Origin of the sequence: Shewanella oncorhynchi, assembly GCF_012584455.1 — a bacterium.
GTDB classification, from domain to species: domain Bacteria; phylum Pseudomonadota; class Gammaproteobacteria; order Enterobacterales; family Shewanellaceae; genus Shewanella; species Shewanella oncorhynchi.
Map to the genome: position 1 here is coordinate 1 of NZ_JABAEB010000007.1, position 230,686 is coordinate 230,686.

A 230,686-nucleotide genomic window follows, 5' to 3' on the forward strand; every position below is an offset into this window, starting at 1 on the left:
CATGTTTTCACCTAAAGTCATCTACGAGGTAATAATATCACCTCTATTTAGGTGGCCAAAATTAGTGTGCCACTACAGTCACTGCTTTTAATAAAGCTACCGACGCCACTTAAATCAACTGGCTGACTGTTTTCATCGCAAGGATCGGCCTGATATTTTCCATCAGCACATTTATAGACTTCGGCAAAGGCCGAAAAAGTAGGACCGCTCGTTAACACCAGCGCGAGTATTATTAAAGATTTTCTATCCATAGATCACCTCAATGTTTATTGAGTAATCATATCACCAGCGGGGAACCATAAAACAACTTTTTAAAATCGGTGATCCTATAGTGAACCACACTTTTAACCACTTTATATAAATCAAATGGTTAAATTAAAATCTTACCTATCCAACATGGGCGCAATGGAAAAGGTCCTATCGATTGGAATAGTTGATATAACAGGGGTTTTACTCATTTTAGATTGAATCATTACTCTCACATTCTATTAAGCGGTTTTCACATATTTGTGCATTGGTCTAATTGCTAAGTATCCTGTGAGGTATCCCAAATTATAAGATTGAGCGCTCAAGATGGTGTTCCCAGTAATTGACTCGGAAACACGTACTGAACAACACACTACAAATGCGTCGTTAGGGTGAAGCAAAAAGTGAGACAGTTTACAGCGAACATCGCACTTTTACAAAGTCAGCTAAGACGCTCAAGGCCAAGACGCCTTTTCGATAGCACTCCACAATGCCGAAAATAGCCATATAAAATGGGATTACGTAAGACGCGATGGGATAGAGAGTTGAGTAGCAACGCCTTCTCACAAGTTCAAGTGCAAATAAAAGTCGAGTTACTCCATAAAAAGGCTAAAAAACTTTGCAGCATCGGCACTCATGAGCCACTATGAATGGGGCTAATGCAGCCGATATATTGCCATTTTTTGTATGTATGAGACGTAAAACAACGCTATTTGACGATAAGCGTCTTCCAAGCAAACCTATGAACCATCATACAAAACGGTCTAAACAATAAAGGACACGGTTATATGGAGCTTTAACTGCCTATAACTCAGATAAATGATAAGAATATCTTTAAATTAGCCTCACATTTATAGCTGTCTCATCTAAGCTGATAGAGTGTGATCAAGATTGCTGTCGATAAGCAACTTTTCTAATAGCCTTAAGCAATGCCATTACTCCATGGTTTAGGCTCAAAAGAGGACAAACTTAGGCATGAACGTTAATTTTATTAATCCTTTCCTCCAATCTTTGCTCAATGTCATATCTACGATGGCGAGCATGGATTTGACGCCGGGCAAACCCCAAATCAAAGTAGATAACTTAGCAAAGGGTGATGTATCCGGCCTAATAGGTCTTGTTGGACCCCAAACAAAAGGATCACTGTCGATTACCTTCGAACAAAAGCTTGTTTTGCAGATAATGCAGAATATGCTGGGCGAAAACCCGGGTAAAATTAACGAGGAAGTGACTGACTTAGTAGGCGAAATTACGAATATGGTGACTGGTGGCGCAAAAAATCTTTTGGGTCAAAAAGGCTATGAATTTGAAATGGCCACTCCTATGGTCGTATCAGGAAAAGGCCATACTATTTCCCATAAAGCTAATGGCACTAAGATTATCATGCCATTTACAAGCCCGCATGGTACTGCTTATATTGAAATATGTTTTGAAAACTAATAGCTAAAATGCACCAAGCCAGTCAGCTCAAAATACATTAACTATCCTGTCGCTCTGGATCTTATGTTTCATTCGCTTATTTAAAGCCAGATAACAAAGATCAGAACGGCTGGTTTACCGTAAACTGAATTGAGGTATTTTTATCGTCTATTTTGCCGCCTAACACCAGTTCAGCACAGCTTCATCCTCAGGTCTAAAATATATTGCGTCGCCAACGGTGAACTGCAAACCACTATTTTGTTTATCTCAGCCCTACAGGTTCGACACTTCTCCCGCTAACAAATAACTATAATTCATAGTGTTATTTGCAGTAACCATTCGTGTAGTGGCAATTATTCATCCTGACACTTTACATAAAAGAAAACGGTGTTTAATCACCATTTTCTTGCTAAAAAGTGTCCCAGAATAATTCTATCTGTCAGGGTTAAGCTAAGCAAACAGCAACCCTTGGCGTAAGCTTAGTGACTAATTCGTAAGCGATAGTGCCGATATGTTCAGCGACTTCCTCCACGGGTAATGCCTTACCCCACAGCAATGCACTATCCCCAACTTTATCTTGCGCACCTTGACCTAAGTCAACAGTCAACATGTCCATAGAAACACGGCCGACTATGGGTACGCGGCGACCATTGACCCACACGGGTGTGCCTTCCGGTGCATTGCGAGGATAACCATCACCATAACCAATCGCCACGACACCTAAACGGGTATCTTGCTTCGCGGTCCAGAAACAACCATAGCCGACTGGCTGATTGGCTTTATGATCCCGTACCGCAATCAACTGTGATACTAATTCCATCGCAGGAACTAGCCCGTGATTCGCACCGCAATCACCAGTAACAGGAGATACGCCATAGAGTGCAATACCAGGACGGATCCAATCGCCTTGGCTCTGAGGCCAATACAAGGCACCAGCAGAGTTTGCTAAGGTTCTAAATCCGGGCAAGCCTGCCGTTAACGTATTAAAAGCCGCCATCTGTACTGAGGTATAAGTGTTATCTGGCTCATCTGCACAGGCAAAATGTGTCATCAAATGGATCGGTTTTGCCACATTGGGACAGGCCATTAACCTTGCGTAAACCGTTGAAAATTGTTCGGGCGTAAAACCTAAACGATGCATGCCTGAATCCACTTTAAGCCAGACAGTGACGGGTTTTGACAACACAGTTTGCTCTAACATTTCAAGCTGAGAGCTGTGGTGCACTACAGTGTCAATATCATGCCCGACGAGTAACGGAAGATCGGTGGCACGGAAAAAACCTTCTAGTAATAATAAACGCGCTGTCACGCCGCCCGCTCGTAATTCTAAGGCCTCATCCAATCGTGCTAGGCCAAAGCCATCGGCACTGACTAAACAATTAGCGACATTCAATAATCCATGACCATAACCGTTCGCTTTAACGACGGCCATCACACGACTCGCTGGTGCCTGTTGACGCAACGCAGCGAGATTGGTTTGCAGTGCACTACTGCTAATTTCTGCACGGGGAAAAGGGTTCAAAATTTACCTTGTTTACTCAGGAAATAAAAAGTCACGGATATAAAAATACATCAATACAGCTCATCTTCTGCAAACGCAAACTGACTGTTTTTAAACGTCAATTAATCTTCTTCAAACTGCGGCCCAGCATAATTATCGAAACGCGAAAATTGGCCTTGGAAAGTGAGCCGCACCCGACCAATGGGGCCGTTACGTTGCTTACCAATGATGATTTCTGCCGTGCCTTTATCTTGAGAATCGTTGTTATACACTTCATCGCGATAAATAAACATGATGAGATCCGCATCTTGCTCGATAGCACCCGATTCACGTAAATCCGAGTTAACAGGACGTTTATCGGCCCTTTGTTCAAGCGAGCGGTTAAGCTGCGACAGGGCAATAATCGGGATTTCCAACTCTTTGGCTAATGCTTTCAGCGAGCGTGAAATTTCAGAAATTTCTAAGGTACGGTTATCTTTTAAGGCGGGCACCTGCATTAACTGCAGGTAATCTATCATGATCATAGATAAACCACCGTACTCACGGGCGATACGACGCGCGCGGCTGCGAACTTCTGTCGGGGTTAATCCCGAACCATCATCAATATACATTTTACCTTGTTCGAGCATGATCCCCATGGTCGATGAAACCCGCGCCCAATCTTCATCATCGAGCTGACCAGTACGGATTTTGGTTTGATCAACACGGCCCAAGGAGGCCAGCATACGCATCATAATCTGTTCTGACGGCATCTCGAGACTGAAGATAAGTACGGGTTTATCTTCATTCATTGCGGCCTGTTCGCACAAGTTCATCGCAAAGGTGGTTTTACCCATAGAAGGACGCGCCGCAACAATAATTAAGTCGCCAGACTGAAACCCTGCGGTCATTTTATCCAGATCGTTAAAACCGCTCGATACTCCAGTCACACCGTTGTGGGGGTTGTTATAAAGCTGCTCAATCTTATCGACGGTTTTTTCCAGAATAGTTTTGATACCTTCGGGACCTTCATTAGCATTGGTTCGCATCTCGGCGATCTTAAATACTTTACTCTCAGCAAGGTCGAGTAATTCACCCGAGTCACGACCTTCTGGGTTATAGCCCGCATCGGCAATCTCATGCGCGACGCGGATCATGTCACGCACCACGGCCCGTTCACGGACGATTTCAGCGTAAGATAAAATATTACCCGCACTTGGGGTATTTTTCGCAATCTCACCTAAATAGGCAAAACCACCGGCATCTTCTAATTGATTTTCAACTTCGAGCTGTTCAGAAACAGTGATCAAATCGATCGGTTGCCCTAAATCAACCAATCTGTGCATGGCAGAGAAGATCATCTTATGTGAGCGAGAGTAAAAATCCTCTTTTACGACAGCCTCAGCGACCCTGTCCCAGGCTTCGGCATCTAACATCAAGCCGCCTAATACCGATTGTTCAGCCTCAATTGAATGCGGTGGCAGCTTGAGTCCATCAAGCTGCAAATCTCTTGGCTTACTTTTAGGCTTAAAAGCACCTTGTTGTGACATTAACGCTCCCGATTTCCAACAACTTAACAAAATATGATATAAAACCCGCGTCAAGCAAACAGGATGTTTACACTCGCCTGTTATTTCATTCCAACGGACACTCTAACAATCAATAAGGAAAGAACATGCGTATTGCATTGGTTGCGGCCTTAGTACTGACATCCGGCATAGCAACTGCCGACGAAGGACAATGGCAACCTTATCAAATGCCTTCAATTGCAGACAAACTCAGTGAACGCGGAATCGATATTCCGGCAGAAAAACTGGCCGATCTGACAAGTTATCCAATGAACGCCGTGGTTGGGCTGGGCTATTGTACCGCCAGTTTTGTCTCCCCCCAAGGGCTAGTTGTGACAAACCACCATTGTGCCTACAAGGCGATACAATATAACACTAAGCAAGAGCATAACTACCTAGAACAAGGCTTTTTAGCAACATCGATGGACAAGGAACCTTCTGCCGGTCCCAACGAACGTTTATACATCACAGAAGCAGTGACCAATGTCACCGCGCAAATCAATAAAGACCTCAGCCAAGACCCGCTAAGTCGTTACGAAGACATTCAAAATCACAGTAAAGCGCTCATCAAAAGCTGTGAAGCCGATGCTAACTATCGTTGTAATGTGCGCAGTTTCCATAACGGCTTAGAATACTACTTAATCAAGCAATTGATGATCCGCGATGTGCGCTTAGTCTACGCACCACCTGAAAGTGTTGGGGGCTATGGTGGCGATATTGATAACTATGAATATCCACGCCATTCGGGTGATTTTGCCTTCCTACGAGCTTACGTCGGAAAAGATGGCAAACCTGCTGCTTATAGCGACGATAACATTCCTTACCAACCAAAGAGCTACCTTAAGGTCAATGCCGATGGCGTAAAAGCCGGTGATGGCGTGTTTGTGGCGGGTTACCCAGGCACGACTAGCCGTTACAACCTGACCAGTGAACTTAAATTTGCCAGTGATTGGTTGTACCCAACCCAAGCTAAGCGCTATCAATTACAGATTGATACTATCGAGGCTATGGGACAAAAAGATGCCGATATCGCCATTAAGTACGCAGGTAATATGGCCTCAATGGCCAACCGGATGAAGAAACTCAACGGCCTATTAGCGGGTTTTAAAGCAACGGATATCATTGGCATTAAGCAAAGCCGTGAAGATAATTTTTTAGCTTGGCTTAAACAAAACCCTAAGCTAAATCAAAATCTCATTGCTGAGTTAGAAGTGTTACTCGCCGAGCAACAACAAGCATTCCAAAGTAATTACTACTTTACCAATGCCCAATCTAGCACATTGTTAACCGCAGCAAACAGCCTCTACCGTCTTGCTAAAGAAAAACAAAAGCCCGATGCCGAGCGTGAGCAAGGCTACCAAGAACGTGATATTGCTATGCTAAGCTCACGTCTTAAACGTATCGATTCAAGTTTTGATGTCACTGTTGATAAGACTTTGTGGCTACAGGATTTAAATGCTTACCTAGGCCAATCGAATCGCGTGGCAGCGCTCGATAAAATGTTAAGTGTTAATAGTAAAGACGTAGATCTCGCGGCTAAACTCGATGGTTTGTATTCACTCACTACGCTCACAGACCAAGCTAAGCGCCTCGCGTGGATGAATGCCGATGCTAGCGCTTTCGAAACCAGTGCCGATCCCTTTATTCGTTTAGCCGTAGCACTTTACGACACGAATATGGCACAGGAAAAGTCAGAAAAAATCTTAGACGGCAAGCTGTCTAGTGCTCGCCCTGATTATATGGCGGCTGTGATCGAATACTACAAAGCAAACAACTGGCCAGTCTACCCTGACGCCAACGGTACGCTACGGATCAGCTATGGCATGGTTGATGGTTATCAATCACGTGATGCGCTCTATAAACAGCCGTTTACTCGTCTTGATGGCATAGCCGCAAAACACACAGGCGTTGAGCCCTATAATGCGCCGAAAAAACTCCTCGATGCGATTAGCGAACAACGTTTTGGCGATCATCTGGTGAAGTCGGTTTATCAAGATCCCCGCGGCTGGATTTGCAGACTCTTCTCTTGCTTAGATAAACCAGAGGAATTTAACTCAATACCGGTTAATTTCTTATCCAGCGTGGACACCACAGGTGGTAACTCCGGCTCACCTGTCTTCAACGGAAAAGGTGAGTTAGTGGGCCTTAACTTCGACTCAACCTATGAAGCTATCACTAAAGATTGGTTCTTCAACCCAACCATCACCCGTGCAGTGCACGTGGATATTCGCTATATCCTGTGGATGATGGATGAAGTCGACCATGCCGATAACTTAATCCAAGAATTGGATTTAGTGAGAAATTAATACTCTGAGCCAAACACGGATTTAACCCATCTAGTCAAAAGCCGTTCACTGTCATGACAGTGAGCGGCTTTTATTTGGGCTAGTATTTTAAACGCGGATACGCTTTGAGACTGAATGAGTAGACATATCACTTACCGCATTATACCAATCGTATTAAATATCTGTTCATTCAGCGGGAGTTCAAAGCGCTTTAGACAAGGCGAAGGCTTGAAGGCATAGTGGTGCTCTGTCGAAAGCCTTAAACGCAGTATAAAGCGCGTTGCCATGCCGTTAACATCAGCCGCCCTTCGGGAGCAACACAGGCATCCCACTCCCGTGTTGCATTGACTTAAAAGGGAATAACCATTTCTGCGTCAATGCGCCTTGGATTGAGATGCCTGTGAGGCTCTGAACTGATTAGATATTTAATGTGATTGGTATTAATCCATCGCAAACCAATATCAAACCATATTGACCACAGCTAAATACTGAATTTCAGCCATAAAAAAACACCGCCGAAGCGGTGTTTCTCTTAAGATTAAAGCAAGGAGTAATTAAGCTTCTGCAACGATAGAAACTTTAACAACAGCTTTAACTTCAGTGTGTAACTGAACTTCAACTTCGAAGTCGCCAGTAGTACGCAGAGCGCCTAATGGTAAACGAACTTCTGATTTAGCCAGTTCAACACCAGCAGCAGTCACTGCATCAGCGATGTCACGGTTGCCAACTGAACCAAACAGTTTGCCTTCATCACCCGCTTTAGAAGCAATAACAACAGCTTCCAGTGCAGTGATTTTCTCAGCACGTAGGTTAGCAGCAGCTAATTCAGCAGCTAATTTAGCTTCTAATTCAGCGCGACGAGCTTCAAATACTTTAACGTTGCTTTCGTTAGCAACAACAGCTTTACCTTGTGGCAAAAGGTAGTTACGAGCGTAACCAGCTTTAACAGTAACTTGGTCACCCAAGTTGCCTAGGTTAGCGATTTTATCAAGCAGAATAACGTTCATTATCAAATCCTCTATATTCGATTAGGAATACTGCAATTACTGATGTAAATCAGTGTATGGCAGTAGAGAAAGATAACGAGCACGCTTGATAGCGCGAGCTAGTTGGCGCTGATATTTAGCACTAGTACCAGTGATACGGCTAGGAACAATCTTGCCGCTTTCAGTGATGTAGTTCTTTAAAGTAACGATATCTTTGTAATCAATTTCTGCAACACCTTCAGCGGTGAAACGGCAGAACTTGCGACGACGGAAATAACGTGCCATGTTGACAGTCTCCTAAGTTTTCAATTCGACATTTTCGGCATGGATGACTAAGCGGTTCTGACCATTACGCCCCTGTTGAAGCGTCATAAAGCCTTGCACTTGTACTTCCACACCTGCTTTCAGATCTTCTGCGACGCTTTCAAAGCGTGGGCCACTCAATATCACTTGAATTTGTACGTAGACGTTGCGGAGCATTTCGGCTTCATAACGCTGCGATTTGTGTTCCAACATAATCACACTGTGCGCAATACCTGCTGGGCTTTTAAAGCGTCTTGAACGAGTTATCGTTCCTGACAACACCAAGTTATTGGTGGTCACAGATTACCTTACTCAGCGATTTCTTCAGCGTGAGCTTCATCATATGAGCGTTCGCCAGCTGGGCCACGACGTGAATCGCGCTCATCTCTAGCTCTAGCCATTGGAGATGCTTCAGTAACGGCAACTTTAGTACGCATTACCATGTTACGCAGAACTGCGTCGTTGAAACGGAAAGCTGTTTCTAGCTCTTCGATCGTCTCTGCTTTAGCTTCAACGTTCATCAGAACGTAGTGAGCTTTATGCAGATCAAGGATTGGGTAAGCCAGTTGACGACGGCCCCAATCTTCTAAACGGTGGATTGTGCCGTTAGCTTCGGTGATAACACCTGTGTAACGCTCAATCATACCTGGTACTTGTTCACTTTGATCTGGGTGAACCATAAATACGATTTCGTAATGACGCATTTATTGCTCCTTACGGTTATGTAGCCTCGGTATTGGCTCAGTCAGACCAAATGGAGGCAAGGAACGAAAAATAGTGACTGATTTGAGCGCGAGATAGTACAGAAAGCAAGCCAGAAACTCAAGCAATAACTTTGCCTCGCCAATCAATACAGGTATGATGGCGGTTCGCCTACATTCGGACGTCTGAAATCAGCTAACCAAGAATAAAACATAATGCTAAAAGTTATTGCGCCAATCAGTTTGTTTTTCCTTTCATTTCCAGCGCTTGCGCTTGTTCCACCTGATTATCAGGAACCGCCCAGCGATTTTACCGCGGAAATCGAAGCTGGCTTGCAACTGAACACAGGCAATACCGAATCCAGCAGTTTTAATGGTCGAACCCAACTGATTTACGATACAAAGCAAACCAAGCAAGAAGCCACACTAAAAGCCTATTTTGCCTCAGAAAAAAGTCAAACAACCTCCGAAAAATATGAGCTACAGTTACAATCGAACTATAAACTGACTAAGGGTTATGTCTTCGGACGTGGTGATTTTACTTGGGATCAATTCGGTAGTTACACACAAATATCGACTCTTTCGAGTGGTTACGGTTTCAATGCTATCAGTAGTTATAAAACAAAACTCAGTCTCGAGTTCGGCCCAGGTTATCGATATAACTTACCTGCAGAATCGGTAACCATCCCCAGCCCTGATGCCGAAAAAGATGTCATTCTTCGTACCGCTGCCAAATTCTCTCAAAAACTACAGGAATACAGCAGTCTCAATGCAGATCTCACCGCGGAAGTGGGCGAGAACAACAACACCCTCACCTTAGATATGAACTATAAAAATCTGGTGTTCCAAGATTGGGCATTTAAGATCGGTATGAACATCAAATACACTGAAGTGGTACCAGAAGGCAGCCAACCCATGGATACCATCACCACCTTCAACTTGCTTTACACTTTTAGATAACTCCTTTTAAAAAATACGAAGAAATACATAGACTAATATGACGCTAATAGCCTACTCGGCTGGCGTCTATGTGAATGCTTTACAAGCATCCCCTTGAGTTGTTCCGACATAATTCAGTGATTTTTTGAGCAGAAATGCGCAATTAATCAAGATTTACCAACAATTTGCAACACAACATAAACACTAACCCCTGATATACTCACTCCTCATTATCAATCTAGTTTGTGTTTTCGGAGTTGTATATGACTAATCCGCTGCGCACTTTCGCCTCTTTATATAGCACCACGTTATTAATGGTATTAGCCGGCGGCTTGCTTACCACCTATCTTGGGCTCAGGCTCTCAGTGATGAATGTGCCGCAAATATGGATTGGCGGCATGATGTCGGCCTACTATGTTGGCCTAGTGGCTGGCTCTAAGATTGGTCATCGACTTATCGCTCAAGTGGGCCATATCCGTGCCTTTGTCGCCAGTGCAGGCATAGTCGCTGCATCGGCATTAGGCCATGCACTCGTTGATGAGCTAGCGGTTTGGCTGCTCCTCAGACTCGTGGTCGGCATGGGGATGATGTGCCAATACATGGTGTTAGAAAGTTGGCTTAACGAACAAGCTGAAAGTAATCAAAGGGGCACAGTGTTTGCGAGTTATATGATCGTATCTTACTTCGGCTTAATCTTAGGCCAAGGTGCGATCAGTATTTTCCCCAACTTAGGACTAGAGCCACTACTGCTTATCGCAATTTGTTTTTCACTCTGTATCGTACCGATCTCACTCACGCGTCGTCTTCACCCTGCGCCCTTAGTGCCAGCACCACTCAAAATTGCCTATTACTGGAAAAAAGCGCCACAAGCACTCACGACAATCGCAATTGGTAGCATGATAGTGGGTTCGTTTTATGGTCTAGCTCCCGCCTACGCCAGTAACTTAGGTTTACCGCCTGAAAAAGTCGCCACGTATATGACGGCAACGATTTTAGCGGGATTACTGGCACAATGGCCAATGGGAAAATTGTCCGACATTATGTCCCGCAGTCGCCTTATCCGTATCAACTGTATATTGCTCGGTATCTTAGCCTTAGCTATCGCCTTAACACCCTATCATCCGGTGATTTCACTGGTGATGACCTTCCTATTTGGTATTTTAGGTTTCACTTTCTATCCGCTCGCCACGGCGCTTGCCAACTCTCGAGTAGAGCAAAATGAGCGGGTAGGCTTATCAGCAACAATATTATTAACCTTCGGCTTAGGCGCCAGTATCGGTCCGCTTATCGCATCGACATTAATGCAATGGTTTGGCAATAACATGTTATATGGCTTTATGTCAGCCTGTACCTTAATACTCTTTGTGCGTTTACGTTATGTACATTCACAGCAAAAAGTCGAAACCAATGTCACCCAAGACTACATAATGGCGACGGGCGACTTAGTCTCGTCACCACTGGCGGCAGCGTTGGACCCACGGGTTGATGTTGAATCAATTCAAGAGCATATGACGCCCAGCGCTAACTTAGATGAATCGGAGCATGATTTAGGGGCCGATGGCGTCGATGACGATATTATCGATGATAATGACAGTGATGAGGAACAACTCGCCTTTAGTTTCGATATTGAGCAAGCAGAGCCTGAAGCCGCTCAAATAGATGAAACTGATAGCAATCAGGTTAACCTAGACAAAGCGATGACGTAAAAAAGGCCAATAAAAAACGGATTAACTTTATATCGTTAATCCGCCTTTTTATTACGACCAGTTGTTACTGCAGGTTGTTACTTCAAGCCTGATACTGCATATGTGAGATCAGGCAAACGTAAGCATATTAGCTACGACGCTGACGCACTGCTTCAAACAAGCAAATACCCGTTGCAACCGATACGTTCAAGCTAGAAACACTACCGGCCATAGGGATAGAGATCAGTGAATCGCAAGACTCACGGCTTAATCGGCGTAAACCTTTATCTTCCGCACCCATGGCAATCGCCAATGATCCCTTGAGATCGGCTTGATAAAGCTCGCAATCTGCCTCGCCCGCAGTGCCCACAATCCACACACCTTTATCCTGCAGATGACGCATAGTGCGCGCAAGATTAGTCACTTGGAATAAAGGCACTGTTTCCGCAGCGCCACATGCCACTTTACTCACAGTCGCAGTTAAGCCAACTGAATTGTCTTTAGGCACGATAATACCTTGTACGCCAGCCGCATCAGCATTACGTAGACAAGCGCCTAAGTTATGGGGATCAGTCACACCATCCAAGATCAACAGGAATGCTTGCTCAGTGTTAGCAAGCAGCACATCTAAATCTTGCTCATTCAATACTTTCGCCGCTTTAACGCGCGCGACTATGCCTTGATGTTGGCTGCTTTCCGCTTTGTCATCTAAGGCTTTACGAGAAGCGACTTGAATCGTCGTGCCAAAGGCTTTGGCCTGATCGGCCAGCACAGTTAAGCGCTCATCGTCACGACCTTGTAACAGCCACAACTCAATAATGCGCTCAGGGCTGTGTTTTAACAGGGCTTCAACTGCGTGGATCCCAAAAATAATATCTTGTTTTTTCATTTATTTCTTTCTCGTGCTCCGCTTAGCGGCTTTTGGCTTTTTAGCCGGATCTTTTACTGCTGCTTTTTTAGCTTTAGTGCCAGCTTTGGCCTTAGGTTTGGTTTTGCCTGTTTCAGCCTTGGCGCTAGATACCGCGGTTTTGCCTGCTTTACCTTGCTTAGCGCCTTCACGATTAACGCGCTCACGGGCTGTCATCGGCTTATCACGGCTGGCAGATGCTTTACGTTTACCACCTTTGCCGTCATCACCCAGCATAACCAAATCAATCTGTCTGTCATCTAAGTTGACTGCAGCGACCTTAACTGTCACAGGATCACCCACTTGATAGACTTGGCCTGTGTGCTCACCGATAAGACGTTGACGCATAGGATCGAATTGGTAGTAATCGCTACCAAGACTTGAGATATGCACTAAGCCATCGATAAACAGTTCATTTAAGCGCACAAACAAACCAAAACTGGTCACTGAGGCAATCACAGCTTCAAAGGTATCGCCGACGTGATCTTGCATAAACTCGCACTTGAGCCAATCGCTAACATCGCGAGTCGCTTCATCGGCACGACGTTCTGTGGTCGAACACTCTTCGCCTAATTGGTCGAGCTCATCGAGCTGATAGTGATAGCCACCATCCTGCGTCCACTTCTCAGTGGCTTCGCCTCTTTCCTTCGCCAGTAAATAACGGATCACACGATGTAACACTAAATCCGGATAGCGGCGAATGGGCGAGGTAAAATGCGCATATTCTTCTAAAGCCAAACCGAAGTGACCTTCGTTATCCGGAGTGTAAATTGCCTGACGCATAGAGCGCAGTAACATCACTTGGATAAGTTCAGCATCAGGGCGGTCGGCAATTTGCAACATCACATTCTGATAATCTGACGGCGTTGGCTCAAGTCCGCCAGGCATAGTCAAACCACGCTCAGCAAGGAACTCTTTAAAGTTCGCCAATTTTTGCTCGGATGGCGCTTCATGCACACGATACAAGACTTCGCCTTTGTGTTTCTTCACAAACTTAGCTGCAGAAACGTTGGCTAAAATCATACATTCTTCAATGATTTTATGGGCTTGATTACGGCCACGCGGCACGATTTTATCAATCTTGCGCTGCTCATTGAAAATGAACTGCGTTTCCATGGTTTCAAACGCAATCGCACCACGCTCGGCTCTTTGCTCATCGAGCGCTAAATACAATGACTGTAAACACTGCAAATGCGGGAACAAAGCCTCATGCTCAGGCGCAATGGGGCCGCCTTCTAACATTGCTGCCACTTGGGTATAAGTGAAACGGGCATGGGAATACATCACAGCCGGATAAAACTTATAACCTGATAACTTACCTTTAGCAGATACGGTCATCTCGGCGACCATACATAAACGGTCGACGTGGGGATTAAGCGAACATAGGCCGTTAGAGATTTTCTCCGGCAGCATAGGGATCACTTGCGATGGGAAATACACAGAGTTACCACGGGCACGCGCTTCGGTATCCAAGGCAGAATCGGTACGCACATAATAACTGACGTCGGCAATCGCAACCCATAAACGCCAGCCGCCACCGGCTTTTTTCTCCGCATACACGGCATCGTCAAAATCGCGGGCGTCTTCACCGTCGATAGTCACTAATGGCAGATGACGTAAATCCACACGACCGACTTTATCGGCGTCGGTTACTTCATCGGGAATACGGCGCAGTTTCTTCTCGATCACAGGTGACCAAGTATGGGGTAAGTCATAGTTACGCAGGGCGATTTCGATTTCCATCCCCGGCGCCATTTGCTTACCAAGCACTTCAGTCACTTTACCCGCAGCCTTAACAAAACGACCTGGGCGACGCGTTAATTCAACCACAACCACATCGCCTTGACGGGCGCCGTTGCGATCTTCATTCGCGACTAAGATTTCTTGGGTTATACGCTTATCATCGGCAATGACAAATGCCATACCGCTATCAACATGATAACGGCCAACAATTGCAGCACTGCGCGGCTGGATCAAACGCACCAAACGTGCTTCGCGACGACCACGACGATCTGTGCCTGCTTTTTGCGCCAGCACTTTATCACCGTGGAAATACATCAGCATGTCGCGGTTCGAAATAAATAAGTCATCACCGCCTTCATCGGGTTTGAAAAAGCCGAAGCCTTCTCTGTGTCCGAGCACTGTGCCGGGGATCAGATCCATTTTCTCGGGTAAGCCATAGCTCTGCCCACGGGTGAACACAAGTTCGCCATCGCGTTCCATCGCACGTAGGCGACGGCGCAGGGCCTCAAGTTGTTCTTCCTCTTGGATGTTTAACGCCGCGGCAATGCTGTCACGAGTGATAGGTGATTTTTGAGAACGTAAGTAATCGAGAATATACTCACGGCTTGGGATAGGGTTTTCGTACTTATCCTGTTCACGCTCAAAATGAGGGTCTTTGATCATTCAATATCCAAATAATGTGTCTCTAGATTAAGAGACCACTTAACGGGTTCGCAACTGTTCTTGCTGGGCCCGCGCCACTGCACTGGGGGGCATTTTAGCTGCTAACACCTGCAGTAAAGACAAGGCTTTATTCTTAGTCGCCTCGTCCGCAAATACATCGTTATATAACCAGTGATAGGCCATCTCGTAATCCCTAGGACTACCATAACCTTCACCGAATAAACGAACTAACATCATACGAGCGGATAAACTGCCACTTGCAGCCGCAGGCAGTAAATAATGCACTGCTCTGTCTTTATTGCGGATGACAAATTTCCCACTCTGATAATACTCGGCAAGCTTTAACATCGCTTCTGAGCTACCTTGTTCGGCCGAGTCACGTAACAAAGCAATACCCTTCACAGGGTTAGCCTTCACACACGTTCCATGATTGAGCATTTCGCCCCAAAGGAATTGATATAAAGGCTGTTTTAAGACTTGGGCTCGCGCCTCAATGTCTTGGACTAACTGGCAATCATCACGTTTCACTTTCGCTAAGTATTGATTGCTACGGATCAAATCAAGCAATTGATCTTGACTATAAATATCCACCGCCTGCGTTTCAGCAAAGCACATTGAAGATACTAAAGGCAGTAGCGCAACGAGTGCTGTACGTAGCATAACGACTCTCAATGACAGTAGGATGAATACTTGCATCGGCAGTATAACCTATTTCTTGAGCTTGAGCTGAATTTCTAACCGCAGAATAAAACAGAGAAAGGCATAAAGAAGCAGAGAAAAAGGCCGTGAAACACGGCCTTAACAGATCTTAATTGAACGGATTAACCAAAATCATGGTTTCGTTACGATCAGGACCCGTAGAGATAATGTCGATTGGTGTTTCTAATAACTCTTCAAGACGCTTGATATAATTGATCGCTGCTTGAGGCAGTTGCTCAATTGATGTCGCGCCAAAAGTCGACTCGCTCCAACCCAGCATAGTTTCATAAACCGGCGTAACCAGTTCATAACCTTCAGCGGCCAGCGGAGTGACTTTAGAGATAGTGCCATCAGGATTCTGATAACCGACACAAATCTTCACTTCTTTCAGACCATCAAGTACATCTAACTTAGTCAAGCAGAAGCCGCTAACACTGTTGATTTGAACTGCGCGGCGCATTGCTACAGCATCCAACCAACCTGGACGACGCTTACGACCCGTTGTTGCACCAAACTCATGACCTTTAGTACCTAAATGATCACCGACTTCACATAATAGTTCAGTTGGGAATGGACCTGCACCTACGCGAGTGGTGTAAGCCTTCATGATACCTAAGACATAGTCTAAGTGACGCGGACCAAAACCTGAACCCGTCGCAACACCACCGGCAGTGGTATTTGAAGAGGTTACAAATGGGTATGTTCCGTGGTCAATGTCGAGTAATGTACCTTGAGCGCCTTCGAACAGAATTGGCTCACCGGCTTTACGTGCAGTATCCAATAGTTCAGTCACATCAACACACATGCTCTTCAGATAATCGGCCATAGCCAAAGCATCTGCTAGCGTTTGCTCGTAATCAACCGCTTCGACTTGATAGTACTCTGTCAGCATAAAGTTATGATATTTCATAACTTCTTTCAGCTTTTCAGCAAACAGTTCAGCATTGAACAGGTCGCCTACTCGCAGACCGCGACGAGAGATCTTGTCTTCATACGCAGGTCCAATACCACGGCCAGTTGTACCAATAGCTTTATTACCGCGCGCTTTTTCACGGGCAATATCAAGGGCACAATGGAAGGGAAGGATCAGCGGACACGCTTCAGAGATCAACAGACGTTCCTCAACAGGAACTCCACGATCTTTCAGCATGTTGATCTCTTTCATCAGGGCGTCAGGTGCAAGCACCACACCGTTGCCAATAATGCATTTCACATTATCGCGCAGGATACCCGATGGGATCAGATGAAGAACGGTTTTTTCACCGTCGATAACCAAGGTATGACCAGCATTGTGGCCGCCTTGATAGCGCACTACATATTTTGCCTGTTCTGTTAGAAGGTCGACAATCTTACCTTTTCCTTCGTCACCCCATTGGGTGCCGAGAACAACTACGTTTTTGCCCATTATTTGCTGCAAGGTTGCGGTTAAAAAAGAATTTTAACAGATCTTAGTTAATAAGGGCAAGCAGGCTATTTTTTACGCAAAAATAACCCAAATCACGACTCCAGCAGTGACTAATGCCCCACCAAGTCGCTGGATAACTTGCTGATTTTGATGGGAGAGTTCATTTAAATAACGACGCCATTTATTTGGGAATAATAATGGCCCAAGGCCTTCCAAAACCAACACAAGTGCCACTGCTAGCATAAAAATTTGAAAAGTCATGCTTACCTCAAACTCACTCGCTTAATATAAATTTATTGTATATCAGCATACTCCAACCAAAGAGTTTTCTTATACCGTCAATTTTTAGCCAATAAAAAACCCAGCATAGGCTGGGTTTTTTGATATTCCAAAAACGAATTAACGCTTAGAGAATTGTGGCTTACGACGTGCTTTACGTAGACCCACTTTCTTACGCTCAACTTTACGAGCGTCACGGGTAACGAAACCAGCAGAACGAAGTGATGGACGCAGTGCTTCATCTAATTGCATCAGAGCACGGGTAATACCGTGACGGATTGCGCCTGCTTGGCCAGTGATACCACCGCCTTTAACAGTTACATAGATGTCCAGCTTGTCAGTCATTTCAACTAACTCTAAAGGTTGACGAACAACCATACGAGCAGTTTCACGACCAAAATACTGATCCAAAGGACGTTGATTTACAACGATGTTGCCACTACCTGCTTTAGCGAAAACGCGAGCTGTAGAGGTTTTGCGACGGCCAGTGCCGTAGTACTGAGTTGCAGCCATTTGCTTAATCCCGTTTAGATATCAAGAACTTGAGGTTGTTGTGCAGTGTGGTTATGTTCTGCGCCAGCGTAAACTTTCAGTTTACGGAACATGGCACGGCCCAGAGGACCTTTTGGTAACATACCCTTAACTGCTTTCTCGATGATCATTTCTGGCTTTTGCGCTTGCAGCTTTTCAAAGCTGATTTGCTTAATGCCACCAGGGAAGCCTGAATGCGAGTAGTACGTTTTGCCTTTCGCTTTGTTACCAGTAACAGTCACTTTTTCAGCATTAACAACGATGATGTAATCACCGGTATCAACGTGTGGAGTGTATTCTGGCTTATGCTTACCGCGTAAACGGACAGCGATTTCAGTAGCGATACGACCTAAAGTTTTGCCGTCTGCGTCGACGACGAACCAGTCACGAGTTACAGTTTCTGGTGTAGCAGTAAAAGTCTTCATTATTACAAAAACCCAAAGTTAATTTTCTGTCTCACATGCTGTCTGCATTTGCAAACAACACAAAATTGCCTTTTTAGTACCCCTTCGAGCACCGACTTCGGCTTACAACTTCCGCCCAATTGGCGGAGTAACGTGGGCAGGTGGCGGAGTATAGACAAAGCTGAGTTAAAAATCACCTGATATTTTGATAAAAATTATAAAATATCGACCAATTGGACTTGTCATCCTAAGGATTAACAAGCCTCTGGTGATTTAAGGCCGCAGCTAATGCAAAACTCTTACACTACTGGGTTACGGCAGGTGTTCGGTTTTTAAATAATCGTGGGATTGCATCTCAATTAAGCGTGAACGGCAACGCCTAAATTCGAAGTTAAGCAAACCATCGGCATAAATATCTTCGAGTGGCACTTGAGCCGATACAATCAGCTTTACATTGCGCTCGTAAAATTCGTCGACCATAGCTAAAAAACGTCTGGCGATGTCATCGCCAGTCAAAAAGGCGCCCATTTGTTCTATGCCACTCACGAGGACAGTGTGATAAATCCGCGCAAGTTCCATGTAATCACGCTGGCTTCGTGGACCATCACAGAGCGCTCTAAAATCGGCCAACAATACGCCCTGCGCCTGCTGCCGAATACTAATACTGCGGCCTTCTATTTCGATGTCACCAGTAAGCACCTCAGACTCAGGCGCTAACTGACTAAAATAACGTATCAGATTGGCATCAGCTTGTGCATCTAACGGATGATGATAAATCTCTGCTTGCTCAAGGGTACGCAATCGATAGTCAATGCCAGAATCCACATTGAGTACTTCACAATGTTGATTAATTAAGGCTATCGCAGGTAAGAAACGTGCGCGCTGTAAGCCATTTTTATATAAGTCGTCGGGGATAATATTCGAAGTTGCAACCAGCACAACGCCTTCTTTAAATAACGCTTGAAACAGCGTACCTAATAACATGGCATCGGTAATATCAGAGACAAAGAATTCATCGAAACAGATAACGCGATATTTCGCAGCCATCTTTTTCGCAATCACCAACAAAGGATCGCGAACGCCTTTTAACTCATCCAAATCTAAATGCAATTGATGCATAAAGCGATGGAAGTGAGCCCGCAATTTTTGTTCACCAGGCAAGGCATCAAAAAAAGTATCCATCAGGTAGGTTTTACCGCGCCCAACTCCGCCCCAAAGATACAGACCTTTAGGTGATGCTGGTGCCGATTTTAAGCCTAATGCGCTAAACAATTTCCCAACAATAGAACTCGGCTCTTCTGCCGTAGTTAAGTCTTCATAGACGCGTTGTAAAGCCTTAACGGCAATTTCTTGAGCCGGATCATGGGAAAAACCGTCGCGGGTAAGATCTTTTTGATAATGCTGCCAAGGGCTTAACTGAGGCACGTTTAAATTCTCTTATGTCCTTTATTAAAACTGTGACGATATTAGCACGCCCAATATGACGCAGGATATATTAATGCAGAATACGACTTTTACCTTAACGCTAAACTGCATACAAACGTCTAATAAGCATCTATGCTGTAGGTCATTTTAATCGGCAAAATCCGCTAATATTGGGGCTTGAAAAATCCTAATCTCGCCCACAGATTTCTGTTCAGAAACAAGTATGAAACAGCCGACAAAATAGGCTAAAAAAATTAACATTTATTAATATAATGAACTTTTTCAATAAGGTGCGAGTCAGAGTGATTACCTAGGCAAATAGCCGGTACCGATACAGATTTGATCTGGCACTCGCACGATTGCTGATGCATTACATCCAGATCTTTCAACCCTTATTTGGAGTTATGAATAGATGAAAACAAAATTATCTGTACTTTCAGCCGCAATGTTAGCCGCGACCCTGACTATAATGCCTGTCGTCTCACAGGCCGCCATTCCACAGACGGTTGAGGGACAATCCATTCCAAGTCTTGCGCCTATGCTTGAGCGTACGACGCCCGCAGTCGTATCAGTAGCGGTAACGGGGACTCATGTTTCTAAGCAAAGAGTACCTGATGTTTTCCGTTACTTTTTCGGCCCTAATGCGCCACAAGAGCAAGTGCAAGAACGTCCTTTTAGAGGCTTAGGCTCAGGCGTCATTATTGACGCAGAAAAAGGCTATATCGTCACGAACAACCATGTGATTGACGGTGCTGATGATATTCAAGTTGGTCTTCACGATGGCCGTGAAGTAAAAGCAAAACTGATTGGTGCTGACTCAGAGTCAGATATCGCATTATTGCAAATTGAAGCGAAAAATCTCATCGCAATCAAATCCTCTGATTCCGATGATTTACGCGTAGGTGACTTTGCCGTTGCCATTGGTAACCCCTTCGGTTTAGGTCAAACCGTCACCTCGGGCATTGTTAGTGCTTTAGGCCGTAGCGGCTTAGGCATTGAAATGCTGGAAAACTTTATTCAAACCGATGCCGCGATTAACAGTGGTAACTCGGGTGGCGCACTCGTCAATCTTAACGGCGAGTTAATTGGGATTAACACCGCAATCGTAGCACCGGGCGGCGGTAACGTCGGTATTGGCTTTGCCATCCCCGCTAATATGGTGAAAAACCTCGTGGCACAAATTGCCGAACACGGAGAAGTACGCCGCGGTGTATTAGGTATTTCGGGACGTGATCTCGATAGCCAACTCGCCCAAGGTTTCGGTTTAGACACTCAACACGGCGGCTTCGTGAATGAAGTAGCCAAGGGCAGTGCCGCAGAGAAGGCTGGTATAAAAGCAGGTGATATTATCATCAGCGTTGATGGCCGTGGTATTAAGTCATTCCAAGAACTGCGGGCTAAAGTCGCCACTATGGGTGCAGGTGCTAACGTTGAGTTAGGACTCATCCGTGACGGTGATAAGAAAACAGTTAAAGTGACCTTAGGTGAAGCGAGCCAAACCAGTGAAACAGCGGCTGGTGCCGTGCATCCTATGCTGCAAGGTGCGTCCTTAGAAAACTCATCTAAGGGCATTGAAATTACTGATGTAGCACAAGGCTCACCTGCGGCCATGAGTGGCTTACAAAAAGGAGACGTGATTGTCGGTATTAACCGCACTGCGATTAAAGATCTTAAGACACTGAAAGCACAACTTAAAGATCAAGAAGGTGCCGTTGCACTGAAGATAATGCGTGATAAGAGCATGTTATATTTAGTCCTACGTTAATCGACAAAATAGGCCATTTTTTCTGCCACAGATAAGCATAGGGAGCTTAGGTTCCCTATGCTTACATCGATTAAACATGTTAATCTAACTCACCTTTTTCTAGATCCATCCTGCCATGACTATAAAAGACACTCTGTTATATCTCGGTAAAGCCACCCTTTTCGGCCTTATCATGGCGGCCATGTTTTTATTGGTGACACGTTATTTCGATAACCAATCCCTCGGTAGTAGTCTGCTACAAACCCGTGCCAACAACACAGTCGAGCTATCCTTTGCCAAGGCGGTACGCCGTGCAGCTCCTGCTGTTGTCAATATTTATAGCCTCAGCATAGATCAGAATCGGCCACTTAATTCAGGCTCACTTCAAGGTCTAGGTTCTGGGGTGATAATGAGTAAAGAAGGTTATATTCTCACTAATTATCATGTCATTAAGAAAGCCGATGAGATTGTTGTCGCCCTGCAAGATGGACGCAAATTTACCTCTGAAGTGGTTGGTTTCGATCCTGAAACCGATTTATCGGTACTTAAAATTGAAGGCGATAACTTACCAATTGTCCCCGTTAATCTCGACAGTCCGCCTCAAGTCGGTGATGTCGTACTCGCTATTGGTAATCCCTACAATTTAGGCCAGACCATTACCCAAGGTATCATCAGTGCCACGGGGCGTAACGGCTTAAGTTCAGGTTACTTAGACTTCCTACAAACCGATGCAGCGATTAATGCGGGTAACTCGGGTGGCGCACTCATTGACACTAACGGCAGCCTTATTGGTATTAATACCGCAGCATTCCAAGTGGGTGAAGAAGGTGGCGGCCATGGGATTAACTTCGCTATCCCGATTAAATTAGCCCACAGCATTATGGGTAAGTTGATTAAAAATGGTCGAGTGATCCGTGGCGCTTTAGGAATTTCTGGCGAGCCGATTAATCCTGTCGTGGCACAAATCCTTAATCTACCCGATCTCAAAGGTGTGCTCGTTACGGGTGTCGATCCTAATGGCCCTGCGGCCCGTGCCCTGCTAATGCCAAGGGATGTGATTATTAAATACGATGGTGAAGATGTGCCAGGCGTTGAAATGCTAATGGACCGCATCGCTGAAACCACACCGGGTAAAAAAGTGATGATGACTGTGATACGCCAAGGTAAACAACAAGAGTTACCTGTGATTATCGATGAGAAGGTTGTGATCGATAACTAGAACGTCACTTAGTATTACGCGCTCAAATGCAGAAAACAAAAAACCAGCTTTTAGCTGGTTTTTTTAATGATTCAAAATTAGCTTAAATCAGTAACAGATCACTGAATACGCACAACCTGTGCGCCTAAACCTTGAAACTTATTCTCAATATGCTCATAGCCACGATCTAAGTGATAGATACGATCGACAATCGTCTTACCATCGGCCACTAAGCCTGCAATCACTAGACTCGCTGACGCACGTAAATCCGTCGCCATTACCTGAGCACCACTTAAAGATTCAATCCCTTGAATGATGCAGGTATTACCTTCAAGCTCCATGGTAGCGCCCATACGGATAAGTTCGGGCACATGCATAAAACGATTTTCGAAGATAGTCTCAGTTATGGTTGCCGTGCCTTGCGCTAAGGCATTGAGTACACAAAACTGCGCCTGCATATCGGTTGGGAAACCAGGATAAGGTGCCGTCTTGATATTCACCGCCTTCGGACGTTTACCCTGCATATCGAGCTCAATCCAATCTTCGCCGGTAGTAATCGTCGCGCCTGCATCTTCAAGTTTTGCAATAACCGACTCCAGTGAAGCAGGATCGGCTTTTAAACAACGAATACGACCACGGGTCACCGCGGCAGCAACGAGGAAGGAACCAGTCTCGATACGATCTGGCATAACTCGGTAATTGCAGCCCTGTAAACGCTCAACCCCTTGAATACGCAGTGTCGCACTGCCTACACCAGTGATTTTTGCACCCATAGCAATTAAGCAATTAGCGAGATCGATCACTTCAGGTTCGCGGGCCGCGTTTTCAATCACGGTTTCGCCATCGGCTAATGCTGCGGCCATCAGTAAGTTTTCGGTGGCACCAACACTCACCATGTCCATAAAGATATGTGCGCCTTTAAGACGACCATCGACACGGGCCTTGATATAACCTTCTTTCACTTCAATCTTGGCGCCCATCATTTCGAGGCCATGTAAGTGCAAGTTCACCGGTCTTGCGCCAATGGCACAGCCGCCAGGCAATGACACATCAGCCGTACCATAACGAGCCAATAACGGCCCTAAGATCAAGATAGAAGCACGCATGGTTTTCACTAGATCATAGGGAGCGCAAAACTCATTCAGATTAGTGGTAGAAATGCGGATCTGTCCGTCACCGAGTTCAGTTACTTCAGCGCCGAGACAGCGTAATAACTTACAGCTCGTACTCACATCACGTAGATTGGGCACGTTAGAAACCACAAAATCGGTTTCAGCCAATACACCCGCCATCAGAATAGGCAAAGCTGCATTTTTAGCACCTGAAATAATCACATCACCGGCAAGCGGGGGGCTTGCCTGAATTGTTAGTTTATCCACTTTTCCTCACTAGCTAGGCATGTTGAAAACTTTTTCGCGTTTCCATTGAGTCGGCGTGAAAGTTTTGATCGTTAATGCATGTAATTCACCGCTGGCAATGTGTGCCGTCAACGGTGCATAAATGGCTTGTTGCTGTTTGACTCGGCTCATACCATCGAAGCATTCACCTACGGCGATCACTTTATAATGGCTACCATCCGAGCTAGCGTGAACTTCTTCAAGCCCTAACGCATCACGTAAAATCTGTTCGATTAAGCTGCATTCCATGAAATCTATTACCCTATTCTCAATGCGCTTCTTCGGTAAAGAAGGCATCTAAATCATATAAATCAATTAGTTTTTTAAGTTGTGGTGAAGCAGAACTCAATACAAGTTGGCTGCGATGTTCACGCACTAACGCCAGCAAAAATGCCATGCCAGCGCTATCACTGTATTCGAGCCCAGACAGAGACAATATCTGGGTTGACTCATTTAGCAGTTGTTGTCGCTGTGGCCAAAGTGTAATGACATCGGCTTGGGTTATGCGCCCTTTGAGATGACAAACTGTCCCCTGTTGGACAAATTCAATCACGACTGTGACTTCCCTGATTTAGCCTTCATGACCACTTTCTCTTTTGTGCGATCTTCGAGCATCTTAATCACGGGATCGATACCCTGTTGGCGAATTAGATTAGAGATTTCCGACTGCTTAGAAGACAGTAAGCTCACACCTTCGGCAACTAAATCAAATGCCTTCCATGAGTCATCCTTTAAACGGCGCGCCTTAAACAACAGTTTAATCGGTGGGCGACCGGCTTCGATGATCTGCACGTTTACATCGACCATTTTCTCTTTGCTGAAATCAATCCCAGGTGAGAATTCCACTTTTTGATTAGTATATTCAGTAAAGGCTTGAGCATAAGTAGAGATTAAATAACCTTCAAAAGCATTGACGAAACGATTGCGTTGCTCTTCGGTTGAATCCTTAAGATATTGGCCTAATACCTTATAAGAAGCGTATTTATAATCGACATAAGGCATGAGTTCTTCACGAACAATCACCTTTAAATGGTCTGAATTTGCATCGATTAATGCTTTATCTTTGTGAAAACGATCGAAGGTTTTATTGGCAACGGCTTTCACCATGGCATACGGATCTGTCGTATCGACAACCACATCAGCGGCGACTGCGCTCGTTGCCCCTAAAACCATCACTAACGGCAATAAAAAACGAGATAAGTTTTTAAACATAGCGGTAACCCCTATTTATCCTTCGAACCCATACTATATAAGAACTGACCAATCAGCTCCTCCAACACTAATGCCGAACGAGTGTCGTCAATCTTATCGCCATCTTTCAGCATACTGACATCATCGTCGACAAAACCCGGTGTTAACCCTAAGAATTGTTCGCCCAACAAACCCGAAGTCAAAATGGCTAAACTACTGGTTTCAGGGAATTTATCGTAACGCTTGTCCATCACTAATGTGACCACAGCCACTAACTTAACTGGGTCTAAATCTATGCTACTCACTCGGCCAACGACAACACCGCCAACCTTGACTGGCGAACGCACCTTCAAACCACCAATGTTGGTAAAATTGGCTTGTATGGTATAAGTGCTATCGCTGCTTTTCACTTCAATATTGGCGACGTTAAAGACTAAGACCAAAAAAGCGGCCAATCCTGTTAAAAGAAACACACCCACTAATAATTCAATTTTTCGTGTCAACATGTTCAGCTACCACTCTGTTAATCCATCTAACCTGTGTCGAAATCCGCAGTGTTCCGTTAGCGGCCAAACATCAGGGCTGTCAGTAAAAAATCCAATGCCAATACAGCGAGGCTCGACTGAACGACAGTCTGGGTCGTTGCACGGCTGATGCCTTCCGGATTTGGGATCACTTGATAACCGCGATATAACGCAATCCAAGTGACCACTACGGCAAACACACCACTTTTGATCAAGCAGTTAACTATGTCCTGACGCCATTCGACAGACGCCTGCAGAATCGACCAAAACGCACCACTGTCGATCCCTTTCCATTCCACGCCAACAAGGTGCCCGCCATAAATACCTACAGCGGTAAACATCAACGCCAGCAATGGCATACTGATCACTCCAGCCCAAAAGCGCGGTGCAATAATCTGCCTTAATGGGTCAATCGCCATCATTTCTAAACTGGAAAGCTGCTCAGTGCTTTTCATTAAACCAATTTCAGCGGTTAATGCTGAACCCGCCCGTCCCGCAAACAATAACGCGGTAACAACTGGCCCTAACTCACGCAGTAAACTGAGCGCCACCATAGGACCTAAGCTTTCTTCGGTGCCAAAACCAACTAAGATGTTATAGCCTTGCAGTGCGAGCACCATGCCGATAAAGAGTCCTGAGACTAAAATAATCACCATGGATTGCACACCGACCACATAAATCTGGCGCACTAATAATGGAAAACCTTTACGCACGCGTGGCCAGCGAAAAATCGCACCCCACAGCATAAGGCCTGCACGGCCAAAACCGAGCACTAGCTCAATCGCGCTGCGGCCTAAGTCGGCAATACTGTCGATTAACTTCACTTGCCAACTCCTTTTGCCATTAATTCTTGCTGGTAATCATTTGCCGGATAATGGAACGGCACAGGGCCGTCCGGAGCACCTTGAATAAACTGTTTCAGCTGCGGATTATCAGCGTACTTTAATTCTTCAGGGGTACCGTGGGCGATGACTTTTTTGTCAGCCACCACATATACATAATCGGCAATGCCAAGCACTTCATCCACATCGTGGGACACTACAATTGAAGTCAGATTCAGCGCATCGGATAACTCACGAATAAGCTTTACTAACACGCCCATCGATATTGGGTCTTGCCCTGCAAAAGGCTCATCGTACATCACCATTTCAGGTTCAAGCGCTATGGCTCTAGCCAATGCGGCGCGGCGTTGCATACCACCGGACAACTCGCTTGGCATCATCTGAGCGGCACCACGTAAACCTACGGCTTCAAGCTTCATCAGCACGATAGGGCGAATAATGTCTTCAGGCAGTCCAGAATGTTCACGCAGTGCAAACGCCACGTTATCGAACACATTAATGTCGGTAAACAGCGCGCCACTTTGAAACAGCATGCTCATCCGCTTACGCAGACTAAATAATTCATTACGACTCACGCCATGGATATCGTGACCGTCGAATAACACTTGTCCATGGTCAGGCGTTAATTGGCCGCCAATCAATTTCAACAGGGTCGTTTTGCCTATGCCGCTCGGCCCCATGATCGCCGTCACCTTGCCCCTTGGAATGGACAGGCTAATATCTTCATATATCACACGCTGACCGCGGCTAAACCCCAAATTACGGATCTCAACCAACGGCGTTTGTTCTTGAGTCATGCTTGATTCCGACATTTGCAAATGAGGTGATCCTAGTCTTCCGAGACTGACCAATCGAAGAGCCGCAAATTGTACGTAATTGCGCTTTAACCTACAACCGAATCGACACTATCGCCCTGCGATACTTTCAATTTGCCTCATTTACAGCGAAAATGCGCCCTAAGTTTTCACTCTGCACAGGTAAAATGTTACTTAATGTTTTCAACCTGGTTGCAGAATTGGCAGTATTGGCTAATTCGTTCGCACTTAGCTCACTCTTCGCCCACTTTTATCGGGGAGAGTCGATACGCAATTGCGCAATAGAGGCATCCCATAGGGTAATACCCGCTGCGATATGGGATAAATCCATTGAAATAAACGACAAAGACGATGATATTGCTCAAGACCTTCTGCCGCTAAACACGTTATTGTGCGTGAATAGCTAACGCAGCTGAACTTGACGAGTCGGATCAATCGCTCTAGCCTGCCGCAATTGTTTTGCTGTTTTCGGTAATTAACCACAGCAATACATAAGCTAAATTGTCTGAAAACAAACTAATACTTGGCAGAAAGCCTATTACATATCATCTTTATCGCGTACCAAATTGTGCTATTCCAATCCCATCAATGGGGCGACAAAGACAATGCAAAAAGAGAGATAGACATGGTAGACAAATCACAACTGCGCCAATGGGGTTGTAAAGTTATCGACATTGAAAAGTCAGCCCTAGACAATCTTTATCAATATGTTGATTCGGCTGAATTTGCAGAAGCTTGCGAGTTGATCCTCAACTGCACAGGCAAAGTGATTGTCATGGGAATGGGCAAATCGGGCCATATCGGCAATAAGATTTCTGCCACCCTCGCCAGCACAGGAACGCCCGCATTTTTTGTGCATCCGGGTGAAGCCAGCCACGGCGATCTGGGTGTATTGGCCGATAACGATGTGATTTTAGCGATTTCAAATTCTGGTGAGTCGAGTGAAATCCTCACCTTAATGCCGGTCATCCAACGTATGGGCGTGCCTGTTATTGCGGTAACGGGTAAACCCGAATCGAATATGGCGCGATTATCTAAAGTGCATTTATGTATTGAAGTCCCAGAAGAGGCTTGCCCACTTGGACTTGCCCCCACCTCAAGTACCACAGCAACCTTAGTGATGGGCGATGCCATCGCCATTGCGCTACTACAAGCGAAAGGCTTTACCCGTGATGATTTTGCTATGTCCCATCCCGGCGGTGCATTAGGACGTAAGTTGCTGTTAAAAGTCTGCGATGTCATGCATAGCGGTGATGACTTACCGCTCGTCAACCACGATATTTGCATCACAGAAGCTCTGTACGAAATCTCCAAGAAAGGCTTAGGCATGACGGCGATTATCGATGATCAGCGCAAGCTTGTTGGTATCTTCACCGATGGTGATTTACGCCGCGTTATTGATGCAGAAGTGAATTTACGCACGACGCCCATTGCCGATGTGATGACCCGTAACTGCGTCACGATCACGGATAATGTATTGGCCGCCCAAGCGCTGCAAGTGATGGACTCAAAAAACATCAACGGATTAATTGTTATTGATAAAGACCGCCATCCTATCGGCGCTCTTAACATGCTAGACATGGTTAAAGCAGGAGTCATTTAATGCCACAGCAAGGATTTTACGGCCCAATCAGTGATGATGTGTGGCAACGCGCGCAAAAGATTAAACTGTTAATCTGTGACGTCGATGGGGTGTTTTCCGACGGCCGTATTTACTTGAGTAATAGCGGCGAAGAGCTCAAAGCTTTCCATACCCGCGACGGCTATGGCGTGCGATCACTACTCACCAGCGGTTTCAACCTCGCCGTGATCACAGGGCGTCAATCCAAAATCGTTGAAAACCGTATGACAGCCCTTGGTGTTACCCATATTTACCAAGGCGTAGACAATAAGTTCGAGCCCTATGAAGCATTGCTCGCACTTTATGGTGTCACCCCAGAAGAAGTGGCTTATATCGGTGATGATATTGTCGATCTCCCCGTGATGAATGTCGTCGGTTTAGCGGTCAGTGTTGCTGACGGCCACCCCTATGTACGCCAACACGCTCATTTTGTGACTACGCTCAATGGTGGCCACGGTGCACTGCGTGAACTCACAGATCTGTTACTCCTAAGTCAAAATAAATTCACTTCGGCCCATGGAATGAGTATATGAGTCGTGTGACACTCGCGATTATCGCTTTTTTTGGAACTGCACTAGCGCTTTACTGGCAGGTACAGAACAAACACAGCGGTGATTCCGATAACAGAGTAAAAGATCAAAATACCCCAGATTTCATCGTTGAAGATCTGCGCAGTGTTGAGTTCAATGAGCAAGGACTAGTGAATAGCCGTGTGACGGCGAAACACATGGAACATTATGATTCAACGAATCAAACTTTCTTTACTCAACCTGTTTATCTTGTTTATCCAGACCAAGGTAAAGCACAATGGCAGCTCAGGGCTGATCAGGGCAAGCTAAACAAGGAAACTGGCAAGGTTGTATTAGAAAATAATGTTATTATCGATGCCATTAGCCCAGAAGAACCGATTCAGACCTTGTCCACCAGTTATCTGGAACTCGATCTCAACACTATGATAATGACCTCTGACCGTACCATTTACGTCACAGGGAAAGATTTTAATATTCAAGGCCAAGGCCTTTATGCCGACCTCAACGCGCAAGAAGTGCAATTGACCAGTCAGGTAGTAGGAACATATGAAGCAAAATAACGTATTACTTGCCAGCCTAATGCTAATTATGAGCATGAGTGCTTTCGCGAAAGTCGGCGACTTAAAGCAAGAAGTCAAAATTAAAGCTGTGAGCCAAACTGCGGATATCAAAAACAACCAGATTATCTTCTTTGGTCCGGTGGAAGTGACCCAAGGCTCAATAAAAATCCAAGCAAATGAACTGCGTGCATTTTCCGCTGAAGGTGAAAATAGCAAAACTTTAGTCGCCACAGGCAACCCTGCTACGTATAGCCAAATATTAGACGATGGCCGACCAGCATCTGCCAGCGCGAAAGAAATTCGTTACGATATGGCAAGCCGCACCTTAACACTGAAAGGTATGGCGTCATTAGATCAAGCAGGTAGCCAAGTTACAGGCAATTTAATCCGCTATAACATGATTCAACAGAAATTGATGGCCGAGAGTACTGGCAGTGGTGACGATCGCGTGATCACTATTATTCAGCCTGAAAACTATCAAGATGATGCTAAATCAGACGCTCCGGCGGATAAACCTGTAAAAAAGCAGGACTCTAAATGACCCAAATCACCTTAAGAGCACAAAATCTGGCGAAAAGTTACAAGAGTCGCCAAGTGGTTAAAGACGTCAGTCTGACGGTAAAAACCGGTCAAGTCGTTGGCCTACTCGGTCCAAACGGTGCAGGTAAAACCACGACCTTTTACATGGTTGTCGGGCTAGTGAAGAGCGATAAGGGACATATCTTTATCGACGATGATGATTTAACCGCAGATCCTATGCATCTGCGTGCCCGCAAAGGCATAGGTTACTTACCGCAGGAAGCCAGTATCTTTCGTAAGCTAACGGTTCATGACAACATCATGGCCGTACTGCAAACTCGTAAAGAACTTAAAAACGAAGAACGAGAAGAAGAACTAGAACATCTGCTCGAAGAGTTTCATATCACCCACATCCGTGACAGCCAAGGCATGTCATTGTCGGGTGGCGAACGTCGTCGCGTCGAAATTGCGCGGGCTTTAGCCGCTAATCCTAAGTTCATTTTGCTCGATGAACCGTTTGCCGGCGTCGATCCTATTTCGGTTATCGACATCAAGAAGATTATCGAACAACTCAAAAGTCGCGGCCTTGGCGTACTGATCACAGACCATAATGTCCGCGAGACATTAGATGTATGTGAACATGCTTATATTGTGAGTCACGGAAACCTGATTGCCGAAGGAACTCCAGCAGAGATCTTAGACAATCAGCAAGTTAGGGCTGTGTACTTAGGTGAACAATTCAGGCTATAGTTAATCGAGCGAAGCCAATGGAGGCAATTTATACCGCCATTGGGCTTCACTCAAGATAATAATAAGCGACCTCATCCAACAATAATAACGTAGGGATCAGCGGTAACATGAAAGCGTCACTCCAGCTCAAACTGGGTCAACAGTTAACCATGACGCCACAATTACAACAGGCCATACGTCTGTTGCAACTGTCGTCATTAGAACTGCAGCAAGAGATCCAGCAAGCATTAGATTCTAATCCCCTTCTCGAGCTGGAAGAGGATCAATTCGACGCCACTAAAACCCCTGTAAACCAAACGCTATCCGATACGGATTTCAGTGAATCTAGCACTCTGCCACCAGAAAAAGACAGCTCCACCATAGACACGGCAGAGTCGCTAACCAAAGAATCCATGCCCGATGAGCTCCCCATGGACACCACATGGGATGAAGTGTTTACCGCCTCCCCAAACTCAGGCCCCGGCGGCAGTCGTGAAGACGATATGCCCTTCCAAGGCGAGACCAGTGAAGGTTTGTACGAACACTTAGAATGGCAAAAAAACCTCACGCCGTTTTCTGAAACCGATTTAGCCATTGCCACCGCCATTATTGATGCCATCGACGATCAGGGCTATCTCACCCAAAGCACTGAAGAAATTCTCGAAGCCATGGGCAATCCTGAAGTTGAGCTTGACGAAGTCGAAGCCGTACTCAAGCGTATTCAGCATTTTGATCCCATAGGCGTTGCCGCCCGCGATTTAAGTGAATGCCTGCTGATCCAACTGTCGCATTTCGCCGCTGATACTCCCAACCTAGAAAACGCCCGCATGCTGATCAAAGATCATTTAGATCTGATCGCCGCCCGAGACTTTAGGTTGTTGATGCGTAAGACTAAATTAAAAGAAGATGAATTAAGGGATGGTATAGCACTTATCCAAACCCTCAATCCTCGCCCAGGTTTGTTGATCACGCCCAATAATGACGAATACGTTATCCCAGATGTGTCTGTGTCGAAGAAAAATGGCCGCTGGGTCGTTGAGCTTAATCCTGACTGTATGCCCAAAATCAATGTAAATCAACATTATGCTTCTATGGCACGCAGCACAAAAAACCAAGCCGATAGCCAATTTATTCGCGGCCATCTGCAAGAGGCTAAATGGTTTATTAAGAGTCTAGAAAGCCGTAACGACACTTTGCTTAAAGTTGCTAATTGCATAGTGCAATATCAGCAAGGTTTCTTTGAGTATGGTGAAGAAGCCATGAAGCCTATGGTGCTTAACGATATTGCTGAAGCGGTAGAAATGCATGAGTCCACCATCTCACGGGTCACAACTCAAAAATACATGCATACCCCTAAGGGACTTTTTGAACTAAAATACTTCTTCTCTAGCCACGTCGGTACTGACGATGGTGGTGAGTGCTCATCCACAGCAATCAGAGCCTTTATAAAAAAACTGGTGGCAGCGGAAAACCAGAAAAAACCATTAAGCGATAGTAAGATGGCACAACTTCTGGCAGAACAAGGGATCAACGTAGCCCGCAGAACCATTGCGAAGTACCGAGAGGCTATGCTTATTCCACCTTCTAATCAGCGTAAAAGTTTATAACCTACAGTGGATATCGGAGGACGTTTCTATGCAAATAAACCTAAGTGGACACCATGTCGAAATTACCGAATCGTTACGTGCATATGTAGAAGAAAAGTTTTCAAAACTTGAACGCCATTTCGAACAGATCAATAATGTGCACGTTGTGCTCAATGTTGAGAAAATGCAACAAATTGCTGAAGCGAGAATAAACCTCATAGGTGGTGAAGTTTTTGCAACTTCAGAGCATGCTGACATGTATGCCGCTATAGACGCCCTGATTGACAAGCTTGACCGTCAGGTTATTAAACACAAAGAGAAGTTAACAAAACACTAATAATGGAACTTTGTACCATACTGCGGCCGGAGTGCACTACCTGCGCCACTCCGGGCAGCAAGAAAAAGGTACTGGAACTCATCAGCGACTTAGTCGCTGCCCAGTACCCGACCCTCTCATCTCAAGAGATATTCGAAAGCCTAGTGGCGCGCGAAAAGATGGGGAGCACAGGTATAGGTAACGGCATCGCCATTCCACATGGTCGACTAGCCGATATAGATCAGCCCATTGCCATACTAATTAAGTGTGAAGAGCCGATAGCATTTGATGCTATCGATAAGCAACCTGTTGATATTTTATTTGCACTACTGGTGCCTGCAGACCAATGTCAGCAGCACTTAAGTACTTTGTCTTGCATGGCCGAAAAGCTGAGCGACAAGCAAATATTAAAGCAATTACGCAAGACGCATGATGAAACGGAACTCTATCAGGTAATCACTGGATGAAACTGGTCATAGTGTCGGGCCGCTCAGGCTCAGGCAAATCTGTCGCCCTTAGGGTACTCGAAGATCTCGGCTATTATTGTGTCGATAACCTTCCCTTGCCATTGATTGGCAGTTTGCTTGAGCAACTCAAAGGCAGTAACGATCTCGTCGCCATCAGTGTCGACGTGCGTAACATGCCTGAGCAGGATAAGGTCTTAGTGAAACAACTCGCTAGCCTACCTCCAGATACTGAGTTAACGAGCTTCTTCCTTAACTCCAGCGATAAAATTCTGCTTAAGCGTTACAGCGAAACCCGCCGTTTACATCCTTTGTCGAAGAGCCGAGTCTCTTTGCAAGAAGCGATAAAGCTGGAGGGGAAACTGCTCGAGCCTATGTCAAAACTGGTCGATCACTACATAGATACGTCGAATCTGAATATCTATGATTTAAGCGACCAAGTCAGACAAATTCTCCTTGGTAGTGTCGATAAAGAACTCGTGATCAACTTCGAGTCCTTTGGCTTTAAGCACGGAATGCCCACCGAAGCCGACTTTATGTTCGATGTGCGCTTCCTGCCCAATCCCCACTGGGAGTTGGCGCTGCGGCCATTGACTGGCTTAGATGAACCCGTAGCTGAGTTCTTAAATCGTCAACCACTGGTTAATAAGTTCATCTGGCAAATCGAAAATTTACTGGAGACTTGGCTGCCGCACCTCGAGCGTAACAATCGCAGTTATTTAACTGTGGCCATTGGCTGCACAGGTGGACAGCACAGATCGGTTTACGTCGCAGAGCAATTGGCAAAACGCTTTAGTAACGGTAAACATAAAGTTTATGCCCGTCATCGAGAGCTCAATAATGCCAAAGCTTGAACGTCAGATAACCATCTGTAATAAGCTCGGTTTACATGCCCGTGCCGCCACTAAGTTGGTGGTACTGGCTTCCGAGTTTGATGCGACCATCACCTTAATCCAAGGCGATAAACAAGCATCGGCCGCCAGTGTACTTGGATTACTAATGCTTGAAACTGGCATGGGTAAGACCATCAAGCTTATCGCCGAAGGCCCAGATGCAGAGCCGGCTCTCGATGCCATTTGTGCCTTAATCGACGCTAAGTTTGACGAAGCCTGTTAGTTTCACTTCACACTAAGCACTTCATCGTTAGTTTCACTTCATGTCTAGTTTAAAAAACTTGCCATTCAGACATGGCAAAACATTTGTCGCTCGACGATACAAGCTACTGGCGATTACACTAGCGGTCATTGTGCTGGCCTTACCTTAGCCGCCTTAATCTGTGTCATCGACTGACGCTTAGTCACCGCTAAATCCTAGCCCAACACCAAGATCTCAAACCAATTTGCCGCACAATGGAGGACAAATGCCCGTAGATAATGTAGAAAACGATCACACCGGACATAGTCTTGACCAGTTAAACCAAGCGCTTAGCAGCGGCATGTTCGTACACGTGCGCAATATGCTGCAAAAAATGGCCGCCTCAGATATCGCGCTGATCTTAGAATCATCACCGCCAAGTGCCAGACAAGTATTGTGGCAGCTCATCGATCAGGAACAAATAGGCGACATACTCGATGAGTTGAGTGAAGAACTCAAAGACCCACTGATCCGCAGCATGAGCCCTGAGCGAGTCGCGAAAGCGACAGCAAGCATGGACACCGACGATCTCGCCTATATTCTGCGAAGTCTTCCCGACGCCGTTTACAAACAAGTGTTGCAGTCGATGACGGAGCAAAATCGCCTGAGGGTAGAACAAGCCCTATCTTATCCAGATGAGACCGCCGGCAGCTTGATGAACACAGATACTGTCACCCTAAGACCCGATGTGAATATCGATGTGGTGCTGCGCTATCTTCGGCAAAGGGGCAACCTACCCGACACCACAGATACCTTATATGTGGTCGACAAACAGGACAAAGTCCTTGGCGGTGTTAGGCTGGCAGATCTGCTGACTTGCGCGCCAAGCACCACAATTCGCAATATCATGGATCCTAATATTCAAAGTATTCCGGTGAGCATGTCCGACAGCGAAGTCGCGCAGAAATTCGAACGCAATGACTGGGTATCGGCACCTGTCGTCGACAGTGATGGTAAGCTGCTCGGGCGTATCACAATCGATGACGTAGTCGATGTTATCCGCGAAGATGCTGAACATTCCATGATGGGTATGGCGGGGATGGACGGAGATGAAGATACCTTTGGTCCTGTACTAAAAAGTACCCTACGTCGCTCGCTCTGGCTCACGATTAACTTATTCGCCGCCCTACTCGCCTCGTCGGTCAGCAATATGTTTGAAGGCACTATTGAGCAATTTGCCACTATCGCCATCTTGATGACAATTGTCCCTAGCATGGGCGGTGTTGCCGGTAATCAGACCTTAGCGCTCGTGATCCGCGGTATTGCTTTAGGCCATATCGGCCAAAGCAACGCTCGCTGGCTTATCGGTAAAGAGCTATCTATTGGTTTTCTCAATGGCTTGATGTGGTCTATTTTAGTCTTTGTCGCCGTGTGGCTATGGAAGGATGATATGGCACTGGCGGGATTAATTGGTAGCGCCATGCTGATCAACATGACAGTAGCAGGGCTTGCAGGTGCGAGTATTCCATTGATTTTAAAAAGACTTAAAATCGATCCTGCCCTCGCTGGCGGTATGGTGCTCACCACAGTCACTGACGTGGTTGGCCTGTTCGCCTTCCTCGGGTTAGCGACGCTCTACCTGATGAACTAACGCTTTAACAGTTTGAGCTAATAACAAAAACGGCACCTCAAAGGTGCCGTTTTTTATCCCGCTGGAAAACTAAAGAAGGCTATTTTGCCGGAGGTTGGAAACCATAACTGCTCAAAATCGCTTGGCCTTTGGTCGATAGAATAAACTCAGCTAACGGCTTAGCGGCAGTATTAGCGCCTTGTAAAACCAGTAAACCATAGTCGGCACCCACGGCGAGTTCCTGCGGTAAGTCGATGATTTGTAAACTCGGCACTTCTTTTTTAGCCAGCACAGCATTAGTGCAATAGGTTAAAAAGATATCCGCTTGCTTGTTTTCCATCACCCAGCCATAGGGGTTGCGATCTTTAGGCGGTTTAACGCTCTCAGGGCCGCCCGTCAGTTGTAATGCCTTGGTCTCTAACGCGGCTTTCGCATTGGGTTTTACCGCTTTGGCCTTAGCAAAAACGGCCCAGGCATAATCACCCGCGGGGTCGGCTTTCGGGGTTGAGGTACCGACTTTAATCTTAGGATCTAACAAGGTATCGAGTAACGTCGCACTCGTCACCTGAACTGTGTCTTGAGCAACAGCGCAGAGTTGATTACGGGCAAACATTTGCACCGCTTCGCCCTGACCCGAATCCACTAATGCCTGTGGATGTTTCATATTCGCCGAGGCAAAGATATCGACTTTCTCGCCCTCTTGAATGCGCTTTAACAATAAACCTGAGGGCGCATATTGCGCTACAACACTTATTTGCGACTGTGCTTGATAAGCAGCAATAATATCACTCATCGCAGTCTTTAAACTGCCTGCGGCGCGCAGTTCTATCGGCGCGGCTCCTGTGGTCACTTCGGCTTTCATCGGCACTCCTTGTACAGCAGTCACCATGATGACAGGACTTAAACTCAAGGCTACTAACACATTTTTGCTTATCATAGTCATATTCTCCTTTAGGCACTAAAAGTCATTCTTGTGACTTATTCCCATACAGAACGTGAAATCGATAAAGGGATCAAGCTGAACTCATCCCAAGGTAATTAGCAGTGATATGTTTGTGCTGCAGGTCACTCAAGGTGCGCTTCATAAAGGACAAATTGTCTAATTGAAGCACGGCAAGCTAATCACTCAATTAGCCCACCACTGAAAACAAAAAAGTCGCCCCAGGCGACTTTTTCAGCGAGAACTTTGTGCTTAGACCAGACTATTTACCCGTTGGTATTAGTACGATCTCAACGCGGCGGTTTTGTGCTCGGCCATTTGCATTGGCATTTGATGCAATAGGACTCGCTTCACCCATACCTTTTGATTTTACACGGGCAGAGGCAACGCCTTTACTCATCAAGTAATTACCCACTTCGCTAGCACGGACCTGTGACAGACGTAAATTGTAAGAGTCTGAACCACTGCTGTCGGTATAACCTAATACGTTAAGCTGCGTTTTGCTGTATTCCTTGGCCACAACCGCCACTGAATTCAGCACGCGTTTAGCACCGTCACTTAACTCGGTTTGATCTACGCCGAAGGTCACTTCATTAGGCATATTCAAAATGATGTTATCGCCGTTACGGGTCACACTCACGCCCGTTGAGGCTAATTGTTGGCGTAATTTGGTCTCTTGCACATCCATGTAATAACCAATACCACCACCGACTGCAGCGCCCGATGCAGCACCAATTAAGGCACCTTTACCGCGGTCGCTCTTGCTCGAAGATACCACTCCAATTGCGGCACCCGCGACGGCACCAATCAATGCGCCACTGGTCGCTTTAGCGGTTTGTTCTTCGTTTGAATAGGGATTGATTGTTGTACAACCCGATGCAACTAGCGCGGTCGTCAATACCACTATGGCTAACAGGGATGGTTTAGATTGCACTGCCTGAAAACACTTCATCATTTATAACCTCTTTATATGATTGATGACTGTGAATACCGCTCAAAAGGGCAAGAAATATCACGTCCATTAGGTAATACGAATGACCTAGGGATTGCCACAAAGCAGGCAGTATATAAGCAATTGCGCTGGAGACAATCCTTTATCCATCTTCAATTATGCTAATCCAGATTTTAGTCAGCAAAGATACAGATTTCGGGCTTCAATCATGGCTTGTACCGCCCAATTTCATATCAAGTCTATGGCACCGAAATAGTGCACCTTGCACCTTTATTGGCAGCACTAAAAAATCACATCGTTTTAATCGAAGTCGCAATGCAATGATTTTAAAGGTTAAAATAAAAACTAGAATATTGGCACGAATTTTACATACTACTAAGTGAGTAGACAGTCAGACGCGGTAAACATCGCCGAAAACTAGAGTCAACTTCAACAGGATTAATCCAAATTAAATGGACCTATCGAGACAGAAAATGGGCTCGAGTATTTAGGGTCATAAAGGAGGAAGTATGAAAACGGTCATGAACTTTATCGCACTATGTCGCCACGAATGGATTTGTCTGCGCCATCTAGGTCTGAGCCAGTGGGATTTAGAACAGCTTCACTATTATCAATAAAAGGCAACGCAAACGGTCATATTTTGGTTCTAAGGCAGTAAAAGAGGGAACGCTCATGGGAATCGCAGAAAATAGTCTCAAGCTACATGTTATCACCGAGGTTAAAGTACAAGGTCGCTTACTGTCGGATGTTGCACGTCAATACGGTTTATCTGCCAAGGCAGTCTACCAATGGGTGCGAGAAAGCGATCTGCAACCCCAGCAAAGAGAATGCGCATTAATGAGTGAGATTGCCCAGCTACAGAAAAGAATTAAACAGCTCAATCATGAGCTACGCACGATAGGTTAAGTGCTACATGGCAATTGAGTGCCTGTACAACAAGCTAAACGTGCCCGAATAGACAAGGCCGGACGAGATTGCATATCGCCCTGCTGATAACGCTAACGATGTAAAAGATGTGCTAACAACAATAATAACAGCGCCCTTTTTAGTCCGGCCTTGTCGTCCAAATTGATGAACCCAGCGAAGATTGGGAAATAGTATTAACAGCAACAAACGGATAAGGACAATGCAAAAGTTTCGGCAAGACTAGGGAGGGAGTTATCTCCCCCAAGATCAAATATGTGAATTGTGCTCCCCCAAGTCATGAACATATTTCTCTCTCTGGCCTTGTCATTTTATTCACAGGATCAATGATGATCCAGCACTGCAATGAGTGTGGTGCGCCAAGGAAGGCCGTGATTGGTATTACATAGATTGACTGAAGAGTTACCAAGGTTTCGGCAAGGATTGAGGGAGTTGTCTTCCCCAAAGATTAAATATGTGAATTGTGCTCCCCCAAGTCATGAACATATTTATCTCTCAGCTCTTGTCCTTTTATCACACTGTTCGATGATTGCTAGCTTGTTTGTAGCAACAAGGATGGCCCCAGCTTCCATCGGGGATTAAGCCAAGGATTGGCTAACGCCAAAAATTAAATAACAATAATAAAATCAATAACAAAAAATAATAATTCACTTAATTTTTAGCATAAAAAAGACGCTACTTTGAGCGTCTTTTTTATGGGTGAAAAACAACGACTGACGATTAATAGTCTTCTTCGTTTGCCTCTTGGATCCGCTGCTTACGCTCTTGTGCCTCTTCAAAGGCTGCTTGGATTTCTTCCAAGACCGCACTAACATCGGCTTCGACCAGCACTTCGGTAAACTCACCCGTTAATGGTGTTTCAGGCTTCAATTCACCGGCTTCAAACAGGGCCCAAATTTCTTTGGCGTATTGTGTTTTTAGCAGCTCAGGAGCATACAAACCATAGTATTGAGTCATGTTATTCACATCACGCGCTAACATCCATTTGGCATGGTTATTCGCCGCGGCATCGACCGCCTGAGGCAAATCGATAATCACTGGCCCTTCACTGTCAACTAACACGTTAAACTCAGACAAGTCACCGTGCACTAACCCAGCACAGAGCATACGTTTGACATAGGTCATCACCAACGCATGATCCTTCAAGGCTTTTTCTGCCGACATACTAACATCGTTTAATCTCGGCGCGACATTGCCCTCGGCATCCGTCACTAACTCCATCAGCAACACGCCATCGAAACAACCATAAGGCGTTGGCACACGCACACCCGCATTCGCTAAACGGTAAAGTGCTTCAACTTCAGCATTTTGCCAAGCTTCTTCCTGCTGATCGCGGCCAAATTTAGACCCTTTTTCCATCGCGCGCGCGCGACGACTGTTACGGACTTTTCGGCCTTCTTGATATAACACAGCTTGCTTAAAACTGCGCTTGTCCGCTTCTTTATAGACTTTGGCACAGCGGATATCATCAGCACTGCGTACAACATACACAGTCGCTTCTTTACCGCTCATTAACTGGCTAATGACCTCATCGACCAGTCCTTCATCAACCAGGGGTTGGATTCGTTTCGGAGTTTTCATAGCGCCCTTATACCTTACTTAGGCATGATATGGAATACTGCGGGCAAATCTTCATACAAAAGCGGTCTCCAGCGGAAGTTTGATGAATATAGTTTAGGATTGTTAAACGAATTTTAAGTAAAAACTAATGCACTTGCGTGTTAAACACAATACCAGATTTACTCAGCACTTTGGCAAAGAAAGAGACTGAAAATACCGCTTTAACTAAAAGAATATTCTTTTATGCTCACCCCAATAAAATCAGACTCAAAACGACAAGCCATATTCCACGGCGAATATGCCAATCCAAGCCCGTTGAAATAATACCCAGAGCTAAATTGGTGCAGGAACTTAACTCAAACAAACAAGGCAATCACACTGCCCACAGTCGCCGCCGCTTTCAATATTTGGCCTGCACTGTAATAAGTGTCGTTTGAACTCTTAACGTCATCTACATCATCCGCACTAGGCTCAGATATTTTACTCCTTGCATTGCCATCAAAACTGACCTCAGCTTTAGGAGCTGCCAGCCCTAATGCACCATAGGTAAAGGATTTAAGTCCGCTTGGCTCGGCGGTATCAAGGGATTGATGAGCCGACTTAACTGCCGGTAATGAAGCTGAATACGCAGATGAAATAAGTGAAATCATAGCGAGCACCAAAGCAGACATTTAAAGAGTTAACCACAAACTAACACAATATCAGCTGGTTATCATGCATTCATCCGCTAAACTGTGATGGATTCTGCCCAACAAAGCTCATCTATGACCGTATAAATGGCGGTATATATAGCTAGATCTCCCCCATAAGAGCCTTTATCCTAAACACCACAACATATAGAGAACTTATCCATGCACTATCCCAGCATTTTCCTCGCACTTTCAGTCCTATCCCTGACTCAATGCAGCAGCTTATCGATTGAAGAATGCGCCAATAGTGATTGGTTTGCCCTTGGGCTTGCCGATGGCAACCGTGGGACAAGTTCTGGGCAATTAAATCAATATCAAAAAGATTGTCGTGAATTTAATCTCAGTGTCGATACCGCGCAGTGGAAACAAGGATACCAGCAAGGGTTAGCCAGTTACTGCGTGCCAGAAAATGGCTACCGCGTAGGCTTAGCGGGAGAAAGTTATTATGGGGTTTGCAGTAATAACCAGTTTGTTGAGCGCTATAACCAAGGCCATCAACAATACCTGACCAACAAACGTTTAACTGAGATTGCCGATCGCTTAAATACCATAGAGAGAGAAATAAGCAGTCTTGATGGCAAGATCAATAATCTCACCGACAAGGCTGACTTATTGAAACAGAAAAACAGTCTACTCAACGAAAAAAACCAACTGTTAGATGAAAGATCTCGCCTACGCAGACCTGATATGCGCTTCGAATTTAGATTTTAAGCTATAAAAAAACACGAACCCAATAAGGACTCAGGGTTTTAGCTTCGCAGCTCGTTATTTTTGCGGTATTCCACTACTTGCAACCTTGAACATTTGACCCAAAGCGACCAATTTAGACTTTCTAAACGCAGGCGAGCGCAGAAAAAACACATAGTAGAGTAAGCTAGCGGACGTCCATGCTATGGCTAAACTCCATAAATCATGACTCAAGAAGTGGGCGCCGCGTAACTCTTGGCCAATGCCAAATACTAGGCCCAAACTCAAACCAAAGATTAATCCAAACTTAGCTAAATGCGGGCGATACTCACGCAGCACGTAATACAAGGCAACCCAAGCGAATCCCCCACTGGCATGGCCACCAGGGAAACATTGACCAAACTCAGCACTTTTAGGTAAACGAGAAAACAATGATGAATGTATCATCTGGCCGCCAAACTCAATCACATCCCACGGGCAGGTCATGTGAGTAACGCTCTTGCCAATTCGGACCAGCAACACACTCGCCAATACGCTACTAAATAGGTAAATCAGGCCCTTGCGGTACGGTTTTACCCTGTCACTTCGAAAACTAAAGGCAATGCCGACTACGACACTCACCGCCAACAAGATGACAAAGTTACGCCCAGTGACATGCAGTAAATCTTCGGTCAACCAATATCCTCTCAATGGCCAAGAGTCGATGCCCCCTTGCCAATGAAATAACAAAGTCGCGACTTTCATATCAGCGTGAGTCCATTCAAGCCCCACTATGATCACTGCAAACACTAAAAGCGGCGTAATTAAATGCCCCTTAGCAAAATCCATAAATGTCATCATAACTTTATCTTTCAGATAGTTATTCACTAATAAATCCAAAAACCAGAACATTTAGTGTTAGAGTACCGTTGAATTCTTACCTAACACTTAAGAGATCTAACAGCGCAGTATTTAAGATAGAACCGAGATTTTGCAGTAACTAAATTTACCGAAAAGACTCACATCATGAGTAAAAAGACTATAGTTTATGCATAGTATCGCGCCTCTAGGACTGAGCATTCATGCCATACAACCTCGCCATTAACCAGTCTCAAAAAGATCGTTTATTTGCCGACATTGCTATCGACACAGACAAAATCGTTGTTCCCCAAGAAATGGTTGATAACTGGCAACAAACCTTAGATTTGCTCTCTGAATTAGTCGACACCCCCGCCGCTTTGATCATGCGTGTCCATCAAACCGATATTGAGGTCTTTACCTCGAGCCGCACCCAAGGTAATCCCTATAAAAAACATGATAAAGACAGTTTAGGCCACGGGCTTTACTGCGAAACAGTGATCAAAGAAGGTAAGGAACTCCACATTCCTAACGCCCTAAAGGATAAAAACTGGGACAAAAATCCTGACATTAAACTCGGCATGATCGCATACTGTGGTTTACCTTTACGTTGGCCAGATAGCAGTGCCTTTGGCACTATCTGCATGCTCGATAGCCAAGAGCATAATTACCCCCAATCTTTTCGCAGCTTACTCGCTCGGTTTCAAAATGGTATCGAAGCTAACCTAGTCACCCTTTATCAACAGGCTAAGCTACAACTGCACAATCAGCAGCTAGAGCAAAAAGTACAACAGCGCACCCATGAACTCGCCGAACTTAGCGGCAAGCTCATCAAAGAAATCGAAAACCGCACCTCCACCGAAACCTCACTGGAATACCATAAAAGCTATGATCCACTGACGGGATTACCCAATCGCATCAATTTGATTAATAGTCTGTCTATCATGCTCGAAAAAGTGAATCGCAAAGAAAAGATTTCAGTACTCTATCTTGGGCTGCGCAATTTCAAATCCATCAACGACAGTTATGGTTACCTGATTGGCGATAAAATTCTCACAATTCTCAGCCAACGTTTACAGCACTATACCGATGAAAACACCTTTATCGCCCGCATCGCTGGCGCCGAATTTGTGATTATTCAAGCCCACAAACCTTCGAATAACGAAACCAATAAACTCATCAATAAAGTGCTTAACTGCTGTAACACGCCCTTTGGTGTGGCTGATTTTGTAATCACGATTCCCTCGAGCATGGGCATAGCACAAGCGCCTATGGATGGTATCGATGCCGCCATCCTGCTGCAAAAAGCCGGAGCGGCCATGACGATCAGCAAGGCTGATGGCTCAACTCACAGCTTCTTTAATCAAGATACGCAAGCCGCTTTAAACCTACGCTATCAACTGGAATCCCACTTGGTCGATGCACTGAACAAGAACGAGTTAAGCCTGCATTACCAACCCTTTATTAACTTAAAGACGAAGCAAGTGATTGGTGCCGAAGCCCTGCTGCGCTGGCATAATCCCATCCTTGGCAATGTCGCCCCAGACAGATTCATCGCCTTAGCTGAACGTAATGGCCAGATTATTGATATTGGCAATTTTGTATTGCATACCGCGCTGTCTCAGGCGGCAAAATGGTGTCGCGAGGTAGGCCAAGAGTTTAAAATCGCCATCAATATTTCCCCTTTGCAAATGCGCAATCCCCGCTTTAGCGAACACATAGCCGACTTACTCACCCTCTATCAATTGCCACCCACCGCCTTAGAACTTGAAATTACCGAAGGCATGCTGATGCAGGATGAACATATTGCCCACAATGCCATCCAAAAACTACAAGAACTCGGTATCCGCATCTCCCTAGATGATTTTGGCACAGGCTACTCATCCTTAAGTTATCTACAAAAATACTCTTTCGACACCTTAAAAATCGATCGCTGCTTTATTAGTAAACTCGAAGAAAACGAACAAAATAGAGAGTTAACAAAGGCAATTATTGCCATTGGTAAGAAACTGGACTTGGAAGTGATCGCCGAAGGCGTAGAAACCCTAGAACAAGATGCCTTTATTCGCCACGAGGAATGCGACTTAGGCCAAGGCTACCTCTACGGTAAACCCATTACCGCAATACAGTTTGAGCAGGCATTTATCCATAAAAAAGAGCATTAAGTTCATCCTTAATGCTCTTTTTATTTCGCGAATTAAAACCGACTGAATAATGTTACATGAATAGTCATTTCCACAGAATGTTATAACTCACATTTGTACAAAAGTGAGCTAGTTTTTTACTCTAATTCGTGGAGTTCGGATTAAAATCCCTATGGGTTATCACCTTACAAACGCAAGCCAACTGTTTTACGTCCGTTTAAGCAACTTATTATGTTCTCTTGCTAACCACCACAAAAATAAGATTGCTTGTAATCCCGAAATACCTGCATAAAACAAAAACAATTCAATTTTCATAGAAGGTAGTGAAATCAGAATACCGAAAGCTAGAATCCCTAAAAAATAACACCATTTATTCTGATTAAAGAACTTTACTGCCACCCAATGCACAGGAAAGCCAATTAACATCCATCCAATAATTGAGAATATAAAATAGAACACTAAAACAAAACGTATTGATCCATAGAAGTATTTAAAATCCATTGTTATTAAGTCAGATTCATTACTCCAGTAAAACAGCATAATTGGAACAAAACATATTGCTATAGCAATAAACACGGCTCGTAAAAAGTGCTCCAAATTCACAACCTCTCCCTGAGAACATAACGCCGCAAGCGGCGAGCGTTAGCCAGTCCAGCACCGAAGGTGCGATGCTGACTTGCCTTGTTAACTTTTTGCATACTCTACAACTAAAGACAGCGGGAACAAAAAAATAGCTGCCAACAAGAAATAACAACAAAGATAAAACACTCCGTAATAAACTGAATTTGTTATCTTACAAGCTAACTCCAATCTACGGGTGCCTAGCAGAGACGGAAAATAACTAGAGAACAGATTAATCGCATCAGCATTCTCTTCAAATAGTTTCACTAAGAAAAGCCTTAGCGTTGTGATAGTCATTACCATCCCTGCAAGGACAAAGGTTAAAAATAATAACCACTCAGCCATTTCAAAAGCTGTAACACCAACGAATGCAGCAAGAACAAGTAACATAGTGCCGATAACCCACCAGCGATAATAGCTTGCCGCCTTTTTTGTAAGGGCCTGATAGCAAAATTTAAGCGGTGCTTGAGGGTGCATAGTTCTTCCATAAAGTTAACGCCCGCAGCACGCGCGGCTTTGTAGTGAAGGCGGAGCTGCAACGAAAAGGCCGTCGCTGTGCCTGCGATTGTTAGGCATTTCTACTTCCGGCCCCTCGAAATATAGTCGGCATATTCATCTTGAATCATAAACTCGTTCAATAACCTTTCAGATGATCCTGCGAATCGTTGCTCAATAAACTCTATCGCTTGGCCAAATGAAGTGAATGATTTGACCTCATTGGCATCCTCTAGCTCTAGGTCTGGATCTAGTGGACCAAACTCATAAATATTAAGGAATGATTCATCACCCAAATCAGCAGTTTCGTAAACTGAAACATCTATTTCGGATTTGGGACCTCGAACGCTTAGCCACTGAATACCAGCACGGCCATCCCGTTCACAGCCACCAAGAAAGCACTCAACTGCTTTCCCTCGCTTAAGCGCCGACTCGGCTTCTTGAAGATTAAGGTATCTACGGCTCATTGTGTATGCCTAACGCCGCGCAGCGGAAAATTTGTCCGACTGCAGCGCCTTGTTAACTGCAGAACTCAATTCTATAGCCTCTGGCTGTACTGTATTTTAAATCATTAAATGTGTCGCATATAACGGAACTATCAAAGAAACTAGATGCTTCATTTGTTTTCCCTTTAGTTCCGAGACCAAGTACAAGCCGCTGCAGCACTGGCAAACTATTATTTAGCTCAGAAAACAATACAGGATCTATCTTCGAATTAATTACAGCCAATTCGTTAATTGAGCTACCTTTAATACCTGACAAAGAGGAAAGTCCATTCATGGTATCCATGACCAAGCTCTTAAGGTGCTTTAGATTGGAAACATCTGGAATGGATGTAACTTGCTTTAGAGTACTTAAATGCAATATCTCAAGAGATGTCAGGTTTTCCAGGGCACTTAGATCGTGTAATTTCTTTACCCAAAGTATTTCTAGGCTTGTTAACTTAGATAATCCTTTAATAGCATTTAGGTCTTCAAATGTGCCGAAACCCAAATATAAACTTTCTAAATTACTCAGACTGGCAACATGCTCTATTTGTTTTTCTTGATACCCTGAAAGGGTTAGGTCTCTAAGGCTAGTGAGCGTAGCTATAGAATCGATATCTTTCTTATTTTTGACCAAACTCAGAGAATTTAACTTATTCAGATCTGATAGAGGCCTTAAAGATACAGTTTTTTTATTAAGCTCTCCCAGACTCAAAAACTCTATATCGTTTACATGCTCAGCAATAGCATCAATACTTGTTAGCGCAGGAAGAAAAATCTCTAAAGCTCTAATGCCCGAATAGTGTTTCAGGAAATCTAAACTGTAATCGTTACCCGCAGACCATGTAGGACCAAAAGCACCACCTAAGTATGATAGAGATATACCATCGATTTTTCCTTGGCGTATTTCATCCGCGATAGATGAATGTTCTTCATCGCTCAAATTGTCGGCTATCTTTTTTAGTTTTACGCGCATAATCTCAATTCTAGGTAGCAGTTAACGTCTTAGTATTTATGCGCTGCGCTGTTTGCAGGGCATAAATCGCTTGTTGACTAAATCTCAAATATGGCCACTGCCACATCCATGTAAATGGGTATAAATGATGCTATAGGAATTTGCTTTTTTGCGGTAGCGGTTTTTTATACAGTTTGATGGGTAATCACTTGATATCGTTTTAGCTTTCTCATTTTTCGCGCTTATTTTTTGCTGATCAATCGCTATCTAACGACTCAAAACTCCAAGGAATACACCTCCACTCGGAGTTGCCGCAGGGCGAATAGAGCTCTTGATTTAATAAAGAGTGCGTGAGTTCGGTCATGGATGACCGACTAGCTTTCGCAGGTGCAGGGGCGAATGAACATCGGTGATTTTCGCGCTTATGAGCGAGAGGCTAGGACTGCCGAACTGGAGGGCTTTACATGGATGTAAAGCGCATCCTTCGGAAGCGATAGCAAATTTGGCAATGAGCACAAGGAGCTTTCAACTCCGTTGGGGGCGTCTTGGAGCATCCAAGGGCGAAGGCCTACGGCCGCTTTGAGCGCGAGATATGGATATCGAGCTGGCTATTTAACATGGATAATGGAATGGACCCATCCACTTTTAATCGGCCTCGCAATGGGCCACGATGTAGTCGCTAAAACTCATCAGAAAGAGGACGGGTCCACCTATGAAGATTACTACAATCGGTTTAGATATCGCAAAGTCTGTTTTTCATGCTGTTGGTGTCGATAAAGCAGGCAAGTTAATCAAAAAGAAAATGCTTAGACGCAAAGACTTGCTGCCCTTTGTCGCGAAAATTGAGCCTTGCCTTATCGTTATGGAGGCGTGTGGCGGCGCGAGTTATTGGGCCAGAGAATTTGAGCAATTTGGGCACGTAGTTAAGTTAATTGCCCCGCAGTATGTGGTTCCTTTTAGGCAAGGTAATAAAAATGACTACAACGATGCGCTAGCCATTGCGGAGGCTGCGCAGCGGCCCAACATGCGGTTTGTAAAACCCAAAAGCGTCGAGCAGCAAGATGTGCAACTGCTCCACCGTATGCGCGAACGATTAACTAAACAATCAACAGCCTTAATCAACCAAGTGCGAGGCATGTTAGCAGAATACGGTATTGTCATTACCAAAAGTAAATCGGCTTTTAAAGCCCAGTTACCAGATATTTTGGTCGATGAAGCCAATATGCTGACCATCAAGGGTAAAGCCATCTTTTATCAGTTATATGATGAGGTTATCGACATTGAAAAACGGCTTAAGAGTTGTGACACCCAAGTACTAAACGAAACTCATAACAATTTGATTTATCAGCGATTACAAACTATTCCTGGTGTTGGGCCTGTCACCGCTACGGCGATTTATGCTGCAGTGGGTGACGGTAAAGACTTTAGCAATGGCCGACATTTTTCAGCTTGGTGTGGCTTAGTACCTAAGCAGCACAGCAGTGGCGGGAAAGATAACCTCCTCGGGATAAGTAAGCGGGGAAACGCCTATTTACGTACGCTATTCATCCACGGCGCCAGAGCGGTGTTGCGACACAGTGGGAGTAAGTCGGATAAGTTGAGTTGTTGGGCTATCCAGCTAGCGGAGCGCCGAGGTTTCAATCGTGCGTGTGTGGCCGTCGCGAATAAGCTCGCCAGAATGTCATGGGTTATCGCGGCACGTGAAGAAGAGTTTCGGCTCGCTATGTAACAACATCAAATGTACTTATTATGTTAACGATTAACCAACCAGCAAGTTGCTAAGACACTTGATTTGATGATGAGACAGTCAGACTGATCTACTAAAAACCTTACGAAAACATAGGCTCTGATGAAGCCGCAGGGATGATAAGGACAGTAGAAGCAAATATCCATCAGGGCCAGAGGAATCCCTCAATAACAGGCCGAATATATGGGTGCAATGAACTCTTCTCAAAATTGATATCGAATGTCTTGCAAACCGGATGGGTCCATATATGTTTTTGATAGGACGAGCAGTCCTCCTTGGTCGGGTGTGGGGTGAAGCCCCACGACTTTGATTTTGATTAAAGCATTCAAACTACGAAACACACTTTGGGGCAATAGCTTCTAGCTAAAGGAAATCGTTAGGATTATTAAAGCAGCGACCATCACCATAGGGTCGCGGCTTTAAATCTCACTCATAGGGATATGGAAACGAGACTAGTCTGCTTTAATAACGGCTTGTGTCAGTATTTCTTGGTCATTCTTAAACACCACTAGCTCGCCTAGAGGACTATCGCTGCCGCCTAAGACGGTGACATAACAATAATACTGGTATGGGCCGCTGCGAAATTGGTATGAATGATTCCCTCCACTGCCATCAAAAACGAGTTTGCCTTTATTCAGCACTAAATCTGGCTTTTCACTCAATGCCTTACCCTTTGCCCATGCGGCATAGCGGTATTGGCTGTTCCCCATATCATCGACACGAATGGTAAACTTGGCGGTCTCCCAAGATAACGCTGGGCTGACAAACTCACTCACACTCGGATGTAATGCCGTTTGTTGCTTAGCAATAAGCTCTGCTTTCAGTTTTGCCTCTACCGGTGTTTGATAGTTAATGGCGATGATCTTGCCATCAAAATCCAGCCACACAACACCGCTACCGAGCATAATGCCGCGCCAGCCCATCGTCTGCCAATCGGCTTCAATCTTAGAATGGGCGATCTGCTCAAGCAGCTTAGGATCAAAAACCTGATCAAAACGTGCGATCATTTCCTGCGTATTTTGAATCGCTGGGATCGGATATTCACGTTTAAGCGGGTAAGCCACACGCTTAGCAATCGCCTCAAGATCATTGGCCTTGGCGGCGTCGATAAGCCCTTGCACCAGAGGGATATATTCCTGTGGCATGGCTTCATCAGCGGCGTTTGCATTGATACTTAAACCCATAACGCTGAATATTAACGCCGCAGAAAAAGCGATATTCATCAGTTTAACTTGGCTGAAAACAGCTAATTTGCTTCCCTTGAGTCGTGAGGCGAATGGCATCTTTATCCCTTACTCCAAATGTCTCTGCTGAGACTAAAGGCCAAGAATACCATAAGTGCCTCAGACTAAAACCTAAGGTGATTTACACTGCGCCTAACTAAGCGGTTAATAATAGGTTTGAGTAAATCGCCAAAGCTACTGACATAAAGATGACACCAATAACCGCATCGATAACCGGTGTTAGTCGCTGCAATTTAAGTTGCACCTGCGCCTTTGACAACATTACCGCTAAAAAGCCAAACCATGCCAATGACAGAGACAACAACAAAATAGCGGAAGCGATTTTAGTACTCGTTGTAACACTTGGGGTAATCAAGGCCGAAAACAGGGTTAAGAAAAACACTAATGCTTTCGGATTCAATAGATTGGTATAAAGCCCAGTCAAAAAACCTTGCCTGCGCGACATAGCGCCACCTAAGCCACCAGCAACAGACGCCACGCCTTCAACGTCACCAGCGCTAATAACAGCATCATCATTTGTCCCTGCATGGACTCTGGCACTCATTTTACGTTTAGCGAGTATCGCAAGACCGGCACGCAGGGCACCAAGCCCCATCCAAGCGAGGTAAGAAGCACCCACAATTTGCACTAAGAGATACAGAGTGTGTGAACTCTTAATGAGTAGACTCACACCGGTCAGACTCAAAATCGTATGAGCTAAAATGGCTATTGAAATCCCCACAGCGGCGGCAACCGCAGTGCTTCTGGACTGCTGAGTCGCAATCTTCACCATAATGGCAAAATCGGGTCCGGGACTGATTAAAGCAACGGCATGGATTACAGCCAAGGTGAGTAATAAAGATAAATCCATAGATATGCGGCTCCGCAAAAAAGGTTAATAACGATAACTGAGGCAGCCAGTATGGCAATTTGTCGCAGCGCTGAATTGTAATAAATTGCACTATTTCAGTGTTTTTTAAAATCAGCGGCAGTTGAAAGACGGGGGAAATTAGAGCATACGCCGCTGAAATTGCACTGGCGATAATAGGAATGCCTGCTTAAAAGCTTTGTTTAAATGACTTTGATCGAAAAATCCGAACTGCTGCGCCACATCCGCCACTAAAGCGCCATGACTTAAGGACTTTTTCGCCAACTCTAAACGCACCCGTTTAAGGTACGCATGGGGAGTCATCCCTGTTGCCTGTTTAAATTGCCGTAAAAACTGAAACTTACTTAAATTCACTTCATTAGCTAAGGTTTCAAGTTGAGTATTATGCCAAGGCTCATCGTGAATTCGCTGTTTCACTAAGCTCACCTGCAACTTAGATAACCCGAGTTGTTCACTCGGCTTAGATAGGCAAGATGAAATACCGCTTGGGTAACGCTCCAGCAGCAGATGAATAAAATTCAGTAAGTGGGACTCACCCGCAAGCGCACTGCATTGGCCTTGAATTAATAGCTCGTGTAGCTGAATAAAATATTGATAAAGCGTCGGGTCATCTACCATAGGCGCGCTGAAAAAGTGCTCCTTCAAACCCAGTTCTTGGCTGACTTCATTCATATATTCCACAGGGATCGACATCACTTTCACCCGATAACCGTCGGCATCGCGGCTCTGACCATCGTGGGTTTCGTCGGGATTTAAGGTCGATAAACTATGCTGACCAAGCTGATAACTACTGCCCTTATTCACAAACTGCTGCGCACCTTGAGTGACTACGCCTAAGTGGTAATCCAGATGCACATGTTTATCAAAACTGAAATGCGTAAATTCCGCCTGACTCAGTTCTATGCCTGATAAGCTAGGATGACGCCAATAATTAATGTTTTCAATGGGTGTTGCAGTACTCATAACTCGCGGCGATTACCTATAGCATCAGCTGTAAAACAGGGGGAAACTCAGATCGACTCGTCATCATTCTAGCCTTCATTGTCAGCGCGGGAATAGTAAATTATTGCAGCCACATAGTTTGAAGCGATTTGGGCTTAGATTAGTGCTTAAATTAGCGCTTAAATGAGTGCCGCTGAAAAACAAAAGCGCCCAACTATCTGGACGCTTAATTGAGATACATTTTTGCTCGGCGACATACGTAATAACTTTCGATATCGCCTTAACAGATGAATACCACTAGAAATGATAACTTACACTGACTCTCACCATTCGTGGCTCAACAGGATGATAATGCTGATCTTCAACCCCTTCGGCTGCTTCGCCGGGCAAACGAGAGGCATAAAAATAATCTATGTCGTGATCTTTACTATCAAACACATTGAGCAGCTCAAGCTTAGTATCGAAGCGGCGGAACTCGTATCCTAATGCGAGGTTAACTAATGTGGTCGCATCAGCCTTGTGGTCATTAAAGCTGTCGAGCACCCGCTCGCCAAGGTGCCGCACGCGTACACTCGAATACAGGCCATCGCCGTCGGGTCGATAGGTGATGCCCGCACTGGCAACAAAGGGAACTGCGCCATCGATATACTTGCCCTCTTCAAATTCATTTTCAGTAAATCTAGCGTTAGTCCACGCTAATTCCATATCGATACTGATTGCCTCATTCAGCCAATAATAAGCCGTTAATTCAGCACCATAACGTTCAGATGCACGACTCGGCTCAGTGTTACCCGCATCGCCCACAAATACTAATTCTGAATCTAGTTGCAGATACCAGATCGCAGCAGAGAAATTAATAAAGTCCCTGTCATAGTATTTCACCCCAAATTCGCCGCCATTTGAGCGCACGAGGAGATCGACTTTTTCGACCTCATCGCCACTCACAGGGTCAACCTTGATCGTTGCACCGCGGGCATCGTTCGAATGTAGCCCTTGGCCTGCATTAACATATAACTCAAGATTATCGCTCCACAAATAAGAAGCACCGGCTTTGAGGCTGAACATACCATCGGACGCATCGCCACTGTTAAGCGGATTATCACTGTCGACCTGCACATCAAAATAATCGTAACGCAGCCCAAGATTAAAACGCCATTGCTCAGCTGGTAGCCACTCAACTTTGCCAAAGATACCACTCGACAACTCTTGCACTTCATCAAGCCTTACCGTATTCAGCCGTTGTCGCGCCTGAGTGTTATACAAACCCACTGCACCAATATCGTCATAACGCACATCACCGCCCACACTGTAATTCAGTTGAGTGCCACCAAGTGAAGTCTGCCAATCACGCTTAAGATCACCGCCCCAAATCGTGCGTTCATCGACTTGTTCAAACTCATCACCATTGATGGGATCGTTTAAGAAATAGGTAAAATTAGAGAATAAATTCATAGTCGAGCGAATGGCGTAGACATTTCCCTGCCAATCACCCGCATCGTAATTAGCTGAAACGCTATAACGGTTAGATTCACCGCCGACGTCTTTATCTAAAGATCCATAAAAATCAATTAATCCAGAATCCACCGCACGGGCGGGGATCTGATCCGCCGAATTCCAGCTGTTGTCGTAGGCCATCATAGTGACGCTCAAGTCACCCTCGCCGAGCCGAGTTAAATAACGCCCGACGACACTGATCTTACTCACATCCTCATCAATATCCGTCCACGGGCCATCATAGGTTTGTGCCTCACCACCCCAAATAAAACGCCCCATGTCAGTGTTTAGCTCCTGAGTTGCCACGAGTCGCTGGTAACCATATTCCCCCAACGTCACCCCAACTTGGTTATGGGGGAGTTGATCAGCCAGCAGTAATTGGGCAGCACCCGCGCCAGAAAAATCGGCCACCTCAGGATAATAAGCGCCTTTGGCATAACGGATCTCGCCTATAAGTTCAGGGATCAAAAAGTTAAGATCCGTATAACCCTGACCATGCCCATGGGTTCGCATATTCACAGGCATACCATCGACTCGAGTATTAAAGTCTGTGCCATGATCCAAATTAAAGCCGCGTAAGAAATACTGATTCGCCTTACCCGAACCACTGTGCTGAGTGACTATCATCCCAGGAACAAATTCGAGGATTTCGCCGGTTCGTAATAGGGGTCGACTCTCGATTTCTGCCGCGCCGACTATCCCCTCAGATGCCGAAGTGCTATGGCCTAAGGTATTAATTTGCCTACCGCGCACCTCTAAGCGTTCGATATTGTCCGTTGCCGCCTCTGCCACTACGGTACTCGATAAACAACAAAGAGGTAATAACCACGTCATTGATAACCAAAGCTTTGATAACCGCATTCCTGATAATCCCAGTCCCGATTTCATCCTTTCTTTCCTACTACAGGTGATAGACGGCAAGGATTTAACGCCTTATTTACAAGCAAAAAACCGATCAAGCTCAAACTCTGATGAATAAAAAACCAGCAAAATACAGGCAAATATCATTTCTATGTGCCGTATCGCACATTTTTAAACCCAAAAGGACAAAATGTCCGCCAGCAGATCACATTTCAACCGTGTGTTAGTGCGAAATCATGGAAATGAAATAATCTTGCTTGAATAAAAATGAACCCATTTATCAGGCTAGCTATACTCTAAATAACTCAACACTTTTAGAGACACGCTATGCAACGATGGAGCAATATGCAAATTTGGAGTGTGTGGGTAGGCCTTTTCTTTTGTGTCTCGGTTCATGCAACCAGCAAATCAACTGCAGAAACCACAGCGATGATTGCTGATAAACCTATCATTACGATGGCGTTTTATGAGGATCCCAAACATAACTTCTACTTTAAATGGGCTGAACTGATTTACGCCCAAGCCTTTGAACGCTTAGGATATGACTTCTCCTATCAAGTGGTTCCCGCAGCCCGCGCCAGTATGATGGCGGACTCAGGTAAAGTGGATGGCGAGCCGGGGCGTGTATCTCGTTATGGCGAAAAGTTTACCAACCTCATTCGAATTGAAGAACCGGTTATCGATACCCATTTAATTGCCTTCGCGCACAATCCCGAAATCAAAATACCTGACTGGCAAGCGCTGCAAAAGAGTCGATACAAGATCGAATACTATCGAGGCGTGTTCCTCGCAGAACAAAAGCTAAAGGGACTCATTCCTAAGGAGCGTCTGACTGAATCTTCATCCCCCGCGAGCTCCTTTCGTAAAATGCTCCGCGACCGAATCGATATCTATATTGATACGGAGGCAAGCTCATTGGATCTATTACAAACGCCAGAGTTTCAAGGCAGCAAAATAATCGCGATTGCCACCCTAGAAGAACTCACCAGCTATGGTTACTTAAATAAACGTCACGCGGCACTCGCAGTTAATCTTGCTCGGGAGCTAAAACAGATGAAGCAAGAAGGTATATTTGACACCTACAAACAACAGGCCCAAAAATCGCTTAATAATGAAATGAATCATGGCGATACCCCAGAATAAATCAGCATCGACTGTAAAAGTCGTGGCTTACTTTTCTCCACAGAAGATGGCACTAATGTAAAAAGCCTGTTCAATCATACTGAACAGGCCATGTATTCGATGAAAAAGTGAATAAAACTCACCTACAAAACCTAGGTTAAACCTTACTTATTTGCTTGCGAGTTTACGCCAACGCAACCCATCGCGAATCACCTCATAGCCAGGGAACATAGCGGCAATCACTAGAGTATAACTTAGCCAATGTTCTAACTGTAATAACGTAAATTCCCCATTTAATTCAGCTCCTTGGTTTTGTACTTGGCTTTGTAATAGTGGCGAACTAAAGGCCAGAAAGACTAAGAACGAGGCATAAGCAAGATTGATCCCCATATTCGCCAGTAACAATTCAGTAGTCCACACTCGGCGGCGTAGTTGCCAGAGACTATTGCCCATAGACAGCAAAATAATAGGGCTAAACCATTGCAGTAATTGCTGAGCATTGACGCTGAAAATCACAGTCCGCGCGGCTAATTGCTCGCTACTCATCCACACAGAACACCAGATCACAAGTAAGAGAAAAAGATATGTCGCCAGATCGGTAAACACATCGCTTAAACTAATATGCTGCCAACCGGGCCCAACCTTAGGTAAATTCTGCGGCTGCCATTTTTGGCAATTGCTGCCAGATAGGGGTTTCCCCTGAGCCGAGAAACTCCAAAAGGCCAACAGGATAGCGGTAAAGGCAAGACAGGCATCGCCGATAAAACCTTTGGCAATATGGTGGATAAATCCTAATAGATCCCCCTCTGCAGAGCCCAACCATTGAGTCGTGCCGCCCACAACCTGCAGCACAAACAAGACCCCAAGCACAGTGAAAAGTGTATGTTTAAAAAGCGGAATATCCTCAGAGGCAATAATAGGCACTGCCGGAACAAATTGCTGCGCGACCTTACAGGGATGACCCATTTGCTTTAATACTGCGACAATTTGCGCTTCAGTCAATTCACCTTGTTCAGATAGGGCATCCAATTGGTCGCAAATATTAGCTTTTAATTCACGGCCAATTTCCTGACGTTTATTCTCGGGCAATTCTCGCTGCACCGCGGCAATATAGCGATCGACTAATTCCATATCAAATCTCCTCTGCACTCTCGTCTGGGCTTTTTATATCAGAGCCATTAGTGTCAGCACTTTGCTCCAGTAAAAAAGCCAAGGCGCCATTAAGTTGCTGCCATTCATCGGTCAGTTGACTGAGCAACTCAGCCCCCAATGACGACAATTGGTAATAACGACGCTCACGCCCTTCGGCCTGTCGCCACTCACTATCCAACAATCCTTGATCGGCTAGGCGGCGCACTAAGGGATACAAAGTCCCTTCGTCAATATCGATACCGCCTTCCTGCAACTGTTTGCGGAGCGAATAACCGTAGTGGGCTTGTTTTAATAATCCCAGTACCGCCAACACTAATACCCCACGGCGCAACTCGAGTCGCATTTTGACTAGCTGTGAACTTGTCATTGTCGAATTCCTGTCCTTAACACTGTGTCACACACACTGTGCGCCACACAGCAAATACTATGTAGCACACAGTAAAATTGCAAGTTTTCATGCGCATTTTTTGATCACTTCGTTTATTATTAATGCAATCTATTGTTTGTATTGAATTTACAAAAATGCCAACCGTTGCTGCTAAGTGCTCACATTTCCCCACCGCCATACACTCAATGCGAATGAGTCACACATAAGCAAATTCAATATAAAAAATTGCAAAACTTCCTTTGCTTGAGTAACTTAGCATCCAACATTGAATAGCCGATTCGTCAACCTAAGTACGGTTTGCTCCTTAAAAAAGATAAATCGGAGCGACTCAAGTAAGTATTGATATTCAATAACTAAAAATATTAAGCGGTTAAATTAAGGACATAGAAAATGCTCATGGATAGAGGCGTACTGGTACGCTGGAACGATGAAAAGGGATTTGGCTTTATTCAGCCTGAAAAAAACGCAGCCCAAGATGTGTTTATTCACATTTCAGTGCTGAAAAAGATGGCGAGAAAACCCATAGTGGGCGACAGCATTCTGTATCAAACGGAAGTGCAAAATGACGGCAAGAGAAAAGCGGTTATCGCCTCAATTGAAGGCGTCGCTGTCGTTGCAGCGAGTGCAACACCGCGCTCCCACTCTCATGTCCAATCACGCAATGAAAACTTCAACTTCGATAACAAAAACAAAGCGCATCACCATAACTCACGAAAATCGTCCTTTAATACGATAATCCCGCTGCTAATCATCGTGGCCATAGTTATCTTTGGCTTTAAACAATACCAAGAATTCAACGAAGCTCCTGTATTAGATCAAGCCCCTGTATTCAGTGAAGCATCAGTAATCACAAATGATGACACTCAGCCAATGCCCATGTATGAAACTAAAGCGCGAACACAAGCAACGGCAACACCAAGATTCCAATGTGAAGCGGGTAAAACCCATTGCAGCCACATGAGTTCCTGTGCTGAGGCGACTTTCTACATCCAAAATTGCCCCAATACTCAAATGGATGGTAACGGTGATGGCATTCCCTGCGAACGCCAGTGGTGCAGTTAGCAATGCGACATATGTAAAGTCACGCGTATAACCTTAAGCCTGAGTAGGTAGCAGGTAGCAGGTAGCAGGTAGTGAAATGATAAATAATCTAAAACAATGGCGAGATAGCCTGACAGGCTTACAGCAAATCGGAGTGATTGCTGCCAGTATCGGGCTTCTCATGCTTGGCTTATTCTACCTTGGTCAATTTATCAGTAGTAGCGTGGTAAAAATGGGCTGGCTTTAACCCTAGAAATACGCAAACTAGCCCATGAATTGATACCCATCACAACTTCCAAATGGCAACGCATGCACACTGATATCATCACGCACATTGATTCACCTGAGATGCTTGAGTCCATGTTAACTGAGCATGCGGCGGTGCTGTTGTTATTTGGCGCGCCAAACTGTGGTGTGTGTCAAACGCTCAAACCGAGAATTGCAGAGATGTTAGCGCAAGCGTTCCCGCTGATGCGGATGGCCTATATTGATTGCCAAGCCCAAGGTGAGATAGCGGCGAGCCGCAATGTATTTGCCTTGCCGGTGGTGGAATGTGTGTTTTATGGCAAAACCTTTGGACGGTTTTCTAAGGTGTTTTCGTTAGCGGATATTCGAGGGGCGCTTGCCCGCCCCTATGGTTTGATCGTGACGGAATAATTCAAATTAGACAGTGAGATTATTTGTTTACCAAGGGTCTAAACCCAGCGTAATGCACTGACTTATCGAGCTTAACCTGTACTGCTGGCGTACTTATAAGACGTGTTGAACCAGGTGCTGCTTTAGCTTTACCACTGCAACCGCAGCCGTCACCTGTAGAATGACAACATCCACCCTTGGCTGCATGTTTGAGTGAAGCGCGACCTTGGGATGCATCCGTCAACCTAAGATTAAGATCCGCAGTTTGTGCAAGTAAAGTCGCCACTGTTTGGCTCGCACTGCCTTTACTCACGCTAATCCCCGCATCGAGCAACTTTCCTAACATGCGCTCACCAATATTCTGCACAAGTACAATGTCGGTACCTTGTTGGGTAATCAGCTCTAATAAGGCTTTTTTAGCACTACAGTCACCCTCAATTGCCGGGTTATCGACCAGCTTAATCAGCTGAAACTGTTCATTATAAAAGCCAATTTGTAGGGCTTTTGTAAAGTGACTGGCGAGGCGTTCGCGGCTCATCGGCATGGCAATAATCATGATAAATCCTTGTCTGTTTGGGTTGGCAGCCTCAAGGCTTGACCTTGAGTGATAGCCGTCGCCACCTTTTTACGGGCATTGGCGAGAAGGTATCCAAAGGTTTGCCGAGAAATCCCCATCAAGGCCGCGGCTTCGATCTGGCTTAATCTTTTGACGTCACCCAGTTCGAGGGCCTCAAACTCATCGGCCTCTAATTGAATATGGGTTAATTTAACCGCAGGGATCCCATTAGGCTTAAATAGGCTACAGGGCACACAGCTCGATAATTGACGGTATTTTTTGGGTCTTGGCATAAATGTTTTTATCTTTAAGTCGTCTTATATGTCTTGAAATCGTGTTTTAGGTCTTAGTGCACATCTTGTTTACAGCGCACGACACTAAGGCTCATCTAGGGCTCATCTCGCTAAGGGAGTCCATCGTTCTGGATTATCAAGCGTGATAACTGACTTGATGAATAAGTTCAGTGGATGAACCATAAAACTGTCACGAGTTTCTGGCCTAGGCCAGAAACTATTATTCGCGCCAACGACATTCAAAACTGTAAGACGGCTCACAGTTACCTATATCAAGCATGACTAATTAACAGAACTGCTGTCTGGCGTGACTAACACACTCAATGGCTAGCGCCCATTAAGGTCAGTTTTAATCTGCGTTGGAGTGCCGAGGGATAATGACAAACTCTGCAAACAAATAAGCAGCCGTTAAGCTGTTGCGATAGGTGGCATTTACTGATTTAAACGGGTTAAATCCTCAGACTCACAGTAGTTCACCTGTACCGAATAGCCGTCATCTTGCTTGATAAAATCGACAAAGTTTTTAATCGCAGGTAAGGCATCTTCCCTATGGTGCGACACGTACAGCAATTGGCTCAGATGATGCTCGGCTATCATCTCCAGCGCCCGCATCACTAAGGTGCGATTGATAAAATCTAAGCCCTGATACGGCTCATCTAAAATCAGCAACAGTGGCTGTTTAATCAAGGCGCGACCTATCAGCAGTAACCGCTGCTGACCATAATCGAGCTTCTTAAAGCTGGTGCTCGCCAACCCTGTCATGTGCAAAATCGCCAACCATTCCTTCGCCAAATCCAGCTGAGGTTTAGTGGGTTTATGGTACAGGCCAATAGAGTCAAAAAAGCCCGAAAGCAGCACATCTAATGCCGAGCAACTGACGCGATATTGCAAGTGTAGCGCCGACGATACTATGCCAATCCGTTGTTTAATCTGCCAAATACTCTCGCCGCTTCCGCGAGGTCGGCCAAAGAGCGTGATGTCGTTGCTATAGCATTGGGGATGGTCGCCTAAAATCAGCCCTAGCAAAGTGCTTTTACCGCAGCCATTTGGGCCGCGAACTTGCCAATGTTGCCCCGCCTCGATGCGCCAATTCACGCCGCTGAAAATCAGCCCACTGACATATTCCACTTTGCCATTTTTAATCTCGACCAGAGGATCAAACGCCTCGGCGTTGTGCCTTTGCCGCTCCATCAAGGCCAAGAGTTCATCGCTACGTTGCGCCGATAACGCATTCAGCTGCGCCATCACAGGATGATTGTGCCATTGCTCAATCGACATCGACGGGCTGAGTTTATGCACACTCTGCCCCGATTTGAGCATCTCACCATTAAACAGCGCTACATGACTGATGCACGGCGGCAATTCTTCTTGACGAGAGGTAATGATCAGCAACTGGCTATGCTCGGCCACTTCACTCAGCAGCTCAGATAAGCTCGCCTGATGTTCAGCATCGAGCCCTGCATAAGGGTCATCTAAAATCAGCAATTGCGGTAACATTGCCAGTGCACGTGCCAGCATGACTCTGCGCGTTTCGCCCGTGGATAATTGCCGAAAACCGCGCCGACGCAGAGGCTCAAGCCCAACCTTTTGTAATAATGCTGGGAGTTGCTTGGCATCTTGGCAGCATTCCAATACTAAGGATTCGACACTCGAACCGTAATCCAACTCGTCTTTTTCTAACTCGCGCTCCAGCAACGCTTGCTGCAGTCCAAGTGACACCCAGCCGATACGTTGCGGCAGGCCAGCAATCGTCCCTTCATCGGGCAGAATATCACCCGTTAATATTCGCCCGAGCAAGGAACCACAATAACTGTCGGTCGCGAAAATCGCCCAATGTTCAGCAGGGTGCAGTTGCCACTCATCGACCACTAGCACCTCATTATCACGCCCGTATCGTAACTGTTTAACCACAATACTTTTGTCTTGGTTCGCGACAACATCAAGCATAACCACAGTTCCTTTCTTTTTTAAGGGATGATAAAAGCCAGCGATTACCCAATCGCATTGCGCCATGATATCTAAGGCAATCATATCTAGAGCCACAATATCCAGTGCAACGGCTCACGATGCACGACAGTCGCTCAGGTTTTATCGGCAGATTTTGGGGAATACGTCACCAGAGTAAAGCTTATTGGGGATAAAATCTAATGCGCTTAATGGCATAGGCAAAGCGTGGCAACATCCAACGGGTACGCATGTGTGAGGCAACCACTCTGGCAGAACTGTGATAAAATCGGCACCTGTTTAACTTTCATATCAACAAGGTAATGCAATGAATCCCATTATTGCCATCTTAAAAGAACACAACGTCAGTGACGCTAAAATCCAAGAACTGTTTCAAACATTAACCGAAAATCCATTAATGGCGATGGGCACGCTCGGTCAATTAGGCATCCCAGCCGAAAAATTACAACAACTGCTGGGGCTAGTGATGCAGAAACCGGCCTTGATCAAAGAAGCCGTGCTTGAACTCGGTTTGGATTTCTCAAAAGTAGAAGCCGCAAAAGCCCAGCTACAAAAATAAGCGCAGACTGTTCAAGTTTGTAGCCATCATACGCTAGGGGAATCCGCGTAACTCAGCTCCCCTAGCGAATGTTAAAACCACTAAACCTCAAAGTAACTAAATCTCACAGCAACTAAACCTCAAAGCCATTGACGCTCAAAATGATCAATACCAAGTAAGCTAACTGTTTTGCGCCTGCCACTCCTCAATCGCCTCTTTCGCCGCTCGAAAAGCCTCAATCCCCGCAGGCATACCGCAGTAAACGGTGCAATGCAGTAAGACTTCTTGGATCTCTTCAACCGAGCAGCCATTGTTTAGCGCGCCCCGCACATGGCCCTTTAACTCAGTCGGCGCCTTTAATGCCGCCAGCGTCGCAATAGTAATCAAACTGCGCGTTTGCCTTGAGATAGCATCACGCACCCAAACCTCACCCCAGCAATTCGCCGTGACTAAATCTTGCAGCGGTTGCGTAAAATCCGTCGCACTATTGAGCGCCTTATCCACATAGCTATCGCCCATCACAGCACGACGCACCTCAAGCCCCTTCTCTTATTGCTCATCGTTCATCGATGCATCCTTTTTTCTTATGTGATTAAGCTATGTGATTAGACTTATTGAAACCGCCAACCAATCAGCCCTATATCCTTACCACCTATAACTGATAACTAACGTTAGATTGAGCGCACCCAAGAAACGAACTCTTCGGCGAGTCTGGGAGGGTTACAGGCCTCTGTCTGATCTGCGATCTCGTTATAGTACTCGAGCTCGTGAACTATGATGGGTACCGAACGACCAAAAACGCGACTAACGGTTAAGTTGGAATGGAGTGTAGAAGCGACAACGCATACTGCGGCAACAAATTGCTCGGTTATCTCCTGACCGAGCTCAAGGCAGCGATCAAAATCGACATCTTCCTCCGCATCACTGTACCCGAGACCGAGATCGGCCACCCAGCGAGCTAAGATATCCGCAGTCTGAGAGTCAGAATCCCCAAAGACGAGGAGTTCGTTTTGAAGCCAGAAGGCATAGTTCCATTTTGCTTCGTCAGAGCTAGAAGCCTTTGGAATCGAGGCATGCCACTCGTCGACTGTGTTATAGCCGACTGTCAGCGTAGGTAGACGGGGATCGTCATATTCGTTGTTGATATAGAAAGACAATGCATAGATCTGCTCCGCCTCAGCGGTTGGTATACTCGCGAGCGCTTCGGTAATAGCACTCTGAAGCGCGGTAATCATTGGGATATTCATACTGGGTTTCCTGCTCATTTAATGCCGCATTTAGCGAATGAAAATAGTGCATTGTAATTGAGAATAAGAGCTTAACCCACTATTTTTGTTCAGCTTAAATGTCTGCCAATATATTAGTATTCAACCAATTTATCATCGAGATAGTCTTCAATCTATCACACGTAAGACTGCCATTTTTATATAACCCTACGGCCAAGTGATAGAAGCTTGGAATACTCAAAGATACCTATATTTTTCTTGTAAATAACTCAGAAAGAAATATGTCTTTTCTCGCTTAATTTTAAAAATCGCGAGAAGTAAAATCGGTAGGGCAGCCACTGCTGTCAAACACTTTACAAGATATGAATGTCTTGCTAAAACCGAGGTTATTATATTTTTGGATATATATCTGGAAAATGGGGGCGAAACCAACAAAGGCATAGCAATTGGAATTGGAATTGATAAATATAAAGACGAACTAAAACGAATAACGTGAAAAATCATGAGATAATATCAAATTTGGCGCCTCAAAAATGACGCCAAACAAAGTTAACTCTGACACTACTTACATTAAAAAACTCTATATATACTACAGTACATTGTAACTTTTTATTCTATCAATAATATCAGTGCCATACTTTAATTTTAGTCTATTTAAGAATAATGGTTCAATATAGTATGAGAATGAAATCAATCCTTGCAGTTCAGCAGTTTGAATGCTGTCAAGTTGGCCTGACTTAAATCTGTGAATCATAGAGGATATTAGGCGTTTCCTATCTCTACCAAGAGAAATATCCCCATCATTATTTAACGTTACGCCTGTTATATGTCTATTATGCCTTTTTGAGGAGAAGACTGTTTTATCTTTATTTACTTTTATGAAGCCTAGAAGCTCTCTAGTTAGCATTTCGTTAAGCAACTTAGGCATGTCGAATAAATTATTTCTCTTTTTCGTGGATAATGTTATATCATCAGCGTAACGGCTGTATGTTATTCCTCTATTCCCACATACTCTATCCGCTTCTATATCGAAGAAGTACATTATACAGTTTGAAATAAATGGAGAGCTTGGAGAACCAATACTTAAGTATGAATTACGATCACGCCTTCCCTTTTTGAATAATAGCTTTTCAAGAAAAAACTCATCCGTTTTATCAAATTTTATATCTAATCTGTTAAAGAGATGAAATAAAACATCTGGTGTTATACTTGGGAAAAAGTTTTCAAAATCCATTTTTAAAATAAATTCATTCCCGCAATGGTAAAGTGCATTTTCTTTTATTCCAACCCGTTGCTTGTATGCTGTTGCTTTTTCGTGAACAGGAAGTATATCACTCAGGTAATTTACAATAATCTTTTGGAAAAACTTAAGTTCCTTGGATGGTTGAGCGATGTGCCTTACACCTTTCCCATTTCTTTTGGGTATGTCATACTCTTTATATCTGTGAGGTGCAGTTGAAGCGAATTTTAATAATTCATCCTCTGGTATTAATGTCGTTTCCTTTAAGAATTTAATCAAATTCATACAGTCACCAATAAACTACTGTTGATTAGCTTTAACACATTAACTCTTCTTCCTGATAGCTGATCAGTTTCATTTATGAAAGATTGGTTAATAGCCATTCTAAGAGTTAGTGAATCAACTTTTTTCCCTGACTTCGTCCCCCCAAAGCGGACTGTTTTCTTATCCTTTATCAACGGGTAGTAAAATTTATAGCTAGTGCCATATTTTCTGCTACTTATAACGCCAATTTTGTTTAGTAAGTATAATGATCTTTGTATCTGACTAATTGATATCTCTATTTCAAGTGCTAAGAATATCAGTTCTATCTCACCAATCAAAATTGGATAGCATAATGTTATTATCTCTGAAATAAGAAACGAAATATGACCAGAATTATCAACTTTCAGTCGTTCAGAAGATGGATATTTTTCGATTTTATCATTAATAACAGAACACAGATCTTCTAACGAGTCGTAATCATTTTTTTGAACAATATCATTCCATGGGTATTCTGCGACCGATGTTGGATCTTTCCTTCGAATATATTCCAGAGGGCCTAAGTATATAAAAGAATCTTCATGTTCAGTATGCTTTTGATTTGCAACAATAATAAGCTTTTTATATAGATCTGTTTTGTTACAAAACATACCTAGTTCAACCAGTGCACCAGGACTTTCAAGAATTATAATTACCAGTGTTGCAATGTTTGCGATGTCTCTCTCAAAAACTAGTAAGTCTGTATACACATTTTCTTTAAAATAATCTTTAAAGCTTTCTGCTAATACAATTGCATCATAAATACTGTCGTAACTTTGAGCGGTATGTCGCATAAAGCGATCTCTAAAGGAAGGTGTTTTCTCATTTGCTATGTTAATTTCCCCTCCACATAAGAAAAATTTTTTAATAGAATATTCTACCTGAAAATTATTTACATTTAGGTCGCTAAATATATCTATTAAAACATCTTCAAATTTATTTTTATTCATATATTGTTGGAGATGAACTGCCCTGTAAAATAAAACGAGCATGGGAACCATGCTCGTTATAGTCTCTCTTTACTAAAGGAGGCACCAGCAAACTTTCTGGTGATCCTTGAGGTACGAAAGGCTCAGCAGAAAGTTTGCTGGTGCTCCCAAGTGACCTCAATAAGTTAGTGTCTGGCGAAACGCCCGACTAGGCAAAATTAAAGCCCGAAACGCTAAAGAGACACTGATAATATTACACTATAGTGCGAGTTACAAGCATGAAACGGTCGCTGATTTAAAGTACCTGATTAGGTGTTTTACCCATAGTTTTCAGCCCTATTAGTCGATGCTATTGGCCATAACTTCATTTCTAAATATTAATGGTATTAGAGTCAACTTAGATAACATAATTTCCAACATAAAGCTCCGATATCATTCGATATGGAACTTTTTCTAAGACGGCTCGTTTAAAGCGTTTAGGTTCAAGAACTGCAAAGTATCTTACGTAGGATAAATCGAGTTAGAACAAGGCGCTTTACTACGACGTTTAGCTTTCTGCTCCTAATACAATCTAGAGCAAAGATGGGACAGGCATAACTCTTTTGGGTTTAACTGCCGACACCGAGATTACAGAAGTTCACCATCCCTCGGAGTTGCCGCAGGGCATTTGCGTTCGTTGCGTGAGCGAGGCATGGATGCCGAGATAGCGTCAGTCGAATCAGGGACGAGCGTCTGACGCGGTAGCATAAGGACGCTTAATGCCCAAGGGGCTTTCAACTCCGATAGGGGCGTCTTGGAGCATCCAAGGAGGATAGGACGAGCAGTCCTCCTTGGTCGGGTGTGGGGTGAAGCCCCACGACTTTGATTTTGCTTTTGCTTTTAAAAGCAATCAAGAATGATGGAACCATCTAACCACCAGCAAAAGTATACGATGTTACACTTTTAGCAACAATTTCAGTGCTTAAATCTCAAAAAGTGTAGGTAAGTACACCCAATACTTCCCCAAGTTGCCAGACCAAAAACAAAACCCCGATACTGTTACCAGTATCGGGGTTTTTCTTTTACAAGAACTTTGGTTTGAGGCTTTTAGGCTCCAGACCAGCAAAGTATCTTACGTAGGATAAATCGAGTTAGAACAAGGCGCTTTACCACGACGTTTAGCTTTCTGCTCCTAATATTATCTAGAGTGGTGAATCAACGCGGCTTTAGTCTCCTCAGATACAAAAAATCCCTGACACAATTAAGTATCAGGGATTTTTTTTAGGTGTCGCTCTTAGCGGACTAAGAACTTAGGCCTAGGGGTCTGACGTTTTTGCGCAGGATAAAACGTTCAATACAAGGCGCTGTGAGCGTAGCATACGTTGTGTGTATGTGAGCGAGCAGCAACGCCGTAATCAACGTTTTAGACCAGCAAAAATTACATCATGCCGCCCATTCCGCCCATCCCACCCATACCGCCCATATCTTGGCCAGCATTTTGTGGAATTTCAGCAACCATAGCTTCTGTAGTGATCATCAGACCTGCGATTGACGCAGCGAATTGCAATGCACAACGGGTCACTTTAGTTGGGTCAAGGATACCCATTTCTAACATGTCACCGTAAGTGTCATTACCGGCGTTATAACCGAAGTTACCGCTGCCGTTCTTCACTGTGTTAGCAACAACTGACGCTTCTTCACCCGCGTTCGTGGCGATTTGACGCAGTGGTGCTTCCATTGCACGCAGTGCGATAACCACACCGTGTTTTTGGTCTTCGTTTAATACTTCAACGTCAGCGATCTTAGAAGCTACGCGAACCAGAGCAACACCGCCGCCAGGAACCACGCCTTCTTCTACCGCAGCGCGAGTTGCATGCAGAGCATCTTCAACGCGGGCTTTTTTCTCTTTCATTTCAACTTCAGTCGCTGCGCCAACTTTAATCACTGCTACGCCGCCAGCTAATTTAGCCATACGCTCTTGCAGTTTTTCTTTGTCGTAGTCAGAAGTTGATTCTTCAACTTGTTGTTTGATTTGGCTTACACGTGCAGCAATTTGTGTTTGCTCGCCGTTACCATCGATGATGGTGGTGTTGTCTTTAGTGATCACAACACGCTTAGCTGTACCTAAATCTTCCAGCGTTGCTTTTTCAAGCTCTAGGCCGATTTCTTCAGCAATAACAGTACCGCCAGTCAGGATTGCTACGTCTTGCAGCATTGCCTTACGACGATCGCCAAAGCCAGGTGCTTTAACAGCAGCCACTTTCACGATACCGCGCATATTGTTCACAACTAATGTTGCTAATGCTTCGCCTTCAACGTCTTCAGCAACGATAAGCAATGGCTTACCGGTTTTTGCCAAACCTTCAAGGATAGGTAACAGTTCGCGAATGTTCGAGATTTTCTTGTCTACTAACAGTACGAATGGGTGATCTAATTCAACGCTGCCCGTTTCTGGCTTGTTGATGAAGTATGGAGACAGGTAGCCACGGTCAAACTGCATACCTTCTACTACGTCCAATTCGTTTTCTAACGCTTGGCCTTCTTCAACTGTGATCACGCCTTCTTTACCGACTTTTTCCATCGCAGTTGCGATGATTTCGCCGATAGATTCGTCAGAGTTTGCAGAGATAGTCGCAACTTGTGCAATCGCTTTTGAATCTGCACAAGGTTGTGATAAGGCTTTTAATTCAGCAACTGCAGCGATAACGGCTTTGTCGATACCGCGCTTCAGATCCATTGGGTTCATACCGGCTGCAACGGCTTTTAAGCCTTCAACAACAATGGCTTGAGCCAGTACAGTTGCAGTAGTAGTACCATCACCGGCGGCGTCGTTGGCTTTAGAAGCAACTTCTTTCACCATTTGCGCGCCCATGTTTTCGAATTTGTCTTCTAACTCGATTTCTTTGGCAACAGAAACACCATCTTTAGTGATCAGTGGTGAGCCGAAGCTCTTGTCTAATACCACGTTACGGCCTTTAGGGCCTAAGGTCACTTTTACTGCGTTTGCGAGAATGTTTACGCCAGCCAGCATTCTTACGCGAGCGTCATTACCAAATACAACTTCTTTAGCTGCCATCTTGATTATCCTTTAAATTTTTAATGATTAATTGGAATGTCGAATTGATGCTGAGGATTAACCCACTACTGCCATCAGGTCAGCTTCCGACAGGATCAAGACTTCTTGACCGTCGATTTTTTCTTTCTTAACGCCGTAACCTTCGTTGAAGATCACCACGTCACCCACTTTGACATCCAGTGGCTTAACTGTGCCATTTTCTAAGATACGGCCATTGCCCACAGCAAGGATTTCACCGCGAGTTGATTTTTCAGCGGCGCTACCAGTCAGTACTATGCCACCCGCTGATGTTGATTCAACTTCTAGACGCTTAACGATTACGCGGTCATGTAATGGACGAATATTCATCTATGAACTCTCCTAATGATTTGATGCCCTACAATCGAGCCTATTTGTGATTAAAAAAACAGACACCTTAGTCTGCTCTTTTGCTGTCTGAGATATGGGGCTGACAGTGTCGAGATCCAAGGGCATTTACAAAAAAAACTTCAATTTTTTGATGTCGGTTTTTTCAAGTCCGCACAATCCTGCTAGAATCTCGCCTCCGCTCGCTAACAAGGCACTATTTTTCCATGAAAGACAGACACGGGCTGCTCACCGCGCCAATTGGTCGTGTACTGCTCAACATGAGCCTCCCCAACTTAATTGGCATTATGACCATTCTAGGTTTCAGCCTCGCTGACACTTTTTTTATCAGCCAATTGGGCACCGAAGCCTTAGCCGCCATCAGTTTTACCTTTCCGGTAACCTTAGTGATCTCTAGCATCGCCATTGGTATTGGCGCTGGAGTCTCGACCAATTTAGGCCGACTTATCGGTTCGGGTAATGCCCACAAGGCCAAAGTGTTCTTGCATGATGCCTTATTGCTCACCTTTGTCTTGATCGCCAGTTTAGCCGCACTGGGTAGCATTTTTATTACGCCATTGTTTCGCTTACTCGGGGCAAACGATGACAGCTTGCCGCTGATCCACGACTATATGATTTACTGGTATGTCAGCGCACCGCTGCTGGTATTGTTGATGGTAGGCAATCAAGGCTTACGTTCCACTGGCGACACCCGCTCGCCGGCGATGATCATGGCGCTGGCGGCACTCATCAATCTTATCCTCGATCCGTTACTGATTTTTGGTATTGGGCCATTTCCACGTTTAGAAATCCAAGGCGCCGCAATTGCAACCCTGTTCGCTTGGTTGATTGCCTTATCTTTGTCGGGATATTTGTTGATTGTCAGGCGCAAAATGCTCGAATGGACCGCCTTTGACATAGACAGAATGCGCGCGAACTGGAGCAAATTAGCCCATATCGCACAACCCGCCGCCTTGATGAATTTAATCAATCCACTAGCCAATGCCATTATTATGGCCATGTTGGCGCATATCGATCACAGCGCAGTGGCAGCCTTTGGTGCCGGTACTCGGTTAGAGTCAGTGCTATTAATAGTGGTGATGGCACTGTCGTCGAGTTTAATGCCCTTTATTGCGCAAAACTTAGGGGCAGGACAGCCACAAAGGGCGAAAGAAGCCCTGCTGTTATCGATAAAATTTATCTTTATTTTCCAAACCTTACTCTATATCCCCCTGATCTTTTTAGCCGAGCCTATCGCGCATTTATTCAGTACCGATCCACAGGTTATCGAATGGCTAAGTTTTTATATCTTAGTGCTGCCCTGCGCCTACGGACCTTTGGGTATAGTGATTATTGTCGCGACCTCCCTCAATGCCTACCACAGGCCTATGAGTTCATTAGTCATCAATCTGTGCCGCTTAGTGCTGCTCATGCTGCCGCTAGCAGCCTTGGGATCGTATATAGGTGACGTTAAAGGCCTGCTGCTCGCGCTACCTGTGACCAATATTTTGATGGGAATTGCCTGTTACTGGCTGGCGCAGCGGATCTGTGAGCCCACAAAGATCACGACCGCAAACGCCATTAGCGAGGGGTAAACTAGCTTGATTTTTTAACGGGAAAGCGCAACACGTCGTCTGAAAACGCTCCAGTAGAGGCTTTGCAGGATCGACGTGGGCCTTGCTCACTCATGTTGATCGGCACGCCATTTGGTACTAACTCTTGCATGATATAGTCGATAAAGCGTCGACAGGCTAAACTTACGTAACGTCTTGATGGATAAGCTAAGAAACACTCGCCTTGGTGGGGCTGGATTTCAGGTAACAAAGTCACTAATTCACCGCTTTGTACATATTCATCCACGACTTCAGCAGGCGCATACACGATACCGCGTCCTTGCAATCCAAACTCAACCGCCACTTCAATACTGTTCGAGCAGAAATTGCCTCTGACTCTCACCTCTTGTTCTGAACCGATAAATAACTCATTAAAAATTTTGCCGTTGGATAAACGGAACATAGACACATTATGTGCTTCAATCTCTTTCGGTGTTTTAGGTGTACCGTGTGCCGCTAAATATTGCGGACTGGCGTAAAAACGTAAGTCAGTGGTAAAAATTGGCCGCACCACTAAATCTAAGGTATCCAACGCAGGCTCGACTACAAAGGCCACATCGAGATTATGTTTCACCATATCAACGGATTCTGAACTGCTGATGACTTCTAAGGTGAGTTTAGGGTGCATATCCATAAAGCGGAAAATGGCTTGCATCAAGATTTTCATGCTGTGGATAGGGAACATTTGAATACGCAAATGCCCGCTGATCTCAGCATCGTCATTGGTCATTTCGAATAGGGTTTCGTCGAGCTGAGCCAAAATATTCTGCGAGCGCTGGTAAAAATGACTGCCCGCAGAAGTGAGCGTCATAGAGCGGCTCTGACGGTGGAACAATTTAATGTTCAGCTCATCTTCCAAGGCTTGCAAACGTCGACTCACAGTCGATTTAGGTAAGTTAAGTAAATCCGCCGCTTCAATCAAACTACCGGTTTCAGCAATTCGGTGGAATAACGCTAAGTCCTCTGTCTTCATTTTGACCTTAAGTTCAATCTCATTATGTGGGACTGATAATCCCAAAGTATCCCGTTTATTGCAACTAATTTAGCTGGTATCTTCGCGCCCAGAAATGCTGACAATTTGTTAACTAGGAAATCTCCACCATGAAATCATATCGACTCTTGCCGCTGACAATGCTGCTTCCAGCCCTGATCAGTGGTTGTTCGCCTGCGGAAAGTTCAGTGCAAGTGGCAACAATTCGTCCGGTTAAACTGTTTGAAGTACTCAATGTAGAAGACGGAGATTTCAGAACATTTCCAGCCCGCGTTGCCGCCAATAGTCGCGCAGAATTGTCGTTCCGCATTTCAGGACAATTAACAGAATTAGCATTAGTTGAAGGGCAAAGAGTCACTCAAGGTAGCTTACTCGCAAAACTTGATGACAGGGACGCCCACAATAATTTAATGACCCGCGAGGCGGAGCATGAACTGTTAGCCGCTGACTTTAAACGTAAAGTCGAGCTACTCAATCGCAAGCTGATTTCACAATCTGAGTTTGATAGCACTCAAGCGCAACTCAAATCGGCCACCGCCGCCTTAGCCGCTGCACGCGATCAACTGAGTTACACCCGTTTAACGGCACCTTTTAGCGGTACAGTCGCCAAACGTTTAGTGGATAACCACCAAATAGTGCAAGCAAACCAAGGGGTATTAACATTACAAAACAATAATTTGCTCGATATTAGCATTCAAGTTCCCGAGTCGATGGCGGCGGGTTTGAAGCAATATACCGATCAAGCTCATTTTACAGCTAAGGTGCGTTTTAGTGCCTTCCCCGAGCAAAGTTTCGATGCCAAATTTAAAGAATACTCGACTCAAGTCACGCCGGGCACCCAAGCCTATGAAGTGGTGTTTTCGTTACCTCAACCTCAAGATATTCAGTTACTTCCAGGAATGAGTGCCGAGTTGACCTTAGCCTTAGTCAAAGATCCTAGTGCCCTTGCGTCAACGGTAGTGCCAGTGACCGCTATCGATAAGCGCGACCAAGATGGCCAAGTGCAAGTGTGGATTTATCAAGCGCAATCGGGTGAAGTAAAACCGACGATGGTGACGCTAGGACGCGTGAGTAATCAAGGTGTTGAGATTTTAACGGGCGTCAACAAGGGCGATCTCATCGTCAGCGCTGGAGTGTCTCAATTATCCGATGGCATGAAAGTCAAACCACTACGCTGGCAGCGTGGGGTGTAATTGATGAACATTGCAGAATATTCGATACGCCACAAAGTCATCAGTTGGATGTTTGTGTTGCTACTACTCGTGGGTGGTAGCGTCAGTTTTACCGGTTTGGGGCAACTAGAATTCCCCGAATTTACCATTAAAGAAGCTTTAGTGATCACGGCTTATCCCGGTGCATCGCCTGAGCAAGTTGAAGAAGAAGTGACATTACCGCTCGAAGATGCCCTGCAGCAACTCGACGCCATTAAGCATGTGACTTCAATTAATAGTGCGGGTTTATCACAAATCCAAATCGAGATTAAAGAAAGCTACGATAAAACCAGCCTGCCGCAGGTGTGGGATGAAGTGCGTCGTAAAGTTAATGATGCTGCGGGAAACTTGCCGCCGGGCACAGCAACGCCACAGGTGATGGACGACTTTGGCGATGTGTATGGCATTTTATTTAACCTTTCGGGACCTGATTACAGCAACCGCGAGTTGAGCAATTACGCCGACTATCTGCGCCGTGAGCTAGTGCTAGTACCTGGAGTGAAAAAGGTTTCTGTTGCTGGCAACGTCACCGAGCAAGTCGTGATTGAAATCTCCCAGCAAAAGCTATCGGCACTGGGGTTAGATCAGAGCTATATCTATGGCTTAGTGAACAATCAAAACGTCGTCTCTAACGCGGGCAGCTTAGTGATTGGCGATAACCGTATCCGCATTCATCCCACGGGCGAATTTAGCAATGTGCAGGATCTCGCGCGTTTAATCGTCAGCCCTCCGGGTAGTTCTGAGCTGATTTACCTTGGCGACATTGCCAATATTGAAAGGGATTATGACGAAACCCCTAACGAGCTTTATCACAATAAAGGTGAAGCTGCGTTATCGCTGGGGATTTCTTTCTCTAGTGGTGTGAATGTAGTCGAAATCGGGCAAAAGGTCAGTGACCGTTTAGCCGAGCTTGAATCGCAACGCCCAATCGGCATGAATTTAGCGACGGTTTATAATCAAAGCCAGGCGGTAGATGAGACAGTTAACGGCTTCTTAATCAACCTAATGGAATCCATTGCCATAGTGATCGCCGTGCTTCTGCTGTTTATGGGATTGCGCTCAGGCCTGTTGATGGGCCTGATCTTACTGCTGACGATTCTAGGTACTTTTATCGTGATGAAAGTGCTCGGGATTGAGCTACAGCTCATCTCCCTCGGCGCACTCATTATTGCCCTTGGTATGTTGGTCGATAACGCTATTGTCGTTACTGAAGGCATTTTAATTGGTATCCGTCGCGGTAAGACCCGTTTGGAAGCGGCCAAACAGATAGTGTCCCAAACCCAGTGGCCGTTATTGGGCGCGACTGTGATTGCCATTATTGCCTTTGCCCCCATTGGCTTATCGCAAAATGCCGCCGGTGAGTTCTGCCGTTCTTTATTCCAAGTGTTGATGATTTCACTGTTTATCAGCTGGATCACCGCCATCACACTCACGCCGTTTTTCTGTCATCTGTTATTTAAAGATGCGCCGAGCGATGAAGAAGCCCAAGACCCCTACAAGGGCTGGTTCTTCAGCTTATATCGCACAAGCTTAATTGTAGCGCTGCGCTTTAGACTGGTGAGCATACTGCTGGTTATCACTATGCTTTTCAGCGCTGTGGTGGGCTTTGGTCATATCAAGAATGTGTTCTTTCCTGCTTCTAACACGCCGATTTTCTTTGTGGATATCTGGATGCCAGAGGGGACTGACATCAAGGCGACCGAGCGTTTTACCGCTGATATCGAGAAGTTAATGCTTACGCTGAACGAGCAAAAAGACGTTGGGCTAAAACACTTAACAACCGTTATTGGCCAAGGTTCGCAGCGCTTCGTACTGCCCTATCAGCCAGAAAAAGGCTATCCCGCCTTTGCCCAGTTGATTGTAGAAATGCAGGATTTAGACGCAGTTAAAGCCTATATGCCAGAATTAGAAACCTTGTTAAATCAACGTTTCCCACAGGCACAATATCGTTTAAAAAACATGGAGAACGGCCCTTCGCCCGCCGCCAAAATTGAGGCACGCTTTTACGGTGATAACCCAGAAGTGCTGCGCGCTTTAGGTGCTCAAGCCGAGGCGATTTTCCACGCCGAACCAAGCATGGATGGCATACGTCACAACTGGCGTAATCAGGTGCCCCTGATCCGTCCGCAACTGGAAAATGCCCAAGCGCGCGAAACAGGGATCAGTAAGCAAGATCTCGACAATGCCCTATTGGTTAACTTTAGCGGTAAGCAAATTGGTTTATACCGAGAAACCAGCCACTTGCTGCCCATCGTCGCCAGAGCGCCCGCCGAAGAACGTTTGCAGGCCGACAGCCTATGGAAGCTGCAAATTTGGAGCAGCGAACACAATACCTTTGTGCCCGCCACCCAAGTAGTCAGTAGCTTCAACACTGAGTGGGAAAATCCGCTGGTGATGCGCCGCGATCGCATGCGCATGCTCGCAGTAATGGCCGATCCTAAGCTTGGTAGCAATGAAACTGCCGATTCTGTACTGCGCAAAATCAAAGACCATGTCGAAGCGATCAGCTTGCCCGCGGGTTACCGCTTGGAATGGGGCGGTGAATTTGAAACCGCAGGTGAAGCACAAGCGTCGGTATTTAGCTCAATTCCCTTAGGTTATCTGGCGATGTTTTTGATTACCGTATTCTTGTTCAACTCAGTGCGTCAGCCCTTAGTGATCTGGTTTACTGTGCCACTGGCATTGATTGGGGTTTCAGCGGGACTCTTGTTGTTCGATGCGCCCTTCAGCTTTATGGCACTACTCGGATTACTGAGTTTGTCGGGCATGGTGATTAAAAACGGTATTGTCTTGGTCGATCAGATCAACCTCGAGCTCAGTGAAGGTAAACCAGCCTATTTTGCCTTAATCGACTCCTGTGTCAGCCGTGTTCGTCCAGTGATGATGGCCGCGATAACCACTATGCTCGGGATGATACCGCTGATCCCCGACGCGTTTTTCGGTTCTATGGCGATTACAATTATTTTCGGTCTAGGCTTCGCTTCTCTGCTGACGCTCATCGTACTGCCAGTGATGTACAGCCTAGTATTCAATATCAAAGCGACGGCAACAGGAGGTCAATCACCCAGCTAACCTGCTCCGCATTTTATCCAAAAACGCTTCCCGGCGCGGCCGGTCAGTCATTCGTGGCTGGCTGGCCATTTCATTTTTGATCTATTACGGTTTGAGGGACAATTTAAACAAGCACATCCATTAGATAAACAAGTTTGGCAAACTGAGATTGGTCTTTAATTACGATAACTAATATGACTGATAAATAAATATATTAATTAAAAAACATGAACTATCAGTTCCATATTTTCACCGCTAATACGGGACAATTACCTGTTACACACATTTACACGAGTAAATAGCAGCGGTATATTTAGTGCTGATTATTCATTTACAATGCCATCTGAAATACCACTACCTATAACTAACAACATAAACAATGTTATTACTTTGTTAGCATAATAATTTATGTTTGAGAAACATCATGAAATTACGCTTTGATAGCGTCCAGACAATGAGTAAACAGACAATATTACTGGCAGTTATTAGCACTTTACTAATACTCACTACAATCCCGTTTATCTGTAGGTCATTCTGGCTCGCACTTGTACTATTATGGTATGTTTTTTGTAGTTTTTAATTCTAAAATTAATTAGAAATCTGTCTAATCAAAAACTTTATTGCTTCAAACAGAAAATTTTCAGTCATTTATACATAACATCAGCCTCACTACAAAACATTGCTTTTAATAGAGATTAGCTAAAAAAGAGTTTTCGATGAAATATGCAAAGAAAATTTTATTTGTGACTATTAGAGCACCTCTAATTTATACGGTAATATTTTTACCGAGTACTTTCGCAGAAAATATCAATTATAGTCATTATGGGCCACTTCGTGTGCATGCCCAATCACCTACACATGCGGGTAGCTTAACGCCTCTACTTCGTTCAGGATTTGCACTGCCTGAAGGGAAAAAAGAAATATACGGATCTGCAACAGTAGCAAGTGTATGGGCTGAAACTGACGATTACTATGCTGACTATTATCATAATTCTCTTAATGGCGGAATAAAGTGGCAACTCACTGAAAAATGGATGTTTGATACTAATTATAAGTGGAGTTTTAGTGGGGATAACCATCTTGACTCGGTCACTATCTGGTTTCATGATGCATTTGGTGTGGGTCAAAATGGCCGCGACAATACAATCAAAGACAAAAACCAAATATTTTCAAAGAATGGTATCAATCAACCTGATCTTTCTGGCGATACGCTAACGAATGCCCTAAATTTCTATTTAGAATATCAATTGCTTAGTGAGGATAATTATGGTCTATCAATAGGTGGCAGCTTATATTACAACCATGTTAATTCTGGCCCATTTGTAGATAACCGTTTTGAACAAGCATTACAGCTGAATTATAGCTATACATCTGGAATGCATCATTTTTATTCCACTACAGGTATAAGCTTTAGACGAAATGATGAAAGTCTATCTGGAATAGACTATAAAGACCATGCTGTAATGTTATCTTTAGGTTATGAGTATTTAATGGGACGCCATGGTTGGCTGATTGAATTACATCACTATGAAGGTTTACTCAAAACAGATAATGACTTTTCAAAACCTTCTCACGAAGTATTTCTAGGCTATAGGTATTATCTGAATAACAGTGCAATTGAATTTACTATCGTCGAAAACCTACTCAACATGGACAACAGCACTGATATTGCTTTTTCTCTTGGGTACAGAGTCATGATTTAAAAATACCTTACTTTATCGCATGAATGCGATCAAAAAGCTTTTCTCTAATATCATGTTAACTCTTATGCTGAGTGAGCGGGTTATTAGGATTGGAGTTTTTTTAAAAGTGAAATGCCTATTACGGGGGAGGTGAACCAGCGGCACAGGTCAGATTGATTCTGCGGGCCACTGGTATCTAAGGGATATTAGGGAGAAAACTCAAGCGATTAAACGCGATAATCAACTGAGTTAATCCAATAACAAACTAACGCAACAAGCGACTGAGACAATACGAGACTAATACTAATACTAATACTAAAACTAAAACTAAGACTAAGACTAAGGCTTAGGATCTTTATCCTGTTCTTTGTCCTGCGCTTTATCAGAGAGTTGATGGCTAGCGGGTTTGATATCACTTGGATCGACTTTATGTTCAAAGTCTCCCTCAAACACATTACCGTCCTTTTTCACACTATCATCAAATGGCGCTTGGCCAAATGGGTCCTGTGGCTTAGGCCCAAAAGGGCCTTGGCCTGCTTGAAAGCCACCGTGCATTGTTCCCTGTAAACCGGCAACAACCCGTAACTGCATGCGTTTGAACAACAAAGCAGCAATGGGGCGACGGGTTAATGGCGTCAAGAATAATAGGCCAATGGCATCGGTCACAAAACCGGGGATCACGAGCAAGATGCCCGCCATTGCTAACATCATACCTTCAACGATTTCTTGCCCCGGTGCTTCACCACGAGCCAGTTTTTGTTGTACTTGCATTAAGGTATTTAAGCCTTGGCTGCGAACCAGAGAGACCCCGAGCACGGCGGTAAACAGCACTAAACCTATGGTAGTCCAAGTGCCAAGCACTTCACCCACACGGATCAGCACCGACAGCTCTATTACTGGGATCAGCACAAAGAGTAAAAAAATAATGAAAAACATACCGACCTCAGGTTTATCTGACTATCTCTGTAAACTAAATGGGGGTTATCCGGTCTTAATTCAAGTCAGGATAACCATTAGGACGAAGTAAGGGAGCAAAACACTGATATTTAGCTCACCCTTTTGTTAACCCGCTAATGTATGAGACCATTAAAACACGTAAAGTAGCCTAACGAAGTTGGCTTAAGCGAACTTTAAGATTCTTAAGAGACGATACCTAACACTATGCAGCATCAGTATTTAGTGGTTAGCACTACCTGCCCCGATGAAGTACAAGCCAATACTTTGGCCCGAGCTTTAATTGAGTCGCGTATTGCCGCTTGTGTTCAGATTTCCGCCCCGATACGTTCAATTTATACTTGGGAAGGAAAAATCTGTGAAGAGCAAGAATTTAGCTTACAGATTAAATGTTTACAAAGTCGATATACAGAGTTAGAACAACTTGTGCTTAGGCTTCACCCTTATCAAGTACCCGAAATTATTGCCGTGCCTGTGACCCACGGGCTACCAGCCTACTTAGATTGGATAAAAGACAACACTCAGCCATGAAAAAACTACTCAGCCTTATTTTCACTTCTTTATTGCTTCTTGCGCCCTTAGCTCATAGTGAAGGGGTTTTCGGTAACAAATTCGACTTCATGAAGGGTGAGCCTGAATTGATGCCTGTCGATCAAGCATTTGTCTTCGATTCCAAGCAAGAAGGTAATCAGGTCAAACTCAATTGGGTGATTGCCGACGGTTACTATATGTACCGCGACAAGCTTAAATTTAGCGTCAATGGTGCCGAGTTAGGCACGGTCGCTCTACCAAAGGGAAAGCCCCATGAAGATGAGTATTTTGGTAAGCAAGAAGTCTATTATACCTATGTCGATATTCCCGTTGGTTTAAAACAGGCCGATGAAAATGCCACGCTCACAGTGACCTTTATGGGTTGTGCCGAAGGTAAATTGTGTTATCCACCGACCAAGCATGAAGTCGTTTTAAAGGCGATTGCAGCCAACGATGGCTTAATTGCAGGCGCCGAATCAACCACGACGACTGAGCAAACCAGCACTGAGCCAAGCACTGCCAATAAAACCAATACGCAACCCATTACTCAGCAAGATACCCTGAGCCAAATGCTGTCGAACGACAGTTTAATTTGGACTTTAGTGATTTTCTTTGGTCTAGGTGTCGGTCTGGCATTAACGCCCTGCGTATTCCCTATGTATCCGATTTTATCGGGTATTATTGTCGGCCAAGGGCAAAAGCTCTCAACCGCAAAAGCCTTTACCTTGTCCATGGCTTATGTCCAAGGCATGGCAATCACTTACTCTATCTTAGGGTTAGTGGTTGCATCGGCGGGACTAAAATACCAAGCGGCATTACAACATCCTGCCGTATTAGTCGTACTCGCGATTTTGTTCTTTGTGCTCAGCTTATCTATGTTTGGCCTATACGATTTGAAACTGCCATCGAGCTGGCAGGAGAAGATGAACTCAGTCTCGAATAATCAAAAAGGCGGCAACTTAGTTGGCGTGTTCTTAATGGGCGTGATTTCTGGCCTTGTCGCATCACCTTGTACTACCGCGCCGCTGTCGGGTGCACTCGTTTATGTGGCGCAAACCGGCGACCTACTCCAAGGTTTCTTAGCCCTGTATGTACTCAGCATGGGTATGGGATTACCTCTACTGATTATCGGCACCTCAGGCGGTAAATTATTACCGAGAGCCGGCGCTTGGATGGATATCATCAAGACTATCTTCGGATTCCTGCTGATCGCTGTATCTATCGTGATGCTTGGCCGTATTTGGACAGGCGTAGTATCCGATGTGCTTTGGTCACTGTGGGGCGTAAGCTTCACCGGCTACTTGATGCATCAGAACAAACTCAGTGAATTTAACTGGAAACAGACTGTCCGTTCAGTGCTATTAACGCTGGCGCTACTGGCGAGCTTCTCCTACGGATTCCAAGCTGTGATGGGACACTTTGGTTTTAATAACAATTCCGTAGGCACTGCGGCGACGACCGAAGAAGTCCATGGCTTTAAACGCATTAAATCCATTGAAGATCTTGAGCAAGAAATTGCAGCCGCTACCGCCCAAGGTAAGCCTGTGATGCTCGATCTGTACGCCGATTGGTGTGTTGCCTGTAAAGAGTTCGAAGCCATCACCTTTAAAGATGCCGACGTGTTAGCCCGCATGAATAAAATCGTACTGCTACAAGCGGATGTGACTAAAAGTGACAAGGTCGATGTGGCCTTACTCGAAAAATACAATGTGCTCGGTTTGCCTACGCTGTTGATGTTTAACGAACAAGGTGAGCAAAGGGAAGATTTACGCGTGACTGGTTTTATGGGCCCCAAAGATTTTGCCACCCATTTAGATCATCTCGTGAAATAGTAACGATTTAGGCTTAGACCAGCGGAGTGATTTAGTTCGCGCGTGTTTTAACAGCCAAGTGTATTTACCGCAACACCAATAAAAAGCGGACTTTTTTCATTAAAAGTCCGCTTTTTTATCCAAGTGTCATAGATTTCTTATACAATCACTTACAATTTTAGACTTTTTAGATTGGAGCATCATGGAACCAGGCATCCTCATTATTACACTCATCTGCGGCATGCTCGTCAGCCGTATAGGACTCCCTCCGCTCATCGGCTACTTAGTGGCAGGCTTTGTACTGTTCATCTTAGGAATAGATAAAGAAAGCCTGCCATTACTGCAAGAACTCGCCAGCCTAGGCGTCACTTTACTGTTATTCGCCATAGGGTTAAAACTCGATATTCGTAGCCTGTTCAAGGCCGAAGTATGGGCGGGTTCGAGTGTGCACTTAGTGCTCTCGATCGTGATTTTTGTGCCGATTCTAAAACTCTTCGGCTTACTGGGTTTAAGCCAACTCACGAGTCTGAACCTAGAACAACTGACGTTAATTGCCTTCGCATTAAGCTTCTCCAGCACCGTATTTGCGGTCAAAGTGTTAGAAGATAAAGGCGACGTGCAATCCCTCTACGGCCGGGTCGCTATTGGTATCTTGATTATGCAGGATATCTTCGCCGTACTGTTTTTAACCATTTCTAAAGGCGATGTACCTTCGGTATGGGCCTTTGCATTACTCTTACTGCCACTAGCTAAACCGCTCATCTATAAAGCGTTCGACCGTGTCGGCCACGGTGAACTCTTAGTCCTTTTCGGCCTAGTTATGGCACTCGTGGTTGGCGCTTGGTTATTTGAATCTGTTGGTTTAAAACCCGATCTCGGCGCACTGATTATCGGTATCTTGTTGGCGGGCCACAAAAAGTCCTCCGAGCTGGCAAAATCCCTGTTCTATTTTAAAGAACTCTTCCTCGTTGCCTTCTTCTTAACCATAGGGCTCAACGGCTTACCTACGGTATCGGATATCGTCCTCGCGGCGCTATTGGTGTTGTTAGTGCCACTCAAAATTCTGCTGTTTGTTTACATTCTTACCCGCTTTAAGCTGCGTTCGCGTACTTCTATGTTGGGCTCATTTAACCTAGGTAACTTCAGTGAATTCGGTTTAATCGTCGCCGCAGTAGCCACCTATAAAGGTTGGTTACCTCCTGAGTGGCTAGTGATCATCGCCGTGGCATTAAGCTTTAGTTTTTTACTCGCCGCGCCACTTAACGCCACCGTCGGTAATATCTACCAGCGATTCCAGCAGCGTTTAATCAAGCTCGAAAAACGCCCGTTACACCCAGAAGACAGACCCATCGCCATTGGCAATCCACGCTTTTTAATCTTAGGCATGGGCCGTATTGGTAGCGGTGCCTATGATGAACTCAGGGAACAATTTGATGGGGAAATTCTCGGTATTGAACACAAGCAAGACTTAGTCGACTTACATAAAACAAAGGGTCGCAATGTAGTGCAAGGTGACGCCTCAGATACCGATTTTTGGGAAAAACTCGACAGAGCACCTAATCTTGAACTGGTACTGCTAGCCATGCCGCACCACGCGGGAAATATGTTTGCAGTTGAGCAACTCAAAAAACTGAATTATCAAGGCAAAATCAGTGCAATTGTGCAGTACAGTGACGATGCTGCGGCGCTTCGAGAATCGGGTGTACACAGTGTGTACAACCTGTACGAAGCCGCAGGTGCCGGTTTTGTGGATCATGTTATTTACGAGCTATTGCAAAACTCGGAGAAAAACACAGTTCAAGCGGAAGATACTGTACAAGTGCCTGATCCTAAACTTAATGCGGAGCTACGTAGTTAAGTGCCTGCTAATGCTGCATTAAATTAAAACCACGCCATAACAGGTCGCACAAACGAGCAGTAACATCCTCTGCTAGTTTGTGCGGCATCCAACTAAATGCTGACTAATCTTTACAAATCAATTAACTAGATAAAACACTCAATACGCTATTTTGCCTCCTCATCCCAGTATCGATTTACTCATTGCAGCCTATCGCCATTTCAGCAAAAAATCTCAGTTACATCACTGACTCAGTCGTGATATAAATCGATGACGGTAACGAAATTAGCTCAGCTTTTTTGGAATTTTTTACAGCATGTCAAACCCTGCGCAACGCGCCACAAAGTTATTTGTCCAAACCTTTGGCACTAAAGCCGACGATTTATATCAAGCCCCTGGGCGCGTCAATCTGATCGGTGAATACACGGATTACAACGACGGTTTTGTACTCCCGGCAGCCATTAATTTTCATACAGTGATTGCGGTAAAACGCCGTGACGATACTAAGTTTCGAGCCGTCGCCGATGCGTTTCCCGGACAAATTAAAGAGTGGGTTTTCGGCCAAGAAAACGACATGGACCCGCAAGATGGCTGGGTGAATTACCTCAAAGGTTTTACTGCGGCTATGGCGCAAACTGGCTTATTAGCCAAGGGCTTAGACTTAGCCATTGTGGGCGATGTACCACTTGCCGCAGGTCTTTCATCTTCGGGCGCACTCGTTGTCGCCTTCGGTACAGCAATTAGTGATACCAGCCAACTGCATTTATCCCCAATGGCAGTGGCGCAACTCGCACAGCGCGGCGAACACAGGTATGTTGAGTCGGCCTGTGGCATCATGGATCAAATGTGCAGCGCCATGGGTGAGCAAGACCATGCACTCCTGATTGACTGCTTAGATCTCGATAGCGAAGCCATTCCCATTCCAGAAAACCTAAGCCTTATCATCATAGATGCCCATATCGAGAAACAACGCTTAGCCGCGACCAACGAACAACGTCGTACTGAGTGTGCACAAGCGGCAGAGTACTTTGGCTTAGATGCACTGCGTCACCTCGATTTACGCCAACTAGAAAGCGCAAAGGCCGATTTAGATGAAGTGTTATACCGCCGAGCGAAACACGTAGTCACTGAGAACCAAAGAACTCAAAATGCTGCTCGCGCCCTAGAGCAAAATAACATCCAAAAATTCAGTCGTTTAATGGCTGAATCCCATGCTTCACTGCGTGATGATTTTGAAGTCACACTGCCCGAATTTGATACTTTAGTTGAAATTGTCAGCCAAGTGATCGGCGAGCGTGGTGGCATCCGCATGACCGACGGCTGCGTGGTCGCCTTGGTCGACCATGAACTGACTGACGCTGTTGTTGCCGCCGTTGAACATGAATTCTTCGAAAAAACCGCCATCGATGCCACAGTGTATTTATGTTCCGCCAGCGCTGGCGCAGGGCGCATAGATAACTAGCCAGAACAGGCAATTTGCTAGAACAAGCACTTAGCCACACTTAAACCAAAGACAACCGAATAGAGTGACTACGCCGTCGATAACATACGAATTCATCACTGAACTTTATGCTGTTGATGACAAATAATAGGGTTAACATACTCATTTAACACAATAAGCAGTGAGCATATTCAACACAGAGGGAAGCTAAATGGTACGTTTCAGTGTTTTGGATCCTTGGACCGATCCCCGCGGCGGTGAAATCGAACGGGTTCGGATCGACAATGGCATACTCGCATTAGAAGTCATCAGCTTAGGCGGTATTATCCGCGCTCTGTGGACCCCAGATAAACACGGCGAACGTGCCAATATCGTCTTAGGTTGTGATAGCGCTGAAGATTACTTGACCCAATCGGCTCATTTAGGTGCCATTGCAGGCCGCTTTGCAAATCGCATCGCTAACGGCAAAATGCACTATCAAGGTCATGATTATCAATTAGATGTAAACCAAGCGACTAACTGTTTACACGGCGGCCGTGAAGGGTTTAATCGTAAAAACTGGCAACTAGGTCAACTCCCCGATGGTGTGCGTTTGACCTTAATGAGCCCAGATGGCGACATGGGTTTCCCCGGTAATTGCACAGTTCAGCTGGATTACCGCCTCGCAGGCAATAATTTGTACGTAGAAATCTTAGCCTCCGTCGATAAAGCCTGTCCCGTAAGCCTCACCCAACACAGTTATTTCAACCTCGATGGCACAGAGACCAATCATGAGCATCTGATGCAAATCGATGCCAAGCGCTATCTCACCATGAATGATGTCAGTGTTCCCACTGGGATTGCCGATACAACTGGGTCGATTTTCGATTTAAGTCAACCAATACGCTTAGGTGACAAGCTGCATGCCGCTGAACTCGCAAGCACTCGCGGTTATGATCACTGTTATATGATGAATAATCCCGATGGCTCACTCGCCCGTTTTGGCTGTTTAAGCAGCCCCATTAGCGGTCGTGCTATGACGGTTTATACTAATCAACCGAGTGTGCAGCTGTACTGTGCTAATTTTTTAAATGGCACAGTAGGTCGCAATCAACAGGTATTAAATCAACATCATGCTGTGTGTTTAGAGCCGCAGATGCTGCCAGACTCACCGAACCAAGGCGAGCGCTTTGGTGATGATGTTTGGTTAGTGCCAGGCAAGGTTTATCACCACATTAGCCGTTATCAGTTCGATGCCGATGCGTAGCCATTCGCAATAAAAAATTGAGAAAACGAGGGAAAGTGCGGTTTAGCAGAAGGAAATAAATAAAGCGATAAGGAATAAAATAAACACTACTTTATTCCTTACACTCACAGTGTTAGCCATTAGGCCGACACTGTGTTAATCATCAAAATCATCGCCCCAATCATCGTCAAAATCCACGCCAACGGCATCAGATTCGACTTCTGGTTCAACTTCAGGCTTCGCCTTACGTACAGGCGCAGTTTCCTTCACGTTGTTCAAGTCAATGCGAGCTTGATGTTTACTCATAAATTGAGATCTTGCCGCCTTCCATGCACCACCAAACTTAGCCTCAGCAGCTTTTAACGCAGCCTCATCTAAGTCGTATAGGTTCACTTTGACTATATCTTCCACATACTCAATGATCGCATCGCGATCGGTATTGTATAGGTAGATACGTCCTGGGGAGGCATCGGGCAGCTGGTTGTCATGGACGACAATCGCGTTGCCTTTCGATGTTCTCAGCTCACCATACCAAACCTGTTTCTTTGCTGTGTTATACATATATGCTAATACCCTTAAATCAACACATACACCATGAGTTTTTTAGCCTGAATAAGCGAAGCATCGCTTGCTTTGATCCACGAATAGCGCCTGAAAGTCTCTGACGTTTTCAACTGGGTATTTTTACAGAATATTTCCGATAATCAATGCCTCATACCATGAAATTTTCACTAATTACGTATTAATTTCTGCCAAAGTACCCAAAAAGTTTAATCATTAACGACTTTAGTCTAAAAAATCGACGCGGCAAGTTTTATTCCCAAGAAAAAGCAATCATATCTATGGTGTTTGATGAGTCATCAACGTTAACAATTCGAGGTTGCTGTAAAGTTAACCATCAAGGTTATCCATGAAGATTTAATTACAGCGCTACAAACTCATATTTACCGAACAATGACTAAGCCACTATGATGTCAGAATGTCTTCTAGATTGACTCGAATGGCAGCGACTTAAAGCAAATATGTCGCTGCAAAACCAAGTATGCCTAGCTCAAATGACAGTCAGTATGACTTTGCCCCTGTGCTCACCCGACTCCATCAAAGCATGGGCTTTAGCGGCCTGTGCTAATGGAAAGGTTGCAAAAATATTGGGGACAATTTTATGGGCGTTTAACAACGGCCAAACTTTCTCCAATAATTCAACGGCAATGGCGGCTTTGGCCTCCACGCTCTGCGGTCTTAGGGTCGACCCTGTCCACATGATACGTTTTGCCATCAGGCGGAAAATCTCAACCTCGGCCTTAGGCCCCCGTTGCATGGCTACCGACACCATACGCCCGTCCATCGCTAAGGCTTGTAAGTCGAGATTGATAAAATCACCACCCGCGATATCAAATACCACGTTTACGCCCTTATCTTGAGTGAGTGCCATCACAGGTTCAACAAAGTTTTGAGTACGATAGTTGATGACTTCAGCGGCGCCAAGGCTCAAGCAATAATCGCGTTTCTCATCCTGTCCCGTAGTCGCTATTACTTTTGAACCCAGTGCACTGGCCAACTGAATAGCCGTACTACCAATGCCACCTGAGCCACCGTGGATCAGTACCGTCTCGCCCGCTTTGAGTCCCGCACGCATAAACAGGTTACCCCATACGGTGAAGAAGGTTTCTGGCAGCGCAGCCGCCTGCACATAACTAAAGCCCGTCGGGATCGGCAAACAATGGGCCGCATAGGTCAGTGCATACTCGCCATAACCACCGCCCGGCACTAAGGCACATACCTTATCGCCAACTTGCCATTGGCTCACGCCGTCACCGAGGACACAAATATCCCCAGCAACCTCAAGACCAATAATCGGTGATGCACCCGGTGGCGGTGGATACGCGCCCACCCTTTGTTTAACATCGGGGCCATTCACTCCTGCTGCATGTACGCGGATCAACACTTGCCCCGCCGCAGGGACAGGCAAAGGCGAGCGCGATAGCCGCATCACCTCGGGCGCCCCAGGTTGCTCAACATGAATATGGGTGTACTCGCTTGGTAAAGCTGACATAAAAGCTCCTGTGAGAATGGCACCAACCTAATAGCAGATTGCTATGCTTAAACGGTTCGTTCGCTAAACCTTAATGCGGCTAAGCTAGCGCAATTTCAAGCCAAATAGCCACAGTTATTCCATTCTATATTCCATCACACTCAATCAAGCGGCTGACGTTAACCATTTGAACTGAAAGCTGAACCTAAGCTGAACCTAAGCTAAACCTAAGCTGAACCTAAGCTGAACCTAAGCTGAACCTAAGCTGAACCTAAGCTGAACCTAAGCTGAACAGAAAAGATGTATCAAAAAAATATTATGATAAATACTAGATATATTAAAAACTTACAGCCATTATTCTGAGGCATTATTTGCTGGCTGCGATGTTTGTCGCGCTATTGTTATCACGCAAATAATCCAATGAGGTTTGATGCAAGTCTGTGTTAAATGCATCAAATAACGCCCAAGGAAGATCTGCTTTGCAGACTAGATAACTACGGATACACAATGAAAAACACACTACTCTTCGCAGCAATTAGCTTAGCGATTGCAACTCCCGTTCTTGCCCATAACACTCATGCAAGCCCCCCATTAGGCAACAACACATCAAACAGTTCACCAGCTCAACCCGTCCCGCCACCGCCCTCTGCACCAATTAGCTTAATTGAATCACATAGACCGCTACTGCGGGAGACGCCATTGATGGCATCCCCCAATGATCCGACGATGACAGAGCAGCCTAAGATTCATTCACGCCAGAAACGTCAGATAGAGGTCTCGGAGCAACCCCCACTTAAGTTGCAAAATCGTAGCGCCGCGATGCAAGTCAGCGACTGCAGTGACTTTGTTGGGAAATCAGGTCAGGCACTAGTCAATGAACTGAGCCAATCGACACCCGAATGCGTCGGTAAGCTCTATAGCCTCAAAGGCAGTGCTGCGACCGCGCTATTTAGCGAGGCCAATGTGATCAGTGTGGCTAATGCCATTGCCGCTAAAACAAAGGACTACACTGGGGTCGATATTCAGCATCTGGAGTCCCATATTTACTTTATTCGTGCCGCCCTTTATGTGCAGTTTTACAGCCCAAATGATGTGCCCGCTTACAGCAATGCTGCTAAGGTCAGCTTAAAATCTGCCCTTAATGCTTTATTTGCGAACGCTGCGATTTGGACTGTCTCCGATGCTAATGCTGGCGTGTTGAAAGAAGCCTTAATCCTGATTGACTCAGCCGAGCTCGGCGCCGATTTCAATCATGTCACCATTAAAGTGCTTACGGACTATGATGCTAATTGGCAAGCCAGTTTCGCCATGAACGCCGCAGCCAACTCAGTGTTTACCACCTTATTCCGCGCTCAATGGAATGATGACATGCAGGCGCTGTTCGCGCGTGACCAAAGCATTTTAGATGCGCTGAATAACTTCCAACTCGAACATCGCGACTTGTTAGGCACCAATGCAGAGTACCTTTTGGTCAATTCAGTTAAAGAGTTGTCTAGGCTGTATTACATTGATGCCATGCGCCCGCGAGTGACCCAGCTGGTCAAAAACATCCTCAGCAACACCAGCAAAACCGAACCGAGCAAAGTGCTTTGGTACGCGGCGGCAGAAATGGCCGACTATTACGATCGCAGCCATTGTAATGATTACAATATCTGTGGTTTTAAGGCGCAGTTAGAGGCCGATGCCTTACCTTTCAACTGGAAATGCTCCGACAGCCTTAAGATCCGCGCCCAAGATCTCTATCAAGATCAAGCCAAATGGGCCTGTGATGTGCTGACCAGCCAAGAAAGTTATTTCCACAGTAAACTCGAAACGGGCATGCAACCTGTGGGGCAAGATAACAACGATGACTTAGAGCTAGTGATCTTCGGCAGTTCGTCTGAGTATAAATCCTTAGCCAACAGTATATTTGGTATCAGTACCGACAATGGCGGCATGTATTTAGAAGGCTCACCCGCCGGACTCAAAAATCAGGCACGTTTTATCGCCTATGAAGCCGAATGGCGCACGCCAGATTTCCACGTCTGGAACCTGCAACACGAATACGTACACTACCTCGATGGACGCTATAACCTGTTTGGTGACTTTAGTCGTGGCACTTCGGCCAATACCATTTGGTGGATTGAAGGCCTCGCAGAATACATCTCTTACCGTGACGCAAACCCTGCGGCAATTGCCATGGGCGAAACCGGTGAGTATATGTTATCGACCATCTTCAAAAACAACTATGAATCTGGCCAAGACCGCATCTATCGCTGGGGCTATCTGGCGGTGCGTTTCATGTTTGAACACCACAGGGACGATGTGAGACAGATTCTGGCATACCTACGCAACGATCAATATGCAGAATATCAAGCCTTTATGGATAATATCGGAACACGTTACGATAACGAATGGCAGGGTTGGCTCACCAGTGGTTTAAGCACGGCTGACGATGGCATAGTCGATAAGGGCCCGAGTGATGTCGACGCTGAGCCCAGTGGCCGCGAAGGCAACTGGACAGGACCAGCAGGCACAATCAGTAAGGATTACTCACCTTGCCAAGTGACTAATGAAGCCTACCGTTACACTGAATCGGCCAGCCTGAAAATTGATGTGCCGATGGAATGTATCGATTCAAAACTCGGCCGCGCCAGTTTCAGCTTCACCAATACCGATCGCACAGCCCAAGAGCTTTGGATCAAGATTGGCGGTGGTTGGGGAGATGCCGACATTTATTTCGATTCTAGAGGCTGGGCAAGCCCTGAGCAAAACCAAGGCGCTGGTATCGGTAATGGTAATTATCAAGTGATTAAGGTGCAGTTAAACCCCAACGAGTATTGGCACTACATTACCTTATCGGGGGACTTTGGCGGTGTTGATATGCAAGTCAGCACCACTGAGCTATTTGCTGATATCGACCCCGATCTGGGGGATGGCGGCGTGGATCCTGAGCCACCAGCCAATTGCGGCGCAGCGACCTTAGATTACGGTAAGCTCACCCTAGGCAAAAATGAGTGCATCAGTGGCGGGCGTAACAGCTTCTACTTCTGGGTTGAGGAAGATGATACCCAGTTCACTGTCACCACTAAGGGCGGCGCTGGGGATGCCAATATTTACTTCAATGCCAGTCAGTGGGCCGACGCAGATAATGCCGATGCAAAGAGCGCTCAAGCAGGAAATCAAGAATCGCTTAGCTTCAGCGCCAATCGTGGCTGGCGTTATATCACGATTGATACTGCCACTGAGTTTAGCGGCGTAACACTGACCTTTAGCACAGGCACGGGCAACACACCCGATCCGGTGCTCATTGCCAACGCCTGCGCGACGCAATCACCCTTAAGTTATGGTGAGCTCAGTGCTGGCAAAGCCATTTGCACCGCCGATGGGCGCAACGATTATTACCTTTGGGTACCAGAGGGAACGAATCAGCTAAGTATAAACTCCGCCCACGGCAGTGGTGATGTTAGCCTGTTTTCGGGGACGACTTGGGCGAATGCTCAACACTTCGATGCAGCCTCTGTGACACCCGCCAACACGCGGGAAAGTATCACAGTCAATGCACCAAACGTGGGTTGGTATTACATCACAGTGCAGAGTGAGCCCCAGAGTGCGGGAGTCGCACTGCAGGTTGATTTACGCTAGTTTGATGACTTGCATCGCTTAAGTAAGCAGTTTTAGCCATTACGCATAAATCAAGCATTTGAATAAATAGCAAAATCCCTGCTTCTGCAGGGATTTTTATTGAAGATAAGCTGAATAAGCGACACTGACGTCATAGAGTCTTTAGCGGCAATACGTTATTAGCGCATCCCTTCGAGCACTTGCACTCTCTCCTTGGCCCTTGCTGCATAGTCGTTTGAAAACCGATCTGCCATTTCAATGCTCTGCTGATAAAGCGTTAACGCTGCTTTTGCATCGGCCGGTCCACCCTCGCCTTTATCTAACAGGGTTGCGAACTGGAAGTAAGCATTGCCTAGAATATCCGCTTGCAAGCCTTGTTTGGCACCCAAGGTTGTCACTTTTTCTAACCAGTATCTCGCGTTAACCGTATCTCGATAGGGTTCCAATAACAGGATATTGGCAAGTTCAGCGGCGGCGTAAAGATCTCGCTCGGCGGCAATGATCCAAAACTCCTCGCTCTGCTCAAAATCCTCTTTAAAGTAGTAATAGGTTTCGGCAGCATCTCGCGCTAAATCAGGTTGAGCTTTAACGCTTTGGCGATAATTTTCCAATGCCGTTGTGGCATTAAAGTAAGGGGAGCAAGATAACACTTGATAAAACGCCATCAGACTTCTTGCCTCAGGCAACCCTTGGCCAACTAGCTGATTTAACTGCTGCCATGCTTGCGTTTCACGGACCTTATCCGCACCTGTATTAACCAAGCCACGCTCGATAACCGATAAAGGTAAACGGATTAACTCAAGCTTTGCCGCGTTATCGCCAAAACTCGCGGCGCGCTCCAGCCAATAGATCTTTTCATCGGCACGCCCCGCGTAACCCGCTTGATCTCGCATCCAATGCAGCGCCTCAATATCGCCAGCTTCAGCGGCTTCACGGTAATATTTCTGTGCCTTAATTTTATCCTTGGGTAAGGCGTGCCCAAGCTCATAGATACGTGCCAAGAAGCGCTTATCTTCGGCCTTGGTACTCTGAGCTAACGTCTTGATTTGAGATTCAGGTTTACCATAGGCATACAATTCCACATCACCGTTAGCATAAGTATATTGAGTACCATCGGGATAATTCACTTCAACCGTATCAGGCTGATACCAGACATTGACCTCATACTGCTCGGCAATCTGTGGATTAAAATTCACCCGCATCACAGCCTCATCACCGCGGCGAATCGCTTGAGTATAAGGACTAGCCCATAGGCTAGAAATTTGCTGCAAACTGCTTTTCAGCCTAGCCTCGAAGGGTTTGTCTTCCTTAGGAGAATGAATAAATACTGGATAGTAAACTGGCGCTAAAGATAAAGGCGTAGTCGCAAGCAACGAATTATCCGCCTCGCTACCCGCATGAATAGGATCGATATTAAGTTCATGACTTAAATAAAAATCATCGTGGGGTGACACTTGGGTCGGCAACGTCGTTTGGCTAGCAACTTGTGCCGCATCCACAACAGAAGTGCGCTGCAACTTAGCAAGGTATTGTTGTTTAAGTGCTTTAGCCCTTTGCCACAACGGATGGTTCGGCAGTATTGTCACATCGAGCATTAAATCCTCAAGCCGCCACTGACAATCGCCGCCACCGTTCAAAGCTAAGGGCAGCGAAAACTCACTCGCTTTGCTACCACTGCTAATCACTTGCCGCAGCACTGAGGTTTCTTCGAATGTCGCGCGGTAGGGATTAGCAATATCACCACTGGGAAAACGGATTTCCTTTCGAGTACAAACAGATGAGACGTAATAACCGACAAGTTCTAATTGCGTATTAGCAGGTAATACACCGACGAACTCGAAACGCGGACTGTCTACAGGTGCAGTCACTTGATCGACGGGCAACTCACTACGAAATAAAGAATCCCAAAAAGAGGCCATGACGGGAGAGGCAAACATCAATCCAGCCGAGCAAGCCAAATATAAAAAAGCCCTATGAAAGCAATGTAACAAACTCATAATGCCAGCTCTCCGTCGCTGATGAGGCAAATCCACTCGCACTTAAACACTCGCTTAAATACAAAAAAGATCATTAAGTTATCGAAAAAATTAAGCCAACGCGTTTAGCCGTTGGCTTAAATCATAACGTATTTACAGACAAGTTGAACCCATGCCTGTCAGCCTAGGGGCGATAAACCCAGCGCATAAAACTCAACTTAAGCACTTCGCAGTCTAGCAAGCACATCCTTGGCCTTCAATTCAGCCATAGCGACATAGGCCACAGGCACTACAAATAAAGAGAAGAAAGTGCCCGCTAACAGACCTCCGACTAAGACTAAACCTATGTTAGCTAACCCTAACGAGCCCGGCCCCGATGCCAAGGCTAAAGGAATCGCACTTAAAATCATGGTTAAAGACGTCATTAGAATCGGTCTTAAACGAGATTTGGCACTGCTTCGCGCCGCCTCAATCGCACTCAAACCTTGGTCTTGTTGCTTATTGGCAAACTCCACCAGCAAGATACCGTGTTTAGTCACTAGCCCCACTAAGGTTAATAAACCAATCTGCGAATAGATATTCACACTCTCGCCAAACAAGGCTAAGGTCAATAACGCACCGACAATACACAAGGGCACTGTCAGTAAGATAATTAAGGGATCGACAAAACTTTCGAACTGCGCAGCCAAAATCAAATAGATAAACACCAATGCCAGCAAGAATAGCGACTGAGTGCCCGCCTGCGAATCCATAAGATCCTTCACCACGCCATTGTATTTAAAACCTTGGGCATCATTAAGCAATGTAGGCAATTGTTCATCTAAGTAGGTTTTGATTTCATCAGTTGAATAGCCGGGCATAATATCTGCCGTCAATTCAGCACTATCAAGACCCATAAACGTCTTAATGTTAGATTCTGCCGTAGTCTGTTTAATCGACACAAATTGCGACAATGGCAGTGCTTGCCCAGATTCAGAAGTGACATACAGCTTATTCAACACTTTAAAATCACTCAGTTTGTCTAAGTTTACTTGCACTTGAATAGGATAAGTAAAACCATCGGTAGCATGTAAGTCCGCCGCCTTCACTGAGCCAAGAAAGGTAGAAAGTGCATTAGTGACATCACCATAACTCACACCAGAGAGGATAATGGCGTTGCGATCGATAGACAGATCGTAGCGTAGTTGATCCCTAAGCACTGAGTTGCCCACGTTATTCAGGCCAGGATAATCCTCGAGTAACTTTTGCACTTTGGCGGCGGTTTCGCTGAGTTCGTCCTTATTCCGATCTAAGGTCGTCAGCTCTAAACGCAAATTATTGGCAATATTGAGATTATTCGCTGAACGAATGCTAAACGACATGTTATAGGCAGAAACGTTTTCCTTTGATGTTGTAATCAAGTCGCTGATCACATCATCTATACCCTCACTGCGCTCACCCCAAGGTTTGAGTAGCACATGGTTCACTGGCTCTCCCTCGATATAGGACAAGTTAGCCCCTACCGCAGGATGCTCGTCCATCACACCATTAAGCTCAGCATTGTGATTGAGATGATACTGCCGACCGACACCGGTAGGGCCATTAGACGCCACATCGATAAAGCCAGAGTCCTCCGCAGGCAAGAGTATTTTGGGTAATTGCCAGTAAGCAATACCCGCAAGACCCACCAAAACCACAGCCACACCAAACATCAAGCGCTTGCGGAAAAACCACTTATTCAGCTCATTGATATACAAATGATTTAACTGCTGCAGCGCATTCTCGACTCGGCTAAACCATTTAGGGTGTTGCTCAGTGGTATTGATAAGATAAGCGCTCATCATAGGCGACAAAGTTAACGCCACCACGCCAGAGATCATCACGGCCGCTGCTAAGGTAAAGGAGAATTGCCGAAACAGATCGGCGGTTAAACCCGACATTAATCCGATCGGCAGATACACGGCGGCGAGCGTTAACGTCATGGCAATGATAGGGAAAATGATCTCCTGACAGCCTTTAATCGCCGCATTGAAAGGCGTTTCACCGTTTTCAATATGGCGATAGCAGTTCTCGACCACCACAATGGCATCGTCCACCACCAGGCCAATGGCCAAAATAATCGCCAGAATAGTCAACACATTGATACTAAATCCGAGCGCCGACATCACAGCAAACACCCCAATCACGCACACGGGAATGGTAATAATGGGGATCGATGCCGCCCGCAGGCTACCCAAAAATAACACCACAATCAGCGAAACTAAGATCACTGCTTCAATCAACGCAGAAAACCCTTCGTCGATGGAGGCTTCAATAAAATCAGCTTGGTTGTAGGCCAAGTTCATTTCTAAGCCTTGGGGTAAATGTTTTTGCATGCGTGCAATTTCGGCTTTAATGTTCGAAGCCACTGTCACTGGGTTAGCGTTGCTCAGCGGTAAAATCTGCAATGACATTGCACTATGTCCACCGATAGACAACATACTCGGCGACAGACTTTCCTCGCCCATCACCACATCGGCAACATCGGACACACGGATGATCTTACCCTCGCTGACCTTAATCACCAGATCCTTCACGTCTTCAAGCGTTTCAACTTGATTCAAAGGGTTAATCGAGAAATCCCGCGACTTACCTTTGATCGCACCCGAGGTAAAACTGGCATTGTAGGAGCCTAACGTGCCCACCACATCGGCAGCTTTAATATTCAACGCCTTCATTTGTTCAGGATTGAGCCAGACTCTGACCGCCTTTTGTGAGCCGCCATAGGGCCCCCAAACAGCACCAACGCCTTGAACTTGTTTGAGTTGCGGTACTAACTGCTGGCTAATGTAGTCGTACATAGCCTGCTTTTCCATGCCTCCCGCGTTCACAAAGGTGATGATATTACTGGCAGAATCTGTGGCCGAGGTATCGTCGGTGACTGTGGGCTTATCTATCATGCTCTGGGGGAAATCGTTAATCCCTTCGACGCTGCTACGCAACTTGTTCATTAAGTTGGTGTATTCAATATCGCTAGTGTCATCATTGAATTTAATCGTTAATGAGCAACGCCCCTCGCTACAGTCGGTCGACATAGTATCGACCTTATCTATGCCCGAAGCCGCAGCAATCAACTTATCGGCCACGTTGCTCGACATAAAATCGGCGCTCGCCCCTGCAATCGACGCATTCACAGATGCCGAGTGGGTGGTATGCTCAGGGAAGTATTGGATATCGAGTTTTTGAAAGGCAATCAAACCCAGTAACACAGCCATAATACTGAGTACGGAGGCGAAGATAGGATGACGAATACAGACTTCGGGTAAACGCATTATTCAGCCACCTCAATATTTGGAGTTGAGCCTGAATCAGCACCTTTGTCAGCGCTTGATGTTGCCGCTTTATCTGCAGTGTTTCTATCCTGCACGACTTTGATCTTGCTATCGGACTTGAGGTTTTGCATACCCGTTTTAACGACTAAATCGCCTTCGGCTAAACCTTCAGTCACGACGGCATAACCGTCATTCGTATTTTGAGCGAGTTTAACCACTTGCTTTACTACGCTATCGCCCTGCACTAGCCAGACAAAACGTTCATCGTTATTGGCAATAATCGAATTTTGCGGCACTAATAGACGTTTAATCCCTAGACTATAGAACTGCTTGATGTTGGCGAACATGCCAGGAGCAAGCTTAAACTCAGGGTTTTCAAGGGCGGCATGCACTTCAACCCGTCCTGAGCTTTCATCTACCGCAGGGGCAACATAGTTAACTAACCCTTTGAATACCTTATTACCATAGGCCTCAACAGTCACATTCACCTTTTGGCCCTTTTGCGCCTTGCCTAAATCCTTCTGACTAATGGCATAACGCACTTCGACCGGATTTAAACTATAGAGGGTGACTAAGGCCGTACCAGCACCAATTTGACTGCCGATAGACTGACTAAAGCTGGTCAACTGACCATCAAAGGGAGCCTTGATCAGGTAATCGTTCATGGTTGCTTGTTTCTGGCGAAAATCCGCATCGGCCAGATTCACATTTTCCCGTAGCTCATCCACATCTTGCTTAGCAAGCGCAAAGGGTTCTTTAATCAGTAAATCTTCGATACGCTCCAGCTTAGTTTTAGCCAGTGCTAAGGTGCTCTTGGCTTTGTCTAAATCAGCCTTGGCTTTAATGTTGTCCTGCTCGGCAATCACTTGGCCTTTAGTCACTTTGTCGCCGTTACTAAAATGAATCGCGCTAATTTTTTCGCTAGCATTAAAGTTCAGCGTGGCTGAATCGATAGCGTTGATTTTACCGACTTCATTCACTACATCGGCAAAGGATGTTTCTTTAACGGCCTCGACCGTCACAGGGATAATGTCGACCTTGTCCGCCGACATCACGGCCATAGGGGCTAAAGCGAAAACACTCGCCAGTAGAAACGGCAAAGGCGCGAATAAGGGCGCCTTTGGGAGATGATGGGGATGGCTTTTTAATGAAATATCGCATGCACTGCGTGCTCGTTCAGTTACTCTTTGTGTAAACAGTGTTCGTGTAAACATAGTATGCAAACCTATCGTTCTTACTATTCAACGGACATCCTATCCGACAACAGCAAACCGGATTGAACCCAAAACTAATACCAAGTCCCCCCAAAGTGCCTGTTTCAGCAATTTGAGGTTATTTGGGTATACAGCCTATAGGCTTAATCCCAGTCAGTGCCAGTAAAAACTCGGTTACACAACCAAACAAAACAATAACTTAACGATAAACTCAATAGTGAGCACTTAAATCACACAAACAACCATAAAATACAGCAAACTTGAAACAAGTGTAGAGCCAGCCTATTAGCAAGCCACTATTTACCTTTTAACAGGGCTCCGATGGCCTTTTTCACATCTGCAAAACAGGGGCGCTGAGCCACATCTAACTGCATGCACTCATCTTTAATCGCACTCAACTGTGTGTAGTACAGAGGGCCAATCGAGGCACTCACATAGGCAGATGCATCCACATAGGCCAATAGATCTTCAATCAAGCAACCAAGCGCTCGCACTTCAATAGCTTCTATCGCTAAGCGTTCTGCTGTCGATAGATTGCGTAAGTTTGATGCCGCACCAAAATCCCCAAACAATAAGCTCATCTGTTGATTAACCATAATATTATGGGCGTAGACATCACCATGGCTTACTTGTTTAGCATGCATGTGCGCCATCGCATCGGCCAACTGGTGTGTGATTTTGGCGACTTCATCAAGGCGAAATTCGCTACCTTCTTTAAAGGTATCGCGAGTGCAGGTGACAAGACTTGGTGGTAGCCCTAAGTTACTAAACCCTGGCGGAATAAGTTCCATCACTAAACCCAATTGATCTTTTTGGCTAATGTGCGCCACAACCTTAATAAGGCAGGGATGATCACCCGTTGTGAGACAGCAATCTAACTCGTCAGCGGGATAACCATCGCTCGTCACTTCACCCTTAAAGAGTTTTACCGCAATATGCGCCGACCCCGTCGCGGCTATCATGGCTTGATTCAACCAATCGCCTCGATAAATGACCCCAGAAGCCCCTTCGCCAAGCTTCTCAGCCAACTTGATATCACCCAGAGTCACATTCGCCACTGTGGCCACATCGGCATGGGGATCGACTAAGGTATGGCTGAATGGATTTCCCGCAAAGGCGAGCCAAGTCAGTTTGGGCAAACTGAGTAACCAAGCTGGCAGTGCGTGGAGTTGATTGGCCGATAAACGCACTAACTCTAAGTTGCGGCAATTGGCCATCGACTCGGGCAAGGTTGTTAAACGGTTACCCGCTAAAGCTAATTTTTGCAGACGATGTAAATCGCCCATGGCCGCAGGCAATGTCTCAATGAGGTTATCGGTTAGGATGAGCCAGCGGGTTTGCAGCGGTAATGCCGCAGCAGTCACTGTTTTGATTTGATTGGCCCTAAAGCCAATCATCTCTAAATTTGTGCAGCGCCCTAATGCCTCAGGCAAATGTTCAAAGCGATTATTCGAGGCGAAAATTATCTTTAAATGCGATAAGCGGTGTAAATCCTCGGGCAAAGTGCTCAGTTGATTATTCGATAAATCGAGGATTTCGAGGGTATCGGCTAAATCAAAAATCTCCCGCGGGAACTCGGTTAAATCCTCAACCAATTGTAAACGTGTAATCCCTTGTAACTGCCCTGCCCTTAACTGCGCTAACGTCTGCACTTTGCTACCCAAGTTAATGAAAAATCGCGGCTATGGTAGCGTATAAATCGACAAAGCTAAACGCAGGATCTGCAATCAAAGGGCGGCACAATCGGCCTTAAGACAACTTTGATACGATAGGTAAAACTTGGGGGAGCTATCCAGAAACTCGAAAACAGATTAGCATGTGCACCAATATGGAATGCCCAGTCAACTCATCACAGGACAATCATGCGGACACATTTTCGCCAAACGCACTCATTTACAGTGCTTATGCTTGCCATGCTAATGGCCCTACTGAGCGGTTGCGCTACAACATCAGCAAGCCCATCAACCACTGAATTCAATGCCACAGCAAGTGATGTCAGTAATGATAACGACCACTCGCCACAACAGCATCAAACACCACCCGCAGTGGTTGAGCAGTACAGCGATGTATGGGAAAAGATCCAACACGCCAATACCATTGACGTCCATGATGATGCCGAAGTACGTAAACAGCGTAACTTTTTCGATGATAAACAAAAATTTATGAATCAGGTTGGCGATCGCGCCGAGCCATTCTTGTATTACATAGTCAGCCAGCTCGAAGCGCGTAACATGCCATTAGAATTGGCGTTATTGCCCATAGTCGAAAGTGGCTATAACCCTTTAGCACAAGCTAACGGCCCCGCAGGACTGTGGCAAATGATCCCTGCTACTGGACGTAATTTTGGCTTAACAGTGAATTCTGCCTACGATGGCCGTAAAGATGCGCTGGCCTCAACCGATGCAGTGCTCGACTATCTACAGCACCTATACGACACCTTAGACAAAGACTGGATTAACGCCGTCGCCGCCTACAATACCGGTGAGCTAGTGATCAAAGCCGCCATTGATAAAAACAAAGCCAAGGGTAAACCTACGGACTTTTGGTCACTGGGTATCCCCGCTAAACGAGTACAAACAGTCCCTAAGTGGCTGGCATTTATTCAAATTATTCGAAATCCCAACCACTACGGTTTAAAAGTACCCCCTATTGCTAACCGCCCTTTCTTGGAAAGAGTGCCAGCACCTAATGGCGTAGATATTGGCCAGATTGCTAATGCAGCAGGGCTCAGCAAAGCAGAATTTAAAACCTATAACCCAGGCTTTCGCCAAGGTGTAATCCCCAGCAAAGGCAAATATCAAATCGCTTTACCGCTGGAAAACATAGGTCATTATCAGGAAAATCAGGACAAGCTCTACGCTCAAAAACGCTATGACAGCCAAAGCTATATCGTCAAATCTGGCGACAGCCTAGGCACAATCGCAGCCAAGTTTGATATGTCAGTGAAAGCATTAAAACAGGCCAACAATCTGACATCTGACCGCCTAAAAATCGGCCAAGAGCTCACACTGTTAACGCCAATGGCGGGCAATGATAATGAGCCTGAACCCACTAAAACCAAGGCGAAGACAGATAAAAAAGTGAGCAATAAGTCGTCGACCAAAGCTAAAGCGACTACCTCAACATCGGCCGATAAACCTGCTGTAAAAGCGACCACTTACAAGGTGAAATCTGGTGATTCGCTGGATAAAATCGCCCGTAAGAATAAGGTTAAACTGGCTGACTTAATGAAGTGGAACCAGCTCAATGGCAAAAGCATTATTAAGCCAGGCCAAGAACTGAAAATTTCCGAATAACGATTGTAGTTTGAACGGCAAAAAGCCCAACAAAGCGCTGTGTTGGGCTTGTTTCTATCCCAATATCAGAGTTAACCGCCACAGTTCAGCGTTACTGCTCAGTTGACCTAATCAATACTCCCAGACAATCATTCCAAAACAAACCACTCCAATTGCAGCGCCATTATTTTGTGTCTTTCTTCGCTAAACCAAGGGGATACAATTGCTGCTTAAACATGCCAACAGGCATGTAATCGCCCACGACACCATATTGCTCTGGCCACTCTTTCTGGCCTCGAACTGCAGTCCCAAATAGGTAATCTAAAAAAGAAAAATGGGCAGCATAGTTACGGTCGATTGCCGCCTTATCGGAAGCATGGTGCCAATGGTGGAATTGCGGACTGACAATTAAGTAACGTAGCCAGCCAAAGTTAACCTGCACATTGGCATGATTAAAGACCGCCTGCACGCCAACGATAATCACATAAATACTGATGATGTCTTTGGAGAATCCCAAGATAAAAATCGGCGTGAGCACTAAACAACGGGTAGCAATCAACTCAAACATATGTTGCCTTGAACCAGCCAACCAATCTAAATGTTTCGCGCTATGGTGCACCGAATGGAAGCGCCACAGGAAAGGAATTTCATGGTAGGCACGGTGCGCCGCATATTGCATTAAATCGGCGACCAATAAAATCAACAACAGTTGCAACGCAAAGGGAAGATCCGCGATAAAGCTTTGCACTGTGCTGGAAATAGCCCAAGAAAAGGTCGACTGCACAAATTGGTTTGCCACCAATAATACAAATCCAATCGCTAAGTGATTCACCAAAAAATGGTTTAAATCCCCTTGCCACTCGGATCTCAATATTGCTTGTTCTGGTTTATGGGGTAGCCATTTCTCGATAAAAATGAAAATTAAGGTTGAGCCTAATAAGTCTAAAATAAACCAATCTAAACCCAGTGAGACCTTATGATTAGCAAAAGGCTCGACCTCAACTTGATGACCACCAAAGGCAATCGCTAAACTCACAAATACCCAAGCCACAAAGCCGAAACGCTTATTTTTATTTCGAATAAAATTCAATAAACCTAAACTGCCCGACACCACTAAGGCGACAAATATTAAGCTGCGAATAACATCGACATTATAGCTTTGGCGTAATTCAGGAGTGGTGAGATATTCGGGAAAATGAAACGCCAATACGCCCAGAAACGATAATATCGCTAACATACACGCTATACTACCGCTAATACTGCCTTCACCAATTTGGAAATGGCCGTCTTTAAATCCTTTATTCATCACAGTGAACTCCTTTTCCTATGTTGCTCGCGTTATTCACATCACAGCAATGCTCGGCTTAATTTTTGCCGATCAGCCTACATTAACCCCGCAGCCACAATCAATAAAAAGTGAATGCTAAGACAATAATGCTCAATCTACTAAGCCCACTAAAACGAGCACACAAAAACAGCCAAAAAAAGCGCTACCTAAGTAGCGCTGTTTTATTAGAGCCGTTCACTCACCTTAGCGGTTAGATCTTAATCAAGTTATAACCAAAGCTAGTAGAAGGATCTTTATTCAGCACCATAGTCACATTATCTTCATTGCTGAAATCCATTAAATCGGATGCATAGACAACGGTTTTAGTACCGTTTTCCACAGCGATAACCTTAATAGAATATTCGCCAGCTGGCACAGTCACTGACTGAGGGCTCGCAGGATTGACTGCGGTGATCTTATTTACAGCCGTTTCAATCGTGTCATTTGCCTTTAAGAAATACACGGTTAGATTGCTTTTATCGGCAAAACTCACAATGTCGAACTTAAAGCTATAGGGACTTGGCGTCTGAGTTTGCTTCATCTCCATCGCCTTCACTTGGCTGCCCTGCTCGGTCGTTTGCTCATAGATGAAGATGGTTTTAATGTCATCTTGGTTAAGGGTGATCAACACGTTATCGAGCAATTTATTTTGCGTACCGTGGTCGAACACACTCACACCAAAATCATTAAACTCAGCACCTTGATAGCTAGTCACCCCAAAAGATGGCACTTCGCTAAACAGAGTATCTTGCTTACTGCTAGCCACTTTCACATCGATAATGTGCGAACCTAAACCGTTAAAGACGCGATAATCGACACTCGCTTCTAATGCTACATGATTGCGAACATTGGTGGTTGAATCGACACTGTCCAAGGTGATTTTTGAATCCGAAGCACCAAAACCTTCACGGATGATCAGCTTATAAGGCACCTTAGAACTGAATTTAATGTTCGCAGTTGTATAAGAAACATTGGTTGTTCCCGCTGGTGCGAGGTAAACCTTATATTCACCCGTATCCATCACTTGTGGCTGCGACACTTCACCGTAGGCCACACTGCCTAACATCACGGCATCGGCAAAGGTTTGGGTCGACTTAGAAACATAAGCGTCAAAGGCTTGGGCATGTACAGCAGTATTGGCAATCAAGAGCTGCATTTTACTGTTTTCAGCCACTTCGTTGAGCTTATCGAGTTCAGTGCGAGAATAGTTGATATTAAGTAATTTAGGTTCGGTAAAATCACCATGTAATACAAAGAAATGGTCCGTTGCAACTTTCAAATCGATATTTTCTTTATAAATAGAGATATCTTTATCAGAGGCATCCTTAGCCATCACTTCAATCGCAGTTACGCCAGCCGTCGACGTAAATCGCGGCATAGTGTCCCCATAGATCACACTTTCATAGGTTTTATCGGCAACTTTGAGTGCAGTAGCAGTGCTTCCAGCTGAAGCATTATAAAATTGCACATAGGTGGCATTTTGATCTGTGCCCTCTTCATTATTATCATCTGAGCCACATGCCGTTACCGCTAAACAGGCAACAGCCACCGCAGCGAATCCCTTTAGCTTACTTTTTATCATTGTTTCCCTCATTAGCAGACAAAAATTCAGTTCAATCTACGCAGTTATACAATGACAACAATGGCAATTTCCACTAAAAACAAAAACAAATATTTTACAAACTCAAACACTTAACAAACATTTCAATAACACAGAAAAAAGTGATACAAACCACACTTTTCAGGCCCTTAATTGATACAAATGCGGCTGCTGATACTTTTGCTCGCCTCTCAAAAATTCTGCTCCAGTGGAAAATGGCTGATCTATCGAACACCTCTCTTTTAGGCTTATAGCGACTATGGATAAACTATCCTCAGACGGTACAAACCTTGTTCGACTAATGCGATTAGGTTACTCTCGCATCGCCAATTAAGCCTTTGGGATGGATAGGATTTGCAAGGGATTCTCAACTACTACAAACAATGTTTTCAACACGATAGTGCCGAAATCAATCTCTGGTCTAGCCACAAGCTTGCCGAGCAAGATCAGCTATTACTCCAACATGAAGACGAGTTAAGCAGTGGCTTCCTACCCCGCTTGCCAGTACCATTTGCTCCCGCCAGTGCATTACTAGCACGTAGCGCTTTGTATTTACGCGAAAAGGTATTATTGCACTGCTGTCTGTTTTTCTGCGGCACAGTCGACCTTAATGGCGAAAAACGTAAAGTCGTGACGCCACTGCTGTACCGCGAATGCCAATTACAGGCTGACGGCGATAATCTCTACCTAGAGAGCAATAACACTCTAGCTGGCCAAGGGCCATTCACTATCAATGAAGCTCTATTAGAAAAATTAGTCGTTGAAGGACATAGCCTAAGCCAAGATTTACGCGATAATCCAACGGATGTCAGTGGCTGGATATCTTGGCTGCGGGCGGGCCAAGCCGATGTTGATACCAGTCATTTATTGCATTTTCCCAAGCTGATCGATGAGGCTGAATTCACTAGCTTATGCCGTAAACGTGGGCAGTTTCTTGTCAGTCGAAGCCAAATCATTTTGGCAGAACGTTCGATCGCGAGTCGGGGCATTTTGCACGAACTCGACAAACTAATGACAGCGCCTGAACCATCAGCACCGCTTAAAGCGCTATTCGCAGAAACACAACAAACAACATCAATCAGCGCCAGTGAAGACACACAAGAGGCTTATCTTCCTGGGCTGTTAAGCCGCGCGCAAATTCAGGCCTTAAAGATTGCGGCCAATCATACTTTGGGGCAGATCTCAGGCCCACCGGGAACAGGTAAGAGTTACACCATAGCCACAGTGGCAGCAGAGCAGGTATTAAGGGGAAAATCGGTACTTATCGTCGCCCACACCGATGTAGCTGTTGATGTGATTGCCGATAAATTGCAACAACAATTCCAGCTAGGGAGCAGCCTTATTCGAGCAGGCTCGCCGCAGTTTATAAAAGTCCTTAAAAACCAGATTGATGAAATGCTCCATGGTCAGCACCCTGCATCAAATGAAGCCGTCTCGCATAGGTTGCTACTCAATGCAAAACAACAACTTAATACTGTGACTCGTCAGCAAGTCAAGATGGAAGCGGGCTTTATACGTCATTGCCGCCATGCCATACGTCGCGGCCAAAAACTGGCGACCTTACAACAAGGACAATCCCGTTGGCGCTTAGGATTTTACAACTGGGCTTACCATGCAGGTATAAAAAGGTTTGCCCAGCAATGGAATGAACTCGATAAATTAACGGCCCTCATCGCGCAAAAAGAAGACTTAAGCCTCAAATACTTACAATTGGCCACTCACTATCGATTAAACCAATTACTCAAAAATAAGCGCAGTACATTGGTGAGTTTTGCCAGTGCGTTACGCGCTCGCCAGTCCGCTAAGCAACTCGACGGCTTCTACAAGACGGATTTTGATGCCTTAAAACAAACCTTTCCCATTTGGTTATCTAGCCTTGCCAGCTTGCATAAAGTGCTGCCCATGGAGCAGCAAATGTTTGACTTAGTGATTATTGATGAAGCCACTCAAGCCAATATTGCCGCATGTTTACCGGCCTTGCAGCGAGCAAAGGCGGCACTGGTGGTGGGAGATAGCAAACAACTGCGCCATTTCTCTTTTTTATCCCGCGCAAAACAAACTCAAATCCAGACCCAACTCGGACTCGCCCCGGATTGCCGCGGCCTAATGAGCTACCGTGATGCCAGTATGCTCGACTTAGCGTCACAATCCCTCGCAAGCCAATCCCAAGTGGTATTTTTAAATGAGCATTTTCGGAGTAAACCTGAGCTGATCCAATTTAGTAATCAGCAGTTTTATCAAGGCATGCTGAAGATTATGCAGCACAGACCTTGCACAAGTTCAGGGCACTTACACAGAGTCCACGTTACTGGCAGCCGTGATAGTAAGGGAATTAACGCCATAGAAGCGGAAGCATTAATTCAAAAGTTAGCTCAACTGATTGATGAACAAGAAAATGTATTAGTGCCTTCCAGCATTGGTGTACTCTCCTGTTTTCGCAATCAGACGGAGTATTTATCCCAGCAAATCCTCACGCGCTTTAGCGCACAACAACTCGAGCGTCACCAATTACGGATTGCCACGCCCTTTGGTTTTCAAGGGGAAGAGCGCGATATTATGCTGCTATCGTTTAGCATTACGGCCAACGACAGCCGCGCCGCTGTGTATTTAAATCGAGCCGATATGTTCAATGTCGCGATCACCCGCGCTAAACAAATGCAATGGCTATTTTTATCGGTACAAGCGCATGAACTCCCCAACAATAATTTACTGGCAACTTACTTAGCATCGGCGGGCCAATTTCAAGCGGCGCACAATTATGTCGATGCCCTCGATACCTTCGGCCAATCTGTGGCACTCGCGATTGAAGAAAAAGGCATAACTGTCTGGCGCGCCTACCATATGGCAGGGCTAGAACTGGATATTTTATGTCGCTATGGTAACCAATATTTAGCAATAGATTTAATCGGTTACCCAGGACCTTGGGCGGACTTTTTCGATATTGAACTGTATAAACTCTTACAGCGCGCGGGCATTAAACTTATCCCCGTCAGCTACGGGCTATGGTGCCAACAGCGAGAACTTTGTATCCAACATATTTGCCAGCAATTGGGTATTACCCAAACAAGTTAATGCAGTAAATAACAGCCTTAATCATGCTGTTGATAAATCGCTTTTATCTTGCTTCGCAACCAAGTGATTTTGGGGTTGTGGCTGTTTCTCTTATGCCAAATCAAGGTAAAAGGGATCGCGAGTTTATCAAGATATTCGCCACTTATCGGGATAGGGCGGCTGACTAAGTCAGGGTGTAATTGGCGGGCATATTGTTCGCAATATTGTGGCGCAATTGCCATCATATTGTGGTGAGGCTCTGCCGCGACAAACAGTGACTGCTCAAAACTGGCCAAGGTCAGCACAATATTACGACTCAGACCAAGCTCGATAAGCACATCATCTAAGGCCCAGGTTTCGCTCTTTTCCCACAAGATATTGATATGCGAGTATTTTAAGAAAGTGTCTATATTCCACTCTTCCTGCAAGGCGGGATGATCGCGGCGCAAATACACCTGAGGAAGATCGGTAAATAAAACCTCAAAATCGATAAAATAGGGTAATAAATCAAGGGATTCCTTGGAACGTGGATGACTTTCTCGGCCGGTAAACCCCATATCAGCTTCACCACGCACAATCGCTTCGAGTGAATCGTAATCCCAATTTCGTACCTTCACCTTTGCATCAGGGTATTGAGTATAAATGGCCTGAGTCAGCTCATTAAGCATGATAAGCAACAAAGGCGACTCAAGCATTAACTCGAAGGTGAGCCCTTTGGTCATCTCGTCACCGCGCTTAGCCATCAATTGCTTACCCATTTGCAACCATTCGGATAACTCCTGCTCCATACCGTGAGCCAATGGCGTTAACTGAAATCCCTGCGGCGTTTTGACAAATAAGGGATCGTCAAACCAATCCCGTAATTTGGCCAGCGACTTACTCACAGTGGATGGCGTGACATTGAGCTTTTTGGCAGTCTTAGAGACACTCCGCTCCTGTAATAAAAGCTGCAAAATAAACAATAAGTTAAGATCAAGCCGACTCAGGGATTTGGTCATTAAGTAGAATTTCCGGCAATTTAGGAACCGCTAAGATCAGTGTAATGCTCACCAGCGCACCGACAGCGAGGATCACTAATAATATATTAATCGCGCTCACTTCGAGCAGACCCATCACCCAAATATATACAGCTGAAGTACACACTTGAGCAATTCCCAGTAATGAGCTGGCAACTCCAGCCCGAGTAACAAATGGACTCAGCGCCTGACTCATAGTCACCCCAAATCCAATCGCAAAACCGGAACATACCAAACCAAAACTGAGCAGATTGAATAACTGACCCAGCCAGCCCAATTGGGTCAAGATCAACACCAGTGCTGCGGCGGCAAATAATGTCTGAGAGAACAAGATTAAGGGTTTTTCTTTAAACAGGTTAAGCAAAACGGGCGTCGAAAATGAGGCCACCATACTCACAAATGCTGTCATAGCCATAGTGTTAGAATATTGTCCACGGTCAAACCCCATCTGCCCCATGATCAACATGGGAGAGACATTTACATAGCTTAAAATCGTGGTCACACCTAAAGTCGTTATCACCACACGACTGAGAAAAAACCGCTGTTTAAAGGATTCTTTATATCCACCCGACTCAACTGTGGTGTGAAGTTGCGGTTTAGGATAGGTTTCGCGTAATACAAAAATACACAGGGTTAAGACCATTAATCCCATCCCCGCCATAGTGTTAAATAGGCTAGGCCATGGGAATTTAAGCATAATTAAATGGCCTATCACAGGCGCTATCACAGGGATAATGCAAGTCACGCCATTGACCATAGAGAGCACTTTTGCTCGGCGCTTATCGTCTAATACATCACGCAAAATCGCAAAAGCCACAACATAGCAAGAACCCGCACCAATGCCTTGTGCAAAGCGTGCCATTAAAAAGAGATCACTGGTTTGCGCACTACCGGCAAAGTAAGAGGCAATAGCAAACAAAAATGCGCCAAACAAGGTAATGGGTTTACGCCCAATCCTATCGGCTAAGCTCCCCGCAAACAGCATAGTGGTCGCCATGCCCGCAAGATACACTGAAAAAGCAATATGCAGCTGCGCCTCACTCGCCCCTAAATCCTGCGCAATTTGCGGCAAACCGACCAAGTACATATCTATCCCTGTCGGGTACAAAAGCACCAGACAAAAACTGCACAATAGATATCGAAACATATACCTCACCCCGTTAACCATCTCACACATAAGTTGCGCCTAGCCTAGTTTCACTCGCGCAGATCTGTGAGTGGCATTTTCGACAACAGGTATTTCCATTGACGACCTATGGGTGGGCATAACACCACGAACGTGAAATAAAAGTTGGTAAAAGAAGATAGAGGAGGAAAGGGGTAGAAAAATATCCCCTGCGGTTTGCGACCACAGGGGATATGTCGGTGAATGATCAGTCTACTATTCTATGAGCCCAACACTCATTGCTGAGGTTCTGGCGGTGCAGGAAGGACTTGGATCATTAAACTGCTATCATCTTGCAGATATTGCTGCGCCAATTTATTAAGTTCTGCAACTGTCATCTGCTGCGCTAACGCTTGCCTTTGTTTAAAGGCAGCAAAACGACCGGGATGACTCTGGGCGGTTGAGGTGAGATCTAACCAAAAACCATTGGTTTGCGGCGCAGCTTGCATCCACTCAAGCACTGGTTGGCGGGCTCGATTAAGTAAGTCCTCACTGATCCCCGAAGGCGCTTTAACTTGCTTAACTGCGGCGGTGAAATACTCGGCAACCGTTGGCAACATGGCTTGAGTCGTGACGCTAAACAAACCTAAGTAACCATAACCGCTGGCATTGAAATCGTTGTAAGAAAAGGCCGATGGCGAATAACTCGCGCCCGCCTTCTCCCTCACGTTTTCCGTTAATAGAATGCTTAGCACTTGCTCCAGCAGACCCAATCCCGCGTGTTGACTCAAGTGAGTCATGTCCGTTGTAGGCCACACCATGGCAAGTGCCGCCATATCCAGTTGACCATAATGCGTTAATGTTTTCTGAACGGGCACTTTCGGAAACACAGGTACTATCGACGGAGCATTAGCAATAGGGCTACGCTTAATGGCGCCAAGCGTTTCAGCCACAGCAGCAATGGCACTCGCTTCGTCAAAATCGCCCACAATAGCGAGTTCAATCGCCCCTTGCTCGACGGCCGAATGGAAACTCGGCGCTAATTCTCCAAAGTGACGTTTGAGAATTTCTTCAGGCTCACCATAACCATAGCGTTTATCACCATTATGGGAGATACGGGCAAACTGATTAGAAAACTCAGATTGTGGGTTGCTATGAATACTTTGTTGCTCGGCAATCACTTGTTCTCGAAACAATTGCTCAGCCTGCTTATCCATACCCGGCTCAATTAAATAAGCCGTCATTAAGCCAAGCTGCGTACGAAGCTCTGCGGCATTAGTGCTAATCTCGCCGCCAAAACTTTGCTCACGCAGACCTAAGTTGATGGAAATATCTTGCCCAGCAAAAATATCCTGCAGACTGTCATAATCATGGGCCTTGAGCCCACCCTGCACAAACGCACTGTTAAACAGATAAGACAAACCATCCAACTCAGGGAATGGCACTTCACCAAAGCCAATGTTTAGGCTGACCAATGTGGTGCCTTTGTTAAAGTTGGTAGGCTTAAGATTAAGGCGCACGCCATTGGCAAATTGCAGTTGACGAATCCCCGTTTCCTTATCGCGACTGTCAGCCACTAACTTGCCTTGCTCACCAAACTGAGTATAAGCAAACTCATCAATCGCCTTGATTGCTGGTGCGCTCACCGCTTGTTTACGGCTTTTCTCGTAGCTGGCGATAAGCTGTTTTTCAGCATTTTCAATGGGCTTATTGCTGGTCAGATACAAATACGGCGTGGCGTTCCATGTTTGATTAAACACTTGGCTTAGCTTTTGCGGTGTCACTGTTGGCATTATTTTTTCAAAAAATGCGAGCTGCCAATCGGGTTCGACAGGGACGCGATTGCCCGCCACCGAATACACTAGACTCTCGGCAATATTCACACTGTGAATGGTACTGCTACCCGCGACACTTAGCTGATATCCCTTATGCATACGTTTGATTTGCTGGTCAATTTCCTGTTGGCTAAAACCAAACTCTTTTGCTTGACGCAGGGTTTTCTCCAAGAGTGCGATTCCCTCTTGCCAGTTATTTTCCTGCGTACCTAGGCTCATTTGTGTGCCATAGGCAATATCAAACTGCGGTCCAACCTGCAGGTTTACACCATATAAACCTTGGCTATGCAGTAATTGCGACTCCATACGGCGATACAAGATGCCGTGGGCAAGCTCGAGCAACATTTCCTGCTCCCGCACAGCAGGGCTATCGGTAATCGCTGAGATGGGTTTTAGCATGCCAAGGGAAACTGACGTTGACAGACTTGGATCAAAAAATGCCGCCGCATCGACACTTTGGCGCTCTGCGACAGTACCAATAGCTTGTTCCTTGGTTTTAGCGGCCAAAGGCGCGGCCTTCCAACTGGCAAACTGTTGTTTTATCTTTTGTTCTACCGCGGCGACCTCGATATCACCCACCACAATTAAAGTGGTGCGTGAGGGCGTATAAAAACGCTGATATAAAGACAGCAACGCCTCGCGATTGGCATTACTGATACTGTTCGCCTCACCCACAGGGAAGCGCTTTGACAACAATGTGTTTGGCATTAAAAACTGTAATTGGTTACGGTAATTCTCAAGATCCGCACCGCTACGTTCACGCAGCTCAGACAACACCACCGCTTTTTCACGTTCAATTAGCGCTGGGTCGAGTAATAGATTACTGCCAATTTCTCTCATTAAAAACAAAGCAGTATCGATTTTATCTTGGCTATTACTTGGCAAGTTGAATTGATAGACCGTCTGCTGAAACTCAGTCACTGCATTGGTATCGGCGCCAAAACTCAGGCCAAGGCGCTGCAATGTCGGCATCATCTCCCCCGCCGCCAATCCGGTCGATCCATTAAAGGCCATATGCTCAAGAAAGTGCACTAATCCTTGCTCGGTATCAGACTCAACCAAAGAGCCTACATCCACTCGCATCCGCACTATGACCGCTTGCTCCGGCGTCTTATTGCTCACCAATAAATAACGCATACCATTGGCAAGTTCACCGGTATGGATCCGCTCACTCATAGGCAAGCCTGTCGCTCCCATCCACAGCGGATCTTCACTCGCCTGCAATGGCAACGCCATACTCAAAAACGCCAGCAGTAACCACTGACGTACAAAACTAATTACCTTGAAATTGTTCATTAAAATTCGCACTTTGCCCCCAAAATCAAACAAGAAACCTAGGAAGCGCTCACCTATGTTTCAGATAAAATAAGCTTTCACTATAGTACCTAAAGCACTTTAAGTCACAAAATCAATACCTTATGCCGTACTAAAAATAGTTTATCGCCTTGATATATAGTCAGAATATGCCGAAAAATAATGAGCGAGGAAGGAAGCTGAAACAGCTGTGGATTTAATGGTTACTGTGGAATGGTATACATATATTAGCGAGATATTGAGTGTTTAATTAGCCAAGCACTTTCTTAAATCTAATTACAGAGCAATATCTTGATTGAAAATCTGAGTTGAACCCTCACAATTTTGGCTTTAAAAATCACAACAAAGTTTAGATATTTCGGCTCATGGCCTCGTGAAAAAACAACTTCACAGGTAAGCCATTAATGACAAAATGCAAAAGCCCTACGAATATTCGCAGGGCTTTTGTTTTATCACGCAGTTGAATCTTAAAACTGTTGAAACCAACGTTGGATCTGCTGTGGATCTTTGCTTTGCGTTAACGACAGCATCAGTAAAATGCGGGCTTTTTGCGGGTTAAGATTACCTGCTGCGATAAAGCCATATTTAGCATCGTCTATCTCGGCATCAAGCGTGGTTGCGCCTGTGGGCACTCGACTAGAGCGAACGACTAAGGTGCCTTTTTGACTCGCTTTAGCTAAGGTGTCAAATATTGAGTGGTAAATATTACCATTACCTACACCGGCGCTGACTATGCCATCAAAACCCGCTTCAACCATAGCTTTGACAGGTAAATCGCTGGCATTAGCGTAGTTGTAGACAATCCCTACCTGTGGCAGCTTGTCGAGTTTGCTAACATCAAAAGGCGTTTGCCTTGTATGTTGACGCTCAGTTTTGCCCATGTATTCAATCTTGCTGTTATGGATAACGCCAAGCGGGCCAAAGTTAGGCGCGGCAAAAGTGTGTACACCTGTAGTGTTAGTCTTAGTCACATCGCGGGCATTCAATACGGTATCGTTCATCACCACCAACACGCCTCGACCTTTAGATTCTAGGTTAGCGGCGGTCGCGACTGCGTTATACAAATTCATCGGGCCATCGGCACTCATGGCAGTTGATGGACGCATTGCCCCAACCAGTACTACAGGCTTATCGCTCTTGATGGTGAGATTTAAAAAATACGCCGTTTCCTCTAAGGTATCAGTACCATGGGTAATGACGATACCGTCGACATCTTTATCAGCCAATAGCAGATTGATACGCTTGGCTAAGGCTAGCCAAACTTTATCGTTCATGTCCTGCGAACCGATTTTAACCAGTTGCTCACCTTGAATATCAGCAAGTTGTTTCATTTCAGGCACGGCCGCAATCAAGCTACTAATGCCCACTTCACCAGCCTGATAGTTAGACTCAGTAGCCGATTGTCCGACTCCCGCAATAGTGCCACCCGTGGCAATAATACGTACCTGTGGAAGCGCCTGCGCCGCGGAGGAGAGAAATAACCCTAAAGTGACCGAGAGCAAAAGCTTACGCATTGGAAAATTCATGCTTACATCCTTTGATTAATAATAAACGCCCACAGTGTGCACTATTGTCTAAGCCTCACTGTGATAGCTCTCACTAAAATGAAATAACAGATTTAGCGTTATCTAATTGATTATTTAAACTTTAAGGAAAACACCATGCATTTATTATTGAGTAGATTTAACTAATCAATGATTATTCGCTATTGACGCAGTGACAATTAAATATCGTATGGTTTATTTAATTTTAAAAACACTTGAATAAATATGTCGCCGATTGGTTAACGAATAACAAATCTATAGCTAATTTGCATCAAAAAGTAATGGCTCACACTAGTGATCCGAGTTGAGAGACTTATCTAAGAAAAAAAAGAAATACACTATTTCATACAGTTAAGTGATCACCATCCTAATCCTGTTATTGCCAAAGCGTTAAGATCTACTTCGATAGTCAAGGAGACGATTCTCCTTCATGTTTTCGATGAGTTATTCTTGATGTGTTACGTATACTTATTGTACACATCCACAACTCAATACTCGGAGATATATCTTACTATTAATTGGATTTAATAGGATCGAAATGAAAGATACTAATAGCGTACGGATCGAAGAAGATTTATTGGGCACGAAAGAAGTTTCCAATGAATTTTATTATGGCATACATACATTGCGTGCCATCGAAAACTTTAAGCTGAGTAATCAAAAAATTTCCGATGTACCTGAATTAGTCCGTGGCATGATGCTAACAAAAAAAGCCGCTGCCATGGCTAACAGTGAATTAGGCGCTGTAAGTCCTGAAATCGCTGACAAAATTATTGAAGCGTGCGATCTGATACTCACAACGGGTCGATTTGTTGATCAATTTCCGGTCGATGTTTATCAAGGAGGCGCAGGCACTTCAGTCAACATGAATACCAATGAGGTATTAGCCAACGTTGCACTGGAGATCATGGGGCTAGAAAAAGGCCGTTACGATGTCATCAATCCTAATGACCATGTCAATAAATGCCAATCGACTAACGATGCCTATCCAACAGGTTTCCGTATTGCGGTCATCAACAGTACCGATATTCTGTTAGATGCATTAACCGACCTTATCAGCGCTTTCGACACTAAAGCCACAGAGTTTAAAACCATCTTAAAAATGGGCCGCACTCAATTGCAAGATGCCGTGCCTATGACCTTAGGCCAAGAGTTTCATGCCTTTGCTGTTACATTGCGAGAAGAAATTAAGTCCATCAAGCGTTGCCAAGAGTTGTTGTTAGAAGTGAACTTAGGCGCAACCGCCATTGGTACAGGGCTAAATACGCCTGTCGGTTATTCCGCATTAGCCATTAAGTATCTGGCAGACATTACTGGCCGCGCCTATGTGCCAGCGGAAGATTTAATCGAAGCGACATCCGATTGTGGTGCCTACGTTATGCTGCACAGTGCAATTAAGCGTATGGCGATTAAAATGTCCAAGATTTGTAACGACCTACGCTTACTTTCATCGGGTCCACGTACAGGTCTGAAGGAGATTAATCTTCCTGAGCTGCAAGCGGGTTCCTCCATCATGCCAGCCAAGGTTAACCCTGTGATCCCTGAGGTCGTCAATCAGGTTGCCTTTAAGATTGTCGGCAATGATATCACTATCACTATGGCCGCCGAAGCAGGCCAATTACAGCTTAACGTAATGGAACCTGTGATTGGACAGGCGATGTTTGAGTCGCTCAGTTTGATGGGCAATGCCTGTATCTCCCTGCGTGAAAAATGCGTTGAAGGTATCACAGCCAATCCAGAGATCTGCATGGCCCATGTGATGAACTCTATCGGGATCGTGACCTACCTTAACCCAATCATCGGCCACCATGAAGGTGACATCATAGGCAAGATTTGCGCCCAAACGGGTAAAAATGTCCGTGAAGTGGTACTCGAACGCGGTTTGTTAACGGTTGAAGAACTCGATGACATTCTCTCAGTTGAAAACCTGATGAATCCTAAATATCAGGCTAAACGCAATACTAGCAAAGCCAAAGTGTAACTCAGTGGGGCTGGGGAGCCTTCCCCAGCCCACAACTCGATGATTCAAGAATAAGCATGCGCAGAGTGAATATGCGCAGGCTATTGAAATTAAAAATAAAATAGAGTTAACACTATGATTATATTAGAGATAATTATCGTCCTCGGGGCTATTTACCTTGGTGCAAGGATGGGTAGCATGGGAGTCGGCTTCGCTGGCGGTGTCGGGGTACTGATACTGACCGCGGGGATGGGACTCAAACCGGGCAATATCCCGATCGACGTGATCCTCATCATTATGTCAGTTATCACCGCGATTGCGGCCATGCAAGTGTCTGGAGGGATGGATTATTTAGTCTCACTGGCAGAAAAATTATTACGTAAGCATCCAAAACAAATCACCTTTCTGGCCCCTGTCGTCACCTATTTCATGACACTTTTTGCGGGTACAGGCCACACAGCATTCTCCACCTTACCTGTTATTGCCGAAGTCGCAAAAGAGCAAGGCATTCGCCCCTCTCGTCCCTTATCTATTGCCGTTGTCGCATCTCAAGTCGCCATTACCGCCTCACCGATTTCAGCGGCTGTCGTGTTCTTCTCAGGCATCTTAGAGCCGTTTGGCGTAGATTATTTAGTACTGTTAGCCGTTTGTATTCCCTCAACTTTTCTCGCCTGCATGGTCGGCGCCGTTGTTGCCAACTTAATGGGTAAAGAACTGGCCGATGATCCTGTCTATCAAGAACGCTTAGCCAAAGGTTTAGTCAAAACACGCGGTAAAACGGAGATCAAAATTAAAGCCGGCGCGAAACGATCTGTGATGATTTTCTTGCTAGCGATTGCGGCTGTCATGGCCTATGCCACTGCGATATCAGACAAAGTCGGTTTGATTGTTGACCCTGTATTGCCACGCGACGCCGCCATTATGGTGCTGATGCTCACGGCAGCTGCCGCTATTACGATTTTCTGTAAGTTAGACGCAAGTGAAATCTCCAATGCGGCCACCTTTAAATCAGGCATGTCCGCCTGTGTTTGTGTGTTAGGTGTGGCTTGGTTAGGCGATACCTTAGTGTCGAATCATATCGAGGAAATCAAAGATCTTGCCGGCACCTTACTGCAAAGTCAGCCTTGGTTATTATCGGTAACCTTATTCTTTGCCTCCATGCTGCTCTACTCCCAAGGCGCGACAACAAAAGCGCTAATGCCCGCAGCCTTGGCGATTGGTGTAAGTCCATTGACAGCCGTAGCCTCTTTCGCCGCCGTCAGCGCGCTGTTTGTATTACCGACTTACCCCACGCTACTGGCTGCGGTCGAGATGGATGATACTGGCTCGACACGGATTGGTAAGGCGGTATTTAACCATCCGTTCCTGGTCCCTGGCGTTGTGACGATTGCCACCAGTGTGGCATTAGCCTTCCTGTTTGGCGGCATGATGCTGTAGCTCAATTTTACCCTAAGTGCTCTCAGGGCTAATGCCTACAAATGGATTAACCCTCTTCTTTTAATCTGTATCTATAGACTTTGTTTTGGCGTGATGCAGGTACATTCACGCCATAGCAAATCGAGTAAGAGGTGAATTAATGTCAGCAAAAACGCGTGTTCCTACCGCCATTAACGGCGGACCATTTGGCCAAGCTTGGTCGGCTAAAGCAGACTGCTTACAAAGTGTGACAGGGCTTATATTAGGTATTTTCCTCTTATTTCATATGCATTTCGAGGCGAGCATTTTATTTGGTAAAGAAACCTTTTTTCACATGGTGCAATTCTTAGAAGGCAGTATGTTTAGCTCGACGGGTCATGGCTTCCCCATAGTGACCCAGATCATTTCAGTCATTATGCTGGTGATTGTTGCAGTACATGCCGCCACCGCACTACGTCGTTTTCCAGTGCAATTAGGCCAATGGCGAGCGATGCGTGGCTTTATGTCGACTATCAAGCATAGAGATACCCAAGCATGGTTCTGGCAGATGATCACAGGTTTCTTGCTGTTTTTCTTAGTGTCGGCCCATCTTGCCACTATGATTTTAAACCCTGATATTGGCCCTCACCTTTCGGCCGAACGGGTTTACCACGATAACGCTTGGCTCTTATACGTGGTGTTTTTACCTATCGTATTATTCCACGGCATCGTTGGTTTATACCGAGTGATATTAAAGTGGGGTGTGAGTAGTAACCGTCCACTTATCCGCACTATAGCGCAAGTATTGATCGTCTATTTATTGTGTTTAGGCACATTAAGCCTAGTGACCTATATCAATATTGGTATCGAATTAGTTTTGCCAGTACAACCGTTTATTCCTCAGTAATGGGCATGACGCTATCGGCGCACCTAGCCTATATAGCAAGACAAACAACATACGGATCCTCCTCTGATACATAGTTGCAGCGCATCTATGCCCGAGGAGCGCAATGATAAATCCATGAAATGTTATCTAAATTATTAGATAAGGATCTGATTTGAAAATCATTTATACAGACTCATTAGTCATTGGCGCAGGATTGGCAGGCCTTAGAGTCGCGATTGCCACCAAAGAGCGAGGCCTAGATACCTTAGTGCTATCGTTAATTCCCGCAAAACGTTCACATTCGGCCGCCGCACAGGGCGGAATGCAAGCCAGCCTAGGCAATACTGTTAAAGGCATGGGTGATAACGAAGACATTCACTTTCAAGACACAGTCAAAGGTTCTGACTGGGGCTGCGATCAAGACGTCGCACGCATGTTTGCCCACGTTGCACCTAAAGCGATCCGAGAACTCACCAACTGGGGCGTGCCTTGGTCAAGGATTTCCGCCGGCCCGCGCGAAGTCATCATGAACGCGCAAAGGGTAACGCTCAATGAGGCCGAAGAAGCTCACGGCCTGATCAATGCCCGCGATTTTGGTGGCACTAAAAAATGGCGTACTTGTTACACCGCAGACGGCACTGGCCACTCTTTACTGTACGCGGTCGATAACCAAGCTATCTCCATGGGCATTCCAGTACATGAACGGATTGAAGCACTGTCGCTGATCCATGACGGTAAGCGTTGCCATGGAGTCATTGCCCGCTGTTTAGTCACAGGTGAACTGCGCGCTTATGTAGCCAAATCCACCACTATCGCCACCGGTGGTTATGGCAAGATTTATGAAATATCGACCAATGCTACTATCTGCGAAGGCATAGGCCAAGCGTTAGCACTCGACACAGGTGTCGCCACCTTAGGCAATATGGAAGCGGTGCAGTTCCACCCCACCGCCATAGTGCCCGCGGGGATCCTCACCACTGAAGGGTGTCGTGGTGATGGCGGTATTCTGCGCGATAAAGACGGTCATCGCTTTATGCCAGATTACGAGCCAGAGAAAAAAGAACTCGCTTCACGCGATGTAGTATCCCGCCGCATGACAGAGCACATGCGCAAAGGCAATGGCGTCGAAAGCCCTTATGGCCCACATCTGTGGCTGGATATTACGCAGCTGGGCCGTGAACATATCGAAACTAACCTGCGCGAAGTGAAAGAGATTTGTGATTACTTTCTCGGTATCGACCCTTGCAAAGATTGGATCCCCGTCAGGCCAACCCAGCATTACTCTATGGGCGGCGTACGCACCAATGCCACCGGCGAAAGTCCACAACTCAAGGGGCTGTTCAGCGTCGGGGAAGCGGCCTGTTGGGACATGCACGGCTTTAACCGTTTAGGCGGTAATTCAGTGGCAGAAACTGTGGTCGGCGGCATGATCATCGGCAAATATGTGGCTGATTTTTGTGAGAATAACGATTTAGAAATTGATACTGCGCTGACTCAAAAATTCATTGATAAATTGCAACAAGAAATCGATGGACTGGTCGAAGGCAACGGCACAGAAAACCCCTTCCAAATAAAGAAAGAAATGCAACGCATCATGATGAACTACGTCGGGATCTTCCGTAATGGACCCGAGTTAGATAAAGCCATTAAAGGCTTGAAAGACTTACTGCTACGGGCAAAAAATCTTGGCCTTAAATGTAAAAAACGTCACTCCAATCCTGAGTTAGTCGAAGCGCTACGCGTCACCCGTATGTTGAAAGTGGCCCTAACCGTCGCCTGTGGCGCAGAGGCTCGCACTGAAAGTCGCGGCGCCCATTCACGGGAAGACTACCCACAACGCAACGATAAAGATTGGCTCAACCGCACGCTGGCAACTTGGCCAGATGCCGAGTCACTGGAACCTGTGCTGCGTTATGAAGCGTTAGATGTGATGAAAATGGAGCTACCACCGGGATACCGAGGCTACGGCAACGATAACACTATCGCCCATCCTGATACCGAAAAACGCGTACAAGAAATCAATCAAGTGCTCGCGCGCTTAGGTGACGATCCCGATAGAAACACACTGCAGCGAGCCCTAATGCCATACGAGCTGCCAAGTCATCTGCAGGCTCCCAATGGACGCCTCAGCGATACCTTAGCGATCACTCCAGCCCAACCGGTAGGGAATAAACCACTATGAGCCGCCAAATCAGCTTTAATATCTTTCGCTACGATCCGCAAGATGGCCAAGACAAGCCAAAGATGGAACGTTATCAGTTGACTGAAACACCGGGCATGACAGTGTTTATCGCTTTAAATCAACTACGTGAGCTACAAGACCCTTCACTGCAGTTCGACTTTGTCTGCCGCGCGGGCATCTGTGGCAGTTGCGCCATGGTGATCAATGGTTTTCCCACGCTTGCCTGTCGCACGTTAACGGCAAATTATCCCAATGGTGAAATCACCCTTATGCCGCTACCTGGCTTCGAGCTGATTGGCGACTTATCGGTGAACACGGGTAAATTTATGCGTGAATTAGCCGAACGCTTAAAACTGTGGCTGCACCCTAGACCCGATGATCAGGACATTCATCGGCTCGAAAATCCAATGGCACCCGAAGAAGCCGCACGGATCTATGAGCTAGAACGCTGCGTCGAATGTGGCGTTTGCGTGTCGGCCTGCGCCACCAAACAAATGCGTGACACCTTTGTCGGCGCGGTTGGCATGATGAAAATTGCCCGCTTCGAAATGGATAGCAGAGACAGCCGCAGCGCGGATGATTTCTACCATGTGATTGGCAATCAAGATGGCGTGTTCGGCTGTATGACGCTACTCGGCTGCCAAGATAACTGCCCCAAAGATTTGCCACACATGCAGCAAATCGCTTACCTGCGCCGCAAAATGGCCGCGACCATACTCTAATCCTCCCTCTAACATCCCGCTGTTTTGGCGAGATGGATAGGATTGCACCTTTCCAAAACCAGCTGACAGCTTTTATCTGTCAGCTGCTGAGTTACGAAGCCTAATTTTCTTAGTTAGGCGCCTCCCCAGCACTATCATAAGTGCAGCTCCTTACTACTAGCGATACAGCTCAATCGGCAACAAAATCCATTAGCGTAACGCGAGTAGTTGTTATGTAAGGAAACATAAATGAAACCGTCTAAACTTACATCAGCCATACTTGTGCTGAGCTTTGCCACACCTATTTTTGCCGTTCAAGCCAATAATACAGCAGAAACCAATGACGAATTACGCACTGAGTTACAACAAATTCAGCAGAGACTCGCCATGCTCGAAGCTCAAGAAAATGAGCCATCAGTGCCATCGGATACCCAGTTTAATTTTTATGGTTCTTTACGCCCAACCTTCGGCCTGACCCACACTAACTCGGACGATGTGTGGGATGTAGGCGATGCGAACTCGCGGATTGGTTTTGCTGCAGAGCACCAACTCGGTAATGGCTTAGTCGGTTTTGCGAAAGGGGAATTTAAGGTCGATATCAAAGATGACGGCGACTTTGGCGATGCACGTAAAGCCTATGTCGGATTAAAGGGATTTTTTGGTAGCGTTGCCATAGGTAAACAAGCCGTCACGCAGGAAATGATTTCCGATCCCGTTGATATCTTTAACCGCTCAGGAACGCCTCTGGCCTATGACAGTGCGAGCCCATTCAGGCTCAATAATCTCGTGACCTATCGTAAAGAGTTTGGCGACCTGTTATTTTCGGCCGATGCGCAATTCGACGGCAATAAAGGCAGTGGTGGCAGTGACTTCGTTAACACGGGCATCCGTTATAAAACCGACTTCATCTACATTGCCGCAGCTTTTTATAATAAAGAGTTAGAGGACAACAAGGATGAAAATACATTCGGTGTAACACTAGCAAAAAATTTCAATTCTCTGTTCCTCGCCGCAGCCTACCAAAACATTGAAAAAGACAGCGTCGATGGCACAACATTGGATGGTTCAACACTGGATGTAGTTGCAAGCTATCCCATCACTGACAGCTATAAAATCAAGCTAGGCGTGTCCAAATATGACGATGGCGACAATGACATCACCTCCGCGAAATACAATGCCTATAACACTACGCTGGAATGGCATAAAACACCGAAATTCAGCACCTTCATCGAATATCAAAAAACAGATTTTGAATACCGCGAAACCAATGACCAGATCATGCTAGGCATGCGTTATAACTTCGATTATACGTTCTAAGTTTTATCTCAAGCGTATCATCATGTGAACAAGCGAGGTAAAGGGTTGAACAACCTAACCCACGCTTCACGGCAAAAACTTAAAAACAAGAAACAACAAAGCCACGACTCGCGTGGCTTTGCTTATTTAAGACGATACCGTCTTTATGCTTCGATACGTTCCAAATTAGAACGGAATATCGTCATCCCAGCCATCATCCAAATCTGGAGTGAAGTTTTGCTGTGGTTGTGGCGCTGGACGCTGTGCTGGTGCTGCAGGCGCTTGATAAGCTGGCGCTGGCGCGGCTTGTTGCTTAGGCGCATAACCACCTTGTTGTGGTTGTTGAGCCTGTGGCTGACCATAACCTTGCTGCTGGGCAGGAGCTGGCGGAGCATATTGTTGCTGAGCTGGCGCTTGGTAAGCAGGTGCAGCTTGAGGCGCTGGCGCATATTGATTTTGCGCAGGCGCGGCTTGTTGTGGTGCAGATTGATAACCTGCGTTTTGTGGCATGCCGCCCATTGGCGCGCCTTGTGCTTGTCCACCTTGACCACGGCTACCTAGCATTTGCATGCTACCGCTTTGGTCGATAACCACTTCAGTGCTGTAGCGGTCTTGACCACTTTGGTCTTTCCACTTACGAGTTTGCAGTTTACCTTCAAGGTAAACCTGTGAACCTTTACGCAGGTATTCACCTGTAATTTCAGCTAATTTGCCGAACAGAACCACACGGTGCCATTCAGTACGCTCTTGCTGTTGACCCTGTTGGTCTTTCCACGATTCGCTAGTCGCTACTGTGATGTTTGCGACTGCATTACCGTTTGGCATATAACGCACTTCTGGATCTTGTCCCAAATTGCCAACCAAAATTACCTTGTTAACACCACGACTGGCCATTGAAATCTCCTGCGATTCTTTAAATAATCTATTAATTCAGTATGTTGTTTATCTGTGTCGCCATAGAGGAAAATCTGCTTCCCCAAATACCACACGGCAGACCAGATATTATTGAGCAGAGCCTAACACAGCTCGTGCTTCTCTTAAATCGAAATGCTCGTCTACCTTGAGATAAGCTACTTTCTCGTCCAGTACGACTATGGCTTCAACAACGCCCATTAATTGGGATAACTGGGTTGCCATATCGCGCGCTTGCGCCTTGTCTTTCACTTCAGCTTCTAAGGTGTAACTCTTTAACAACACAGGATTTTGCATGCCTAATGTCAGGAATAACCAAATAGACATTAAGATCACGGCAACAACAAATACCCCGACTGCGCCCACGAGCTGGAAAGCACCGCCACCAAGCATACCACCACAAAAAGCCCCTAAAAACTGGCTAGTTGAATACACGCCCATGGCCGAACCTTTTTCGCCGACGGGGCAAAATTTGGCAATCAAACTTGGCAGTGAGGCTTCTAAATAGTTAAACCCAGTAAAGAAGAGCACCACGGCAAAACTCAATACCCAAAGATTGCTCGCAAATGCGGCCATCGCCAGCAATGCCACTATCATGATCACGAGGGCAATTTGGAACATCGCCTTAGTATTTTTGCGCTTAACCCCTATGATGATTAACGGCACCATCAAAATAAATGCGCCCACAAAAGCGGGGAAATACAGCATCCAATGTTTTTCTTTCACTAGACCCGCATCCACCAGATCCAGCGGCAGTGCCACAAATACTGCGGTGAGCACTAAATGCAGGATAAAAATCCCAGCGTTAAGCCTAAATAATTGCGGCTCGAGGAACATACGTTTGAGCTTAGCGGGCGTTGCTAGAGTGTCTCCCTTCGGAGCCTGAGTGATAGGATTAGGCACTAAAAACTGGATCAACAGCATACCGACAATAGCCAATACCGCCGTTAGCCAAAATAACCCTGTCAACCCAAGATGTTGCGCGACGATAGGTCCCATTAGCAAAGACAGGGCAAAAGATAACCCGATACACATGCCAATAATCGCCATCACCTTAGTGCGCTGCTCGTCGCGGGTTAAATCCGCGGCAAGCGCCAGCACGGCAGCGGCAATCGCGCCCATACCCTGTACTGCTCGACCAAAGACAACGCCATAAATCGTATCTGCGTTAGCTGCGATAACACTGCCAATAGCAAACAACACTAAGCCACCGAGAATAATCGGCTTGCGACCATATTTGTCAGATAAAATCCCCATGGGGATTTGCAGCACGGCTTGAGTCAGGCCATAGGCGCCGATAGCAATACCCACCCACAGAGGCGAAAAGCCTTCGAGATGCTGACCATAAAGTGCAAAGACGGGCATGATCATAAACAAGCCCATCATGCGCAAACCAAATACACTGGCTAAAGAAAACGCGACTTTTTTCTCAGTACCCGAAAGTCCGTTGTTACCCATGATTTTGCCCTGGATTGAAGTCTTTTAAGGGGCGCATGTTACCACACCCAAAAGGATTTGCTCAAAAGGAAATAGTGGCCTAAACCACTGACTATACACTTAGCTTTTATCCCGTTTATCACGGACCTATATTGACTGTGTCTGAGTTAACATCTTTATTTTTAACGCTCAGGCACAGGGGTATGAGTCTAACATAGTGTTCACAATTGTCCTGTGAGTCAGTGCGCAACAACAGTATTAATCTTAGTTAATCCATTCCATCCACAACATCCCGCGAAGCAGGTCGACTTAAAGCCAGTGCCAGCCCTAGGATTGGTGCAGATCACAGAATCAACTAAACTCAGCGGCGGAACTGTGCGATACTTGTGCTCATTTTTTTAAGCATATGGCATTAGAGCGATAGATGGATAAGATTGAAATACGCGGCGCACGCACCCACAATCTCAAGAATATCAACCTGACTATCCCAAGGGATAAACTGATTGTCATCACGGGCTTATCGGGATCTGGCAAATCCTCCCTCGCTTTCGATACTTTATATGCCGAGGGCCAGCGACGTTATGTCGAGTCCCTATCTGCCTATGCTCGTCAATTTTTGAGTTTAATGGAAAAGCCCGATGTGGACCATATCGAAGGCTTAAGCCCGGCGATATCCATAGAGCAAAAATCCACCTCCCATAACCCACGTTCAACCGTGGGCACGATTACCGAAATTTATGATTACCTGCGCTTGATGTTTGCCCGTGTGGGTGAGCCGCGTTGTCCGACACACAATCAACCCTTGGCGGCACAAACCGTCAGCCAGATGGTCGATAAAGTGTTGGAAATGCCCCAAGACAGCCGCTTGATGCTGCTTGCACCTGTGGTCAACGCCCGTAAGGGTGAACACGTTAAATTGCTCGAAGGTCTATCGGCGCAGGGTTATATCCGCGCGCGTATCGACGGTGAAGTGTGTGACTTAACCGATCCGCCAACCTTAGACTTACACGTTAAACACACGATTGAAGTGGTCGTAGACCGTTTTAAAGTGCGTGACGATATCAAGCAACGCTTAGCGGAATCCTTTGAAACCGCGCTGGAACTCTCTGGCGGCATCGCGACCGTTGCCAGCATGGAAGACGACACGGGTACTGGTAAATCCAAAGGCGAAGAACTGATCTTCTCGGCCAACTTCGCCTGCCCGCATTGCGGTTATTCGATGGCGGAATTAGAACCAAGGATCTTCTCCTTTAACAATCCAGCCGGCGCGTGCCAAACCTGTGATGGTTTAGGGGTACAACAATTTTTCGATCCTGAGCGTGTGATCACCAATACCGAACTTTCACTGGCGGGCGGTGCGATTCGCGGCTGGGATAGACGCAACTTCTACTATTTCCAAATGCTTAGCTCACTCGCCGAACACTATAAGTTCGATGTCGAAGTGCCCTACGAGCAGCTTAGCGAAAAAGTCCGCAAAATCGTACTTTACGGCTCAGGTAAAGAAAGTATTGCCTTTAAATACATTAATGACCGCGGTGATGTGGTGGTGCGTAATCACCCCTTCGAAGGCATTCTAAACAACATGGACAGGCGCTATCGCGAAACCGAAAGTAACTCGGTACGTGACGAATTAGCCAAGTTTATCAATACCCAAGCTTGTCAAAGCTGTGGTGGTTCGCGTCTGCGCGAAGAAGCCCGTAACGTGTTTTTAGGTGATATCAACCTGCCACAACTCACCACTTGGTCGATTGGCGAAGCCTTGGACTACTTCGAGAAAGTCGAGTTTAGTGGCCAAAAGGCGCAGATTGCCGAGAAGATTTTAAAGGAAATCCGCGATCGCTTAGGCTTCCTCGTCAACGTGGGTCTCAATTATTTGAGCCTATCGCGCTCGGCAGAAACCCTCTCGGGCGGTGAAGCCCAACGTATTCGACTCGCCAGCCAAATCGGTGCAGGGCTCGTCGGCGTGATGTATGTGCTCGACGAACCCTCAATTGGTCTGCATCAAAGGGATAACGAACGTCTGCTGCAAACCCTGATCCACCTGCGGGATTTGGGCAACACTGTGATTGTGGTTGAGCATGACGAAGATGCGATCCGCATGGCGGATCACGTGATCGATATCGGCCCTGGCGCAGGTGTACACGGCGGCGAAGTCATTTGTGACGGTCCGATTGAGAAGATCATCGCCTGTGAAGAATCGGTCACCGGCCAATATATTTCTGGTAAGCGCTGCATTCATATCGATACACCGCGCATTCCGTTCGACAAAACTCAAGTGATTGAGTTGTTTGGCGCTCGCGGTAACAACTTGCGTAATGTGGATTTAACCATTCCTATTGGCCTATTCACTTGTGTGACGGGCGTATCAGGTTCGGGTAAATCAACCTTAATCAACGATACCTTCTTCAAGATCGCCCATAGAATGCTCAACGGAGCGACTGTGGATGAGCCATCACCCTATGACCGTATCGAAGGGATGGAACTGTGCGACAAAGTGGTCGATATCGACCAAAGCCCGATTGGCCGCACACCGCGTTCAAATCCGGCCACTTATACAGGCATCTTCACCCCAATTCGCGAGATTTTTGCCGGAACCCAAGAGTCGAGGACTCGCGGTTACCAGGTCGGCCGTTTCTCCTTTAACGTAAAAGGTGGACGCTGTGAGGCTTGCCAAGGCGATGGCTTGATCAAGGTCGAAATGCACTTCCTACCCGATGTGTATGTACCCTGCGATTCCTGTAAAGGTAAGCGCTATAACCGCGAAACCTTAGAAGTACGCTATAAAGGCAAGAATATTCACGAAGTACTACAGATGACAGTGGAAGATGCGCGTCAGTTCTTCGATGCCGTACCTGCCATTGCCCGTAAGCTACAAACCTTGATGGATGTGGGTTTGTCCTATGTGCGTCTCGGCCAAAGTGCGACCACACTTTCGGGTGGCGAAGCCCAAAGGGTGAAACTTGCCAAAGAGTTGTCTAAGCGTGACACGGGCCAAACCTTGTATATCTTGGATGAACCGACCACGGGCTTACATTTTGCCGATATTCAATTGCTGCTCGACGTATTGCATCGTCTCAAATCCCACGGCAACACGATTGTGGTGATTGAGCATAATCTGGATGTGATCAAAACCGCAGACTGGATTATCGACTTAGGCCCAGAAGGTGGCGGTGGTGGCGGTATGATTTTAGCCACAGGCACGCCGGAAGAAGTCGCCGAGCATCCAACCTCCCACACGGCACGCTTCTTAAAGCCACTGTTAAAACGGGATATCGAGCTGGCAAAGGCCAATAAAGCTAAGGCTTAACATTCGGTTCATGCCGCGGTCTGAATAATAAAAGCGCAGTCGCCCTAAGCACTGCGCTTTTTTTCGCTCAGCAATCCAATATGCTTAAGCTATCGCATACATATAGATCTCATTGAATTAGAATCGGATTTAGGCAAAGATGATATTCATCTTCTGGCGAAGGCTTCAGCGATAAGGAATGTCCATGCGTGATAGCACTCAGTCCCCAGTGACTCACCTTATGTTACCGAGGCAGTATCAATCACTTTTAAGTAAAAATCTAAGCGACATAAACCTAAGCGCATCGACTCTATTCAACCACAGTCGTATCGGTCAGCTGCTCGCCAAGTTCAAGATCACGCACCTTATAAGACATCAATCCCAAAGACTTGGCTTATTAGCACTGGCCTGCGTTGTTACAACGACCCTCACTGGCTGCGCTAACTCAGCCGAAACCTGTGCACGCACAGAGCTAAAACTCACTTGGGCCGAGCCCACAGAGTTACAAGCGACAGTCACAGTATTAAGTTCGGATGAATTTGAAGGCCGCAAAACCCAAACCCAAGGTGCGGCAAAAAGTCGTGACTATATAAAGCAGCAATTTCAGGGGCTAGGTTTACAGCCTTGGGGAGCGGACTTTATCGTGCCCTTTGAATATCAAACCTTCTTCACCCAAGAAAACGGCGCCAACGTGGTCGCCACCGCGATGGCGGCAGAACCGACGAATCGATGGCGCATTATCGTCGCCCACTATGATCACTTAGGCATGAGCGGCAGTAAGATTTACCACGGCGCCGATGATAACGCCTCGGGCGTCGCCGCTATGCTCGCCATTGCCAAACATTGGCAACAGCAATTTGCCCTACAACCCAATACCTTGCCTAAGGTGAACCTGATGTTTGTGGCAACCGATGCCGAAGAACCTGGGCTCTATGGCAGTATCGCCTTGGTTGAACAACTCAAAACCCGCCTGCCAGAAGCGACTTTTGAGCTGATGTTGAATTTAGATATGGTGAGTCACCCCGGCAGGCCCTATGCGATTTACCTCGAAGGCAGTCGAAACTTCACTCAGTTCAATCAATTTAAACCCCTACTGAATCAGCAGAACCGACTTTGCATTAAACTCACGCACCCTAAACCCGTTGGTCGAAGCATACAAAGTACCGATTGGCTGCGGGCGTCGGATCATTACCCCTTCCACAAAGCGAATATCCCTTGGCTGTATTTTGGTGTGCCGACCCATCCCCAATATCACACACCAGAGGATACCGTCGCGACAATCGACATCACTTTTCTTGCGGCAGTGACAGAGTCAGCATTCGAGTTACTTCAATTAAATGTTGAATATTTAAAGAATTAATGGGAAGTGGCGCGTTTCTTGCTCAGTTTTAGCGAAAAAAATGCAGAAAACAGGTTAAATAGCGTGACTCTGATTGGTAAAGTGGCCGCCATGCTGCTATAATCCGTCGTTCGCGGGAAATCGACACGGGGTTGATTTTCTGTCTGTGAAACTTTAGCGCCATTTCGCGCGCGCATCCACAAGGCTACAACCCAATGTCATCCGATGAAAGAACTTTCCGTGAACTCGGCCTATCCGAGAATTTGTTGCGTGCTCTTGACGAGCTAGGTTATGAAAAACCAACGCCAATCCAATCAGCCAGTATTGATCCACTTATGGCTGGCAAAGATATTTTAGGTCAAGCGCAAACAGGTACAGGTAAAACTGGCGCCTTCGCGTTACCACTATTAAACAAAGTTACCAGCCAAACGACACCGCAAATTTTAGTATTAGCACCAACACGTGAATTAGCCGTGCAGGTTGCTGAAGCGTTCAGTAGCTATGCCAAATTTATGAAGAATTTCCACGTTCTTCCTATTTATGGCGGCCAAAGCATGCAACAACAGTTGAATGCCCTGAAACGTGGCCCACAAGTTATCGTTGGTACGCCAGGTCGTGTTATGGACCATATGCGTCGCGGCACCTTGAAACTCGATTCATTACAAGCCTTAGTGCTCGATGAAGCCGATGAAATGTTAAAAATGGGCTTCATCGATGATATCGAATGGATCCTTGAGCACACGCCAAGCGAGCGCCAACTGGCGTTATTCTCTGCCACTATGCCAGAGCAAATTAAGCGTGTTGCTAACCAGCACTTACGTAATCCTGTACATGTTCGTATCGAATCAAGCCAAACGACAGTTGAGTCAATCGAACAGCGTTTCGTACAAGTATCACAACACAACAAACTTGAAGCCTTAGTACGTGTATTAGAAGTTGAAAACACTGAAGGTGTGATCATATTCGTGCGTACTCGTAACTCATGTGTTGAGTTAGCCGAGAAGTTAGAAGCCCGTGGTTATGCTTCATCACCGCTACACGGTGACATGAACCAGCAAGCCCGTGAGCGCGCAGTTGACCAGCTGAAACGTGGCAAGTTAGACATTCTGATCGCGACTGACGTTGCGGCCCGTGGTCTTGACGTTGAGCGTATCGGTCACGTTGTGAACTACGATATTCCGTATGATGCCGAAGCTTATGTACACCGTATTGGCCGTACAGGCCGTGCTGGCCGTACTGGTATGGCGATCCTGTTTGTAACGAGCCGTGAAATGCGCATGCTGCGCACTATCGAACGTTCAACGAACAGCCGCATTTCACCAATGAAAATCCCAAGCCCAGAGACAGTTGCAGAACGTCGTCTGTCTCGCTTAGGTGAGCAATTGGCTGAAACAATCAACGGCGATTTAGATTTCATGAAAGAAGCTGTTGCTCAATTATGCCAACAGTTAGAAGTCGATACCGATCTGCTAGCCGCAGCATTGTTACAGCAAGTTCAACAAGAACGTCCTTTGCAATTGCCAGCCATTCAAGAACGTGTTCGTGATGAACGCAGTGAGCGCACTGAACGTAGCGACCGCGGAAGTGATCGTAATGACCGTGGTGGTGAGCGTGGCGAACGCAGAAGCCGCGAACCGCGTCCAATGCCAGCCAGCTTAGGCTCAGCTGAAGCGTTGAAAGACAACCCAGATTTGAAAATGTGCCGTTACGTGATCGACGTAGGTCGTGAGAATGGTGTAGGTGTGGGTAACATCGTTGGCGCTATCGCAAACGAAGCTAACATCGACAGCCGTTACATTGGCGCAATCCAACTTTACGATGCAGTGACCACTGTTGACCTGCCAGACGGCATGCCAAAAGACGTGTTACAGCACCTACGTAAAGTACGTGTTTGTGGCAAGCCATTGAACATCCGCGAAGCTGGCGATCAAGTATTTGTTGATTCAGGCCGCAGTGCTCGTTCAGACCGTCCTGCCGGTGACCGTAAACCACGTGGCGATCGTCCAACAGGTGACCGCCCAGCGGGTGATCGTAAGCCTCGTGCTGCGTCTACGGGTGACAAGCCATTTGCTGACCGCAAACCTCGTGCAGACAAACCTGCCGGTGAGCGTAAGCCACGTAAACCACGTGAAGACTAATCTAGCTTAAGCGAGAGACTAAAAAGGAGCCTAGGCTCCTTTTTTGTTGGCTTAACATCGCACTAGCTCAAAGCACGCTGGCCAGTTGATATTTCAAGCTGATATAGTCAGTACAAGAATGCCTAGCTTAAGGATATAAAATGGATTTTTTAGCACTGATCACTTCCCCATTTACCTCGGCACTGCCCGAACTCGCTAAGTCATGCCACAAAGATAAAACGTTATTAATCATGGTACTTGTTGGTTGCACTCTGTTTGCGGGCTTTATTGGAATGTTAGTCGCAATGGCAAATTAACTTGCAGTTAAGCCAACATGTCTATTAGTGTCGACTTAGTCTTTAGCAACGCACCTAGTGTATTTCGATGAAAAAAGCCTTTAACGCCGGCCTGTTATCCGCCTTTGTCGCCCCCGGCAGCGGCCATTTTTACCTAAAACATAAACGCTCGGCACTGGTATTTTTTAGCTTAGCGGTCGTGAGTCTTGTGCTGTTGCTATCGCAAATCTATCAAGTGGCGCAAGTCATCGCCTTAGATATTCAAAACGGCATCTTACCGCTAGATATCGGCGTAATTTCTGCCGAAATCACCCAACAAACCCAGACCACAATTGCCAATGCCAATGAACTGCTCTACGGCTTTATCCTCTGCTGGTTAGTGGCATTACTCGACAGTATTCGGCTTGGGCTTAAGCAAGATAAGCTGGATACACAAAGTAACCGCTAAATACCTTCTGACTCTTAGCGAGGCCGTAGCGACAAAAGCGATTTTGATATTGACCTAACATTTTTAATCAATTGAAAAATTGGATATTAACCTTTAGCTACCATGAAAATAACACCATAAACAGTCAAGATGGATGACGATATGTTAACTGAGCAACAACACAATTTTATCCTAAGTGAAGTGTCACAACCCGTGATTACCATTGCCCGTGAGGTTAATTTTGCCGAGCGCTATGCCTCCATGTTAGCGCGCTTTCCTAAGCTCCCTGGCGATTTTAATCCTAAGGTGCCGACGGAGCGTCAACAAATATTGGTTGCCCAGTTCCCTTACCCGATCCGCTTTTACAAAAGTGAGGGGGGATATTACATGCTAAATGCGAAAAAATTCGCCTACCCGCATATGACACTTATGATGGAGATGCGGCAGTGGGTTCGCTTTCGTTTCAACCTATGGCGTGAAGATAAGCGCATCGGTGGCGGTTCTTATCAAGATATTGCCGTGGCGGAGCGATTAGCGCGAGGTGAAGAGATTGACTGGGACAAAGACTGGAATGTACCAAACTCCCCATGGTGCTATAACGAAGATCAATTACAAACGGTGCTAACCGAAAGTTTTGCACTATTTGATGACCTTTGTAAGCAATTACCTAAATAGTCACTTGAATTAATTGAGATATAGGCGGCTAAACAGGTTAACCGCATAGGAATAAATTATTTAGGCCATGCTTTAATCAGGCTGTGGTAGCAAGAGACCAGTAAATCAGCCGCTTGGGCATAATCGGGAATAATTTCAGGACAATAGAGGGCACAGTGACTACCAGCATTGCGCGCAGTTTGCAGATCAAACAGATAATCGCCCACATACAAGATCTCTGCGGGCGCGAGTTGCCACTGCTGGCAAATAAGATGAATACCTTCGGGATGCGGTTTAGGCTGCGCATCATAGCGCGTTAATACTAGTGCGATATCTATGCCGAGTTTATCGATAGTGATTTGCGCCGCTTCTGGCATATTGCGAGTCAAAATAGCCAAGGGCAGTGACTTGGCCCGTAGGCATTCGATAAGCTCCCTCGCGCCATCAATCCAACTGGCCTTGAGTGAACTTTGTCTTTCGTACTCATGGACGATTTCCAGCGCCTGAGCCCGTTCTTCATCAGTACTAAGACTCTCGACATGGGCCAAGATATCTGTACCAGAATGAATCCCCAACTCACGCCGCAGCCCAGCAAAATCGGGATTAGAATGCGCTAAGGTGCCGTCGAGATCGAAGATGACGCCACGGATATCCTGAAGTTTTAACTCGCTGAGTCTAGTGATCACTGGCCTTTCCCATGGATAAAATGTATGCGTTAGACAGCCTGCAAACGCTTCGCCTGACGATTACGGTACATAGGCAGCAATTGCACCACCATCACAGAGACAATAATCACGCCAATCCCCAGCAGAGATAAACCATCTAATTCATCAGCGCGGAATACTTCTGGCCACCAGCCAAGGCTCACCACTAACGCCGTGGCACTAAAGCTAAATACTGGCGTTAGGGCCAACATGGCACTGACCTGCGCCGTCGGCCAGTACTTCATCGACTGGCCAAAACAGCCATAGGCGATCAAGGTATTGGCGGCGCAAAACAGTGCTATCTGCCAATCGAAGCTGTCCATACTGACAAACTGACTAAAGTCGCTAAAGGGAGCCATTACGAAAATACCTAAGCCATAGATCACTAAGAGCACGTTCGCGGGCGACAAACGATTCAGTAAGGATTTTTGTAATAAGGCATAGCTAGTCCACGACAGTGCCGAGAACTGGATGATCATCACCCCAATCCAAACCTGATGATTATTAGCCCCAGAAAAATTTAAATTAGGATGGAAAAACATCAACATACCTAAAGCTAAGGTTGCAAAACAGCTGAGTTGCACTGCATTAAGCCGTTCCTTAAAAAACAACACACCACCAAACGCGAGGAAAAAGGGCGAAGTCTGGAAATTCAGTTGGGCGGCGCCCGGTGCGAGGTAATCGAGTGAGTAAACAAAAGACACATAATTGAGCATCAAGAAGATGCCAGCAAGCACTAACCTTAACCAAACTTTGGCATCAAGTGCTGCAAATTGCTTAAGACTACCTGCGCTCCATTGGATCACTATACTGACTAAAAGCGCGACCAGAAAACGAAACCAAGTAAGAGTCACGGGATCGATAAAGGCCGCCGAGAGCTTTAATGCTATAGGTAACATGCCCCAAAATAAAACCGCAACTGAGATGAATAGGAGCCCAAGCTGAGCATGATTATTTGCCTGAGGGGCGTTATGGCTAAGGTTCACGGAGGAGTCCAATAGAAACCGCAAAATGGACAGCCATTCTGGCACTGAGCCAGCACAATATCTAGCGGCGAATCATGGAAAGATTCGCGTTAGCTTGGATACTTTAGCTGACACTTATGTGGGGCAAGTTTCAGCATCTTACGATAATTGGAATATTGGCCGCACTCTTGATTCAACTGCAGCAGATTTACCCCGAAAGCCAACATTGGCATTTCCCGCGTTGCCAATAACCGAGTATATTTGGCCCATAAAAATGGCTTCTGCCACACACTCTCTAGGCCACTTCTTTTTAAGCTAACGCTTTAAATAGGAAAGTTAATGTTATCTACCGCCACGATCGAACAAGTTAAAACGCATATTAATATCGCAGCCAAAGAATTAGCCGAGCGCCGCGCAGCAGGCACGAGCGGCGATGTACTGATCCCAGAACTAAGGCCAACCAGCTTCGAACAGGCCTTCGCTATTCAACAAGCCGTAGCAGAAATATTTAAAGCAAGCGATAACAATCCTATCGCGGCGTGGAAATGCCTAGTACCCACGGCGGAAAAAACCGTCGTAGCGCCTATTTATCAAGATGATGTGTATCAACAATCGACCACTTGCCCACTCTATCCATCGACGAAAGGCCTCGCCCGAGTCGAACCCGAACTCGCCTTCGAGATTGCTCGCGATTTACCGCCAAGAAGCACGCCTTACACAGAGGCTGAAATCGACGAGGCCTTAGGCCACACACGCTTAGCCTTGGAATTGATCAAAAGCCGCTACCACACACCCAGTGAAGCGACGCATTTTGATGCCCTCGCCGATGGCTTAGTCAATCAAGGACTGTGGTTAGGGCCTGTGCTTAATCCGCAAGAAGGTTTAGAAATGAGTCATTTTGAACTCAGCGTTGATATTGCCAATGGCGAGCACCAGCAAAGCGACACACTGCAAAAATCCGCCATTCATCCCAACGGTTTCCCTAAGGCGGGACTCTACTGGTTAGTTAACTTTTTATCCGCCCAAGGCATTGGCTTAACTCAAGGGCAATATGTGATCACAGGCTCCTACGCTGGCGTCCTCGATCTGCCATTGGCACAGGTCTGCAAATTTGAATACGGCGCGCTTGGACAGTTCGCCGTGACTTTCACTACTAAGTGATTGCGGCGAGTAAAACGACAAAACACTGATAAATAAGCGAACTCAGTTTCAGCTGGGCTCGCTTATTTTCAATCTCAGTGCTCAGTTATCTGCATTCCCCACAAGCATCATTAACAAAAGCCAAACTAACTTGCCTCAAAATGTACACCTATGTATCATCTAAATTCATCAATAATAAGGATATATAGAATGTCACACGGAAAAATGCTGCCAATTGCCTGTCTTCTTGCCCTCACTTTAGGCACTTCTCTTAGCGTGCATGCCTCAGAAAATAGCTTTACCAAAGCCTATAGTGACTATCAAGCTGCCGTAGAAAAAGGCGATGCTGCAAATATTGAAGCAAGCGCAAAAGCCGCTTATCAACTCGGCGAAGCTCAATATACCAAAGACAGCGTTGACTTAGCTAACCTAGCCATTAACTGGGCCAGCGCGATAGAAAAGCAAGTCGCCCCTTACCCATTTACAGAAAAGAATCTGCCAAAAACGGCTAAGGCGAATGAATTGTATCAACTCGCTCTGGCTAACTATAAAGTTCATTATGGCAAAGAAGCGCTTGAGCTTATCGATCCCTTACTGGGTGCTGCACAAACCGCCGTTGAAGCCAAAGATGCGAAAAATGATTTGCTTACTGCTATCGCAATTGCTGAAAAATCCGATAAAAAGAAACTGCTCGCCGATGTAAAAATGGCCGCCTTCAACCGCTTATCAAATACAGAGCTATACACCAAAAGCGTAAGAAGCTATGCCTTCGATGCCTATGATATTTATAAAGAGATTTTACCAGAGAACGCCATAGACAGGGTCAAGGCAACCTATGTGGTGGGTGCCGTTGAGTATGCAGAAAAGCATGACGACAAGGCGATTCCATTGCTTTTAGAAGTCGTTAAGCAGTTTGAAGCCCTTAACTTTAGCCATCCCTATGCCTTAAGTGCCCACGCTTATTTAGTCGAACTCTATGAGCGCCAAGGAAAACGTGACGAGTCAACCGCCCACTGTATTGCTATCGGCAAAATGCGTCCTTGGGCCGACGCACAGGAACAACAACCTATTTTCCGTACCGCACCAGACTATCCAATGTCCTATGCGCAGCGAGGTAAAAGTGGCTGGGTTCAGCTTAAATTTACTGTCGATGAAAATGGCTTCGTCAAAAATCCTGAAATTTTAGCTTCTAAGGGTGGTGCTCTCTTCGAGAAAGAAACGCTAAAAATGATAGATAAATGGCGTTACGCACCCAAGTTTGAAAATGGTAAAGCCGTTGAGGCACAAACCACTGTGCAACTGGATTACACCATAAATCGATAGCTCATTACTTCACCTCATGCCCTAGCTCATCGCTTACACTCGATGGGCTTTTTTCATCCTGCTCTGCAAGCTGCCCCAGACTTAACCCCTGCTTAAGTTGGATTAAACAAGCTTGGCAAATACACGCATCGGCAGACGGTAAAATATGGTTGATGACCCCTAGCGGCGAATCTGATGCTTGCGCTTGCAAGGCGGCCAAAGGTGGAAATGTTTGCAGAGCGCACCAACAATCCTCAATACCCTTACCTAAAATCACAGCACATTGATTCGCGCCTTGGCACAAAGGGCAAATTTGTGCAGTTTCTAACTTAGGTTCTTCCAATGATTGAGACACGGTAATCCTTATAGCAAGATAAGTTGTTATAGCGCGGAGATCATAATAGATTTTTGCAACTCAAACTTAATTGATTGGCACCAAAGTGAGACTTTAAAACTTTCCAAACTACGTTTGAATGCTTTAGTTAAAAAGTCGTGGGGCTTCACCCCTCAGGCTAATATTGGTGCTGTTTAGCACAATGCTATATTGATTGCGGCCTTACGGCCGAGATAAGTCAAAGTCGTGGGTCTTCAACCCACACCCGACCAAGAGGGGATCAACAGCAATTCCCTCTTGGATCTCCCTTGCCGCCCCCTAGCGAAGTTACATGCATTAGAGACAGGCCTCGGTCTTATGGACAAATTGCTATCGCTTCCGAAGGATGCGTCCCTGCACCTGCGAAAGCTAGCCGGTCATCCATGACCGGACTCACGCAATTTATTCCAACGCCCCGCGGCAACTTCGCAGGGGATGGTGAACTTCTGTAGTTTTAGTGTTGTCTGTGAATCCCAGAGATTTGTGTCTTTTCCATTTTTTAAAATTGGGTGTCCTGTTTTGTTGTTCAATAGTTTGTGCTCATCAAGTTATCTAACTTAAATGATATTTGGATGTATTTATTTGGCTCAGTGAACCGCATTCCTGCGTTATAGCAGTAGGGTTCACAGATGCGCACACGGTGAATACGGAAGGCAAGTTGAAATCACGTTAATTTTATGACTTTTTGAATTCTTTAAAGAATTCATCCTGTCTTTCAAATTGAGCGTTTAATTCTTCTTCAGTGATATCAGGCAGAGAGTCATACCAATGCTGTATTGATCTGATATTTGTATCTGTTTCTTTTATTCTAGCTATAAGCTTCTGAAAATTATCTGGTATCAAGCAGGCTAAATTTTCAGCTTGGACTGGACTATAAAACCCCGACATTGGTGGATTAATGCCAAATTTACGCTCCATGTCAAAACCTACTAAAAGTACAGGATTGCTTAATGCAACCGTAAGGGCTATTAATTCAACTGTTTTCAGGTAGTAAGAAAGACTCTGGCTACATGCTTTCTTATCAAATTGCGGGACGCCCATTCCATTTATATGCCGAAACCTTGGAGATATGATGTTGAAGCTATTTTCCAAGCCGTTTACATGAATGACATTACAGATATCCCAATAATGCTCTAATAAAACGTCTGTCCATGACTCGTCATTATCTTGGTCATACTGCGGAGTTGCCTTTTTTAGTGCACTTAACGCACGCTTAAAATTTGGTGTACCGTTATCTGAAACCGAATGCATCCACTTTTTTGCCTTTTCTGACTCAGTACTATCCAAGACAAAAAAACTGCCCGCTACTACGAGTTCTAAAGCTCTCCTTAAAGAATCAAAAGCATTTTTGTAGTTGCCCTGAAAGATCACCGTCAAACAACTATCCAACTCCTGTACCGCTTCAACCCACGGGAAAATGCTTACTTTTTCTAAGTGATCGACTCTTGCCGTAGGAGCTTCCATTAACTCATGCGTACAAAATGACTCAGCTTGCTCAAGCTTTTCGAGGTTTGGATAGTCATTATAGATATAGTTAGAAGTCTCTGTAATAACACTTTCCAAACTAGAGAGCAGTATATCTCGTCTAGCGTTAAAACTTTCTTTTGGTAGGTTGAATGGATTCAAGGTCAACTCTTGTTAATAAATTTGACGTGCTACATACGATAACTGAAAAGATAGTTATCCACCAAAAATTAGAGTTCAATACTTTCCAAATCAGTTGATATTTTCTATCAATAAAGAAATACAGCAAGGTGTAACAAACCTTTGTTTAACCTGGTTAAAAAACTTGCAAATCAGTTTATTATGAAACACAGGAAGTGTTAACCCACCCCGATATATTTTGCCCACTCAAGATAGTTTACTGAGCCACCCATGGCTAAATTCTCGGTGTACTTTAAATCAACAGATGACACTAATGCTCGAAAGGCGAGTCATGGTGATTTGCGAGGCGACCGTCCGCCCCATGGACGGGGCGGTCGAGCATCCAAGGATGGACTGGCTGCGAGTCGGTGAGTGAATGCCATGACTCACCTATACATTGATACCTGCAAACGCGATGATCCCAACAACTGAAATCACAGATTACTCAGTACAATTGACCAATAAAAAAGCCAGCAAGGCTATAGGCTTACTGGCTTTTCTGCTTTATTTACTCGCTTTATTTCATCAAACGAGCACTGAATAAAAGCGGCTCAACTATGACTTCTTAGGGAAAATCGGATAGGACTCAGTACCTAACACTTTGCCATCAACAGTGAGACCATAGTAATCGCTGTCATTGTGGTATTTTTCCTGCGCTTGCTTCACATCACCTTTGCTACGTGGGTCCTGCGGACGCTCGTGGGAGTTGATGTAAGCGGCAACATCCCAAGCCTGCTGGTTAGTTAACTGCATACTCTTACCAAAGGGCATGTTTTCATAAATGAAAAATGCGGCAGTGTTGACCCTGTGCATTCCCGCTCCCCAGTTATAACTTTGGGGTCCCCACAGCGGCGGCAGTGCATACACACCCGCAATGGCTTGACCTTGCCCATCAACACCATGACAAGTTTGGCAATGGGCGACATACACGGCTTTACCTCGTTCAGGTGAATAGGCTTGTTCGGGTTTTGGGATCTCAGGATAAGCTCGCCCCGGCAAGTTAGCACGTTGCTCAACTGTCATCGTCTTAGCTAATGCCTCTGGTAGTGGGAAGTCATCCCGCTTGGCACCTTTGACTAACTCAGCATCACTGATCTCAGGAACAGGGCCACTGATATTAGCCTCATCCATCAAGCCGCCCATGCCTAACCAATAAGCGTAGGCAGAAAGCGCCACTAACTCAGGGCTACCTGATGCTGGGGCTTTACCATTCATCGAATAGTTAAAACAACCTTGGATGCGTTCTTCAAAGCTACTGACTTTATTGTCTTTTTTACGATACGCCGGATAAGCAAAATACGCGCCCCAAAGGGGTGATGCATTGGCTTTACGGCCTGCATCCATATGGCAATTGGTACAGTTAAGCTCATTACCCACATACTTATCACGCAGCTGTTGGGTATTCACAAACAGTTGATAACCTAAACGCACTTTGTCACCAAAGGCGCCTTCGGGAATCGCACTCAAAGGTCTAGGGGTAAGATAGGTTTGATCTGCTACCTTAGGGAAAGAAGGCAGCGGAGCTTGCTTATCTGGGCGTTCTTGTACTGGCTCTGTTTCAGCTTGCGCCTGAACGGTTAACGACCCCATCGCGGCCAGTAATAACATTGCGGAATATTTCATGGCCGGCTCCTTATTTTAAATTCGCAAAGTAGTTGGCTAACGCATCAATCTCGGCGACAGTGAGCTTATTCGCGACGCTCCCCATCATGCCATCGACGTCACCTTTACGTGTTCCCGACTGCCATGCCAATAATTGCGTTTTGATATAACTCGCCTGTTGACCTGCTAAGCGAGGAAATAAGCCGCCACCTAATGCAGAAGGACCATGACAGGTCACGCAGGCTGGTAAACCACGGGACCAATCACCTTGATAGGCTAAACGGGCGGTGTCGTCATTAAAAACAACTTGTTCACCGCGGATAACAGGCTTGACGTCATTGGCAGGCTTAGCTGAAAAATAGCTCGACACTTGCTCAATACCGTCACCTTGGAGCGTCATTGCCATCGGCATCATAGTCGCGTTTTGGCGAACGCCCGCTTGGAAATGCTGCAATTGTGTCGAGATATATTCTTTAGATAATCCCGCTAATCGAGGGCCGAGTGGTTCAATACCCTCACCCGCTGCCCCATGGCAAGACACACATAGCTGTGCAGCTTGTGGCATAACGTTCATCGATTGTTTGTCAGAAGGCTCGGCGGCAGCGGCATAGCCGCTACATAGCATTAAGCCTATGACTAATGTTTTAATCTTCATGTTCTATCCTTGAAGAGAATTAAGCTCTAAAGCATAGGGGTTATTGTTATTTATGTTTGTGCTCACACACTAAACCCATTTTAAAATCAGCCGCTCATTTTTAAAACAGCCAATAAATGAGCCTTAACATTCATTAAGAGTCACTTATTGTTCAATTCAAACGGGATAAATTTACCTTACTCTGTACAAGGTTAAGCTGCAAGCCTTCAAGACTTAATGGCCTGCTCAATAACCAAATCGCGTCGATTCGAAACGATTCAATAACTTATGTATCAAATAGCATAAAAGTAACGTGCCAACGATAGCGATTAAAATACTGCTCACTCGGTATAAGGCACTGAAGATTAAGTCGTTACCTGGGGTCAAATACTGCCCAAACAAAATCCCTAACGTGGTCATAGCACCAAAACCCACGCCAGAGCCATTCGCCTCGCGCACATGGGCTTGGCTAAAAATCATCAGTCCGATCCATAACAAGGGGGCAACTAACATCAATAGCCCTGACCAATCATAGAGCAGCAACTGCACGAGTATCCCAAACGACACCCCCAACAGGGTGCCTATGGCGCGCTTACGGGCATAGTCGAGTGCACCATTCCAATGCATGGGAAACAATAGTAAAAGAGTGGTCGCTTGAGCCGACATCGAATCCCGCAGATCAAATATTTGGAACACCAGAAACGATGCCGTCGCTATGGTCGCGCCAAGCAAGGCTTCGTGGCGCATTCGATGCGACGCCTTAGGCCCTGGTTTGTAAGCCACTCTTGGTTCCACATCGGGCCAGAGTGCCGTCATAGCGTAGGCGATAACTACTGAAAGTGCTGTCGCCCAAAAATTACTGAAAACTAAGTCGTTTAAGTCAACGCCGGGATAGCTTGCAAAGTGCAGCATGATACTGAGACTCAGCACACCGTTGGCACCAAAGAGAAACAAACTGCCGCGGGACATGGCCGCAAAGCGGTATAAAAATAATAGGAAAACGATGGGAGTCATCATGCCGGGATGGCTGCCAAAGAAACCGCCGAGTAACCCAACCTCTAACCCAGCCATGGCAGATGAAGCCAATAATTGGCGCATAGCATGACCATTCATCACTGGCACTAATCCGAGTAGTAGCATAGGTGTCACAGTGAAAAAGACTCCATTGCTCCAACCAAAAATTTTACACAGGGTAAAACCTAAGGTCGCGCCAGTCGCAATCCGTAAACACTGGCGTAAATCGTTGGCCGTCAATGGGCTATGGCGTAGTAACATGCTCGTCGCCTTGTTCTATCGATACATTAAATGAGGATGTTTAGCTGGCTTATGCTGCGTTCACACTTATGTTGCTTTGAAGCGTTCACTCAAGCGACTCGTGGCAAATACAAACCACCGCGAGTCACTCGTGCTCGTCAACACAGATAAGTACTGATGGATATGCCGATAAATATGCTGGCAAATACGCTAGTAAACATTCTAGTAAATAGGCTAGTAAATATAGTGCAGCAGGCTGATTGCTTTAATTTGCACCTTAGCGAGCAAGCTAAACAGACTATTCTCGGGCAGCAGTTGCACGGTCGCGCGCGCACCCGCAGGTAAGCTGTTCATTGCCATACCATCTAACACTAGATGTAATCTCAATCTTTGGGCATCACGTACCCAACGGTCCGATTCCTGTGGCGCGGCTAAACGGCCATTGGCATCGAATTGCCCAGCACTCACGCCCGCATCGACACTGCTCACCGTCGCCCGATATAAACGCCCAGGTTCGCCATCGAACGCAATCAAAGCGGTCGAAGAAGCATTCACGCCACGCAGGCTCTTCTCGCGAAAATCGGCAATAATATCCACTTTATCCGATACCACGGCCAACAGAGGTTGCCCCACGGTCGCAAAACTACCGACTTCTAACTGTAAGTTAGTCACTATCCCATCTTGATCTGCACGTATTTGGGTATAAGACAGATTAAGCTCGGCTTGGGCTAAATGATTTTGCGCCTGACGCACTTTAAGATTCTCTTCGCCATAACTGCCACGACTCACTTTGAGTTTTTCTAAACGCGCATTGGCGGCAAGCAAATTGGCTTCAGCAGCTGCGGCATCGCTATCGGCTAGCTCCTTTTGCTGCTGCGATACACCATGGGTGGCATACAGGGCATCGAGACGTTTAGCCTCGCTGCGTTTTTGTTGTGAGGTGGTTTTATTGGCATTGACCTCGGCCTTAGCAGCCAGTAGCGAGGCATCTAACTCAGAATTATCTTGACGGGCTTGCTCTAAGGCCAATTTAGCTTGCGATACCGCTAACTCATAAGGCGCGGGATCGACTTGAAACAACAAATCGCCCTTGGCAACCGTTTGGTTATTGGTCACGGCTATGGTCTGGATTTTACCGCTGATCTGCGGTGTCACTTTAGTCACTACACGGGTCGCCATTGCTTGAGGCGTCAATGGCATCATAGTGTCGGCCAGCATGAAATAGCCAAAAACCATCACAAAGCCAAACATGGCAAATTTTACTAAACGGGCAAACTGTTGATCCGGTGTCATCTTCTTTCTCACAAAAGGGTGTCTGTAACCTTGGTTAATTTGGCGCTTGCGTTGTCGCTGATCAGGCTAATAATGCGTTCAAATTCGCTCAACTCTTCGGCACTGATCCCGCCTAATAACTCACGGCGCACTTGAATAATCCGCGCTTCCATTTGCTTTAAAACATCTAATCCTGCTGGCGTCAGACTCACAATCCTTGCCCGCTTATCTTTGTCACAACAATGACGCTCGACTAAACCTTGCTCTTCTAATTGCCCTAAGGTGCGCATTAGCGAAGCCAATTCAATTTCTAAGGCATCGGCCAACACTTTTTGGCTCACACTGTCGCCTAAACGCAGCAGTTTCCAAAGGGCAGTCCAACGGGGATGAGTTAATCCTAAAGGTGCCAGCTCAACATCGGCCACGGTACGCCACAGTCGATGCAGACGGCCTAAATGCTCCGCCAGTGATAACTCTTTTAGTCGCTCTAATTCTTTTTGCATCTTGCTCACCCACTTAGTTAGCGTGCTAAGCATTATACTTAGTTAGCAGGCTAAGTAAATATTTAGGCCCAAAATAGATCTGTGTCCAAGGGCACGAAACGAGCGTAAGAGGGAATAAATAACTTAAAAAGGTTCGCGCCCTCTCAAATCTTATCAAGTTGTATCTCTATAATATCAAACGGATAAATTGAGTTGATTTGCACATGAATTGGAGGCTGTTTTGATAAATCTAAAAATTAGTACGAGGATCGTTATTGGGATCTGTCTATTACTGTTAACAGTAATGAGCTTTATCATGCCGCTCGTTCTCTCTGAATTCAGTCGCCAAGTTGCAGAATCCGAGCAAAGAGAACTCCATAAGATCTATGAAACCGCTGTTGCCGAGATAGCCTCATCGGGCAAATTAGCCGAAGCAATGGCAACCATCATCTCACTCACGCCAGAAGTTCAAAGCACCTTTGCAACAGGTGAACGTGATGAACTCACCGCCCGTACCTTACCTATATTTACTCAACTAAAGCGCGATTTTGCGGTTCAGCAATTCCAATTTCATAGGCCACCTGCCACTTCTTTTCTACGCTTGCATCGTCCCGAAAAATTTGGCGATGATCTCACCAGCATACGCAAGACCATAGTTGAAACAAATAGCCAAAAGCGCCCTCTTTATGGCTTGGAATATGGAGTGGAAGGATTAGGTATTCGTGGTTTAGTTCCAATGACTTACAACGGACAACACACGGGCTCAGTTGAGTTTGGCATGTCCTTCGGTCAACCCTTTTTTGATAATTTTAAACAAGCCTATCAAGCAGAAATTGCCCTCATCTTGCCAGATGATTCAGGTTACAAGTTATTTGGCGCTACATTCACGCCTGATACCCAAGCGGCAGATGAACTCAATAACGTCATGCAAGGCCATGAAGTCATACGCACTATTTCCTTAAATAACAAAACCTACGCCCTGTATCGCAACGCCATAAAAGATTACTCAGGAAACGTGTTTGGCGTACTCGATATTGCGATGGATAGAACCCATTCAGAACAAGCGATAGCGGATATTCGCCTTAAGTTGATCCTTATCGGTTTAGTGGCTCTGGTCATTGGAACCGCCATTGCTTGGTTTATTGCCAAAGGGATTACTCGCCCTATCGCTGAAACCACCCAAGCCATGAATGATATCGCTGAAGGTGAAGGCGATTTAACCCGCAGAATCGCGGTAAAAGGTAAGGATGAAATTGCTGAATTATCGATGGCATTCAACCGCTTTGTAGAAAAAATTCACAACACAGTTTCCCACGTCGCCGACTCAACAAGCCTGCTCGCCACCTCTGCTGAAGAAATGTCGAGCATTACGCGGGAAACCCAGAAGATGGCGAGTCGTCAGCACCTCGAAACTGAGCAAGTTGCCACCGCAATGAATGAAATGGCCGCAACGGTTCAAGAAGTTGCCCATAACGCGACCGATGCGGCCGATGCCGCCAATCATGCCAATGACTCAACCGAACAAGGCAAATTGGTTGTACAAAAAGTGGTAACTACTATCGCCATATTGGCCGAGGAAATAGCCACAGCAGCGAGTGCAATCAATGAATTAGAGCGTAATACCGCTGAAATTGATTCTGTGCTTGTGGTTATCCGTAATATTGCCGACCAAACTAATTTACTCGCACTCAATGCGGCAATTGAAGCCGCAAGGGCGGGAGAACAAGGTCGAGGGTTTGCGGTCGTTGCCGATGAAGTACGCACTCTGGCGAGTCGTACTCAAGCATCTACAACGGAAATTCAGCAGATGATCGAAGCGCTTCAGCATAAAGCTAAGTCCACAGTCAATGCGATGGAAACCAGCACCCGTACCACCCAAAGCTGTGTATCCCAAGTTCACCAAGCGGGTGAAGCACTCGAAGCCATTACCCATGCGGTTTCCACCATTAGCCAGATGAATATCCAGATCGCCAGCGCTGCAAATGAGCAATGTGCGGTTTCGGCAGAAATTAATAAAAATGTTAATAACATCAATGATATTGCGACCAATGCGACAGATAGTGCGGTACAAACTGCACGCGCTGGCGATGAACTTGCCCAACTCGCAGCCCGTTTAACAACTTTATTAGCTCAATTTAGAATTTAAACAAAACAAAACGCCGCATTCTCTGCGGCGTTTTTATTAGCTTATTTTATAAGGTTTTATTTAGGACGCACGCCTAAAGTGTGGCAAATCGCGTAGGTCAATTCGGCGCGATTTAAGGTGTAGAAATGGAAATCCTTCACGCCTTCGCGGGACAGCACTTTCACCATGTCGATGGCCACGTTTGCCCCCACCAATTGGCGTGTACCCGCATCGTTTTCTAGGCCGTCGAATTGCTTATGTAACCAATTAGGTAACGACACATTGGTCATGCCAGCAAAACGTTTTAGCTGGGTAAAGTTAGTCACAGGTAAAATGCCCGGCACGATTTCAACGTCGATACCGGCGGCAACGCAGCGATCACGAAAACGCAGGTAGGATTCCACATCGAAGAAAAATTGGGTAATAGCACGGCTGGCACCCGCATCAATCTTACGCTTAAGGTTGATCAAATCCGCCTGTGCATTGCTCGCATCGGGATGCACTTCTGGATAAGCCGCAACTGAAATATCAAAGTCAGCCACTGAGCGCAGCAAACGCACTAAATCCACCGCAAAACGGGTTGGCTTGGGGCTGCCTGCGGGCAAATCACCACGCAGTGCCACTATGTCACGAATGCCCGATTTCCAATAATGCTTAGCCAGTTCTAACAGCTCTTCATCGCTGGCATCCACTAAGGTTAAGTGCGGCGCGGCAACGAGGTCGGTTTCCTGTTGGATACGTTCAATCACGCCATGGGTGCGGTCGCGCACGCCTGAGTTAGCACCGTAAGTCACAGACACAAACTTAGGATTAAGCGGCTCTAAACGACGAATAGAGTTCCACAGTATCTGTTCCATTTCGGGGGTCGATGGCGGGAAAAACTCAAAAGAAACATTAATATCGCCATTAAGCTCAGACAAGCTCTGGTTTAGCGATTGTGAATGTTGTGCGTGATGAAAAGCCATGTGTATTTCCTCAACCGCCCTTGGCGCTACTCTTTGCTAGTATGAATTCGTTAAAATGGACGTTTGGACGTCTATATGTCCATATACTAGAGAAACTGAGATGTAAGTCAAGCCCAAAAATACCCATAAACCGCATTTAATCTCGGTTAATTCAATAGATTTATTCTAGCCAATAAAAAAGGACTCGAATGAGTCCTTTAAGAAGCTTGATACCGCGTTATTCCTGCAGCAGATCGCGACAGATCTGGGTCAGATCCGACTGCACCGCCGCCGCTGTCACTTCGCGTCCGGCGCCCGGTCCACGGATGATCAGCGGATTACCTTGGTAGAAGACACTGCGGATCACAAACACATTATCACCAGGGGTTAAGTTGGCGTAAGGGTGATGGGTATCGATCCACTGTAAACCCACTTCTGCCTTGAACTCTGGGCCGCTATTGTCTAAGGATGCCACATATCTGAGCACCTTATTTTGCTCCGCCGCCGCACCATACTGTTGCAGCAGATCGGCATCTAACTCGGCAATGCGGGTGAGAAATTGATCTAAGGGAATATCCGCCAAAGCGGCTGGTACGAGTGAGCGCAGCTCAATATCTTCGAGCTCGATTTCAAGGCCAATTTCACGGGCCAAAATAAGCAGTTTACGCTGCATATCACGACCGGAGAGATCGTCGCGGGGATCGGGTTCAGTAATACCTAAGCCTCTGGCTTCAATCACTAATTCTGAAAATGGCTTACTAGTATCGTATTTCTCAAACAACCAACACAAGGTGCCGGAGAAAATCCCGCCCACCGCTTCAACGCTATCACCGCTGTTACGCAGATCATTTAGCGCATGTTGGATAGGTAAACCTGCGCCACAGCTGGCGTTATAGCGCCAAAACAAACGACGGTTACCCAGTTGCTGCTTTAACTCTCGATAGAAAGGCAGTGGACCCGAGCCCGCAAGTTTATTCGCGCTCACCACATGGATGCCACGCTCGAACAGTTCTGGATATTGCAGCGTCAAACTGGCGCTGGCACTGATATCTAAGGCCACCAGCTCATCGCAGTTAACTTTCTCTAATTGCTCGAATAAATGTTCATACTGCCAAGGTGTTGCTTCAGTATTAAACTCTGTTTGCCACGCGGCAAGATTAATCCCAGTGGATTTAATCAAGGCTTTACTCGAACTGACCAAACCGACTAACTCAACACAGGCTTCGAGTTCATGGTCCAATGATGGTGAAACCGACTTAAACAGATCAATCCAAGCCTCACCGATATTACCCACACCGAGCAGCAGGACGCCAATGCGTTTACGCGGGCCAGCGCAGCGACGGTGAACTTTTTGGGTTAACAGATTCACCTGTGACTGGGGCACTAACGTCACTAAACTTAAATCGCCACTGAACAAAGGTTTAGCATCACGGCTTAGTAAACGGGCGAAGCTGCGACGATAATGTTCAGCGTCAGCACTCACTAATGCGACTAAACCAAAATCTGTGTTGATCTGCTGATCGCTGATCCCTAATGCTTCTGCCTCGGCATCGAGTAATCTTTGAACTTGTTTTTGATTTTCAGCGGTATAGGCAAGTTCAACCCTTTGATGGGCAGAGGTCCAATGGGCCAATGGCGTTAAACCCGCGGCTATCAATAGATCTAATAAACGGGTTAACTCACCCGTGAGTTTAAAGCCGAATAGGACCACAGCATTGAGGTTAGTCACCACAGGCGCGCTCGCCGACGAACTGTGGGGCGCGATTAAGGTAAAGTCTGTGTGGGACGCATAACTTGAACGCACCGCTAAGCTCACTTCGGTATTGAATAACGGCTGCAAAGTGCGCGAATGCAATACTGGCGAGCCTAAACGCGCTAGGCGATCGGCTTCGGCAAGTGACATACTTTTCAGTAACTTGGCATCGTTGATTTTATTAGGATCGGCGTTGAACACCCCTTCCACATCGGTCCAAATGGTCACGCGCTCGATATCGGCGAGACTCGCAATCAGGCTGGCACTAAAATCTGAACCATTACGGCCAAGTAATAGGGTATCGCCACGCTCGTTAGCACAGATAAAACCTGTGATCACTAAGCGTTCATTGGGATGCGCGGCTAATAGGGCTTGTACTTTAGCGCGGGATTCTTGTACCCGAATTTGCGGCACAGCGGCTTCATCGGCCACTAAAATTGAACAGGCATCCACATGGCTTGCCGCCACGCCAGATTCGCGCAGTAGCGCCGCCATTAAACGTGCCGACCAACGTTCGCCAAAGCTCACCACATGATTGATTTGGTATTCATTGCGCTCATCTAAGGCCAACAAGCTGATGAGTTGCGCTTTATCTGTGGCCAAACGCTCACGCAGATCGCGGGCTTGTTCATTCGACAACAACTGCTCAATCAACCCCTGTTGGTAGCTGATCAGCACTTGTAACTCTTCTTGCCATAGCTGACCCGCATCACGCAGCGCTAATAATTTATACAGGAAATTCGTGCTTTTACCCGCCGCAGAGACCACCACAAGATCATCACTATGACCGTGGGTTAACAGGATATGGGCGACTCGGCGATAACAATCGGCATCCGCTAAACTGGAGCCACCAAATTTATGTAAGTGACAACGTGCCATCTATTATTCCTCTACTGACAAGCCGCAACGGCGGCTAATCCTGCTTGAATATCTGCAACTAAATCGGCGGCATCTTCAATACCCACCGATAGACGCAATAGGGTGTCCTTAATACCAGCCTCGAAGCGCGCCTGCGGCTCCATGGCTCTGTGGGTCATAGTGGCGGGCACTGCCACTAAACTTTCGACGCCACCTAAACTTTCCGCCACGCTAAATAAGCTGAGTGCACCTAAAAAGGCCACCACTTCGGCCTCGCCGCCTTTGAGCTCAAAGCTCAGCATAGCGCCAAAGCCCTGTTGTTGCTTGGCCGCAATGGCGTGACCAGGGTGATCCGCAAGCCCTGGGTAATAGACTTTGCTCACCACAGGGCTTTGCGTTAATACCTCAATAATACGCTGGGCATTGGCTTGATGCTCGCGAATACGCACAGCTAAGGTACGTAGGCCGCGCAGGGTCAGATAACTGTCAAAGGCTGACCCCGTTAAGCCTAGAGTGTTCGACCACCAATGTAAGCTTTCACCGATTTGCGCGTCTTTGGCGACCACAGCGCCGCCGACCACATCGCTATGACCATTGATATATTTAGTGGTGGAGTGGATAACGATATCCGCGCCTAACAATAGGGGTTGTTGCAATATTGGCGATAAAAAAGTGTTATCGACCACCACCAGCGCGCCGACCCCATGGCTCGCCTTAGCAATGGCTTCGATATCTACCACACGCAATAACGGGTTCGATGGGGTTTCGAGCCACACCATCTTAGGATTCTGCGCAATGGCGGCGGCTAACGCTTGGCTGTCGGTTTGGTCGACCACAATGAGCTTAAACTGGCCTTTCTTCGCCAAGTTGGTAAATAAACGGTAGGAACCACCATAGCAATCATGGGGCACAACTAATAGGTCATCGGGGCCGAGCAAAGTCGTCACTAAGGTGATGGCCGCCATGCCAGTGCACGTCACTATGCCAGTGGCGCCCTTTTCTAATTGGGCTAATGCTTCGCCTAAAATGCAGCGCGTTGGGTTGCCTGAACGACTGTAATCGAATTCGCGGGGATTTTTATGACCATCGAAGGCGTAATTAGTCGACAAATAAATCGGTGGCACAACTGCACCATATTGAGTATCGCTTTCGATACCCTGACGCACTGCCAGTGTGGCTAATTGACGCTCTGCCATGGGTGGACTCCTAAATTCGGTAGACTGATAGAGATGTCTGGACGTCTAAATGTACCTAAGCCCAACGCCATCGTCAATAGGCGTGAAGACGTTTAGACGTCTGAACATAAAGAAATCTGTTTGCAATCACAAAGAAATAGTAGCAATAATTTGACTGTTCTTTGTAAGGGTTTAAAATCTGCCCCGAATTTAGCGTTATAACAGGTGAGTCAATGACTGAATGGAATGGGGAATACATCAGCCCCTATGCTGAACATGGCAAGAAGAATGAACAAGTAAAAAAAATTACTGTGTCTATTCCGCTCAAAGTGCTTAAGGTCCTCACGGACGAACGTACTCGTCGTCAGGTCAATAATTTGCGTCACGCCACCAACAGCGAGCTGTTGTGTGAGGCATTTTTGCACGCCTACACTGGCCAGCCATTGCCCAACGATGAAGATCTGTCAAAAGATAACCCAGACAGCATTCCCGCCGAAGCCAAGTTGTTGATGGATCAAATGGGAATAGAGTGGGAAGACATGGAATAGCGACTCGTCGCTTTCAAAGTCATATCACAGTGCTCATCAATAGGGATCGTTAACGATCCCTTTTTGTTTATACCCAAGCGACTTCAAACTTTAAATTTCACCATCTTGAGTTGGTTTGGGATATAGGAAATCCTATGTTTTCTATGATAGATCCACAGACACTCGCCTTAGCCTCGCTGGTCGTGTTTCTGGGCGCCTTAACCCAAAGTCTGATTGGGTTTGGACTTGCGGTTGTCGCCAGTCCTTTGCTGTATATCGTCGATCCACAACTTGTACCTGCGCCTGTTATTGCTATGGGTTTCTCCATCGCCCTGCTGACCTTAGTGCGTGAACGCGGTCACTTAGAATTCAATGGCTTGCAATATGCGCTCCTAGGTCGCGTGCCCGGCGGTTTTATCGGCGCGAGCCTGTTGCTGTTTGCGCCTCAACCTATACTCGGTTTATCCATCGCCGCCATTGTGACTGTCGCAGTGATCCTCAGCCTGTATAAATTCAGCCTGCCAGTGAATAAGAAAACCCTCTTCGGTGCGGGCGTGGTTTCAGGGATCTTCGGCAATATCGCCGCGATTGGTGGCCCGCCGATGGCGATTTTATTGGCAGGCAAAGATGCCTCGCAGTTTCGTGCTGCCCTGTCGGCCTTCTTCATTTTTAGCTCCATGATTGCATTGATCATTTTAGCGATCACTGGCTTATTAGAATTAAAACATCTGTGGCTGTCGTTGATGCTGCTCCCCTCAGTGATTTTAGGTTACTTAGTCGCAGGACGATTAGTGGGCCGTGTCGATAAAGAGAAGACAAAGATGGCGACGTTAGTCCTGTGCAGTATCAGCGCCTTAGTGCTAACGGTGAAGTCGGTTATTGAGTTATTACCCCAATAAGCGTCCTGCTTGTACTGGCAAACCTTCTCAAGATTCAAACAATAAAAAAGCACTGACATTGTCAGTGCTTTTTCTTTATCTATCAATATGTAAAGCTAGATTACACTCAGCTTAAATAGCTTTGCCCTGCGTACACAATAAAGTGTCTTAAGGCGAGTACGCCCGTTAAGCTCGCACAAGCCACCATGATCATCGCGCCCTTAGTGTGGCGAGTCGCGGCGGGTAGCAGCATAAACAGCAATGGAATACCAAAACCTATACCGACAACGCCTATCCAGAACACGCTTGCCCATAACCCAGAAGTTAACGATGCTAAGGCCGCAGCCGCCGCGCCGCCCTTGAAGTACAAGGCGCAGAACAACATGAACAGGAACAGAATTTCAATCGCCATCACAGGCAATTCTAAACCGTGCATCTTCACTAAAGTTTTGTCGTGGCTGTCAGTCTTAAACATCAGCAACGCCAGTACCGCATTTGCCGCAGCGCCCGCCGATAAACCCGACACTAAAAACAGCGCAGGCAGTACCGCAGTGTTGAGCATAGGATAGGCATTCATCGCCGAAATCAAGAAGCCAGTGTAAGCCCCTACGCCAATGGCCAGGACAAACAACAATACTTCAATCAGCTTTCGAAATGGCATAAGTAACTTAGCGATAGGTGTTAGGAAACCCAAACCCCATTTTGGTAAGTCATCCCGCAGCACAATAATGGCGTACGCAAAAGCTAAGGGAGAATACGCCAGCAGCGCCAGCACCCCGATTGCCATCACAGACTGGAAGTTATAGTGAATTAAGATCAACCAAAAGTGGAATGGTTTGGTTAAGTCAAACACTAAGCAAGCTAGACCTAAGCTAATTGCTACAGGCCCAATAATGGCTGCCGCCTTAAGAATGCTGCTTTCAGCTCCCGCGCTGAGTTCCTTATTCGCCCAGCGTAAACCAATGCCAATCAATAAACTGCCCGCGGATAACCCCGCCATAAACAGGTAAACGGCGATGACCCAGTGCCAAGTGACAGGATCATATTGCGCCATGTCGCCCCAAGTATTGTTCATAATCAAATCCCCCCTCTTTTGGTAGGAACGCGATATACCCTAGGTTTAGTGCCTAAATGGGTTTTATCTTGGTAAGTGATTTTAGTGTTGAGCATGATGGCCACTTCACTGCGTGGATCATTGGCATCGCCAAACACTAAGGCATCGGTTGGACACACAGTCACACACGCTGGCTCTTCGCCCCGTGCTAAACGCGTATCCTTACAGAAGTTACACTTATCCGCCGCCTTGGTTTCTGGGTTCATAAAGCGCACTTTATAAGGGCACGCTGCCACACAGTACATACAGCCGACACACTTCTCGGTATGGATAGAGATAATGCCGTCTTCACCCACATAGGCCGCGCCTGTTGGGCACACCTTAACGCAGGGTGCATCTTCACATTGCTGGCAAGATACCCTGTGATATTTGAAATGCAGATTGGGCATCTCACCAAAGGGGCCTTCCACACGCACTTGCAGACGAGTTACGCCTTCGGGTACACCATTTTCACTGCGACACGCCACGTTACAAGCTTGGCAGCCGATGCACTTATTCTCGTCGTGCACCATTACATATCGTTTATTCATTTAAGCCTCCGATTAGCGCTTTGCCAGCGTGACGCCCGTGGTGTGCACTGTCATGCCACACACAGGAGCAGTAACGTGCGGCAGTAAGTTACCGCAGTGGATACCTTTGCCCGTTGCTCTGACCAACTCTTTGTTTTTAGAACCAAAGCCCATGTAAGCAAACACAGTATCTTGGCGAATACCCGGCGTGACTAAGGCATGGCCTTCTTCGGTGCCTACACTGCTGGTGAGGCGGATTGGGTCGCCATTGCTGATCCCTAACTTACCCGCAGTAACAGGGTGAACCCACACAGCGTTATCCGACATCAGGTTAGCGAGCATAGGCACATTGTGGGTTGCGCCATTGGTGTGCACCGCCACTTTGCCTTGGATAAAGTACAGCTCATCTGCTTTTTTAAGATTCACTTCGCGGAACTTGATCACCCCACGGCCCGGTGCCATGGCTTCGACTTTCGCGGAAGTAAGTTCAATTTTGCCACTCGGGGTTTTAAAGGTCAGTGCACTGGCGTAAGTGCCGTCTTCATCGGCAGGTCGCGCATTGGGGTATGCCTTAATAAACTCGGCAACCATCTTAGGCTCGCACAACATAATTGGCTTACCGAAGCTCACGAAACCTTCGTCTTTGATCCGGCGCAGCAGGTCAGTGTCGCGGTTCACCTGCAGCATTTGCAGGGTTTCCATGTTTTCCCATGGATAGAACTCGCCAAGGCCCATAGCCACACCCACATCCTTAAAGATCTGCCAAGAAGGCTTAGTATCACCTAAGGTTTCAACGACCCGTTGGCGCACATAATAGGCCGGATTTTTACCTGACTTATCAGCAATTTCTTCATCACGTTCAAGATAAGTCGATTCAGGTAAAATCACGTCCGCATAGGCGGCGGTTTCGCTGATATACACATCACACACGGCGATAAAGTCGAGCTTTTTCATCGCTTCAACAACGCGTGCTCTGTCTGTCATGGTTTGCATTGGGTTAGTGCGTGACATCACCCAACCGTGTAACTGGTAAGGAACAGCGCTTAATGTGGCATCGAGAATGGTTTGGTAAACGCCGCCCGATGTCCACATCATGGCGTACTGCTCTTCCACCTGATCGATACGTTTCGCTGCTGGTTTTGGCATGTCTTTCACGCCAGGTTTTGCCAATACTGGCGCAACCGCTTCACCGGCAAGCTTGTTGTAATCACCGGGTTTCTGGCCGATATAAATCCCGCCCTTACGCTCAATATTACCAATCAAGACGTTGGCGGCGTACAGGGCGCGGCGCATCTCAAACTCTTCGGTGGTAAAGGTGGCTCTGTGACCAAAATCGACCACGGCATGGGGCGCTTTAGCGGCATATTCGTGGGCGATGCGGCGAATGTCTTTGGCAGGTACATCGGAAATGGTTTCGGCCCATTCAGGGGTATAAGCTTTCACTTCGGCGGCAAAGGCTTCGAAGCCTTCCACATAGCGCGCGACAAATGCCTTGTCGTAAAGATTATCTTCAATCAATACATGGCATAACGCCAAGGCGACGGCCACGTCGGTTCCGGGGCGAATGGCATACCACTCATCGGCTTTATCGGCCACGACGGAGAATCTTGGCTCGAACACCACCAGCTTGGCACCTTTGTCCATTTGCGCCGCCATCATGCCGCGGGTTTCGGACATATTGATGCCTTCGTACAGGTTATGGCCGAAGTTAATGATGTATTTAGAGTTACTTAAATCTCGTTTGACCTTAGTGCCAAAAATAGCCTTAGCGGCAATTTCATAACCGCCGGGGCAAGTCGACGCGTGGGTAAAAGTATTTGGACTACCAAAGGCGGTCGCAAGGTGAAACAAATGCTTTTCTTGTGAGCCCGATTTTGACGAGAATGCCACGGCCTCTGGGCCATGTTCTTTTTTGATTTTATTGAGGTTTTCAGCGATTAATTTATAAGCTTCATCCCAACTGATCTCGGCCCATTTGCCTTCGCCGCGCTCACCGACCCGCTTTAACGGTTTAACGATACGCTGTGGATCGTACAGTAAGCTATGGCCTGCGCCGCCTCGGGCACACACTTTACCGCCAAAGGATTTAGCGGCCTTGTTGCCACTAATGAAGACGTTTTTGCCCTCAATCACCCGCGCCGAAATCGGGCAGCGAGTCGAACACATTTCACAAATACTGGCAATGTCTTTGCCCATGCCCTTTAGCTGCTTATTCTCTAATGCCGCTAAGCTGCCCGGCAGCAGACTGGCCAACGCACACGTGGCGCTGCTCGCTCCTGCTCCCTTTAAAAAGGTTCGCCTATTAAGCTCAATCATGGTTACCTCCATCACGCTCATCCCACCCGCCAGTCGCCACATTGGACGCCATCGAGCAGAGGTTTGCTCACTGATTTGATTACTTTTTTAGTTATAAAGCGTTAAAACAGCGCCACCATATCTTCAAAATACACGGCATACGCTGAATACACTGCTCATCCATAGAGATTGTTATCCCGAAACAGGTAGGTGGGTATTGTGGTAAACCACATGGGGAAGCTCGGTGTGATCTACCGCAACTAAAACCTAAGACTGACCTTGAAATACGTGAATAAGATCAACAGGCTTATTGGGAACAGGCTTTACATCGACGGAGAAGACAGAAAAAAGCCGCCAGTTTGGACACTGGCGGCTTAGAAGAAAACTGACATTACAGTCAATTACGATAACCCTAGCAGGATAAGAACATCTCACTAGCGGGCGCAAACTGATTACAATCGCATTAATCCATTAATTCTATATCGAGGCAGTTGAGCAGCCGAATCGCTTCGTCGCGGCTAAACTTAGCGCCTTTGATTTTATTGTTAAAAATGTCGATATCGTAATTGGATGCCTCGCTGAAATCCGCCTCCAATAATTGAGTTCGACCAAACAGACTATGACTAAAATCCGTGTAGGTGAAATTGGCTTGATTAAAACTGCCCTCGCGAAAATCGACATCGTGGGCCTTACACTCTTCGATGATAATTTCATCGAGGGACAAACCTAAAAATGAGCAATCATTTAGAATGCATTGCTTAAAGGAAAAGGGCGCGGCAAAGGATAAACGTGACCACGCGGCGCGGGTCCAATCGATACCGACTAACTTACATTCTTCAAACTCCACCCCGCTGAACTGACACTGGGGCACTTTCACTAAACTTAAATTGCAACGCACAAAGCGGCAATCGATAAACTTGCATTTACGGAAAGTGCTCTCGCTAAAATGGCAATCTTGAAAGCAACAATCCTCAAACTCGATGCCCTGTAGATCTTGGGCTAATTCCGACAAGCCATTGAACTGTTTTGATAAAAAACTATTGCCTTGCAAAGCCGCGCTTTGCGCTAGTTGCGATGGCGCAAGCACTGATTGTTTAAGTACAGGCACTTCTTTCTGTGACGACATAACACCTCTAATCCTGCCCAATCCCCAGCAATAAAATATGCAGGGCAATTGGGCTAGATACTGCTTATTGTTTACTCTCTGATACGAGGCTTGAGACTCACCGGCTAAATGCTCGCGACGAGTTCCTCAAGCTGGTCGGTCGCCTTAGACCAACCCTGATAAAACCCCATATCCTCATGATTCTGCCTATCTTCACTATTCCAATGCAGCACCCGCGCAGTGTACTTGGTCTTGCCATCTATAGGTTCAAACGTAATAGTAGCCGTCATAAAAGCTTTATCGGACGGCACCCAAGCCTCAGTAAAGGCATCAGTAAATACGATGCGCTCATTCTCAACCACCTCAAGATACACGCCACGATTCGGGAAATCCTGTCCCTCAGGGCTACGCATCACGATCACATTTGAACCACCGGCACGCACATCTAAGCTCGCGCTAGCCACAGTCCACGGCCTTGGCGTAAACCAAATTTTGAGGAGTTCTGGCTCGGTCCACGCGCGGAACAGTTTTTCTGGCGGCGCATCGATAATCCGCTCTAATACTAGCTCTCGTTGATTATCATTATGTACATGCTGACTTGTGCTCATATTCCCTCCATTGGATATTTGGCTTGATGGTCTTGTCGGCTGCAGCTACGTCATAAGCTCGCACATCAGCGCGCTAAAATACAGCCCTTCAACATTAGCTCGTCCGCAGAACACCAGCCCTCCATCATGCTCAGCACTGAGTGTTAGCGCGTGATTCCCTTGCAAATCCTTATGCCCGCTAGATTCAAGCCACAGAACTATATAAAGAGCAGTGTAAAGAGCTATGTAAAGATCTGTGCAAAGAGCGATGCAAATAGCCGTGGCAAATTTTGTCAAAAAAGGTAGAATGTCGCCACTTTTTCGCGGCAGTCTAGAACAAGGTTCTCTCGGATTAATGGTTAGCATTTTCGAGCAAAATGGCACGGGCCCAGCCCGCTTTCGCAGACCACTTTCACTGTGGTGCCAACCTTGCCCTGCGTTTGTTCCATCCCTTGCATTATCTCCACCCAACACAATTCAAACACCGCCCGAAAATACCCCTTTTGCTGTTCAAGATTTAACATCAAATCCCGCAAACTGGCTGAACGCTTTACGCCCTAAGCCAAGCGCGAATAATAAAGCGGTTGCAATGAATCTGGCTGTTGCTAACGCCATAGTCCATCTGCAAACCGACACTTATAAAAACCTTATCCCTACACTCTCTATCCTAAGGAATACTCGTCATGAGTCTTGCTGATTCCGTATTAGCCGTGAATAACGATTTGCCAATCCGCACCGACAGCCCAGTCCACAGCGGCAAGGTTCGCAGCGTTTACTGGCTAACCGATGCCGACAGCCGCCGTTTAATCAAAACCAAGGGCTATAACGTCCCCGAAGATACCCCGCTCGCCATCATGGTGATCAGCGACCGTATCTCGGCCTTCGACTGTATCTTCCACGGTGAAGGTGGCCTCAAAGGCATTCCCGGTAAAGGCGCGGCATTAAACGCGATTTCTAACCACTGGTTTAAACTGTTCGCCGAAAACGGCCTAGCCGACAGCCATATTTTGGATATCCCGCACCCGTTCGTATGGATAGTCCAGAAAGCCCGCCCCATTAAAGTCGAAGCCATTTGCCGCCAGTACATCACAGGCTCAATGTGGCGCGCTTACTCTAAGGGCGAGCGAGTATTCTGTGGTATCACACTGCCAGAAGGCTTAGAGAAAGATCAAAAGCTCCCTGATCTGTTAATCACCCCATCGACTAAGGGTATTTTAACCGGCATCCCAGGCGTGCCAGCCCAAGATGACGTGAACATCAGCCGCAGCGATATCGAAGCCAACTACCAAGCCTTTGGCTTTGAAAAGTTAGAAGATATCGACCTGTACGAGAAGCTGTTAAAAGATGGCTTTAAAGTGATATCAAAAGCACTGACCGACATTGATCAAGTGTTTGTCGACACTAAGTTTGAGTTCGGTTATGTCACCGACAAAGACGGCAATTCAAAACTAATTTACATGGATGAAGTCGGCACTCCAGACTCATCACGTATTTGGGACGGCGCAGCCTACCGCGATGGCAAGATTTTGGAAAACTCCAAAGAGGGTTTCCGCCAATTCCTGCTGAATCATTTCCCAGATCCTGATGTGCTGCTCAACAAAGACAGAATGCCAGAGCGTGAAGCCCTCGCCCGCGACAATGACCTGCCACTTGAGGCCATGATGCAAGTGTCACGCACTTACACCGGCGTTGCCGAGAAGGTGACTGGCGCGGCGATTCCGCTGCCAGCGAATCCTAAGGCAGATATCATTAAGATCCTCAAAGATGAGTATGATCTGATTGTGTAATAGTGAGTTGTAAGCAAATCTGAGGTTTTGGGTGGTTTACCCATAGCTGAATAGTAGAAAAGGCGCTTAGGCGCCTTTTTGTTTAAGTCATTCACAAACTTAACCAATACACCGCTGATAATTAAGCACTGTCATTCCAGTGACACGCCATGAACTCATCCATGAGGGCTCGACGACGGCATCCATGCCGTCAACGGTCACTTACATGCCAATGCTTAATCCCGCCAACCCATCTAGTAATCTGTATGCCTTTTTACAAGCATACACTCTGCAAATTTAACAATGGGTGGCTCGTTAAAACCTTCTAAACAGAGTTATACCAACCATCTTTTTTGAAAATTTAACGATGGTTGTTTCGATAAATCTTACAATCTATTGAAAAAATTATATAAAGAGTGCTATTTTGTTGAAAACAGAATCTAGTTACTATTATTTCTTTAAGAAATACAGTGCAAAACTTTCAATAGGTAGATATAGATGCTGCTTTATAATCTAAGGTTTGGTTGGTGGAATATCGCATTATCACCATCTGCACCGCAAGCAAAGAGTAAAGCTAACACTGTAACTTATCCGGTTTTATGCACACATATTAAAACTTTACTCCAAGATCACTCATGTGATTTCTTGGCGCTTTGCGAAGTATCTTCCGAGGATGTTAGATATTTTTCTGATAATTTAAAATTAGAAGACTTCTCAACATTAAATCTAACTCATAACGTCGGAAAAACTAGATTTGACGTAGCCATCATATATAAAAAATCAAAAATAAAAGTTAGCCATATAAAAAGTCTTTCTAAATTTTTAACAGGCAATACGGTTAAAGCATCACAATTAGTGGAAGTTGAAAACCTAGATGACTCAAAAATAATTTATATATACTTGTGTCATTGGGCAAGCAGGTTAAATGGCAACAGTGAAGATAAACGAGTTGCTGCTGCAAATATCGTTTACAACTCAGCATTAGATCTAATAGAAAATGGTCACGATGTCATTATAATGGGAGATTTTAATGACAATCCTTACGATAAAAGTCTTAATAAATGCTTAAAAGCAAGTCGTTGCCATGATGCAGTAAAAAAATATCCTACAGAGTATTTTTACAACCCATTTTGGCGAAGTATTGTATCTGACAATAGGTATAGTCATGCAGGTATTGCAACCACATATCGCTCAGGTAGTCATAAATACAAACAGTTTATGGGCGAAATATGGCATTCATATGACCAAATAATTGTTTCAGGAAGTTTTATTAACAATAGTTATTGGCACCTTAATGAGTTTAGAACCCAAGTAATAACGCCAGAGGCAATACTTGAAAACTATGAAGATAACAGTCACTTTATAGACCATCTGCCAATTGTATGCGAAATAACTAGAGTATAAGGAGTAAAAATGCCTTTTAACTTTGAAAACTTATTAAACCAAGGAAAAGAATCAGCAAACTTGGTTATTAAAAACAACTCTGAAATAGAGCAGGTAATTGATGCTTTCAGGTCTTCCCTTGCTAGCTTTCTGGAGTTAAACATTAACTTCACAGAAGAAATTGAATATGAGGATGATACAAATATTTTAGCAACTCAAATGAGACTAGCTAGTTTATTTGAACCTAGAAAAAAAACGGGTTACAGCTATATATGTATTAAACATAATGAAACCGGTATCACTAGAAGATTAATAAAAATACAGCGTTCGAATGATGGCTATCCGATTTCAGTCGTGATTGATAAAAGCCATTATATTAGCGATAACCAAGAAGAACTTGCACATGCACTCGGAGCTATAGCTTCTAACTCTCAAACACACCTAACGCTTCGAGCATTTCAAAGAATGGTGGAAGAAAAAAATACACAAACAAAAACGAATTAACCAAAAGATAGGACGCAACTATTTTGAAACAAACAGCCAGCGTCGAGTTCACAGAAGTTCACCTTCCCCTGCGAAGTTGCTGAAGAGCGTTGAAGACTCTTTATTAAAAGGATAGCGCGTGATGCAGACAGGACGTCTGCGTAGCTTTCGGGGGGAAGGGACGCCCCATCGGAAGCGTTAGCTATTTTCGAATAAGCACGAAGCCACTAATCAATGCATGTAACTTCGCTAGGGACGCCGGGGGATTTCCAAAAGGGGAACAGGCGCTTTTCCCCTTTTGGTCGGGTGTGGGGTGAAACCCCACGACTTTGATTCACCTCGGCCGTAAGGCCGCAATAACAGACAAAGAAACAAAGATGGGACATCCGATTACGGCCAACACCGCGACGACAGAAGTCCCCTCGGAGTTGCCGCAGGCGAATAGTTTAATAAAAAATGCATGAGTTCGGTCATAGAGCATCCAAGGGGGAAACCCCACGCCTTTTATCTTTATTTAAAATAAGTGAAACCAAATAAATTTTACAATAAAAATAAAATCAAAGTAAAAAAGGCGTGACACTCAAAGTGTCACGCCTTAATAATTATTACTTGAATTATAAATATTATAAATTACTAATTAGAAGCGATATTCAACACCGATACTGGCTTGATTAAAGTCTGTATCTGTTTTTCCGCCATTGGCGACGCTATCGACATTAATATCTGCATCATACCAAGTGTACTCAGCATTAATTAAAAATCGATCTGTGACTTTAAATGCCACACCGGCGCCGGCGAATACACCTTCACCATCGTCATTGCCAGAAAAACCGACGACGTCATAATCTGTCGAATACCATAACTGACCACCTTTAGCATATAGCTCTACTCGGTCTGCAATGGGAAGCATGACTTTAAGGGCTGCCGTATAACCATCGGTTTCGGCATTTGCTAAACCATTACCATAATCACCAAAGTTAATGTAACTACCTTCAAGAGCAAGGTATTTATTAAACTTATAACCAACAAGGCCCTGCATTACATCACTATTATCATCAAAATCATCATCGCCATCGACTTTTAAATAACCGTAGTTAGCGCCGACATAGATTCCGTTTTCTGCGGCATCACTGTTACTCATGTTATCTGCATGAGAATATGCACTAAAAGAGGCTAAAGAAATAATGGCAGCTAAAGTAAGAATGGGATTTTTCATAAAGTACTCCTAGTTAATTATTTAAATACACTAAGGACATTACAAAAATAATGCCAACCTCGCAAAAACACACTCAGATCAATACACAATGAAAATAATAACCATACTTATCAACACCATAGATTTATTTTAATATTTTAAATTCGAGTTAACTATTTTTATAAAACACATGAAACTTTTTTCATACTTACACTAAAGCCGTGCTAATTCTGTCTTAATGTATTTATTGCCTGTGGAATTGTAACTATTTCATAGGTAACAAAATAAACACACAAAATTATTACATTTAATTAATTACATTATCATTTATATTGTGCGACTTATTTATTAAAGCAAGTTTATTAAAGCAAGCTTTAACGGAAATAATGTGCCGCAGCGTTATGAAAAAGAGTTATGGATAACGAACTAATTGTTAAATATGGACGTTATTTGGCAAGGAATATCCAAAAGGGGAACTGGTACTTTCCCCTTTGGTCAACTCTTGATGAAAAATCAGGAGTGAAGCCCACAACTTTAATTTGGCTTTAAATAAAAACAGACAGAAAGAGAAGCGAGATTTAACAAGTCACACTGACATTATGAGCAGACCTTCTGTTACCAAACTTCAACAGAAGGTCAAATCTTCACGCAAACAAACAGCGCGTTACCTGATGCTAAATCCCACGGGACAATTCTTTCATAATCGTGTTCGAAAACATGCACTTCAAAATAGGGCGCTAATAATTCCTGCAGCTCAGTGAAGCTGGTAGCGACCATAGCATGTTGGTCTTGCCATTGCTCAATACTGTGGACTTCTTGTAAGCCCACTTCTTGCAAACCTGCGGCGTGTAACCCAGCTTCCAGCGAGCCTAAGCCTTTCATATCAGAGACAGGTAAAGGCGAGACCTCAGCAAACGGCTGACTGCTTTTGGCAATACTCAACTTTAATGACTGTTTCTCACCTTGCCCACTGTAATGCCAGCCGGATTCGAATGCGAAATGGCTACCATCAAACTCGGCAAAATGCTTAACCGAACTTGTGTTATCGATTCTGTGCTTATCGACAGTATTAAAACAAAACAGCCCACCATCATTAAGTGCGCTATGCACACTGGCAATACAGCTTTTAAGGCGTTCGATGCAAGCACTGTAATGGATGGAGTATAAAAAACAGGTAATCAAATCGACGCGCTCTTCTAAATAAAAAGCCGTCATATCTTGGAGGTTAAACTGAGCTTCAGGACAACGACGCATGGCCATGTCTAGCATAGGCTGATTAATATCAAGGCCACTGCACTGATAACCAAGGTCGATAAAATGCCGCACATGTGGACCAGTGCCACAGGCTAAATCAAGATGCTGCTTACCATTATTGCCGAGGAACTGATGCAGACGATGGATACTCGCGCTCTGTTGCTGGTAGTTGATATCGGAACACATTAAATCGTAATAACCGGATAAATCGGTATAGAGCGCGTTGGAAGACATAGTAGCGAATAGGTAACAAGGGCAATTTTAGGTGGCGCATGATATATCAGTTAGCCGATATCAGAAACAAAGAATTATCCATCGTGTCTCTGCACGTGTTATCACTCTAATCGTGCAACGATATCAATCCACCTAACCATTTACGTTGGGGCGTGAAAGCTCAGCTCTTCATAGGAACTCAAATATTCGAGTTGTGGTTTGGCAAAATAATACCCCTGAAAATACTCAATCCCTATTCCAGCGAGATAATTAAGTTCGGCTTCAGTCTCAATGCCTTCGGCCAAAACTCTTGTATTAAGCTCTAAACAAATACGCAGTATTTCATCCACGGCTAACTGCTTTTCTCTATCGAGATCGATATCACGGATCAAGGTCATATCAAGTTTTAATACTTGAGGGCGTAGGGCTTCGAGCCAGCTTAAATCAGCAAAACCACTGCCAAAATCATCGATTGCCGTGATAAAACCACGCTTAGCATAGCTCTCGAAGATACGGACTAATTTTGCCCGATCAACAATTTGCTCGCCCTCTGTCACTTCGAACATGATGTTGTGAATATCAAACCCATACATGTCGGCGGCTTCAATCGTCGCGCGGATACAGGTCTCAGGGTTATATACGGCATTAGGTAAAAAGTTGATACTGAGCATCTTATCGAGTCCCAGCTTTGAAGCAGTTTCTATCGCTTTAACACGGCAAGCCTGATCAAAATAGTATTTATTATTTTCATTAATCCGCTCAAACACCCACGCAGCCCCTTCACCATCAGGGCCTCTAACCAGAGCTTCATAACCGCTAATCTCACGACTAGGCCAATGGATAATAGGTTGAAATGCCATTCGAATTTCAAATCCTAATGACTTACCACTTAAGCAATCCATGCAAGTTTGTTGCTTTATTCGAGCGGGAAAATCCATAAACGGCCTCCTAAACATTAACCTTACTAGTGTGAGGATAAATACTTAAATTTGCCAGTTTTTACTGTTCATCATCCTAATAAAATCCATCACATATAGAGTGAAGAATGCTATTTCCAAAAATATAAAACGATTGTAAACGGCATAAAAAAATGGATGAATCCCAATAGGAGCTTCATCCATCACCATATGCCTCTGACTGATTTACTTCAGTTTATAAATCACTTCAACTCTATCTTCTATGCTCACTTGACCATATTGATAACTCTCGGCGGCGCCCATGGCATCGGCTTTAGCGCTCATGCGTAACATGACAGGTTGCACAGGGCGTTGATCGTAATAACGGATCTGCCAGATCTTACCGAGATTTTCACCAAAGCCTTTAGCCAAAGATTCGGCTTTTTGTTTGGCATCCACAATCGCAGCTTGACGTGCCTTAGCGACGTATTCAGCTTCTTTACTCGACTTAAGGGCGATGTTATTCACCCGATTCATGCCCTCTTCTAAGGCTGAATCTAAAATAGCGTTCAAGCGGCTTAAGTCTGTTACCGTCACAGTAATTTGGCGACTGGCAGTATAACCCGTCAGCTCTGGCGCTTTATCCTGCACATAGACGTATTGCGGTTGAAGATTTAAATTCGCGCTCTGGATCTGATCTTTAGTCACACCCGCTGCGGTGAGACGGGCGATAAACTTAGCCACGGCGGCATCGGAATTATCTTTGGCGGCTTTAGCGGTTTTTTCGGTCACGGCCACTTCCACATTCACATCCGCCATATCGGGCTCGACTTGGATTTGGCTCACACCCATGGTTTCAATATGCGGGAAATCGACCTCAGCGGCGAGTACCGCTGGCGCCATAAACGCGCTAGAAAAAAGACCACCCGCCACCAATACCGCTAAAAGAGAATTTTTCATAACTTACTCCAAAATAATGTGCTTATACCTAAACCACTTCAAATAGAACGCATATTCAAAACGAGACGGCTAAAACGACTGTGTCGCTTATTTAGCGCTTAGGCTATCAGTAAAAAGTGCCAATACTTGTGCCAATATGTAACAGCATCAAGAAATTGTCTCTTGCCCCTATAAACGTGGCCAATTTTAAAAAGGGTTAATTTTTCTGAAAATTTTTTAGCGCTTTTTATCCAGATAAGTTCGACCTTGGATCTTTGGCCTATCTTCCTATATCCACACCCAAAATAGGCCTTAGGGTTAACTGGCATATTCAGCGCCCCAGTTGTACACTTTTCAGCCAAAGCTACTGTACCTTTTAATCACTTCAGGTATAATCCGCCATCTTTTTTAAGGCGGCTTATACCTCAGCGAGAAACCATGACAGTTGAAACTTTTAAACCCAAGCAAACGACCACGCTTGATATCCCAGTAAAAACATTAGAAGCAGCAAGCACTAATACTGTTACCACTGGGAATCGCATCGGTTTCGTGTCTTTGGGCTGCCCAAAAAACCTCGTGGATTCAGAGCGTATTCTGACTCAGTTACGCATCGACGGCTACGAAGTCACTAACAGCTACGACAATGCCGACTTAGTTATCGTCAATACCTGCGGCTTTATCGATGCTGCGGTGGAAGAGTCTCTAGATGCTGTGCGTGAAGCCTTAGAAGAAAACGGCAAAGTGATCGTCACTGGCTGCCTTGGCGCCAAAGAAAACCAAATCCGTGAAGTGCACCCAGATGTGTTAGAAATCACTGGCCCACACAGCTACGAAGCCGTGTTAAAGCATGTTCACAAGTACGTGCCTAAGCCAGAGCACAACCCTTTCACCTCGTTAATCCCACAAACTGGGGTTAAGTTAACGCCTAAGCATTACGCTTATTTAAAGATTTCAGAAGGTTGCGACAACCGTTGTACTTTCTGCATCATCCCTTCGCTACGTGGCGATCTCGACAGCCGCCCAGCGGGCAGCATCTTAGATGAAGCTAAGCGTTTAGTGGAATCAGGCGTACAAGAAATTTTAGTTGTGAGCCAAGACACCTCGGCCTACGGCAAAGACAAAGGCGGTCGTACCGATTTTTGGAACGGTATGCCAGTCAAGCAAGACATTACTAGCCTAGCGCGCCAACTGGGTAAAATGGGCGCTTGGGTGCGTCTGCATTACATCTATCCCTACCCATGGGTTGACGATTTGATCCCGCTAATGGCGGAAGGTTTAATCCTGCCGTATTTAGATATTCCAATGCAGCATGCTAGCCCGCGCATTCTCAAGATGATGAAGCGTCCAGGCCGTGTTGACCGTCAGTTAGAAGCGATTCAACGCTGGCGTGAAATTTGTCCCGATCTAGTGATCCGCTCAACCTTCATCGTCGGCTTCCCTGGTGAAACCGAAGAGGATTTCCAAATCCTGCTCGATTTCTTAAAAGAAGCATGTCTTGATCGCGTAGGTTGCTTTAAGTATTCTGAAGTCGATGGCGCTGTCGCCAACACTATCGCCGAGCTTATCAGCGAAGAAGTTAAAGAAGACAGATACCACAGATTTATGGAACTCCAAGCCGAGATCAGCGCCGAGCGTTTAGCCCGTTTCGTTGGCCGTACTTTAGATATTCTGATTGACGATGTCGACGAAGAAGGCGCCATTGGCCGCAGCTTCGCCGATGCACCTGAAATCGACGGCATGGTGTTTATCAATGGTGAAACTGAGCTGGAACCCGGTATGTTGGTTCGTGCCCGCATCACCCATTCAGATGAACACGATCTGTGGGCTGAAGTGGTAGATGCTGACTCCCAAGACTAAGCTGTTCTGATAGAGGACAGGCTATGACTCAAAAAGCGAACCTCTGGTTCGCTTTTTGTTTTTTATCATTCGATGCACCGTAAACATTAACACTGCGAATGCTTCACCATCCTTACTCCACTGTTTGGCCTCACTATCTCATCACACTGTTTCTTTTCATTATCTTGGATCACTATCTTGATTCATTGCCAGCCTCAATTTCGCTGATTTATCAGCAGCTAGGATGAGACGTTATGAATTAAGCATTAAGCATCGGGTCCCAACATCTTATTGGCATCGACCCAAAGCTCGAATTCTTCTGCCGTGACAAACTCAAGTTCTAATGCCGCTTGGCGCAGTGTCTTATGCTCGCTATGGGCTTTTTTGGCTATCTTAGCGGCCTTTTCATAACCGATATGTTGATTAAGCGCCGTCACTAACATGAGTGAGTTCTCCACATGCAGCGCGATTTGTGGCTCGTTCGCCACTATGCCGACCACGCAATGATCATTAAACGATTGGCAAGCATCCCCCAATAAGCGCCCCGATTGCAGCACATTGGCAATAATCATCGGCTTAAACACATTGAGCTCAAACTGACCATTGCTGCCGCCAATCCCAACGGCAACATCATTACCCATGATTTGCGCGCACACCATAGTCATAGCCTCGACCTGAGTCGGGTTCACTTTTCCCGGCATGATCGACGAACCGGGTTCATTTTCAGGCAGTAATAACTCACCAATGCCACAGCGCGGGCCAGAACCTAACATCCTAATATCATTTGCGATCTTCATTAAACTAACCGCCGCCACTTTATAGGCCGCCGACAGGGAGACTAATTCATCGTGGGCAGCAAGGGCAGCAAACTTATTCGGCGCCGTCACAAAGGGCAAGCCCGTGAGTTTTGCGATATTGTCCGCCACCTTAACGGCGTAATCCTTGTGTGTATTCAGCCCAGTGCCCACGGCGGTCGCACCTAAAGCTAACTCGGCTACACGCTTGAGACTGTGCTCAATGCCTTCGATGGCATGACTTAACTGCGCGGCGTAACCCGAAAACTCTTGGCCTAAGGTTAACGGTGTTGCATCCATAAAATGCGTGCGACCGATTTTAACGATTTGCGCAAACTCCTCGACCTTCTTCTGTAAACTCTGCTGCAATAACCTCATGCAGGGCAAAACGAGCTCAACGGCTTGGCGATAGGCGGCAATGTGCATGGCGGTGGGAAAGGTATCGTTGGAGGATTGCGAGCAGTTAACATCATCATTGGGGTGCAAGCATTTAACCGCATCGATAAGTTGCCCACCCGAGAGCACATGGCCGCGATAGGCAATCACCTCATTGACGTTCATATTGGTTTGCGTGCCCGAGCCCGTTTGCCAAATCACTAAAGGAAATTGCGCATCGAGTTCGCCTGCAATCAGCTCATCGCACACTTGGGAAATCAGTTGAGCTTTATCTTGGAGCAAGACGCCAAGCTGTTGATTGGTAATGGCTGCGGCTTTCTTTAAATAGCCAAAAGCGTGGATCACTTCGACAGGCATAGATGCCTCAGCACCAATACGAAAGTGCTGCCGCGAACGCTCGGTTTGTGCGCCCCAATAACAATCGGCGGGGACTTTCACCTCACCCATAGTGTCGTGTTCAACTCGATATTGCTGTGCCATGTGCATCTCCTTCGCTAAAACGCTCTAAGCGTTCACCATACTCGCTCAGGGCGAAAGTACAATTAACCTCCAACAAGGAGTATCAATAATAAGGCTGATTTAAGCGTAAAGATTGGCGTAAAGGCAGGTGGAGGAGCATGAATTGGCAGGATTAACGAGGCACTAACACAGCAGACTAAAGCAGCGAACTAAAACAGTAAAAAGCAGATTAACAAAAGCGCAGACCTAGAAAGTCAAAAGGGGCATCGCCCTTGTGCTGATGCCCCTTTCGGTTTTGTGCTTTACGGTCGTATGACCCTTTGCCCTTTTTCGCTTTCTCGGTGCGGGTCCTAAACAAGGGACTCGTCACTAACGCTTTTAGTGCGTTGTCGGTAATGGTGCCTCGACCACTTTCGTGTTCTAAGGGCATATTTTGCGGTTTTTGCTTAGTCATTTTATGCCTCACTGCTTAATGAAAGTTAAGCCCATAGCCTAACAGCGCAAACTATAACGCAATCAAATCAGATGTACAGAGTTTGTGCACTCCAACATAAAAAATGACTTTGACTAGTAGGAAAGTATGATAGATTATTTAAATAAAAATAATATATTAGCTTAATAATCAATAAGATTTTATTAATAGGTTTAGTGAGTGGATTTTGCCATAACCTTTATTGGCACTCAGGTTACACTTTGTAATCGACAGATAAGGAGATCAATTTGGCATCCGTGTTAGTCGCTCAACCTTGGCTCGGCGCACTGCTCTTACTGATAACACTTCAAGCCCCGCTTGCCAGTGCTTTTTCCAGTTCAGACTCCTGCGTGATGACTATGGGGTATCGCACCAGCGAACGCTTACCCTTTATCGGAGACGAGTCCAATAACACGGGATTTTATCACGAACTCTACCAAGCGGCGGCGAACAAGATTGGCTGCAAACTCAATGTGGTACGCGCACCTAAATTACGTATTCTGCGGGATCTCAAACTCGGCAATATCGATTTTTATCCCGGCCTTAATTTCACCGAAGAGCGGGCTCAATACGCGCATTTTATCCCCAATGGACTTTCACAACGTGCGATTGGCATTAGCCGTGCTGGCGCCGCCGATATTCGCTCCATTGAACAGTTAGCCCATAATGAGATGACCCTCTTAATCGCCCCCGGCAGTTATGACTTTGGCGGCTTACCCGACAAAATTAAGGTACGCAAACCGCCTGAGCTAACCGTCCCTAAAGCCTTGGATTATTTACTTTCAAACCAAGGTGACTTTTTTATTTATGATCAAACCACTTTGTATTATTACCTCAAAAATCGTGACCAAAGCCAGTTTAAACTCCACTATCACTACAGCGAATTACCGCAGGAAATGTACCTCGGTTTCTCGAAAAAAAGCCGCCACTACCGCGGTAAACACAACCCCAACTATCGCGCCGATATCCCCATCAGCCCAGATAACAGTCCCACAGTGTTAACACCAGATTCTAAAGTCTTTGAATTTGCCAAAGCACTCGCCGCCATGGATTCCCAAGGTGAAACTCAGCGCTTGTATAGCAAGTATTTTGGCTAGCTTAAATCACAAAAAGTACCGCTAACGCAGAGTTCTATTGGACCTCTTATCAATTGAGGTACCAATAAAGAGCTAAGAGAATCATGCCTAACTGATTAAAAAGTGGAAAACTTGTCTTCTGCTCAAGCCATATTCTGATGTTTTAACTCGCTTTGTTACCCTCTGCGACAATATGCCGCACCTGCCACACTGAGATGCTCTTTATAATGCAGCGCAATTAATCCAAGTGAATGGAAGACAATAAGATGGCTGCAAATTCTGCGTATTTATCTCACCCGTTTAAAACTTCAGTAATTTCCTCATCCCTCGCAATCGCCATGGGTTTATCACTAGCGCCACAGGCCATGGCTGACGACAGCGAATTAGCCAATATTGAACGCTTAGAGGTCCATGGCCAACAGACCGAAAACCGTAACGCCTTAGGTTCGGCTGAAAATCTACTGAAAGGGCAAGGAGTCGATTTCTCCGAAGCGGGCGGCGTATCGGCCCTACCTATCCTCAATGGCATGATGGGCGATCGCATCAAAGTGCTGGTCGATGGTGCGGACATTACTGCCTCCTGTGCAAACCAAATGAATCCACCGCTGTCCTATATTTCCGCCAATCAAGTCACCGCAGCCGAAGTGATTGCGGGCGTATCGCCAGTCAGTGCCGGTGGCGACAATATTGCGGGCGTGATTAAGGTTAGCAGCCTTAACCCTAAATTTGGTGAAAGCGATAGCATCAAGTGGAATAGCGGTGATATCTCAACGGGATATCGCAGTGTGAGCGACACCTTGCTACTCGGCACCAATGCCACAGTTGCCAGCAAAAATGTCAGCCTTAGCTATCAAGGCGCCTATGAAGATGCCAACAGCTATAAAGATGGCAATGGCGATAAAGTCATAGATACTCTATACCGCGCACAAAACCATGCACTGACAGCCGCATGGCGCGATGAGACTCAAGAAGTTGCCATCAAATTGACCCACCAAAATATTCCATTCCAAGGTTTTGCTAACCAATATATGGATATGACGGATAACAAGAGTTACGGTGCCCTCGCCCGTTATCAACTCAAACTCGACGATGACGGTGAATTCAGTGCCCAAGTAAACTGGCACGGCGTGAAACACGAGATGGGCTTTTTCACCCCAGAAAAAACCGGCAAGATGCCAATGAACACTGAAGGTGATGACTACAGCTATCAACTACACTGGCGTTTGCCAATGGGTGATGACAGCACCTTACTGGTCGGCCAAGAATACTATAGCTACCAGCTCGACGATGTTTGGCCTGCGGTGCCTGGCACTATGATGGCGCCCAATGACTACATCAACATCAACGATGGTGAACGCCGCCGCGCCGCCGTTTATGGCGAATGGCAGCAAGATTTAAGTCAAAGCTGGTGGTTATCGGCGGGCGTTCGCTTTGAGTATGTCACCACCAATACAGGTGAAGTCCAAGCCTATAGCAACATGCCTATGATGGGCATGCCCAATGTCGACGCAGAAGCGGCAAAAGCCTTTAATGCGATGGACAGAAAACGTGATGATAATCTGATCGATGCCACCTTACTGGCACGCTATCAATTATCGACCAATCAACAACTTGAGTTTGGTTTAGCCCGCAAGAATCGTGCACCTAATCTGTACGAACGTTACAGCTGGGGCCGCGGCACTATGGCGACCACTATGATAGGTTGGTATGGTGATGGTAATGGTTACGTAGGTAATCCGGATCTTAAACCAGAAACCGCCCATACCCTGAGCGCAGCCTACAAATATAACGATGATAGCTGGCAAGTCTCGACCACAGCTTGGTACACAGCTGTGACTGACTATGTCGATGCCGAAGTCATTGGTAGCTTCAATCGCACCAGTTCGCCTGATGGCAAACGCAATATTCTCCAATTCACTAACTTAGATGCCAATCTCTATGGCGCACGTTTTAATGCGCTCTACCAGTTTGCCGAAACCAGCACAGGTAAATGGCAAGTGTTAGGCAAAGTGAATGTAACCCGTGGCGAGCGAGATGAAGGTGATGAACCTTTATATCAAATCAAGCCGTTGCAAACTGAGCTGGCACTGCAACATCAGTTAGGTCAATGGGAAAACAGTCTTTCATGGCAATGGGTTGCGACCAAAGATCGCGTAGATGACCGCCGCCTTGAAAATGAAACCGACAGTTACTCCTTGCTCAATTTGAACAGCAGTATGAAATGGCAGGATCTGACTGTCACCTTCGCCGTGAATAACCTGTTCGACAGCTACTATGAGCTGCCACTGGGCGGCGTAAGTGTAGCGGAATTTAAGGCCGATAATACCAATGGCCTTAACCAAATTGCCGGTGCAGGTCGCTCGTTCGAACTCAGCGCAAGCTATGCATTTTAACGACTGATTTTAAAGGCACTGTTTTTAACAACATCGTTTTTAACCACATGGTTTTTAACTGCACGGCTTTTTAGGTCGAACAGATCTAATCCGAACGTTAAACAAAAAGGGCAAGCAGATTAAGTGATTAATCGCTTGCCCTTTTTTATGCTCAAACCACATTCATGCTACCAAGACTAAAATACTAGCACTAAAGCACTGAGACGACTTAAGCGCACTATGCAGCACGGCTGAACGAGTGACACTATGGATTAGTTACCCGCAATCTTCATTTCAGATAACAAGATACCGCCGGTACGAATCGATGAGCGCAAATCAAAATCCTTACTCACGGCTTGCACGCCACGGAACATCTCTTTTAAGTTACCCGCGATAGTGATCTCTTCCACTGGATATTGGATCTCACCGTTTTCAACGTAGAAACCCGCCGCACCACGGGAATAATCGCCCGTTACCATGTTCACGCCTTGGCCCATGACTTCGGTCACAATCAAACCTGTGCCCATGTCTTTCACCAATTCGTCGAAGGTTTGGCCTGTGTGGCCAAGCGTCCAGTTATAAATACCGCCCGCATGGCCCGTGTTGGTTAAGCCTAACTTGCGCGCCGAGTAACTGGTCAGCAAATAGGTTTCTAACATGCCGCGGTCAATAATGCGTCTGTCTTGGGTCGCCACGCCTTCACTGTCATAGTTCGCGCTCGCCAGTGCGCCCAGTAAATGCGGCTGCTCTTCGATATTGAACCAATCGGGGAAGATTTGGGTGTTGATCGAATCCAATAAGAAACTGGATTTACGGTATAAACTGCCACCGCTGATCGCTCCGATAAAGTGGCCGATTAACCCTGTGGCGATATCTGGCGCTAATAAAATGGGTAAACGCGTCGTCGCGATCTTGCGCGCACCGAGGCGGCTTACTGTCTTCTCGGCGGTCTTTAAACCTACCGTTTCAGGTGCAAGCATCTCGCTGAATTTACGGGCGATAGTGTAATCGTAATCCCGTTGCATATTGCCTTCGCTATCTTCACCAATCACGCTGCAACTCAAGCTATAACGCGAGCTGCAATAACCGTTTAAGAAACCGTGGCTGTTGCCATACACTTTAACCGCGGTGTGAGCATTGGCACTGGCGCCGTCGGAATTATTGATACGTGGATCGGCATCGAGCGCCGCAGTTTCGGCGCGGATTGCCAGTTGCGCTAACTCATCGGGGGAAATATCTTGTGGATAATACAGTTGAAGATCGCGGATCTGATTTGCCATCAAGGCTTTATCGGCAAGGCCACTGAATGGATCGGGAGAAGTATAACGGGCGATATCGTCGGCCGCTTTCACCGCGAGGGCAATGGCCTCTGGACTTAAATCCGACGTCGATGAACTGCCCTTGCAACCATCGCGGTAAACCGTAATCCCTAAGGCACCATCTTTATTAAATTCAACGGTTTCAACTTCTTTTAAACGGGTAGAAACCGACAAACCTTGTTGTTTACTGATCGCCACTTCGGCAGCGTTCGTTCCTAATTTGTTGGCATATTCCAGCGCCACGGCCACCGCATCTTTCAGCGCGCCTAATTCACTATCGATTCTGTTCAAAGACACAAAGCTACTCTTTCGTTGTCGGCAATTGCCGTAGCATAACAAACACAAAACCCATTCACATTAATTATTAGTGCCGGACTATGGGCTAAGGCACATTCACCTAGGCGATTTTTGGCTGGAGATGTTATTATTAGCCAGTTATTTACTTGAGGTTTTATCTATATGAAGATTGTTGGTGATTCAGAACATTTTAAACAGCCCTACGACATAGATGAAGATTATGTCAGCAGCAAAACAACGGACAAGCGTGATAGCGAAGCCGTGCAAAAAGTCGGTATGGAGCTTGTTTCACTGAGCAAGACTCAGCTAGATAAAATCGAGCTGGATGAGTTTTTGTACGACGCTATCCTGCAAACACGTAAAATCAAGGTCAATACTGAGGCGTATCGTCGTCACATGCAGTATATCGGCAAATTGATGCGTAATTTTGATATTGAGCCTATCAAGGCTTCACTCGCTATCGTGTTGAATAAAAACAACAACGAGACCGCGAAGTTGCAGATGTTCGAAAAAATGCGTGAACGCTTACTCACCCAAGGTGATGATGAGATTCAAACTGTCGTCGAGCATTATCCGCAATTAGACAGACAAAAACTGCGTACTTTGGTGCGTCAAGCCACCAAAGAACTGGCCAAAGGCCCTGAATCAAAATCATCTAAAGAGCTGTTTAAATATCTACGCAGCGAAATCCAAGACTAATTAACTTCAGCCCCACAAGGATGTTGCTTATGCGACTTAGCAAAACGTTATGTAGCCTAGCTTTGCTTTTTATTGGACTATTTGGACTCGGGGCCTGTAACGGCCCTGCGGACGAAGATAACGGTGGCACAGATGCCACTGACGGTATCTATAAACTGTCTATCGACTTTAAAACCTTATCGGGTTCTGAATGCGGCAGTGTTACTTCACTCCAAAGTTTCCCTAAAAACACAGGCTTTTGCGCAGTCGCGAAGTTAAAGAAAGGCTCAGCTACAGTGAGCAATCAGAAAGTAGACTTTACGACAGACCTTGGTGTATTAACACCTAATAGCAAACTAACAGACAATAACGGTGAAGCCATTATTATCGTTAGTAATCCTGATTTACTTGTCAATGCAGGGATAATTACTGCAACGACAACCCCAAATGATTCCACAACGGCGCTAACAGCTACCCGCAATTTTGAGTTTTTAAGTGCTAGCGATGGTACTTCTCCTGCTGCACCCAAACTCAGCGCCAGTATTTTAAACAGCTCAGCCTTAGTCACTCGCTTTAAAGTCGATGAGTCGGTGCAATTACAAGCCATATTGCTCGATAGCGAAAGCAAAGGTATCGAAGGCGCTAAAGTCACCTTTACTGCTGGTTCAGCGGCGCTCAATCCAACCAGTGCGTTGACCAACACTCAAGGTATTGCGCAGGTGCCCTATACGCCAAGTGCAACTGAATTAGGGGCAAATGCCTTAACAGTCACTGTGGACTATCAAGGTCAATCGCTGCAAACCAGCAGTTTGTATGAAGTCTTGAGTAAAGATGCCGTCAATCAAGAAGGCACGCTGAAACTCGGCTCATTCAATGGCGCTGACTTTACCGAAGGTAAACTGGCTAGCACCTTAACCGCCGATGCCGATGGCGCATATAAAATCAGCGCAGGCGGTAGTTTTGGTGTAAGTGCAAGTTTAGTATTAGAGGCCAATGACGGCACGGTTACGCGAGTGCAAACACCCTCTTCCATCAGCTTTAGCTCAGATTGCACCACAAACAATAACGCCACACTCGATACCCCAGTTACGACTTTATCGGGTAATGCAAGCTCGACCTTCCAAGACACAAGTTGCAGTGGTAACAGTGGACGTAGCGACCAAATCATCGCCACGACAGTGGCGGGGAATCAAACGCTCACGGCGAATTTCCTATTCACACTGCAACGCCAAACGCTTGCCAGCTTAAGTTTTGAGTCGGCAGAGCCTGCACAAATTCGCATCAAAGGTGCGGGCGGCACAGGTTCAAGCGAATCCTCTTTAGTCAGCTTCAAAGTCACCAGCGCCAATGGCCAACCCGCAGCGCAACAGAATGTCAGCTTTACCTTAGATACGGTTGTCGGTGGTTTAAGTTTTACCAATGGCACTGCGAATGCGCAAAGCCTGACTAACTCCCAAGGTATCGCCAGTGTGCGCGTATTATCCGGTACAGTCCCCACGCCAGTGCGCGTAGTCGCTACTGCAGTTGATACTGATACTAAAGAAGTTATCACTAGCCAATCAGAGCAACTGACCGTCAATACTGGCTTGCCGCAACAGCTTGGATTTAGTCTATCAACGACAGTATTCAATCCAGAAGCAGGTGACTTTAATGGTGAAACTGCAACGATCACCATACGAGCCTCCGATAGTTTTGGTAATCCAGCGCCCGATGATACTGCTGTCAACTTCACGACAGAAGGTGGCCAGATCCCAACATCATGTTTAACTAAAAATGGGACATGTAGCGTTGTTTGGACTTCACAAACTGCACGAGTACCCGATCACCGCATCACGATTCTCGCTTATGCCTTAGGTCACGAAACCTTCTTCGATACCAATGGCAATAACATCTTTGATGATGCTGATGTTAGTAAAGACATCAATGGCACGCCTGTGCCTGACTTGGCTTGTTTAACGAATTCAGGCGTTGTGAAAAAATGCACAGGCAATGGTATGGACATCGAAGCCTATCTTCCTAGTGGTTTTAGTGATCTAGGTGATGCGTTTAGGGATGACAATGAAGATGGCATTAGGAATTCAGCCGAACCATTTTGGAATACTCAAGCAAAAGAATATAGTTTTGCCGATGGTAAATTTAACGGTCCACAATGCGAAAGCGCACTCTGCGGCAAAGGCCAAGCCAATAAAACCTATATCCGCAAAGCCTTAGTAATGAGCATGTCAGGCTCACAGGCTTATATCAGTGTGATGCAAGACGGTGTGTTATTGCCGAGTGTGAATGACATCAAGCCTGTGGCCGTTGGTGCTAGTTCTGAGTTTGTAGTATTTGTCCACGACAGTGCGAATCAAATCATGCCAGCTCAGACAAGTATCGAACTTTGCGTGGATTGTGCTGGAACGCCTAAAACCTTCGAGGTTCCCAATACTGTGTATGCGAAAGGCAGTCTAGGTTCACCACTGAAATTTACGGCATCGGCCAACACCAGCGTATCGGTGAAAGTCACGACCCCTAAAAATGTGGTCACTGATAACTTAGGTTTCACAGTGCCATCGCTTTAAAACGTGATTAAGCAAACTAAAAAGACCCGCGAATGCGGGTCTTTTTATTGGAGGATTTTATTAGAGGATGACAACCCACGGCCCTTAGATCTACTACACATCTTTAGTTATAGCTGTGCATCTATGAGCCATGACTCTCACTAATTTTATAGCTCTTAATTTTATAGCTCTACTGCACGGCGTAAACGGAAACTCCGTAAAGCCAAATACAATGCTCCCACTGCCGCCCATATAAGCCCTAACTCTAGTGATTGTGGCTCTAAGTTCACCCAAAGCACGCCAATAGTGCCGGCACCACACAGGGGCAATACTAAGTATTGCAGGTGGTCTCTAAAAGATTTATTACGTCGATCCCTTAGGTAAAACTGCACAATCACGGCTAAGTTCACGAAGGTGAACGCCACTAAAGCACCAAAATTCACTAAGGCTAGCGCCATTTCTAAATCAAATGAGACGGCAGATAGCGCAAGCGCCCCCACCAACAAGACATTAAATGCAGGGGTTCGCCATCTAGGATGGATATAAGCAAACCCTTTACGTGGCAACATATTATCCCGCCCCATCACATATAAAATCCGTGCAACCCCAGCATGGGCAGCCATACCGGATGCCAATACGGCAACAGTGGTCGCCACTAATACGATGGACTGGAATAGATTACCGCCAACGTAGAGTGCAATTTCAGGCAATACCGCATCAAGCTGTTGAAAGCGGGAAATATCGGGGAAATAGAGCTGCAAAAAATAAGACACGCCAACAAAAATCACGCCACCGAGTAAAGCCGTCAACACAATCGCGCGAGGAATAACACGTTGAGCATCTTTAGTTTCTTCAGTCAGTGAACTTAACCCGTCAAAGCCGAGGAAGGAGAAACACAGAATCGTCGCCCCAGTGAATAATGGTGCCATCGCCATATTATCGGCATAAAATGGTCGCACACTCGCGACGACACCTTCGCCTTCACCGAGGGAAATGCTATAGGCCATTAGACCAATGAACACCACAATAATGGCGATCTGTGCAAACACTATCACCCCATTAAAGTTCGCGACTAGATCAATCCCCTTGAGATTAAGCAAGGTCATTATGGTCACAAGAGCGAAAATAAAGATCCAAGGTTCGACGCTGGGAAACATGGCGGTTAAATAGATTTTTGCGAGCAACATATTGATCATTGGCATAAACATATAGTCCAGCAGCGATGACCAACCCACCATAAAACCAACATTCGGGCTAAAGGTTTTTTGAGCATAAGTGTAGGCTGAACCCGCATAGGGATATTTACGTACCAAATGACCGTAACTAAACACGGTAAATAAAATCCCTGCCAATGCGAATAGATAAGACGTAGCCACATGGCCAGAGGTGATCTCGGAAACAATACCAAAGGTGTCAAAAACGGCCATCGGCGTGAGATAGGCAAGCCCCATCACCACCACTTGCCATAAGTTGAGGGTCTGCTTCAAACCCGGATTTTGTTGGCTCATCAGCACACCCCCATTGTACAGGGTTGAACACCTAAGCACGCATCTGCAATTAGTTTTTGCTTGCGGCTAACCGTCTGCACTCTCGGTTTAATGGCTAACGCAACAACTTGATTTACAACAACTACCGACAATCCGGTACACAACAGCCCCATTGGTCTTTCCTCAGTAAAATAGGTTCAACTGAACCTCATATCATTTCCGGATGTTTACCGGCCTCAATTGTTTTAAAACACATACGTCATAAATAAAAAATAACCGAGATACTGAGTATCTCGGTTATTTTTTCGGCGCGCATTCTCCCCCAAAACCAATAAGAAGACAACCCAATAAAAATATTAAGTGATCCGCAATCTGTGATGGCTTAGTGAAAAACGACAGAATCCAAGTACAAGACTTGGTATCAGCTCACGATCCTCAATCTGCTTTAATCAGAACCAAGATCTCCCTTTGTCGATACATTAGAAGAATCACCAGCAGCACTCCGCAGCAAGGTTTGTAATTGTTGTAGCTCGAGTCTGATGGCTTTCAACTCCTCGTGCATTTGTCTTTGTTCCTGCTCCAAGACTTGTTTGTCCTGCTCACGCTCTAATGCATGCTCTTCGTCACTGAAGGTTTGCATGGTATTGACGATAATCGCAATAAACAAATTTAGCATAGTGAAAGTAGCCACCAGAATAAATGGCACGAAAAATACCCAAGCATAAGGGTAAACTTCCATCACTGGCCGCGAAATTCCCATGGACCAGCTTTCAAGCGTCATTATTTGAAATAAGGTATAAAACGAATCAGCAATGGTGCCAAACCATTCCGGAAACGTACCACCAAAGATTTTGGTGGCTATCACCGCAAACACATAATAAATCAACAGTAATACCGTGGCGATCGATGCCAATCCTGGAAGTGATCCCAACAGAGCTGACACGACCCGTTTCATTGATGGCACAATTGTTAACACTCTCAGCACCCGCAACACCCGTAGCGAACGCAGTACAGCCAGAGGCCCAGATGCAGGGATCAGTGCAATCACTATCACGGTAAAATCAAACACACTCCAAGGGTCTTTAAAAAATTTTCCCCTATAGGCATAAATCCGCAGCAATAACTCCACGACAAATACACTCAGCAGCACCTTATCAAGACTCATCAACAAAGTACCGTATTGCGCCATCAGGCTGGCTGAGGTCTCCATACCTAACTGCACCGCGTTGATTAAAATCAATGCCAAAATAAAATGACCAAACCAGTTTTGCTCAACCAAGCTAATCACTCGTGCCTGCAAACCCGTTGGTACGTTAAGTAAAGATGTACTCATGTCGACTCCTATAATCACAATTGCGGCGATTGTAGCGAGTGCGCTTTCAGATGCCCAGTTTTTACGGTGGGTTAAATAACAACAGGGTTAAATGCAGTGGATTGAGCAAGATTTGGATAATATGAACAGCAACTTTTATGAGGGGGTGGGTAAAACGTCATTACGTCCTCAGTAAACGATTAACACTCGCCAATAAATATAAATCTAAGGTATCGCTAAAAACTAATGGGTACCAGTCAGCAACAACTTCGTTCTTCGCTTAATCCCCAACATCGCTAGGCCGAAAAAGACCGCAAATAAGCCCCAGAGTTGTAGCCACTTGGGCATCACACTCGCCCAACTTGCGCCCATTTGATTGAGTTCTAGCATGCCCATAATCGCGGGTACGGCAGGAATAAACTGTGAGCCGAGTACTAAAGGTTCTGGGATCAGTGCTATCGGCCACACAAAACCTGACACGAATAGAATAGGCATAGAGATAAGCAGTAGCACTTGGGTGGGTAAATCGCGGCGAGTGAATAAGGTACTCATGGCAACACCTGCGGCGGCGGTAGCCAGTAAAAACGGCAATAACCACAGCGCAACTAAACCAAGGCTCGCTTGAATACTCACGTTATACCAATGATAACAATAGCCCACATAAAAGCTGGTAAAGAAGATATAAATCAACATGAAAGCAAGAATACGACCACAGACTAATTGCACCGGTGACACCTGCTGCCAATACCCTTTATGCCGCCATTGCCCAGCCCCTAAAATGCCAGTACCTATGAGTAAGGTTTGGTGCAAAATCAGCAAGAACAGTCCAGGTACCACATAGGGCGTATAACCTAGGCTCTGGTTAAAGGCAGGCACACTGTTAAGATGAAGCGAGTTTAAACTCTCTTGGGCCTGCTTAGGATTTTGTCCTTGAGCAAGCATGCCAATCAATTGCACTTGTTTACCCGCATCCATTCCAGCGCTAACTAAGCCTTCAACAACCGCGGAATAAATCAAAAAGTAACTAGCATCACCGCCATAACTTAGCGTCACACCTTTACCGAGCAATAAATCGCGACGGAATCCTTCTGGGATCACGAGTAAGCCGTGGGCCTTACGCGTCTCAATAAAACGCTTCGCCTCGGTAATCGAACCGACTTGACCTATGACTTGAATTTTTGCGCTGGCATCGGCATGACGGATCAATTGACGACTTAGGGAAGAATGGTCTAAGTCCACCACGATCAGTTGTTGCTCGGTCGGCACTTGATTCAAATAGGGCAAAGGATACAAAACCGAATAAAACAGTACACCGCCAAATAAGGTCACTGCGATCGCTTTATCGCTAATAATAGCCTTAAACTCAGTGAGGATCAGTCGCCACAGACTGAGCTGACGTGGTGTGTTTGCGTGTTCGCTATTGGATAAATTCATCCTATTGCCCCTTCGCAGATATAGCTGCGTCCGAGTCATAAACCGTCACTGAAGCATTGGTGTTAACTGTGGTAGGCAGTAATTTACGCGACAGGAAATATATCAAAGGTATCAGACAGATAAAGCCCCAATAACTGGTGATTTGGCTCGCCACACTTGGCCAAGTGGCGCCATAACTCACGATACTAACATGGGACTCAATATAATGGCTCGATGGCATGATAAGTCGCCACCACTGGGCTAATTGCGGCATTTCGTGAGTCGGGAAAGTAATGCCCATAAAAGCAAACGCTGGCGCAAATAAAGCAGTACAAAAGCTGATGACCCGCGCACTGTCACGCATCACTACAAATATTAATAACACTAAGCTCCAGACTGCCAATAACATGACTAATTGCGCGAGCAATAATAGGGCTAAACTCCCCGCCATCGGCAGAGCAAGATACAAATACAGCCAAGCTAAAATAAAGCCGCCCTGCAGCATCAATATCGGCGTAAACAGCACCATTTTCGCCCACACCTTAGGCCAAAAATGTTTAGTTAAGATATTCGACATACCATCGGCCTGAGTGGTAGGCACTAAATGCAGCTCTCGATTTAAACTGTTTGCCATCACTAACATAGATAACAACTGCCACAGCGCAATCAGCACTGGCGGTACTAAGAAACCTATGTAGTTGTTATTTCGGTTAAACAGGGCTGTTGTTTGGCTTTTGACTGGGCTTAAATTCACTGCGACTTGGGATTTCGGTGTACCATTTGCGAGCTGCTTTAAACCCGCCACTTGCTGTAATCCGTCGCCTAAACTCAGCTGAATTTGGCTTGAGAGTAACTTACCCACCAGCAAAAATTGACTGTTGTAGCGCACATCAATTGTAGGCTTATGACCTGTAAGTAAATCCTTTTTCATATCATAGGGAAAAACCACAATAGCGTAGACTTTCGCCTGTTGCATCGCGCTTATCGCCGAGGATAAGTCGGTAAAACTTTGCGGATCGGTAACCGGGTTTGCCTTAAGCTGACGGGTCAACATGCGGCTCAATTGACTATGATCTTGGTCGACAATCGCCACGGGCAGTTGCCTTGGCAGACCTGCACTGAATAACCACCATAAGCATAAAATCCCCAGTAGTGGAATATAACTTATCAGCGCTAACTGCCAAGGGTCATGCCATAGGGCACGCAGCTCACGGCGAACTAACGCAGTGAGCAACGCCATAAAGCTTATACTCGATGGCTGTAATTCGTCCTTAATCTTGTCCGCCGCGTTGGCGTGAGGCGTACGTTCAGTCACGACTTTTACTCACTGCGCAGCAGCACAGACATGCCGACACGCAGATCGGTAATCGGCTGGTTTGGACGCAATTCCACTTCAAAGGTTCGCATATCAAAATCATGGCCACTTTCAGTCGAACGCCAAGTGGCAAACTCACCCATCACACTGATATGGGACACAGTAAAATCCACATCCTGCCCGAGTGCCGGAATCGTTAATTGAATTTTTTGACCTTTTTTGAAACGTTTAAGTTGGTCTTCTCGCACTTGGAACACGGCCCAAGCATCCTGCATATCAATCAAACTGACAATCGGAAAACCACTGGGTGCCAATTCACCCGCCTGTAACAGCACGTCGCTGATCTCACCTGATTTAGGTGCGCGCATTTGGCTATCTTCCATAATGGCGCTAACTTCTTTCACTGCACCTTCAGCCTTACGGGCATTACCTGCCGCAGCCACTTTGGTTTCCGTCCGCGCACCTTCCTCGGCCATTTGGTACATGGCTAAGGCCGCTTGTTCTGTGTATTTTGCCGCTTGCCATTGGGTAAAGGCTTCATCGCGTTTTTGTCTTGCCGCCACACCTTCGTTAAATAAATTTTCGACTCGGGTATAAGTGGTTTTAGCGAGTGTTGCTGCCGCCTGTGCCTTGAGCCATTGCTCCTTGGCTGCCATCACTTCTTGACTGCGAGCACCGTTGTTGGCTTCAAGCTGCATCGCCTTAGCGGCATCACGGCCACCTTCGGCCTGCATTAACTTTGCATCTAGCTCAGGACTGCGGATCGCGAATAATAAATCCCCTTGGGCCACACTATCACCGCGGCGCACGAGCACTTGCTCGACTCGGCCTGGCACCTTGGACGAAACATTGTACTCACGGGCTTCAATCTGGCCCTGCAACAAACTCGGCTGCGGGCTATAAGCGAGCTTGAGTCCATAGGCTAAGATAAGGCCTAATGCGACCAACGCCACAAGGGCAAGTATTCTGTTAGCGCGCATTGTTTGTCTCCTGCACTTGGGTAGGGGCTGTGGTACGACCGATAAATTCATCTAGTTGACCACTAATGGCCATTAATCTGGCATAGGCTTGCACATAACGATAACGGGCAGCCAATTGCTGAGTTTTCACCGCGCTTAGTTTCAGCTCCGCATCGACTCTGTCGATAGAAGTTGAAAGCCCTTGATTAAAGGCGATTTCCCTAAGACGCAGGTTTTCAATAGCAAGTTCGAGCGAAGTATCGAGCGCCGTCACTTCTTCCTCGGCCTGTAATAATTGGCGATAGCTTTGATCCACCAGCAGGCTCAAGTCTTGTTTAGTTTGTGCCTTGGTATAACGAGCTTGTAAGAGTGCACTTTTCGCCGCTTCGACTTTACCGCTACGACCATCGCGGCTGATCAGTGGCACATTGACCCCAACCCCAACCATCCAGTCAGGTGTGATGCTCGTCAAGAGTGTGTCTTCTTCATACAAGGTGTAGTTACCGAAGAGGAAAACCGTTGGATGGTATTTACCTTTTTCCAACGCTATTAAACCGTTCGCTTGCGTTTCTTTCGCTTCGAGCAATTTGAGCGCCGGATGTTGGCTCAGGGTAATTTGGCTGAGTTGAGCGAATGAAGGAGCCTGTGGCAGTACAAATAAGGGAGAATTTGTGCTCACCTGACTTTGCTGTAGCATACGTGCCAGCGCAATCACTGCCATTTCGTGTTGCCGACGAGCACTGCCTAAATTGACTTTAGCATTGTCTAGAGCGACCTGAGCATTGAGGCGCTCGACCTTAGCAATTTGCCCTTCGCGCTCTAGTGCTAAAGCATGATCAACATGCTTAGCTAACGAGCCAACCAGATCAGTCTGAGTATTCACCAATGCCAACGTCACATCGACAGCGTAATATCTATCCACCAGCAGGGTAAATAAATCACGAGTTGCCAATTGTAATTCTTGTTGCTTCTCGGCCACCATAGCCGCGTGTATACCTTGAGCCGCAGTGATCTGTCCGCCCGTATAAATCGGCCACATTGCCTGTAAGCTGGCGCTAAAAATATCTTGTTCACTTAAGGGCAGCGGCGGAATACCCGCAATAATGCCCCCAAGCGATGGCGGGATAGAAATCACAGAATTTAATTCTTTCAGATCAAACTCAATCGGTTTATCCAAATGAATATAGTTACCGCGAATGTCTAATGAGGGCAAATTTAAGCTCTCGCCCGCCTCTTGTTCACCCTTAGCGCGGTTAACTTCCTGCGATTGCGCTTGCAATTTGTCGCTCACCTTCAGCACTTGCTGCCAAGCATCAGTAAAGCTAATCGGCTGAGCATAGCCAGCCGAAGGCAATGATAATAGGCAAAGCCAGACTACACTTGATAGTTTCATTAACACCTCTAGAGTAGTTACTCTAATTTCCTTTGCGAATGATAACATTCATGGTGGGTAGCGACTAGAACCTATAGACGTAAGGTTCTAGGTTTTATGCTGTTCCGCCCACGGTGAGCTTATCGAGTTTTAGGGTCGGTTGACCCACACCCACAGGCACACTTTGACCGTCTTTACCACAAACGCCCACACCTTGATCTAAAGCCATATCGTTACCGACCATAGAAATCTGGCTCATAGCCTCAGGGCCATTACCGATTAAGGTGGCGCCTTTAATGGCTTGAGTAACTTCACCATTTTCAATTAAATATGCTTCGGATGCTGAGAACACAAACTTACCCGAAGTGATATCAACTTGACCACCGCCAAAGTTAGGGGCGTAAATACCCTTCTTCACTGACTTAATAATCTCACTGGGATCTGACTCACCGGCCGTCATATAAGTATTGGTCATACGTGGCATAGGCAAATGCGCGTAGGATTCGCGGCGACCGTTACCCGTTGGCGCAACACCCATTAAGCGAGCATTGAGTTTGTCTTGGATGTAACCCTTTAAAATACCGTCTTCAATCAATACCGTTCTTTGGGTTTGTACACCTTCATCGTCGATACTCAGTGAACCACGACGATTAGGCAAGGTGCCATCGTCGACCACAGTCACTAACTTAGACGCAACTTGCTGGCCAACCTTGCCACTAAAAGCACTGCTACCCTTACGGTTAAAGTCGCCTTCTAAACCATGTCCAACCGCTTCGTGGAGCAATACACCGGGCCAGCCATTACCTAACACCACAGGCATTTCACCCGCTGGTGCATCGATGGCATTTAGATTGACCTGCGCTTGACGCACGGCTTCGCGGGCAAAGGCGAAACACATAGGTAAACCAGTGTCATCGCTTACCATTAAAACACCGTAGTCATGACGACCACCACCACCGGCGCCGCCACGTTCACGTTTACCGTTTTCTTCCAAAATCACGCTACAGTTAAAACGCACCAGAGGACGGATATCGGCCGCAAGAGTGCCATCACTCGCAGCAACGAGGATTTCTTCGTGCACACCAGCAAGGCTAACCACCACTTGAATAATCCGGCTATCTAGACTGCGAATAAAAGCATCGGCTTCTTTCAGCAGGTTGATTTTTTTGACTTCTTCCATCGCCGCAATCGGATCTAAGCTGTCGTATAACGCCAATGCTTTTTGACGTTTAAAGGCTTGCACTTGAGTCTGCTCACCCGCACTAGCAATGCCACGGGCAGCCTGTACTGCAGCGCTTAAGGCGGCAGGAGTGATGTCGTCGGCATAGGCAAAACCCGTTTTCTCACCGCTGATGGCCCGCACGCCCACACCGCGTTCAATATGGAAACTACCGTCTTTGATGATGCCGTCTTCCAGCACCCAAGATTCGTGACGACTACCTTGAAAATAGAGATCGGAATAATCGATTTTGTGCTGATGTATGGTGTTTAGATAGGTTTGCAGGCCATCTAACGCTAACCCATTCTTCAATAAACTTTGCTCTACTTGTGCTAAAAATGGCATCTATGCTCTCTTTGACCCCAAGGGATCTTGATATTCTGAGTGTAAATTCGGTGTACTAATTCTATGTGTTAATGCTGCATATCGACTCAAACGCAAATTCAGCATTTCAACTCGTCTGCTGGCTATTGGCGCATTATTTCAAGCTTGGTTCAAGGAAACGATTATGCTGCATGACGGGCATTTTACTGCGAATACTGTGCAGTTCGGTTAAGTCGACCTCAGCCTGTACCCAACCTGTACCGGTTTTGAGTTCAGCCAAAATATTCCCCCAAGGACCGACTATCATGCTCTGCCCCCAAGTTTCACGGCTGCCTTCGTTATGCTGTCCCCACTGAGCTGCAGCGAGAATAACGCATTGGGTTTCAATCGCTCTTGCCTGTAACAATACCTGCCAATGGGCTTCCCCCGTCACCTTGGTGAAGGCAGAAGGGACAGTAATAATCTCGGCACCCGCAAGGCGCATCGCCCTAAACAAGTCAGGAAAGCGTAAATCATAACAGATGGTTAAGCCAATTTTGCCAAAAGGTGTATCGATAACACTAATGTGATCACCGGGGCAGAAGGTTTCGCTCTCGCGATATTGTTTTGTACCATCGGCAACATCCACATCAAAAAGGTGCAGTTTATCGTAATGCCCTAAAGTATCACCTTTATCATCAAACAAATAACTGCGGCTATAGACACGACCATCCTCAGCCAACGCCGGAATAGTCCCTGCGACCATAAACACCCGATACTTGGCGGCCAGTGCACTTAACGCCGATTTGAGCGGGCTCTGATGAACATCACCCGCATAGGCAAGTTGCTGACTTTCGTGGCCACCAAACAATAAACTACATTCGGGTAACACGACTAAGTGGGGCGCATCGGCATCCCGTTTGAGTTCGTTAAGCTGCGATTCGATAAACTGCAGATTGGCGCTGACGTCGCGACTGCTCTGACATTGCAACAGGCTGATGTGCATTCTGCTCTCCCTGAATTTGCTTAATCGGTTCTACTGCTGGCTGATTCTCTGGTGTGGCAGGCGTGTTTGGCGCTTCAGGCGAAGGCGTCGCTTGAGGTTGCTCCCGCTTTAAATCGAGCGCTTTAATTTGATCTGTTGCTGGCTTTAGCTCTTCTGACTTTGATTCTTCAGATCTGGCCTCTTCAGGCTTAACGTCTTGTGGCTCGAGCGCTTCTGGTTGTGTTGCTTGAAACTGTGGCTCAGATTTAGTGTTGCTTGGTTTGACTTCAGTTGACTGAGCTTCAGTTAATTTAGTTTCAGTTGGCTTAGCTTCTGTTAATTGAGCCTCGGTCGATTTAGTCTCTACCGGCTGAGTGATATCGGCGTTATGACTCGCGGCTTCGGTCGACACCGCTGGGCGCTCAACTCCAACCACAGGTAAAATAGATTCTGGAATTTCAATCTCTTTACTCTTACGCTCTAACTCTTCGACCACAGGCTCTGCCATAGTCCCAGTCACCCGAAAACGAATTTCTGAAATCACTTCAATCACAGGCTCAAGCACTTTTGTCAGGGCAAAGGCCCCCAGACCCAGTGTCCAAGCGCTGGTACTTAGCAATACGACAGTCGGCACACTTGAGGCCAATTGTGGCACAAAGCGGATATCGTAATTCAAACTTTCAGTGGTGAGATCCGTATAGCCACGCACCTTCATATTACCCGCGATGGCATCCATTTCAGTGTCAGTGGTTTTCACCACGCCATTATCAATCTGCAAATTGCCATTGAAAGAATTGAAATACATGCCCTGACCGAAGACATCGGTGAAATCCAGCGACAGTTTACGCACCAAAGAATCTAAACTGAACAGGGAGAAAATCCGCGCGCCCTTGTCACTCACCTGAGATAAGTGGCCTTTGCCTAAGTTGAATTTCACCTTGCCATTTAAGGTTTCGAGGGAGAAGGCATAGGGAGCACCTTGCCAAGATAAGTCCGCATTAACCTTCAAGGGGGCTTCATTAACGCCAGGCTCTATACCCAATTGAGCAGATAGATAACTAAACTGAGTGGCATTTAACTCAACACTGAGATCAGTTTTATTCTGTCCAGCCTGTTGCTGCCAAATGCCACTGCCCTGCAAATTGACATTGGGCGTAGTCAAAGACAATGTTTGAATCTTATATCCTGCCGCTTGTGGGCTCGCCTGCAAAACGAGCTTTCCAAAGGATTTATCGAAGAAACGAAAATCTTCCACATTCACTGCAACTGGCGGCAAGTTAGTGAGCACTTGATCACTAGCAAAATCGGCATCCGTGTTCGGCTTTACCTCAGGTGAAAAATAGAATTTATTCGCCACAACTTTGAGACCTTGAGTTTTCCAATTTGGATAGAAATCGACCCAACCGTCAAATTCGTTGGCAACGGTATTAAAACGCCATCCCGTCTCGTTAGGCTTAGCATTAAGCCTAAGCTCCGTCAGTTGTTGCCCTAAAAGATCGAGCCGACCGATATGAGAATCGATACTCGCCACCGCGGGAAATAAACTTTTATGGGGAATATCATCAACTAAAATGCCCGTTTTCGGTATTTTCTCTTGACCAACAAAGGCATTAATCACAGGTAACCATTCGGCTAATTTGGCCTTACCGAGATCGATTTGAATATGACCTTGTTCCGTATTTCTGGCTTCATCCTCATCGAATAAACGCCCCAATAACAAGTCAAAATAACTAAAATTTGCACCTTTATCGGCATCGAAACCACCGATAAACTCGGCATGACTGGCAAGTTTGACATCGAGCGTCGCATTATCTTGATCGCCAACAAACTCGGCGACTAAAGGTCGTGGTTCATTTTCGGGTTTAGCAAAGTATCCTGGGAGCAACAGTTGCGTCCCCAGCATATCCGAAGTCACTTTGGCTTGGATTTGATAACCTTGCTCAGTAAATAGCATAGTCATAGCACCGCCCCAACTGATTTTTCCCTGATAAAAATCACTCAAGGGATTGTGCAATTCATCGGGGAGACGGCTGAGATCCCAACGACTTTTCAGCGAAAGATTAAGGCCAAAATCTTTACCTTTAGGCTGAGTGTCGAAAGTTAAACTGAGCGGTTGTTCGAACAAGCGCGCTTTGATGCCTTTTCCTGTCACAACTTCATTCGCAAAGTCGACTACACCAGTCACGCCATGAAGTTGAAGCCCTGGCTGAGCAATATATACCGGTGTGTTATCAAAACGGATTTGACCACGAATATCTTCAGCTTCACCTTCATACAGTGGAATGCTGATGTCTAAAGTGCCAGTGACAGCACCTTGCACTTGCACGACATCTAAGGTTTTGCCTACTGAGGTCGCCAAAGGTGAGGCTTGTAACACCTTAGTCGCCGCACTGCCTTGAGTAGCAAGTTCGGCTTCAATCCTTAGCAGCGTCTGTTCACCAATAGCGGGAATAAATACATGGGCACCTGTGGCATCCACATTCATCAGCTTGCCTTGGTTTAACCAAAGATCCATACGGGTATTTTCAAACAAAGCGTTAAGGGACAGATCTGTGACCGCAGGCCAGTCGGGTTGAAACTGAAATTTAGCATCTGTTAAGGTAAATGCTGCCTGAAACACGCCGCTATTATCATCGAAGGGAAACCCACTTAACGGACCACGCCAAACAACTTGCGCATCTTGGGTCTGACCCGCTTTAAGCCCAGTATCCAAATACTCTGCCAGTGATTCACCCATCGCCTTATTGGGGAAATACTTGTCGGCATTAGCCACATTGTTGATACGAACATTGGCCGCCAGCGCCATGTGCGCAGCACCGCTAAAGTCCAAATTCAATGCCGCATCAACACCGATATCTTCGTTTTCAAGCTGCAACTGAGGCACATTTAAACTCAGATGTTCAGTATTGAACTGACCATCAATTGGCGCCCCATTGAACACTAATGGCGCCGAAAATTCATCACCAAAATCGAGGGTGTACACTTGTTCAGGTAGAGAGAAATACAGCGTCTTATCTTGCCAGCGAAGGTTCACATCTACAGGATGAGTATTGGGAATACCCTCGACCTTCTGCCAATGCAACTGCTTCACTTCGGTACTGGCGAGCAAAGGCTGGTCGGCTTTTTGATACAGGCGGATTGGTCCAATATTAGCCTCAGGAGCTAACGCATGCCATTGACGTAATACGGCTCTATCGACTCCAGGAAATAGCGGCAGCAGCGGCAATAGACTCTGAGTATTAACTTGATTCACATAGGCAAATAATTCATCGTTTTGACGCTTCGCGGCCAGCGTTAATGCCGGCCAATGCTCACCATTGGTGACAAAATCCAGTCCTGAACTTTGCACTTCCCAACCCGTCGCCTTTGGCTGCCAAACAATGTCGCCCGCTTGAATTTCAAATCTCTGCGGCTCTTGCTTTAATGTCCATTGCAGCCAGCTTGGCTCAAAATGAACCATAGCAGAACTGATGCTGCGGTCGGCAAACGTAAGCCAAGCCTTAAGATTGACAACCCCTTCTAAGGGTAACTTTTGAGTGGAATCATAGGGATTAGGTTGACGTGAAGCCCATTCACCTAAGTCTAAAGAGTTAGCCGCCAAATAAATCTGCCCAGTCAAACTGTCGGGATTTGCACCATCGCCCTTGATATCTAACTGTAATCCGAGAGATTCATGCTCAGAGGCATGACTATCAAGATACAACTCTCCCGCACCGCGGTGACGTTCCCCCTGATTGCGCCAGTTCAAATGACGGATATGGATCGGGCGAAACTCTTGGTGCATGCTCAGCAATTGCACTGTGGCATTGGTTAAGGAGAATCTATCGAGTTGTTTGAGTAACAGGGCATAAAGCCAATCGAGTTGCGGGGCTTTATTAATTGTAGCGGGATCGTTCTCGGTAAGCTTATCCATGTCTAAAGCGACATGGACACCCTCAAAATTGACATCTTCGATTCGCGGGGTGAGCGTGAGCAGCGATTGCCAAAAATCTAACTTCACTTGTACGTTCTTGATCATCAAGGTCACAGGCAGTTGTTCCTGTGGCGGGATCACTAAGTCATCGATGTTAATTGCAGGGCCAAATGCCTGCCAATGGGCGGATAACTCCCCCACTTGCACATCGACTTTATATTCGCTTTTTACGTAATTAACCAGTTGCTGGCGAACTTCATCAACCTGCGGTAATAAGCCACGGATCAAACTGACGGCAAGCGCAAACAAGACCAAAATAAGCGCCAGAAATTGCCAACAAAAACGGCTAAATTTTTTTGCAGTAAAAAGTGTAGCCACTACATCATCACCACATCGTATTTGTGCTGTGAGTACATAGGCTCATTTTGCAAACGGATGCGCTTACCTATGTAAACCTCAAGTTCAGCAATAAGATGATTATCATCGGTATGCAGACTTTGATACACGGCAGGCGAACAATACAACAGGAACTCATCAGCATCGTAGGCACGGTTTAAACGGATTATTTCGCGAAAGACCTCATAGGAAACCGTCTCGACTGTCTTCATGCTCCCCGTGCCATGGCAGGCCGGACATTCGCCGCAGACGACATGCTCTAAACTTTCGCGGGTACGCTTACGGGTCATTTCGACTAGACCTAACCCCGAAAAACCACTCACATTGGTTTTCACCCTATCCTTAGATAAAGCGCTGGTTAAGCTGCTAAGAACACGAGCCTTATGATCCGCCGTCATCATGTCGATAAAATCGATAATAATGATACCGCCGAGATTACGCAGACGTAACTGCCTCGCTATCGCTTGGGTCGCTTCGAGGTTGGTATTAAAAATGGTTTCTTCAAGATTCCTGTGCCCCACAAAGGCACCGGTATTGATATCCACAGTCGTCATGGCTTCGGTTTGATCTATGATCAAATAGCCACCAGACTTGAGCTCGACTTTACGGCCGAGTGCACGTTGAATTTCGTTCTCCACATCATAGAGATCAAAAATAGGCGCAGGCCCTGAATAGTGCTCAATCTTATCGGCAATCTCTGGCATAAACTCCTGCGCAAAAGACTGCAACTCGGCAAAAGTGCGGCGAGAATCCACTTGAATACGGTCCAGCTCAGTACCGACAAAATCACGCACAATGCGCACAGGTAAGGCTAAATCTTGATACAGGAGCGACACACCACTGCGTTTACGTCGCTCACTCACCTTTGACCAAACTCGGCGTAAAAATGCCGCATCTTGGGATAACTCATCTTCCCCTACGCCTTCAGCGGCGGTGCGGATAATAAAACCACCGTCATCATCAACATAGGGCAAAGTAATTTGTTTGAGGCGACTGCGTTCTTCTTCTAGTTCAATACGCTGGGAAACACCAACATGGCTAGAACCTGGCATAAAGACTAAATAACGGGAAGGCAGCGTGATATCGGTCGTTAGGCGTGCGCCCTTAGTGCCCAGCGGATCTTTAACCACTTGCACCATAATGTCTTGCCCTTGACGGACTAACTCGGCGATATCACGAACAACGAAATGACCTTTCTCAACATCGGCGACACACTCAGTGTGCGGTACTATGTCGGACGCATGTAAAAAAGCCGCTTTATCTAAGCCAATATCGACAAAGGCGGCTTGCATACCTGGTAACACACGGCTGATTTTACCTTTGTAAATATTCCCCACTAAACCCCGTTTCATCCGGCGTTCAATATGGACTTCTTGCAGCACACCATGCTCAACTAAAGCAACGCGCGCCTCAGATGGAGTTACGTTGATCAGTAATTCTGAACCCATCTTGCGCTGTATTTTATTTGGATTTAAGCGACTGGTATTCACGACTCACCCCATTCGGGAAACTAGATTAATTAATCGAAGTTACAAACTCTCTAAGCATGAAAACCGAATAAAGGAACAAGGTCAACGTCATTGGAGTACTCGATTCAGAGCCCTAAACGCCAATAAGGTTCATTCTAACCTCAAGCCAAAATCGCAATATAAGCAACCAGCAGCAGTTAAATAAAACCAATTTCGGCTAACAACTCACGCGTTTCAACCAGAGGTAAACCTACAACGCCAGAATAACTGCCTTCAATTGCAGCCACAAAGCAACCGCCAAGTCCTTGAATGCCATAACTGCCCGCCTTATCCATGGGCTCTTTTGAAGCCACATAAGCCTCAATGTCAGCTGTCGATAAAGCGCAAAAACGCACTTGTGTTTCAACTAAGCGCACTGAGGTTTTTAAGATTGAGTCAGACTCGCCTGCTTTGTAGGTCAGTGCTACAGCCGTCATCACAGTATGCGTTCTGCCAGACAGTTCACTGAGCGTTTGCTTAGCATCGGCCACATCCTGCGGTTTGCCTAATATTTGATTTTCAAGCACCACGATAGTATCAGAACCTAATACAGCAGGCTGTGACATATCTGCGCATAATGCCAGTCCAGCTTGGGCTTTTTCAGCGGCTAAACGTCGTACATAATCCCTTGGCGCTTCGCCCTGTTGCACAGTTTCATCAATATCCGGTGCCACTTGCGTGAAACTAAACTCAGGACGACCGAATCCAATCTGTGCCAATAATTCTTTGCGACGTGGCGAAGTTGAAGCTAAAACTAAATCCACAGTTAACGAACCTTATAATGACGTCGAACCCGACGTAAAATCCAAAATATCCAAGGCCAGATCACTAATCCTGAAATCGCAGGTAAAAATAGATCCGTTTTGAAAACAGCCTCTTGCATCACAAATTCCACCCAGTAAATCACTAAGTGATAAATACAAATCAGTAGCATGATCACTAACGACTGCTGCCATTGAGGGAAGTTTCGCAAACGCTGGCAATGCAAGATAGCGATATAAATAACCAAAGACATAGCTAAAGAGCGCACACCTAAGGTGGCTCCCAATAAAATATCTAATACTAGGCCTAAAACCCATGCGGTTAAGATGTTGTATCTGTGGGGTAATGCGATAGACCAATAGAGAACAATCATTAATAGCCAGTCTGGACGCCAAGCATCAACAGCACTTGGCAAAGGCATGATCTGGCTGATCACGCCGATAAATAATGTCACCCAAACAATAAAGCGCCCATTGGCGGCCTGAAAACTCATTAATGCACCTCAGCCACAGGAGGAGTGGCTTCCGTTGACGGTTTGGTCGCAGGCGCGGTCACAGGTTTAGAAGCCTCTGCTGACGTGACACTTCCGCCAGCAGGAACAGCGCTATCTGCTTTTGATACATTATCGCTCGATGAATGATCCGCAGCAGGCACGGTAGGCTGACTCGGTAAGGTCACACCAGAATCGGGGGATGGCCAAATCAACAATAAATAACGAATACGATCTAACGCCGCTAAAGGCTGGGCGGTGACTCGAGCGTAACTTTGTCCATCTTCAGTCAACACTTCCATAACCCGCGCGACCGGATAACCTTCCGGGAAACGATTCCCTAAACCTGATGTGACCAGCAAATCGCCGACACGAATGTCAGTACTCTTGGCCACATGGCGCAGTTCTATTTCATCTAGCTCACCCGTACCATTGGCAACAAGGCGCACATCATTACGGGTGATACGCACAGGTAATCCGTGTGATACATCGGAGAGCAATAACACCCTACTGGTTATTTCACTGACTTGTACCACTTGGCCAACAACCCCTTGAGCATCGACCACAGGCTGCCCAACAAATACACCACTGCGTGAACCATGGTTTAACACCGCATAGTGATGGAAAGGATCGCTAGCAACCTCCAATACTTCAGCCACCATTTTGCGCGAATCAAGGTAGGCTGGTGAGCCCAACAGTGCGCGTAAACGTTCATTTTCTTGGCGTAAGTGTTCGAAACGCTGTAAGCGTTCACTCATCAGCAGTTGCTGCCTGAGCAGCTCTTTATTCTGCAACGCTAACATATTGCGGGTGGCAAAACTTTCAGACGACCAGTCAAGCGCAACACCAGGCACGCTCGCTAAATACTGCAATGGACTAAAAAAAGAGGATAACGATTGCCGTACAGGATCGAGGCGATGATTAGCCACGAGCAAAGCCACCGACAAAATAATTGCCAGTGTCAGACGGAATTGGTTTGAAATACCACGAACAAAAATTGGCTTCATAGGAAAGCTAAGGCGGTGATTAACCGCCCCATACCGAAGTTAAATTAGGTTTCTTCGGAGAACAGATCGCCGCCGTGCATATCAATCATTTCGAGGGCTTTACCACCGCCACGTGCTACGCAGGTCAATGGATCGTCCGCCACCATTACAGGAATTCCGGTTTCTTGCATTAATAAACGGTCTAAATCACGCAATAAAGCGCCGCCGCCAGTTAACACCATACCGCGCTCAGAAATATCTGAAGCTAATTCTGGTGGAGATTGTTCTAACGCCACCATCACAGCACTTACGATGCCAGATAATGGCTCTTGTAAGGCTTCTAAAATTTCATTGCTGTTCAGTGTAAAGCTACGAGGTACACCTTCTGCCAAATTACGGCCGCGGACTTCGATCTCTAGCACTTCATCGCCAGGATAAGCAGTGCCGATAGTGTGCTTGATACGCTCAGCCGTGGCTTCACCAATCAAGCTCCCGTAATTACGGCGGACATAGTTGATGATCGCATCATCAAACTTATCACCGCCGATACGTACCGAAGACGAATACACTACACCATTAAGTGAAATAATCGCGACTTCAGTGGTACCACCACCGATATCCACCACCATAGAGCCGGTCGCTTCAGATACGGGTAAACCCGCACCAATCGCAGCTGCCATTGGTTCTTCAATTAAATACACTTCGCGAGCACCAGCGCCCATGGCTGATTCACGAATAGCACGGCGTTCTACTTGAGTGGCACCAACGGGCACACACACAAGCACGCGTGGACTTGGACGAAAAAAGCTATTGTTGTGCACTTGTTTAATAAAGTGCTGCAACATTTTCTCCGTCACATAAAAATCTGCAATAACACCGTCCTTCATTGGGCGGATAGCTTGGATATTGCCAGGCGTTCTGCCTAGCATTTGTTTAGCTTCTGTGCCGACCGCGGCAACAGATTTCTGACCGGAGCCACTACGCTCACCACGTATAGCAACAACAGAAGGCTCATTGAGGACTATGCCTTCGCCACGAACATAAATTAATGTGTTAGCTGTACCCAAATCGATCGATAGATCATTAGAAAAAATGCCGCGTAGCTTCTTAAACATGTAACTAGCCTGTATTCTGTGGAGTCAGAAGAAAAGAAAAATCAGCTAACTTTATCAATGCCACCCTGATTCCACAAGACCGAGGAGGTTAACAATCGCTAATGAAGTGATTTTTTTTCAAATCGCCACGTAAAAAACAGTATTTAAGCGGAAAATACTGTTTATTGACGAAAATATCAGCAACAAAAAACGAGTGAACACACAATTCAGCAACAAATATTAAACTAAGGCATTGCATTTAGAATCTGTTACAAGCGTTTTCGTCGACTTCCAATAAGTGAAATAGCAGCCCATTTCAAGGGAAAGCCTGAGTTCAATTTAATGAGAGAAATAACTCAGATTAGTTTACCTCACGCCAATAGATTATTTTGTCATGCCCTCGATAACGACCAAAATACGCACTTGCCCGCGGTTCAGTGACCGCTGTTGGCGATACGCCATTCCAATTCCAGTACCATTCTAGCCATGTCGGCACATCCAAGGGCGCCGTCACTTGGCCGCGGTATGGCAACCCACTTGTTGTAACGGCTTGCCAGAGCAACTCAAATTGGCCAGCTTGGAATGTTGCAGTCCCGCCAGAACGCACAACACTTTGTCCCGCCACTAAGTCGGGATCAAAATTGTAACCAAGAGCGGAATTATCAACCTGCGAACCCAAAGCATACACTGCCGTTGTGCAGTTATCGGCAGTATTTAAGGCCCAGCTGCTGCCATTCCAATATTCGGCTCGAGTCGGCATACGCAGTATTTCTGTCTCAGGACCATAGGTGTTATCCATCACTACACGACCATGACGAAGGGTTTGAGTGCTGATTTTCTTAGCATTACAGTTAGTGCAAGTGCCTGTAGATGCCGCATCCATGTCTGGTGAGGCCACATAGCTGTAAATCTCATTCGGCCGAGGATCGTTATCCATCAATTGCACACCGATATCGAGCAGCTCAAAGGGGCCATCCTGATACAGATTCGTCGCCACATTAGGGGTCACCCGACTAAAGTTAGCTTGGTAAGAAGCATCGACCGTCGCCACACCTTGATTCCAACTATCAGCCTTTATAGGTAAGGCACTTAAGCGACTCTGTAAATCGACACCATTATTGTTGTTTTCTCCCACTAATTTGGCAGTGGCGAGGGAAAATGGCGGGAAATAGTTTTTCGTTATATCCCCCGCGATATTTAAAGCACTGAGCTCCATCGACATAGGGAACAGCTGATCCATATAGCTAAAGCCACCACAGGCAGGTATGACCGATACGTTACTGACTAAAAATCTATCGGGCACAAAACGGCCAATATTAGCTGAATATCCAATTGGAATATTTAAGCTGCTTGCCGTCCCTAAATAATTTGGGCTCGCCTGCGCTGTAATTTGGAATACTCCAACTTCGCTGATAGTCTGATTACTGATGGTATTGAGATTATTGGCCTGCGCCGAGTGGCTGTAGGATGCCACGCCTAACGCCCCATCAAGTCCGCCGTTGGCAATGCTTGGCGCAACGACTTTACTGGCAAGCTTCATCTGCGCATCACTAAAGTTAGGCGTGGGCAAGTTGCCCGAACAAAAGTCCGGATCGCCATCTTTTTCCCATGCCATCACTTGCACCGTCATGCCGAAACTTTGTCCGGCTTTACGATAAGCATTGCAGCTCATATTCGCACTTGGGCAACTGGCACTGGCGTCCACAGGTTTAACACACAATCCTGCTGGTACGCTGACAAATTGGTCTGAACCTGCCATGACTAAGCCCTGTTCATCACCTGTCCCTGTATATTTTGCATCTAATTGTAATTTACCTGCATCAGGGTAATTGACTGAAATGCTTGCTTGTCCGTTGGTATCAAACAGCAGGTTCACCGCCGTAGGCGAGGCACTCGAGGTGCCAATTGCCGTATTGTTGATGGTGACGGCTTTAGGCGAGATAGGCGCGCTTGGCGTTTGGTAACTGCTCCAGAAATTCAGCGTTTTGGTCTGGCTTTGGAAGCTTGGGACACACTGCTTCGTCACATCGGATTTTTTCACCGCTTTGACTAACACTTGCTCGGGGCGATTCGCACGCTTATCGGGTACATCGAATACAAAACCACTGTCGGCAAAGGTGAGTGAACAATTGTTTTCACTCAAGCCACCATTACCAATACGGCAAAGGGTTTTGCTTAAGGGTTTGGTGGTGGGATTAGAGCCCTTCACCCCTAAAGTCACTACACCGGGAGTATTTCGCCTCAGTTGCAGTTGCGCTGTGCCACCGCTAAAACTCACTTGATTACCGCCAACCCATACGCCATCTGCCGCAGAATCAGGTAATAAGGTTGCGCTAAGTGGTGCAGTAAAGAGTTGACTACAACTCGTATTTGCACAGGCTCTAATCGTTACCGTCTCAGCATTACAGGTCAGACCTTGACCCGTATGATCAAACTCAAAATGATCGATCTGAGCACCAATAGGATTCGATTTTAACGCACAAATTTGCACGTTATCGATTTCGTGGTTGTTATTTGAGCCCCCCGTTGAGCCCGTTAAAGACAATAAAAAATCACTTGGAATGGCCGCCTGACCATTTTGTGCTGCGGCGTTAAATGCGGGAACTAAAGTCACAAAACCCGAACCTGTATTACGCTCAATTTTCACAATAGATTGATTCGCGGCTTGCGAATCAATTGTGATTTTATATCTGTGCGCAGGCGACACATTATTGCCGTCTACCGCAGGCGATAAGCAACTACCGTTCGTATTAGTAGTGCCATTACTACAAGCGCCGCGTAAATAATTATACCCTGACGTGCCGACACCCGAACCGCGAACCGCAACGGACTGGCGTCGCTGGCCGACATTAGAACTACCGCCTTCACCGGAGAAGTTACCGAACTCATCAATACCAAACCCAAGCCAACCACCCGCGAACCCATTAATACCAGGTTTATAACCGTAACCCAATGGACCGCCAAATGCGCCAGGCTGCGGCGTTATAGAAGCATCCGATAACACTACCGCAATGCCGTCGGCACCATTGCCACCATAGGCATAGTGATCAAACTGGATCTCCACTAAGTTAGCTTTTCCAGGAAAGAGTCTTTGATAGGTAGATGCCGTAGATTGGTCAGATTTAGCTTCGGTTAAGCGTAATCGACCGCTTCGAATAGATGGAGTAAAAGTGCCACTGCTACGGGAAACGACCCAATCACTGCTTAATGCACTTTGGGAGAAAGTGTCATTAAAACACTGTAATACCGGTACATAATCATTAATACGACCACTACTCATAACCAAATAACGGCTGGTGACTCGGCCATTGATAATCGAGTTATTATTTAGACTTAATGTTGCATCGCTATAAACTCGCCCATTGAGTACAGCATCACTATTTAGCTGAATATTGCTATAACCAATAATAAGAGCAGAAGCAGCATTATTTTCATTGAATTTACTGCCATTTAATTCAAACTGTTGCTTTATAAAAATGCGGACATTGCCTTGCAAAATCACCTTAGCATCTTGATTCAAAGTAAAACTATCTACCCAATAGTCCCCTTCAGGTAAAACGAGTGACGCGCCGCCCCCAATAGCGATAGTGTTAAATCGATACTCATTTTGAGTTGCCGATAGAGTCAGAGTACAAGCAGAATAAAGCGAAACATTACTAAACTGACTTTGCCCATTACCACCAAGCGTTAATTGCTCGCCAGTATTACAAGAACCATAACCGCCACCAGCACCACTACTCGATAAAAAAGCATTACTCCCAGTTAATTTTAAACCTCGAATATCACTGCCATCAATAGTACATTTTCGCACTCCGCCAGACCCGTTATCACAACTGTTATCAGCAAGCCCGCTGCCATCGTTACTCGAACAATAATCTAATCTAGCACCACCAGTACCATTAATGATGCCATTACCGTTTATCATCAGCTGTGCCGATGATATTTGATGGCATACATTAGAATTATCACCATGGTGTCCTTGAGCAACCTTGGCAAAAATAACAGTCTGGTCAATAGGGTCGAATGCCATCACTGACGAGGGAAAACTCAAGATAAGTGCTGCCAATATGGCACGATAAAAAAGATTAATTCTCACGAGCTTCTACCTCAACTTGTCGGCTAACACGGGTCTCGCCGCTTTCACATACTGCTTTACTGTTGATTCGATATTGGGTGGTGGTACCTACCGTATAGGCTTTGCATGTCAAGGTCACAGTGCAGGCATGGAAACCAGTTACATTAGGTGGATTCCAAGTGCTCGTTGCTGGGCAAATGCCAACTAAACCATTTAATGGGAATAATGTTGCCAATGCGGCATCGGCGCCACTGTTCGCAGCGGCGAAGGCTCGCGTACCCCACACTTCTTGGGTTAATCCAGTATCCCCGTCTTCCACTATATTGATCAGGGCTGACGCCAGTAGAAACATCACAGTGATCACAAATACGCCAATAATCAATGCACTGCCGTGTTGACGCGCAGGCAGAGCGTGAGAGGACGATCTTGATAGTGATGATCTGGATGCTGAGTTACGCCCTACCGAGCGACAATGTGAATTAAGGGACATTGATCACCTGCACTTGATGTCGATATTGGAACGTCTCACCATTTACATTAAACCGCGGTTGTAAATGCACCATAGCATTATTCACTAGGCTAGATGGCGTTAAAATCAGCGGTAAATCAGCACCATTATTTAAAACATTTGCCACACTTTGCGCCATTAGCACACCCGTGCCCATAGTGGCAGGCATAGCGGCAGGATTTGGCTGAACGGCATTAAAGTTATAACCAGCATAACGCAATAATTGTAATTCATTGCCGCTTGGCCCCTTTTCAAAGCAATAGCTCACTGGACTCGAACCAAAATAGATCCTTTGCCGTGGTGATGCTTCTGCAAAACGTGTTGGCGCAGTGAAAGTCAGCGTAACTTGATGCTCCAAAGGGGAAGGCGAAGTCGCAATCGTTTTAACCTGTGCCCGCTTTTGTCTCGCGCTGCTATACACATCGGCATCAATCAAGGGATAGATCCAAGCGAATTGATTCACGCGAATCGCACTCACCGTATTATCTAGAATAACTATCCCAGCGCTCGCGGCAGCAGCAGGCACAATTGGTATGGTTAGATAAGTCGTGCTGGCTTCGATAGGCACAAACTCAACACATTGATAGGTTAGCGAATCGGTATTAACTCGCAGGCTATTAGGCAAGGCACTTCGCAACTCACGGGTCATTCGCTCAACAGCAAAACGGCTCTGACTTAGCACTTGATCAACTGAACTCGACTCAACAAAAATCCGCGTACCAAAAATAATAAAACTACTCACCCCAACCACGAGAATCCCCAGAATCAAGATAACAGTGACCATCTCGACCAAGGTAAAACCTAGTTTGGATTTTTTATTAACCGTAGATAAAGGTGAGGCCATCAGTAATTACTCCTCACCATATTGTAAGTAATCACTTCATTGTCTGGCGTCGTCACATTAATCGTCACTAGCTTAGTATTGGACACTGCGCCATTGGCAACTGTGACGCTTAAGCGATAGTTATGATAAGCATTTGCATAGGTTTGGGTCGAATTGAGCATAGTCGCGGTTTCATTTAAGCCGTTGTAATCATCCACATCGTTAAAGTTGTTACGACTCTCACCGAACTCAGGGCCTAATAACGTTGAACAATTACTACCGAGCGGACTACCACAGGCTGGCGCGCCACCATTGGCATTGGTGTTTTGATCGTAACGTTTACCCCAGATTTCATTCATCACCGAATGTGCAAGCTCAGCACTGCGTACTCTATGTAAGGTACTGGCCGCACGATCAGCTTGGGGGAATAACATGCTGGTTAGCATCACTATTGCAATGCCAATCACCAGCATGCCAATCACTAATTCGATAAGGGTAAAACCCTGCTGTGGTTTGGCTTTTTTGGATGCTTTTACTGATGCTTTGCCCAATAGCAACCGAGGATTAATTCGCATAAATATAGCCCTCAGAGGAGACGTTAATCATCACAGTGTCATTAGCAATCACATTAATGCATGGCCCATTACAAGCCAACGAAGTGCTACCATCGATATCGAAATCAAGGCTAAAGTCGCTGCTGTTAGGGCTTACTAGTACTAATTGAGCACCACCTTGAAAAGCTTGGGTATAAAGCGGGTTTGGCGATAATGCAGTACCAGAACAAACCGCCCCATTTCGGGTAGAGAATTGACTCACTTGATAGCCAGTGCCAGAGACGGTTACACGAAAACACCTGTCGGTATTATTGAGCGCTTTTTGCTGTACTTGACGCAGCTCGCTAATGAACTCGTTACGTAAACTATAGGCACTGTAGGAAGACTGGGTAAACAGGCGAGGCAGTACCACCACAGCAAGAATTGAAATCAAGATGATGGTCGTTACTAATTCTACTAAGGTAAATCCAGCTTGTTTTGACATAGAGAATTTAAGCATCGCTCGCGTTAATTGCTGATTTCAAGTGCTAGGTTCAGTTTCTGCCAACGATATGATTAACGCAAATAAATGTCGGAAAACTCTTGGCTGGCTCATTTATTTAAAATCATGTAAGAACCGTATTTTATCTAAAAAAAAGGCCTGCTAGGCAGGCCTTTTCATAAATGCATATTAACAATCAGAAGCATCAGGAATTGCAGAGTAAACAGGAGCAACTGTCGCACTTGTTGCTTGTGTATAAGTAAAACGACATTCTGCTGGAGCACCTTTTTGCCACATGGTCACAACACCCTGACCTTCAAATATAATCCAATCTGCACCGGTGTCAGTAGCAACTGTTGGATCTGTAGCACTGGTTCCTTCATCAAAGCTCACTTCTATAGCATTCTCCAACTCAATTTCTGTTGCTTGAAGATAGCCAAATTGCGTAACTGCGTTAGTACCTGTGCCAATATCAACAGAAGGAGGAGGAGTTGCTGTTGCAGCTTTTTTCTCTTCTCCAGCCAAGGCCGCTTTAGAATAAACCAAGCTATTTGCACCTTGGATTGAGGCTTTTAGGCCATTCAAAGCAGAAACACGCGCATCACCTTGCAGGTTAATAAACTTAGGTGCCGCTGTGACAGCAAGAATACCTAAGATAATGATCACTACGACTAATTCAATTAAGGTAAAACCTTGTTGTCTTTTCATATAAAACTACCTTTCTTTCTAAGTGAGTACTCGTGTGAGTACTAATTAAGTTAAGTCACTTTTAGACTCTATTACTTTTAAACTAAGCTACTTAAAACATGAACAAAATAAAACTATTAATTACGGCCTATGGTACAAATGGTGTTTGAGTGAAGCTTAACACTCTGCCTGTGCCTGGGTTATACACAATTCCCTTAGCACCTACCGTTGTTAAATCAGGGGCAGGAGTGGGTACACCATTCGTTTGATTTAGCACCAGTGAAGCCACTTGGTGATAAACACATAAATCTAAACCTGCGACGACTGCGCCAGTAATTGAGTTAGCACTGCCGCCTGCGGCGTTAATAACACGAGCGGTATAACGTTGATTACGTGCATCTTGGTTAAATAATACGTTACGTGGAGCACTCTGCAACACAGTGTTAAACACTTCTTGGCAACTGGCATTAGTCATAGCTGTCGCACTGGTTACTGAAGTTCCCGTTGGATAGCCAAAACGTGTATCGACATTTACTGTGTTACCGTCGAGGATAACGCTGCTATTTTGACGCCCATCGACTTCCCACTGAGAACGCACAAAGCTGACTGCAGTCGATAAACCACCCGCAACACCGTCAACACTGGCATCTTCAGCATCATCGGTGACATTTAAGAATCGTGGGATCGCCGTCGCGGCGAGTAAACCCAAAATCACAATCACAATCACAAGTTCGATTAATGAGAACCCTGTTTGCTTAGTTTTCATATATATGTCCCCAGACCTCAGAAATTTTATTCTAACAGTTAAATCAATTTTAAAAAGCCATTGAGTTAACAATATTTTACGGAGCAGTCAAAAAAATGACCCTGCCAGAGTTCAGTTGATAGCCTAAACTATCGCCATTTTTAGACCGATAGTGGCAGCTATTATCCTTAACCAAATAATCCGCCTCTAGACCTAAATTATCAGTTTCAGCGCCCATTAACTGTTGCCACAAATCTTGGCAGCCTTGATCATTTAAGTGCTTAGGTTGTGGCCATCCTAAATCATTGATATCGACAACACTCGACTCAGTTTCTGGGGAGGGATTATCAAATACCTCCCAGTTCAACTGCAATTGCGCCGGCTTACCCAAAGACAACCACTGGGAACGCACCATCACCAGCACATTTAAAAAACGAGCGTGTTCCACTTCCAATCCACGAGCCGCAATTTGCGGTAGCGTAAAAAAGTACTTAGCTCCGATCACCGCCATGATAACCAACACAATTCCAATGGCGATCATGCGTCCATAGATACGTAATAGATCGCTTTCAGCCTTTTGCTGAGTCTGCATTTAACCTCAGTCCCACGTATAAGATAGGAAATAAATATTATCCATATCGCTTACTTACCGCCTTTGACCACATTGAGCATATCCCACATTGGCAGGTATATCCCTAAGGCCAACACTAAGACAATCACGGCCACAAAACCGATCAAAATTGGCTCCAATTTCGCGGTGAGGTTCTTTAAATCATAGTCTACTTCGCCCTCATAGAAATCTGCCGCATCATTGAGTAATTGATCGATTTGCCCCGTTTCTTCGCCCACAGCCACCATTTGCAGCACTAGTGGCGTAAATAACTTGCTCTGATTCGATACCCTCAGCATAGAGTCGCCAGACTCTATGCCACGGCGCATACCGACTATCTTGTCGTGCATGTAGGCATTATCTACCGCGTCGGCCACTAAACTTAAGGCCTGCGTCATCGGTACGCCCGCACTGAGCATCATAGAGAAACTGCGACAATAACGGGCTAACGTCGAACGCTCAATAATCGACCCTACGGCGGGAATGTGTAACTTCCACTTATCCCACTGCTTCTCGCCTTTTTCCGTATGGTGCCAGTAACGAATGCCAATGATAGTACCAATCAGCGCCACCAACATCAGCGCCCAATAATTCACGAATAGATTTGATGTACCAATCAACACTTTTGTCGCCCACGGCAAGTCGGCGCCAAAACGAGAAAACATCTCAGCAAACTTAGGGATCACCATGATATTGAGGATCACCATAGCGAGCGCAATCGCAATCAATACAAACATGGGATAACGCATGGCCGATTTAATTCGTCGCCGCGTCTCTTGCTCACGCTCGATATAACCTGAAAGTTGAATGAAGGCATCTTCTAACTTACCCGTGTTCTCCCCCACGTGCACCATAGAAACAAACAAAGAATCAAACACATCGGGATGTTGATTCATGGATGATGACAAGGGTCGCCCTGCGGTGAGCTGCTCAGAAATATCATTAAGCGCATCTTTCATTCGCTGGGAATGCGCCGTTTCAGATAAGCCTGCTATTGCCCGCAAAATAGGAATGCCAGAACGGGTCAAGGAGTACATTTGTCGGGTAAAAATCTGTAATTCTTCTAACGCGACTTTCCCACCAAATAACTTAGTCAGTGAGAACGACTTAGCCACTTTGGCGACTTTGACTTCAAGGGGGATAATGCCACGCGCCAATAGCATGTCAGCAGCGGCACTTTCCGACGCGGCATCCAATTGTCCCGTAACGGATTGACCTTGACCACTGCGTCCACGGTATTGATAAATTGGCATAATTACGCCTCAACGCCTTGTTGGCTGATAATATCCTTCGACAAAGGTATCTGAGATTCACTCACGTCTTCCACCAACTTAGCAACCTCTTCAATCGTCGTCATGCCTTCGCTCAGATATTGCAAAGCAGACTCTGCGAGTGGGGTGAAGTTAGGGCTCTGCAACGCGGCTCTGGCAAAATCCTGCGGATTACCAGTACGCATAGCATCGATCATCTTTTCATCTAGCTCGAGGATTTCAAAAATACCGATCCGACCGCGGTAACCACTGCCATTACAACTCTGGCAACCCGTGCCAATTCTAAAATTCGCATGGGTAAAATCTTTGCGGCTCACACTACTCAGCCAGGCTTTTTCCTGCGGTGTCGGTTGATACTCTACCCCACAGTTATGGCAGACTCGGCGCACTAAACGCTGGGCAATAATCACCCTTAAGGCACTAGCAACTAAATAACTCGCAGCGCCCATATCGAGTAAACGTAGCGCACTGGTGACCGCATCGTTGGTATGCAAGGTCGATAACACAAAGTGACCCGTTAATGCACCCCTAAGACCAATCTCCACGGTTTCTTGGTCACGCATTTCCCCCACCATGATGATATCGGGGTCTTGACGTAAGGTGGTGCGTAATACATTTGAAAAGTTTAAGCCAATCTTATGGTTAACTTGTACTTGGTTGATCCGCGGCAATTGATACTCGACCGGATCTTCGACCGTGATGATCTTACGGTCGGCGGTATTGAGCTCGCTCAAAATACCGTACAAAGTGGTCGTTTTGCCGCTACCCGTTGGACCTGTGACCAGTAGCATGCCGTGGGGACGTTTAATCTGTTTACGAATACGCGCCAAAATAGCAGGCGGCATACCGGTTTCGTTTAAGGTCAATAAACCCGCTGATTGATCGAGCAAACGCATCACCACAGATTCGCCGTGGTAAATCGGCATAGTCGACATACGCACATCGATATGATGACCTTTGATTTCCATATGGAAACGACCATCCTGCGGCAAACGTTTCTCGGAAATATCGAGACCCGCCATCAACTTAAGTCGTAATACTAAAGCCGCGGCAATATTAACTTCATTCAGAATCGTTTCATGTAGCTGACCATCGATACGCTGGCGAATACGTAAGGCTTTATCACCGGGTTCGATATGAATATCCGAGGCGCGCATTTGCACCGCATCCTCAAAAATCGACTGCAGCAACTTAACCACTGTGGTTTCATTGTCACTATCGCCCGACGTGAGGCTGGCTAAATCGAACATCTCATCGGCGGCGTATTCTTCTTCGAGCTTACCGGCAATCTGAGCAATTTGGTCTGTACGGCGATATAAGTTATCAAACGCTTGCAGCAGTTGCTGCTCGGGCGCTACCGCTAACTTCAAACGCTTAGGTGCGATAAGCATTTCGAGGTGATCGAGCGCCTGCAAATCCGCGGGGTCGCTCATTGCAACTAATACGCTATCGCCCCGGTCTTCAACCGCTAAAGCGCGGAAACGTCGTGCTTGCACCTCAGGAATAAGATGCACCACTTCCGCAGGGATAGGCATTTTACTGATATCCAGCAAAGGCACATTCAATTGTTGCGACAAGAACTGCAGTAACTGATGTTCGGTAATCGATTGCAGATCAATGAGGGTTCGGCCCAGTTTTTTGCCCGTATTGCGCTGCTCGGCCAACGCCTGTTGCAACTGCGCTTCAGTAATAATGGCTTCTTGAACTAACAGATCGCCCAAACGCATTTTTAATCTGGGTTTCATTGGCTATCTCCTAGCTGAGTCAAACGTTGTTCAATAAAGGCACTCGCCTGCGCCGATAAGCCTCTATGGCCTAAAGCAGTCCGATAGGCTTGGCGTGCTTGGGGAAATTGCTGCTGCGAATCGAGCGCATAGGCCAGCCCCATCCACCATTTAGCCTGTTGAGGTTCTTGTTGCAATAATTGTCTATAGGCTTGTTCTGACAACGAAAACTGTCCTAACTTTTGCGCTAAATCCGATTGTGCCATCCACTTTTGTCTCGCCAGTGGATGCGTGTCAGGTATGTTGGCTAACGTCACTAATGCGAGATCAGCCTGACCAGAGGCTTGCTGAACCCGAGCAAGCAATAAGGCAAAGTCTAACTGCTGTGGGAATAACAGCATGCCTTGCAGTAACACTTCACTGGCTTTGGCTAATTGACCTTGCCCATAATGCAGCGCAGCTAACTGCTTGCGCGCTTCATGCATACTGGGATCAAAGCCTAATGTTTGCTCATAATAACTAATGGCATCTTTGAGTTTGCCATCCCTTTCAGCCTCGCTCGCTAAGGTAAACCGCTTCTGCGCCAACTGCTTTGGGGTCAACTTCACCTCAGTAATCGCCATTTGCCCTTGCTCTTGGGGCGTGAGTCGATTAGTGCCAGCATCAGCTTTAACTTCTTGTACTTTAAGCTCATTGCTCGCGTTAAGTTCATTATCGGCGGCAACACTGGCACGTTCTGACATCATTAATGCAGAGGGTGCGGCAGCAGTGACCTCGGCGCTTCGCACACTTGATGTCACACGATTTGACTGTGAATGGCTTGGCTCGCTTACCGTATCGACTAGCTCATCTGCGAGTACTGAGCTCTCATCTAGTTGCCGTTGTGACTCTTGTTCAACCTCATTTTCTGATTCAAATTCTAGCGGCTGATTAAGTACAACGTCGTCGACACTGGGTTCAAGCTCTTCACTCTTAGTCGTAAACTCCTGCGTAGTCGCAACTTTAAGCGGTTCTTCGACGACTTCGACGCTTGCTGAAGGCTGCCTCGAAGTAATCTTGTCTACCTGCACAGGCTCGATTTGAGTCTGAGTAGATTCATTTTGCCCATTTGTTTGAGCCGAAATAGTCGCTTCAGCAGGCTTTGCCATGAAAAGTTGCCAGCCATAAACCAGAGCGCCACCGAATAGCAATGACACACCACAGAGCAGCAGCCCGTTAAACGGAGCCCGCCTGCGAGCTAAATATTGCACCTGTGGCTGAGCCACGTTGCTGAGCTCATGCCCCTGCTGACGCTTGTCGAGATCCTGCAGCATCTTGTTGATCACGCTCATACAACACCCCTGAAAAAGTGTTGTAATCCCAAACCGAAAGCCACTGTCATCAAAGTGAAAAAAGGCAACCATTTCCACGATAATAATCGGCGAACACTTGCATCTTCGGTGTCTTGAATTGCGGCTTTAACGTGGGAGGTTTGCACACGAGTAGCGCCTTCGCCGAAACTCAATAACAAGGCTTTATGGGCAAGAATATTGATCAATCTGGGGATCCCTCGGGACGCATAGGCTATCTGACGTGTTTCCCGTGATGTAAAGAGTGGTTCGCCCGCACGCCCAGCGATAGCTAATCGGTGGCGAAGATAAGCGTCGGTTTCATCCCATGTCAGTGGGCGAAGGTTGTAGCTAAAAGTAATCCGCTGTCTTAATTGCCTAAATTCTTGGCGTTTAAGCCTGTCATCGAGCTCGGGTTGCCCAAATAACACTACCTGTAATAATTTGCGTGTCTCGGTTTCCAGATTAGTGAATAACCGCAGCGCCTCAAGACTGTCGTCCGGCAATGCCTGCGCTTCATCGAGTACCAATACGATGGCGTGCCCGTGGGCGCTCAAGGCTAAAAGCTGCTGTTGAATAAGTCCAGTGAGTTGCTGCTGGTCGATATTGCTGGTGTATTTAAGGCCCAGCTCACTCGCTACCGCCCAGCGTAATTCAGCTGGCGTGAGATAAGGATTAGGCAAATATGCGCAATGAAACTGACTCGGCAATTCGTTGATAAGCTTGCGGCAAATCAACGTTTTACCAGTCCCCACTTCCCCAGTCACCTTAATAAAGCCCTCGCCCGTTTGCAACGCGGTTTGCAAGACTTGCAAGGCTTCCACATGTGGCGACAGACCGAAAAAAAATCCGGTATTAGGTGTCAGTGAAAATGGAGGTTGGCTTAGGCCAAAATGCTTCTGATACATAGAAGCTTACTTTGTCTCCGGATACCAACGATCTAATAAGGTCTTAGAACGTTGCAGCTCCGTTTTCCAAGTATCGACACCGACTATCGTAGGTTTTAACAGAATAATAAGCTCGGTTTTCTTCTTCTGCTTACTACGGTTTTTAAATAATTCACCTAGGAAAGGAATATCACCCAACAAAGGTACTTGTGATACCACTTCGATGTTTTCACTCTTCATCAAACCACCAATCACCACCACATCACCAGAAGCCGCGCGGATGACAGTATCAGACTCACGAATTTCACTCTGAGCTAAGGGTAATTCAAGCAATTCATTACTCACTTTGATGTTTTTTCTCTGCTCTTTTACATCGATAACAGATGGATGCACATGCAGTAACACATTGCCGTCACTATCAATTTGCGGCGTAACGTCTAAGGCTATGCCCGAGAAAAACGGCGTAAGCTCGACTTGCGGAGTGGTCACAGGTGTTGTTCCCGCAACTGTGGTCGAAGAAACGTCGGTGACAAAGTACTCATCGGAACCCACTTTAATTACGGCTTTTTGGTTATTCGATGCAGTGACCCTTGGGCTAGACAGTACATCCACATCACCTTGGGTATCTAATAGGTTGATCATAGTCGTAAAGTCAGAACCTTTAATGCTCAACGAGGTGACACCACCCATAGCCGAGGTGATTTTATCACTTAAACCTGGGCCCGCTGATGTACCAAAATTCACATTAGTATTGCCAACATGTCCCAGCACATTATCCCATTGGATACCTTGCTGATAACCATCGGATAATGTGACTTCGAGGATCTTCGCTTCTAAAATCACTTGGCGTTGCAAATGACTTTCTGCGGAATTTAAAAAAGTACGCACTTGGCGTAATTCACTAGGAAAAGCACGAATGGTCACTAAACCCGCCTGCGGCGTAACAACAACCTGACGACCGCCACCCGTTTCGCCGATTATCGAGGATAATGTCTCTTTTAACTCTCCCCAAAAATCCGTCTTAGTACGCGAACGGATAAAAGTACCGTTGCTACTATCGCTACCGCCGTTACTGCTCGAGTTATTGCCATTACTGCTGTTCGAGTTATTGTTATTATTCGAGCCGCTATTGTTTGAATTGTTATTGTTCGAATTACTATTGGAATTATTGCTATCCGAAATCCGTCCTGAACTCACTGACGTCACAGATAAGCCATCACGTTCCATATAGAGATAATTCAGCGGAAACGTCTCGGTACGCATTCCAGCAGGAAACACTCTTAGGATGCGCCCTTCGCGACTGACTTCGTAGCCGTAGATATCTTCAACCACTTGAATTGCTTCAGTTAACGTCACACCTTTAAGGGATAATGAAATCGTACCTTGCACGTCGGGATGTACGGCAACACTCAGCGGTGTACCTTGGACTAAGCTTGGAAAAAATACTTTAGCATCAACATCGTGGGCTGATACATCGAAACGACGCTCAGTTTCCAACGTGGGGGTCAAACCTGATAGCAATGCGCCTGAATTCAATTCCCGCTGAACCGCGTCCGGCATAGTCGCAGGCGGTGGCGTCGTTGATGCCGTTGCCGTCGCCATTGAGGCCGCTAATTCCGCCTTACTCGCCTCCGGCTGTGGCCTATTTGTGGTCTGACACGCCACAAGGCAAAGTGAGAGCAGAGGTGTAAAGTATTTAATCGCTTTCATCTGAGGTGTATTCCCTATCTCTCTGTTATTGCTTGAAACAATGTCAATTTTCGTCCATCGGACAGCGATACATAAGTGGGGGTAATTTTAACGATACTCAGCCCCTGAACGCTGTCACCAACAGACAATATCTTGTTATTTATCACAGCATAAGCCGTGTTTCCTGAGCTTACTATGCTGTTAAGTACAAGCGCCTGATCCTGCGTTTGACTCGCATGACCCTGCACAGCAAAGCCTTTACCGGGCAAAGTCGGGTCGCGCAGCGATTCAGCAGACACCATAGGGCTACTAACCAATAACAACACACTGATAATATAAGACTTATTTAGAAACACTGATAAAGTCCTTATTAATACTCAAGGTATAAAGTTCAATCTCAATGGTCGCTTTTGGATATTCTGCGACTTTATAGTCGAGACGCTTCCAATAAAGTTTATCTGGCATGGCCTCAACGGCTTCCACAAAGCGCAACACAGAAAAATAATCGCCCTCTAGACTCAAGCGAATACCATGGCTATATAGATTGAGTTTTTTCTCTTCACCCACGGGTAACAAAGGGATGGGCGCTATCGACATAAACTTAATTAATTTAATCCCTTGCACTTGTCCCAGTAAATTACCCAGCAACTGCGGCATATAGTCTGCCGGCACCATATCCACCATCTGCTCATCGAGTTGGGCATCTAGGGCTTGATTCTGTTGCTGCAACAGCACTAAACGCTGTTGGTAATCTTGATTGGGATCTAACGCTAAACGTTGCTGATACAAGTCAATCTGCTGAGCCGAAATCGCGTTTTCCTGCTCTAAGGCTTTTAACTGTTGTGAAACAGCCACATGGGTTTTCCACAGGGACTCTAAGGGTAAATAACTCAGCATGCCGACCACGGCCAGAATGGCGACTGAGATCAACACTCGCTCACGGCGACTTAGCGCATCAAACTGTTGTCCTAATTGGGCTAACTTTTGCTTCATTGCGCGGCTTCCTCCTTGTTATCGCTTTTCAAGGTAAAGGCCAAAGGTTTATCTTCACCGCGATCCATGCTCATCGACGAGAAAGCTTGCCCCTTTAAAGTCTGCGTAGTTTTGAGTTTGCCAATCCACTGCGGAATGCTTTGAGGATGGTCGGCAAAACCTTCGAACATAAAATCTTGCTCATTAATGACGATATGACTAAGCCAAACACTCGCATCCGACACGACGGCTAAATCTTTAAGAACTGGCGCAAAACCACGGCTAGTTAAAGAAGTCCTAAGACTCAATTCTCCCATGAGTAATTGCTTCAGCTCTAACTGTTGTGCCGCTAAATCGACTCGCGCAACAAGATCGGCATCGGGTTTACGCGCAGCAATTTGTGCTTCTAATGCCTGTTTTTGGGTATCGAATTGCTGCTTTTGTTGGGCAGCCAACTGCTGTGCCTGTTGTAACTCACTGACTTGCCAGTAGCTATAACCACCTAAAACCGCAAATAAGATCGCAAAAACCAAGGCGTAGGCACTTAAACGCGCAAAGGTTAATCTTTGCTTCGGGGGCAATAATGAAGGAGTGTAAAGATTGACTCGGTATTTAATCACTCAGTACCTCGATAAAATTCAGCAAAGGCTAATCCCGCCATTCGCGCGCCAACACAGCTTTTATCAATGACATTCACAGCTTGATTGAAGTTTGCCGAGACTAACTTAGCTAAAGTATCCACGGCACCATCGGCGAGGAGTTCGATAGAAGATACCGGAGCCTGTCTCAATTGACTTTCAAAATAATCCATAGAGCGCTGAATTTCTAAGCTTAAATTGTCTGCCATGCCATAACTTAACTCATCCGCTTGAGTCTTATCCAATTGAGTAAATCCGCGCACGCGACGCTGCATATACAGCTGACCTTGCTTAACCACAGTCAGTAGCAATTCTTGACCGGGATTATGGCTTACCACCAGACGCGCTTGGTTGTCATCATTAAATAGGTTAGTCACGGCTAACTCTTCGATACTAATACCGAAAAGCTGTAAATCTTGTTCATGAATGGCCTGCACCATACTCACTAGCTTAGCTTTATCCACCACCACAACATTGATTTTATTACTCGGAATGGGTGACTCAAAGTAATCCAAATGGATTTGCGGTACAGGTAGCGTGACCATGTCTTTAATTGACCACAACAAGGCTTGGGATAACTCGACAGTATCGACATTCGGTTTATCGGTCAGCAGTAATTGATAAAGGCCGGAAGCCAAAATCAGCTGTAACTGTGCATTGGGAAAGGATTTAGCCACAGCAGCAAACGCCAATGACCAGTGCTCATCTTTCAGCTCAAAGGGTAACCACTGCTCAGCATTTTCTTTTTGGGCAGGTGCGTAAACCCATAATTTATCGGCGCAGACATAGACACCAAGGCTAGTCGGTTCTGTTCTCTTCTGCCAAAAGGCTAATCGACCTATAAGACTTTTTTCCATAAAGATGCCTATAACCAACTGAATTTAAAAGCTTGAGTAGTCTCTTTCGCACAAACTTCCTGTCACTCCACTCTCCAGTGCTCCTTGACCTATGACCTGCTCGATACAGAATAAAAACCGCAAACGTCATATTTTTGGCACTGGCTAGTTTAGCCGCAAATGCTCGTATTTTATAGATAAATACGTGAATAATAGGATCTATTTGTCTCTAAGACGACATTAATCACCCAAACACTGAACTTCCCTTACTTAGCCTCTATGGGTTCACTGAAATACATTCCCTGCGCTGCGCCAACACCGAGGATTTGCAGTGTCTGCCACTCTTCAAAGACTTCTACCCCTTCGGCGCAGACTTGTACTTCCGTTCGATATAAACCGCCAATCAAACTGCGGATAAATAATTGGTTTTCTGGCCGTAAATGAATATGACGCACGATGGATCTGTGTAACTTAATTAAATCAAAATGGCATTCGCGAATGTAATAAGTACCGACAACCTGCTGACCCACATGATCGACACATAATCTCGCGCCCATTTTACGGATCATATCTAATTTAGGCTGCAACTTTTCTTGATGTTGAATAACAATATCTTCAGACACTTCGAAAATCAGTCGCGTGGTTAGATGGCGATATTCTAATAGCGTCGTTTTTAGCCATTGAGTGAAGGCTCGGCTCATTAGCGAATCCAAACTCAGATTAATACTGTATATCTGCGGCGCTGATTTCTTAACTGTTTGAGCATTCGATACGCCGTCTGCTAATTCATTCGACAATAATAACAATACCCGCTCAATAATTTGCCGTTCGACTTGCGGCATTAAGCCACATTTATTAGCCATTGGAATAAACAGTGTGGCACGGATTAACGCCCCCTGATTATCCCGAGCCCGCGTAAATATCTCTTTATGGTGCTCATTACCATCTGAATCAATTATCGGCTGGCTAAAGGGGAAAAATCGCCTTTGCACTAATGCGTTTTCTAAAAAGCTTCGCCAACGCACTGAGCCTTTGGCAAATTCTTCATCAATCGCGCCTTTGTCATACATAAACCAATTACTATTCCCCTGTAATTGTGCCGCCCTCAAAGCCATATCGGCTTCTTCAATTAACTGAGCCGCATTATCGCCTGCGGTAAAATAAGCGCATCCGAGGTGGAAAAAGTTATCGCTATTCTCAACATCAGGCAAAGGCTGGCTTAGACATATCTTGAGTAATTTGCTGGCAAATTGATCCGCTTCAATTAAGGAGATTTGCGGCACGACTATGGCAAATTGATTATGGGAGCGACGGGCAAAAATACTATTAGCTTGAGTTTGCAGTAATTGACTTATCGCATTAACAGTCGAGTTTAATAGCTCTTTCGTCACTGCTTCACCTTGGGATTGCTGCAATAAATCCAGATCATCCATTTCTAATAAATAGATCACCCCGTGGGCAAGCATAGCCTGATTATGACTAAGGGCGTCGAGACGATTATTCAAAAAGAGTCGGTTACCAATGCGCGTTTCCGCATCAAGAAAGGTATTAGAACGGATGAATTTGTCGAAACGCCCCCGCTCCTTTTGTGCATCCTGTAACTCTTCTAACAACTTAGTCAAAGCACGGTTAATCAGCCTTGGTTTACCATTTCCAGGGGTAGCGAGTGCTTGCTCATACTTACCTTGCAGAATCAATCGACTGCGTAAGGCTAATTCTTCAATGCCATCGAGCTGCTGTGAAAACCATAAATAACCAAAACGCACTAAGGCAGCCACGGCTAAGATACCGACCAACAAAATCAGAATTTCATACCAACTGAAAGTGTAATGTTCAAAGGGCTGAGTCAAGGTTAACTGCATACGCAAGCCAGATGTCGGCTCTAGCACATGGTCATACACCATCGCATTTTGCGTAGAAAGGTTGCCTTCATAGGCAAATAACACTTCATCTTTCAAGGTCAACCGAAAATTAACGGCATTGTAAGCAAGCAGCATAGGCGGTAGCCAAGCCTCTAACTCCCAATCAGGTTGGTGTTGGAACTGATCGACTAACATAGTTTCGAGTTCAGCTACTTTTTGCTGCTGAAATTTATAGGTCAGCTGCACGAAACTCATCATAGCGCTCAGCAAAAATACGAAGGCGATAGCGGCTAATGACATTAACCAAAAGCTGGTTAATTTTGTAGTTAACATTCGGGTGAATTTCATCTATCCGCTATCCTGCAGGATTATTATAATTATTTGTGCGATTTTAACAGAAGTTCAACAAAAGTTGTCCGTTGATTATTCAGTAGCATAACCTAAAAGGCAACTAAGACGCTGTGACTTTAATGTCCACTTAAAAACAAAAAAGAGGCTAATTAGCCTCTTTTTAATGTTTTTACCACTTTTAGCCTAGTCGGCGTATTTAGGTAAAGTGGTGATCGCAGCCACACCAGAGTCGATAGCCGCTTGTGCAACCGCACGGGCAACATTTGGCAATAAACGTGGGTCCATAGGTTTTGGCAGCACATATTCAGGGCCAAAACTCAGTGAAGTCACATTAGGATAAGCCTTCAACACACTCGCAGGCACAGGCTCTTTCGCCAGTGCAGCAATTGCATGAACTGCCGCAATTTTCATCTCATCATTAATGCAAGACGCACGCACATCCAATGCACCACGGAAAATAAACGGGAAACACAATACGTTATTCACTTGATTTGGATAGTCGCTACGACCCGTACCCATGATCAAATCACTACGTGTTGCATGAGCAAGTGCAGGTTTGATTTCAGGGTCTGGGTTAGAACACGCAAAAATCACTGGCTTATCGGCCATCAGCGCGACTTCTTCTGCACCAATGACGTCAGGACCTGATAGACCTAAAAACACGTCTGCGCCTTTAATAACATCAAGAAGCGTGCGTTTCTCGGTATCATTCGCAAATAGTGCTTTATATTCATTAAGATCTGTACGGCCAGAATGAATAACACCTTTAGTGTCTAGCATGTAAATGTTGGCGCGATTCGCACCGCATTTTACCAGCATAGTCATACAAGCGATGGCAGCAGCACCCGCGCCCATACACACAAAAGTCGCGTCGCTTATCAACTTGCCTTGAATTTCCAGCGCATTGATCATACCCGCCGCGGTCACGATTGCGGTGCCGTGTTGATCGTCATGGAATACTGGCACTTTACAACGAGCAATCAATTCACGTTCGATAACAAAGCATTCGGGCGCTTTAATATCTTCAAGATTGATACCACCAAAAGTGTCAGCAATCGCAGCAACAGTATTAATAAATTCCTCAGGCGTATTATGCGTAATCTCAATATCTGTCGAATCGATATTCGCAAAATGCTTGAACAATAATGCTTTACCTTCCATTACAGGTTTAGAAGCCAAAGGGCCCAAATTCCCTAAACCTAAGATAGCCGTACCATTGGTAATCACGGCAACCGTATTACCTTTATTGGTATAACGATACGCATTGTCAGGATCTGCAGCGATTTCGCGTACTGGCTCAGCCACACCTGGGCTATAAGCTAGGGCGAGATCGTGACTCGTTTCGGCGGGTTTGGTAAGGCAAACTGCGGTTTTGCCTGGTATGGGAAATTCATGATAATCGAGTGCTTGTTGACGAATATCTGACATTTTAAAATCCTGAAATGCGACATTTATAATTGATGAGAGTAAGACCTACCAACACACATCTAATCTCACCAAAGGGTGATGTTAATAGTCTGGCTGGTCGGGGTAAGATACGCCAATAAGGGGAATTTATAAATAAGAGATTCATAAATTTCACTTTAGCCGCCAAATAGACCCTCTAAGCTTAGTTTTATAAACTTATCTCCTATAATAAAGCTGCATTTCTTAATATGTTTTGTAGGAAACAAACATATATTTTGTAGTTACTGCGCTAGTTGTAGCGACTTAATCTCAAAAATGTTGGTTAAATTACAATATATGGCGACTAGCATATTTATCTTATAGTTAATTGCTATAAATAAGTCGAATTATACACTTGAACTCTCAATACAGAATAAGTTGACGATTTATTGAGTGAAGTCGTACCAGCTAGATATGTAGAATAAGCGGAATAAAGAAAATTGACGAATAACAAAAAGCAAAAAGGCGCCATAGGCGCCTTTTCTAGAAACATTGCAATCGCAATTATTTCTTTGCAAGCACTGCGAAGCGCTTGTTGAATTTGTCGATACGACCGCCGGTATCAACAACTTTTTGTGTACCAGTGTAGAATGGGTGACAAGCACCACATACGTCTAAATGCAGATCTTTACCAGCAGTAGAGTTTACTTTGATAACGTTACCACAAGTACAGTTTGCAGTGATGATAGCGTATGTTGGGTGGATACCTGGTTTCATTGGGGTTACCTCAAAAGTGTAAGGCCATGTCGCTCTTCCAACCCGTAGTCGGACACCACATGCATGTTAATAACAATATGTTTAGGGCGCAGAATGGTACAGCATACCTACAAGGGATACAAGTAGATTATCTGAGCGTTTGCCGGTTAATCTGTGTCTATTTTGACTTTAGTTAAGCGGCTTATTTTCCCGCTTCTTTAGCCTCAAATACCGCCCGCGCCTCTTTAGCATCAGAATGCTGATCCAAAATCATTTTCGAAGGACAAGATAGCACCGCATTGCTCTTGAGTGCATTGATTCTATTCTTCGAGAAAGCCACAGGATTTGCCTCGTAAATCGCCAACATAGCGCCATATACACTCACATCCCAATCCTTGGCATATCGATTAGCGATACGCCACAACGTCTCGCCAGCAAGATACGTTAACTGGCAATGTTCGGGCGTCTGTGAGGCCGTTTCAGCAATATTCTGTTTTTGCTCATTATTTGCCGTTTTCACTATTTCTGGAACCACAGTTTCAGTTGCAGCGTTTTCAACAGCCACTTTTTCAACAGCAATCGTCTCAGAGGTTTTAGCGAAGGCGTTTATCTCAGTAGCAGACGTATTTTGTTTATTCGCGGCTTCAGGAAATTTAAAGCCAGTCACCACTTCTACCGTTGGTACTTTGGATTGGGTATTTGCAGCAGTAACAACAGTCACTGCGGGCGTTACCTCTACAAGTGGCTTTAATTCTGCCACCACTGTTACAGGCTTAATGCCCACTTTATCCGCACTTTTTGGGGCGCCCGCTGTGGTGGTATTTTTAGTGTCCGGAACCGCTTTTGTCGTTAACGTGGCAGAGGCAGGTTTAGCCGCGCCGAATAAATTAATACTTTTGACGTCATACCATCGGTCAAGGCGATACTCTCTCACTAAGAGTTTAGCGCTGCTATCCTTCACATCTTCAACGCCAGTGAGTAAAACTAAAAAGCGATTAATCTCCTCAACCATTAACCTTTCTTCGCCGCTAGCTTGCTGCACGACAAACTCTAAGCGCGACATATCTTGATTGTCTGCGATCACATTCACCCTGAGTTTAGGGTAAGCGCCTAATTCAAACATCCGGCTATTAATGCTCACATGGGAGACTTGTGCCATGCTAGGTGCGCTGCACACCAAAGCAAGTAGACCTAATGATTTCACTATATTAGCCATTTATTTACTCTCAACTATCCTTGGTAAACCATCATTAGGGCTAGCCCTAGCCAGCCGCGCTGAGTACACTAAACCACATTCTTGTCTAAGACTTGCCTGCATATGTCATTGTTTGTCGAAGTTGCGTTACCTGTGCCTATGCGGCAAACCTTTAGCTACCGCGTACCCGAATCCTATCCTAGTACACCGCAAATAGGTGTGCGCGTTAAAGTTCCCTTCGGTCGTCAACAATTGATCGGGTTAGTCACAGGTATCACTGAGTCTTGCAGCTTAGCCCCAAAGCAAATTAAGTCTGTGCTCGAGTTTATCGACGATAAACCTTTACTGCCTGAATCACTTTATAAATTAACTCTTTGGGCTGCGAGATACTATTTTTGCAGCCAAGGGCAGATGCTAACCCAAGCCTTACCTGTGGCTCTGCGTAAAGGGCTCGATGCCGCGCCACAAAAAATCCAATTCTGGCAATTAACTGAAATAGGCCAAAATATTGCGCCCGAAGCGGTTAAACGCGCACCCGCACAGAAAAAACTACTCGAGTTACTCAAAACCGCCAGCTTAACCCAAGAAGAGGTTATCAGCTTAGACATCAGTAAAGCGGCGCTTAAAGCCCTAGAAGATAAAGGTTGGGTGGCACGCCATGAAAAAATTGCAGAGCTTAACCTCGACTGGCGCACCACACTCGAAATGGACGAAACGCCACATAAACTCAATAAAGAACAAGCCGTCGCCGTTGCCACTTTAAATCTGCAACAAGGATATCACTGTACTTTATTAGAAGGCATTACCGGTTCGGGTAAAACGGAAGTCTATCTTGCTGTACTCGAAGAAATCCTCAAGCAAGGCAAACAAGCGTTAATTTTAGTGCCTGAAATCGGCTTAACCCCCCAGACAATCAATCGCTTTAAGCGCCGTTTCAAAGTCAATGTTGCCATTTTGCATTCAGGGTTAACCGACAATCAGAGACTCGAAGCATGGCGCCAGGCCCGCTGTGGTCAGGCTGCAATCATTATCGGCACCCGCTCAGCATTGTTCACACCTATGGCGTATCCCGGCATCATCATACTCGATGAAGAACACGACAGTAGTTTCAAACAACAGGAAGGCGTTGGTTATCATGCCCGCGACTTGGCAGTCATGCGTGGCCATTTAGAAGCGATTCCGGTGATTTTGGGCACAGCGACGCCCTCACTCGAAAGTCTACAAAATGCCTTAAGCGGCCGTTACCATCATTTACAATTGGGTGAACGCGCAGGTGCGGCTAAAAAAGTGCGCCAAGGCATTATCGACATTAAAAATATGCCGCTGAAAGCCGGTATGTCAGTGCCGTTACTGAACGAAATCCGCCTGCATTTAGATGCAGGGAACCAAGTCTTGTTGTTTCTCAATCGCCGCGGCTTCGCACCAGCCCTGCTTTGCCACGAGTGTGGGCACTTACACGAATGCGACCGCTGCGACGCATTTTTCACAGTACATCAATCCCTTGGCGAAATTTGCTGTCACCATTGTGGCAATCAATACGCCATCCCCAAGCAGTGTCACAAATGTGGCAGCACTATGTTGATGGGCCAAGGCATAGGCACAGAACAGCTCGCAGAAGCGCTGCAACAGGAGTTTCCGAAACATCCAGTAGTGCGCATCGACCGTGATACGACCCGCCTTAAAGGTTCATTAGAAACCCACTTAAATGCGATTCATAAGGGGGAATATAAAATCCTCGTCGGCACGCAAATGCTGGCTAAAGGCCATCACTTCCCTGATGTGACGCTTGTTGGGTTACTCGATGTCGATGGCGCCTTATTTAGTGCCGACTTCCGCGCACCTGAGCGTTTTGGGCAACTCTATACCCAAGTTGCAGGTCGTGCAGGGCGCGCCAGTAAACCCGGCACAGTATTATTGCAAACTCACCAGAGCGACAATCCCATTTTGCGGGATTTGCTGCACCGCGGTTATGGCGAGTTTGCTCGCAGCCAGCTCAAAGAACGTCAACAGGCACTGCTGCCGCCAGCATGGCACATGGTGTTGGTGCGCGCCGAAGCGCATTTAGCCAGTGATGCCGATAATTTTCTCAACGCCTTCGCCGCGCTCTTGCCCCAAGATAAAGAATTTGAGGTGATTGGCCCTATGCCCGCGCCCTTAGATAAAAAAGCTGGCAAGTTCCGTCGCCAACTCTTATTCCAAGCTAAAAACCGCAACCGTCTGCAGCAAGAGTTTGAACGTATTCATCCGCTTGTAGAACAACTTATCGAAGCTAAACGCTGCCGATGGAGCTTAGACAGAGATCCGCAGGATCTCCTCTGAGTCGAGTATTTCACAATCATTTGATAAAAAATCATCGGGAAGATAGCAATTGTTAACCACAAACGGCTAAAATATGCGGTTATTCCCTGTATTCACTCTTAAAGTTAGTGCCGATTAGAACCCATGAAATCACATATCCAATCATTACTTGAACAAACTCTAGAATCCTTTAAACAACAAGGTATTGTGCCTGCTGACTTTGAAGCACGCATTCAGGTAGATCGAACCAAGGATAAGAGTCATGGCGACTTGGCAACCAACTTAGCCATGATGCTAACCAAGGTCGCAGGCAAGAATCCACGCGAATTAGCCCAACTGATCATAGATACCTTACCGGCTTCGGCTTTTGTGGCTAAGGTTGAAATTGCAGGACCAGGCTTTATCAACTTTTTCATCAACGACAGCGCCTTAGCAGATCAACTGCAAAATGCCGTCAACGATGAGCATTTAGGCATTAAGTTACCGACACCACAAACCGTTGTTGTCGATTACTCTTCACCCAACCTCGCCAAAGAAATGCATGTAGGCCATCTACGTTCAACCATCATTGGTGACAGTGTTGTGCGTGCGTTAGAATTTTTAGGCCACAAGGTTATTCGTCAAAACCATGTGGGCGACTGGGGCACACAATTTGGTATGTTGCTGGCCTATATGGAAGAGCTGCGCGCCAAAAATGGTGAAGAAGCTCAACTTGAACTGTCTGATTTAGAAAACTTTTATCGTGCCGCTAAACTGCGTTTCGACGAATCAGCAGAATTCGCCACCCGCGCTCGTCAGTTAGTGGTTGAACTGCAATCTGGCGACGAGTATTGCAACAAACTGTGGCGCGAATTTAACGATATTTCGTTAAGCCACTGCCATGAAGTCTACGCCCGTTTAGGTGTGAGCCTGACCCGCGCCGATGTACACGGTGAAAGTGCTTATAACGCCGATCTCGAGCAAGTGGTTAAAGATTTAGATGCCCAAGGTTTATTAACCGAAAGTAACGGCGCTAAAGTCGTATTCCAAGAAGCCTTCCGCAACAAAGAAGGTGAGCCATTGCCTGTTATCATCCAAAAAGCCGATGGCGGCTATTTGTATGCCACCTCAGATCTTGCGGCAATGCGCTACCGCTCGAACGTGTTAAAGGCCGATCGCGTCCTGTATTTTGTTGACCTACGTCAGGCACTGCATTTCCAACAAGTCTTTAGCCTAGCGAAACTGGCTAAGTTTGTCCGTGAAGATATGTCGTTAGAACACTTAGGTTTTGGCACTATGAACGGCGAAGATGGCCGTCCATTCAAAACCCGTAGCGGCGGTGTCGTTAAGTTAGTTGACCTGTTAGAAGAAGCCAATGTGCGCGCGCTAGAACTCGTTCGTAGCAAAAATCCTGATATGGATGAGGCCACGCTGACTGAAATTGCCCGTGTCGTTGGGATCAGCGCCGTTAAATATGCTGACTTGTCGAAAAACCGCACCAGCGATTACATTTTCAGCTTTGAACAAATGCTCAGCTTCGAAGGCAATACCGCACCTTACCTGCTGTACGCTTACACCCGTGTTGCGGGCATATTCAAGCGAGTAACCGATCTGGATCTCAGCCAAGCGAAAATCGTGCTTGAGCATGAAAAAGAGAAAGATCTGGGTAATAAGTTGGCACAGTTCGGTGAGATCCTCAATCGTGTTGTCGATAAAGGTCAGCCGCACGTACTGTGTGCTTATTTATATGAATTAGCGGGTGCTTTCTCTAGCTTCTACGAAGCTTGTCCAGTGCTTGCCGCCGATAATGATGCGCAAAAGAACAGCCGTTTATTACTCGCGCAACTGACGGCTCGTACGTTACAAAAAGGCCTAAATCTACTCGGTATTGAAACCTTAGAGCGGATGTAAGCCATGAGTAATCGCGATTATGCCAATAGAAGGCCGCAGTCGGGCGCTAAACCGCGCCCAATCCGCGCGACTCGCCCAACTCGAGCAAAGCCTTCACAATCTAAATCGGCGCCGCGTAAGAAGCTGCCGCTGACCTTGATAGGCTTTGTCATACTCGCTGTGGGTTGTTTCGTCTATTTCCTGTCAAGCATTAAAGATAATGCTAAGCAAGAAGTGAAGCCGATACCCGCTCCAGCCAAGAAAACGGAAGTACAAGTTAAGCCTCAAGAGACAGCGGTGCTTACTCCTAAGGTCAAAGAACCTGAACGCCAAGCGGTCGTTATCCCAGTAGAGACAACTGAAACTGCTGAGCTTATTGTTCCGCCAAAGAAGGATCCTAATGCTCTGCCACCACAACCAAAGGAAGAATGGACCTATCTCAACGAGCTTGAAAATAAGCATGTTGAGGTCGATATTCCCGATATTGTTGCGAGCAGAACACCGATGCAATATCAGTTGCAGTGTGCTTCTTTCCGCCAAGAATCACAGGCGAACGAGATGAAAGCTGTCATCGCTTTCCAAGGTTTAGAGGCGCAAGTGAGACAAGTCGAAGGTACAACCGGCGTATGGTACAAGGTTGCTTTAGGCCCCTTCGAGCGTAAACGTGATGCAGAGCGTAAACGTCATACACTGCAAAAAGCGGGAATTAATGGTTGCCAGATTCTGGCGATTCCTAAATAAGGCTTTAGCCTACTCCTGATAGACTATTAAGAATAAATAGCGGCCAGCGTTTTATCGCTCGTCGCTATTTTTTTGTCCGTATAACATGACTCACTCATTGACTCTGCCCGCCCATAAAAAGTCAGTTTTAAACAACAACTCATTTCAAATTTGCTGATCTACTAAATTTATAACCCATTATTTGTAAACAACAAAATTCTTTATTAAGAAAGATTAATATGCAGTTTAATTGACCTAGATCAAACTTAGGCGTATCTCTTAATTAACAGCAAGACCGCTGTATCTGTGTCAAATCCAACCTCAGGGTGAAGTATTATGAATGCATTAATCGAGATAGAGGCCACCGAATTCAGCCAACTGTTCAAGAGTGGCGACATGCTGGGAATTAGGATGTTTATGGAACATGTGCGCATGCCGCTGGATGTTCAAGACAAGATTTATGACGAAATTTCTGCGCTTCAGCAATTAGAACAAAACCAAATTGCCAAGCTCATTGAAACCCACGCCCATTCCCAAATTCATGAACGCCTAGCTTATTAGCCTTCCATTCAATGAAAAATTTATCTATGCCCAACTGCAGCTTCTGGCGGTTCATTCAACAGAAGCTGTCTAACCCACCCACTCTTCATAACTCAGTATCCAATTACAGCCAAAAAATAAGGCCAAACACCTGAGTATTTGACCTTAATGAACTAGCTAGTTTCAGATTTTAACCACAGCCTTAGCTCGGTTTTTCTTCCGTTAAGCCTATGCTATTCATCCAGTAATCGAAATCCACCATATTACCCGGCAATACGACTCGACTATTCTTCTGGCTTAAGCCATCGAGCTGTTTAAAGTATTGCTCACCGAGTTGCATCCGCAGGGCATTGTGACCACCCGGTGCGGCAATAACAGAGGCGAGACGTTCAATCGATTCTGCCGTCGCACGAGAAATGGTTAAAATTTCCTCAGCCTTACCTTCGGCTTCGTTAATCCGGCGCTGCATCTCACCTTCAGAACGGTTTACCGTTTCAGCTTTAACCCCTTCAGAACGGTTAATTTTACTCTGTTTGTCACCTTCACTCTTAGCCAATAATGCACGGCGCTCACGCTCGGCATTTACTTGCATTTCCATGGCATTTTTAACGGTTTCAGGTGGTGTGATATTTTTAATTTCATAACGATGCACACGTATTCCCCACAGGGCACCCGCTTGATCTAAGACTTGCACTACCTTGGCTGAAATCACATCACGCTCTTCAAACGTACGATCAAGATCAAGTGTCCCTATGACAGAGCGCGTCGTCGTTTGCGCCAACTGAATTGCTGCATAACGATAATCGGTAATACCATAGCTGGCCTTCACTGGATCAGTCACAGAGATATAAATCACCCCATCCACTTCAACGTTTACTTCGTCGCTCGAGAAACATTCCTGCGGTGGTACGTCAATGGTTTCTTCTTTCAAATCATGAATAAAAGCCACTTTATCCACAAAGGGGATCAAAGTATGGAACCCCGCATCTAACGTACTGTGATACTTACCTAAACGCTCAACAATAAAAGCCGATTTAGTGGGTACTAGGCGGATCGATTGAAATAGTTTAATCACAAAAATGGCAAATATCAGGCCCCAAATCGCCATCACAATCAAATCTGTATCTACTGGAATATTCATTATCGCGCTCCTTTGCCAAGATTATTCTGGCCACTCATAGTCTGAGTGACCTGCTCCATGCCTTCGAAGAAACCTTCGAGTTTCGCCATTTCAGCGGGGACAACAGAGACTTGTGCATCATTGAGGATCTTGCCAACTTGAGCGATAAACTGTTCTTTCAATAACATATTCATCGCATCTGTGCCGCCATTGACCGCTAACGCCTGCGAGATCATTGCCATACCTTCGGATTTTGCTTTCGCTATGATAGCGATCTCCTGACCTGTACCTTTAGCTTCATTAATCCGTTTTTGCTTTTGACCTTCTGATAGGTTAATCGCCTCTTGGCGCTCACCTTCAGACATATTGATCATCGCCGCTTTTTCGGCATTCGCTAAGGTGATTTCGGCACGTTTACGGCGTTCAGCTTCCATCTGCTTCTCAAGAGTGTGGATCACATGGCGTGAAGGCGTGATATTACGAATTTCATAGCGCAATACCTTGATTCCCCATGGCTCGGAAGCCTTATCTATTTCCCGCACGATTGATTCATTTAAGCTATCACGTTCAGAGAAAGTCTCACTCAAACTCAGCTTACCGATTTCAGATCGCATAGTGGTCTGGGCTAAATTCACCGCTGCTTTACGATAGTTTTCAATACCATAACTCGCCAATTTGCCATCCATCACTTTTAGGTAGACTAAGCCGTCCACTTCAAGTTGAGTGTTATCTTTGGAGATACAACTCTGTGGCGGCACATCTAATACTTGCTCACGGGTATCGTGACGGTAGGAGACGCGATCGAAAAAAGGGATCAAAAAATGAAATCCAGGGCTTAATACTGCGCGGAATTTGCCAAGACGCTCAATGACATGCACTTCACGCATCGGCACGATAAGCATCAACTTATAGAGAATAAAAAAGATAAATAAAATGACTAAGGTAAATACAAACATAGATTCCATCCTTTAGTTTTTGGAAGCTTCTATTGAAATAGGCTCAACGACTAGAGCGATATTTTCACGACAAATAATTCTGACTTCGGTACCCGCCTCAATAATGCTGCCATCGCCAAGCGCTGGCCATTCACTACCTTGAAACTCCACCCGCCCAGGTGTTTGCCCAGGACCTATGGTCTGCTTTACGCGAACAATTTGATTGTATAGTTCGATTGCTTCATCCGTGTTATCCACATGGGAATCACCACCAACGAGCCTCTGAGTGACTTGTCTGAAAGCCAATAACAACACAATGGCAGAGATAAACCACAGGGTCATGCTCTGCACGACACCTTCGACCAGTCCTATGCCTAACGCACCTGCCACGACTAAACAAGCCGCACCCAGCAACACTATTATGCCACCTGGAACCACTATTTCGGCGAGCATTAACACTAAACCAATCACTGCCCACACTAAAATCGGATTTGAAAACTCCATATTTCCCCCTGAAATGAGAGTGTCCTTTACTGCACTATAACAGCAGAGTTTCGGATAATCGACATAATATGTCAAAATTTACCCTATCAAAACGCACACTCAATCACCTATGACTTAATCCTCATTCTCCCATATCCGCCCACGAAAGCCGTTAGGTTGTTTTAAAATTAAGCATAATCAATTCAAAAAGATAGCAAACCCCAATCCATAAGCAGCGCGATAAAAATAAAAACCATTAAAAATCAATTATCTAAAAATCAAATCCCTCGCCTAATGATTATGTGATTTTGACAACAACATTCGATAAAAACTTTGAATAAATGTAAATTTTTGCATATATTGCCCCCACTTTTGAGCAAGTCCTTTGACGTACACTCGCGCTAGGTTTGAACTTACCCATCAAACCATGCCATAGGTCAGAGAGCGGATTGAGTAAGACACGAATTAACTTCGACCTATACAACAGGAAATAACAATGAAAAAAACATGCCTATGCCTAGCACTAATGCTTTCTCCTCAAGCATTTGCGGGTGACTTAGTACAGTGGTGGGATTTCAGTGCAACAGCCCTCTATGGCGAAGACTACGATTTAGCGCCATCGGATAAACAAGCCACTATCACCCTAGAAACGGCTGGCGGTTGGAAATACGGCGATTGGTTTGCCTTCCAAGATTTTATCTATTTCAAAGGTAACGACACGGGCATGGAAAGCACTACCTATGGTGAAATTTCGCCACGTTTTAGTGCCAGTAAAATTCTTGGCGAAAAAATAGCCTTTGGCCCAATAACAGACTTGTCTCTAGCGTTAACCTATGAAGAAGGTGAAGGCCCAGTCCACAGCTTACTTTACGGTTTAGGGGTTGACGTAGCAGTACCATACTTCACTTATCTTAACTTTAATACCTATCGCCGCGATGGTATGAGCACTGGTAACAATAGTGACGGCTGGCAGTTCACTCCTGTATTTCGTATCGATATCCCTGTTGGATCTGCCAACATAGTACTCGATGGCTTTATCGACTGGGTATTTGCCTCCGACGATAACGGCTACGAGGAAAACTTCCATTTCAACCCACAGCTAAAATACGATCTCGGTAAGAGCCTGTTCGGTGATCATCAAGCCAATAAATTATTGGTGGGTA

General features: G+C 45.9%; 193 protein-coding genes (1 of these 193 cut by a window edge). 69 read left to right on the plus strand and 124 right to left on the minus strand.

Going from position 1 to position 230,686, the window contains the following annotated elements; genetic code table 11:
* Positions 1 to 47: 47 nt before the first annotated feature.
* On the minus strand, positions 48 to 251 hold the full coding sequence (locus tag HGO26_RS12370; RefSeq protein WP_168825480.1) for a hypothetical protein: 204 nt from the start codon (positions 249 to 251) through the stop codon (positions 48 to 50).
* A gap of 970 nt (positions 252 to 1,221) precedes the next feature.
* Between HGO26_RS12370 and HGO26_RS12375 the strand changes: the two genes are divergently transcribed.
* Positions 1,222 to 1,686, plus strand: a complete 465-nt coding sequence (locus tag HGO26_RS12375; RefSeq protein WP_105251417.1) for a chemotaxis protein CheX — start codon at positions 1,222 to 1,224, stop codon at positions 1,684 to 1,686.
* A 424-nt stretch (positions 1,687 to 2,110) separates the two neighbouring features.
* On the opposite strand, the gene alr is transcribed toward HGO26_RS12375, so the two are convergent.
* Both alr and dnaB read right to left on the minus strand, forming a co-directional pair.
* Entirely contained in the window at positions 2,111 to 3,187 is a 1,077-nt protein-coding gene (alr, locus tag HGO26_RS12380) for an alanine racemase (protein ID WP_168825482.1), read from the minus strand.
* 101 nt (positions 3,188 to 3,288) lie between these two features.
* Positions 3,289 to 4,695 (minus strand): replicative DNA helicase, encoded by a 1,407-nt coding sequence (dnaB, locus tag HGO26_RS12385; protein WP_105251415.1) that lies wholly within the window; start codon positions 4,693 to 4,695, stop codon positions 3,289 to 3,291.
* A 125-nt stretch (positions 4,696 to 4,820) separates the two neighbouring features.
* Here dnaB and HGO26_RS12390 point away from each other — a divergent pair, with 125 nt between their 5' ends.
* Positions 4,821 to 7,019 carry a S46 family peptidase gene (locus HGO26_RS12390; RefSeq protein WP_168825484.1) on the plus strand — a complete coding sequence of 733 codons (2,199 nt, stop codon included), beginning with the start codon at positions 4,821 to 4,823 and terminating at the stop codon, positions 7,017 to 7,019.
* A 533-nt stretch (positions 7,020 to 7,552) separates the two neighbouring features.
* Here HGO26_RS12390 and rplI read toward each other — a convergent pair.
* From rplI to rpsF, 4 genes are read right to left on the minus strand one after another with little or no spacing between them, the layout of a single operon-like run.
* Positions 7,553 to 8,005: a 50S ribosomal protein L9 gene (rplI, locus tag HGO26_RS12395; RefSeq protein WP_113939970.1), complete on the minus strand. Its 453-nt coding sequence runs from the start codon at positions 8,003 to 8,005 to the stop codon at positions 7,553 to 7,555.
* 36 nt (positions 8,006 to 8,041) lie between these two features.
* Positions 8,042 to 8,269, minus strand: coding sequence for a 30S ribosomal protein S18 (gene rpsR / locus HGO26_RS12400; RefSeq protein WP_006083042.1), 228 nt, complete (start codon positions 8,267 to 8,269; stop codon positions 8,042 to 8,044).
* Positions 8,270 to 8,281: 12 nt separating this feature from the next.
* Entirely contained in the window at positions 8,282 to 8,587 is a 306-nt protein-coding gene (gene priB, locus HGO26_RS12405) for a primosomal replication protein N (RefSeq protein WP_105251411.1), read from the minus strand.
* 8 nt (positions 8,588 to 8,595) lie between these two features.
* Entirely contained in the window at positions 8,596 to 8,991 is a 396-nt protein-coding gene (gene rpsF / locus HGO26_RS12410; RefSeq protein ID WP_105251410.1) for a 30S ribosomal protein S6, read from the minus strand.
* A gap of 213 nt (positions 8,992 to 9,204) precedes the next feature.
* On the opposite strand from rpsF, the gene HGO26_RS12415 reads away from it, so the two are divergent.
* Positions 9,205 to 9,948, plus strand: coding sequence for a DUF481 domain-containing protein (locus HGO26_RS12415; protein ID WP_168825486.1), 744 nt, complete (start codon positions 9,205 to 9,207; stop codon positions 9,946 to 9,948).
* Positions 9,949 to 10,190: 242 nt separating this feature from the next.
* Complete coding sequence (locus HGO26_RS12420; protein ID WP_168825488.1) at positions 10,191 to 11,633, plus strand: MFS transporter; 1,443 nt, start codon at positions 10,191 to 10,193, stop codon at positions 11,631 to 11,633.
* Positions 11,634 to 11,760: 127 nt separating this feature from the next.
* On the opposite strand, the gene rlmB is transcribed toward HGO26_RS12420, so the two are convergent.
* The 8 genes from rlmB to zapE all read right to left on the minus strand — a co-directional run bounded on the left by rlmB (position 11,761) and on the right by zapE (position 19,668).
* Positions 11,761 to 12,501: a 23S rRNA (guanosine(2251)-2'-O)-methyltransferase RlmB gene (gene rlmB, locus HGO26_RS12425; RefSeq protein WP_028759536.1), complete on the minus strand. Its 741-nt coding sequence runs from the start codon at positions 12,499 to 12,501 to the stop codon at positions 11,761 to 11,763.
* Positions 12,502 to 14,925: a ribonuclease R gene (gene rnr / locus HGO26_RS12430; RefSeq protein WP_168825490.1), complete on the minus strand. Its 2,424-nt coding sequence runs from the start codon at positions 14,923 to 14,925 to the stop codon at positions 12,502 to 12,504.
* Positions 14,926 to 14,964: 39 nt separating this feature from the next.
* On the minus strand, positions 14,965 to 15,621 hold the full coding sequence (gene motX / locus HGO26_RS12435) for a flagellar protein MotX (protein WP_113939975.1): 657 nt from the start codon (positions 15,619 to 15,621) through the stop codon (positions 14,965 to 14,967).
* Between the two features lie 112 nt (positions 15,622 to 15,733).
* Positions 15,734 to 17,029 carry an adenylosuccinate synthase gene (locus HGO26_RS12440; protein WP_168825492.1) on the minus strand — a complete coding sequence of 432 codons (1,296 nt, stop codon included), beginning with the start codon at positions 17,027 to 17,029 and terminating at the stop codon, positions 15,734 to 15,736.
* A gap of 72 nt (positions 17,030 to 17,101) precedes the next feature.
* Positions 17,102 to 17,290 (minus strand): DUF2065 domain-containing protein, encoded by a 189-nt coding sequence (locus HGO26_RS12445; protein WP_105251404.1) that lies wholly within the window; start codon positions 17,288 to 17,290, stop codon positions 17,102 to 17,104.
* Positions 17,291 to 17,428: 138 nt separating this feature from the next.
* Entirely contained in the window at positions 17,429 to 17,821 is a 393-nt protein-coding gene (gene rpsI, locus HGO26_RS12450) for a 30S ribosomal protein S9 (protein WP_006083052.1), read from the minus strand.
* A 14-nt stretch (positions 17,822 to 17,835) separates the two neighbouring features.
* Positions 17,836 to 18,264 (minus strand): 50S ribosomal protein L13, encoded by a 429-nt coding sequence (rplM, locus tag HGO26_RS12455; protein ID WP_105251403.1) that lies wholly within the window; start codon positions 18,262 to 18,264, stop codon positions 17,836 to 17,838.
* A gap of 291 nt (positions 18,265 to 18,555) precedes the next feature.
* Positions 18,556 to 19,668, minus strand: a complete 1,113-nt coding sequence (gene zapE / locus HGO26_RS12460; protein WP_168825494.1) for a cell division protein ZapE — start codon at positions 19,666 to 19,668, stop codon at positions 18,556 to 18,558.
* Positions 19,669 to 20,080: 412 nt separating this feature from the next.
* Between zapE and degQ the strand changes: the two genes are divergently transcribed.
* Entirely contained in the window at positions 20,081 to 21,433 is a 1,353-nt protein-coding gene (degQ, locus tag HGO26_RS12465) for a Do family serine endopeptidase DegQ (protein WP_168825496.1), read from the plus strand.
* Positions 21,434 to 21,548: 115 nt separating this feature from the next.
* Positions 21,549 to 22,631 (plus strand): outer membrane-stress sensor serine endopeptidase DegS, encoded by a 1,083-nt coding sequence (gene degS, locus HGO26_RS12470; RefSeq protein WP_105251400.1) that lies wholly within the window; start codon positions 21,549 to 21,551, stop codon positions 22,629 to 22,631.
* Positions 22,632 to 22,729: 98 nt separating this feature from the next.
* Here the strand turns inward: degS and murA are convergent, their stop codons facing one another.
* Genes murA through mlaF form a run of 7 tightly spaced genes read right to left on the minus strand, consistent with a single transcriptional unit; the run spans position 22,730 to position 27,361 of the window.
* Entirely contained in the window at positions 22,730 to 23,989 is a 1,260-nt protein-coding gene (gene murA, locus HGO26_RS12475; RefSeq protein WP_105251399.1) for a UDP-N-acetylglucosamine 1-carboxyvinyltransferase, read from the minus strand.
* A 9-nt stretch (positions 23,990 to 23,998) separates the two neighbouring features.
* Positions 23,999 to 24,256, minus strand: coding sequence for a BolA family protein (locus HGO26_RS12480; RefSeq protein ID WP_006086065.1), 258 nt, complete (start codon positions 24,254 to 24,256; stop codon positions 23,999 to 24,001).
* Positions 24,257 to 24,275: 19 nt separating this feature from the next.
* Positions 24,276 to 24,560 carry an STAS domain-containing protein gene (locus tag HGO26_RS12485; protein WP_105251398.1) on the minus strand — a complete coding sequence of 95 codons (285 nt, stop codon included), beginning with the start codon at positions 24,558 to 24,560 and terminating at the stop codon, positions 24,276 to 24,278.
* On the minus strand, positions 24,557 to 25,219 hold the full coding sequence (locus HGO26_RS12490; RefSeq protein WP_105251397.1) for an MlaC/ttg2D family ABC transporter substrate-binding protein: 663 nt from the start codon (positions 25,217 to 25,219) through the stop codon (positions 24,557 to 24,559). Before HGO26_RS12490 ends, HGO26_RS12485 begins: the two co-directional genes overlap by 4 nt.
* An 11-nt stretch (positions 25,220 to 25,230) precedes the next feature.
* Positions 25,231 to 25,704, minus strand: a complete 474-nt coding sequence (gene mlaD, locus HGO26_RS12495; RefSeq protein ID WP_028759401.1) for an outer membrane lipid asymmetry maintenance protein MlaD — start codon at positions 25,702 to 25,704, stop codon at positions 25,231 to 25,233.
* A gap of 56 nt (positions 25,705 to 25,760) precedes the next feature.
* Complete coding sequence (gene mlaE / locus HGO26_RS12500) at positions 25,761 to 26,546, minus strand: lipid asymmetry maintenance ABC transporter permease subunit MlaE (protein WP_105251396.1); 786 nt, start codon at positions 26,544 to 26,546, stop codon at positions 25,761 to 25,763.
* Positions 26,543 to 27,361, minus strand: a complete 819-nt coding sequence (gene mlaF, locus HGO26_RS12505; RefSeq protein ID WP_168825498.1) for a phospholipid ABC transporter ATP-binding protein MlaF — start codon at positions 27,359 to 27,361, stop codon at positions 26,543 to 26,545. The genes mlaE and mlaF overlap by 4 nt, the downstream gene beginning before the upstream one ends.
* A gap of 643 nt (positions 27,362 to 28,004) precedes the next feature.
* On the opposite strand from mlaF, the gene HGO26_RS12510 reads away from it, so the two are divergent.
* The 11 genes from HGO26_RS12510 (at position 28,005) to mgtE (ending at position 36,429) form a co-directional block, all read left to right on the plus strand.
* A complete protein-coding gene (locus HGO26_RS12510) occupies positions 28,005 to 28,982 on the plus strand; it encodes a KpsF/GutQ family sugar-phosphate isomerase (protein WP_168825500.1) in 978 nt (325 codons plus the stop codon).
* Positions 28,982 to 29,533, plus strand: a complete 552-nt coding sequence (kdsC, locus tag HGO26_RS12515) for a 3-deoxy-manno-octulosonate-8-phosphatase KdsC (RefSeq protein WP_028759542.1) — start codon at positions 28,982 to 28,984, stop codon at positions 29,531 to 29,533. Before HGO26_RS12510 ends, kdsC begins: the two co-directional genes overlap by 1 nt.
* The gene (gene lptC / locus HGO26_RS12520) at positions 29,530 to 30,090 is read left to right on the plus strand and encodes an LPS export ABC transporter periplasmic protein LptC (protein ID WP_105251394.1); all 561 of its coding nucleotides are present in this window, start codon (positions 29,530 to 29,532) and stop codon (positions 30,088 to 30,090) included. Before kdsC ends, lptC begins: the two co-directional genes overlap by 4 nt.
* Positions 30,077 to 30,631: a lipopolysaccharide transport periplasmic protein LptA gene (gene lptA, locus HGO26_RS12525; RefSeq protein ID WP_105251393.1), complete on the plus strand. Its 555-nt coding sequence runs from the start codon at positions 30,077 to 30,079 to the stop codon at positions 30,629 to 30,631. Before lptC ends, lptA begins: the two co-directional genes overlap by 14 nt.
* Positions 30,628 to 31,359, plus strand: coding sequence for an LPS export ABC transporter ATP-binding protein (gene lptB, locus HGO26_RS12530; protein ID WP_105251392.1), 732 nt, complete (start codon positions 30,628 to 30,630; stop codon positions 31,357 to 31,359). Before lptA ends, lptB begins: the two co-directional genes overlap by 4 nt.
* Before the next feature lie 107 nt (positions 31,360 to 31,466).
* Complete coding sequence (locus tag HGO26_RS12535) at positions 31,467 to 32,945, plus strand: RNA polymerase factor sigma-54 (protein WP_105251391.1); 1,479 nt, start codon at positions 31,467 to 31,469, stop codon at positions 32,943 to 32,945.
* A 28-nt stretch (positions 32,946 to 32,973) separates the two neighbouring features.
* Complete coding sequence (gene hpf, locus HGO26_RS12540) at positions 32,974 to 33,261, plus strand: ribosome hibernation promoting factor (protein ID WP_006083070.1); 288 nt, start codon at positions 32,974 to 32,976, stop codon at positions 33,259 to 33,261.
* A gap of 2 nt (positions 33,262 to 33,263) precedes the next feature.
* Positions 33,264 to 33,707: a PTS IIA-like nitrogen regulatory protein PtsN gene (gene ptsN, locus HGO26_RS12545; RefSeq protein WP_006083071.1), complete on the plus strand. Its 444-nt coding sequence runs from the start codon at positions 33,264 to 33,266 to the stop codon at positions 33,705 to 33,707.
* A complete protein-coding gene (gene rapZ, locus HGO26_RS12550; protein WP_105251390.1) occupies positions 33,704 to 34,558 on the plus strand; it encodes an RNase adapter RapZ in 855 nt (284 codons plus the stop codon). The genes ptsN and rapZ overlap by 4 nt, the downstream gene beginning before the upstream one ends.
* A complete protein-coding gene (locus HGO26_RS12555) occupies positions 34,545 to 34,820 on the plus strand; it encodes an HPr family phosphocarrier protein (RefSeq protein WP_006083073.1) in 276 nt (91 codons plus the stop codon). Before rapZ ends, HGO26_RS12555 begins: the two co-directional genes overlap by 14 nt.
* Before the next feature lie 244 nt (positions 34,821 to 35,064).
* On the plus strand, positions 35,065 to 36,429 hold the full coding sequence (mgtE, locus tag HGO26_RS12560) for a magnesium transporter (protein WP_168825502.1): 1,365 nt from the start codon (positions 35,065 to 35,067) through the stop codon (positions 36,427 to 36,429).
* A 79-nt stretch (positions 36,430 to 36,508) separates the two neighbouring features.
* Here the strand turns inward: mgtE and HGO26_RS12565 are convergent, their stop codons facing one another.
* Both HGO26_RS12565 and HGO26_RS12570 read right to left on the minus strand, forming a co-directional pair.
* Positions 36,509 to 37,345, minus strand: a complete 837-nt coding sequence (locus HGO26_RS12565; protein ID WP_168825503.1) for a molybdate ABC transporter substrate-binding protein — start codon at positions 37,343 to 37,345, stop codon at positions 36,509 to 36,511.
* Between the two features lie 265 nt (positions 37,346 to 37,610).
* Positions 37,611 to 38,300 carry a YiaD family glycine zipper/OmpA-like lipoprotein gene (locus HGO26_RS12570; RefSeq protein WP_168825788.1) on the minus strand — a complete coding sequence of 230 codons (690 nt, stop codon included), beginning with the start codon at positions 38,298 to 38,300 and terminating at the stop codon, positions 37,611 to 37,613.
* A 672-nt stretch (positions 38,301 to 38,972) separates the two neighbouring features.
* Here HGO26_RS12570 and HGO26_RS12575 point away from each other — a divergent pair.
* Positions 38,973 to 39,206, plus strand: a complete 234-nt coding sequence (locus tag HGO26_RS12575) for a transposase (RefSeq protein ID WP_168825505.1) — start codon at positions 38,973 to 38,975, stop codon at positions 39,204 to 39,206.
* Positions 39,207 to 39,944: 738 nt separating this feature from the next.
* On the opposite strand, the gene HGO26_RS12580 is transcribed toward HGO26_RS12575, so the two are convergent.
* Together HGO26_RS12580 and HGO26_RS12585 are read right to left on the minus strand one after the other, a co-directional pair.
* Positions 39,945 to 40,805, minus strand: coding sequence for a PA4780 family RIO1-like protein kinase (locus HGO26_RS12580; protein ID WP_168825507.1), 861 nt, complete (start codon positions 40,803 to 40,805; stop codon positions 39,945 to 39,947).
* 335 nt (positions 40,806 to 41,140) lie between these two features.
* Entirely contained in the window at positions 41,141 to 41,455 is a 315-nt protein-coding gene (locus tag HGO26_RS12585) for a hypothetical protein (protein ID WP_168825509.1), read from the minus strand.
* A 180-nt stretch (positions 41,456 to 41,635) separates the two neighbouring features.
* Here HGO26_RS12585 and HGO26_RS12590 point away from each other — a divergent pair, with 180 nt between their 5' ends.
* Positions 41,636 to 42,184, plus strand: coding sequence for a DUF2799 domain-containing protein (locus HGO26_RS12590; protein ID WP_113939984.1), 549 nt, complete (start codon positions 41,636 to 41,638; stop codon positions 42,182 to 42,184).
* 54 nt (positions 42,185 to 42,238) lie between these two features.
* Here the strand turns inward: HGO26_RS12590 and HGO26_RS12595 are convergent, their stop codons facing one another.
* Positions 42,239 to 42,997: a phosphatase PAP2 family protein gene (locus HGO26_RS12595; RefSeq protein WP_168825790.1), complete on the minus strand. Its 759-nt coding sequence runs from the start codon at positions 42,995 to 42,997 to the stop codon at positions 42,239 to 42,241.
* A gap of 224 nt (positions 42,998 to 43,221) precedes the next feature.
* On the opposite strand from HGO26_RS12595, the gene HGO26_RS12600 reads away from it, so the two are divergent.
* Positions 43,222 to 45,162 (plus strand): bifunctional diguanylate cyclase/phosphodiesterase, encoded by a 1,941-nt coding sequence (locus tag HGO26_RS12600; RefSeq protein WP_168825511.1) that lies wholly within the window; start codon positions 43,222 to 43,224, stop codon positions 45,160 to 45,162.
* A gap of 186 nt (positions 45,163 to 45,348) precedes the next feature.
* Here the strand turns inward: HGO26_RS12600 and HGO26_RS12605 are convergent, their stop codons facing one another.
* The 4 genes from HGO26_RS12605 to HGO26_RS12620 all read right to left on the minus strand — a co-directional run bounded on the left by HGO26_RS12605 (position 45,349) and on the right by HGO26_RS12620 (position 47,718).
* Positions 45,349 to 45,744: a hypothetical protein gene (locus HGO26_RS12605; RefSeq protein ID WP_168825513.1), complete on the minus strand. Its 396-nt coding sequence runs from the start codon at positions 45,742 to 45,744 to the stop codon at positions 45,349 to 45,351.
* A gap of 81 nt (positions 45,745 to 45,825) precedes the next feature.
* A complete protein-coding gene (locus HGO26_RS12610; protein ID WP_168825515.1) occupies positions 45,826 to 46,239 on the minus strand; it encodes a hypothetical protein in 414 nt (137 codons plus the stop codon).
* A gap of 101 nt (positions 46,240 to 46,340) precedes the next feature.
* Positions 46,341 to 46,724 (minus strand): hypothetical protein, encoded by a 384-nt coding sequence (locus tag HGO26_RS12615; RefSeq protein ID WP_168825517.1) that lies wholly within the window; start codon positions 46,722 to 46,724, stop codon positions 46,341 to 46,343.
* Positions 46,725 to 46,776: 52 nt separating this feature from the next.
* Complete coding sequence (locus tag HGO26_RS12620) at positions 46,777 to 47,718, minus strand: leucine-rich repeat domain-containing protein (protein ID WP_168825520.1); 942 nt, start codon at positions 47,716 to 47,718, stop codon at positions 46,777 to 46,779.
* Between the two features lie 691 nt (positions 47,719 to 48,409).
* Between HGO26_RS12620 and HGO26_RS12630 the strand changes: the two genes are divergently transcribed.
* Positions 48,410 to 49,426 (plus strand): IS110 family RNA-guided transposase, encoded by a 1,017-nt coding sequence (locus tag HGO26_RS12630; RefSeq protein WP_168825522.1) that lies wholly within the window; start codon positions 48,410 to 48,412, stop codon positions 49,424 to 49,426.
* A 470-nt stretch (positions 49,427 to 49,896) separates the two neighbouring features.
* Here HGO26_RS12630 and HGO26_RS12635 read toward each other — a convergent pair whose 3' ends face one another.
* From HGO26_RS12635 to HGO26_RS12650, 4 genes are all read right to left on the minus strand, one after another.
* On the minus strand, positions 49,897 to 50,727 hold the full coding sequence (locus HGO26_RS12635) for a hypothetical protein (RefSeq protein ID WP_168825524.1): 831 nt from the start codon (positions 50,725 to 50,727) through the stop codon (positions 49,897 to 49,899).
* Between the two features lie 97 nt (positions 50,728 to 50,824).
* Positions 50,825 to 51,538, minus strand: a complete 714-nt coding sequence (locus HGO26_RS12640) for a LysE family translocator (RefSeq protein ID WP_168825526.1) — start codon at positions 51,536 to 51,538, stop codon at positions 50,825 to 50,827.
* Between the two features lie 138 nt (positions 51,539 to 51,676).
* The gene (locus HGO26_RS12645; protein ID WP_168825528.1) at positions 51,677 to 52,519 is read right to left on the minus strand and encodes an AraC family transcriptional regulator; all 843 of its coding nucleotides are present in this window, start codon (positions 52,517 to 52,519) and stop codon (positions 51,677 to 51,679) included.
* A gap of 276 nt (positions 52,520 to 52,795) precedes the next feature.
* On the minus strand, positions 52,796 to 54,853 hold the full coding sequence (locus tag HGO26_RS12650) for a TonB-dependent receptor (RefSeq protein WP_425596660.1): 2,058 nt from the start codon (positions 54,851 to 54,853) through the stop codon (positions 52,796 to 52,798).
* A 327-nt stretch (positions 54,854 to 55,180) separates the two neighbouring features.
* Between HGO26_RS12650 and HGO26_RS12655 the strand changes: the two genes are divergently transcribed.
* Positions 55,181 to 55,996 carry a type 2 periplasmic-binding domain-containing protein gene (locus HGO26_RS12655; protein WP_168825532.1) on the plus strand — a complete coding sequence of 272 codons (816 nt, stop codon included), beginning with the start codon at positions 55,181 to 55,183 and terminating at the stop codon, positions 55,994 to 55,996.
* A gap of 147 nt (positions 55,997 to 56,143) precedes the next feature.
* On the opposite strand, the gene HGO26_RS12660 is transcribed toward HGO26_RS12655, so the two are convergent.
* Positions 56,144 to 57,106, minus strand: coding sequence for a hypothetical protein (locus HGO26_RS12660; RefSeq protein ID WP_168825534.1), 963 nt, complete (start codon positions 57,104 to 57,106; stop codon positions 56,144 to 56,146).
* Between the two features lies 1 nt (position 57,107).
* A complete protein-coding gene (locus HGO26_RS12665; protein ID WP_168825536.1) occupies positions 57,108 to 57,494 on the minus strand; it encodes a PadR family transcriptional regulator in 387 nt (128 codons plus the stop codon).
* 411 nt (positions 57,495 to 57,905) lie between these two features.
* Between HGO26_RS12665 and HGO26_RS12670 the strand changes: the two genes are divergently transcribed.
* The 3 genes from HGO26_RS12670 to HGO26_RS12680 all read left to right on the plus strand — a co-directional run bounded on the left by HGO26_RS12670 (position 57,906) and on the right by HGO26_RS12680 (position 59,213).
* A complete protein-coding gene (locus HGO26_RS12670) occupies positions 57,906 to 58,577 on the plus strand; it encodes an excalibur calcium-binding domain-containing protein (RefSeq protein ID WP_168825538.1) in 672 nt (223 codons plus the stop codon).
* Positions 58,578 to 58,653: 76 nt separating this feature from the next.
* Positions 58,654 to 58,803: a hypothetical protein gene (locus HGO26_RS12675; protein WP_168825540.1), complete on the plus strand. Its 150-nt coding sequence runs from the start codon at positions 58,654 to 58,656 to the stop codon at positions 58,801 to 58,803.
* Positions 58,804 to 58,865: 62 nt separating this feature from the next.
* Entirely contained in the window at positions 58,866 to 59,213 is a 348-nt protein-coding gene (locus HGO26_RS12680) for a thioredoxin family protein (RefSeq protein ID WP_168825542.1), read from the plus strand.
* Between the two features lie 19 nt (positions 59,214 to 59,232).
* Here HGO26_RS12680 and HGO26_RS12685 read toward each other — a convergent pair whose 3' ends face one another.
* The 3 genes from HGO26_RS12685 to HGO26_RS12695 form a co-directional block, all read right to left on the minus strand.
* Positions 59,233 to 59,748 carry a NifB/NifX family molybdenum-iron cluster-binding protein gene (locus HGO26_RS12685; protein ID WP_168825545.1) on the minus strand — a complete coding sequence of 172 codons (516 nt, stop codon included), beginning with the start codon at positions 59,746 to 59,748 and terminating at the stop codon, positions 59,233 to 59,235.
* Entirely contained in the window at positions 59,745 to 60,041 is a 297-nt protein-coding gene (locus HGO26_RS12690) for a DUF134 domain-containing protein (protein WP_168825546.1), read from the minus strand. The genes HGO26_RS12685 and HGO26_RS12690 overlap by 4 nt, the downstream gene beginning before the upstream one ends.
* A gap of 432 nt (positions 60,042 to 60,473) precedes the next feature.
* A complete protein-coding gene (locus tag HGO26_RS12695; protein ID WP_168825792.1) occupies positions 60,474 to 61,988 on the minus strand; it encodes an ATP-binding cassette domain-containing protein in 1,515 nt (504 codons plus the stop codon).
* A 325-nt stretch (positions 61,989 to 62,313) separates the two neighbouring features.
* Here HGO26_RS12695 and HGO26_RS12700 point away from each other — a divergent pair, with 325 nt between their 5' ends.
* Positions 62,314 to 62,565, plus strand: a complete 252-nt coding sequence (locus HGO26_RS12700) for a DUF2999 family protein (RefSeq protein WP_006083102.1) — start codon at positions 62,314 to 62,316, stop codon at positions 62,563 to 62,565.
* A gap of 159 nt (positions 62,566 to 62,724) precedes the next feature.
* Here HGO26_RS12700 and HGO26_RS12705 read toward each other — a convergent pair whose 3' ends face one another.
* From HGO26_RS12705 to HGO26_RS12735, 6 genes are all read right to left on the minus strand, one after another.
* The gene (locus HGO26_RS12705) at positions 62,725 to 63,063 is read right to left on the minus strand and encodes a carboxymuconolactone decarboxylase family protein (RefSeq protein ID WP_247651549.1); all 339 of its coding nucleotides are present in this window, start codon (positions 63,061 to 63,063) and stop codon (positions 62,725 to 62,727) included.
* A 152-nt stretch (positions 63,064 to 63,215) separates the two neighbouring features.
* Complete coding sequence (locus HGO26_RS12710) at positions 63,216 to 63,779, minus strand: hypothetical protein (RefSeq protein WP_168825548.1); 564 nt, start codon at positions 63,777 to 63,779, stop codon at positions 63,216 to 63,218.
* A 580-nt stretch (positions 63,780 to 64,359) separates the two neighbouring features.
* Positions 64,360 to 65,295 carry a retron St85 family RNA-directed DNA polymerase gene (locus HGO26_RS12715; RefSeq protein ID WP_168825550.1) on the minus strand — a complete coding sequence of 312 codons (936 nt, stop codon included), beginning with the start codon at positions 65,293 to 65,295 and terminating at the stop codon, positions 64,360 to 64,362.
* Positions 65,292 to 66,302 (minus strand): retron St85 family effector protein, encoded by a 1,011-nt coding sequence (locus tag HGO26_RS12720; protein WP_211085908.1) that lies wholly within the window; start codon positions 66,300 to 66,302, stop codon positions 65,292 to 65,294. Before HGO26_RS12720 ends, HGO26_RS12715 begins: the two co-directional genes overlap by 4 nt.
* Before the next feature lie 1,354 nt (positions 66,303 to 67,656).
* The gene (gene groL / locus HGO26_RS12730; RefSeq protein WP_168825552.1) at positions 67,657 to 69,294 is read right to left on the minus strand and encodes a chaperonin GroEL; all 1,638 of its coding nucleotides are present in this window, start codon (positions 69,292 to 69,294) and stop codon (positions 67,657 to 67,659) included.
* 57 nt (positions 69,295 to 69,351) lie between these two features.
* Positions 69,352 to 69,642 (minus strand): co-chaperone GroES, encoded by a 291-nt coding sequence (locus HGO26_RS12735; RefSeq protein WP_006086113.1) that lies wholly within the window; start codon positions 69,640 to 69,642, stop codon positions 69,352 to 69,354.
* Between the two features lie 224 nt (positions 69,643 to 69,866).
* Between HGO26_RS12735 and HGO26_RS12740 the strand changes: the two genes are divergently transcribed.
* A complete protein-coding gene (locus HGO26_RS12740) occupies positions 69,867 to 71,234 on the plus strand; it encodes an MATE family efflux transporter (RefSeq protein WP_168825554.1) in 1,368 nt (455 codons plus the stop codon).
* A gap of 1 nt (position 71,235) precedes the next feature.
* On the opposite strand, the gene HGO26_RS12745 is transcribed toward HGO26_RS12740, so the two are convergent.
* Complete coding sequence (locus tag HGO26_RS12745) at positions 71,236 to 72,225, minus strand: LysR family transcriptional regulator (RefSeq protein ID WP_113940006.1); 990 nt, start codon at positions 72,223 to 72,225, stop codon at positions 71,236 to 71,238.
* Positions 72,226 to 72,353: 128 nt separating this feature from the next.
* Here HGO26_RS12745 and HGO26_RS12750 point away from each other — a divergent pair, with 128 nt between their 5' ends.
* From HGO26_RS12750 to HGO26_RS12760, 3 genes are all read left to right on the plus strand, one after another.
* Complete coding sequence (locus HGO26_RS12750; protein ID WP_105251364.1) at positions 72,354 to 73,436, plus strand: efflux RND transporter periplasmic adaptor subunit; 1,083 nt, start codon at positions 72,354 to 72,356, stop codon at positions 73,434 to 73,436.
* A gap of 3 nt (positions 73,437 to 73,439) precedes the next feature.
* Positions 73,440 to 76,526 (plus strand): efflux RND transporter permease subunit, encoded by a 3,087-nt coding sequence (locus tag HGO26_RS12755; RefSeq protein WP_168825556.1) that lies wholly within the window; start codon positions 73,440 to 73,442, stop codon positions 76,524 to 76,526.
* Positions 76,527 to 77,221: 695 nt separating this feature from the next.
* Complete coding sequence (locus HGO26_RS12760) at positions 77,222 to 78,208, plus strand: DUF3187 family protein (RefSeq protein ID WP_211085909.1); 987 nt, start codon at positions 77,222 to 77,224, stop codon at positions 78,206 to 78,208.
* 318 nt (positions 78,209 to 78,526) lie between these two features.
* Here HGO26_RS12760 and HGO26_RS12765 read toward each other — a convergent pair whose 3' ends face one another.
* Positions 78,527 to 79,123, minus strand: a complete 597-nt coding sequence (locus tag HGO26_RS12765; protein ID WP_105251362.1) for an FxsA family protein — start codon at positions 79,121 to 79,123, stop codon at positions 78,527 to 78,529.
* A 225-nt stretch (positions 79,124 to 79,348) separates the two neighbouring features.
* Here HGO26_RS12765 and cutA point away from each other — a divergent pair, with 225 nt between their 5' ends.
* The 5 genes from cutA to HGO26_RS12790 all read left to right on the plus strand — a co-directional run bounded on the left by cutA (position 79,349) and on the right by HGO26_RS12790 (position 86,007).
* Entirely contained in the window at positions 79,349 to 79,672 is a 324-nt protein-coding gene (gene cutA, locus HGO26_RS12770; RefSeq protein ID WP_168825559.1) for a divalent-cation tolerance protein CutA, read from the plus strand.
* A complete protein-coding gene (locus HGO26_RS12775; RefSeq protein WP_168825561.1) occupies positions 79,669 to 81,504 on the plus strand; it encodes a protein-disulfide reductase DsbD in 1,836 nt (611 codons plus the stop codon). Before cutA ends, HGO26_RS12775 begins: the two co-directional genes overlap by 4 nt.
* 181 nt (positions 81,505 to 81,685) lie before the next feature.
* On the plus strand, positions 81,686 to 83,341 hold the full coding sequence (locus HGO26_RS12780; protein ID WP_168825563.1) for a cation:proton antiporter family protein: 1,656 nt from the start codon (positions 81,686 to 81,688) through the stop codon (positions 83,339 to 83,341).
* A 295-nt stretch (positions 83,342 to 83,636) separates the two neighbouring features.
* Positions 83,637 to 84,782, plus strand: coding sequence for a galactokinase (gene galK, locus HGO26_RS12785; protein WP_028761840.1), 1,146 nt, complete (start codon positions 83,637 to 83,639; stop codon positions 84,780 to 84,782).
* A 190-nt stretch (positions 84,783 to 84,972) separates the two neighbouring features.
* Complete coding sequence (locus tag HGO26_RS12790; protein WP_131524396.1) at positions 84,973 to 86,007, plus strand: aldose epimerase family protein; 1,035 nt, start codon at positions 84,973 to 84,975, stop codon at positions 86,005 to 86,007.
* Between the two features lie 135 nt (positions 86,008 to 86,142).
* Here the strand turns inward: HGO26_RS12790 and HGO26_RS12795 are convergent, their stop codons facing one another.
* Positions 86,143 to 86,547: a hypothetical protein gene (locus HGO26_RS12795; protein WP_105251357.1), complete on the minus strand. Its 405-nt coding sequence runs from the start codon at positions 86,545 to 86,547 to the stop codon at positions 86,143 to 86,145.
* 490 nt (positions 86,548 to 87,037) lie between these two features.
* Positions 87,038 to 88,039, minus strand: coding sequence for an NAD(P)H-quinone oxidoreductase (locus tag HGO26_RS12800; protein ID WP_168825565.1), 1,002 nt, complete (start codon positions 88,037 to 88,039; stop codon positions 87,038 to 87,040).
* Between the two features lie 486 nt (positions 88,040 to 88,525).
* On the opposite strand from HGO26_RS12800, the gene HGO26_RS12805 reads away from it, so the two are divergent.
* Positions 88,526 to 91,642: a M9 family metallopeptidase gene (locus HGO26_RS12805; RefSeq protein WP_168825567.1), complete on the plus strand. Its 3,117-nt coding sequence runs from the start codon at positions 88,526 to 88,528 to the stop codon at positions 91,640 to 91,642.
* 158 nt (positions 91,643 to 91,800) lie between these two features.
* On the opposite strand, the gene HGO26_RS12810 is transcribed toward HGO26_RS12805, so the two are convergent.
* The 4 genes from HGO26_RS12810 to HGO26_RS12825 all read right to left on the minus strand — a co-directional run bounded on the left by HGO26_RS12810 (position 91,801) and on the right by HGO26_RS12825 (position 99,753).
* Positions 91,801 to 93,618 carry an SEL1-like repeat protein gene (locus tag HGO26_RS12810; RefSeq protein ID WP_168825569.1) on the minus strand — a complete coding sequence of 606 codons (1,818 nt, stop codon included), beginning with the start codon at positions 93,616 to 93,618 and terminating at the stop codon, positions 91,801 to 91,803.
* 197 nt (positions 93,619 to 93,815) lie between these two features.
* Entirely contained in the window at positions 93,816 to 96,887 is a 3,072-nt protein-coding gene (locus HGO26_RS12815; RefSeq protein ID WP_168825571.1) for an efflux RND transporter permease subunit, read from the minus strand.
* Positions 96,887 to 98,101, minus strand: a complete 1,215-nt coding sequence (locus HGO26_RS12820; RefSeq protein ID WP_168825573.1) for an efflux RND transporter periplasmic adaptor subunit — start codon at positions 98,099 to 98,101, stop codon at positions 96,887 to 96,889. Before HGO26_RS12820 ends, HGO26_RS12815 begins: the two co-directional genes overlap by 1 nt.
* A gap of 296 nt (positions 98,102 to 98,397) precedes the next feature.
* On the minus strand, positions 98,398 to 99,753 hold the full coding sequence (locus HGO26_RS12825) for a protein kinase (RefSeq protein ID WP_168825575.1): 1,356 nt from the start codon (positions 99,751 to 99,753) through the stop codon (positions 98,398 to 98,400).
* A 210-nt stretch (positions 99,754 to 99,963) separates the two neighbouring features.
* On the opposite strand from HGO26_RS12825, the gene HGO26_RS12830 reads away from it, so the two are divergent.
* On the plus strand, positions 99,964 to 101,397 hold the full coding sequence (locus HGO26_RS12830; RefSeq protein ID WP_168825577.1) for a LysM peptidoglycan-binding domain-containing protein: 1,434 nt from the start codon (positions 99,964 to 99,966) through the stop codon (positions 101,395 to 101,397).
* A 163-nt stretch (positions 101,398 to 101,560) separates the two neighbouring features.
* Here the strand turns inward: HGO26_RS12830 and HGO26_RS12835 are convergent, their stop codons facing one another.
* Both HGO26_RS12835 and HGO26_RS12840 read right to left on the minus strand, forming a co-directional pair.
* Complete coding sequence (locus HGO26_RS12835) at positions 101,561 to 102,682, minus strand: sterol desaturase family protein (RefSeq protein WP_168825579.1); 1,122 nt, start codon at positions 102,680 to 102,682, stop codon at positions 101,561 to 101,563.
* A gap of 232 nt (positions 102,683 to 102,914) precedes the next feature.
* Positions 102,915 to 104,285, minus strand: a complete 1,371-nt coding sequence (locus tag HGO26_RS12840; RefSeq protein WP_168825581.1) for a DUF4397 domain-containing protein — start codon at positions 104,283 to 104,285, stop codon at positions 102,915 to 102,917.
* 372 nt (positions 104,286 to 104,657) lie between these two features.
* Here HGO26_RS12840 and HGO26_RS12845 point away from each other — a divergent pair, with 372 nt between their 5' ends.
* On the plus strand, positions 104,658 to 107,375 hold the full coding sequence (locus tag HGO26_RS12845) for a DEAD/DEAH box helicase (protein ID WP_168825583.1): 2,718 nt from the start codon (positions 104,658 to 104,660) through the stop codon (positions 107,373 to 107,375).
* Positions 107,376 to 107,392: 17 nt separating this feature from the next.
* Here HGO26_RS12845 and yidZ read toward each other — a convergent pair whose 3' ends face one another.
* The 4 genes from yidZ to ansB all read right to left on the minus strand — a co-directional run bounded on the left by yidZ (position 107,393) and on the right by ansB (position 114,150).
* Positions 107,393 to 108,352 carry an HTH-type transcriptional regulator YidZ gene (gene yidZ / locus HGO26_RS12850; RefSeq protein ID WP_168825585.1) on the minus strand — a complete coding sequence of 320 codons (960 nt, stop codon included), beginning with the start codon at positions 108,350 to 108,352 and terminating at the stop codon, positions 107,393 to 107,395.
* Complete coding sequence (locus tag HGO26_RS12855; protein WP_168825586.1) at positions 108,327 to 109,517, minus strand: MFS transporter; 1,191 nt, start codon at positions 109,515 to 109,517, stop codon at positions 108,327 to 108,329. The genes yidZ and HGO26_RS12855 overlap by 26 nt, the downstream gene beginning before the upstream one ends.
* A 254-nt stretch (positions 109,518 to 109,771) precedes the next feature.
* Positions 109,772 to 112,606, minus strand: a complete 2,835-nt coding sequence (locus HGO26_RS12860) for a M16 family metallopeptidase (RefSeq protein WP_168825588.1) — start codon at positions 112,604 to 112,606, stop codon at positions 109,772 to 109,774.
* Between the two features lie 485 nt (positions 112,607 to 113,091).
* Entirely contained in the window at positions 113,092 to 114,150 is a 1,059-nt protein-coding gene (gene ansB, locus HGO26_RS12865; protein ID WP_113940026.1) for an L-asparaginase 2, read from the minus strand.
* A 556-nt stretch (positions 114,151 to 114,706) separates the two neighbouring features.
* On the opposite strand from ansB, the gene aspA reads away from it, so the two are divergent.
* The 6 genes from aspA to HGO26_RS12895 all read left to right on the plus strand — a co-directional run bounded on the left by aspA (position 114,707) and on the right by HGO26_RS12895 (position 122,609).
* On the plus strand, positions 114,707 to 116,149 hold the full coding sequence (gene aspA, locus HGO26_RS12870) for an aspartate ammonia-lyase (protein ID WP_131524382.1): 1,443 nt from the start codon (positions 114,707 to 114,709) through the stop codon (positions 116,147 to 116,149).
* A 114-nt stretch (positions 116,150 to 116,263) separates the two neighbouring features.
* Positions 116,264 to 117,565, plus strand: a complete 1,302-nt coding sequence (locus HGO26_RS12875; RefSeq protein ID WP_105251341.1) for an anaerobic C4-dicarboxylate transporter — start codon at positions 116,264 to 116,266, stop codon at positions 117,563 to 117,565.
* Positions 117,566 to 117,704: 139 nt separating this feature from the next.
* On the plus strand, positions 117,705 to 118,430 hold the full coding sequence (locus HGO26_RS12880; RefSeq protein WP_168825590.1) for a fumarate reductase cytochrome b subunit: 726 nt from the start codon (positions 117,705 to 117,707) through the stop codon (positions 118,428 to 118,430).
* 151 nt (positions 118,431 to 118,581) lie between these two features.
* Entirely contained in the window at positions 118,582 to 120,591 is a 2,010-nt protein-coding gene (locus HGO26_RS12885) for a fumarate reductase flavoprotein subunit (RefSeq protein WP_168825592.1), read from the plus strand.
* Positions 120,588 to 121,313 (plus strand): fumarate reductase iron-sulfur subunit, encoded by a 726-nt coding sequence (locus HGO26_RS12890; protein WP_105251338.1) that lies wholly within the window; start codon positions 120,588 to 120,590, stop codon positions 121,311 to 121,313. Before HGO26_RS12885 ends, HGO26_RS12890 begins: the two co-directional genes overlap by 4 nt.
* 228 nt (positions 121,314 to 121,541) lie before the next feature.
* The gene (locus HGO26_RS12895) at positions 121,542 to 122,609 is read left to right on the plus strand and encodes a porin (protein ID WP_168825595.1); all 1,068 of its coding nucleotides are present in this window, start codon (positions 121,542 to 121,544) and stop codon (positions 122,607 to 122,609) included.
* A gap of 165 nt (positions 122,610 to 122,774) precedes the next feature.
* Here HGO26_RS12895 and ssb read toward each other — a convergent pair whose 3' ends face one another.
* Entirely contained in the window at positions 122,775 to 123,482 is a 708-nt protein-coding gene (gene ssb, locus HGO26_RS12900) for a single-stranded DNA-binding protein (protein ID WP_168825597.1), read from the minus strand.
* Positions 123,483 to 123,590: 108 nt separating this feature from the next.
* Positions 123,591 to 124,958 (minus strand): MFS transporter, encoded by a 1,368-nt coding sequence (locus tag HGO26_RS12905; RefSeq protein ID WP_168825599.1) that lies wholly within the window; start codon positions 124,956 to 124,958, stop codon positions 123,591 to 123,593.
* Between the two features lie 403 nt (positions 124,959 to 125,361).
* Here HGO26_RS12905 and uvrA point away from each other — a divergent pair, with 403 nt between their 5' ends.
* The 6 genes from uvrA to HGO26_RS12935 all read left to right on the plus strand — a co-directional run bounded on the left by uvrA (position 125,362) and on the right by HGO26_RS12935 (position 133,077).
* Complete coding sequence (gene uvrA / locus HGO26_RS12910; protein WP_113940035.1) at positions 125,362 to 128,244, plus strand: excinuclease ABC subunit UvrA; 2,883 nt, start codon at positions 125,362 to 125,364, stop codon at positions 128,242 to 128,244.
* Between the two features lie 184 nt (positions 128,245 to 128,428).
* Positions 128,429 to 129,583 (plus strand): M28 family peptidase, encoded by a 1,155-nt coding sequence (locus tag HGO26_RS12915; RefSeq protein WP_168825601.1) that lies wholly within the window; start codon positions 128,429 to 128,431, stop codon positions 129,581 to 129,583.
* Between the two features lie 194 nt (positions 129,584 to 129,777).
* Positions 129,778 to 131,700, plus strand: a complete 1,923-nt coding sequence (locus HGO26_RS12920) for a DEAD/DEAH box helicase (RefSeq protein ID WP_011847889.1) — start codon at positions 129,778 to 129,780, stop codon at positions 131,698 to 131,700.
* A 140-nt stretch (positions 131,701 to 131,840) separates the two neighbouring features.
* Positions 131,841 to 131,996 carry a hypothetical protein gene (locus tag HGO26_RS12925; RefSeq protein ID WP_168825603.1) on the plus strand — a complete coding sequence of 52 codons (156 nt, stop codon included), beginning with the start codon at positions 131,841 to 131,843 and terminating at the stop codon, positions 131,994 to 131,996.
* A 67-nt stretch (positions 131,997 to 132,063) separates the two neighbouring features.
* On the plus strand, positions 132,064 to 132,423 hold the full coding sequence (locus HGO26_RS12930; protein WP_168825605.1) for a hypothetical protein: 360 nt from the start codon (positions 132,064 to 132,066) through the stop codon (positions 132,421 to 132,423).
* Positions 132,424 to 132,564: 141 nt separating this feature from the next.
* Complete coding sequence (locus tag HGO26_RS12935) at positions 132,565 to 133,077, plus strand: hypothetical protein (protein WP_168825607.1); 513 nt, start codon at positions 132,565 to 132,567, stop codon at positions 133,075 to 133,077.
* A 56-nt stretch (positions 133,078 to 133,133) separates the two neighbouring features.
* On the opposite strand, the gene HGO26_RS12940 is transcribed toward HGO26_RS12935, so the two are convergent.
* Together HGO26_RS12940 and HGO26_RS12945 are read right to left on the minus strand one after the other, a co-directional pair.
* A complete protein-coding gene (locus HGO26_RS12940) occupies positions 133,134 to 133,742 on the minus strand; it encodes an HAD-IA family hydrolase (protein WP_168825609.1) in 609 nt (202 codons plus the stop codon).
* 29 nt (positions 133,743 to 133,771) lie between these two features.
* On the minus strand, positions 133,772 to 134,746 hold the full coding sequence (locus HGO26_RS12945) for a DMT family transporter (RefSeq protein ID WP_168825611.1): 975 nt from the start codon (positions 134,744 to 134,746) through the stop codon (positions 133,772 to 133,774).
* A gap of 318 nt (positions 134,747 to 135,064) precedes the next feature.
* Between HGO26_RS12945 and HGO26_RS12950 the strand changes: the two genes are divergently transcribed.
* Both HGO26_RS12950 and HGO26_RS12955 read left to right on the plus strand, forming a co-directional pair.
* Positions 135,065 to 135,886, plus strand: a complete 822-nt coding sequence (locus tag HGO26_RS12950; RefSeq protein WP_168825613.1) for a hydratase — start codon at positions 135,065 to 135,067, stop codon at positions 135,884 to 135,886.
* Positions 135,887 to 136,075: 189 nt separating this feature from the next.
* On the plus strand, positions 136,076 to 137,188 hold the full coding sequence (locus HGO26_RS12955) for an energy transducer TonB (RefSeq protein WP_168825615.1): 1,113 nt from the start codon (positions 136,076 to 136,078) through the stop codon (positions 137,186 to 137,188).
* A gap of 4 nt (positions 137,189 to 137,192) precedes the next feature.
* On the opposite strand, the gene HGO26_RS12960 is transcribed toward HGO26_RS12955, so the two are convergent.
* The 7 genes from HGO26_RS12960 to slyA form a co-directional block, all read right to left on the minus strand.
* Positions 137,193 to 137,522, minus strand: a complete 330-nt coding sequence (locus HGO26_RS12960; protein WP_168825617.1) for a cysteine-rich CWC family protein — start codon at positions 137,520 to 137,522, stop codon at positions 137,193 to 137,195.
* Positions 137,523 to 138,215: 693 nt separating this feature from the next.
* A complete protein-coding gene (locus HGO26_RS12965) occupies positions 138,216 to 139,166 on the minus strand; it encodes a hypothetical protein (RefSeq protein WP_168825619.1) in 951 nt (316 codons plus the stop codon).
* Positions 139,167 to 139,739: 573 nt separating this feature from the next.
* On the minus strand, positions 139,740 to 140,807 hold the full coding sequence (locus HGO26_RS12970; RefSeq protein WP_168825621.1) for a c-type cytochrome: 1,068 nt from the start codon (positions 140,805 to 140,807) through the stop codon (positions 139,740 to 139,742).
* Between the two features lie 10 nt (positions 140,808 to 140,817).
* Positions 140,818 to 141,441: a c-type cytochrome gene (locus HGO26_RS12975; protein ID WP_168825623.1), complete on the minus strand. Its 624-nt coding sequence runs from the start codon at positions 141,439 to 141,441 to the stop codon at positions 140,818 to 140,820.
* Positions 141,442 to 141,666: 225 nt separating this feature from the next.
* Positions 141,667 to 142,695, minus strand: a complete 1,029-nt coding sequence (locus tag HGO26_RS12980) for a DUF2955 domain-containing protein (protein ID WP_168825625.1) — start codon at positions 142,693 to 142,695, stop codon at positions 141,667 to 141,669.
* Positions 142,696 to 142,908: 213 nt separating this feature from the next.
* Entirely contained in the window at positions 142,909 to 143,967 is a 1,059-nt protein-coding gene (locus tag HGO26_RS12985; RefSeq protein ID WP_168825627.1) for an HlyD family secretion protein, read from the minus strand.
* Positions 143,968 to 143,975: 8 nt separating this feature from the next.
* Entirely contained in the window at positions 143,976 to 144,449 is a 474-nt protein-coding gene (gene slyA / locus HGO26_RS12990) for a transcriptional regulator SlyA (protein WP_105251323.1), read from the minus strand.
* A 223-nt stretch (positions 144,450 to 144,672) separates the two neighbouring features.
* Between slyA and HGO26_RS12995 the strand changes: the two genes are divergently transcribed.
* Positions 144,673 to 146,574: a methyl-accepting chemotaxis protein gene (locus HGO26_RS12995; protein WP_168825799.1), complete on the plus strand. Its 1,902-nt coding sequence runs from the start codon at positions 144,673 to 144,675 to the stop codon at positions 146,572 to 146,574.
* Positions 146,575 to 146,630: 56 nt separating this feature from the next.
* Here HGO26_RS12995 and metF read toward each other — a convergent pair whose 3' ends face one another.
* From metF to metB, 3 genes are all read right to left on the minus strand, one after another.
* On the minus strand, positions 146,631 to 147,518 hold the full coding sequence (gene metF, locus HGO26_RS13000; protein ID WP_012088154.1) for a methylenetetrahydrofolate reductase: 888 nt from the start codon (positions 147,516 to 147,518) through the stop codon (positions 146,631 to 146,633).
* A 217-nt stretch (positions 147,519 to 147,735) separates the two neighbouring features.
* Positions 147,736 to 150,129: a bifunctional aspartate kinase/homoserine dehydrogenase II gene (locus tag HGO26_RS13005; RefSeq protein WP_168825629.1), complete on the minus strand. Its 2,394-nt coding sequence runs from the start codon at positions 150,127 to 150,129 to the stop codon at positions 147,736 to 147,738.
* Positions 150,130 to 150,140: 11 nt separating this feature from the next.
* Positions 150,141 to 151,304 (minus strand): cystathionine gamma-synthase, encoded by a 1,164-nt coding sequence (gene metB / locus HGO26_RS13010; RefSeq protein WP_168825631.1) that lies wholly within the window; start codon positions 151,302 to 151,304, stop codon positions 150,141 to 150,143.
* A gap of 212 nt (positions 151,305 to 151,516) precedes the next feature.
* Here metB and metJ point away from each other — a divergent pair, with 212 nt between their 5' ends.
* Positions 151,517 to 151,831, plus strand: coding sequence for a met regulon transcriptional regulator MetJ (gene metJ, locus HGO26_RS13015; RefSeq protein WP_105251319.1), 315 nt, complete (start codon positions 151,517 to 151,519; stop codon positions 151,829 to 151,831).
* Positions 151,832 to 151,965: 134 nt separating this feature from the next.
* Entirely contained in the window at positions 151,966 to 152,709 is a 744-nt protein-coding gene (locus tag HGO26_RS13020) for a sulfite exporter TauE/SafE family protein (RefSeq protein ID WP_113940051.1), read from the plus strand.
* A gap of 106 nt (positions 152,710 to 152,815) precedes the next feature.
* On the opposite strand, the gene nrfD is transcribed toward HGO26_RS13020, so the two are convergent.
* The 5 genes from nrfD to HGO26_RS13045 all read right to left on the minus strand — a co-directional run bounded on the left by nrfD (position 152,816) and on the right by HGO26_RS13045 (position 158,319).
* Positions 152,816 to 153,763, minus strand: coding sequence for an NrfD/PsrC family molybdoenzyme membrane anchor subunit (nrfD, locus tag HGO26_RS13025; RefSeq protein WP_105251317.1), 948 nt, complete (start codon positions 153,761 to 153,763; stop codon positions 152,816 to 152,818).
* Between the two features lie 2 nt (positions 153,764 to 153,765).
* Positions 153,766 to 154,332 carry a 4Fe-4S dicluster domain-containing protein gene (locus HGO26_RS13030; RefSeq protein WP_105251316.1) on the minus strand — a complete coding sequence of 189 codons (567 nt, stop codon included), beginning with the start codon at positions 154,330 to 154,332 and terminating at the stop codon, positions 153,766 to 153,768.
* A 12-nt stretch (positions 154,333 to 154,344) separates the two neighbouring features.
* Positions 154,345 to 156,627, minus strand: coding sequence for a thiosulfate reductase PhsA (gene phsA / locus HGO26_RS13035; protein WP_168825633.1), 2,283 nt, complete (start codon positions 156,625 to 156,627; stop codon positions 154,345 to 154,347).
* Positions 156,628 to 157,069: 442 nt separating this feature from the next.
* Positions 157,070 to 157,732, minus strand: coding sequence for a pentapeptide repeat-containing protein (locus HGO26_RS13040; RefSeq protein WP_168825635.1), 663 nt, complete (start codon positions 157,730 to 157,732; stop codon positions 157,070 to 157,072).
* Positions 157,733 to 157,836: 104 nt separating this feature from the next.
* Positions 157,837 to 158,319, minus strand: a complete 483-nt coding sequence (locus HGO26_RS13045; RefSeq protein WP_168825637.1) for an SRPBCC family protein — start codon at positions 158,317 to 158,319, stop codon at positions 157,837 to 157,839.
* 247 nt (positions 158,320 to 158,566) lie between these two features.
* Between HGO26_RS13045 and HGO26_RS13050 the strand changes: the two genes are divergently transcribed.
* From HGO26_RS13050 to HGO26_RS13065, 4 genes are all read left to right on the plus strand, one after another.
* Positions 158,567 to 158,995 carry a hypothetical protein gene (locus HGO26_RS13050; RefSeq protein ID WP_168825639.1) on the plus strand — a complete coding sequence of 143 codons (429 nt, stop codon included), beginning with the start codon at positions 158,567 to 158,569 and terminating at the stop codon, positions 158,993 to 158,995.
* Entirely contained in the window at positions 158,982 to 160,085 is a 1,104-nt protein-coding gene (locus HGO26_RS13055) for a phosphoribosylaminoimidazolesuccinocarboxamide synthase (RefSeq protein WP_168825641.1), read from the plus strand. Before HGO26_RS13050 ends, HGO26_RS13055 begins: the two co-directional genes overlap by 14 nt.
* A 477-nt stretch (positions 160,086 to 160,562) precedes the next feature.
* Positions 160,563 to 161,468: an endonuclease/exonuclease/phosphatase family protein gene (locus tag HGO26_RS13060; RefSeq protein WP_168825643.1), complete on the plus strand. Its 906-nt coding sequence runs from the start codon at positions 160,563 to 160,565 to the stop codon at positions 161,466 to 161,468.
* A 9-nt stretch (positions 161,469 to 161,477) separates the two neighbouring features.
* A complete protein-coding gene (locus HGO26_RS13065) occupies positions 161,478 to 161,951 on the plus strand; it encodes a hypothetical protein (protein WP_168825645.1) in 474 nt (157 codons plus the stop codon).
* 616 nt (positions 161,952 to 162,567) lie between these two features.
* Here HGO26_RS13065 and HGO26_RS13070 read toward each other — a convergent pair.
* The 4 genes from HGO26_RS13070 to HGO26_RS13085 all read right to left on the minus strand — a co-directional run bounded on the left by HGO26_RS13070 (position 162,568) and on the right by HGO26_RS13085 (position 166,448).
* The gene (locus HGO26_RS13070) at positions 162,568 to 163,146 is read right to left on the minus strand and encodes a porin family protein (protein ID WP_105251308.1); all 579 of its coding nucleotides are present in this window, start codon (positions 163,144 to 163,146) and stop codon (positions 162,568 to 162,570) included.
* 615 nt (positions 163,147 to 163,761) lie between these two features.
* On the minus strand, positions 163,762 to 164,613 hold the full coding sequence (locus HGO26_RS13075) for a class I SAM-dependent DNA methyltransferase (protein ID WP_105251307.1): 852 nt from the start codon (positions 164,611 to 164,613) through the stop codon (positions 163,762 to 163,764).
* Between the two features lie 140 nt (positions 164,614 to 164,753).
* Positions 164,754 to 165,530: an EAL domain-containing protein gene (locus HGO26_RS13080; RefSeq protein ID WP_168825647.1), complete on the minus strand. Its 777-nt coding sequence runs from the start codon at positions 165,528 to 165,530 to the stop codon at positions 164,754 to 164,756.
* A gap of 204 nt (positions 165,531 to 165,734) precedes the next feature.
* A complete protein-coding gene (locus HGO26_RS13085) occupies positions 165,735 to 166,448 on the minus strand; it encodes an oxidative stress defense protein (protein WP_006083233.1) in 714 nt (237 codons plus the stop codon).
* A 417-nt stretch (positions 166,449 to 166,865) separates the two neighbouring features.
* Between HGO26_RS13085 and rimO the strand changes: the two genes are divergently transcribed.
* The gene (rimO, locus tag HGO26_RS13090) at positions 166,866 to 168,284 is read left to right on the plus strand and encodes a 30S ribosomal protein S12 methylthiotransferase RimO (RefSeq protein ID WP_168825649.1); all 1,419 of its coding nucleotides are present in this window, start codon (positions 166,866 to 166,868) and stop codon (positions 168,282 to 168,284) included.
* Positions 168,285 to 168,529: 245 nt separating this feature from the next.
* On the opposite strand, the gene fumC is transcribed toward rimO, so the two are convergent.
* A complete protein-coding gene (fumC, locus tag HGO26_RS13095) occupies positions 168,530 to 169,933 on the minus strand; it encodes a class II fumarate hydratase (RefSeq protein ID WP_168825651.1) in 1,404 nt (467 codons plus the stop codon).
* Between the two features lie 208 nt (positions 169,934 to 170,141).
* The gene (locus tag HGO26_RS13100; protein ID WP_131523432.1) at positions 170,142 to 170,366 is read right to left on the minus strand and encodes a ribosome alternative rescue factor ArfA; all 225 of its coding nucleotides are present in this window, start codon (positions 170,364 to 170,366) and stop codon (positions 170,142 to 170,144) included.
* A gap of 266 nt (positions 170,367 to 170,632) precedes the next feature.
* Between HGO26_RS13100 and HGO26_RS13105 the strand changes: the two genes are divergently transcribed.
* Together HGO26_RS13105 and HGO26_RS13110 are read left to right on the plus strand one after the other, a co-directional pair.
* Positions 170,633 to 171,481 carry a substrate-binding periplasmic protein gene (locus HGO26_RS13105; RefSeq protein WP_113940065.1) on the plus strand — a complete coding sequence of 283 codons (849 nt, stop codon included), beginning with the start codon at positions 170,633 to 170,635 and terminating at the stop codon, positions 171,479 to 171,481.
* Positions 171,482 to 171,726: 245 nt separating this feature from the next.
* Positions 171,727 to 173,853, plus strand: a complete 2,127-nt coding sequence (locus HGO26_RS13110) for a TonB-dependent receptor (protein WP_211085912.1) — start codon at positions 171,727 to 171,729, stop codon at positions 173,851 to 173,853.
* Positions 173,854 to 174,104: 251 nt separating this feature from the next.
* On the opposite strand, the gene pmbA is transcribed toward HGO26_RS13110, so the two are convergent.
* On the minus strand, positions 174,105 to 175,448 hold the full coding sequence (gene pmbA / locus HGO26_RS13115; RefSeq protein ID WP_105251299.1) for a metalloprotease PmbA: 1,344 nt from the start codon (positions 175,446 to 175,448) through the stop codon (positions 174,105 to 174,107).
* 162 nt (positions 175,449 to 175,610) lie between these two features.
* Here pmbA and yjgA point away from each other — a divergent pair, with 162 nt between their 5' ends.
* Positions 175,611 to 176,147, plus strand: a complete 537-nt coding sequence (gene yjgA / locus HGO26_RS13120; protein ID WP_105251298.1) for a ribosome biogenesis factor YjgA — start codon at positions 175,611 to 175,613, stop codon at positions 176,145 to 176,147.
* 29 nt (positions 176,148 to 176,176) lie between these two features.
* Positions 176,177 to 178,687, plus strand: a complete 2,511-nt coding sequence (locus HGO26_RS13125; RefSeq protein ID WP_168825655.1) for an Ig-like domain-containing protein — start codon at positions 176,177 to 176,179, stop codon at positions 178,685 to 178,687.
* Positions 178,688 to 178,848: 161 nt separating this feature from the next.
* Here the strand turns inward: HGO26_RS13125 and HGO26_RS13130 are convergent, their stop codons facing one another.
* The 35 genes from HGO26_RS13130 to HGO26_RS13300 all read right to left on the minus strand — a co-directional run bounded on the left by HGO26_RS13130 (position 178,849) and on the right by HGO26_RS13300 (position 221,579).
* Complete coding sequence (locus HGO26_RS13130; protein ID WP_168825657.1) at positions 178,849 to 180,174, minus strand: APC family permease; 1,326 nt, start codon at positions 180,172 to 180,174, stop codon at positions 178,849 to 178,851.
* Between the two features lie 424 nt (positions 180,175 to 180,598).
* Positions 180,599 to 181,486: an ion transporter gene (locus HGO26_RS13135; RefSeq protein WP_168825659.1), complete on the minus strand. Its 888-nt coding sequence runs from the start codon at positions 181,484 to 181,486 to the stop codon at positions 180,599 to 180,601.
* Between the two features lie 222 nt (positions 181,487 to 181,708).
* The gene (locus HGO26_RS13140; RefSeq protein WP_168825661.1) at positions 181,709 to 182,899 is read right to left on the minus strand and encodes an ABC transporter permease; all 1,191 of its coding nucleotides are present in this window, start codon (positions 182,897 to 182,899) and stop codon (positions 181,709 to 181,711) included.
* Between the two features lies 1 nt (position 182,900).
* A complete protein-coding gene (locus HGO26_RS13145) occupies positions 182,901 to 184,118 on the minus strand; it encodes an ABC transporter permease (protein WP_168825801.1) in 1,218 nt (405 codons plus the stop codon).
* An 80-nt stretch (positions 184,119 to 184,198) separates the two neighbouring features.
* The gene (locus HGO26_RS13150; protein ID WP_168825663.1) at positions 184,199 to 185,173 is read right to left on the minus strand and encodes an HlyD family secretion protein; all 975 of its coding nucleotides are present in this window, start codon (positions 185,171 to 185,173) and stop codon (positions 184,199 to 184,201) included.
* Positions 185,163 to 186,545 carry a TolC family protein gene (locus tag HGO26_RS13155; RefSeq protein WP_168825665.1) on the minus strand — a complete coding sequence of 461 codons (1,383 nt, stop codon included), beginning with the start codon at positions 186,543 to 186,545 and terminating at the stop codon, positions 185,163 to 185,165. The genes HGO26_RS13150 and HGO26_RS13155 overlap by 11 nt, the downstream gene beginning before the upstream one ends.
* A 94-nt stretch (positions 186,546 to 186,639) precedes the next feature.
* Positions 186,640 to 188,088: a metalloprotease TldD gene (tldD, locus tag HGO26_RS13160; protein WP_168825667.1), complete on the minus strand. Its 1,449-nt coding sequence runs from the start codon at positions 188,086 to 188,088 to the stop codon at positions 186,640 to 186,642.
* Between the two features lie 133 nt (positions 188,089 to 188,221).
* A complete protein-coding gene (locus tag HGO26_RS13165; protein ID WP_168825669.1) occupies positions 188,222 to 189,052 on the minus strand; it encodes a carbon-nitrogen hydrolase family protein in 831 nt (276 codons plus the stop codon).
* Complete coding sequence (locus HGO26_RS13170; protein WP_168825670.1) at positions 188,976 to 193,322, minus strand: YhdP family protein; 4,347 nt, start codon at positions 193,320 to 193,322, stop codon at positions 188,976 to 188,978. The genes HGO26_RS13165 and HGO26_RS13170 overlap by 77 nt, the downstream gene beginning before the upstream one ends.
* Complete coding sequence (rng, locus tag HGO26_RS13175; RefSeq protein ID WP_168825804.1) at positions 193,322 to 194,788, minus strand: ribonuclease G; 1,467 nt, start codon at positions 194,786 to 194,788, stop codon at positions 193,322 to 193,324. The genes HGO26_RS13170 and rng overlap by 1 nt, the downstream gene beginning before the upstream one ends.
* Before the next feature lie 218 nt (positions 194,789 to 195,006).
* A complete protein-coding gene (locus HGO26_RS13180) occupies positions 195,007 to 195,612 on the minus strand; it encodes a Maf family nucleotide pyrophosphatase (protein WP_168825672.1) in 606 nt (201 codons plus the stop codon).
* Between the two features lie 2 nt (positions 195,613 to 195,614).
* Complete coding sequence (mreD, locus tag HGO26_RS13185) at positions 195,615 to 196,103, minus strand: rod shape-determining protein MreD (RefSeq protein WP_105251286.1); 489 nt, start codon at positions 196,101 to 196,103, stop codon at positions 195,615 to 195,617.
* Entirely contained in the window at positions 196,103 to 197,107 is a 1,005-nt protein-coding gene (mreC, locus tag HGO26_RS13190) for a rod shape-determining protein MreC (protein ID WP_168825675.1), read from the minus strand. Before mreC ends, mreD begins: the two co-directional genes overlap by 1 nt.
* A gap of 44 nt (positions 197,108 to 197,151) precedes the next feature.
* The gene (locus tag HGO26_RS13195; RefSeq protein WP_105251284.1) at positions 197,152 to 198,201 is read right to left on the minus strand and encodes a rod shape-determining protein; all 1,050 of its coding nucleotides are present in this window, start codon (positions 198,199 to 198,201) and stop codon (positions 197,152 to 197,154) included.
* A gap of 340 nt (positions 198,202 to 198,541) precedes the next feature.
* Positions 198,542 to 202,276 carry a DUF6701 domain-containing protein gene (locus HGO26_RS13200; protein WP_168825677.1) on the minus strand — a complete coding sequence of 1,245 codons (3,735 nt, stop codon included), beginning with the start codon at positions 202,274 to 202,276 and terminating at the stop codon, positions 198,542 to 198,544.
* Positions 202,266 to 202,745: an MSHA biogenesis protein MshP gene (locus HGO26_RS13205; protein ID WP_168825679.1), complete on the minus strand. Its 480-nt coding sequence runs from the start codon at positions 202,743 to 202,745 to the stop codon at positions 202,266 to 202,268. Before HGO26_RS13205 ends, HGO26_RS13200 begins: the two co-directional genes overlap by 11 nt.
* Positions 202,735 to 203,607 (minus strand): PilW family protein, encoded by an 873-nt coding sequence (locus HGO26_RS13210; protein ID WP_168825681.1) that lies wholly within the window; start codon positions 203,605 to 203,607, stop codon positions 202,735 to 202,737. Before HGO26_RS13210 ends, HGO26_RS13205 begins: the two co-directional genes overlap by 11 nt.
* Complete coding sequence (locus tag HGO26_RS13215; protein WP_168825683.1) at positions 203,607 to 204,161, minus strand: type II secretion system protein; 555 nt, start codon at positions 204,159 to 204,161, stop codon at positions 203,607 to 203,609. Before HGO26_RS13215 ends, HGO26_RS13210 begins: the two co-directional genes overlap by 1 nt.
* Positions 204,151 to 204,639, minus strand: a complete 489-nt coding sequence (locus HGO26_RS13220) for a type II secretion system protein (protein ID WP_168825685.1) — start codon at positions 204,637 to 204,639, stop codon at positions 204,151 to 204,153. The genes HGO26_RS13215 and HGO26_RS13220 overlap by 11 nt, the downstream gene beginning before the upstream one ends.
* A gap of 171 nt (positions 204,640 to 204,810) precedes the next feature.
* Complete coding sequence (locus tag HGO26_RS13225; RefSeq protein WP_105251279.1) at positions 204,811 to 205,329, minus strand: type II secretion system protein; 519 nt, start codon at positions 205,327 to 205,329, stop codon at positions 204,811 to 204,813.
* Between the two features lie 127 nt (positions 205,330 to 205,456).
* Positions 205,457 to 206,074 (minus strand): pilin, encoded by a 618-nt coding sequence (locus tag HGO26_RS13230; RefSeq protein ID WP_105251278.1) that lies wholly within the window; start codon positions 206,072 to 206,074, stop codon positions 205,457 to 205,459.
* Between the two features lie 76 nt (positions 206,075 to 206,150).
* On the minus strand, positions 206,151 to 206,645 hold the full coding sequence (locus HGO26_RS13235) for an MSHA biogenesis protein MshF (protein WP_168825687.1): 495 nt from the start codon (positions 206,643 to 206,645) through the stop codon (positions 206,151 to 206,153).
* A 50-nt stretch (positions 206,646 to 206,695) separates the two neighbouring features.
* Complete coding sequence (locus HGO26_RS13240) at positions 206,696 to 207,916, minus strand: type II secretion system F family protein (RefSeq protein ID WP_126491075.1); 1,221 nt, start codon at positions 207,914 to 207,916, stop codon at positions 206,696 to 206,698.
* A 2-nt stretch (positions 207,917 to 207,918) separates the two neighbouring features.
* Positions 207,919 to 209,679, minus strand: a complete 1,761-nt coding sequence (locus tag HGO26_RS13245; protein ID WP_113940085.1) for a GspE/PulE family protein — start codon at positions 209,677 to 209,679, stop codon at positions 207,919 to 207,921.
* Positions 209,676 to 210,989 (minus strand): tetratricopeptide repeat protein, encoded by a 1,314-nt coding sequence (locus HGO26_RS13250; RefSeq protein ID WP_168825689.1) that lies wholly within the window; start codon positions 210,987 to 210,989, stop codon positions 209,676 to 209,678. The genes HGO26_RS13245 and HGO26_RS13250 overlap by 4 nt, the downstream gene beginning before the upstream one ends.
* A complete protein-coding gene (locus tag HGO26_RS13255; RefSeq protein WP_105251273.1) occupies positions 210,986 to 211,894 on the minus strand; it encodes an ExeA family protein in 909 nt (302 codons plus the stop codon). The genes HGO26_RS13250 and HGO26_RS13255 overlap by 4 nt, the downstream gene beginning before the upstream one ends.
* Before the next feature lie 6 nt (positions 211,895 to 211,900).
* Positions 211,901 to 213,583 (minus strand): pilus (MSHA type) biogenesis protein MshL, encoded by a 1,683-nt coding sequence (gene mshL, locus HGO26_RS13260; RefSeq protein WP_105251272.1) that lies wholly within the window; start codon positions 213,581 to 213,583, stop codon positions 211,901 to 211,903.
* Between the two features lie 14 nt (positions 213,584 to 213,597).
* Positions 213,598 to 213,918: an MSHA biogenesis protein MshK gene (locus tag HGO26_RS13265; RefSeq protein WP_105251271.1), complete on the minus strand. Its 321-nt coding sequence runs from the start codon at positions 213,916 to 213,918 to the stop codon at positions 213,598 to 213,600.
* The gene (locus HGO26_RS13270) at positions 213,905 to 214,555 is read right to left on the minus strand and encodes an MSHA biogenesis protein MshJ (RefSeq protein WP_168825691.1); all 651 of its coding nucleotides are present in this window, start codon (positions 214,553 to 214,555) and stop codon (positions 213,905 to 213,907) included. Before HGO26_RS13270 ends, HGO26_RS13265 begins: the two co-directional genes overlap by 14 nt.
* A complete protein-coding gene (locus HGO26_RS13275) occupies positions 214,552 to 215,154 on the minus strand; it encodes a fimbrial assembly protein (RefSeq protein WP_105251269.1) in 603 nt (200 codons plus the stop codon). Before HGO26_RS13275 ends, HGO26_RS13270 begins: the two co-directional genes overlap by 4 nt.
* Positions 215,151 to 216,029, minus strand: a complete 879-nt coding sequence (locus HGO26_RS13280) for an MSHA biogenesis protein MshI (RefSeq protein WP_105251268.1) — start codon at positions 216,027 to 216,029, stop codon at positions 215,151 to 215,153. Before HGO26_RS13280 ends, HGO26_RS13275 begins: the two co-directional genes overlap by 4 nt.
* 245 nt (positions 216,030 to 216,274) lie before the next feature.
* Positions 216,275 to 218,218, minus strand: a complete 1,944-nt coding sequence (gene csrD, locus HGO26_RS13285) for an RNase E specificity factor CsrD (RefSeq protein WP_168825693.1) — start codon at positions 218,216 to 218,218, stop codon at positions 216,275 to 216,277.
* 186 nt (positions 218,219 to 218,404) lie between these two features.
* A complete protein-coding gene (locus HGO26_RS13290) occupies positions 218,405 to 219,649 on the minus strand; it encodes a malic enzyme-like NAD(P)-binding protein (protein WP_168825695.1) in 1,245 nt (414 codons plus the stop codon).
* 522 nt (positions 219,650 to 220,171) lie between these two features.
* Positions 220,172 to 220,384: a 50S ribosomal protein L31 gene (gene rpmE / locus HGO26_RS13295; RefSeq protein ID WP_063883331.1), complete on the minus strand. Its 213-nt coding sequence runs from the start codon at positions 220,382 to 220,384 to the stop codon at positions 220,172 to 220,174.
* Between the two features lie 181 nt (positions 220,385 to 220,565).
* Positions 220,566 to 221,579 (minus strand): FimV/HubP family polar landmark protein, encoded by a 1,014-nt coding sequence (locus HGO26_RS13300; RefSeq protein WP_168825697.1) that lies wholly within the window; start codon positions 221,577 to 221,579, stop codon positions 220,566 to 220,568.
* Between the two features lie 102 nt (positions 221,580 to 221,681).
* Here HGO26_RS13300 and priA point away from each other — a divergent pair, with 102 nt between their 5' ends.
* The 4 genes from priA (at position 221,682) to HGO26_RS13320 (ending at position 227,006) form a co-directional block, all read left to right on the plus strand.
* Positions 221,682 to 223,877, plus strand: a complete 2,196-nt coding sequence (gene priA / locus HGO26_RS13305) for a primosomal protein N' (RefSeq protein WP_113940093.1) — start codon at positions 221,682 to 221,684, stop codon at positions 223,875 to 223,877.
* Positions 223,878 to 224,000: 123 nt separating this feature from the next.
* Positions 224,001 to 225,746 carry an arginine--tRNA ligase gene (gene argS, locus HGO26_RS13310; RefSeq protein ID WP_105251263.1) on the plus strand — a complete coding sequence of 582 codons (1,746 nt, stop codon included), beginning with the start codon at positions 224,001 to 224,003 and terminating at the stop codon, positions 225,744 to 225,746.
* A gap of 3 nt (positions 225,747 to 225,749) precedes the next feature.
* Positions 225,750 to 226,466, plus strand: a complete 717-nt coding sequence (locus HGO26_RS13315; protein WP_168825699.1) for an SPOR domain-containing protein — start codon at positions 225,750 to 225,752, stop codon at positions 226,464 to 226,466.
* A 315-nt stretch (positions 226,467 to 226,781) separates the two neighbouring features.
* Positions 226,782 to 227,006, plus strand: a complete 225-nt coding sequence (locus tag HGO26_RS13320; RefSeq protein WP_006083282.1) for a hypothetical protein — start codon at positions 226,782 to 226,784, stop codon at positions 227,004 to 227,006.
* A gap of 181 nt (positions 227,007 to 227,187) precedes the next feature.
* Here HGO26_RS13320 and HGO26_RS13325 read toward each other — a convergent pair whose 3' ends face one another.
* From HGO26_RS13325 to HGO26_RS13335, 3 genes are read right to left on the minus strand one after another with little or no spacing between them, the layout of a single operon-like run.
* Positions 227,188 to 228,126, minus strand: a complete 939-nt coding sequence (locus HGO26_RS13325) for an SPFH domain-containing protein (RefSeq protein ID WP_168825701.1) — start codon at positions 228,124 to 228,126, stop codon at positions 227,188 to 227,190.
* Positions 228,126 to 229,061 carry an SPFH domain-containing protein gene (locus tag HGO26_RS13330; protein WP_105251260.1) on the minus strand — a complete coding sequence of 312 codons (936 nt, stop codon included), beginning with the start codon at positions 229,059 to 229,061 and terminating at the stop codon, positions 228,126 to 228,128. Before HGO26_RS13330 ends, HGO26_RS13325 begins: the two co-directional genes overlap by 1 nt.
* Before the next feature lie 12 nt (positions 229,062 to 229,073).
* Positions 229,074 to 229,544: an NfeD family protein gene (locus tag HGO26_RS13335; protein ID WP_113940097.1), complete on the minus strand. Its 471-nt coding sequence runs from the start codon at positions 229,542 to 229,544 to the stop codon at positions 229,074 to 229,076.
* 475 nt (positions 229,545 to 230,019) lie between these two features.
* On the opposite strand from HGO26_RS13335, the gene HGO26_RS13340 reads away from it, so the two are divergent.
* A protein-coding gene (locus HGO26_RS13340; protein ID WP_168825703.1) for an outer membrane protein OmpK crosses the window boundary here: on the plus strand, positions 230,020 to 230,686 show its 5' portion. 86 nt of this gene lie beyond the right edge of the window; only the first 667 of its 753 coding nucleotides appear in the window; the start codon lies at positions 230,020 to 230,022; its stop codon lies beyond the right edge, outside the window.

Bases quoted from the DNA above. Each gene is read 5' to 3' on its own strand.
- HGO26_RS12795 (WP_105251357.1), bottom strand. From the start codon at position 86,547: ATGTATAACACAGCAAAGAAACAGGTTTGGTATGGTGAGCTGAGAACA.
- rpsI (WP_006083052.1), bottom strand. From the start codon at position 17,821: ATGGCTGCAACTCAGTACTACGGCACTGGCCGTCGCAAAACCTCTACA.
- rnr (WP_168825490.1), bottom strand. From the start codon at position 14,925: ATGATCAAAGACCCTCATTTTGAGCGTGAACAGGATAAGTACGAAAAC.
- HGO26_RS12415 (WP_168825486.1), top strand. From the start codon at position 9,205: ATGCTAAAAGTTATTGCGCCAATCAGTTTGTTTTTCCTTTCATTTCCA.
- HGO26_RS13135 (WP_168825659.1), bottom strand. From the start codon at position 181,486: ATGAGTACATCTTTACTTAACGTACCAACGGGTTTGCAGGCACGAGTG.
- HGO26_RS12695 (WP_168825792.1), bottom strand. From the start codon at position 61,988: ATGCTTGATGTTGTCGCGAACCAAGACAAAAGTATTGTGGTTAAACAG.
- HGO26_RS12805 (WP_168825567.1), top strand. From the start codon at position 88,526: ATGAAAAACACACTACTCTTCGCAGCAATTAGCTTAGCGATTGCAACT.
- HGO26_RS12390 (WP_168825484.1), top strand. From the start codon at position 4,821: ATGCGTATTGCATTGGTTGCGGCCTTAGTACTGACATCCGGCATAGCA.
- HGO26_RS12830 (WP_168825577.1), top strand. From the start codon at position 99,964: ATGCGGACACATTTTCGCCAAACGCACTCATTTACAGTGCTTATGCTT.
- HGO26_RS13125 (WP_168825655.1), top strand. From the start codon at position 176,177: ATGCGACTTAGCAAAACGTTATGTAGCCTAGCTTTGCTTTTTATTGGA.
- HGO26_RS12615 (WP_168825517.1), bottom strand. From the start codon at position 46,724: ATGAGCCGTAGATACCTTAATCTTCAAGAAGCCGAGTCGGCGCTTAAG.
- HGO26_RS13245 (WP_113940085.1), bottom strand. From the start codon at position 209,679: ATGAAACCCAGATTAAAAATGCGTTTGGGCGATCTGTTAGTTCAAGAA.
- rpsR (WP_006083042.1), bottom strand. From the start codon at position 8,269: ATGGCACGTTATTTCCGTCGTCGCAAGTTCTGCCGTTTCACCGCTGAA.
- HGO26_RS12490 (WP_105251397.1), bottom strand. From the start codon at position 25,219: ATGTTTAAAAACTTATCTCGTTTTTTATTGCCGTTAGTGATGGTTTTA.
- HGO26_RS13070 (WP_105251308.1), bottom strand. From the start codon at position 163,146: ATGAAAAATCCCATTCTTACTTTAGCTGCCATTATTTCTTTAGCCTCT.
- HGO26_RS13055 (WP_168825641.1), top strand. From the start codon at position 158,982: ATGAGTCTTGCTGATTCCGTATTAGCCGTGAATAACGATTTGCCAATC.
- HGO26_RS13220 (WP_168825685.1), bottom strand. From the start codon at position 204,639: ATGCTTAAATTCTCTATGTCAAAACAAGCTGGATTTACCTTAGTAGAA.
- HGO26_RS13030 (WP_105251316.1), bottom strand. From the start codon at position 154,332: ATGAATAAACGATATGTAATGGTGCACGACGAGAATAAGTGCATCGGC.
- mreC (WP_168825675.1), bottom strand. From the start codon at position 197,107: ATGAAGCCAATTTTTGTTCGTGGTATTTCAAACCAATTCCGTCTGACA.
- HGO26_RS12980 (WP_168825625.1), bottom strand. From the start codon at position 142,695: ATGTTACTACGCCATAGCCCATTGACGGCCAACGATTTACGCCAGTGT.
- yidZ (WP_168825585.1), bottom strand. From the start codon at position 108,352: ATGACCAAATCCCTGAGTCGGCTTGATCTTAACTTATTGTTTATTTTG.
- HGO26_RS12685 (WP_168825545.1), bottom strand. From the start codon at position 59,748: ATGATTATTGCCATGCCGATGAGCCGCGAACGCCTCGCCAGTCACTTT.
- rplI (WP_113939970.1), bottom strand. From the start codon at position 8,005: ATGAACGTTATTCTGCTTGATAAAATCGCTAACCTAGGCAACTTGGGT.
- HGO26_RS13045 (WP_168825637.1), bottom strand. From the start codon at position 158,319: ATGAGCACAAGTCAGCATGTACATAATGATAATCAACGAGAGCTAGTA.
- HGO26_RS12735 (WP_006086113.1), bottom strand. From the start codon at position 69,642: ATGAATATTCGTCCATTACATGACCGCGTAATCGTTAAGCGTCTAGAA.
- HGO26_RS12790 (WP_131524396.1), top strand. From the start codon at position 84,973: ATGGTACGTTTCAGTGTTTTGGATCCTTGGACCGATCCCCGCGGCGGT.
- kdsC (WP_028759542.1), top strand. From the start codon at position 28,982: ATGCCACAGCAAGGATTTTACGGCCCAATCAGTGATGATGTGTGGCAA.
- HGO26_RS12420 (WP_168825488.1), top strand. From the start codon at position 10,191: ATGACTAATCCGCTGCGCACTTTCGCCTCTTTATATAGCACCACGTTA.
- HGO26_RS12720 (WP_211085908.1), bottom strand. From the start codon at position 66,302: ATGCTCGTTTTATTTTACAGGGCAGTTCATCTCCAACAATATATGAAT.
- HGO26_RS12555 (WP_006083073.1), top strand. From the start codon at position 34,545: ATGCCAAAGCTTGAACGTCAGATAACCATCTGTAATAAGCTCGGTTTA.
- HGO26_RS12890 (WP_105251338.1), top strand. From the start codon at position 120,588: ATGAGCCGCCAAATCAGCTTTAATATCTTTCGCTACGATCCGCAAGAT.
- fumC (WP_168825651.1), bottom strand. From the start codon at position 169,933: ATGGCACAGCAATATCGAGTTGAACACGACACTATGGGTGAGGTGAAA.
- HGO26_RS13300 (WP_168825697.1), bottom strand. From the start codon at position 221,579: ATGGCTAATATAGTGAAATCATTAGGTCTACTTGCTTTGGTGTGCAGC.
- HGO26_RS12660 (WP_168825534.1), bottom strand. From the start codon at position 57,106: ATGGAATTAGTCGATCGCTATATTGCCGCGGTGCAGCGAGAATTGCCC.
- HGO26_RS12775 (WP_168825561.1), top strand. From the start codon at position 79,669: ATGAAAAAACTACTCAGCCTTATTTTCACTTCTTTATTGCTTCTTGCG.
- galK (WP_028761840.1), top strand. From the start codon at position 83,637: ATGTCAAACCCTGCGCAACGCGCCACAAAGTTATTTGTCCAAACCTTT.
- HGO26_RS13060 (WP_168825643.1), top strand. From the start codon at position 160,563: ATGCTGCTTTATAATCTAAGGTTTGGTTGGTGGAATATCGCATTATCA.
- HGO26_RS13040 (WP_168825635.1), bottom strand. From the start codon at position 157,732: ATGTCGTCACAGAAAGAAGTGCCTGTACTTAAACAATCAGTGCTTGCG.
- HGO26_RS12985 (WP_168825627.1), bottom strand. From the start codon at position 143,967: ATGACACCGGATCAACAGTTTGCCCGTTTAGTAAAATTTGCCATGTTT.
- HGO26_RS12895 (WP_168825595.1), top strand. From the start codon at position 121,542: ATGAAACCGTCTAAACTTACATCAGCCATACTTGTGCTGAGCTTTGCC.
- HGO26_RS13145 (WP_168825801.1), bottom strand. From the start codon at position 184,118: ATGGCGTTGCTCACTGCGTTAGTTCGCCGTGAGCTGCGTGCCCTATGG.
- rpmE (WP_063883331.1), bottom strand. From the start codon at position 220,384: ATGAAACCAGGTATCCACCCAACATACGCTATCATCACTGCAAACTGT.
- HGO26_RS13330 (WP_105251260.1), bottom strand. From the start codon at position 229,061: ATGTTTGTATTTACCTTAGTCATTTTATTTATCTTTTTTATTCTCTAT.
- HGO26_RS13240 (WP_126491075.1), bottom strand. From the start codon at position 207,916: ATGCCAATTTATCAATACCGTGGACGCAGTGGTCAAGGTCAATCCGTT.
- HGO26_RS12690 (WP_168825546.1), bottom strand. From the start codon at position 60,041: ATGCCAAGACCCAAAAAATACCGTCAATTATCGAGCTGTGTGCCCTGT.
- HGO26_RS13210 (WP_168825681.1), bottom strand. From the start codon at position 203,607: ATGGCCTCACCTTTATCTACGGTTAATAAAAAATCCAAACTAGGTTTT.
- hpf (WP_006083070.1), top strand. From the start codon at position 32,974: ATGCAAATAAACCTAAGTGGACACCATGTCGAAATTACCGAATCGTTA.
- HGO26_RS12705 (WP_247651549.1), bottom strand. From the start codon at position 63,063: ATGGGCGATAGCTATGTGGATAAGGCGCTCAATAGTGCGACGGATTTT.
- HGO26_RS12935 (WP_168825607.1), top strand. From the start codon at position 132,565: ATGTTAACTGAGCAACAACACAATTTTATCCTAAGTGAAGTGTCACAA.
- HGO26_RS13065 (WP_168825645.1), top strand. From the start codon at position 161,478: ATGCCTTTTAACTTTGAAAACTTATTAAACCAAGGAAAAGAATCAGCA.
- HGO26_RS12655 (WP_168825532.1), top strand. From the start codon at position 55,181: ATGCAACGATGGAGCAATATGCAAATTTGGAGTGTGTGGGTAGGCCTT.
- rapZ (WP_105251390.1), top strand. From the start codon at position 33,704: ATGAAACTGGTCATAGTGTCGGGCCGCTCAGGCTCAGGCAAATCTGTC.
- dnaB (WP_105251415.1), bottom strand. From the start codon at position 4,695: ATGTCACAACAAGGTGCTTTTAAGCCTAAAAGTAAGCCAAGAGATTTG.
- mgtE (WP_168825502.1), top strand. From the start codon at position 35,065: ATGCCCGTAGATAATGTAGAAAACGATCACACCGGACATAGTCTTGAC.
- HGO26_RS12925 (WP_168825603.1), top strand. From the start codon at position 131,841: ATGGATTTTTTAGCACTGATCACTTCCCCATTTACCTCGGCACTGCCC.
- HGO26_RS12810 (WP_168825569.1), bottom strand. From the start codon at position 93,618: ATGAGTTTGTTACATTGCTTTCATAGGGCTTTTTTATATTTGGCTTGC.
- ssb (WP_168825597.1), bottom strand. From the start codon at position 123,482: ATGGCCAGTCGTGGTGTTAACAAGGTAATTTTGGTTGGCAATTTGGGA.
- HGO26_RS12590 (WP_113939984.1), top strand. From the start codon at position 41,636: ATGCACTATCCCAGCATTTTCCTCGCACTTTCAGTCCTATCCCTGACT.
- HGO26_RS13225 (WP_105251279.1), bottom strand. From the start codon at position 205,329: ATGAAAAGACAACAAGGTTTTACCTTAATTGAATTAGTCGTAGTGATC.
- HGO26_RS13075 (WP_105251307.1), bottom strand. From the start codon at position 164,613: ATGTCTTCCAACGCGCTCTATACCGATTTATCCGGTTATTACGATTTA.
- HGO26_RS12680 (WP_168825542.1), top strand. From the start codon at position 58,866: ATGCACACTGATATCATCACGCACATTGATTCACCTGAGATGCTTGAG.
- HGO26_RS12800 (WP_168825565.1), bottom strand. From the start codon at position 88,039: ATGTCAGCTTTACCAAGCGAGTACACCCATATTCATGTTGAGCAACCT.
- HGO26_RS12955 (WP_168825615.1), top strand. From the start codon at position 136,076: ATGTCACACGGAAAAATGCTGCCAATTGCCTGTCTTCTTGCCCTCACT.
- HGO26_RS12975 (WP_168825623.1), bottom strand. From the start codon at position 141,441: ATGAAGATTAAAACATTAGTCATAGGCTTAATGCTATGTAGCGGCTAT.
- HGO26_RS13250 (WP_168825689.1), bottom strand. From the start codon at position 210,989: ATGAGCGTGATCAACAAGATGCTGCAGGATCTCGACAAGCGTCAGCAG.
- HGO26_RS12440 (WP_168825492.1), bottom strand. From the start codon at position 17,029: ATGGGCAAAAACGTAGTTGTTCTCGGCACCCAATGGGGTGACGAAGGA.
- HGO26_RS12930 (WP_168825605.1), top strand. From the start codon at position 132,064: ATGAAAAAAGCCTTTAACGCCGGCCTGTTATCCGCCTTTGTCGCCCCC.
- mlaF (WP_168825498.1), bottom strand. From the start codon at position 27,361: ATGACTCAAGAACAAACGCCGTTGGTTGAGATCCGTAATTTGGGGTTT.
- lptB (WP_105251392.1), top strand. From the start codon at position 30,628: ATGACCCAAATCACCTTAAGAGCACAAAATCTGGCGAAAAGTTACAAG.
- mreD (WP_105251286.1), bottom strand. From the start codon at position 196,103: ATGAGTTTTCAGGCCGCCAATGGGCGCTTTATTGTTTGGGTGACATTA.
- rng (WP_168825804.1), bottom strand. From the start codon at position 194,788: ATGGGTTCAGAATTACTGATCAACGTAACTCCATCTGAGGCGCGCGTT.
- HGO26_RS12860 (WP_168825588.1), bottom strand. From the start codon at position 112,606: ATGAACAATTTCAAGGTAATTAGTTTTGTACGTCAGTGGTTACTGCTG.
- HGO26_RS13205 (WP_168825679.1), bottom strand. From the start codon at position 202,745: ATGTCCCTTAATTCACATTGTCGCTCGGTAGGGCGTAACTCAGCATCC.
- ansB (WP_113940026.1), bottom strand. From the start codon at position 114,150: ATGAATTTTCCAATGCGTAAGCTTTTGCTCTCGGTCACTTTAGGGTTA.
- lptA (WP_105251393.1), top strand. From the start codon at position 30,077: ATGAAGCAAAATAACGTATTACTTGCCAGCCTAATGCTAATTATGAGC.
- uvrA (WP_113940035.1), top strand. From the start codon at position 125,362: ATGGATAAGATTGAAATACGCGGCGCACGCACCCACAATCTCAAGAAT.
- HGO26_RS13020 (WP_113940051.1), top strand. From the start codon at position 151,966: ATGTTTTCTATGATAGATCCACAGACACTCGCCTTAGCCTCGCTGGTC.
- HGO26_RS12760 (WP_211085909.1), top strand. From the start codon at position 77,222: ATGAAATATGCAAAGAAAATTTTATTTGTGACTATTAGAGCACCTCTA.
- HGO26_RS13140 (WP_168825661.1), bottom strand. From the start codon at position 182,899: ATGAATTTATCCAATAGCGAACACGCAAACACACCACGTCAGCTCAGT.
- lptC (WP_105251394.1), top strand. From the start codon at position 29,530: ATGAGTCGTGTGACACTCGCGATTATCGCTTTTTTTGGAACTGCACTA.
- metB (WP_168825631.1), bottom strand. From the start codon at position 151,304: ATGGCAGAGCGTCAATTAGCCACACTGGCAGTGCGTCAGGGTATCGAA.
- HGO26_RS12635 (WP_168825524.1), bottom strand. From the start codon at position 50,727: ATGCCATTCGCCTCACGACTCAAGGGAAGCAAATTAGCTGTTTTCAGC.
- HGO26_RS13155 (WP_168825665.1), bottom strand. From the start codon at position 186,545: ATGAAACTATCAAGTGTAGTCTGGCTTTGCCTATTATCATTGCCTTCG.
- HGO26_RS13050 (WP_168825639.1), top strand. From the start codon at position 158,567: ATGCAAATAGCCGTGGCAAATTTTGTCAAAAAAGGTAGAATGTCGCCA.
- metJ (WP_105251319.1), top strand. From the start codon at position 151,517: ATGACTGAATGGAATGGGGAATACATCAGCCCCTATGCTGAACATGGC.
- HGO26_RS12835 (WP_168825579.1), bottom strand. From the start codon at position 102,682: ATGAATAAAGGATTTAAAGACGGCCATTTCCAAATTGGTGAAGGCAGT.
- HGO26_RS12970 (WP_168825621.1), bottom strand. From the start codon at position 140,807: ATGAAATATTCCGCAATGTTATTACTGGCCGCGATGGGGTCGTTAACC.
- HGO26_RS12950 (WP_168825613.1), top strand. From the start codon at position 135,065: ATGTTATCTACCGCCACGATCGAACAAGTTAAAACGCATATTAATATC.
- HGO26_RS12740 (WP_168825554.1), top strand. From the start codon at position 69,867: ATGAAAGACAGACACGGGCTGCTCACCGCGCCAATTGGTCGTGTACTG.
- HGO26_RS12700 (WP_006083102.1), top strand. From the start codon at position 62,314: ATGAATCCCATTATTGCCATCTTAAAAGAACACAACGTCAGTGACGCT.
- HGO26_RS12610 (WP_168825515.1), bottom strand. From the start codon at position 46,239: ATGCACCCTCAAGCACCGCTTAAATTTTGCTATCAGGCCCTTACAAAA.
- nrfD (WP_105251317.1), bottom strand. From the start codon at position 153,763: ATGAACAATACTTGGGGCGACATGGCGCAATATGATCCTGTCACTTGG.
- ptsN (WP_006083071.1), top strand. From the start codon at position 33,264: ATGGAACTTTGTACCATACTGCGGCCGGAGTGCACTACCTGCGCCACT.
- priA (WP_113940093.1), top strand. From the start codon at position 221,682: ATGTCATTGTTTGTCGAAGTTGCGTTACCTGTGCCTATGCGGCAAACC.
- HGO26_RS13110 (WP_211085912.1), top strand. From the start codon at position 171,727: ATGGCTGCAAATTCTGCGTATTTATCTCACCCGTTTAAAACTTCAGTA.
- HGO26_RS12565 (WP_168825503.1), bottom strand. From the start codon at position 37,345: ATGATAAGCAAAAATGTGTTAGTAGCCTTGAGTTTAAGTCCTGTCATC.
- HGO26_RS12920 (WP_011847889.1), top strand. From the start codon at position 129,778: ATGTCATCCGATGAAAGAACTTTCCGTGAACTCGGCCTATCCGAGAAT.
- rimO (WP_168825649.1), top strand. From the start codon at position 166,866: ATGACAGTTGAAACTTTTAAACCCAAGCAAACGACCACGCTTGATATC.
- HGO26_RS12630 (WP_168825522.1), top strand. From the start codon at position 48,410: ATGAAGATTACTACAATCGGTTTAGATATCGCAAAGTCTGTTTTTCAT.
- csrD (WP_168825693.1), bottom strand. From the start codon at position 218,218: ATGAAATTCACCCGAATGTTAACTACAAAATTAACCAGCTTTTGGTTA.
- tldD (WP_168825667.1), bottom strand. From the start codon at position 188,088: ATGCCATTTTTAGCACAAGTAGAGCAAAGTTTATTGAAGAATGGGTTA.
- HGO26_RS12650 (WP_425596660.1), bottom strand. From the start codon at position 54,853: ATGCGGTTATCAAAGCTTTGGTTATCAATGACGTGGTTATTACCTCTT.
- HGO26_RS12880 (WP_168825590.1), top strand. From the start codon at position 117,705: ATGTCAGCAAAAACGCGTGTTCCTACCGCCATTAACGGCGGACCATTT.
- HGO26_RS13280 (WP_105251268.1), bottom strand. From the start codon at position 216,029: ATGGAAAAAAGTCTTATAGGTCGATTAGCCTTTTGGCAGAAGAGAACA.
- HGO26_RS13290 (WP_168825695.1), bottom strand. From the start codon at position 219,649: ATGTCAGATATTCGTCAACAAGCACTCGATTATCATGAATTTCCCATA.
- HGO26_RS12780 (WP_168825563.1), top strand. From the start codon at position 81,686: ATGGAACCAGGCATCCTCATTATTACACTCATCTGCGGCATGCTCGTC.
- HGO26_RS12905 (WP_168825599.1), bottom strand. From the start codon at position 124,958: ATGGGTAACAACGGACTTTCGGGTACTGAGAAAAAAGTCGCGTTTTCT.
- HGO26_RS13270 (WP_168825691.1), bottom strand. From the start codon at position 214,555: ATGAAGCAAAAGTTAGCCCAATTAGGACAACAGTTTGATGCGCTAAGT.
- HGO26_RS13320 (WP_006083282.1), top strand. From the start codon at position 226,782: ATGAATGCATTAATCGAGATAGAGGCCACCGAATTCAGCCAACTGTTC.
- metF (WP_012088154.1), bottom strand. From the start codon at position 147,518: ATGGCTTTTCATCACGCACAACATTCACAATCGCTAAACCAGAGCTTG.
- HGO26_RS12670 (WP_168825538.1), top strand. From the start codon at position 57,906: ATGCTCATGGATAGAGGCGTACTGGTACGCTGGAACGATGAAAAGGGA.
- degQ (WP_168825496.1), top strand. From the start codon at position 20,081: ATGAAAACAAAATTATCTGTACTTTCAGCCGCAATGTTAGCCGCGACC.
- HGO26_RS12875 (WP_105251341.1), top strand. From the start codon at position 116,264: ATGATTATATTAGAGATAATTATCGTCCTCGGGGCTATTTACCTTGGT.
- HGO26_RS13335 (WP_113940097.1), bottom strand. From the start codon at position 229,544: ATGGAGTTTTCAAATCCGATTTTAGTGTGGGCAGTGATTGGTTTAGTG.
- HGO26_RS12715 (WP_168825550.1), bottom strand. From the start codon at position 65,295: ATGAATTTGATTAAATTCTTAAAGGAAACGACATTAATACCAGAGGAT.
- HGO26_RS13150 (WP_168825663.1), bottom strand. From the start codon at position 185,173: ATGCGCGCTAACAGAATACTTGCCCTTGTGGCGTTGGTCGCATTAGGC.
- groL (WP_168825552.1), bottom strand. From the start codon at position 69,294: ATGGCAGCTAAAGAAGTTGTATTTGGTAATGACGCTCGCGTAAGAATG.
- HGO26_RS13005 (WP_168825629.1), bottom strand. From the start codon at position 150,129: ATGGCACGTTGTCACTTACATAAATTTGGTGGCTCCAGTTTAGCGGAT.
- HGO26_RS12640 (WP_168825526.1), bottom strand. From the start codon at position 51,538: ATGGATTTATCTTTATTACTCACCTTGGCTGTAATCCATGCCGTTGCT.
- mshL (WP_105251272.1), bottom strand. From the start codon at position 213,583: ATGAAAGCGATTAAATACTTTACACCTCTGCTCTCACTTTGCCTTGTG.
- HGO26_RS12675 (WP_168825540.1), top strand. From the start codon at position 58,654: ATGATAAATAATCTAAAACAATGGCGAGATAGCCTGACAGGCTTACAG.
- HGO26_RS13315 (WP_168825699.1), top strand. From the start codon at position 225,750: ATGAGTAATCGCGATTATGCCAATAGAAGGCCGCAGTCGGGCGCTAAA.
- HGO26_RS13235 (WP_168825687.1), bottom strand. From the start codon at position 206,645: ATGCAGACTCAGCAAAAGGCTGAAAGCGATCTATTACGTATCTATGGA.
- HGO26_RS12750 (WP_105251364.1), top strand. From the start codon at position 72,354: ATGAAATCATATCGACTCTTGCCGCTGACAATGCTGCTTCCAGCCCTG.
- HGO26_RS12375 (WP_105251417.1), top strand. From the start codon at position 1,222: ATGAACGTTAATTTTATTAATCCTTTCCTCCAATCTTTGCTCAATGTC.
- HGO26_RS13255 (WP_105251273.1), bottom strand. From the start codon at position 211,894: ATGTATCAGAAGCATTTTGGCCTAAGCCAACCTCCATTTTCACTGACA.
- HGO26_RS12755 (WP_168825556.1), top strand. From the start codon at position 73,440: ATGAACATTGCAGAATATTCGATACGCCACAAAGTCATCAGTTGGATG.
- phsA (WP_168825633.1), bottom strand. From the start codon at position 156,627: ATGATTGAGCTTAATAGGCGAACCTTTTTAAAGGGAGCAGGAGCGAGC.
- HGO26_RS12710 (WP_168825548.1), bottom strand. From the start codon at position 63,779: ATGATTACCGCGCTTCAGAGTGCTATTACCGAAGCGCTCGCGAGTATA.
- HGO26_RS13230 (WP_105251278.1), bottom strand. From the start codon at position 206,074: ATGAAAACTAAGCAAACAGGGTTCTCATTAATCGAACTTGTGATTGTG.
- HGO26_RS12480 (WP_006086065.1), bottom strand. From the start codon at position 24,256: ATGGAATGCAGCTTAATCGAACAGATTTTACGTGATGCGTTAGGGCTT.
- HGO26_RS12765 (WP_105251362.1), bottom strand. From the start codon at position 79,123: ATGTTTTTCATTATTTTTTTACTCTTTGTGCTGATCCCAGTAATAGAG.
- HGO26_RS12370 (WP_168825480.1), bottom strand. From the start codon at position 251: ATGGATAGAAAATCTTTAATAATACTCGCGCTGGTGTTAACGAGCGGT.
- HGO26_RS13085 (WP_006083233.1), bottom strand. From the start codon at position 166,448: ATGAAAAATTCTCTTTTAGCGGTATTGGTGGCGGGTGGTCTTTTTTCT.
- HGO26_RS13215 (WP_168825683.1), bottom strand. From the start codon at position 204,161: ATGCGAATTAATCCTCGGTTGCTATTGGGCAAAGCATCAGTAAAAGCA.
- mlaD (WP_028759401.1), bottom strand. From the start codon at position 25,704: ATGTTGACACGAAAAATTGAATTATTAGTGGGTGTGTTTCTTTTAACA.
- HGO26_RS13325 (WP_168825701.1), bottom strand. From the start codon at position 228,126: ATGAATATTCCAGTAGATACAGATTTGATTGTGATGGCGATTTGGGGC.
- HGO26_RS13130 (WP_168825657.1), bottom strand. From the start codon at position 180,174: ATGAGCCAACAAAATCCGGGTTTGAAGCAGACCCTCAACTTATGGCAA.
- aspA (WP_131524382.1), top strand. From the start codon at position 114,707: ATGAAAGATACTAATAGCGTACGGATCGAAGAAGATTTATTGGGCACG.
- yjgA (WP_105251298.1), top strand. From the start codon at position 175,611: ATGAAGATTGTTGGTGATTCAGAACATTTTAAACAGCCCTACGACATA.
- HGO26_RS12585 (WP_168825509.1), bottom strand. From the start codon at position 41,455: ATGTCTGCTTTGGTGCTCGCTATGATTTCACTTATTTCATCTGCGTAT.
- HGO26_RS12595 (WP_168825790.1), bottom strand. From the start codon at position 42,997: ATGACATTTATGGATTTTGCTAAGGGGCATTTAATTACGCCGCTTTTA.
- HGO26_RS12820 (WP_168825573.1), bottom strand. From the start codon at position 98,101: ATGTTTACACGAACACTGTTTACACAAAGAGTAACTGAACGAGCACGC.
- HGO26_RS12445 (WP_105251404.1), bottom strand. From the start codon at position 17,290: ATGACTTTTCAAATTTTTATGCTAGCAGTGGCACTTGTGTTGGTTTTG.
- HGO26_RS12745 (WP_113940006.1), bottom strand. From the start codon at position 72,225: ATGAAGACAGAGGACTTAGCGTTATTCCACCGAATTGCTGAAACCGGT.
- HGO26_RS12620 (WP_168825520.1), bottom strand. From the start codon at position 47,718: ATGCGCGTAAAACTAAAAAAGATAGCCGACAATTTGAGCGATGAAGAA.
- slyA (WP_105251323.1), bottom strand. From the start codon at position 144,449: ATGCAAAAAGAATTAGAGCGACTAAAAGAGTTATCACTGGCGGAGCAT.
- rpsF (WP_105251410.1), bottom strand. From the start codon at position 8,991: ATGCGTCATTACGAAATCGTATTTATGGTTCACCCAGATCAAAGTGAA.
- HGO26_RS13080 (WP_168825647.1), bottom strand. From the start codon at position 165,530: ATGGATTTTCCCGCTCGAATAAAGCAACAAACTTGCATGGATTGCTTA.
- argS (WP_105251263.1), top strand. From the start codon at position 224,001: ATGAAATCACATATCCAATCATTACTTGAACAAACTCTAGAATCCTTT.
- HGO26_RS12815 (WP_168825571.1), bottom strand. From the start codon at position 96,887: ATGCGTTTACCCGAAGTCTGTATTCGTCATCCTATCTTCGCCTCCGTA.
- HGO26_RS12600 (WP_168825511.1), top strand. From the start codon at position 43,222: ATGCCATACAACCTCGCCATTAACCAGTCTCAAAAAGATCGTTTATTT.
- HGO26_RS12645 (WP_168825528.1), bottom strand. From the start codon at position 52,519: ATGAGTACTGCAACACCCATTGAAAACATTAATTATTGGCGTCATCCT.
- HGO26_RS12840 (WP_168825581.1), bottom strand. From the start codon at position 104,285: ATGATAAAAAGTAAGCTAAAGGGATTCGCTGCGGTGGCTGTTGCCTGT.
- cutA (WP_168825559.1), top strand. From the start codon at position 79,349: ATGCAGCATCAGTATTTAGTGGTTAGCACTACCTGCCCCGATGAAGTA.
- rplM (WP_105251403.1), bottom strand. From the start codon at position 18,264: ATGAAGACTTTTACTGCTACACCAGAAACTGTAACTCGTGACTGGTTC.
- HGO26_RS13165 (WP_168825669.1), bottom strand. From the start codon at position 189,052: ATGCACATCAGCCTGTTGCAATGTCAGAGCAGTCGCGACGTCAGCGCC.
- HGO26_RS12665 (WP_168825536.1), bottom strand. From the start codon at position 57,494: ATGACAAGTTCACAGCTAGTCAAAATGCGACTCGAGTTGCGCCGTGGG.
- motX (WP_113939975.1), bottom strand. From the start codon at position 15,621: ATGCAAGTATTCATCCTACTGTCATTGAGAGTCGTTATGCTACGTACA.
- HGO26_RS12570 (WP_168825788.1), bottom strand. From the start codon at position 38,300: ATGAAGTGTTTTCAGGCAGTGCAATCTAAACCATCCCTGTTAGCCATA.
- HGO26_RS12575 (WP_168825505.1), top strand. From the start codon at position 38,973: ATGGGAATCGCAGAAAATAGTCTCAAGCTACATGTTATCACCGAGGTT.
- HGO26_RS12915 (WP_168825601.1), top strand. From the start codon at position 128,429: ATGCGTGATAGCACTCAGTCCCCAGTGACTCACCTTATGTTACCGAGG.
- HGO26_RS12580 (WP_168825507.1), bottom strand. From the start codon at position 40,805: ATGAAAACTCCGAAACGAATCCAACCCCTGGTTGATGAAGGACTGGTC.
- rlmB (WP_028759536.1), bottom strand. From the start codon at position 12,501: ATGAAAAAACAAGATATTATTTTTGGGATCCACGCAGTTGAAGCCCTG.
- HGO26_RS12535 (WP_105251391.1), top strand. From the start codon at position 31,467: ATGAAAGCGTCACTCCAGCTCAAACTGGGTCAACAGTTAACCATGACG.
- HGO26_RS12855 (WP_168825586.1), bottom strand. From the start codon at position 109,517: ATGTTTCGATATCTATTGTGCAGTTTTTGTCTGGTGCTTTTGTACCCG.
- HGO26_RS12510 (WP_168825500.1), top strand. From the start codon at position 28,005: ATGGTAGACAAATCACAACTGCGCCAATGGGGTTGTAAAGTTATCGAC.
- HGO26_RS13100 (WP_131523432.1), bottom strand. From the start codon at position 170,366: ATGACTAAGCAAAAACCGCAAAATATGCCCTTAGAACACGAAAGTGGT.
- HGO26_RS13195 (WP_105251284.1), bottom strand. From the start codon at position 198,201: ATGTTTAAGAAGCTACGCGGCATTTTTTCTAATGATCTATCGATCGAT.
- degS (WP_105251400.1), top strand. From the start codon at position 21,549: ATGACTATAAAAGACACTCTGTTATATCTCGGTAAAGCCACCCTTTTC.